Origin of the sequence: Micromonospora sp. CA-244673 (genome assembly GCF_050948395.1) — a bacterium.
Lineage (GTDB): Bacteria > Actinomycetota > Actinomycetes > Mycobacteriales > Micromonosporaceae > Micromonospora.
In genome coordinates this window covers 4,757,345-4,988,030 of record NZ_CP192019.1, presented here as the reverse complement: position 1 = coordinate 4,988,030, position 230,686 = coordinate 4,757,345, and the positions used below count along the sequence as shown (strand labels likewise).

Sequence of the window (230,686 nt, the reverse complement as noted above, 5' to 3'; positions counted from 1 at the left end):
CTGCCCGTCGCCGAGCCCGCCGATCGTCGTTTGCACGTCGGTCACCTCGGTGGTCTTCCCGGCGGCCTCCACCACGTACTTCGTCACGGGGCGGCCGTTCTCCACCGCCGGCGCCCACTGCACCGCGATGGTGCCCGGCTGGTCAGCCACCGTGGACGCGCGCAGCTCGGTCGGTGCCTTCGGCACGGTGAACGGCGCCACCGTGTTGCTCACCGGCGAGGCCTTGGACCCGGCGCCCTTGTCGCTCACCGCGATCACGGTGAAGGCGTACTGCGTGCCGTACTCCAACTGACCGGCGGGGATGACCAGCTCCGTCTTGGGCGACTCGCCGGCGGGGGCCGTCGCGCCGGCCGAGCTGGCGGTCACCGCGTATCTCGTGACGGTGTTGCCCTGGCCGTTGGCCGCCGGCCACCTCACGAGCACCGTGCCGTCCGGACGGGCCTCGGCGGTGACACTGGCCGGCGGGTCCGGTACGGCGGCGGTCGGCGTAACCGGGTTGCTCCGGCGCGCCGGCCCGTCGCCCTTGGCGTTCACCGCGTGCACCGAGAACGTGTACGTCTCGCCGTTGGTCAGCCCGGTGATCTCCAGGGCACGCTGGTTCGCGCCCACCTCGTGGCGCTGGCCGGCGCCCTCCACCACGTACCTGGTGATCTCGGCGCCGTTGGACGCGGCCGGCTGCCAGCTCACCCGCGCCGACGCGTTCGCCGCGGCGGCGGTCACCGCGCGCGGCGCGCCCGGCTTGCCCACCTTCGGCTTCTTCGGCGGGGGCGGCGGCGGGGCAACCGGCGGCGGGTCGCCGCCGAGCACGTCGTTGGCGTACTTGTTGACCTCGCGCACCTGGTTCCGGTCGTCCACGACCTGCGCCGTCGACGAGTTCGGCGGGTTGATGAAGAGGTGGTTCTCGCGGACCTCCAGCTCCATCGGCCCGGGCCGCCCGGAACCCTTGATGGTGTCGACGAGCTGCCCGTTCGCGTCGAACGAGTAGACCGTGCCGGTGGTCTCGTCGGCGCAGTAGAACCGCCCCGCCCAGGCCACCGCCGGGCTCAGCTCCCCACCCGCGCCGGGCACCGTGAACCGCTGCACCTCGGCGGCGTCGCGGACCACGTGCACCGTCCGCTCACCGCTCACCGTGACCGGCACCTGCGGGCCGGTGGTGCGCGTCGGCAGGCTGCCCGGGGCGGTCATCGTCAGGTTGGCCCGCTGTGTCTGCCCGGCCCGCACGGTGACCAGGGAGGCGGAGGTGCGGTCGAGCACCGCCACCCCCTCGTCCAGCGTGGACACGACCAGCTCGTGGGCGGGCTCCGCCACCTCGTACGTCTCCACCCGCTTCGGGCTGAGCCCGGCGGGCGGCGCGGCGCCCGGGGTGGCTGGCAGCTCGGCGGCCGTGACTGCGGAGACGGTGCCCTCGCTCGGCACCGCGATCCACAGCTTGCCGGAACCGTCGAACGCCCCGCCCGTGATGCCCGGCGGGTAACGCACCGGCTCGCCCACCGGCGTCAGCGACCGCGGGTCGAGCTGCCGGACGATGCCCTGCACCGCGTCGACGACGAACGCCGCGTCCTCGTGCAGGGCGACGCTCACCCCGAGGCCCGGCGCGGTCGGCGTGGTCGCCGTGATCTGGAGGGTGGCCAGGTCCAGCGAGCTGACCTGACCGGTGTTCAGATCGCGCAGGATCAGCAGCCGATCGGTCTGGGCGACCTGCATCTGGTGCCGGCGTCCGCCGGGCACCTCCATCCGGGTGTCCACCCGGGCGGTGACCCCGTTGACCCGGGCCAGCTCGCTGCGGCTGGTGCTCCACAACCAGGAGGAGGCGTCGTAGTTGGCCACCGCGTTGTCGGCGGCGCCCAACCCGAGCACGGTCAACCCCATGGCGGCCAGCAGCACGGCCACGGTGCCGATGGTCACCAGCCCGCCCCGCATCCGGGACCGGGGGCGGGCCGTCTCCGGCCCGGTGCTCGTGACGTCCTCGATGGTGGTCACTGGCGGCTGCCTTCCCGCGTCGGTGGGGGAGGGCGGCGCATCCGGTCGACCCTCCCCAGAGCCGGGAGCCATCATAGGGGCCGGCCGAGGCCGGTGAAACCCGCACCGTCCCCCTGTGGACACCGAGCGTGTCGCCGGTGGCCGGTCAGTTGGGCGTCGTCCCGCCCTCCCGGTCGGTGCACACCTGGCCCGAGGTGGCGTAGGTGTCCGTCGAGTAGACGGCCAGCACCGTGAAGCAGTAGTCGAGCTTCGGACTCAACCCGTTCACCGTGTAGCGGGTCTGCCCGGCGTCCAGCGTGGCCATCACCCCCAACTTCTGCCCGGCCCGCCCGCCGGCCACCACGAACGGCACCCCGCCGTTCGTCGGGTCGGTCCAGGTGACCGTGATCGTGGTGGTGTCGTCCTGCAACCGGAGGTCACCCGGCGGCGGACCGCTCACCTTCGGCTTCGCCACGGTCGGCGCCGGCCCAGGTGGCGGCGCCGGATCCCGGTTGAGCAGCACCGCGCCCACCCCGACGGCGGCCGCCACCGCGACCACCACGGCACCCGCCACCACGGCCACCACCGTCCGGTTGCGGCCGCGCGGCTCCGGCTCCTCCGCCATCGGGTACGCGGCCGGCTGGTGGAACGCCGGCGGCACGGCCGGCCAGGCCCCCTGGCTCGGGTAGGGCTCCGGGGCCGGCTGCTGCGACTCCGGGAAGTCCAGCAACCCGTCGTAGACCGGCAGCGGCCGGGGTGCCCCGTCCCCGCTCTCCGGGTCCGGGTCCGGGTCCGGGTCCCGGTCTACCGTGTCGGGCTCGTCCACGACCGGCTCCGGACGCGGGTCGCCGGGACGGTCGAGGGCCTGCGGCGGGGCGGCGCTGCTCCACGGCGGCGCGGTCATCCCCCACGGCGGCACGGGCGAGGCGCTGACCGGCGCCGCGGCCGGCGGCCCGCTCACCGGCGGCGGGTAGCCGGGCGGGCCACTGACCGGGTATCCGGGCGGCGGGGGTGTGCTTGCCGGCGGGCCGCTGGCGGGCGGTGCGCTGAACGGCGGGTTGCCGGCTGGCGGTGCGCTGAACGGGGGGTTGCCGGCGGGCGTGCCCGTGGCCGGTCCGACGCCGGCCGGGGGAGCAGTGACCGGCTGGTTGGCGGCCGGCGGGGTGGCGAAGGGTGTGCCCGTGCCCGGTCCGACGCCGGCCGGAGGAGCACTGACCGGCGGGGACGGGAAGGACGCGGCGCTTCCCTGCGGAGACGACGCAGGACCATCCACAGGCGGCGGGAAGGGGGCGCCGCTGACGGGTGGTCCGCTGACGGGCTGCGGTGGGACGGGGACGCCGCTGACGGGTGGTCCGCTGACGGGCTGCGGTGGCAAGGAGGAGCCGCTCTCCGGCGGCCCGCTCACCGGGGGCGCGCTCACCGGCGAGCTGGCCGCCGGGGGCGCGCTGACGGGCGAGCTGCTCACCGGAGCGGTCGCACCCGGGGTCGGCGAGGCGGCGGTCGGCTCGGCCTCTTCGCGGAGCAGCGGGCCGATCTGCTGCACCTGGATGGTCGGCTTGTCCCACCCCGCTGCCGGGGCTGCGGGGAAGCTGCTTCCGTCGCCCGCGCCGGGCTCGCCGATCTCGGTGCCCGGCCGGCCGGGCGTCTGCTGTGGCGGGACGCTCGTCGCCGGTGGGGCTGAGGTCGGAGCCGGGGCCGGTGCCGCGGACACCGGTGGGGCGGAAACCGGGACGGGCGGAGGCGGAGGAAGCACGCCGGACGCGGGCGGGGCGGAGGTCGGGATCCTCGGAGCCGGCGGGACCGCTCCGGCGGGCGGAACCGACGGTCCGGGCACGCCGGAGACCGGCGCGGCCGGTGCGGGACCGGCGGCCGGCGGCGTCGAGACGGGTCGGTCCGGGAGCGGGATGACCGGCGCCGGCGGCAACGGGATCGCCGCCGCGGCAGCCTGCGGCGGGGCCGCGACCGGCGGCATCGGCGTGGGAGGTACCGGCGTCGGCGTGACCGGGGGCACCGAGCGGTAGGTGGGGGCCGACGGCATCCCGGGCGGTGCCGGGCGCGGCGCGACCGGCGGGGGCTGCGTGGGCGGTGCCGGCACCACCTGGGCGGGCGGCGCAGAGCTGGGCGCGTGCGGCGCCGGGTGCGCGCCGTGCGGAACCGGTCCCGGCGGGGCGGGCGGCGTCGGGCTGGGTGCGTGCGGCGCGAGATGCGGGGCGGGCGGGACCGGCCCAGGCGCGGGCGGTGCGGAGCTGGGGGCGTGGTGCGGGGCGCGCGCGACCGGCCCCGGCGTCGGTGGGGCGGGGATCGGAGGCGGCGCCGGGACGACCGGAGGCCGGGGCGGGACCGGCGTGACCCCGGGTGCCGGTGGCGCGGCAGCGACCGGCGGTGGCGGGACGGCCAGGGCCGGACCGGCGACGGGCGGTGCGGGGAACCGCGTCGTCGCCTCCGTGGAGGCCGCCCAGCCACTCGACGCAGCGCCGCCGGGCGCACCCGGCCCGGAGGTCGGGGTCGGGGGAGCGGACGCCGGCGCGGGGATGATCGGGGGTGGTGGCAGCGGGGCCGAGGCGGGCGCGGCGCTCGTCGGCACGGGCGGAACCGGCGGCGGGGGCGGCAGGTGCGTCGCCGGACCAGGGCCGGGCGGTGCCCAGGGGGCCGGTCGGGCCGGCCCGGGCGGCGGCGCCCATTCGGCACCGGGCACCGGCGGGACGGGAGCGGGCGCCGCGGGTGCGCCCGGCCGGGGCGGGATGGGAGCGGGTGCCGCGGGTGCGCCCGCCCGGGGCGGGACGGGCTGCGGCGGGTACGGCTGTGGCATGGCGGGCAGCGACATGGTCGGCCCGGACAGCGCCCCCGGATCGGGTTGCAGGCCGGCAGCGGCGGCGGAGCCGCCGGGAGGCGGGCCGGGCGGGACGGGAGCGGCGGCGGAGCCGCCGAGGTACTGGTGGGCTGCGCGTACCGCGGGGTGGTCCGGACCGAGCACGGCGGGCCCGGCGGTGGCCACGCGGGTGTAGTTGCGGCGGGCCTCGTGCCGGTTGCCGAGTTCCTCCGCCACCCCGGCGAGGTCGAAGCTGAGCGCGAGCATCAGCGGGTCGGCGTCACCGCGGCGACGCTCGCCGGCCGCGTAGGCCTCTTCGAGCACCCGACGGGCGGCGGCCGGATCATCGGCCTCGCGGTGCAGGCGGGCCAGCAGGTGGCCGGTGGCCAGTACGTCGGGGTGGTCCTCCCCGTACGCCGGTCGGGCCGCCGCGATCGCGTCGGCGAGCAGGTGGCGGGCGGTCGCCAGGTCACCCGCGGAGCGCAGCGCGAGGGCCTGGTGTTGAGCGGCGGTCAGGGGGGAGGGGTGGGACACGTGAGCAATGCTGCCCGGAATCGGCGGTTCCCCGCTACCCGGCCCCGGGGATCCGGTACGGGACGGCGGTGCCGGCCGCCGCCTTGTTGCCTTGACCTGGGGAAACCCCGGGGCGAGGCGGCGATGTGCATGATCCACCTGGGCCGTGTACAGTAATGCCCCGTGCGGCCCGCCGGGGCGGCCGAACCGGTGAGAAGATCACCTCGGCTGACAGGGTAGGCTGGACGAGCAGGTCCGGGTGGCGGAATGGCAGACGCGCTAGCTTGAGGTGCTAGTGCCCGTATAGGGCGTGGGGGTTCAAGTCCCCCCTCGGACACAAACCATTACCCCACGGTGCGCGCTTAGATCCACTGAAGCGCGCACCGTTTGCGTTTCCGGCTGGTAGGTGAGCCGAAGGCCGAGTTGGCGGTAGACCTCGGCCTTGTCTGCGGGGTCGGCGTCGCGAAGGGCTGCGGCGATGTCGCCGAGGGTCGTCACCAGGCCTGTGATTTCCGCTCGGCTCATCCGGCGTGGGCTGTTGCCCGCGTTCGCGTCAAGCTCTGCTTCGGCGCGGGCGCGTTCGGTCTGGGTTTGAGCGATCCACCCGGTGACTACTGCCGGGTCGGCGCCGGCGTCGAGGGCGGCTCGGTAGCGTTCCAGCTTCGCGTTGCAGTCGTTGATGATCGTCTGGGCTGCGGTGGCCGGAGCGGGCGAAAGATTCAGGGGTTGGGCGTCGGTGAGCGCGGTGATTGTCTGTTCGATGCGGTGGGGTGTGAAGGCAGAGGCCAGCCACGTGTCGAGGGGGTCGGTGAGGGCGTCCTCGCGTAGGTACACGTTGCGGGGATGTGGGACCTGGTTGGCGAGGGCGTATTCCTGGGGGAAGCGGCAGCGGTAGTAGGCGTCGCCGTGGTTGTACTGGCCCTGCATGCGTCGGTCGCAGGCGGCGCAGTAGATCATGCCGCGGAAGACGTACGGGTTGCGGGTGCGCTGCCTGACGTGCTGACCGCCGTTTCCCCGTCCGCGCCGTTGCAGGATTGTTTGGGCCTGCTCGAACGTCGCATCGTCGATGAGCGGCTCGTGGGTGATCTCCTTTGAGACCACCCACTTGTCTCGGGTGTTCCAGCGCATGACGCCGGTGTGGCCCATCGCCACATCGTCGACGTCGAGCAGCACCTCGTCGGTGCGTTGCTTGTTCCACACCTGCCGCCCTGTGTAGCGGGGGTTGGTGAGGATGACCCGAACGGCGCTCTTGGACCAGGCGATTCCGCTGCGGTGCGGGTTGCGGGCGCGGTCATGCGCCGACGGGCAGGGTACGTGGTTGGCGGTGAGTCCTTCGGCGATGGCGAAGAGTCCGATTCCGGTGAGGAACTCGGCGAAGATCCGCCGGACGATCGGCGCGGTCTCCTGATCGGGAGTCAAGCCTTTGAGGCGTTTGCCGTCGGCGGCCTTGGCGGGGTTGGGGTGGGGTCCGAGGTCGCGGAGGGTGTAGCCGTAAGGCGGGCGTCCGCCTAGGTAGCGGCCCTCGAGGAGGGTCTGGGCGGTCATGGCGGTGCGGACGCGGAGCTTGATCCGGTTGCGTTCGCCTTTGCTCATGCCGCCGAAGACGGACATGACGAGTTCGTGTGCCTCGTTGTCGGGGTCGATCGGGCCGCCGATCTCAGGCACCCAAAGTTCGACGCCGTAGTGGGCGAACAAGGGCACCGTCAGGCCGAACTGGTTGCCGTAGAAGGCCCGGTGGGGTTCGCCAACGACGACGGCGGAGAACCCGCGCCGTGGGTTGCGCAGCGCGGCGAGGAGTTGGTTGGCCTGGGTTCGGCGTTGCCACGGCAGGGAGCGGCTCTGGCCGACGTCGAAGTATTCGTTGACGATGCGGCCGCCGTGGGGCTGGATGAGTGTGGTCGCTCGGGTGAGTTGCCAGCTCCGGGACGATTCAGGGTCTTGGTTGTCCTCGGTCGACACGCGGCCGTAGAAGGCGAAGAGTTTCGGTTGAGGGGTGGTCATCGGTTCTCCTCGTTCGAGTTGTCCGTGCGGCGGTCGTTGACGCGTCTGAGCAGCTTCAGCAGGGCGGCAGCTGCGCCGGGGTGCAGATCGGGTGGCTGGCCGGGAGCCACCACCTTGGTGAACCCGTTCGTTGCGCGGTCATCGGCGTTGTCGACCGTCCATGAACCGTCGTCTTCGCTGGCCTGGTCAAGTCGCTTGCCCGGTGCCGCGGCCGTTGCCGCATCGGGCTCCTTGCGTTGCTGATGTTGGTCATCGGGCGGCAGCGTCATGCGCCTCCGTCCGGCGGTTGGCCCGGCCGAGACACGCGTCGCTGAGCGTGCATCGTTCGCTCCTTGGCCTCCGCGATCCCGATGCGAAAGAGAGCGGAGTGGAGGGCGGTGCCAGCATCGGCTTTGTGAGCGGGCGGGGTGGCGCTGTGGCTGAATGCGTCGGCGACTCGCGCCGTGGCGGATGGGTGGGTTGTCATGGAGCGGTCCTCCGATAGTTGGTCGTGTGCCGGTTGCTCCGGCGGGCATGAAGAAGCGGCCGGTGCCGTCGGGCACCGGCCGCTGGTTGAGCAGGGCGGGCGTTACATCTCTGCGGTTGTCATGTCCCTTGGCAGCCTCGACATGGGCGAGCGCTGCCTGATCGCGGGGCTTGCTGCTGCGCGCATGGGTTAACCAGCAATGCTGTGGAGAGCACTTTCTTCACACGTGAAACCTCAGCAGCCGGTCTGGAAGACCCGAACACACTGACCGCCCCCAGCTCGGCATGTCCACGCGCGGCCAACCCCGGACGCTTTGGCCGCGCTCGGCGGTGCGCGATCCTGCTCGTGCGCTGGCCGTCCGCGTGGCCGCTGCTGGACGGGGCCGTTGGAGGCAGGAGGGAGCATTAGATGGCGATGAACTGCTCCGTGGCTACGCCCGAAGTGCGCAGGTCACTGGCCTGCTCTTCGTTGATCGTCCTCGTCTGACCTCGCCGGGGAAGACCGAAGGAGTCAATGCGGCTAGGCATACGGTTCTGCATGTGACCGCCTGTCGCTCGTGACCGCGCTAACGGAGAGTCATTTTGGACCGTGGCAGAGGTGTCCCCCGGCGGCCGCCACGCCCTAGCTGCAGCTCACCCCTCCTGCCGATGCGGGACCTCGCGACTCATCCGTTGCGCGATGCTCACTCGACCGATCGGCTTGAGAAACAGGGCCTTGCGGCGAGGTTGGTCAACCCCTAGCGTTCCGTCCGCTACTGATCATCCGATCTAGGAGATCCAATGAGTCATCGCTTGCGGTGGTGGCACCGCTTGCACAGAACCTCATCGCGGTGCCTACTAGGGCCCGGTCGATGGTCGCTCTCGTTCAGCCTAGCGCTGAGTCTGGTGCTGTCCCTGACCGTAGGGACCCCAGCGAACGCAGGTCTGAAACCGACCCGGTTGGCTCGTACCAACGTGTCGGTACGGGTGGGCAAGACCCGCTCACGGCACGCCTCCCGTTCGCAGACCGACGGTCCGGGACTAACTAGGGTCACCCACAAAAACCTGCCTACGAAGGCCGCGGCAGTCATCAAGGTCGCCAAGGCTGGCATGACCGTCGGCGGTATGCCAGTCACCGCGACGCCTCTGCCACAGGAGGACCGAGAAACCAGCCAGCACCTCGCCGCTGTCGCGCCCTCCCCGGCGGCTATCCGGATCGAGGTCGCTGACAGGGCTCACGCTGAGGCAGCGGCCATCCATGGTGTCCTCATGTCCACGTCGCGCGCTGACGGCTCGACCGCAGCCGGTCAGGTGCACTTGCGCTTCGACTACACCTCGTTCGCCAACGCGTACGGCGGTGACTATGGCAACCGGCTGCGGTTGGTTCAACTGCCGGCCTGCGTGCTCACCGCCCCATCAAAGCCGGAATGCCAGCGGCAGACCGAAATCCGCTCGCTCAACAACGGAGGGGCGGTCTCGGCGGACGTCCGACTGACCGGCCGGGGCGGCGTCCCGGTCTCCTCCTCCTCAGACCCGGTCGGGGTGACCGCGCTCGCACTGACGGCGGCAACGTCATCGTCGGGGTCCGACTACTCGGCGACGTCGTTGTCGCCGTCATATTCTTGGGCCGCCGGCAACCAGAGCGGCTCGTTCGACTTCAACTACCCGATGAAGGTCCCCCCTGGCGTGGGTGGACCAGAGCCCGAACTGACGCTCGGCTACGACAGCGGCGCGGTCGACGCCCAGACCTGGGCACAGAACGGCCAGACCTCCTGGGCGGGCGAGGGATGGGACCTGCAGGCCGGGTACGTGGAGCGCTCCTACCGGTCGTGCAACCTCGACGGCGGCACCACCCCTGATATGTGCTGGTTCTCCCCGTACAACGCCACGCTCGTGTTCAACGGGCAGGCGACCATGCTGGTGCGGGACAAGACGACGGGCGTCTGGCACGGCCAGGACGACGCGGCGCTGAAAGTCGAGCAGGTCTTCGACACCTCCAAGGGCAACGGCGACAACGACGGCGAGTACTGGCGGGTCACCACGCAGGACGGGACGCAGTACTACTTCGGCGTCAACAAGCGCTACAGCACGGACACCGCGGCGACGAACTCGGTCCTCACCGAGCCGGTGTACGGCAATCAGTCCGGTGAGCCTTGCTACAACGCGACCTTCGCCAACGCCTCCTGTCAGCAGGGTTACCGCTGGAACCTGGACTACGTGGTTGACCCGACCGGGAACTCGATGACGTACTTCTACAACAAGTTCTCCGGCTACTACGGTCACAACAACAACACCGGCGTGGCCCCGTACGACCTTGCCGGGACGCTGGACCACATCGATTACGGCACCCGGGCCGGCTCCGAGGCCACGGGAAATGCGCCCATGCAGGCGTGGTTCACCCGCACCAACCGGTGTCTGAACTCCTGCGGCCAGAACACCACCGACTACCCGGACACCCCGTGGGACCTGTACTGCTCGTCCACCACGTCGTGTCCGAGTCTGCTGAGCCCGGCGTTCTTCACCCGGTACAAGCTGTCGTCCGTTTACACGCGGGTGTGGGACAGCGCGGCCGCGGCGTACCACAAGGTCGACCAGTGGGACATGACCTACACGTACCCGTCCAGCGGGGACAACATCTCACCGGCCGGGGCTGACACGTCGCCCAACCTGTGGCTGCAGAGCGTCACCCACACCGGCTCCGCCCCGGACGGCACCAGCCTGGCCGAGCCGGCGGTGACCTTCGGCGGCACCCAGATGTACAACCGGGTCGACTGGGGCGACGACGTGGGCGTGCCGCCGTACGTGCACTACCGGCTGACGTCGATCGTGAATGGCACCGGCGGCCAGACGCTGATCAGCTACTCGACCTCCGATTGCAGCCGCGCCTACCCGCCGGTGCCGTACGCCAACCCGTACCGGTGTTTTCCGGTGTACTTCGCGCCGAAGCAGGCGCCCGCCGGCTGGGGCTGGTTCAACAAGTACGTCGTCACCTCGGTCACCAACCGGGACCTCACCGGCGGCTCGCCCGACGAGGTGTCCTCGTACACGTACTCGACAGCCGGCTCCTCCGACGAAGCGCTCTGGCACCACGACTACAACGAGATGAGCACCCTGGCCTACCGGTCGTGGTCGCAATGGCGGGGCTACTCCACCGTCACGGTCACCCACGGAGCGTCCGGCGGTCCGCAAACCGTCACCACCAATTTGTCCTACCGGGGCATGGACGGTGACGGCATCGCCAGCGCTGACAACCAGTCCGTCGTGTGGAACACCCGGCGGGTTGGGCTCCTGACACCCTTGGGCACGCCGGGCGCCACTACCGCCATTGCCGGCACTGGATTCAAGTGCCTGGACATCTCGCGCAACGCAACCGCGGACGGCACCAACATCCAGGTCTGGTCGTGCACCGGCGCCACAAACCAGGTATGGCAACGACAGTTCGACGCGAACGGCCGGCCGATCATGGTCAACCCCGCCACCGGCAAGTGCCTCGACCTGAGCGCCTACGGCACCACCAACGGCACCAACGTGCAGCTGTGGACCTGCACGGGCGCCACCAACCAGGTGTGGGAACGCCAGCCGAACGGCACGCTCAAGAACCCCGTCTCGGGCCGATGCCTCGACACCAACCTGTCCGGCACGGTCGACGGCACCAACGTGCAGCTCTACGACTGCTCCAGCGGCACATCTATCAACTTCGCCCAGGTGTGGCAACCACGGAACACTGGAGCTCTTGCGGTGGCGCAGGCCGGTCGTTGCGTCGACCTCTCCGGCTACGGAACGGCCAACGGCACGAAGGTGCAGAGCTGGGGATGCACGGGAGTCACCAACCAGGCGTGGCAGCTGCGCGCAGATGGCACCCTGTTGAACCCGGTCTCCGGGCGGTGTCTCGACGTGGTCGGCGCCGGGACCGCCAACGGCACCAAGGTGCAGTTGTACGACTGCTCCGGTGGTGTCGGGCAGGTCTGGGTGCCGCAGTCCGACGGCACGCTGAAGAATCCGCACGCCGGCCGGTGCCTCAACACCGCCGGCTCGAACACCGCCGCGAACGGCACCCAGTTGGAGATCGACGACTGCGGCACGCTCGTCACGGAGAAGTGGCAGGCGCGTCTGCTCGACGCCGACGGCAGTCAGGGCTTCGAGCGGCAGGCGGACTCCATCGACGGCTCGACGGTCGTCGAGTCCACCATCAACACGCCGATGGTGACGCTGACCGCCACCCGTGCCACCCCGGCCACCGGTGGGCAGGACATCAACGCGTACCTGGTCAGCGACACCGAGGAGCAGACCCGCACCTGGCTGTCCGTCTCGTCGGCCTACCGGTGGACCGATCGCCAGACCAGCTACGACAGCTACGGGCTGCCGACGGACGTCAAGGACCTCGGTGACATCTCCACCAGCGCCGACGACCTGTGCGACCACACCGACTACGCCCGCAACACCGCCGGCGCGCACTACCTCGTCGACTTCCCTTCCCAGGACGTGGTTACGGACTGCGCGGCCACTCCGGGGGACGCGGACTACCTGTCGGGGACGCAAACTCTCTACGACGGTTCGGCAACGGTCGGGGCAGCACCCTCGCAGGGCCTCGAGACCCGCGTCAACGACCTGGCGAGCATCTCGGCCGGGACGAAGTCCTGGGCGCCGAAGAGCCGTACCGAATACGACCCGAACGGGCGGGTCACGGCTACCTACGACCCTCTGGACCACAAGACCGGCATGGCCTACACACCGGTGACCGGAGGCCCGGTCACCTCGACCCAACAGACCAATCCGCTGGGTTGGATCACGACGGTCACCCTGAATCCCGGCGACGGATCCGTGACCGCCACGACAGACGCCAACGGCAAGACCACATCGCTCCTCTACGATCCACTCGGGCGTTTGTCCAAGGTGTGGGCCAACAACCGGCCGACCACGGCCACGCCCGACCTGCAGTACACCTACACCCTCTCCGCCAGCAGCCCCAACTGGGTCAGGACGCAGTCGCTCGGTCCCACCGGAGCGCAGATCACCTCATACGCGATCTTCGACGGGCAGATGCGTCAGCGGCAGTCCCAGGTGCCGGCGCCGGTGGCAACCGGAGGTCGGATGATCTCCGACACCACGTACGACGGCCGCGGGCTCAAGGCGAAATCGTCGACCTTCTACAACGCCTCAAGCCCCGCCAGCACCCTCGTCACCTTCGCCGACACAGACGTGCCGTCGCAGGAGAAGGACACCTACGACGCCCTCGAGCGGCAGGTCGTCTCGGCATTTCTCAGCCAGGGCACCCAGCTGTGGCAGACGACCACCACATACCAGGGCGACCGGGTCGCCGTCACTCCGCCGACGGGCGGGACCACCGTGCAGCGACTCTACGACGCCCGAGGCAACGCCACGCAGTTGCGGCAGTTCACCACACCGAACACCAGCGGCAGTTACCAGACGACCAACTACACCTACGACCGGCAGCAGCAACTGATCGGCGCCCAGGACGCGGCCGGCAGCGCCTGGTCCTGGACCTACGACATGCGCGGCCGCCAGACCGCCAAGACAGATCCGGACGCTGGCGCCAGCAGCAACACCTACGACGACGCCGGAGAGCTGCTGACATCCACGGACGCCCGCGGAGTCACCCTTGCCTACAAGTACGACGAGCTCGGCCGCAAGACCGAGCAGTGGCACGGCAGCACGACTGCCCCCGGCTACCTCCTAGCCAGTTGGGCATACGACTCCATCGCCAAGGGACAGCCCGCATCCAGCACCCGCTGGCACGGCGGAGACGCCTACACCATCACCGTGACCGGGTATGACGACGCCTACCGGCCCCTCGGCCAGACGGTCACCATTCCCACATCACAGGGCAGTGCTCTCGGCGGGGACTGGACCACGTTGGTCACCTACAACGTCGACGGATCGCTGGCATCCACTGCCTACCCTGCGGCAGGCGGCCAAGGTACGGAAACGGTGAACTACGGCTACGACGCCAACGGCTACGCACTGACCGCCGACGGTCAGGACGCCTACGTGTCCGCGACCAACTACCACCCGTGGGGAGACGTATACCAACGCACCCTCGGCGCCGGCTCCAAGCGTGTCCAAGTCACCACGGACGAGTTCCCCGACACCCACCGCATCAAGACAATCAGCACCGCCACCGAGAGCGCCACCACCCCCGGGACGTTCGACGAGCAGCTGACCCAGCGGTACAACTGGACCCCCGCCGGCACCATCACGTCCATCGACAACCAGCACGCCGGCGCCACCACGGACTCCCAGTGCTTCACGTACGACTTCCTCCAACGCCTGAGCGAGGCATTCACGACGACCCCGTCGCTTGGTGGCTGCGCCGTCACCCCGTCAACGTCGACGGTCGGTGGCCCGGACGCCTACTGGCAGACGTACACCTACGACGTCACGGGGAACCGGAAGACCCTCGTCTCCCACGATCTCGGCGGGACATCCGACACGAGCACGACCTACACCTATCCCGCGCCGGCGGCCGCGCAGGCGCACACCCTGTCCGGCAGCAGCACGACGGGTCCCACCGGCCCGGGCACCAGCAGCTACACCTACGACGCCGACGGGCAGCAGACCAACTCCACGGTCAACGGCCTGTCCACGGACTTCACCTGGGAGGACTTCAACCAGATCGCTACGGCCAACACCCACGCCGCCGGCGGCGACCAGTCCACCGCCTACATATACGACGCGGACGGGACAGAGCTTCTGCGCGTCGGCCCCACGAGCCGCACCCTTTATCTTGGCTACGCCGAGATCACCACGGACGCCACCGGAGGCACGGTCACTGCGGCGACCCGCTACTACAGCTGCGGCGGCACCGTGGTGGCGTCCCGCGCCAGCGACGGGTCTTTGACGTGGCTGGCCAACGACCACCAGGGCACCGCGGCCGTCGCGGTGGACGCGACGACACTGTCGACGCGGACCCGCAAGCAGGATCCCTTCGGCAACGCCCGCAGCACGCCGCCCAACTGGCCAAACGACCGAGGGTTCGTCGGCGGCACGACGGAGCCGGCCGGCCTGGTGCACCTGGGCGCACGGCAATACGACCCGACGACGGGACGGTTCATCAGCATCGACCCGCTGTTCGACACCGATGACCCGACCGGGTGGAACGGATACAGCTATGCCGACAACAACCCGGTCGCCAAGTCAGACCCGTCCGGCCTCACGCCCTGCCTTCCAGGGGAGCCGTGCGGCGCGTACAAGCCCGGATGCGAGTCGTGCAACCAGAAGGCGAAGCATTCCCACAACTACCCGTGCTGGCCGGCCAAGAGCTGCAAGGACAAGGTCAAAAACCCGGCACACGGCCATCACAAGATCAAGGGTGACGGTGGCAAAAAGCCGAAGCCTCCCGTCAAGAAGCGTGAGGAGGACAAGCCGGCACCACACCAGGAGAAAAAGACGTCAGGAACCGCCCAGGTCGGCTGGTGGGCAGGAGCGATCGCGGGCGTCGTCGGGCTGATCCCGGGCTTTCTCTGCACGTGGTGCGCAGCGATCTCCATGTTCTTCAGTCTGGTGTCCGCGGTTGCCTATCTGATCGCCATGATCCGTGATTGCACCTGCTACGTTGGCGATTTCATCGGAGCGGTGGCGGGACTGGGAGCGGCCTGGGGCCTGGGCAAACTGGGGCAGAAGGGCGTCGAAGCAATGGTGAAGGGTGCTGGAGGTGCTCTTCAGTACCTTGCTCGCCATGCGGCATCCGTCGAGCATGGGGTGGTGACCGTCCTTCCAAAGCTGGTGCCGTCCCGGATCGCCATCCAGGCGGGCTGGATCATGCACGGGGTCACGACCATGATCTCTACCGCCTACGGTTACATCGCGACCTACCACACCCAGAGCGTCTACACGAACAACCACCCTTGGGAGGGCGCGGCCACCGAGGGCACGGGAGTGGGGATATCGTGAAATCACAAGAACTGCCAGGGGATACCGTGGCGACCCTTCAGCGCGAAGTGACGATCCGGCGAAGTGACAAGCTTCCGTTCGTCTTCATGGCCATGCTGACCGGTGCGGCGTGCTACGCCGCCATAGCAGCACCCCTGACACTGAAACTGGCTACGGTGCCGATCCTCCTCACCATGGACTTCGTGGCGTTCCTCGGCGGTCCGGCCGCATACCTGACAATTACGCCGACCCACGTGATCGTGGCGAATCCACTTGTCAGGCACGCGGTGCCGCGATCGCTCACCGACGGCATCCAGTCGTGGACGAGACCCAACATCGAGCTGCGGATCCACGGACAGTCGCCGATCAGCCTCCGAGCCGTTGTTCCTGGTCTTGCCGGGCCTTCCCCGGTGACGGTCGCCGAACATGAGAGACGGATGAGGCGTGTGCTCGAGGCGTTGGATTCCGTGCCGGCATCCAACGGGGTCCAGGAGCAAGTTCGGTCGCAGCGCCGCCTCGCTCATTTTGTCGCGTTGGGTGTGCTTGTCGTGGCGCTCATCTGTGGCCTGTTCATCCTTGGCACCCATCGCGGTCTGATCACCTGATCTGTCCTTTTAGCTCTGCGGATTTGAGCAGGTGAGCGAAACCGACCGCCGGCCGTCCGACTCCTTCGGGCGGCCGGCGGTCGGGACCGGCATCATGTGCACGACCGATCGCCGCTGTACATCACATGCCGCAAGCGATTTGGTACGGATGCTGGCGGACGTCGTTGGTGCCGAGGCCCACGAGTATCAGGGTGGCCGAGAGGACCGCCAGGGGAGCGGGGTGGAGCAGCCGGGTGCATTGAACGGCGATCAACCTCACCCCAATGGCACCGAACAGCGGTCAACGGCACCCGCGTTCGAGTGCGGCTCTGTGCTTTGGCAGGTCAGAGTCGGTGCAGCGTCCTGCTTCACACCGAAGAGGTCACTGGTTCGATCCCAGTATCGCCCACCATGAATATATGCAGGTAGGAAGCCCGTTACCGGAATCACCGGTAACGGGCTTCCCCGCTGTTGCCCCTAAAATTGGGAGCAGATTGGGAGCAGGCGGTTCGGCTTAGGTGTCCGACCGCCGTCGGCCGCCCGGCGGGTACTGGTTACGTGCCCGACCGCGCCCGCCGGCTGATCGTGAAGCCGCAGGTACCGCGACCGGCACCCGCGTCACGACTTGGCGGCCCGCTACGTCTCAGCGGCGTGAATGATGGCCGTCGGTCCGGTGGGCCGCCCACTCGCCGGTCCACATCGCAAGGTCGTGTACCCAGCCCTCGGTGCTCTGCCGGGACTTCGCCGACCACTTCGATGCGTTCCTGGACGCGAAGTGGTCCAGGACCTCGCGGTCAGTCGCCGTCCATGCGGGAAACTGCGACAGCCATTCTTCTGCCTGTTCGGCGTTGTGGCCGGCGCCGATCAGCCACTGGACGAGCAACGCGAGTTCGACCCATGGTGCGGCCTTGGTCGCCCACGCCCAATCGACGACCCGTAGGCCGTGTGTGGTCACGATCAGGTTGGCCGGGTTGAGGTCGGAGTGGATGAGTGTCTCGCCGTCCATCGCCGGGTGCGCGAACCCGAGCCGGGCTGTCGCGGTGAACCATGGCTCGCCCGGCGCGGGAGTCTCCTGAAGTGCCTTCAGCGTGACGGCGAGCAGGTCGAGATCCGCGTTGTCGGGTGACAGGTCGGGGTGGGGACCGGCAAGATGCTCGGTGCCCACCACCAGCCAGCCATCGGACTCGAAGTGCCACAGAACTGCGGGTGGGTGCCGGTCGATGGCCCGGGTTGCCGCCAGCTCGTAGCGCAGTGACCGAACGTTCAACTCTCCCAAGGCCGCCTTGACGAAGACCGGTCCGGCGGGCCCGGTGACCGTCGAGGCGATCTGCGCGTGGTTGCCACTGGGAGCCGGGGTTACGGCGAAGGCTCCGCCGATCCGTTCGGCGATCCCTGTCGTGACACTCTCAGGCAGGGCGGTCCAGTCGCTACGCATCGGTTCTCTTCTCTGCTACTTGCCGGGCTGAGGCGGGTTCGGCGGGCAGCAGGACTCGGCCTCACCACCCCAGAATTCCATGTCGACCCGGTAGCCGGTGTCGTGCAGCGCCGCGAGGGTGTAGGTGATGGCGGTGCCGTCCTGCATGGCCTCGGTCAGGATCGGCCGGTGGTGTACGTAGTGGCCCGCGATCTCCTTGCAGGCGGCGGTGTAGGGCTCCCTGATCTGGAGGGCGGCGTGCCACACGGCGTCGACCGGCCGGGTCGGCACGATCCGGTAGGACTCCCCAGTTGGCAGGAGCATCCCGAAGTCGGGCTGGTCCACACGGTCGGCGTACGCCTTCAGGAAGACGAGGAACTGCCCGACCGCACGCTCGGCGTAGGTCTGGGTCACCTCCTGCCTGAGCGACGTAGCGGGCGATCTTGTCGAACACCTCGGCCGAGACGAGGGTGCGAGGGTCTACGGCGGCCGTCGTGACCGGCCTGTCTGCAGTGATACTCAAGACTCCTCCTTGGTTCGGTGCGGGTCAGCGAGGAAGGCGCGGCTTCGCGTCACCTTCGAAGCGGAGTTGCGTCCCTGCATGTCTTGCGTCAGCGATCACGGGTGCGCGGGTGGCTCGCGGCAAGGTCGGTGCGGAGGCGCCCTCGCCCTCGGCAGGCGACAGCACATGGTCACCGGCCCTCCAGGAGTGACCTTCGAAACGGCCCCCAGGCCACGAAGCGCTCGAACATCTCGCGCGGGCTCGGCCCGTCGTGCGGGTTCAGCTGGAAGAGGTCGCGCATCGCTTCGTACATCAAGCCGCTGAGGTAGATCGAGAGGGCGGGGAGAGCGGACTCGTACTCAACTTTCAGTAGGAGACGCGCCTCGGCGCAGGGCCAGGGCCGGCCACACGAGCGGCACGCCCACATCGGCCGCAGCGGGGTATGCGGGGGTGCTGTCTCCGTCCTGTAGCTCGGCCGGTTCGGCTTAGGTCCGGCGCTGGGGATGGGCAGCTTGGACGTCATCACCAACGGCCTCCATTCGCGCCCCACTTCTGCCCAGAATGAAGTTGCCCACCCGGCCCGGCTGCGCGATCGAAGGCAGCGCAGTGGGCCCCTTCCCACAGGCAGCGGCGCTGACGGCGCGCACCTTCGGCGGTCTCACCAGCGGCCAATCGGATGCGCGGGGTTGATTGGAATCGAGCGTCGAGGTCGACCACCTCCACACCGCGGAGCGCGTCGGCCAAATGTGAGCCGATGAATCCGGCAGCGCCGGTCACCACCAGCACCCGGGCCGTCATCGCTGCCCGCCCATTACGGTCCGCTGCGCGAACACCCACTGCCACACGTACGTGAGTAAGGGCGGGTCGGACGGCGAAACCGTCGCCCGGCCGGTAGCCGCCCGCACCGAGACGGGAATCGAGGGGTGTGGGGTGCCCGTGGTGCTGGCGAGGGCGTGCCGCGAGACGTACACGGTCATGACGCCACCGCTCGACGAACCTGGCCCCTCGGCTGCCAGTCCTCGCGGACCCGCCGGAACCCCGGCGGGTCCGCGATCGCGAGGCGGCGGCTGGGAGCATCCCGCCGGTCACCCGCCCGCGCAGCCCTGATGGCGGTACGCGGACGGGGAGTCACCCTCACGTACGCGCAGCCGGCCGCTGCCACAGTCGGCCGAGCAAACTCCCTGGCCGCCTTGTCAGACTCGATGAATCTGTCCACCATGAATCCCCTGGCGTCGATGACAATGGGTCGGTGAGCTGGCCCGCCGCTCGGCAGCGGTCTTCGATGCTCGTCAACAGCGAACCGTCCACAGGGGCCGAGCGGTACCGTCCACTACCCGTCCGCTCGCAACCAGGTAGTGACGGACCGTAGCGGAGGTCGCTAGCGTCGGCTGCGGTCGACAGGTAACGCGCGGAGGTGCTCAGATGACCGGACGGCGCCATCCCCCCAACCGGCGGCTAGCGTGGGAGAGACTCCAGCGGGGCTGGTCGTACGAGGAGGTCGCCGAGCGCATCCGCGCGGGGATGAGCCATGCCGGAGAAACCGATACCGGCCTCAACGCCAACACCGTGCGGCGATGGGAAACCGGTGAACGTTGGCCCGATCCCCGCTACCGCAAGCACCTGGTCGCCATCTTCGACAAGCCAGCGAGCCAGCTCGGCCTCCTCACCCCGAATGAGCTGGCCATGTGCCCGCAGGCGGAGACACTGCACGAGTTCAGGAGGTTGTGGGACATGCTCACCGGAGACGAGAACGAAGCCGGCTGGGACCGGGCAGCCGTCCTGCGCGCACTGTTCGGCGCCAGCATGCTGCCCCTCGTCGCGCCGCTGCTGTCACTGGACCCGCAGGCAGCGCACACCGACACGAAGACCATCGACCCGGACGCGTACACCGAGATCGTTCGCTGCCAGCGGGCCCTGTATTGGACCAGCCCGGCTCGGCCGCTCTACGAGGCTGCCTACGCCCACACCCAGCTCGGCACCGGACTCGTCCGAGCAGCGAGCGGCACCAGCCGCACAACGCTTGGCGCCGCCCTTGCCGAATCCGCGCTCCTCACCGCCCGGCTGGCGTTCTTCGACCTCAACCAGCCCGCCATCGCCCAGCGCTGCTACGACGTCGCCCTCGCGGCCACCCGGGAAGCCGGCGACCACGCCTTGGCCGCCGCCGTCCTCGGCCACATGGCCTTCATCCCCGCCTTCAGCAACGACCCCGCCGCCGCCCGCCCACTGGTCGACGCGGCGCTGCAGCACACCTGGCATGGCGTCAGCCAGGCCGTCCGGTCCTGGCTGCACTGCGTCGCCTCGGAAGTCGAAGCCCGGGCCGGCGCCGGAGCAGCCAGCCGCCACCAGATCGACCTCGCCGCAACCGCGATCGAGGCCAACCCCACCCCGCCGGAATGGCTCGACTTCTACAACGCAGGCCGGCTGCACTCCTTCGCCGGCTACGCGGCCCTCGCGGCCGACGACCACCCCGAAGCCACCAGGCAGCTCACCGCGGCCCTCGCCGGCCTAACCACCACCGCGGCCAAGCAGCGCAGCGTCATCCTCGCCGACCTCGCCTCCGCGCACCGCGGCGACGGAGACCACGCCGCCGACTACCTCAACCAGGCGATGGATGCCCTACACAAGGACTGGTACGGCACCGGCCTCGATCGAGTCAGGGCAGTCCGGCCCGTACTCGGCGACAGCCGGCACGGCAGGCAGCTCGACGAACGCATCGCCGCACTCGCCGCCAGCCGAGCCGCCCTGCCTGGCAGCTAGGCCGCCGACTCGTTGTGCTTGCGCACCAGCTCGGGCAGCTCAGTCAGCGAGTCGAGCCGGAACAGGCAGCGCTCGCTGACGGCCTTGTTGTCGAGGATGTGCCCCCACGGGCCGCGCCGTACCAGCGCGGTCGCGATCCCCGCCTCCTGCGCGGGCCGGATGTCGTTGTCCAGCCGGTCACCGACGTACAGCACCTGACCGGCCGGGCAGCCCGCCTCCGCCACAACGCGGTCGAAGAACGCCGCCGACGGCTTCTCCACACCCCAACCGTCCGACGTGCCGATCACGTCCACCGGCAGGTCCAAGGCGCGCAGGATCGTCTCGGCCCGTGCGGTCTGGTTACCAGCCAGGCCGACCTGCACACCCAGCTCACGCAGCGTGGCCAGGCACGGCCGGGCATCCGGGTACAGGTTCTCCTCGGAGAAGTGCTCCGGCTGGCCGACCGCTGCTCGGCGCTCCCGCTCCTCGGCCAGGTCGAACCCGGGCCGGAAAACCTGGAACGTCTGCCGGTAGTCCAGGCCGCGAGCAATCACCGCCCCGAAGACCGCCGAGAAGGTGTGCCGCGGTACGCCCAGCCAGTCCGCCCAGGTCCCGTACTCTTGAGACTCGTCGACGATCGTCTCGCCCACGTCGAAGAACACGCTCGCGATCACAGTTCGATTGTGCCTTGCCAGCTTCCGGCAGGATCGTTGCCCCTACGGTCGCCCATCGCACAGGAAGACGGAGGCGACAGAACCCGATGGGCCGACCCGGCGAAGTTGCTCGCGCGGTACGTCGAGATCCGCGAAGTCGACTTCACTCGCTGCGATGGCCATCATCGTTGCCGCAGCCCTGCTGCGCCTGAAGGCTGCCCTTGGCCCTGTCAAGTCCTGACCTGGGATCCCATCAAGCGGCTTCTTATCCACACAACTCTTCGGGCATGGGGGCGCTGAGGCGCTTGAGCTGTGGAAATGTTGCCCAGGGAACCCTCGGTGGATTGACGCCACTCCTGGCGGCTCGCCCCACACAACCACACCGATGCCGACGTTCCTGGCACCTGGCGAGACAGAACCCGCCGAAACCACGAAGCGCCAACGGCGCACCAACGTCCCGCATAGTGGACAAGCCCGAAACATGCTGGGAAGCGGAGGTGCAAGTTCGCTCGTTGTCGGACCCCTGGCTCGGGCACGTTCTGCCGCCTCGGTCTTCATGACGTGTGGTGGTCGATTGCTTCCGAAGGGTTGTTGACCATAGGCTTCCCGAGTGGACGACGGGGATGAGGGCGATCGTTTCGCGGACGCTATTCGCATTTTGCTTCTCATCGCCGCAGTGGCGGAGGAACTCGATCCGGCTGCTGCGGCGTCGGCGCCCCGCGGTGCCGTTGCCGTTCTGTACGCGGAGGGGCGCCTGCAAAAGCTTGACTTCTGGCTGCGGAATCCCGACTACCTCGCCGACGAGCTGCTGAACGACTACGAGCGGTGCCTGACCGATGTGGAGGAACGGGCTCACGCGCCGATTCTGCTCGATCTAGCGGGCGAGATCCTCGACTCGGATGAGCCCGAGGTTTGCTCGATCCCCATGGTCCGGTATCTGTTCGGGGCGTTCGAGTCCTTGGACCGAACTCTCTCGGTCTTGGTAGCGCCACGGCTGCTGGTCGTCACTCAGCGTCGTACCGCTCATCGAGTCTTGCAGGACAACTACTACCTGACCGAACGGGGCCGCGAGGTTGCCGCACAGGCAACTGCCCAGTTCCCGGAGTTGCGCTGGTACACCGAGCGGGCTCTGCTGGTTAAGGCGTTGGCGGATGGCAGCGGGCACTCGGCTTTGGCGCTGCGCCGCCGGCAGTACCTTCAGCGTGATTACGCCGAGACACCTCTCAAGGAAGTCATCCCGTCGATCGCGGCTCGTGCCCGCGCTCGGCTCGCTCAGCTTCGTGCCGCCGACGTCGAGGAGCCCGTCGCATGACACCGAAGATGGCCATTCCGCAGGATAGTGACCTGTACGCGGCGATCGCCGCGAAAGTTGCCGGTGTCGATGCGAGGCGGATCCGGCAGGTCCTTGACTCGTACGGGGTGGCACTGGCCAGCCCGTTGCCGGCGCGCCGTGAGTTACGGGTGCGCCGGCTGTACTGCGAGGGAGAGAAGACGGGGACCACGGACAACGACGGGCCGTTCACTGTCGATATGTCGCTCGGTGATGGGCCCTGGGTGCTGGCGAGCAAGGTGAACTCCGCCGGTAAGTCCACCCTGTTGTGGGCGCTGAGTTGGGCGTTGCGCGGTGAGAGCGTTGACGAGTTCCGGCGCCCGGAGACGGCCGGGTGGTTGACGTATGTGCGGGCTGACCTGCACGTCGGCGGTGTGCCGGTGTCCGTGCGGCTTGAGTTCCTCCGACCTGGCCAGCCTTCGGCGACGCTACTCACGGCCGATACCGTTGATCAGCTTCTCGCGCTGGACGGCCGCGACGTTGACGGGGCTGGCGTACGTGCGGTTGCTACCGCCGCGCCGCCCGACGTCAAGGGGCTGATTGAACGATTGATGCTCGACCGTCTTGGGCTGCGGCCGATCTCGGTGTGGGCGGCCGAGCCCGGCGCCCCCAAGGACGAAGCCGGTCAGCGAGACAGCGCGGAACAGTTCCATTCCTGGGCCAGCTTCTACTACGCGATCGCTCTCAACGCCGGGCACGACAAGGTCCTTCTCGGCCCGACGGCGTTCGGCCAGTTACCTGCCAAGCTGCTGCAGATCTTCCTGGACGTGCCGTACGTCCCAGAACTGACCCACCTGATGTCCGCCCAAAAGCGGGAGGACCAGGAGGATCGACGCGTCAAGCGGCGCGCCGAGGAGGACGCCGAGGCGCGCCGTACGCAGATTCAGCCGCTGCGGGAGGCGCTGGCGGCGGCGAAGTCGCGGTTGGCAGACCTGCAGTCACGTCAGCCCGACCTAACCGGACTGCTAACCGCAGCCGATGCCGCAGCACGGAAAATGGCCGAACGCCAAGCGATCCATCTCGATCTCCAGCAACGCTTCGGCGCCGCTCGCCGTATCCGGCTTCAAGACGAACGTGCAGCTCGTCGCGCACGGCAGAGCGCCGCTGCGCGGCTGCTACTCGGGGCGCTGGATCCCGAGGCGTGCCCACGATGCGACCACGAGATCGACGAACCGCGGCGGGCGGCGGAGGAGTCAGACCACCGGTGCGCCGTCTGCAGCAACCCGCTGCCTGCCCATGAGGAGGACCCGAACGCTCAAGCAATGCTCCTGCAACGCCATGCCGAGCAGGAAGCCGCGTCACGACGAGCGGAAGCCGCGGCGAAGAAGGCCGCGGACGAGGCCGCCGAGCGCTTCGGCGAAAGCCGGGACCGGCACGAACAGTTGCAGGCGAAACTGGCGGCCATTCGATCGGACACCGCACAGCAGGACCTCGTTGCCGCCCAACGCGAGTGCTACCAGCTCGAAGGCGCTCTCGCCATAGCCGCCGGTGGCGGCGACGCAGTCCCGGCCGTTGTCGGCTCGTACCTGGCGACGCAGGAGCCACGCCAGGATTCAGCGCTCGACGTGGAGTCCGACATCCTGGCGAGCGCAATAGCCGTGCTGCAGGAAACCGTCCGCAACCACAGCAGGGCACTGTTCGCCGACCTCAACAATAAGATCGTGTTGGTTGCGCGCAGCTTGGGCGTCACCAACCTGACCAGCGTCGATCTAGACACCGCAGGCCGCGTCAACGCACGCAAATCCGGGGTGAAATGCGCATTCAAGGACTTCAGCCCGGGCGAACGGCTGCGGATGCGGATCGCCACGATCATCGGCATGATTACTGTCGGGCACGATCACGGCATCATGTCGCACCCGGGACTGTTGCTCATCGACGCGCCTACGGCCGAAGAGGTCGTCCCCGGCGACGCCCGCGTTGTGCTGCAGGCATTGCACGAGATGGCCAACCGCGTTGCCGGAGTACAGATCGTTCTCACGTCCACCGAGGATGTGCTGTGGGATATCTTCCCGCCGGATCGGATCATCACCGGTCCCGACGCGCGGCAGCTGTTCTGAGTGCGGGCTGCCGCAGCTGCTGCGCCGACGGGCGAAGGCGTGATCGACTTGTCGAGGGAGGTGGGCGGTGCCGGGGATCGAGGTTCGCTTGGCAGACTGGGCTCGCCAGGCGACGCTTGCCGAGCGGCGCGCCGGACCAACGATCGAGGCGCTCGGCGGCCTGCACCCTGACGAGGCCCGTCAGCTAGCCACCGGGCCTTTCCTGGTGTATCTCGTGCAAGCCGCCGTGCATCAGCAGCGGACTGGCTCAGACGACGCTCAACCCCTTCGTGCGGCGGTCCTCACCGGGTTGCGCGAGCAGCAGCGGCACTCGGCCTTCGCCAGCGCAACCGATGTCCTCGCCCGTCACCCCGACTTTGCTCGCGCCCTCGGCACCGGGCTACCACGCGCCTTGCTCGCCCGCCTCACCGCGATAAACGACGCGGGCGACGAGCCGGCCCCCGCCCTGATAGCGGCAGAAGCAGCCGATTGCCTGGCCCGGCTAACCCTGGCCGGAGTCACCCGGGCCGCCCAACTGCTCGGCGCACTCGACGAGGCTACGGAGGATGTCGCCGCCCTTCCCGAGCCGTTCGCCGCGCGGCTCCCCCGGTTGCTCGGTCTTCTCGAGGCCCACCATCCGGGAACCGGCCTGCGTGAGGCGCTCGAACGGCTGCTACCGCTCGAGCACACCTGCAGCGACGCGGCGTTCGAACTCGCCCTCACCGACTTACAGGACGCGCTGCAAGCGTCCGATGCTGAGACCATGAGGGTCCGCCTGATCCGCGTCCGGCGGCGCTTGTCGGAACTGCTCGCGCAAACCTCCGAACGCCTGGACGCGCGGATCTATCACGACGCCATCGACGCCGTGCTGACCCTGGCCGCGCCCGACGCCACGACCCGCATACCCGCCTTGGCGGCGATGCTACACACGACCCTGCAGAAGTACCGGGCTTGGCGGCACAACACCCATCGGCCCGCGTGGTCGCGTTCGCGCTGTGACGACATGGCGGCCTGGGCCGAGCTCACCGCCATCCTCGACGCCGCAGCCCGCCACATCGGCGACGACGACCCGTGGTACGACGATGGTCAAGCCATCCTCACGACCTTGCTCACCGCCTACGGCGCCGACCGAACCGTGAGGGTCGTCAAGGAAGGAACTACCGCCGGCGTCGTCGAGGTCCTAGTCGCGCCCGCGATCGAGGATGTCTTTCTACGCAACGAGAACCGGATCCGCTTCCTCGAACACGCAGTCGACAACGACCCGCTTCTGCGCGCCGAGCCCTCGGCCGTCCGGTTGCTCGGCTCGCTGCGCGACCGCACACGATCACCGGCCGTGCCTGACCGACATCCCGGCGGTGGTCCGGGAAAAGTGCGACGCTGGCCGCTGGTCGCCGAGACCGTCACTCCAGCGGAATTTGCCCAGCTGACTGAGACGGCGCCGGAGCCGGTCCTGGACCGCTTGGAACTTGCGCTACGCACCCACGAGGACACCCACGCGGCAGCGATGGATCCGAAACTCGGTCGGCTTATGGACCGGCTCGTGGGCCAGCTCCGACAAAGCCCCGACTGGATCCCGGACATCGCAGATCCCTTCCACGCGCTGCTCAATACCACGGTCCGGTACGCGTTCCTCTGCTACGACATCGGCCGTAAGATGGGCGGCTCCTACACGGAATATCTGCGCCTAAGGGATCCTTCGCGAAAGAAGCAGAAGGTCGACGAGGCTCTCTTCCACCAGCACTTCTACGAGGTGCTCTGCGTTTCCTCCCTGTTTCGCATCATCGATGCGGAGGTCATAGAACACGCTGGCGGACGTGTTGACATCCGTGCCTCATTTGGCCCCGTGCGGTTCAACGTGGAATGCAAAATCGAGGAACAGGACGCGAGCGAAGCCGCCCTGCGCCACTACGCCGCTCAGGCGACGGAGTATCAGAACACCAATGCCGCGTTCGCGATCCTTCTCGTGCTGGACAAGACCGAGCACGCCGAGGGAACCGTAAATCTTTTCGAGAGCATCTGGATTGAGCAGGTCCAGCGCAACGGCGAGTCAACACCATGCCAAGTGGTGACTGTCCGAGTACCGGGTGGTCGAGACGATCCATCGTCGTTGCGTGCGCCTGGCCTCCGGTTGTAGAACGCGTTCGAATCGGCCATAACTGACTGACGATTGTGCAGCAAGGCGCCTCTTCGAGGGCTCGACGCCCTCGTCGCACATGCTGCGCTGCCGCAAGCACTCCGTCGCCGGTGCCCGTCTGCCCTCTCGTTGCTGTGCGGGTTCAATCCCCGAAACCAGGTAGAGCAGCGCGATGGCGGCGGCGAGCACACCGAATAGTAGGAGCGCATCGCCTTCTCCGGGAGGTAGAGGCTGGAGCCTGGCACCGCACCGGCACCGGCACCGGCACCGGCACCGGCACCGGCACCGGAGAGCAGCGAGGTCAGAGCGCGAACAGAGCGGCTACTCGAGGCTGTCCTCCTCGAGACGCAGCGCACGCTCGGCACCGTCAAGCAGGTCAGCGTAGGTGAGGACCTGGATGCGCGAGAGATGGGCGTTGTAGGAGCGGATCGTCTGTTCGATCCGGGTACGGCTGACGGTCGCGGCACGGTCCGGATGGCCGATGACCACGGTCGCACGGCTGCGTCTGAAGTCGTAGGCAGGGCGCCCTTCGTTTTGCCGCAGCGTCTGTAACGTCGCGCCGGTTTCGTCCAGCGAGCGCAGGTAGTTGAGGCATTGGCTGACTGCCTCGTGTACCTCGTCAGCCACGATCAGGCTGCCGCGATGCTCACGAACCAGCCGGCCGGCGGGGCCTTTGAGTTCGACTATGTGCAGGCTGCCGTCCGCGCTGACTAGGGGGATGTCGTACTGATCGAGCGGCACGATGCTGCGCTGCGCCACCCCGATGTACTGCCCGCCGAACAGCCAGTAGTTTCTGCCGATGGCAGCTTGCATCGCCGACTCAGTGGTTGCCGGTTCGAGCGCCAGGCGTTGAAGCTTGGCGACTACGTCACGTCGTCGCTGGATGACCGAAGCCTCTGCCGCTGATAGACCCTGCGGCGTAGAGGTGATGCCCGACAGGATGTCCTCGATGTCGGCACGGTTAGCCAGCGTCTTTCCGAAGGCTGTCGCGTCGTCGTCGGCCGCGCGAATCTGCTGAATACGTTCGGCGGCCGCGCGAGAGAAGTGCTCGAAACCTAAAGCGTCGTCCGGCTCGGCGACGGTGAAGTCAGGCGGCGGTGCCGTGACAACGAACCACACCGCGTCGTACAGGCCGTCCTTGACGATCCTGCCGAGGAACGTGCGAATTTGTTCCTGATAGGACGTGGCGCCGGTACCGGCGGCCGGGTCCGAGGAGGGGCGTAGGCGGGCCGAGACCGAGTTGTCCTCCACGATCATGACCAAGCCGACGAACGGCTTCACCTCCTGCACCTGCGGCAGGCGATATGTTCGAGCGAGTTCGGTCGCCGCACCGACGATCTCCTCCTGCCGATTGCGCATGTTGTTCCCGAAGGAGGTGCCGGTCATGGCCTTGACTTCGATCGCCGCGATCGGCAGTTCGTCGTCGACGACCAGCAGATCCCAGCGTCGGTTGCCCATTCCGTATCCGCCGGGAAGCTTCGGTGCCTGGTGCGGGCGAATCGCGTTCCGGTCGACACCATGCCCCACCAGCATGTCCGTCAACAGCTCCGTGATCGCGTCACGGCGCGGCATCAGTCGGCGCTCGGTAGCGGCGGCCTGGCGGTCCTGCCAAAACGCGTGTATTGCGTGCGTCGCCGGATCGTCCGTCACATGCTCCTCTTTCGTTTCGGGGTTATGCCGTCGGCGGTACACCGCAGTTTCTTGTGCCCCAGCAATCAGGCAACCAGTAAAGCGCAACTCAAAGGGTGCCAGAGACGGCGGTACGGCAGTACCTCTCGCCTGCCGCCGATGCTATGCCGCCGTGTCCTCGTCAGCGCGCCCGTAGACGGTCGCGGCGGACAGGTGCACTTGGGCCGGGTAGGGGTTCGGGAACGGTGGGGGCGTCTGGGGCGTGCAGGAACCCGATCGCGCTGGACAGGGCGGGGGCACTGCCCGGCCCCAGGCTGGTATCACGGTCGCAGCGCCTGGCCTTGCCCGCGTCGGCACCCACGACCGCCCGCAACGCTTTCGATCGATGCAGACGGCACCATCGTCGTGCGTTGCACCACGACTTCGTACGACGTAGTGAAGGCGCGAACCGGGACGTCTAGGTGCGCTCGTGAATCGATCTCGATGACGTAGACGCGCCTGAGTTGTAGGCAGGTATACCAATAATTGTCATTCCGTGGCGCCGCGCCTCACTCGACGCCAGCTGCCGGCGGGGGAGTGCCGCGGTCCTGCTCCCGCCACTGGCCGGCGGTGTCGGCGCGCAGCAGGCGATCAACCATCTCCAGCGCCGGTGGCTCCGAGTCGAACTCCCAGCGCAGCACCTTTCCGGACTCCGTGTCCCCGGCCCGGGCCATCACCGTCCAGCGTGTCTCGCGGACCAGCCACACGTCGCGCCGGGTGAGGCGCCCCCAGTGAGGTCGGGCCGAAGTGCGGTGCCGGGCTTTCGTCCGGTGCGTTTCTTCGGCCCGCCTCCCGAACCGGACGTGCAACTCTCGCTGCATCCGGCTCTCCACGGACTCACGTCGGCTGGGTCAGGCGACTTGTCGGGGGTGTCCAGGGGTTGGTGATCACGCTGCGGCGTCGGTACCGGGAAACGGTGACCGAGGCCGGGTTGAACAGGGTGAGCTGTCCGTCGGTGATCGTCCATCCGCCGGCCATGAAGCGCCGTCGGAGTTGCTTCCACGTCAGGCCCTTGTGTCGTTTGCGGATCCAGATCGCTGTCCGGCGCCAGGTGAAGGCGCCGAGGTAGCTGAAGGTCCGTTTCGACACCCCGTGCTTGAAGTAGTTGCTCCACCCGCGTAGTACGCCGTTGACGCGTTCCAGCAGGGCGGTCAGGTCGGCTTGTGCTGAGCTGTGGGTGAGCGTGCGGACCTTGTCCTTGATCGCGGTGACCGCTTTCTTGGACGGGTATGTGTATACGCAGCGCCGACCCGTGCCTCGTTTCCGGTGCCGCTGGATGCGGAACCCGAGGAAGTCGAAGCCCTCGTCGATGTGGACCACCATGGTCTTCGGCGGAGACAGGCGCAGGCCCATCCCGGCGAGGACCACCGCCACCTCGTCGCGTAGCTGTTCGGCGTCACGCCGTTCGCCGTGTACGAGGATGACGAAGTCGTCTGCGTAGCGAACGAGCCGCCAGTTCGGCTGGCCGTGCCGGCGGCGTTTCGCGCGCAGACCCTTCGTTGACATCGCCGTCTGCCAGGTGTGCTGGGCGAAGTCGTCCAGCACGGACAGGGCGATGTTGGCCAACAGCGGAGACAGGATGCCTCCTTGCGGCGTCCCGGTGTGCGTTTCCTCGCGGGAGCCGGTCTCGGTGAGGATCCCGGCCTTGAGGAACGCTTTCACCAGGCTCAGCATGCGCTTGTCCCCGACGCGTCGGCGCACCCGCGCCATCAGCGCGGCGTGGTCGATCGAGTCGAAGCACGCCTCGATGTCAGCTTCCAAGATCCACTCATATGATTTGGATGTCAGAAGATGGATGTCGGCGATCGCGTCCTGAGCGCGTCGGCGGGGCCGGAAACCGAACGAGCACGGATGGAAGTCCGCCTCGAAGATCGGCTCCAGCACCAGCTTCAGCGACGCCTGCACGACCCGGTCCGCGACGGTCGGGATCCCCAACCGGCGCTTCTTGAGGCTGCCCGGCTTCGGGATCAACCGCTCCCGCACCGGAAGCGGCCGAAACTCACCCGACCGTACCGCCTCCCGGATCATGCCCATGAAGGGTTCCGCACCGACCAGCGCCTGAAGGTGATGGGCGGTCAAGCCGTCCACACCAGCGCTGCGCGAGCCGGTGTTACTCCGCACCCGATCCCACGCCACCATCAGGAACGCGGGATCGGTGACAAGGTTGAACAGATCATCAAACCGGCGAGACCGATCCTCGCCTGCCCATCGATGCAGCTTGGTCTGAATCTCCAGTACCCGCCGCCACGCCTCATCGAGACTCGGCCACGGCGCGCCGGTATTCACCAGCGACCTCCTGGCATGACAATCCCTCCCTGCGAGCCCGCTGCCCGCCTTCGCCATGCAGACGGCTTTCCCGCCCTCGGACTACTACGCGGACTCCGCCCCATCGAGGTGCCCCGGCAGGACAACGTGCCCTCCCATCTCCGCCACGCTGGCCGCGTCGCGGTGGGTCCGCACCCGATGGTTCCCACGTTCACCACCGATCGATCGACGGAGGAGGTGCCCGACTTTGCCCCTGCGGCCTGCTGCGGGTACGCCGTAGACCTTCCCCGCGACCACCACGACGAGGGGATCGACCCCGCCGTGGAGCCCACCCGGACGGCGCTAGCCCGGATGGTTCGTCCGCGATCCCGGCCCATATCCGCCAGATTTGAGCCGGTGGTGGAATTAAGAGGCGTTACACGTCGGTTCCTCACGTACACCTTTCCGTCTCGCTTGCCGAACCTGGGCCGTCTGGCAGTACCAACCCATCCCGGCGTTGTCGAGGCCGCTTCCCACCCTCCCGCGCGTTCCCGCGGTCAGGCTGCCTCCAGCTTCACGCCCACTGCTACGACAGCAGACGGGTGAAGGTCTTCCACCTCCACTCGACCGATAGCGCCTCGTGGCGCACGACCCCGTTCCACCACCGCCGTACCACTTCCTGCACCCCGCGATCGTGCATACGTTCGATCAGGTAGGCGGCTCGGATGGCGAGCGTGTCTCGCGCTCCCGTAGCGGAGGCTTACTCGCAGCGGTCCTCCGCGCCTCGGCCGTAGGGCTCGCAGCAGTCCGGGCGGTGCCGATACACCCGAAGATCACGCCCGCCCCGGCGGGCGAACTCCGGCGTGATCTCGTACAGGCAGGCCTGCCACACGACCGTCTCGCCGCCGCCGGCCGCCACCTGGCCGTCACCCGGCCCGCCGCGCAGCATCACCTCCACCTTTCCGACGGTAGGTGATCGGCGAGGGCCGGGCCCGAGCTCGACCGATCACCCCCGCCGCCTGTGGCCCACCGAGAATCAGAGGGTCCCCGCAGCGTGAGCTTCACTCTGCGGGGACCGGATGTCGGTGGCCTGCTGCCGGGGCTGCTCCACCTGCACGTGGCCGTGGCCAGCAGCGTCAGGGGTGACCTCGCCGACGTGTTGAGGTTCGCCGGCGCCGCCACAGTTCGACATGCTGCCCTCACCGTTTCAGCCCAAGCTCTGACAGCGGTGGAGGCTGCCGGGCACGATGGCTCCGCCTATCGGGCATGGCGCGCACATCAGCGTGCGCGAGCGAGGGCCCGCCCCCACAAGACCCTCGGGTTCATGACAGCATCCGAAAACTCGCCGAGCTCCCTGCGCACACCCCTTGAACCCACCATGGTGCGAGGAGGTTGCATCCCTGACACTACATCTTGCGGCAGGCGACGCGGTTACCCACAACATCGGCCAATGTCTACTAAGATCCGGTGCATGACCGCCGTCGTGAACGCCCGCCTAAAGCCGTCACGCACACGCCGTGGAAGGACCTACGACTTCCAACTCGACGCTCTGCCCGGCACCCTCACCGTGAATGAGCTGCCAGACGGCCGGCCAGGCGAGATCTTCCTCAAGGCCGCGAAGCAGGGATCGACCCTCGCCGGCCTGTGCGAGTCTCTGTCGATCACCACCTCGCTTGCCCTGCAGTACGGCACACCCGTCTTCGACGTGGTTTGCCGCATGATCAACGTCTGCTTCGAGCCATCCGGGCTGACTGGTGACCCTGAAGTCCCCGTGGCGTCATCGCTCTCCGACTACATAGCCCGCCGCCTGGCGGTGGACTACCTATCACCTGGCCAACTTGCGCAACTTGGCCTCCTGCCGCCCATCGAGACGACCGTGCGATAGTCCCGCCCAGGCCCTAGCCGGCAACCCGCGGCCCTGCTGCGTATCGGGATGATCGCCGGGCCTTGTCCGGGGCTGTGCACGCTGTTACGCGCACTGCGGAATTCCGCTCTTAGGGATCAAGGCGGCCCGCAAAGCGGGCCGCGCCGGCCCGGCCCCGGCCTGCTGGCGACCTCCGGCCGGCATCGGCCGGGCCGGCCGGCCACGCTGACGGGACGACCGGGACCTATAAGACCTCGGGGCTCCGCCCCGACCCCCGGCCCTCCTCGGAGATCGGCCGGGCGGATCACCTCACCGGGCACCACGAGGGCTACCAGCCTCCCCGGACGGGGCCAAGGTGGTTCGGCTGGTGAGGCGCTCCACCTTGTCCCCGTCCGGGGAGGCTGGACGGTCTACGACTGCCCGACGAGGAGATCCGCCCTTCAGCAGCGCCGAAGGCCAACACAGCCCGCTACGGGGGCCACTTGGGCCACGACTATCTGTCAAGGTGGCGCTATGAGTGTGCTGAGGTCCGCTTCTGACGCCTGGAACGAGGAGTACGGACGGGGCCGGTACGTCGATGAAGCGCCCGTCGCGTTCGTTGACGACATCCTTCTGACCGCCGCCAAGGAGGGCATCACCGAAGGCCTGTATGTCGGCTGCGGCAACGGCCGGAATCTCCTCCCGCTGGTCGATGGCGGCATTGACGTTCTCGGCCTGGACGTCTCCGACGAGGCGGTCCACCAGCTCGCGCAACGCCGCCCCGACCGCGCGGATCGACTCTGGCATGGCGACTTGGACTCCCTGCCCGCCGGCCACACCTGGCCCCTCGTCATCGGAATTCAGGTGTTCCAGCACGGCAACCGCGAGCAGGCGCACCGGCACGTGCGGGCCGCACAGCAGCGAGTCGAACCGGGCGGCCTGTTGTGTGTGCGAGTCAACGCCACCGGCACCGACGTGTGGCCGGCGCACGAGATCACGGAGCAGCACCCGGACGGAGGATTCACAGCGCGGTACACCGCCGGACCGAAGAACGACCTGAGCATCCACTTCTTCAGTGCCGACGAACTGCACCAGCTGTTCGAGGGATGGCTCGCGCTGCTTCCCATCAGAGCTCACAGCACCGAGCGCACACCACCCGCCCCCGGACAGTGGACCCAGTGGGAAGCAATCTGGCGACGGCCGATCCAGCACCCGTCGCGCACGTGAGCTCCGACGCCGTCGAGCACCCGGCGTGCCATTAGCGTGCCATTGGACGAGGACGACAGGGGCAGGCGAGACCACGAGAGACTGCCGCGACCAAGCCGCCGAGCCGGTGGCCTGCGGGAGATCGACAATTCCCAAGCTAACGCTCGGTAAGGAGCGCTGGCCGGAGCTCACACCTCGGCCTGATCACTTCTGCCACCGCGTGGCCAGTACCTAATGAGACCGAGTGCCAATGACGCGAAGGCCAAGGCCATCAGTGTCCAGCCAGCCGCGGGTCCGAGGATGCCGGTCAGTCGACCGAAGTACCCCGCCGCCAGCAACACGAGGCATAGCCCACCGCAGAGGAAGTACATGCCGGCGTCGACTGGTCGGCTCCACCTCCTCCGCACAAGAGCCGACATGCGGCGCGTCAGCAGCAAATGAACACCGCGACCGGCTGAGACCAGGCCGGCGACGCCCAACAACACGTTCCACCAGTCTTGAAGGCCCATAGATCGTCCTCTACCCGGAGGGCTAGGTTGGCAACCACTCGCAGCCTTCCGCCGTGCCCCTTGCGTGCCCGATGACGCGGGAGCCGAGGGTCAACGGCGGTCAGCTCCTGCACATGGCCGCCGGCACGGCGACGCAGGCCAGGCAGCCTAGTGGCCCACGACTCGCGGCTGTATCCACACTTCCTAACGTATGCCAGCCCGGACCGCCGCTGACAGCCCAGCGGTCCGCATCTGGTCCGCAAGAGGGCCACGGATGGCAGGGGAGTGGTGAGAGATGTTGAGAAGCATTCCCGCTGGTAAAAGCCCATCTGGGCTGCTCGCCGGGCCGCCCGTCTTGATCTCGTAATGCGGCGCTCGCCGCCGCAGCCACTCGGTCGGCTCCTTCCGCACGAAGAGGTCAATGGGTCCATGGCAAAAGTTCGGCGGGGACTGGGCGAGGCCGGGGTCGGCCGCCAGGATGACGGTCGGTTCGAACGGCCAGCCCTTCGCGCCGAGCTCCTTCTCGAACAGGAAGCGCAGGAAGCTCCAGAGGTTGGAGGCCGCCACGTAGGTGATCTCGTCCGGTTCGGAGATGGCTTCGACGAAAGCGACGTGCCCGGCGAGCGATCCCTGGGTCACCAGCATGTAGAAGTTCCCGAAGCCGTCGCTGGCTATCGGGAGCCAGCCGAGCTGCCGCCATCCGGGATGTTCGGCGGCGCGAGAGGCGATGTCGAGGAAGTCGGTACCCGGGCGGTGTCCAAAGAGCCGACCTGGACCGATTGCGGCGCCCTTGCAGGTCCGTAGCCAGGCGGTTAGCTCCTCGGGAAGATCGCTGCCGAGCCGGATGGCGAGATCCTCCAACTCTCGATGGCTGGCACCGCCAGGGAGCGGCCTTGTCGGGTCGCGAGGCAGACGTGGCAGCAAGTGGCGGACTCGGACCTGGTCGCCGTCTTCTTCTGCTGGCCCGACCACGGCCGCAGCCTACTGACGTGCTGGTGTCGCAGTCGAGCTGCTTGCTGAACGGACAGCAACCGCCGGTCGCGGTGACAGCAACGAATGACAGCAACGGACCTGGACGGACCGACGCAGCAGCGAACGGACAGAGCGACGCGACCAGTAGTTGCCGAACCTCCCACACACAGCTGGACAGAGCGACCCAGGCTACGGATCAGATGCTCACGGGTGGGGGCAGCCCGCACGCTCGTCGGCTGTAGCGAAACGCCTTCTGCACGTGCCCACAGTCGTCATCTCACCGTGGCCCGCCGCGGTCCATTGGGCGTCTGCTCCAGCGACATATCTCAGTTTCTTCGTGCCGCTTCTCCTTACCGGGCGACGAAACACTTGGGGGAGACCGACCCGATGACTGGCCGACCCTGGCCCGATCGCCCCTTTGCGCTACGGGCTGGTGAATCGAGCGATGACAGGGGCGTGATCCGGCACGATGACCGCTTCCCGGCTGCGGGTGGAGGCGCCGATGGAGGTGATGTCGTCAACGAGCGAGTCGATGCCGACCAGCCGTAGTTGGAGGTCGCGGGTGGCGAGGATGTGGTCGATGAGTTCCCCTCGGCCTTGGTAGATGCGGGAGTAGGCCCGGGCTGGCGGTAGGCGTCGGCCGAGGTTGTACAGCCGGACCGCGTCGCCCTTGTCCGGGCGGTTGACGTCCCCGTCCGCGGGGCCTTCAAGCAGCACCGTGGTGACGGCGTCTGGTCCGTCGTTGAGGTCGCCGCACAGGATCGTCGGCATGCCCGGCTGCCCGGCTGCCCGTCGACGGCGGCCGCGGCAAGGACCTCGTTGAGGTGCACGCGCAGCGCGACGGCCTCGGCGGCGCGGCGCAGCAGGGCGTAGCCGACGCCGCGGGCGCGTTCGTCTTCGGTGCGGGGGTAGCGCCGCCCGCCGGGGTAGGTGAGCAGCTTGCTCTTGAGATGAGCGGTCAGCAGCCGCAACCCGGGGCCGCCGCAGTCGACGTGCACCTGGACCGCCCCGCGACCCAGGTGCGTGAGGGTCCCCCCGTCAACGTCGGGGACCGCCGGCAGCCCCGCCTGCGGCAGCGCGACGATCTGCGCTTCCTCGGTGAGGGCGTGGCGGGCGAGGACAGCCACGCGGATGCCACGGCCGTCCGGATGGGCGGACACCACCGCCTGCCAGGGCTCGCCGAGGGCTGCCCGGAGGTCCTCGGCCGCTGTCAGGGAGCCGATCTCCTGGAGGGCGACCACGTCCGCGCCGGTGCCGGAGACGAGTCCGGCGAGATAGGCGAGCTTCGCGGCGTACGTTTCCGCCGCCGACGTGTCGCCAGCCTCGGGTCGGAACAGGTTCTCCACGTTCCACGTCATGACGATCAGGTCGTTGGCCACCGTCGCTCCCAGCGTGTGCTACCAGCCTGAGAGTCGCACTTTAAGACGCCGCTGCAGCCGCGATTGGCCGTTCCGTCGCCATGCCGACACGCACCAACCCGCCAGCAGTAACAGACACGCCTGCCCGGCCACGGGGGCGGCGCAGGGAGGCTGGTCCGGGCCAGTATTCGCAGAAGCCTCTTTCCCTCTTCACAAAGGCGACCTTCGATGGACATGCTCGGCCGAGATGGTCGCTGTTCATCGCGCTGCCGAGGAGGCCTTCATGCCAGTCACCCGACAGTCCCCCCGAACCTCACTACGGCGAGCCTCTACCGCCGTAGCTACCGTGGCCCTCGCCGGCACCTACCTACTCGCCGTCGACGCTGCGCCAGCGCTGGCGACGCCTCCCGGCATCCCGTCCAAGGCGACCGCCCAGTCGCAGCTCAACGCCCTCACCGTCAAAACTGAAGGCTCGACGAGCGGGTACTCCCGGGACCTGTTCCCCCACTGGATCACCATCAGCGGCACCTGCAACACCCGCGAGACCGTCCTCAAGCGCGACGGCACCTCCGTCACCGACAGCAGCTGCGCCGCCGTGTCGGGCCGCTGGTACAGCCCATACGACGGCGCGACCTGGACGGCTGCCTCCGACGTCGACATCGACCACGTCGTGCCCCTCGCCGAGGCATGGCGCTCAGGTGCCAACGGATGGACCACCAGCCGGCGCCAGAGCTTCGCCAACGACCTGAGCCACCCGCAGTTGATCGCTGTCACCGACAACGTCAACCAGGCCAAGGGCGACCAGGACCCGTCCACCTGGCAGCCGCCGCTGTCGTCCTACCGGTGCACCTACAGCAAGATGTGGATCACCGTGAAGTACACCTGGGGGCTGAGCCTGCAGTCGGCCGAGAAATCCGCCCTGCAGAGCATGCTCAACACCTGCGCCTCCTGACCCCGCCCGCGGCTGATCCAGCAGCCGTGCGCGACGTGACGCGGGCGGCCAAGCCCGGTGCGCGGGCCTGGCCGCCCCGTCGTCCCCGCACGTCCCCGGTCAGCAGAGATATCGGGGCGAGAGCGGCTCGCCCGTCTGTGACCGCTGGTCACGGTGGCGGAAGGATCTTGCCGTCGCGGGCCCACGTCTGGCTGCCGTCGAGCCAGACGACCGCCGGCTCGCCCTCGCCGTGCAACTGGCCCTGCCCATTGACCCGCAGGGACGTGGGGTGCTCGCTTATGACCGCGACGTCGGCGAACGGCCACCACGGCCCTGCGGCCAGCGCCAGCTCCCTGCATCCTTCCCAGGCGGGATCGGGAGTGGTTTCGAGTAGCTGCTGGTAGGTGTCGATGGTGGCGAGGAGGAGCCAGTCGGGGTAGAGGTTCCAGGCTGGTTCGAAGAACCAGTCGCGCGGGTTCAGGCAGTAGCGGACGACGGCGTGTCCTTCGTCGTCCTGGTCGACGATGCTGCTCTCGGTGTCCCAGAACCTGGCGGGCAGCAGGGTGTAGCTCGCGGTGATGTCGCGGTCGATGCTCGCCCAGATCGGCGCATGCACGAGGTCGTACACCTGCCGCACCGCGTGCAGCACGGGTGCGAGGGCGGCGCCTTCGGGTTCGGTGACCGGGTTGCAGCGGTAGGGGTACTCCATGAGGTCGTAGCGGGCTTCGACGCCGTCGTAGCGCTGTTCGCCGTAGTAGCCCGTCCACTCCATGAACTGGTGGAAGTCCCCGTGGGCGGTGAACCGGTCGAGTTCGCTGGTCTGCTCCCAGATCGGCGCCCGCGCGGCGGCGAGGGAGCGGTTGAGGTTGTCGCGCCGCACCGACGTGACCAGCGACGGGTGTCCGTCGCCGATGACGCGGTGCAGCTGTTCCATGGCGGCGGGGGGAGAGGGGCACCAGAGGAATCGGGAGGGTTCGGGGTGCCCTGCCGCCTGGTAGGCCAGACGGACGGCGGCCTCGGCGCGCGCGTGGTCGGCGGGTGCGCAGGACAGCGCCGCCTGTGTCCACCTGTCGGCGACGGCTTGTGCTTGTGCGGACATCGGGGTGGTGGGTGGCTTCATGATTTCCTCCGATGAGGATCGTGTGGACTGGTTGATATCGACGGTGGGCTATCGGTTCAAGTCGTGAGCGCCCGCATTGTTCGGGTCAGGCTCGGCCGGCCGCTGTGCACCTACGCTGGCGGCTTCCGGCGGTCCGCCCCCTGGCCAAGCAGCGCTGCCCAGCGCGGTGTTCCTGGCCCCCGATGGCAACCTGCTGACCGGCCAGCGAGCCTGGCAGGACGCCGCCACGCAACCGGACCGGTTCATCCCGGCACCCCGCCGATCCCCCGAACAGCAGCTGACCGTCGCCGCGGGCGCGGTAGGGGTGCTCGGGCACACCCCGCACCGCCGGGAGGCCGCGTTCCTGCGCCGGATCTCGCTAGTGATGGGGCAGCGCAACGCGCTGTTCTGGGACCTGCCCGCCGCCGACGCCTTCGCAGCCGCGCCAGCCAGGACGGGCGATGACGGCGGCGGAACAAGTCGCCCGCCGCATCCATGAGACGTACGAGGGCCTCGCCTCCTAGGTGAAACCGGCGAATCGCCGCCCAGCAGGGAGTGGTCCGGCGAGCATGGGCGGGTGGGGCGAACATCGGAGTCGGCGCAGGCACAGGACATCCTGCGCGGTGAGGAGGAGTCCCGGCAGGCCAACTTCCTGGAGTTGTTCTTCGACCTGGTGCTGGTTTTCGCCCTGATCGGCGTGGTCAGCCGGGTGGTGCCGGACCTGCTCTCCGACGACGTGCGGCTGCGCTGGCTGTCGCTGCTGTACACGGTCGTGCTGGCCCTGCCGCTGCTGTGGCTGTGGACAACCACCGCGTACATCACCAGCCGGTTCAGTCCACGCAGCGGGCGTATTCAGGTGCTGGTCCTCGTCAGCGCGTTCGGCCTGCTGATCATGTCGACGTCCCTGCCGTACGCGTTCGTCGCGCACGGCGGCACCTTCGCCGTGCCATACGTGTTGCTTCAGGTCGGACGCCCGTTGCTGCTCCGGCCGCTGCTGAGGGAGCACCGGGCGATAAGGGCCCTCTACACTCGCGTGGCCGTCTGGTTCACCGCCTCCGGCGTCGTCTGGCTCGCCGGGGCGGTAACCGAGGGGCCCTACCGGGTCGCCCTGTGGTCAGTGGCCATCACCATGGACCTGGTCGCGGCCCGGTTCAACTGGCCGATACCTGGCAAACGCCGATGGCCCACCAGCCCGTGGGCAATGGCCAGCACCCGGCACCTGCCCGAGCGGTACCAGCAACTGTTGCTGATCGCGCTCGGCGAGACGGTGGTGTCCATCGGCCTCACCTACACCCACCACCACCACAGCTCCCTCGCGGAAACCACGGCCCTGGTGATCACATTCCTGTCGTCCGTGCTGCTGTGGCGGATCTACTTCTACCGCGCTGGCCAGGTGCTGGCCGAGGCCGTAGAGATGTCGTCGAACCGGGCGGCACTCGGCCGACGTATCGGCGCCGCCCACGTGCTCATGGTGCTCGGCATCGTCTTCATCGCAGCGGGCTCGGAAGACGTGCTGGCCCACCCAGGCGGGCAAATCAAAGCGGCCTGGCTCGCGGTGATCCTCGGCGGGCCGGCGCTGTTCCTGTTGGGCCGGATCCGGCTGGAACGGTGCGTCTTCGACCGGCTCGCGGTACGGCGACTCGTCGCCATCGGCGTTCTGGCCCTGCTGGCGCCGCCGCTGTACTTCGGCCCGCCACTGCTCGCCGCCTTCGCCGCTGCCGTCGTGCTGCTCGGAGTCGCCCTCGCCGACGCCTGGAAGGCTGCCGGCCGCCCACCAGAGGCTCCATCCCCGGCCGCGTAGGGACGCGTACCGTGAGTGATGGCGGCTGCGCCATCTCTGGGCATCGCGTTCACCGGCCACCCGCCGCGGGTCGACGCGGAACGGCCGAGGCTGTCCGAGGTGCCCTGCCCGTCGGACGCCCGCAGGCCGGGCGGCGTGAACCAGGTGTGGCCGGGAAACCGGCCCGGGTAACTGTCGTATGCAGTGACTACCCTTCCGGCTCATGGCAGCGTTGAATGGGGAGCAGGTTGGCGCGGTGTATCAGGTTCTTCGTGACCAGGCCCTGACCCGCCACGAGCAGGAAGCGATCAAGGCGTGGGGCGCCAGCCACATGAGTTGGCGGTTTGCCCTCGGCGCCGAGGACAGCGAGATCACCGCGAACACGAAGTTGATCCGGGAGACGCCGGAGGAGGCGTTCGCCGATGCTGCGCAGCTTCGGGGTGCCCTGCTCGCGGCGGCTGGCCAGCCGGACTATCGGGGGTTGATCGCAGCGGAGGCGATCAACGACGGCAACCTTGTGACGGTCGGTTGGATCGGCTCCGTCGGGCTGACGTTCGACATGACGAGCGGGGCACCGTGAGGCGCTGGCCGGCCCAACGAACGAATGAAGCCCCCGCGGCCTCGAACCGCTGCCGCACCTCGACGGCGTGCTCCACGGCCACCTGCATGTCGGCGCTGGCCGACGTAGACCCTCTGGGTACGCCAGGCGGTGCAAGTTCACCTCCACGTGCCAACGGGTTCGTCTTCGCCCGGCCAGGTGCCTCACGGGTTGCCGCGGGCCCACTGGTCATCTCGTCCGATGGCGTCGGTAGGCCACGATGGTGAGAGCGGCTGCGGCGCCGGCGGCCGCGAGGACCGGCACGGGTGTGGTGCGTACTGCGGTGCCCATCTTCGCTCTCATGGCACGGGCGGAGGTTACCTCAGTGGACTCGGTTTTGCCGGTGGTCTGGGCACCGGCTGAGGCCGAGCCGCGCGCCTTGGCCACGGCCTGACCGGCCTTCTGCTTGGCGGCCGCGGCCCGCTGGGAGGCTTTCTGGCTCACCGTGCGGAACCTCTGCGTGGCCGAGGTCTTCGCCGACTGGCTGGCCGTGGTCAAGCGCTGCCGGAGTACACCGGCTGCTGAGGTGGCCTTGCCGCCGAGGCGGGCCTTGACATCCGTCTTAGCCGCCAGGGCGGCGACGGTTTCCCCCAGCTCCGCCCGCGTCTGCTGGATGTCCTGCCGAACCTTGTCCGGATCGCTCGGGCTCGCCGCGCTCATGGCCGCCTCCGACCTGCCGCGCCGCGTACCGTCTCGATGTCTGCTTGCACACTGTCCCTGGTCGCCGTCGGCGTGGCCGGCATGGCTTTCGTAACCTGCTTCTTTCCACGCCGGGCTACTACCGCTGCCGCGATGAACAGGATGACGGCGACGATGAGAGCGGCCAGCGCGTCCGGCATGAACGCGCCCAGCGTCAGCACCACCGCAGCGACGACCGCACCAACGCCGTAGAAACCGAGCATCGCGCCACCGCCGAGCAACCCGGCGCCCATGCCTGCTTTCTTGCCCTTCGCAGTCATTTCCGCACGGGCCATAGTCAGCTCGTCTCGGACCAGCCGGGTGATCTGTTCGGTGGCGCGCTGCACCAACTCAGCAACCGGCGTGTCAGCCGAGGCAGCGCCAGAGGTGCCGCTGGAATCGCCTGGCATACGTGCCCTCACAATTTCTCGCGTACCGGAATGGCCAGCGACGCCATGGACGGTGATGTGGTTGGCCAAGTTCGGGATGATGCTGCGGGACCGGGTCAGCCTTGCTGCACCGCTGGCCTCTTTACCGAGCCCGGCGAGGGTTCGTCGGAACGCCCGTCAAGAGGCGGCAAGGCGGTTTCTGCCAATTGGCCGACGACATCAGCCGTCGGGATGTCACCCGCCTGCCTGCGACGTCGCAGCGTCAGCGCGCCGGTCGCCCCGGTCAGCGCCCCCACCCCGAAAGCAAGGATCAACGCTTGCCGAACGCTGGAGTGGCTCCTGCGCCTCATGATCGCTCCCTGAGCCCAATGTGTCCGCATGGTTTCGATTGTCCGACTCGACCGTAGAGGCCGGGCATTAATCGACAGACTTGCATGGCAGCCATCCGCAATCACGGCCGCTAGTGGCCATCATCGACGACCTGTTCGGCGAGGCCCCCGACCTGCCCACAAAGCTGCGGCCGGGGGACGACACCTGAACACCCCCGGACTGGCGCGGAGGCAGCGCTTATGGATTTCCCCGACTTGCCGGTGGCCGCGCTGCGCCTGCTCCTGCCTGCTGTCGTGCTGGCCGTGGGGCTGCTGGCGCTTGTCCTCGGGCCGGGAAAAACCGCCAGTGGTGGCGGGATCGCCGGCGCCAGCCGAAAACGGGGAGGCGGTAATCCGTCCAGTCGACGCCTCCACCCGGCGCTGGTCGTTCCCGTGCACTAGGTGCACACTTCACAGCGAAGGATGTCACTGCGGTGTGCACCGGGCGAGGATGATGGAACATGGCGAAGGTGCCTTGGACTGCGCGGATTAGTGGGCAAGCGGAGCCGACCGGCAAGGGGCGCATCCTCGTTCCGCTGAAGGTCGACGAAGCCCCCGACCGGCCGCAGACCCTGGTGATTCAGGCCAGCCGGGCGGAGGCGCTGATCCGGCAGCTACAGAACGCCGTGCAGCGGGAGAAGACGTTGCAGGCGTGGGCCAAGGGGAAGGGCGGCGAGGCGACCCCCGCTGTCTGACGGCAGACGAACGCCCCCGCCAATAGCGCGGGGGCGTTCGCGACCTGTCAGCCGATGCCCGTGGGCGCAACGGTCGCAGTGACCGTCGGCGGCGGCTCCGGGGCCGAGGTCGTCGAGGGCGGTGCCGACGGCGAGGGGACCGGCGACGGCGTCCGGGTAGGCGCCGGCGTCGGCGACGGGGAAACGCTTGGCGTGGCGGTGGTCGGTGCCGGGCTCGGCGCGGCGGCGGCCGGTCCGGCGCAGACGACAGACAGCTCCATCGAGGTCGGCTCCATTGCGGGGTCCGCCACCTGGAACGCCCATGCGGTGGGGATCCCGCCCTCCGACGCCAGCGGGTAGGACTGGTAGGGCGCAGGATTGCCCGCAGGCTGCCCGGCCGACATCCGCCAGCCCCCGGACAAGGCCACCAGGCCGGCCGGGCAGGCCACGGTGACGTCACGCAGCCCGGAGCTGCCGGGGAAGTTGACCGTCTGGACTCGGGTGTAGGCGGTGGCCGCGGCGCCCACTTCGCGGGGCTTGGCCGCTGCCACCTCGGACCCGTCGACGGCCGCGAGCACTGCGCCGCCGGCTGCGAGCAGGCCCGCTATGGCGGGGACGGCCAGCCGTTTGCTGATAGGTGTCTTCACTGGGTGCCCTCCCTGGGCTGGTCGGTAGACCCCGTGGGTTCGGGGCCGGTGGCTTGTGGGGGCTGGTCGTAGCGCGTGCCCTGGGACTCCAGCCGGGCGCGGACCTCGGCGGCGTGTTCGGCGGCCACCTGCATGTCGGCGCCCGCTGCCTCCAGCAGCTCGACGGTCGGCCCGCTGATGCCGTGCGGGTCGGCCATGGCGACACCGGCCTGGATGCCCAGCAGTCGCGGGTCGGTGGTCACCTCGTGCACGGCGGCGATCGCCTCGGCGCGGGGCTTGTCCCCGTCGGTGCCGTGGCCGTAGCGGCCGGCGACACCGGATAGCGACGCGAGCAGCAGTCGGTCACGCTGGGGCAGGGACGGCACATGCACCATCGGACGACCGTACCCACGGCGGCCTCCCGTGCCGATGAGACGCCCGACGACGGCGATGCCCTCTGGCAGGTCTTCCAAGACGACGGTGGTCGTCTGCGCTTCCCGGACGGTCGAAAGGGCGCCTTCACACCGAGGGGACGAATCAGCTGGAGAACGGACGCATCCAAATCCGCGGCAAAGGCGAGACCCCGTTCTGACATTGGAAACGGGGGCGACAGGGGCCGGGACCACCCTCCGGGGGTCGGGGAGGGGTCGGGCGTCCCCGCCCCTGTCGCCGTGCGGACGCCCGCACCCGGCATCCGGGGTATATGCGTCGTCCAGCCATAAAACCGTTACATCACCCGATTGCCTCACTGGACAGGCACTCATACAGTGGCGCCTGACCGCCATGCCCCCGACCCCTCACCTCGTCGATCAGGGTGGCATGGCGGCGGGACTACGTCGGAGCACGGCGACGGCTCTGATGATCGGCTCACCTTGAAGGCTGATAGGCGGGGCGTCTGTGGGTAAGACGCCGATGAGGCAAGGCCTTACAACCCCAGGCAGCAGAGCACTGGAAGGGGGCAGGTGATGACATCGGTCGGCGAACGGATCAAGGGATTTCTCAACAGCCCGCAGGGGCGCAAGGTGATTGACCGTGGGCGGCGCGAGGCGGCCAAGCCGAGCACCCAGGCGAAGCTACGGCAATTCGCAGAGCGGATGACGGGCGGGTCATCTGGCCGCCGCTGACGGCAAGGCCGCCCTGTCCCTGGGGGTCATGCGGGCGGTCAGCCTGGAGCTGGTCGCTTCCGGCGTGCCTGCGCGACACCGAGCCACTCGCCGAGCCGGCGACGGACGCGGATGCGGCGATATCCGCCGTGCACTGCCCCGGTTGGTGGTGGTTCGAACAGCGATCCCGACCCGTGTGCAGCCACGGCCGGCATGCCTGAGCCAGCTGTGGGGGTGGTCGCCCGAGTGACGTCGCGAGCGGGAATCAGGATGGGGAGGCGACCTGTGGCAGGTGGCGGCCGAGTTCGGTACGCAGGACGCCCGCCGCGGGCCGAAGCAGGCCAACGTTGACCGTGTAAGCAAGCTGACCGGCACGGATCCGTGGACGAAGCGTCGTGGCCGATGGCACGACCGCTCCGGGGCGGAGGGTGACCTGGAGCACGGCGAGCGGCCCAGGACGGCGGACCGTCGCCGAGTGGATCGCCGGCCACGGGAGGACGGCCACCCGCCCCTTCCCGACGAGCGTCAGCGCCGGGCCGGCGATTTGGACCGATGACCAGTTCCTGCGGTGCAGGACGAGCCAGAGACCGCTGAAGATGACGGCGTAGGGGACACCTGACAGGGCGATGCGCGCCAGGTCAGCCGGCAACCGCCCGGTGACGAGTGAGAACACGGCTTGGACGAAGACCCATGCCAGGAAGCTGATTAGCAGCATGACCACGAACATGAGGCGGGCGGACGCGCGGAACGTCATCCCGTCGCTCTCGTCCATGAGGGGTCCTTACTGGTGGACGCGGTGGGGGCCAGCTGCGCGGTTCGTCGACGAATGCCGTCGACTGTAGGGCAGGTCCCGTCCGGCGGCTGACCTCAACCACGTTGCAAGTGTCTGGTGAGGGCGTGCCTGCGATCCGGCCCCAGGATTCGGCCCCGCTTACACCTGGTCCTCGACGAGTTGCCAGGCACCTTCGTCCAACCCCGGCCGGGTGCTTCGGCGAACGTCCTGGGCGGACGGATATCGGGTTACGAGACATCCCCTATTTCCGTCCGCTAGCGCCCAGGATGACCGCCCAGAACCCCGCAGTCGTTCCTTGCTGCAGCCAGTTGCGCGGCCGCGGTGCCGAGGCGGCCGAGCGCGCGGTGGGCGGCGGCGGGGGCCTTCCACTGGGGCGGGTCAACGGTCAAAACCGCCGCGGCCGGATGGTTGACCAGGGCGTCCAGCCGGTCGGTGTTGGTGACCGAGCGGGCTGCCTCGGCCAGACACATCGCGGGCAGCCCGAAGAAGAAGCCCTCGTCCGCGACCTTGGTGATCGCTTCGCGCACGGCCTTCGACCCCGCGAAGGCGAGGATCGCGGGCGGCAGGTGCCCGTGTCTGTGAGTAATTCGTGGGTGACGTGAATGTGATCGTCATGTTTGACTGAGGTCTATGCGAGCGGGGGAGGCGCGGCTGGCGATCGACTGCGGTAGCACGAGCACAGCCGCGGTGCTGGCGTGGCCGGACGGCACGTGGCTGCCGCTGATGTTCGACGGTGAACCAGCCCTGCCGAGTGCCGTGCTGGTCGGCGGGGACGGGGACGTGCTGACCGGCCACCAGGCATGGCAGGCCGCCGCCGCGGATCCGCAGCGGTTCATCCCGGCCCCACGGCGCTCCCCCGAGCAGCAGCTCGCCGTTGCCGGCGCGGATGTCGACACCTTGGACCTGGTCGCCGCGACGCTGCGTCGGGTCGCCGCGGAGGCGCAGCGGGCGGTCGGGTCGGTGGTGGAGGACGTGCGGCTGGTGGTGCCGGCCGGGTGGGGGCCGCGGCGGCGGACGTGGATGCGCCACGCCGCGCACCGGGCGGGCCTGCCCCAACCCCGCCTGATCGAAGCCCCCGTGGCCGTTGCCGGACATTTGCTGGCGACCGGGGTCCAGCTGCCGGTGGGGTCGTACATCGTGGTGTGTGACGTCGGCGCTGGGGCCGAGGTGAGCGTCATGCGGCGCGGGCCGGCCGGGTTCGAGGTCCTCGCTACCCTCGCCGACGCCAGCGCGGGTGGGACAGCGATCGACGAGACCCTCATCGCCATGTTCGCCGACACCAGCCCGGGAGGTGGCGACGGGCAGCGGTGGGCCTTGCTGGCCAGCGTCGGCGCCGCGAAGCATGCGCTGGCCGACCGTGTCGCGGTGACGGTGCCGCTGCCCCAGGGCGAGGCCGCGGTGCTCAACACCGACCTCCTCGAGCAAGCCGCTCATCCCGTGCTGCAGCGTGTCGCTCAGCTGGCGGGCGAGGCGATCGCCGCCGCCGAGATCGCGGTCAACGACCTTGCCGGTGTCTACTGCGTCGGCGGTGTCGCCCGGATGCACCTGCTGGAGAAGGTGCTCACCGAGACCGTCGGTGTCACCCCGACCGTGGTGGCGGACCCTGCAACGGCGGCCGTCCGGGGAGCCGCCGACGCAGGCGCCGCTGACGCCGCAGCGGCCGCAGGGCTGCCGGCGGAGGAGCCGGTGCCACCCCTGCGACGGGCCGCCGCGATCGTGGTACCCGGCTTCATGTCGCTCGGCCTGGTCTCCCAGTTCCTGCTGACTCCCGAATGGAACGGAAGCTACCTCTATAAGTGGGCGCTGCTGAACTGGGGTGAACTGGCCGTGGCCGCCGTGTTCGCGGTGATCGCCAGCCTCGGCGCCGGTACCGTCCTCGCCTCCACGATCGCCGCCCGCACCAACCCGGCGGTGAGCCCTGGCTCCCAGACCGGCACGGGCATCCTGGCATCGGCGTCCCTCGGCGTCGCGGTCAGCGGCATGTACGCCGTCGTCGGCAGCCTCTACATCGGCGACCCCGCCGGCGGATTCCTGCGCTGGGCCCTGCTGCCGATCACCCCGATCGTCGCCGCGGCCGCGGTGATGGCCCTCGTCGCCGCCCGACAGTGGCGCATCCCCCAAGGCGGCTGGTCGCAGCTACTCGCGTTCCCGACCGGCTCCGTGGTCACCGCCGGGCTGGGGATGATGCTCATCCAGTACTCCCTGACCGCGGACCGCTGGCCGAACATGGTCCTGTGGATCGACCTCGCCAGTCGCCTCGGTGGCCTGCTCCTCGGTGTCGGAACCGTCATGGCCGTCGTCTCCCAGCCCATCCTGCGGCTGATCCTCGGCGCACCCCTCGCCGTCATCACCGCCGCGCTGGTCGGGTGGCCCGCCTCCGGAATCCTCGGGGCGATCTACGCGATCGCCGTGGCCGCATGGTGGCTGCGCCAGCTGTGGACCCGCCTCCTCCGCCCCGCAGCTGGATGAGCGGCGGGCCGAGGCGCGGACAACCGCGCCCAGCAGAGGTCAACTCCTGCAGGAGGTGGGTGAGGTGAGGTAGCCGCGAAGGGTCACATCCCTCGCCTTCGCTCTGCTCCTTCTGGGTATGCCGCCGTGGCTGCTGGCGAGGTTCGTCGGCCCGCCGCTGCACACCTGGCCAACCCTGCAGCAGCTCCGCCTCTGGGCCGCGCAACCCCTGACCACCCAGACGCTGACCGCCGGGCTGACGGTCCTCGCATGGCTGCTCTGGCTGCTCGTTGCATACGCGGTCATCGTCACCGCCGCACGGCGTCTGCGTGCCGGCGCCCGCTGGCTGCGGCGCCTGCCGCTGCCGACACCCCTGCAAGCCACCGCCACCGGCATGGCTGGCGCCGCCGCCCTGACCGCCGCGGCCAACACCACCGCGACAGCCCCGCCCGCCCAGCCCATCGCTGTCTCCGCCGGCACACTCCACCACGACGCCGTCGACGCGCACCCGGCACCCGAGGTCCACGCGGGGGAGGGCGTCACCATCCCGGGCGGCTGGCTGCCTCAGAAGACGGCCGACCAGGTGGCCGCCGCGGCCACACTTGTGTGGCTGAGGCGCCGACGCAGCTACCAGCCCGGCCTGCGGGAGTCTCCGGACCAGGACGACCCCGACCTGGCACCGCTGCCGGCGGCCGTCACCGCCGTCCAGGCAGCCGTCTGCGTCCCCGACCAGGACTCCAGCGAACGGTCGCCCGACGAGCAGCCCCTGGCTACCGCGCCGCCGTCAATCGCCGCGTTACCTGCGACGGGCATCGCCTTCGCCGGCGGCGGCGCGGCCGACGCCGCCAGGGGAGTGCTGGTCACCGCGCTGCTTGCGGCGTTGCGCGATCCGCCCGACGCCATCCGCGTGGTCATCACCCGGTCCGCCCTGACCACGCTGCTTCCGCCGGCCGCCACCGCAGTCTGCGACAGCATCCCCGCCCTCCGGGTCACCGAGACCGCGGCCCACGCCGTTGAGCTGATCGACTCCCTCGCGTCGCCCACACCTGACACGGCTGGCCCGTCGCCGCCGACGCACGAGGAGGCTTCGCGGCTGGTGCTGATCACCGAGCCGCCGCCGGGGCCTGCCGCCGAACGGTTGGCGGCCCTGCTCGGCGCCGGCCGAGCAACCGCGGTCGTCCTCGGCGCATGGCCGCTCGGCGCCACGTGGAGCGTCGACCAGCACGGCCGGACCGTGAATGCGCGGCTGCCGGGGCAGGCAGGGCCCCGGCTGTGCGTCCTGGACCGGGTTGCCGCGATGGACCTGCTCACCGTCATCGCCCCGCCCACACCAAGCCACGCACCGCAAGCAGGCACCGCCCCCCGCACAGCCGTTCCCGAACAGCGACGGCAGCCGCCCGAGGTCCGGATTCCCCGCCAAGCCGGCGAGGACCGCACGCCCCAGCCCACCCCGCCCGTTGCCGCGCAGCCGCCGGTCGAGCTGCGGGTCCTCGGCCAGCCCACGCTGCTCATCGACGGCCGGGCCGTGACCATCCGCCGCAGCGCCGCCGTGCAGATCCTGACCCTCCTCGCCGTCCACCGCCACGGCGCCACCACCGCACAACTCGTGCAGGCAATCTGGCCCGGCCTGGCCGCCCACACCGTCACCAACCGCCTCTACACCACCCTCAGCGTGCTACGCGCCGCCATCCGCGCCGCCTCGGATCTCTCGATCATCGACCACACCGACGACCGCTATCGCCTGCGCAGTGAGCACCTTGAGGTCGACCTGTGGCGGCTGCACACCGCCGCCCACCACGCCGCCACCACCCTCACCGACCCCGCCCGCGCGTGGCAGGCCGTGATCGACGCCTACACCGGCAACCTCGCCGCCGGCCATACCTGGCCCTGGATCGACCCGCCCCGCGAAGGCGCCCGCCGGCTCGTCCTCGACGCCTACGCCGCCGCCGCGTCGACCCAACAAGATCCCCGCCGCGCCGTGGAGCTCCTGCAGGCCGGGATCCGCGTCGACCCCTACAACGACAACCTCCACCAGCGGGCCATCGACATCCTCACCACGCTGGGAGACCACGCCGCCGCACAACGGCTGCGCGACGCCCACCGTCACCGGCTCAGCATCGCCGGGCTGCACCCCAGCGACACCCTCGGCCAGCCCCGCGAACACAGCAACGCCTCCGCCGGCGACTAGCCAACCCGGCCAGACATCGAAGCGCGGCAGCGCGAGCCACCCCGTTGCGGAAGCGACCGATTGCAGGGGCCGTGACTCGTTGAGCTGCGGTTGTAAGGGCGCGTGAGGTTTTGTAAGGCGCTGTCAGCCGTCGCACCGGTGCACCGCCATTGCCACGGCCATAGCGTCAGATCATTCCCAGCCCACCGCCATCCGCGGCCCTCGTTCGCGGCGCGTTCGCCGCTGCATCCGGCCTAGCGGTGGCGTGGCAGCCAGCGACGCGAGGAGGTCAGGTGAGGTCCAGAGCAGTGAACGCCGCGGCCGCCGCCACGTCCATCATGTCCACCCTTGTCGTTGCCGCGATCCTCGTCGCAAGCGGCGTGTGGCATCCTCGGCTACCGTCGCCGGCGGCGCTCCGGCAGTGGATTCACCAACCGTTGACGACCGACTTCGTCATTTTCCTGGCCGAAGCAGGCGCCGTGATGCTGTGGCTGCTCCTGGCAACCACCGTCCTGACCCGCGCCTACACGACGCTGGCTCGCCGCCTGCGCTGGCTGCCCGCACTACATCTACCCGGCCCCGTCCAAGGCCTCACCGCCGCACTGCTCGGCGCCACCGCCGTCACCACCGCCACCGCGGGCGCCCCCGCCCACCCCGCCCCCGCAACGGGAACCACGCACGACAGCGACGCGCAGACTCCGGAAGCTTCGACCACCGCCCCAGCGACCCGCCAGGTGAGCAGCAGTCAACAGCTGATTCTGATGCCGGCCAACCGTGCCCACACCCACACCGTCAGGCGAGGGGACACCCTCTCCAAGATCGCCGCTGAGCGGCTCGGCGACGCCGACCGCTGGCCCGAAATCTTCGCCCTCAACCGCGGAAGCCACTTCACCCACACCGGCGGCACCCTGCGCAACCCGAACGTCATCTACCCCGGCTGGACCCTCACCCTGCCCGACGACGCCACCCCACCGACCAAACACCGACCCCGCACCGAATCGCCACCGCCGGCCCCGGATGAGCCGGACCTCGACACCCCGGCCCCCGCACCGACAACCGCCCCGCCGCCCTCGACACCGCACCCGGCCCCACCCACTACAACCACTCCCACAATCGAGCCGAGCCACGCACCGACACCCACCGCCGGCACTTGCGCCAGCACAGACAACACCACCAGCACGCCTACCTCCAGACCGACCGCGGACCGTGGACCCCGCCCCAGCGGCCCCGACCGAGGCGTGGTGCTGCCCAGCGGTAGCTGGATAAGCCTGGGCCTCGCCCTGGCCATCACCACCGCCGCCGCCCTCGTCTGGGCGCACCGGCAGCGCCGCTACACCGCGGGCAAGCCCTCCACCACGCCGCGCTGGGAAAAGCAGACCCTCGCCCCCTTGCCCCGGCTGATTGGGCAGATCCGCCGCGCGCTGCGCCATCCCCCCGCCATGCCGGGCGAAACGGGCCACCACAACGAGCCGGCGGACGCTGCAGTCGGCGATCTCGACCGCGCCAGCACCCTGGGCAAGACCACTTCGAGCAGTCAGCGCGCGACGTCACGCGATCCTTCGGCCACTGCCTCACACGCCACCTCCGCGCTGATCAACAGCAGCCACGCCTTCGGCCCGGTCATGCCGGCGCCTGCGCCGCTGACGGTATGGCCGCCCGCCGGGCTGGGCCTGACCGGACCCGGCGCAGACGCCGCCGCCCGAGGCTTCCTCACCGCCGCCCTCGCCGCCGACACCGACGTACATCCCCACGCGCGCACCCACGTCGTGATACCGGCAGCGACTGCGGCGACCCTGCTCGGCGCCACCACAGGCACCGTGCCCCGCACACCCCGGCTGAGGATCACCCCCACCCTCGACGACGCGCTGGACCTCCTCGAAGCCCTGGCCCTGCACCGCACCCGACTGATCGACCAACACGAGACCGCCACCGTCGCCGACCTACGCGCGGACCCCTACGAAGAGCCCCTCCCACCGGTCATGCTCCTCACCCACCCTCCAGACCGGCGCGAGCGCCCCCGCGTCGCCGCCCTCCTCACCCAAGGGCAACGCCTGGACATCCACGGCGTGCTCCTCGGCCCCTGGTCCGACGGCACCACCGTCACCGTCAACCAGGACGGCACCACCACACCCGCCGACAGCGACCACGCCTCCCACCGCGCCGACATCGGCCGGCTCACCGTCCTCGAACCCACCGAAACCCTCGATCTGCTCGCCGTGCTGACCGAGGCCCACACCGGCGAGGCGCCCTCCCCGGCTCCCACCGAGCCCACGCCCACTACACCGCGCACAGGCGCACAGCCCGACCCTCGAACACCGCTGGCGGACCAGCATCAGCGAGCAGCGATGCCGGCCGACGCACCCCTACACGGTGTTCACCAGGAGATCCAGGCGCTCGACACGGGCGACTCTGACGCCCTCGACCAAGCCGCCACCACCAGCACGCCGGCCACCAGCTCCACCCCACCAGTCCCCGAAACCGGCGCCCTCACCACGGTCGCGGTCACCGTGCTCGGTGCTCCCGCCCTCGCCCACGCGGACCCGCAGCGCAGCCTGCGCGCCAAATCCCTCGAACTGCTGGTATACTTGGCCGCCCGCGACGGCGCCGCCACCACCGAGGCGATCCTCGACGACCTGCTGCCCGACGCACCCGCGAGCAAAGCCACCCACCGGCTGCACACCTACGTCTCCGACCTGCGCAGCGTCCTGCGCCACCACGGCGGACCCGGCACCTACCTCACCCACCCCCGCCATCGCTACGAGCTCAACCCCGACCGCCTCGACGTGGACCTGTGGCGGATGCGCGCCGCCCTCCGCGCCGCCAACACCGCCACCAGCAAAGCCGAACGGGTCGCGGCGCTGCGCCGCGCCGTCGACACCTACCGCGCACCGCTCGCCGACGGCTGCTACTACGAGTGGATCGAGCCCCACCGGGAAGCCGTGCGGCAACAAGCCCTCGACGCGGCCGTCGCCCTCACCGAGGAACTCGACAGCCAACCGGCCGAGCAGCTAGCCGTCGTCGACGCCGCCATCGGCCAGCACCCCTACGCCGAGCAGCTGTATCAGGTGGCCATGCGCGCCCGCGCGCACCTCGGCGACATCGACGGCGTGCGGGCCCTACGCCGAACCGTGACACGGCAGCTCGCCCAGATTGACGCCGAGCCCAGCGACGACACGCTCACCCTGGCCGACCAGCTCATCACCAAGCTGCGCTCCGCCAGCCGAGAAGGTCGGGCCGCAGCGCAGGGAGCACGCTCATGAGCCCGCTGACCAGCCCCACCACCCGTACCGCGGACAACTCGACAAGCGAGGCCGCGACTGATGTGGCTGTGGTGCACCTGAAGCGGCTGCGATGGGCAGTACGGGCAACCCTCACCCTCGGAGTCGCCGCATCGGTCGCCGCGAACGTGCTGCACGCCCGACCGAACCCGATCAGCCAGATCATCGCCGCGTGGCCGCCGCTGGCGCTGCTGCTCACCGTCGAGCTGATCTCCCGCGTCCCGCACCACCGCCGCTCCCTCGGCATCATCCGCATCGCCGCCACCAGCGTTATCGCCGCCATCGCCACCTGGGTGTCGTACTCGCACCTCGTCGGGGTCGCCGCCCGCTACGGCGAGACCGGCGCAGGGGCCGCCTACCTGCTGCCCATCTCCGTTGACGGCCTGGTCATCGTCGCCAGCGTCAGCCTCGTCGAGCTCACCGCCCGGATCCGCGCGGGACAACCCGAACAGCACCCCCAGCCTCCTGTGGCCGCCACACCCAGCCCTGCGTCCACGACACGCATGCCGCACGCCGCATCAGCGGGCCGCCGAGACGAGGGCCCTGCAGACGCGTCATCCGGCGCAAGGGCATCAGCCGATCCGGTCCCGTGCCCTGACCCGCCGCAGCGTCGCCCACAACATGACGCCGACGACGGTGAGCGCCGGCCAAAGCGCCACCTGGTCGACGTGGCCAACGCCCGGGTGCAGCGGCCGCCCGCTGCCAGCGCCGTGAACGGCGAGCCGGCGGCGAACGGCGACCAGCTGGTGCCGTGGGAGACGGCCGCCGCCGTTGCCTACTGGCACCGACGGGAGCCCCACCTGCATCCGTCCGAGATCGCGGCGCGTATCGGACGCTCGGAACGCACCGTGCGCCGGTACTGGCCGCCACGTCCGCAGACACCACCGGCAGCCAACGCGAACCACGCCGGTGATCTCACCGAAGGGGCCCGCACCTAGCAACCGCGACCGCTTCCACGACCCACGGAACCCCGGGAAGAGACGCCCCAAAGACAAAAAGGACCGACCTTCTTCCTCGCGCCGGTCATTGACAGGCGGCTCCGGCGACGAAGGACCTCGCGGCGAGGGGCCGGACGCGACATCGCATCCGGCCCCACGGGGGCCGAGGTCTACGGCCGCGCGATCAGCGGCTGCACGGCGAAGGGAAACGCGTAGGCGGTGTCCCAGGGGAAGCGACCGTGCCGGTCAGGCCAGAGAACCTGCTGCAGGCGGACGCGGTCGCGGCCGTAGCGGCCGATCGCGCCGCCCGGGTGCAGCTGCTCGGTCGGGTCGCCGTCGATGATGACCGCGTCGTATCCGGCGATGAGGTCGCCGATGCGCTGACCGTGACGGAAATGCTCGGCCTTGTCTAGGCCCTGCTCGCGAGGTCGTTGAGCAGGGCTTGCGAGGTAGCCGGGTCCGTCCGGCGATGATCAGCTCCCGGTAGTCGTGTGCGGTGAGCCCGACGGTGTAGGCGAAGGGCGCGGTGTCGTCGGGGTCGTCGTCGCTGGGGACGACGAGAGTTACCGCCCAGCCCACCCTGTCGATGATCTCGCCTTGGCGGTGCAGGAAGTCGTCTATGCCGGTCAGGAGGAACGCTCGTTCGGTTGGGATGCGGGCAGCGGTGGCCAGCCACGCGGCTCGTACCGCACCCGCTCCGGGGCATTCGTTGGTGTTGGCGGCTTACGGGTTCCGGTGCAGAGTCGGGCACGCCAGACGTGCAGAGGTGGGGGCGCGAAGCATTCGGGACGCTGCGACGGCGGCCGGCCGGACGACCCACGTCCGCTACTCACGATGAGTAATCAATGGACGTGAGCTGGCGCCCGGAGCGCGGCAGATCCGGATGTGCGATGAAGATCCCAGGATCACGGAGTGACGCCTTCCCTGCCGGGGGGCGTCACCGGGTAATCTGACTCGCCGTGCCAGCATCGCCTCGTGCGCAACGAGCAACGTTTACGAACAAGGACGCCCGAGTCACGAGCCTTCGCGGAGCGCGTACATCTCGTCATGAGCCTGACGTCACGCCTCAACGTGCTGCCGTTTGACGACCTCGACGCGCGCAGGACGGTGCTCACCGAGATCTTCGGTGGACCCGTCCCTGAGTCGCTGTCCGTCCTGCCCCCGTTCTATTGCGACTATGGGCTTGGCGCATCGTTCGGAGAGCGCGTGTTCATCAATCAGGGATGCTTCTTCCTGGACTACGGGGGGGGGGGCATCACCATCGCTGATCGCGTCCTGATCGGTCCCCGGGTGACTCTGAGCACGGCCGGACACCCCGTAGAACTCGACGAGCGGTACGACTTCATCACGCACGCGCCCCATCGTCATCGAGGATGATGTGTGGATCGGCGCTGCAGCCACGGTCACCCCTGGTGTGACAATCGGTCGCGGCTCTGTCGTCGGCGCGGGCGCCGTTGTCGCGCAGGACGTGTCGCCGCTGAGTGTGGTGACGGCAACAAGCGTTGTCGAGCGAAAGCGTCTGAAGCCCTCGTCTACTGCAACCTCCTGAGGCCTGCGGCTGGCATGACGGCGCACCGCGCGGGCGCGGTCAACGCGCGATCAGCGGCAGATCCGGGCACTCCGCCCACGGCAATGCGACAGGATCAGCAGCGTTCTGATGACTGTGCAAGCCGCAACGCGAGGCATGCCTTGGGTTGCCGAATGGGAGACTCCGCTGCGAAGAATCACCGGCTACTGGCACGGCGAGGTCGTACCCGATGTCCGGCTATCCGAGGAGGAACGGCGGCCTGACTTGGTCTGCCGGCGGATCGATCGTCAGTGACGACGGCAGCAGCCAGCTTGACCACGTGCACGATCAGGCCGTCCGCGATTCTCCAGTAGGTGTTCACTCCGCTGCTGGCAGCGTCGGGTGGTCGGTGGGATAGATGCCGATCGCGAACCCGTACACGGTCTCGCCGGACCTCGGCATCCGGTCGAACTCATCAACCAGTTCCGCCATCCGGTCCCAGAACTGAGAGGCCTGATCCTGCGAGATACGCGCATGCCGGATGAAGCCCCAAAGCTTTCCCTGCTCGAACGCCTTCGCGGACTCGCGTGCCGCCACCTCAAAGTCGTTGAAGTCGCCCGGCATCTGTTCGCCAGTGGGTGATGGCTCCGCTGCCACGTAGAACATGCGCGCGGTGCGCCCGTAGAAGCGCTCCTCGATCGCCCGCACCTTCCGCGTGCGCACCACCTGGAGCAGGCCGCTGCGTGTAAGCACGTCCACGTGATGCGCGACCGTGCTCTTGGGGCGCTCGAGCGCCTCCGCTAACTCGGTCACGGTCGCGGCCCGCTCGTGGAGGAGCTGCAGGATCACCGTGCGGAGCGGGTGGCCGATGGCCTTCACCTGGTCCGGTCTGGTCAGCGCGATCCGGTCGGCTAGCTCGTAGTCCGGGGGGTTGTCGGCCATGGCACAACAGACTAGCATCGCAGAACGTTCCAGAAATTCAGATCGTTCGCAAGGAGTCCACCGCCGTGACCGACGTGCTGCTGTATCACCACATCCAAGGCCTGACCGACGGGGTCCGGAGCTTCGCCGACAGCCTGCGACAGGCCGGGCACACCGTGCACACGCCGGACCTGTTCGACGGGCGCACGTTCGGCAGCATCGAGGAGGGGTTCGGATTCGCCCGAGAGTTGGGGCTCGACGCGATCCGGCAGCGCGGCATCGCCGCGGCCGACAAACTTGGCCCCGGGCTCGTCTACGCCGGATTCTCCTTCGGCGTGACGATCGCCCAGCGGCTCGCGCAGACCCGGCCCGGTGCCCGCGGGGCATTGCTCATCTACTCCTGCCTCCCGGTCGCGGAATTCGGAGAGGCGTGGCCCGAGGGCGTCCCGGTGCAGATCCACGGCAAGGAGGACGACGAGTTCTTCGACGAGGACCTGCCGGCCGCACGCGAGCTCGCCGGCTCCACGGCGAACGCCGAACTGTTCGTCTATCCCGGTGATCAGCACCTCTTCGCCGACTCCTCGCTCGACGCGTACGACCCGGAGGCGTCCGCGCTACTCATGGAGCGGGTGCGAGCGTTCCTCGCCTCCGTCTGACCGGCGTGGCCCAACTAGCTGGCCCACGTTTCATCCGGACATCGGCTACTTGTTTCATTGACCTGCGACCGTGGCCCGGCCAGGCTTCGGTCGAGGCGCCCGGGCTGTCGCTCACTTTTCGGCTGCCCACGCTGGTCGTGTGGCTCTCATTTGGCCTGCGCGGCTCGGGCGTCGCCGCAGGGCGGGGAGAGGCTCAAGAGGGGTTTGTTCGGCTCGAAGTAGCGTTGCCCTCCCGGCTCGACAACCCAGGTGGATCGAGCATCGGAGGACGCGTTGAGTGGCACGTCAGATCGTGTGGTCATCGGGATGGACCCGCACAAGCGCTCTGCCACGATCGAGGTCATGGCCGGCGACGAGGCCGTCGTCGGCGGCGGCCGGTTCGACACCGACTGCGACGGTTACGCGGCGATGAGGAAGTACGCCAAGCAGTGGCCGCACCGGGTCTGGGCGATCGAGGGCTGCCAGGGCATCGGCCGGCACATCGCCAACCGGCTACTGGCCGAGGGCGAGCAGGTCGTCGACGTCCCGCCGAAGCTGTCCGCCAGGGCGCGGGTGTTTGCCACCGGGCAGGGCCGCAAGACTGATGCCACCGACGCCCACTCCATCGCGCTGGTCGGCACCCGCATGGCCGGGCTGCGCCCGGTCGTCAACGACGAACAGCTCGCCCTGCTGCGGATTCTGGTCGACCGGCGCCGCTCCCTCGGCGAGGACCACACCCGGATGGTGTCCCAGCTGCACCAGCTGCTGCTGGACCTGATTCCGGGTGGGGCGAAGAAGAGTCTGTCCGCCGCCCAGGCCAAGGCGCTGCTGGCCACGGTCCGGCCCCGCGACGCGGTCGGCAAGGCTCGGCGGCGGGTCGCCGCGGAGCTGATCAGTGACCTCGAACGGGTCTACCGACGCTCCAAGGAAGCCGACAAGGAACTGAAGGAGCTGGTCGCCTCCACCGGCACCACGTTGATGGACCTGCACGGCATCGGACCGTCCGGCGCCGCCCGGCTGCTGGTCGAGGTCGGCGACATCACCCGGTTCCCCAACCGGGCCCACTTCGCCTCCTGGAACGGCACCGCCCCCATCGACGCATCCTCCGGCGAGCAGGTACGACACCGGCTCTCCCGCGCCGGCAACCGGCAGATCAACCGGGTGCTGCACATCATGGCCACCGTCCAGCTGCGCAACCGGGTCTGCTGCACCGATAGGTGACAGGTGTAGTCACGCGGCCTGACTGGCCGGTGGGTGCATGGTGGTCTCGAATTCAACGGGGGTCAACCGGGACAGTGACCGCTGTCGTCTGCGGCGGGGGTAGGTCCGTTCGATCCAGGTCACGATCGCGATCCGCAGTTGCTCTCGGGTGGCCCATGATCGCCGGTTCAGGACATTGTTCTGCAGGAGGCCGAAGAAGGACTCCATGGCGGCGTTGTCGCCGGCGGCGCCGACTCGGCCCATCGATCCGGCCATGCGGTGGCGATTGAGGGCTCGGACGAACTTCCTGGACCGGAATTGGGGATCCGCGGTCGGTGTGCAGGATGCAGCCGGCCAGGCCGGCGCGTCTGGCGGCGGCGTTGTCCAAGGCGGCGACGGCCAGACGGGACTTCATCCGCGAGTCGATGGAGTAGCCGACGATCCGGTGGGACCAGACGTCCTTGATCGCGCACAGGTAGAGCTTGCCCTCGGCGGTGTGGTGCTCGGTGATGTCAGCCAGCCACAGCCGGTTCGGGCCGTCGGCGGTGAAGTCCCGGCGCACGAGATCGTCGTGCACTGGCGGGCCTACCTTGCCGCCCTTGCCGCGACGCTTGCGCTTGCCGAACGCGCTCCACCAGCCGTTCCCGGAGCAGATCCGCCACGCGGTGCGATCGGCCATCGGCTGCCCCGCATCACGGGCCTCGTCAACGAGGAACCGGTAGCCGAACTCCGGGTCATCACGGTGTGCGTCGAACAACGCGTTGGCCCGATACGCCGCCACCAGGTCGGCGCTGGTGACGGGTCGGGCCAGCCACAGGTAGTAGGGCTGACGAGCAATCTTCAATACCCGGCACGTCACCGCCACGGGGATCCCGTCGGCGGCCAGCTCGCTCACGAGCGGGTAGAGCCTTTTCCCGGCAGATGCGCCTGGGACAAGTAGGCAGCGGCCCGGCGCAGGACCTCGTTCTCCTGCTCCAGCAACCTGATCCGCTTACGCGCCTCGCGCAGCTCGGCCGACTCACTGCCGGACGTCCCGGGCGCGGCGCCGGCGTCGACGTCGGCCTGGCGAAGCCACTTGAACAGCGTCATCGGGTGCACCCCGAAGTCCTTAGCGATCTGCTCGACCGTCATGCCTGGCTCGCGGTCACGGGCCACCCGCACGACATCGTCGCGGAACTCCCGGGGGTAGGGCTTGGGCACAGCAACATCCTTCCAGCTCGCCGTTAGGGCAAGCCATCTCAGATGTCACCTATCGGTGCAGCAGACCCACCCCACCGAAGGACGCGCCTACTTCGACCGGAAGAAAGCCTCCGGCAAGACGTCGATGGAAGCGATGCGTGCGCTGAAACGACGCCTGTTCGACATCGTCTACCGGCACATGGTCGACGACTCCACAGCCACCATGGCGGCGGGTCCGGGAGGACACCGGGGAACGACTACTGACTCCAGCGTGACCAACTCGCATCCCCAAGCCGGATCTTCGGAGAAGTCACTTCCCGGACCCGCCGAGACCCAGCTTAGAACCCCGCTCCGAACGATGTCTTGATGGCATGAAGGAGCGGGGTCCCCACAGGATTCTCGAGGGTTAAAGATCAAGTTAGGTGGCGCCGTGCGCGGTAGCCGTTGATCAGTCTTCGAAGCCCTTTTCGCCCAGGATCTTGTTGATGCGGGCGCGATGCGCCTTCTCCCATGCATCGAGGGATTCGTCGGCCTCCTTGGCCAACTTCGCCTTAGCGTCGAGGAGCACCTGCTCCTGACGGGCGCTGGGAGTGACCACAATGCCCTCTTCATCGGCTACCACGATGTCGCCGGGACTCACGTTCACACCGCCGCACCGTACCTGGCCATTGAGCGGCTCAACGGCTGCCTTGGTCCCTGGGATCGGGATGACTCCCCTGGCAAAGACGGGAAAGCCCATCTCGCGCACCTCGGCGAGGTCACGAATCACCCCGTCCACCACGAAGGCGGCGATCCCTCGACGTTGAGCGACGGCACAAACGTTTCCTCCGGCAACCGCGTAGTCCACGTCACCCGCTTCGACGACGATGATCGAGCCAGGTTCCGCGCGATAGATCGCCGCGTGCAGCATGAGGTTGTCACCCGGAGGGCACCGTACGGTGAACGCCGCGCCAGCAACTCGCCGGATCGAGGGCCAGAGAGGGCGAATGTCGATATTCATGACCTGCTCGCGTCCGAGAATGTCGGCGAGGGTGGTCGGGGAAACGTTCTTGAATCCGGTGACGTCGTTCATGGTCTTCCTCCATCCGAGCGTGCCCTACACAAAGAACGGGCCTGCGACAGTCGCCTCGATTCGCCTTCCATCAAAGATCAAACCCCAGCGGGTACGGCGACGGCCCGAGTGCGGATGCCCCAGCCGACGAGCCACGGGTAAGCCAGCCCGGCGACCACGAAGACAGCGCCGACCACCAGCCACCCCGGCCCGCCCGCGCCGATGACGAGCGCGGTCAGCAGCGGTGGGGTCACCATGTTGCCGATCTGGCGGCCTGTGAGATAGGCACCCTGGTACTGCCCCTGCGCCCATTCCGGCGCGAGACCGAAGATGACCGCCCAGGTGCCGGTCGACAGGAACAGTTCGCCGAGGACGTGCACGGCCGCAGCAACCAGCACCACCACGCAGCTGAGCCAGACCGGTAGGTCGGCGGTCAGTCCGAACAGGACACAGGAGCCGGCGACGACAAGTGCGCCGCGCCGGCCGACTCGGGCCCCGCTCGCCGGCCCGTCGGCGCCCCTGGCGGCCCGCACCTGGAAGAGCACGCAACCCATCGTGTTGATCAGCAGGGTCGCCGAAACCAGCCACAGCGGCGCGTGGGCGCGCAGCGCGAGCCAGAGCGGCAAGGCGAAGCTGAGCATCTCGTTGTAGAGGCTCGCGACCAGTCCGTCCACCAGGGCGAAGCTGAGGAACGGCCGGTCGCGTAGGGCGATCAGGCGCGGCTGGTCGCCCGGGCGTGCAGGGACCGGCGCCGCTGGGCGGACTCGGGTCAAGACCGTCACGGCCAACAGGAAGGTGGCCGTGTTGCCCAGCAACATCACCACGTACGCGGCGCGGGTGTCCAGCAGCAAGGGCAGGCTGCCGGCCAGTGCGCCCAGACCGATACCCGCGTTGTTGGCCGAGCGCAGGTATGCCCGCAACCGCAACCGCTGCTCGGGCGGGACGGCGGTGGCCACCATCGCGCCATTGGCGCTCTTCGCGCACGCCTCGCCCACCGCGATGACGCTGGCCAGCAGGGTGAACGACCAGACGCCGCGGACGGCGATCAGCCCGGCGTAGGCAACCGCGAGCAGCAGCAGCGTGCCGAGCATCACGCGCTTAGCGCCGTAGCGGTCGGCGACGTACCCCATCGGGGTGCTGAGGGCCATGCCCACCGCGGCGGCGACCGCCAAGCCCAGCGCCACCTGCGCTGGGCTGAGCCCAACCGACCTCGTGAGGAACAGGGCGCTGGTCGTGAGATAGGCGCCGTTGCCGAACGTGTTCACGAAGTGCGCGAAGATCAGAATCCGGGCGTTGCCAGAGGGCGGGAGCACCCGACCAGCTTAGCAATACGTACGTACGGTTTGTAAAGCCGACTCGTTCATCGCCACCACCCACAACATCGAGGGCCACGACACGTGGCGCTGCACCGTCTCCCTGCGTAGGGTCCTCATCCATATGATCAAGGAGTACGCCCGCCACAACGGCCACGCAGACCTGCTCCGCGAGCGGATCGACGGAACCATCGGCATGTAAGCCTTTCCGCCATGATCAGGTGCACTGTTCTCGGCTACTTGTTTCATTGACCTGCGACCGTGGCCCGGCCAGGCTTCGGTCGAGGCGCCCGGGCTGTCGCTCTCATTTCGGCTGCCCACGTTGGTCGTGTGGCTCTCATTTGGCCTGCGCGGCTCGGGCGTCGCCGCAGGGCGGGGAGAGGCTCAAGAGGGGTTTGTTCGGCTCGAAGTAGCGTTGCCCTCCCGGCTCGACAACCCAGGTGGATCGAGCATCGGAGGACGCGTTGAGTGGCACGTCAGATCGTGTGGTCATCGGGATGGACCCGCACAAGCGCTCTGCCACGATCGAGGTCATGGCCGGCGACGAGGCCGTCGTCGGCGGCGGCCGGTTCGACACCGACTGCGACGGTTACGCGGCGATGAGGAAGTACGCCAAGCAGTGGCCGCACCGGGTCTGGGCGATCGAGGGCTGCCAGGGCATCGGCCGGCACATCGCCAACCGGCTACTGGCCGAGGGCGAGCAGGTCGTCGACGTCCCGCCGAAGCTGTCCGCCAGGGCGCGGGTGTTTGCCACCGGGCAGGGCCGCAAGACTGATGCCACCGACGCCCACTCCATCGCGCTGGTCGGCACCCGCATGGCCGGGCTGCGCCCGGTCGTCAACGACGAACAGCTCGCCCTGCTGCGGATTCTGGTCGACCGGCGCCGCTCCCTCGGCGAGGACCACACCCGGATGGTGTCCCAGCTGCACCAGCTGCTGCTGGACCTGATTCCGGGTGGGGCGAAGAAGAGTCTGTCCGCCGCCCAGGCCAAGGCGCTGCTGGCCACGGTCCGGCCCCGCGACGCGGTCGGCAAGGCTCGGCGGCGGGTCGCCGCGGAGCTGATCAGTGACCTCGAACGGGTCTACCGACGCTCCAAGGAAGCCGACAAGGAACTGAAGGAGCTGGTCGCCTCCACCGGCACCACGTTGATGGACCTGCACGGCATCGGACCGTCCGGCGCCGCCCGGCTGCTGGTCGAGGTCGGCGACATCACCCGGTTCCCCAACCGGGCCCACTTCGCCTCCTGGAACGGCACCGCCCCCATCGACGCATCCTCCGGCGACCAGGTACGACACCGGCTCTCCCGCGCCGGCAACCGCCAGATCAACCGGGTGCTGCACATCATGGCCACCGTCCAGCTACGCAACCCCACCGAAGGACGCGCCTACTTCGACCGCAAGAAAGCCGGCGGCAAGACATCAATGGAAGCGATGCGAGCCCTGAAACGACGCCTGTCCGACATCGTCTACCGGTGCATGATCAACGACGCGGCTGCCGTGGCGGCGGGCCCGGGAGGACACCGGGGAACGACAACTGACTCCAGCGTGACCAACTCGCATCCCCAAGCCGGCTCTTCGGAGAAGTCACTTCCCGGACCCGCCGACACCCAGGATAGAACTCTCCTCCCGGCGGTGTCTTGACACAGAGGGGAGCCAAATCCGGACACCACTGGGGCTCGGCAAATGTCACTGTGGGTAGTCGATGATTTCTGTGTGCTGGCGGCGACTCGGCCGGTCAGCCCGCCGCTGAGCTTGCGGATGTCGATGGCCGTTGTGTGCTCGGTGGCGTACGCGGTTCTGCGGTGCAGCCCGTACGCCGACAAGTGTGGTCGTTCAGGTAGAGGCGCTGAACTCGGATGGACCCTGCTCGGGCGGGTCGACCTCGACGAAACCGAAGAGCCGTGCGATGAGTTGCAACGCCTGCGTGTCGTAGCGGTCGGCGAAGCCGCGGCAGATCGCCGGCTTGACCTCGGGATGCATGTAATGCGGAAGCGTCGAGTGGCAGATGATGAAGGACTGCCTGGTTCGGGCTTCGGCGACAAGGTCGTGTAGCCGGCCCGGGGTGAGTCGCATCTTGTTGCCTGGCGTGAACACGCAGGTGTCACACTGCCGCGATAGCAGCCGTGACTTGCCCAGCTGACGGTCACCGACGCTGAGATCGCCGCCATCGGCGTCGTCCGGGTCGATCGCGGGTGCCATAGGGTTTCTCCTCTCCTTGTGAAGCACTGGGGCGCTGTTCGAGCGGCTCGGTCCGTGGGGCGAGGCTTGCTGGCGGTCCGGACCTGCACCGCAGGTGCGCGGGGGCGCAACCAGCGCGTTAGGCGCGGGCGAGCCGGATGGGGTTCTGGCAGCCTGCAGCCCACGCCGTTGCCCGTGGTTGCGGCATACGCGTCCCAAGCCCCGGTAGCCGCCCGCGGTGGTAGGGCGCAGGGCATGAGGCGCCGAAGCGCGGACAACGCCCGTGACTTGGCGAGGCGTCAGTCGCCGGTAGGACAGAAGGACCGACTGCGGCGCCGGGTGGGGAGTCAGCGCGAGTTGTTAGGCGGCGCGCGGCGCCGGCATCGGCCGCTGCGGCGGTGGGACCGGCCGGGTGGGCCGGAACCAGCCGGCGAACCGCGCCGCCGCGCCGGCTGGAGCAGCGACCTTCGCTCGCCCTCGGGCGAGCACTTCCCCTCGGGTGGCCGCGTGGCAGGCGCGGCGGGCGTCGCGCGCCGGCGGGCACGGGTAGGCCTCGCCGGTGCAGCGCAGGTTGGCGCAGCGGCCCGGCCGGTGGGGATCAGGGAGGTGTGCAGACGCGACGTCGGCGGCGAGCAGCCACAGCAGGACGTCGGTGACGTCGCGGGGAATGCAGCGGCGGTGCGGCTGCGTCATCGGCGTTGCCTCTCGCGGATTGTCGGCTCGGGTGGCCGCCACCCCGGCCAGCGGTGTGGGCCGCTGCCGGGTCCGCCGGGGTGGCGGCAGCCACGAGTGACGCTCGACTTTCCCGATAGATCAAGTCGTCGTCGAGGAGGTGAGCCCGGGCTTCAGCGAGGAGGGAGCAGCCGCAAGGGGGCAGGAAGCATTCCAGCGCCCAGCGCGCCGACGGCTCGTCAACGCCCTGTCCCGGGAGGCTGGGCGGCCTGCGGCCGCCCGACGAGCAGACCCACCGCAACATGGGTGGCCGCAGCAGTCTCCGGGCCTGGAAGTCGGCTGATAGCGGCGGAACCCGCCGGGACCTGCTGTGTGCGGGATTTCCGCGCTTCTCTCGGGAGCCGCGCGGTGATCGCCTCACCCCGAAGGTGATGAGCAGGGACGGCCTCGGCGGGTCAGAGGAGACCGCTTTCCCCGGGGTAGCCGGGATGCGCTGGTTACCGCGGGCAGCCGGGCCACGGGTCGGTGGGGTCGAGATCGCCCGGGTCGGCGTTGTCGCGTTCGTTGCCGTTCCACTCGATGCGTGCCTCGATTTCGGCGCCGGCGAGGGCGGTTTCGATTGCGGCTTCGGCGGCGTCGAAGGCGTCATCGCTCGTGCCGGCCGTGAGCTCGGCGAGGACGGTCAGGGTGAGGCGGACCTGCCAGCGGCGGGGCAGCAGCGGCAGGTCGACGACCTCCAAGACCCGGTTGGCCGCATCTACGTCGATTTCGTGCTCGCTGACCGCCTCGCGCAGCGCCTGCCACATCTGTCTGCGGAGCTGCGTCAATGATTCGGGGATTGCGGGCGGCGGCTGCGGGTCGCTGTGGTGGTTACGCAGATAGGCCTGGATCTGGGTGGTGGTGTGAGTGAGCCATCCCAGCGGGGCTGGCTGGCCGGGGTGGAAGGCGTCCCAAGCATGGCGCAGGACGGATTCGAGGCTCGGGGGTGCGGCAGGGGCCGCCGTCGGTTCGGTCATCAGATCCTCCGTTGCGTTGCTTACCGGCGCGAACCCGCCGCCCGTTCCGGGCGACGGGTGCGGGTGTCTGGCTCAGGGCGTCGACTCGGTGGCGGCGCGCGGCGACTCGGCGGGGTTGCCGCACTCGGGAATCGAGAGCACGGCGAGGTCGGTGCGGATCAGGGCACCGCAGGTGTGTCGTAGGGCGGCGGTGGCCCGGTCGTGCTGGGCGAGAGCGGCGGTGAGGGCGTCAGCGACCCGGTCGAGCCGCTGTCGTAGCGACAGAACGGTGTCGGCGTCGCTGCTGGCATGGACGTCGCAGAGCAGGTTCGCGGCGTCGGTCAGGACCGTGATCTGGGCGCTGGTGGCGGCGATGGCGCCAGCCGCGGCAAGCAGCGCGCACAGCTGCTCTGGGTGGTGTGCGCAGGCCTCGGCGAGCTGATCCGGGTCGAGGGCGTAGCCCTGGTCGTGCAGCAGCCGCTGGACGTCGAGGTGCGGTGCGGACATGGATGTCTCCAGACAGGACGGGCGCGGGTCAGGCGATGGTGGGCTGGCCAGGGTGGGGCCAGCCGTCGAGCACGGACGGGGCGAGCCCGGCCCGCAGCGCCTGGTCGAGCAGCTGCGCGAGGGTGTAGGCGGGGTTGGCGGCCAGGGCGCGGTCGACGGCGATGGAGGCGAGCGCGCCGTCGCCGCGGCGCCACGCGGCGAAGGCGAGCAGACTCGCCGGTGGGGCCACGAGCGGCGGGTGCGCGCGGCGGGTGATGTCGGTCCACATGGCGACGTGCCAGGGCTGGGCGTCGGTGGCCTGCCAGGCGACGTCGCGGATCGCGGGGACGGGCAGCAGGACAGTGAGCCAGGCCAACTCGTCATCGGTGAGGGTCTGCTCGTCGGCGTAGCGGGCGAGCATGTCCCGCACCGCCTGTTCGCCGGCGCGGATCAGGCCGCCGCGTCCGGCCTCGCCAATGAGGGTGCGGCGGCGGGCTCGGGCGTGGGCGGTGGCGCGGGTGACGGCGACGCGGGCGTCCCCGGTGGTGGGGGCGATGCTGGCCACGAGCGCGGCCCGGTCGGGTAGGGCGTGACAGCCGGCGACGATGGCGTGCATGGTGATGTCGCTGCGCTGGGGGTCGAAGGGCACGCCGTCGGTGGGGCAGCAGGCGGGGTCATGGCAGAGGCAGGAGAAGTAGCGGCCGTCGGTGACCCGCAGCGCGTCGAAGACGTCGATGTCGTGGCGGCCAGCCGCGGGATCACGGTGTCGATGGCCGGGGTGACGGTGGCGGCGGGGCCGTAGCCGACGGCGATGGCGCGCATGGCCGCCGCGTTCCGCAGCATGCGGATCTGCGACAGCATGTAGCCGTCGGCCCAGGCGGCGACCTGGCTGGGCTGGGGGAGGTCGGCGCGGCTGGCGACGGCGATCCGGGTGCCGGCGAGGCCGACGATCACGAGGCTGTCGGTGGGGTGGAAGCCGAGCAGGTACGGCACGGCGGTGAGCAGGTCCGCGGGCGAGGTGATCGGCAGGCGCGGGTTGTTCGGGCTGTTCACGGTTTCTCCCGTTCTGTCGTGATGGGTCCGGGCACGGCTTCGCGGCCGTGCTCGGCGTGGGCAGTGCGCGGGGTGGCCGAGCAACGGCCAGCGGGAGCGCGATGAGTGATCTCGACCGGTGGTTGTCGGCGTGACGCCGGAGTTCGGTGGACCGCGAGCCGACACCTCGGCCAGGGGAGAGCCCGGCCGAGAGACGAGGTCAGGCGTGCTCGAGGGCAGCGACCGCGGCGTCGGCGATGTAGCCGATGGCCTGCACGGGATCCGCCACCAGGATCGTGGTGGTGTCGGCGAAGGTGTGCCCGTCCAGGTCGGCGGGACGCAGCCACAGCACGGCGCAGCCCGCCTGGTGCAGGGTGCTGATGAGGCGTTGCGCGGGCTCTCGGTCGGGCAGGTCGCCGTCGGAGACGACAGTGAGCATCCGTAGCCGTCCGGGTTGGCGCAGCCGCAGTAGTTGGTCGGCGAGTTTCACCGCGTCGGTGAAGGCGGTGCTGCCACCCACCGCGGACAGTTCCAGCACGTGGGTGGGGTGCTGGCGCGCTCCGACGAGCAGGGTGACGTCGCTGCCGAAGGCGATGGTGGCGGTGACGGCCTGGTTGGCGCGGGCGGCGTGGGCGAGGATCCACCCGGCCGAGGACATGGGCGCCGCCCAGGGGTGCATGGAGAAGGAGGCGTCGACGATGACGCCTAGCTGCAGGGTCGGCTTCGGCGGGGGCAGCTGCGTGCGCTGCTGCCAGGGGGTGGCGGTGGGCATGGAGCCGGAGGCGATCTGCGCTCGGGCGGTGATCGCGTGCCGGGTTCGCAGCCTGCCTGGCGGCACCAGGCTGGGCCGGATGTCTGGTTCCCGGTGGTGGGTACGGGCGCGGCGCAGCCGTGCGGCGAGGTGGCGGGCGGCGGCGCGTTCGGCGTCGGTCGGTTCCCGGCGGGTCCATGTCGCCGGTGCGGAGAAACGGGCCCGGATGTGCTGATCTCGATACTGGGCGGGGATGAGGCAAGTGGTGTGGGCGAGGTAGTCGGTGAGCGCCTGGGCGAGCAGCCCGGCGAACACGCCCGCGTCCGCGGTGGGCGCCTGCGGCTGCCGGTGTGGGTCGATGTCGAGGAGCCGGCACCACCGCCACGCCAGGTCGATCATCGTGTCGGCGTCGCTGTCGTCGACACTGTGGGCTTGACGCCACAGCTGCCGGAGCTGCAGCAACCGCTTGCGACCGAGGACGGTGGTGACGGCGGCACGGATCCCTCGGGTGTCCTTAGCGGTGAGGATGCGGGCATCGACCCGCGCCAGGAGCAGTCCAGCGAGGTGCGCCGCGTGCCACGGGTCGTCGACCGCGGCGTCGTCGGGGCTGATCAGGGTGGTGACCGTGTGGCGTAGCCACCGCCGGTCGCCGCGCCGACGGGTGCGCTGCCGGTACTCGATGCGGGACTCCTCCAGTAGCTCGGCGACGGCGGCGACGACAGCGGGGGTGCCGGGCGGGGTGCGCCAGAGGCTGTGGGCGGCGTGCGCGGCCTCGTGGACGAGCAGCCCGTAGGCGGTCGGGACGAGCCGTTTGTGACCGGCGCGGCGAGGGTTGGCGATGTCGGGGGCACCGATGTAGGTGGCGTCGACCTCGATGCGGCCGGCGTCGGGGTAGCAGCAGGCAGGGGCGCCGCCACCGGCGCCCGGGGCGACGGTGACGGTCAGGTCGCTGCGGCCGGCCAGGGTCGGGATGTGCCGGGTCCAGGCGTCGCTCCACACCTGCCAGTCCGGGTCACCCGCCGGCGACGTGGCTGGGCCGGTCTGCAGGTGACTGTGCGGGTGAGGCACCAGGGGTTCTCCTCTCGGGGTCAGCGCTGTTTGCCGAGGGTCAGCGCGGTGATCTCGGTGCCGAACTGCTGCCGTAGCGCGGCGAGGACCTGCTCGCGGTCGTCGGCGGGGGCGCGACCGGCCAGGTTGGAGATGGCGGCGGGCAGGCCGAGGGTTTTGCGGACGCGGGCGAAGCCGAGCAGCTCCCGCAGCTGCGGCGCCCAGCCGACGCGCCCGGCAGCGAGATCGGCGTTAAGGGCGATCGCGGCCTGCACGGCCGGGTTCGGGACGCCGAGGTGGCGGGCGAGGTCCCAGTCGGTGGTGACCTCGATGTGCACGTCGAACCGCGAGGCGAGCGCTTCGGTGAGGATCGCCCCGTGCACGCCCGGGTTGTGCCCGGCGATGACGTAGAACCCGTCGCTCGCTTCGACGCGTTCGTTGCGGTAGCCGGGGATGGTGATGACCCGCCGTCCGTCCATGGCCGGGTAGAGCACGGCGAGGACTTTCGGTGGGATGAGGGTGGCGTCGTCGACCAGTAGCGCCCGCCCGTCGCGCATGGCGGTGACGAGGGGCCCGTAGACGAACTCGAACCCGCCGTCCGGGAGGGGGATGAAGTTGCCGAGGAAGTCCTCCACCACCGTGTCCCCGGTGCCGGCGACGGTGAGCAGGTCCGGGAAGGCGGCCTCGACGAGGGCGGTCTTGCCGGTGCCGGGCGGACCGTAGAGCAGCACGGGGATACGCTTCTCCCGCAGCCTGGACAGCACGTCCACGTCGGTGGCGCCCGCGAGCTTGCGGGGAAAGTACAGGTCACCGTTGGGGCGCTCGACGGGCTGCCGCCGACCCGCCCCGTGACGTCCTTGGCGGGGTGTACGCGGGGCGGGCGGTGGCATAGTCCCGGCGGCGTCGATCCCGGCCTGGGTGATCTGGAACCGGTGCGGGCCTGTCTGATGGGTGGCGTAGCCGGCGGCGGCCATTTTCTTGAGGGCTTCGAACACCGCGCCGGTGGAGGGGGCGGCGATCGCCGTGGTCAGCTCACCGACCTTGAACACCCGGTCGGGGTGCGCGGCGAGGTGAGCGGCGACCTGCCGGTAGAGGTAGCCGGGCCGGCGGCCGTCACCCGGGTTGGGTGTGGGGGAGGCATCACCGGTTTGCGGGGCTGTGGTTGGGGTTGCAGGGTCCATGCAGGCCTCCTGTGATCTGGGGTGGGGCCCGCGCACCCCCGTCTCCGGGGTGCGCGGGCAAGGTGCGGTGTCCGCGCGGTGGAGACGGGGCGGTTGACGGGCCGGACCCCGGTTGGCAGGGATGGCCGGCAAGCTCCGTGAGGTGCTCAGCAGGCAGCCCGGGAGGGCTGCGGATCGGTGGTGCCGCCGCCGTCGGGTGGTGGGCGACGACAAGGAACGCACCCGCGCCGGAATTGATCAAGTCGATCCGGCAACGGGTGCCCCGGTAGGGGTTATCTGCGGCGGAGGGTGACCTCGCTGTGGGGGCGGCGGGAGATCTGCACGGTCAGCCCGAATACGCTGCCGTCGGACAGCTCCAGCCATACCCCGCGGTCCAGGGTCAGGACCCCGGCGTCCCGGTACGTGCGCGCCGAGGTGATAGTCACCGGCAGTCCGTCGTCGTGGGTGAGCTGCGGCAGGTCGGCGTCGTCGCACAGCTCGTCCAGCTCTGCGCTGGTCAGCAGGCTCAGGACGAGGGCTTGCAGGAGTTCCTCGGGGGAGTACTCGCCGAACTCGTCAGTCAGGTCGTCAGGCATCAGCTGCTCCCTTGGTCGGCGTTCCTGAAGTGCCGGCGGCGGCGGAGGGCGGGTCGGGGATGTCGCCTGCGATGCGGTCGCAGTCGTACGGGTGCACCGGCAGCCACGTCCAGGCGCGGCCCATCACGACGTACCGGCCGTCCGAGTCGGGGCTGATCCGTTCGACCGCGTCCGGGTCGTCGTGCACGCGGGTTTCGTCGGCGACGATGACGTCGCCGTCGAACCACAGCCGCGCCATGGACTCGTCGACCATCCGGTCCTGCCGCTGCCCGCTGATGCCTTCGGCGGCGAGCTGGTGCCGGTAGCGGTCGCGGGCGGCCTTTTGGTCGGCGACGATCGCCTGGGCTACCTGCCGGGTGCAGGTGAACACCGCCCACCCGTTCCACGTGTCCACCAGGACGCCGACGAACCCGACCGGGATCCGCATCTGTCCGTCGCCGTTCGGCGTCCACGCCCAGTCCCCGGCGAAGACACCTGGCCCGCCGAGGCGCACCTGGTCGGGAGCCAGGTGGCTCATGTCCCGGTCATCGCCGTGCGGGTGCAGCACGATCCGGCACTGCCGTGCCACCTCGGCTTCGGCGGCGTCGTCGAACCCGTCGCACCACGCCCACCGCGTCTGGTCGCGCTGGCGGCCGGTCAGGTCCTCCCACGCCGGAGCACCCTGCGGGGCGTGCTCGGCATACCGGTCGCGGTCCTCGGCGAGGACGTACCGGTCGGCGGTGGGCAGCCCGTCAATCACGGGCGGGTCCACGTCGTCGATGCCGGCCAGGACCTGCCGCGCGACCTCGCGCACGTCGCCGGTGGCCCTCCCGCCGATCCGGTTCTGCGCCCACCACACGGCTGCGTCGCGGCCAGCCGCCGCGCCCGCGACCCGCATCGCGTCGAGCACCTGCTCCCAGCCGGCGCCGCCGGTGGGGACGGGGAGCCGGCGGACGCGGTCCCCGGCGTCGAGAAGCATCGACAGGCAGGAACCGCTGTCCCAGTTCACCTCGAGGACCTGCTGGTCCGGGTGGTAGTGGCGCACCGTGCCCTCGTCACCCGGACGCAGCAGCGTGTGCGGGTCACCGGTGTGCTCAAGCGCCACCCGCTCGCCAGGCTGGTAGGTCATCGGGTCCTCGGGCCGGGTCCCCGGCTGTTTCCTGCTGCTGGTGTGGTCCGTGTCAGTCACGATGATGTCCTCTCCGAAGGGATGGGGGATCCGCAGCCGTCGGCGCCTAAGAGGCAGCCCCGTCTGACGGGATTCGTGAGTGGTGTTGGGGTGCGGTGGTTCAGCCGATGACGCGGCGCGCGGCGGCGAGCTGCGCGGCCCACGCGGACAGGCGGCTGATCTTGACGACGTCGCCGCTGTGCGGGGCCTGCACGATCAGCCCCTGGCCGAGGTAGAGGCCCACGTGCCCGGGCTTGGCGGTGGTGCCGCGGCTGCCGGGAATGAACAGCAGGTCCCCCGGACGCAGGTCCCGGTAGTCGGTGACCGGCCGGCCCGCATGGATCTGCTCGCTGGTGGTGCGGGGCAGGGTGATGCCGGCGGCCCGGTACGCCTGTTGCATCAGCGATGAGCAGTCGCATTGGCGGGCGGGGATACCGGACTGGGGTGCGGTGCAGTCCCCGCCGAAGGTGTACGGGCTGCCGAGCTGCGCCAGGGCCCAGCCGACCGCCGTGACGACCGGCCCCGGTGTGCCCGCCGGCAGGGTGAACCCGGCGGGCAGCGGCACCTGCTCGCCGCCGGGCTGGCCGTCACCTGCGTCGAACAGGCACAGCGGGTTGCTCATCGCCTGCTCCAGATCTCCTCCGACGGGCCCGGCGGGGGTGCCGCCGGCCAGGACGCGGATCAGGGCGATCGCGTCGTCCTCCCACTTCGCGTAGGCGCCGGGGTAGGCGGAGCGCTGCACCGCTTGGGCGGCGTCGGTCAACGGCACGGCCTGCCAACCGTCGACGGCCAGCAACGCCCGGTAGAACCGGCCGGCCGCGTAGCGCGGGTCCCGGAGTTGGGCGGGTGTTCCCCAGCCTTGGGACGGGCGCTGCTGGAACAGCCCCACCGAGTCGCGGTCCCCGCCGGACAGGTTGCGCAGGGTGGACTCCTGCATGGCGGTGGCCAGGGCGATGACCCAGCCTCGGGGCGGGACCGTGAGCTCGACGCCGACGGACACGATCACGGCCGCGTTGGTGACCTGCTCACCGGTCCAGCCCCCGACGCCGGCGGCAGGCGGCGACACGGTGACGGCGGGCAGCAACGGCTGCCGGCCTGGGCCGACAGTGCCGTTGCACGCGGCCGAGGCGATGCCACCGCCGGTGAACAGCATCCCCACTCCGCCCGCGCACAGCATCAGCACAGCGAGCACCCCAGCGGCGATTGCAGCCAGACCGCGCCCGCTCACCGCGGGGCTCCCGCAGCCTGATGTGGGGCGTGGCGCGCTGCGGGGGAACGGCTCACGGGCGTGCAGGTGGCATCCGGTGACGGGTGCAGGCAGCCGGCGAGCCGGTAGCGGGCCAGGTGCTGCCCGTCGTCGGTGTGCACGGCGACCTCGGCGGTGAGCGGGTCGATCAGGTAGATCCATTCCGCGTCGAGGTGCCGGGCGTGGGACAGCGGGAACACGGTGACGGGTTCCGCCGCGTCGATGGCCCCGTCGGTGGTGCTGGCGAGGGTCATGCCGACGCCGGGCACCGGGCGCTGCCCGGCGAACCCGGATTCGGTGGTGGCGGTGATGGCCGGGTCGAGGTACTCCCAGTCGGAGGCGAGGATCGTGGTGCTCAGCGCGTGGGCGTCGCGGCGGGCGTGGCCGGCCCAGATCGCGGCGAGGGCGGGCACGACGACGGTCGGGTAGCCGTCGAGGAGCACGAACCGGGCGTGCACGAGGTGCGGGTTCGCGACATCGGTGGTGCCGACGAAGCAGTGGGTGCTCACGGGGCAGAGCTCCTTTTCAGCAGATGCGGGAATGGGAGGCGCGAGGTGCGCGGACCGGTGGCCGAGACGCGGGACGGGATGGTCACGGGCCGTCCTGTTTCGGCGGTGCTGGCCAAGGGGCGGGCTTGGCGCGCCAGCCGAAGATGGGGTCGCTGGTTTCGGCGGATCCGCAGCGGCTGCAGCGGATGTAGGTGTCTTCGCCGTAGCCGGCCATGGACGGCATCTCGTCCTGGACGAACTCGTCAACGGCCCCGCACACCTGGCAGCGCAGTGACGTCCCGTCGGGCCCCCACGTGATGAAGATCGGCTCTTCGTCGCTGCCGTCAGGTCGCCGCAACGGCCCGGCTTTCCCATGCGTCCCGTGGTCGCCGCTGCTGGCCTTTTGGGTGGTGGCGGTGAGGAGGGCGGTCAGCCCGGGATAGGTGGCGGGGACGTCGCTCGGCTCGGGGCTGTCGTCGATGAGCAGCAGCGGGTGGTCATCGCCGCGCGGGTGGCTGAGCTGGTAGAGGCGGCCATCGGTGTCGACGGCGTCGATCCGGCGGGCCTGCCGTGGCGCGTCGCCAATGGAGAGGATGTCGTCGTAGCAGGTGGCCCAGGCCAGTAGCCGCGCATCGGGTTCCGTCGCCCGGATCAGGCGGACGATCGTGTCGAGGGTGGCCCGGTAGGGCGTTGCCGCGTCGGGCTGGCGCAAGCCCGCGGCGAGGCGGTGCAGCAGGGCGGGCAGGCCAGCGGAGCCGGTGAGCAGGTCGTCGCGGCGCAGCGGGAATTCCACGCTGCGCACAGCGTGCGCGGGCGAGGCCGTGTGGAGGGGCCGGGTGTGGATGAGCAGCAGCGTCGACGGCTGGCCCCAGCCCAGATGCTCGGCGTCGACGTCGGTCGCCAGGAGGCAACCGGCCAGGGCGCGGACAGCGGTGAAGGACAGCACAGCGATCTCCCTTGTCAGGGCGGAAAAGGGGAGGGCCCCGCAACCGGGTGGTTGCGGGGCCCTCAAGGCGTCAGACCTGTCAGTGGTGGTGGCGGTCGCGGCTGCGTCCCACCGGGGCGGCCAAGGGATGGTGGCCGTGCACACCGGCACCGGAACGCTTCGCGTGGTACATGGCCGCGTCCGCCTCGGCCAGCAGTTGACGGGGGTTCGCGGACAGGTGGGCGGGGTTGTGGGTGTAGCCGACGGAGCCGCTGACACTGACCTCGCCGCTGGTCAGGCGGAAGGGGGCGCCGCCGATGGCCTGCCATGCGGCGCGGGCGGCTGCGGCCACGTCCTGGTGGTCGCCGTGCACCAGGAGGGCGAACTCGTCGCCGGACAACCTTGCGGCGATCTCCACGGGTGCGTCGAGGGCGGCGAGGAGCCGGCCGACGTGGGCGAGCAGAAGGTTGCCGGTGTCGTGGCCGAGGCTGTCGTTGACGGTCTTGAACCCGTCGAGGTCGAGTAGCACCACCCCGACGGCCACCCGGTCGGCGAGGGCGGTGCGTAGTCGTGCGAGGAACAGCCGTCGGTTGGGCAGGCCGGTGATCTCGTCGTGGGTGGCCTGGTAGCGGGCCGCGTCGAGGGCTTGCTGTTGATGCCACAGGAGGGTGCCGGCGAGGGCGAGGCCGGCGAGGATCCCGCCGACGGTGGTGACGATTCCTTGCAGGATCAGAGACACTGAGTTGCTCCTTTCGCACGAAGGAGCACCGGGGGCGGGCGTGAGGCAGCAAACTTCGACGCCCGCCCTCGGGCTGCCTTGACGAGTCGTGGCTACTGGCCGCCATCGTTGGGGGCGAGTTGGAAGGTGGCCGGGCGTTCGACGGTCTGCACGAGCGCGCCGGCGGCGACCAGCTTGATCGCCGCGTTGAACACCGCGCCCTGGCTGGCTTTCCTCGCGCCGCTACCGGCGTTCGCGGCGTCGATGAGCTTGCACAACTCACTGGTCTTGTACTGCCGGTCGGGGTGGGCCTCGAGGATGTCCAGTACCGCGCCCCGCAGGGAGCCCTTCACCCGGCGGCCATTCCCCGTTGCGGTTGCCTGCCCCTGCGGGTCGGCGTTCGACCCGCCCTCGCCCTCGGCCTCGGCGTCGTCGGGCGCGGCGTCGGACTGTTGGCGGTCGTGGCCTGCCTCCTCCGAGGGCGACCGCTGCTCGTCACCGCCACTGGAAGACGTGACGGTGTCCAGCGGAGCAGGTGCGCCACCGGCGGAAGCCAGGGCCGGGGACGCCTCGTCCGTGTCCTGCTCTGCCGGTACAGGGGGCTCGCTGTCCCGTTGGGGCACGCCAGGGGAGCCAAGGGGATCGGTCGGCGTGGCGGTGTCCGAGGTGGCGACCGGGGTCCCGCTGCATGGTGTGTCAGCCGCCTCCTGGGTGGAGGGTGGCGTGGCGGTGGTGGTGCGGCCGGTGTCGGTCAACCGCCACATGGCGCGGTTGTCGTCGCTGCGGAACCGCTCGGCCTGCCCGGTCTTCTCCCAGGCGCGCAGTTTCGCCGTCGCCGTGGAATAGCCGAGCCCGGCGTGCTCGGCCACGGCCGTGGCAGTGGCCTCGCCGAGCTCGCTGAGCGCGGCGAGGACCGTGAACATCGTGTGCGCCGGCACGGGCTGCGTTGCATCCGTCATGGGCACGTCCTTCCTGGTGTTGAGGTCAGCAGTGATCCACGCTTTGACCGCGTCACTGATCAAGTGCGACGACCGGATCTCGGGACATCCCGAGATCCGCGCCGCAGTCGGTTGCCAGCCGGGGGCGTGGCGGGCGCGCGTGGGAAGGAATGACTGATCGGCCGGCGGGCGCCGGCTGGGTGCGGTGAGAACGAGGGCTCGATGCCGTGTGCCCCGGTGAGGCGGTGGGCCGGGCAGGCCATGGCGTGCTGCGCGAGGGGCAACCCGCCGTCGATGCGGACGCCGTGCGAGGAACCTCCTGCAGATGGGGCTGGAAGAGGAATACGGCGGCCTGTTTCAGGCCGGGCGGGAGGGGGCGCCCCTGGCCCGGGGCGCCCGGCCTGTAGAGCACTGACCGCCGCTGTGTGCGGCGGTGTGGCAGCTGGCCGTTGAGGCAGCTGCGGTGCGTCGTTGGCAGCAGGAAAGCTGGCCCTGCGGGTTGACACGGCATGGACCGATCGCTGGGGGAATCCAGCTGGGCTGGGCCGGCAGCGGGTTTCCGGGTGCCCTCGACCGAGGGCTTGGGGGTGGGGTCTAGAAGGCGACGGCGAGTAGCCGCTGATCGGGGTCGAGGGTGTCGAGGTGGGCCAGGGCCTGCTCGAGGTAGGTGATGCGGTGGGCGAGGGCGTCGCTGGCCGGGGCGATCTTGCGGCCGTCGGCGGTGAGCATCGCATCGCCGGCGACGGCACTGGCGGCGCGGTAGTGCTGGTAGGCCATCTGCCCCGCCTGATACATCTCCAACTCTCCGATGGCGGGCTGGCCAGGGCCGGGAGCGCCGGCGGCGTGCAGACGCATTGCGTGGACGCGGGGTTGGGCGTGGAAGTCCGCGATCGCCGTGTCGAGGGGGTAGCGGTCGGGGTCGGTGAGGTGGCGGGTTTCGAACGCCGGCCACGGGTTGGCGGCTCGGGTGCCGTGGACGACCTGCTGCCAGATCTGGTAGCGGATCCCGGCGCCGACCGCGGCGGCGTGGCGCATCCCTTGCAGGTCGAGCAGGCGAACCGGTCCGCCCGCGCACGGCGCGGGTCGACCCTTGCGCAGCCCGATCATCTGCTGGCGCTGCCACACACGCAGCTGCGCGACCGCCCAAAAATGGGGCGCGAGAGTGCCGGTGACACCGAAGTGGGTGTCGAGCTGGTGGCCGGTGAGAGCCTGCGCGGGCAGCGCGTCGGGCAGGCAGATGACCATCGTGGCGATGGTCGGGGCCGGCGTGACGGTTGGCCGCGCGGTGGTGGGCCGGGTGCGGACCGGGCGGGGCGCGGCTGCCGGGGTCGCCTTCGCCGACGCCGGTCGTGTCGGGATGGCTGGCACACGGCTGCCGTGGCGGGTCAGCGGGGCGCCGTTGACAGTGGACATAAGGCTGTCCTCCTTCGATGAGGTGCGCGCGGGCGCGCAGGGATGACCGGCCCACCGGGTACGTGGGTCGGATCAAGGGAAGAGCTGGCGTGGGTGGCTGGTGCGACCTCGAGGGGTCGCCGCGCGGGCGCGTGCCGACCGGCCGAAGCGGGTGGGCGTCGCGTACCGCTGGGGTGCGGCGGGGGATCCCTGAGGCGGGACCGAACCGGGGTGGAGCGATATCTGGGGTGTGGTGTTGCCGCAAAGGTAGCGGCTGCCACTCACAGCGCATTTCCGGCGCGACAGTGGCAGGAAGGGCCGTTGGCCTGCACCGTGAGAGATCAACAGCCGCTGTCGGGCGGCTGAGGTGTGTCGCGCTGTGAGTGGTCGATCCGCTCACAGTCGATCTTCCGATGTGACAGTCACCCAACCGCTGAAGGGCGTGGCTGGGCCGCGACCTGCGGTGTGAGCGGCTGTGAGCGGGGCCTGGGTGTCAGAGGTCGCCGTCGGGGTCGGTGTAGCGGTGTGGGTTCGTGGCGGTGTTGCGGGGGCCGTGGTTGGAGGGCAGTTCGTGCAGCCACCGGCGAGGGCCGGGCTCGGTGGCGAGGGTCCAGGCGGGTCCGGCGGGGTGCTCGTCGTGTAGGCCGGTGGCCACGGGCATGACGGTGGGCACGCCGGCGAGGGCGTCGAGGAGGTGAGCTTCGCGGCGGCGGGTCGGTACCCGTAGAAGGACGGGGTAGCGGGGGCCGAACTCGGCGAGGCGTTCGTAGCCGCGCAGCTTGCGCAGCACCCTGCCCAGGGGTTCGGTGCCGTTGTCGTGCTCGAGGAAGAACCCGACGGTGTGGCCGGCGGCCGACCATATGCCGTGGCCGTCGGGGCGGATGCCGGCGAGGGTGTAGGCGGTGGTGGCGTGCTGCTCGGACCACCACCGCACCAGCTTGGTGGTGGGGTCGGTGCGGGTGTAGGCGTGCAGGTCGATGAAGAGCTGGTTGGCGCCGAGCAGGTGCCGCAGGCGGGGGCTGCCGATGGTGCGTTCGGTGCGTTCAATGCTGGAGCGCGGCGGCCGGGCGTCAGGGTGGTCGGGGTCGGTGTAGGTGGTGGGGTGCACGAGCATGCCGAGCGGGCCGAGGGTGTAGAGGTGTTGGCCGTCGCCGGTGGTGACGTCGACGAAGCGGTGCACGGCGTCGATGCGGTGCAGGGCGGCCAGGCGCAGCCGCGCGGAGCGCGGTGACGGGAACAGGGCCGCCGCGATCTGGGCGGTGGACAGCACATAGTGCTCGGCGAGCCAGGCCAGGAGTTGACGGTCGCGCAGGGTCAGCCGACGCAGGTGGGCCAGCCGCTGCAGTTTGCTGGAGGGGGAGCGGGACGGGCGGGACTCGGGGTTGGTGGATTCGCGGGACATGAGGGATCTCCTCAGGGAGTAGACGAAGGGTGACCCCTCCCATGGGGAGGGAGTCGGGAAATGTCACCGCCGCCCAGGCGGAGGCCCTCACGGCGGCGTGCTGCGCTGACAGCCACACAGGGCTGCGGTGCGGGGCCGGACGTGCGTGAGAGGTGGTGAAGGCGCGGTGAAGCCGCAGCGGAAGGCGTCACGGAAAGCCCACGGGGCCGCCGGATCAGCCCGCACCGCAGCTGACAGCGACGGTGCCGGACACACGGTGGTTGGTGGTCAGGCGGGGCGGGACGGGCGGCTGCTCCGCCGGGCGTCGCGCGTGTCCGCTCCGGTGGGCAGGTCGCTGTTGTCTGGGCGAGAGAACCGCTCGACGAGGGCGTCGATGGCGCTGGTGTCCTGGGGTTTGATGGCTTCGGCCGCGACCTGCCGGATCGCGGTCGCCTCCCCGACCACCGGTTTCGGCGGGCGCGTCTTCATGGTGAACGCCGGTGTCTGGCGGCCGTCGGCGACGAGACGCGTCGCGGTGGTGTAGGCGTCGAGGTGGGTCAGGTCGTGCTCGTCGAGCTCGGGCAGGGTGTGGCGGGCCAGCACGCGGGCGTCCTCGGGCGCGCAGGAGAAGTAGACCTTGTTGCGGGCGTTCGCCGAGGCGGCGGCCAGGAGGTCCTTCGGGAACTGGGCGAGGTCCTGGTGGGCCAGGACGAGGGACAGCCGGTACTTGCGGGCCTCGGCGAGCATCGTGTCGAGGCTGTTGGCGAGGGTGAGGAAGTTCTGGGCCTCGTCGATGATCAGGGTGGCGTCCCGGCGTTTGTCGGGGGCGATGCGCGCGCGGGCGGTGGCGGCCTGCCACACCTGCGCCAGGACCAGGGAGCCGAGCAGTTTGCTGGTGTCCTCCCCCAACTGGCCTTTCGGGATGCGCACGAGCAGCGCGCCGCCGTCGAGGACCTTGCCCATGTCGAAGCTCGAGCGCGGATAGCGCATGGTGCGCTTGACGAAGTCGCGCAGGAGGAACGCGCGGAGGCGGGCGAGGACGGGGCCGATGACCTGCGAGCGCAGAGCGGGGTTGAGCTCGTCGTACCACTGCCAGAACCCGGACAGGCCGGCCGGGTCGTCCAGGTCGACGGTCATCGCCGACCGGAACTGGGCGCTGTTGAGCAGGGGTGGAATGTGTTGCAGGGTGACGTTGGCGTGCCGCAACAACGTGAGACAAGCGACGCGCATGACGTCGTCCATCCGGGGGCCCCACGCTTTGGCGAAGATGTTCCCGAAGATCGACACCAGGTTGTCGACCACGAGGTCGGGGTCGTCGCCGGCGAGAGGGTTGATGGTCGGCGGATTCGGCTGGTCCGGGTCGAAGATGACGAGGCGGTCGGCGACAGAGGCGGGAAGCCGGTCGAGGATGTCGAGGACCATGTCGCCGTGCGGGTCGATGACGACAGTGCCGCGGCCGGCGGTGATGTCGTCGACGGCCATGTTGACCAGCAGCGTCGTCTTCCCGCTGCCGGTGGAGCCGATCACGTGCAGGTGATACCTCGCATCCGACACGGACAGGGCCACGCCGTGGCCGCCGACCTCGGCGGTGCCGAGGACCTTGGTGCCGCGTCCGCCGGTCGCGACGGCGACCGGTGCGGGCATGGACTTCGCCCGCGCACGGTCCAGGCCAGGGACGGCCAGATCTTGGGGCAGCGCGGCGAGCGCGGCCAGTTCGGGCGTGGAGGTGAGGAATCCGGCGCCGAGGCGCCGCCGCGCGAGGACCGCGGCGGGGGCGGGCATGCGGGCTCGGTGGGTGAGCCGGTTGCGGCCGGAGTACACGGCGAAGGAGGAGGCGATGGTGTCGGCGATGCCCCTCAACCGTGGCCGCTGGTCGGTGCCGGCGCGTCGACTGTCCTTGCCGACGGCGTATCGGATGGCGGTCTCCCACAGCGGGTGGGAGGTCTTGTCGAGGATGGCGCGGACATCGCGTTCCACTCCGGGGTCGCGGCGACCCGTCTGCCCGTACCTGGCGGGGCTGGGGGTGCGGCCGGGTAGGAATGCCTCGACGAGCCACAGCAGCGGCGCGGCCGGGTTGATCGCGGGTATGGCGGTCTTGCCGTCGCGCAACCTGCCGGCGGTGCGTCGGGCGCGCAAGGCGCGGCGGGGTGCGGCGGGGCGGGCGAGGATCTGCACGCAGGCGTGCTCGTCGGCCCGCAGTTGCGAGCCGGCGGAGATCAGCGCACGCAGCGGGTCGCTGTCGTGGTCGATGCGCAAGGGCAGCCATTCGGCGGCGGTGGGCAGCAGCTGTCCGCCCACCACCGTGGGCACGTCGAGCGGGATGGGTGGGGCGGGGGTGTCGTCGGTGGTGCAGGCGGCGCCGGGCCAAGCGGCGCGGACGGCGGCTTGGACGGCGCTGGGCGGGACGGTGCCGGGTACCCAGATGGAGATGAGCAATCGTCGTCCGGTCCAGGTGTACTGCCAGGCGACGTGAGGGCTGCCGTAGAGCCAGCGGCGGCGCCGGGACGGGGTGAGGGTGCCGGCGAGGTTGGCCCACAGCGCGGACGCGCAGTGCGCGTCGACCTCGGGGGGTGGGGTGATCGTCACGAGCCTTGCGCCCGCACTGTGCCGGCGGTGCCGCCACGCTGCGAGGTGACTGCGGCCGGCGACGTGCGCCACGAGCAAGCCGGCGGGGACGGCGAGCAGCCACGGCCGCTGCCCCAGCCACGCGGCGGCCTCGAACACCCAGCGGGTAATGCCGGTGGGCGGCACGACGACGTCGGCGCCTGGGCCGGTCGGATGGGGAGTGAAGGTCAGGATGGCCGCGAGGTATGCGGCGGGTGGGGTCACAGGTCGTCTCCCTCGTCGAGGTCGGTGAGTTCGCTCGGCCGTGTCGTACACAGCTGGTGCTCCGCCTGCGAGGCGATGGCTTCGAAGCTGGTCCGGTTGGTGCCGGAGATCAACAGTCCGGTGCCGACCCGCGCGGCGAGCAGCAGCCGCCGCTCGCCGACGGTGAGCCCGAAGGCGTCGCCGATGGCGTCGATGGCTTGCGGGGCCTGCTTGAGCAGGATCTGGGTGGCGGCGTTGGCGACGACGGCTTGACCGAGGTCGGTGCCGAGCAGGTCGGCGACGTCCTGGGTGATGACGGTCAGGCCGGCGTGGCGTTTACGGGCGGCCTTGGACATGCGGAACAGGAACCGGGCGCCTTCACCGTCGCGCAGGAGCAGCCACGCCTCGTCCACGACGACGAGCCGCCGCGCGGCCTGCCGGCTGGGTGCGTCAACCTGCCGCCAGATCGCGTCGAGGGCGAGGAGGGTGCCGACGGTGCGCAGCTCGTCGGGCAGGTGCCGTAGCGACCACACCACGAGGTGGCCGTCGGGGCGGGTGGTGGTGGGCCCGTCGAACAGGTGCGAGAAGGAACCCTCAACCCAGGGGGTGAGGCGGGCGGCGAGCTGGCCAGCGGCGGGGTCGGTGTCGGCGTGCAGGCAGCCGGCGAGGTCACGAAGCAGTGGGGCGGGCCGGTGGTGGGTGGCCGGATCCGGGGTGATGCTCGCGGCCCGGTAGACGGCCAGGATCGCCCGGTCCAGGGCAGCCCGTTCCGCCGGTGGCGGCTGCTGGCCCAGCAGCACGCTGACGAGGGTGTGCAGGAACAGGCCGCGGCGGGTGAGCACGTCAGGGCGGGAGTCACCTCCCGGCAGGTCGAGAGGGTTGACCTTCACGCCGGCGACGCCGAGGCGGACCACGGCTCCGCCGACCGCGTCGGCCAACCGCAGGTACTCGTCCTCAGGGTCGATGACGGCGACCTGCACCTGCTGGTAGAGGCTGCGCAGGATCTCCAGCTTCACGAAGTACGACTTGCCGGCGCCCGAGCGGGCAAGAACGACGCTGTTGTGGTTCTCCTGTGCCCAGCGGTCCGACCACACGATCCCGCTGGAGTCGGGGTTGACGCCGTAGAGCACCCCGCCGTCGGCGGGCGGGTCGCCGGGCAGCGGCGCGGGCAGATCTGCGCTGGCGAGAGGGAAAGCGGCGGCGAGAGCGGCGGTGTCCATGGTGCGGCGCATCTGCAGGCTGTCGGTGGCAAGGGGCAGGGTGGTGGTCCACCCGGCCAGGTGCCGCCACGTCGCCGGCTGCACCTCGATCAACGTGGACGCGGCGGCTGCCTTCACCTGCGCGCACGCCTCGCGGAGCTCGTCCTCGGTGCGGGCGTGCACGGTCAGGTAGAGGCCGACGCGGAACAGCTTTGCCGCGCCGCGCGCCAACCGCTGGGCGAGGTCCGCGGCGTCGTCGGCCGCCGCTTCCACGGATGGGTCGGTCAGCTTGCCCCGGTCCGCGTCCGCCCGACGGGACGATTCGAAGCGGGCCCGCTGGTTGCGCAGCCGGGCTGCGGCGACCGGGGCGGGCAGCGGGTCGATGTGCAACGCGAGGTCGAGCCGGCCCGGCCACGACAACAGGGGTTCGAGCCAGGCCGGGCCAACCTCGGCCGGGTAGCCGGTCACCACGAGGGTGGCGGCGTAGCCGTCCCCGACGCGCAGGAACCGCGGGGTGACCTCGACGGCGGCGGGGGCGACGGCGGCCGCCAGCCCGTCCGGCTGGCGGCCACCGTCGGCAGGCTGGGATCTGTGGCGCAGCTTCATGTCGGTCGGCTCCTTCCGTGCCGGTGACGCTGACGGGGTGTGGGTGAGGTGATGACGGTGTCCGGGGCCGCGAGGCCGCCGGGCCGTGGCGGCCGGTAGGGGTCGGCGGCCGCGGCGAGCGCCGCGGTGACCGCCGGGCCGTCGAGGGCGCGGGTGGTGACGCCGAGGCCGGACAGGGCGCGGACCGTGTCGTCGGCGCGCCGTCGAGCCGTGTGCTCGCCACGCTCACTGGCGCTCGTGCCGGTGACGATGAGGACCTGCCGGCGCAGCGGATCCTTGCGCGCTGCGAGGTCGTCCAGGAAGCGGGCGTGGTCGCTGGCCGCTGCTGTCAGCGCCGGGTGCGGCAGCTGCATGGCTGCGTGGGCGAGGCTGCGGGCGGCCGAGTGCAGGTCCACCGGCTGCGCCGACACCACGATCTGTGTGGGGGTCGACAAGCTGTTGAGCCAGCGGCCGAAGGTGTCGACCAGGGCCGCCTGCTCATCGCCGGTGCGCAGCGCGAGGTTGACGTTCGTCGTGGCGACCATCGCCGCTCGCGCGGCGCCGAGTCGGATCTCCCCTCCGTCGTCGATGGCGTCGGCGGGCAGCTTCAGCGGTGCTGGCAACATCACCTTCGTCGTCGGCGCCTGCACCCAGTCCGGTGTCTTCGACGTCGTGTCAGTTGTCGACAGCGCGCGGGGAGCCCGCGCGTGACGGACGGCGGCGAGCAGCCACACGTCCAATGGCAGGCCGTCGCGACGGCCGACAGCGACACCGAAAACCAGGCCGCCGCCGACAACGGCGGCGCCGACGAGCACCGGCGCGGGCACGACCTGATGCAGGGCCCGCCAGACGCCGTAGAAGGCGAGGGCGGCGACGGCGAGGATCGCCAGCTGCCGGAACGTCAGCCCGTAGAGCACCTTGTCGGGAGCGTCGACGTCCGCGGGCATCCGCACCCGGCCCGCATCGGCGTGGTCGTCGTGGCGGCTCATCGGCCGACCGCCTTCAGCCCGCGGCCGAGGCCGGGAACGGAGCGGGTGGCCTGCTGCACGACGAGGACCCGCACGGCGGCGCCGAGCATGTTCACGCCGCGGCCGCTGTTGCCCGTGGTCACGTAGCGGCGCATCAGGGACGGCACGCGCAGCGTCGTCCAGAGCATGACCATGACCACGAACAGGTTGATCGCGCCGCCCGGATCCACTGGCAGTCCGAGCACCGGCAGCAGGTGGTCGGCGTCGGTGAGCATCCACTGCCCGGCGTAGAGGGTGAAGCCCTGCACCACGGGTACGGCGAGTACACCGGCGTAGGACCGCCACCACATGCGGGCGACCGGTTCGGTCTGCGGCATCGCGTGACAAGCGAGGGCCAGCGGCGCGAAGGCGGTCAGGACGATGACGACGGTGAAGCGGACGATCACGCTGAACGCGGTGCCCGCGAGCAGGACGGCGATGATCGCCACGCAGATCACGAAGAGCAGCACCGCTGTGGTGTCCCGCCCGGCGAGGATGTTCGTCTTGATGGCGCGCAGCGCGCCGTCGCTGTCGCCCTCGGGTGTGGTGAGCGTGCCGGTCAGGGCGTTGGCCAGGTCGATGAGCATGCCGCACCACAGTTGCGAGAAGTGCGCGGCGACGAATCCGACGATCAGTCTCGGAACGAGGTCCTTGGCCGTGTAGCGGGTGGTTTCACTGCCGCCGGCGGTCATGGTGAGCAGCCCGGCGGCGACAAAGGCGAGGACGAAGACGGTGTCGACGACGAGCACCGAGCGGCCGGTCAGGGCCTGCACCTGCGGCAGGGCGGTGACCTTCGGGGTGATCAGCAGCGCGCTGCTGATCACCCCGAACAGCGTGTCCAGGCTGGCGAGGATCGCCGCTGCCAGCCAGTCCAGGATCTGGTCGAGTAGCCAGCTCATGGTCAGCTCCCGACGATGCCTTGGACGACCTGCAGCAGGACCGGGGCGAGGACGGCCAGGCCGTAGCCGACGAGGGCGTTTTTCAGTGCGCTCTTGGCCCGCTCGACCTGCGTCGGGTCGCCGCCTGCGGTGGCCCAGTAGACGCCGGCCAGGACGAGGAACAAGGTGGCCAGGGCGGCGAGGATGCCGATCAGCCAGGCCCGCAGATTGGCGATGACAACGGGCAGCGAGTTCACCGCCACGGTCGTCGGCGAACCCGGATCGGCGTGCGCGGCGGTGGGCGCCGACAACAACACCATCACTAACCCGGTTACGGCGAGACGGCAGGCGGTACGGGAGCGGGTGAGGACACGAAGACGTGCCGAAATGCTGGACATAACTCTTCACCTCCGGCCCCGCCGACGTCCGGGGACGCGGCGGGGTGCTAGCGGATGGTCACGGGAGACCGCCGCCGGGCCCGCGGACGGCACGCGCGGCGAACCAGACCGTCCCCGGGAGGAGCCCTTCCTCCCTTGTCGGGTAGCGGGTGTTCGATGAGGTGTCAGCGCACCAAGCACTGCGCGGCACCCGAGGCGGCCGGCACGGCGGGCGGCCCGACTAGGTGCGGACCCGGCGGCGGGCGGGATCCTCGCCACACGGTGGGCGACGAGAAGTCCCGCACCCCCAAACCGCCGGTTGTGTGCTCTGGCGAACGCCCCCGGGTTATCACCGCCACTCACACCGGCAGACAGCAACTCCATCTCGCGCCGATTGGGCTCCGCCTCGATGTGATGGCGGATGTCGGCCAGGGGCGACCGACCTGCGACACCTGGTCGAGTCGTGGCGATGTCAGGTACGGCTGTCAGACACGACGCACCATTGAAGGCCGCCCGAGTTAGCGACAGGCGCCGATGACACGGCGCGGACGACACCTCGTGTGACCATCGCCGCCGATGTCACCGATGCTTTTCCCGCCGCTGACATGACCTCAGGTGTCAGTGTCAGACCGGCTTTGTGACGTCCTGGTGGTACTGACGTCGACGCCCTGTCGTGTTAGGCGCGGCACCGGTGACATCGTCGTGGTTGCCCGATGTCACAGGTGCCGGGATGTGAGTCGTTGTGAGCGGCCGTGGACGGCGGTGAGTGTCACCTCGGCCAGCGGCAACCCCGTCGCGCTCCATCCGGTTGTCCATGGCTCTGCCCGTCGGCGGCCGGTGGCATCAGCGCCTGGCCTGTGTCACAGCCCAGCTCAACGGCACTGACAATCTAAACGCCAACGACATAGCTCGATGTCATGGGTTGCCTGCCTGTGGCGGTGTCACGAGTGCCGGCGCCGCCCCGCAGGGCGGTGGCCTGCGCTGTGAGCGGGTTGTGTGACGGCCGTGGCCCAATCGGTACCGCCGCACCGCCGTGACATCGCGGCCTCGCCGAATCGGCGGTCATCTTCGACAGGGGGAGTTGTGACATGAGCGTGCCCGCCGCCACCGACTGGCCAACCTCGCCTCTCGCAGCCGCAGACGCCGCCTTCACCGCGCTGACCGGCGAGCCAGCACCCTTGACGCTCGACCTAGACACCTGCGGCGTGCCCGACGCCGCCGGGTCGGGCGTCATGACACTGCCGGCGCTGCGCGACTGGCTCCTGCGTCACCCGCAGGCATACGCGCTACGCGACGGCGTGTGGCGGGAGCTGATCCGCCGTGCCCGCTTGGACGGGCCGGCGTGGGTGATCGCCGCGGTCGGGATGGCCATGCCCGCCCTGCGCCGCTACGCCGGCCAGTTGTGCGCCGGCTACGACGGCGACCCCGACGACATCGACGCCGAGATCCTCACCGGATTCCTCACTGCCCTGCGCGACCGCGTCGACCTGACCCGCGACGCCCCGTACGCGGCGCTGTGCCGGGCGGCGTGGCGCGCCGGGCACCGGCTGCGCCTGCAGGCCGGCGAGTACACCTCGATCGCCGACGTCGACCACCTGCCCGGCCCCCGCACCCCCAAGCTGCCCTACGGACACCCCGACGTGCTCGTACGCCGCGCCGTCGGCCTGGGCATCCTCGACCCGGACGACGAACAGCCCTACATCGACGTGCGGCTCGGGCGCCGGGCGATCGAGCCGATCGCCGCCGGACTCGGCATCACCGTCGACGCCCTACGCATGCGTCTGGGCCGCATCGACACCCGCATAGCCGACGCACTGCGCAGGGGTCTGCTCACCGGCATCGCCTCCCCGCACGCCGCCGCCACCCTCGCGGCGCAAGCCGAACACCGAGCAGCCACTCGCGCCGGCCGGACCGCCACTAGCCGACCGCACCTCGTGTGCGAAGCCGCGGCGGCCGCCTGAGGCGTCCACTGGCACGGCCCTGCCTGACCGACCCGAACTCGCAACACCCGGCGGTGCCTTCACCCTCTCAGGTGAGAGCGCCACCGCATGTCCCCACCGCACAGCAGCGAACGCCACACCCCGCCCCGCCCAGCCGGGTTGAGCGGGCGCACGCCACTGGAGCCAACAGACGGGACGCTCGCGACTCCCTCACCCAGCCCAGTACCGCTATACCGCCGCTGACCTGAGATGTGAGCGCAACGAACGACTGACCATGAGCGCTTGCGAGCCGCTGTGAGAACCGGGGGCGTTCGTCAGAGCACACAAACGCAGGTTTGGGGGTGTCAGCGCACTACCCGCGCGGCGCGGAGCCGACATCCAGATGAGCGAGCACACGCCGCAGCACCACGACCCCGCCCACCCCGTCGACCCGCATGTCGACCCGACCCTCATCGACCTGGTGGCCGGTGACCCGCCGGTCCCGGTCACCGTGTGGCGCACCGCCCGCACCGACGCCGACACCGTCCGCGCGATCGGCGCCCGGCTGGCCTACCGGCTCGTGGCCGCCTACAGCCGCCCCGGCGACGCGGTCATCGACCTCACCACCGACCACACCCTCACCAGCGCCTGCACCACGGGCGAGCGCCGACACCACCCCGGCTGGTTCACCGACGCGTCCAGCCTGATCATCGGCCCGCCGACCCGCACCGACCCGGCCGCCCAGTCCGACAACGACGACCTGCCGGACACGGACGCCTGGTTCGGTGACGACCTCACCGACGCCAACCTGCCCCCATCCAGCAACCCGGCTGTCCCTGTACCCGACGGCGCGTCCCTGACGGAGGCAACCAGCCTGGTCGTGGCCTGCTGGCCCCTCCACACCGCCGACGCGACCAACCGCATCCGACTGGCATGGCTATTGACCGCCTGTACCCGGCTGCTGCGCCCCGGCGGCTGCCTGATCCTCGTCGTCACCGCCCCCGCCAGCCCGGCCGCCCCGCAGGACTTCACCCCCGTCGTGCAGGCGGCCGCCGCCATCGGGCTCGGCTACCTGCAGCACATCGTCGCCGTCACCGCCGACACGTGCGGCGACGCGTTCGTCTACCACGTCACCGACGAGGAACTCCTCGCCCTCGCCACGCAGGCCGAACAGCCGTGGACGGTAGCGCACCTGCACGTGCACGCCGACCTGCTGGTATTCACCCACCACCAGGCGCCCACCTCCCACCGGAATCCACGCTCGGAAGGCGGCCGCCGTGGCTGAGCACCTGCCCTTCCCCGCCGACCCGAACCAGCCCGCAAACCCACCCGAGGACACCCACCACGGCCAGCACCGCCACTACGAGGGCCGCCACCGCGACACCGGCGGACGCCACCGCGCGCCGGGCGGACCAGAGGGCCTGTCGGTGTGGGCGACAGCCCAGCGGACCGGGCCGGTGCAACGCCGCGGCCGCTACGTCCCCGACTCCGTTAAACACCCCGCCCGAATGCTCCCCGCGATCGCCGCACACGCCATCGCCGCCTACACCCAGCCCGGCGACCTAGTCCTCGACCCCATGTGCGGCATCGGCACCACCCTCGTCGAAGCTATCCACGCCGGCCGCGACGCCATCGGCGTCGAATACGAGCCCCGCTGGTCGAACATCGCCGACGCCAACATCACCCACGCCCAGCAACAGGGCGCCGCCGGCCGCGCGTCCGTGGTCCGCGGCGACGCCACCCGCCTGCGATCGGTGCTGCCCGCCGCCCTCACCGGGCAGGTCGCCCTGGTCGTCACCTCACCGCCGTACGGGCCTACCGTTCACGGCCTCGTCCGACCCGGCGCCGACGGGGTGGCGAAGTTCGACAACGCCTACAACGACGGCACCGACCGCGGGAACCTCGCCTACCGGGACCTCACCGGCCTCACCGATGGGTTCGAGCAGATCCTGTCCGGCTGCGCCGTCCTACTGCGCCCCGGCGGCACCGTGGTGGTCACCGCCCGGCCCTGGCGCAAGAACGGTCAGCTCGTCGACCTGCCCAGCGCGGTCATCGCCGCTGGTGTCCGCGCGGGCCTCATCCCGACCGAGCGGTGCGTCGCGCTCCTCGCCGCCGTCCGCGACGGGCGGCTCGTCGCCCGGCCGTCGTTCTTCCAACTTCAAGCCGTGCGCAAGGCCCGCAACGGCGGCACCCCGCTGCACCTGATCACCCACGAGGACGTGTTGATCTTCCGCCGACCGGAACTACCCACGGAGGTCGCCGATGACTGACGACCGCCCTGGGGCGCCAACAGCCGGACCGGTGTGCGGGAGGTGGCGTGAGTGACCACGTTCCCGGGCTGCGGATCGGGTCGCTGTGCACCGGCTACGGCGGCCTCGACCTGGCCGTCGAACCGGTGCTCGGCGGCCGCCTCACCTGGTACGCCGAAACCGACCGGCACGCCCGCACGGTCCTCGCCCACCACTGGCCCGACGTGCCCAACCTCGGCGACATCCGCGCCATCGACTGGACCCACGTCCCACCCGTCGACGTCCTCACCGCAGGCTTCCCCTGCCAGGACATCTCCAACGCGGGCAAACGCGCCGGCATCACCGGCCCGCATTCCAGTCTCTGGCACCACATCACCACAGCCCTTCGCATTCTTCGACCACCGCACGTGTTCGTGGAAAACGTTGCCGCGCTGCGCCGACGCGGACTCGACGTCGTCCACGCCGACCTGGCCGCGCTCGGGTACGACACGAGCTGGCTGTGCCTACGCGCATCCGACATCGGCGCCGCCCACCGACGCGACCGACTGTTCCTGCTCGCCACCAGCCGCAGGGGAGAAGCTACGCACCCTGCCCACCCCGTGTGCTCGTGATGGCAAGGGACCCGGCCACCAACACGGGCTGCCCGACGTCATCGAACCGCACGGCACCTGCCACGACCTGCTGCCGACCCCACGCGCCAGCGACACCGGCACCCCCGGCCGCCGAGCCAGCCCTGGCTTCCGCCTACCCCTGTCCCAGGTACTCCTACCGACGCCCCGCGCGACTGACGGACAGAAGGGCTGTCCCGGGCAACGCGGATCCCATGGCGACCTCACCCTGCCCTCGGCAGCCGTGCGCGTCCCACCACCTAGCCTGCCGACACCCCGCGCCTCCGACGCCCGAGGCCCGGGCCCTCACGGCGCCGGTGGACCCGATCTCCGCACGACCGTCGCCCAGCTCACCAACGACAGCCTCGGTGCACTCGACGACGCCACCTGGGGCGTCTACGCCCCGGCCATCGCCCGGTGGGAACTTCTGACCGGCCGGCCCGTACCCGCGGCCACCCAACGTGGCCAGCACGGCAAGCCCGTCCTCGCGCCACCGTTCGTGGAGTGGCTCATGGGCCTACCCGACCGCTGGGTCACCGACCCGGTACTCGATCTACCCCGTACCGGCGCGCTGCGCGTCCTCGGCAACGGCGTCGTCCCCGCCCAAGCCGCGGCCGCCCTGCGCCTCCTGCTGTGCCACCACCACTAACCCACCGCCACCCATCGCGTGGTTCCTCGCGGGCGGACCAGACAGCCGCCCGCGAAGAGCCGCAACCTGCCCTTTTAGGTCGGCGACCAGCCCGCCGCCGGTGAGCAGCTGGTCGACGACGACGTCGTCGGCCAGGACGAGCAGCTGCCCGAGCCTGCCCCGGCAGAGCCCGCGAGCGCGTCCGTCTCGACGCACCCGTCCCGGTGTTCCCGGCCTGCCCGGCAGCCACGTCGCCGGCGACGCCGGCGCGGATGCGCGGCGAGCAGCTCCCGGTTGGGCATCTGTTCTTGGTCAATTGCTGTCCCTTCGGCATTTTTGTCCTATGTCGACATCCCGGCCCTCCACTTGGCCGTGACCTGTACCGTCACGATGAAGAATGCTCATTGGTCTATGCCACCCCGGCCGGGCACGGGCTGATCGAACGCGGCGCTCTTCCTGCCCAGAACATGATGCGAGGGTCCAGTACTAGCTGCTGGCTGCGACGGTCCGCCGGCCTCGGAGCGCGGCGGGTGGGTGCAGTGTGCAACCGTGGCGTCGTCAGGGACCGGAGCATCGAGGCCCGCGGAGGTGCGGGCTTCGGCCTGCCGAACGTGGCGGGTGATATCAGCGGCCCGTTAGCACCGAGGAGTTCCAGTACCCCGGGTCAGTCGGTCAGGCCGTACGGGCTGATGATGCGGCTGGCGCCATTGCTGAGCAGCGCAAAGCTGTCCAGGTCATGAAGGAGCCCGCCGCCAGTTGCCGCATCCTCCGCCGCGTGCGGATCATCCTTGGCCATCCAGGAGCGACCCTCCAGTCGCCGCTGTGCTCCCTTCACCCTCCCTGAGCAGGTAATTCAGAGTCCGAGAACGGTCGCTTGAAGGACATGGTGGTAGCCCCCGGTCACTGTTCGGGTGGGATCGGCTCGCTGCCCGTCCGATAAACCCCACATAGGAACGTCGGGACGGCGGTGGCGGCCTGATCTCGGCTACGAGCCCTGTCAGCCCGAAACCAGCTCGGGATCAGGAGGGAGGCGATAGTGGGCATAAGTCAACGTTTACGCGAACCCAAAGTTCCCGGGCGGCTGCCGTTCACCCTGAGTCTACAGGCAGTTTCGGAGCAAGGTCAGACAGTGACGGCCTTCAGTGTGGTGAGGTGCCACGCGGCCGGAGGGGAATTTCCGCCTCGGTTCGCGTGTCCTGTTGCGTTGCCCGGTGGCCACCCGATAGCGTTACCACATCTAGTGAAGCAAAGCGGCTGCGACCACTAGAGATTGTGTTGGTACCGCTTCGACGCTCCCGCACGCTCGGGCGCTCAGTGAAGTGGGCCTATGCTCAGTCGGCTTGAAGGAGCCCCGTCTTGCGTTGTCCTTTCTGCCGACACGACGACAGCCGGGCACTTGACAGCCGGCCGGCGGACGAGGGCGGTGCAGTGCGTCGGCGTCACTCCTGCCCGTCCTGCAATCGCCGCTCTACGACCGGTGAGGTTGCGTTGTTGGTGGAGAAGCGCAGCAGCGCAACCGATCCGTTTAGCCGCCAAAAGGTGATCACAGGGGTACGTGAAGCGTGCCAAGGCCGACCGGTCTCCGAGGACGCCCTAGCGCTGACAGACCAGCGGGTAAAGGACGCGGTCCGGCCGACCGGCCGGCTCGTGGTGACGACGCACGGCATGGGCACCGCCATCCTCGTACCGCTACAGGAGTTCGATGAGGTCAGCTACCGGCGCCTCGCGTCGGTCTACCGGGGATTCACCTCGCCTCGCTGTCTAGAAGGCGAGGTTAGGCACCCGAGGGCAGGGCCTAGGGAGCCGAAGGCGGGACGTCAGTGAGGGCAGGCGCATGGACCGCCCGCCGTGAGCCGCAAATCCGGCCGACGTCGTCCCGCACTTAGACATGCGGCAGCAAGCTCTGGGCTGGTGTGGCCCAGTCCCCGGCGTTCCAGGTTTACCAACACCAACTTGTAAGGAGAACTTCATTCATGGCAGGAGCGAGTGCGCGGGGGCAGGGGAAGGCGAAGCGCGCAGTGCGCATGGAACGCGTCTACACCACCCGGGGGCTCCACCCGTATGACGACGTGCAGTGGCAGCGGACCGATGTGGTGTTAAGGAACTGGCGTGACGGTTCGATCAACTTCGAGCAGCGTGGTGTCGAGTTCCCCGACTTCTGGCAGCCCAACGCGGTGCAGATCGTCGCGAGCAAGTACTTCCGGGGCGCGCATGGGACGCCGCAGAGGGAGTGGAGTCTCAAGCAGCTGATCGACCGGGTGGTGAAGACCTATCGGCAGGCGGGCGAGGAGCACGGATACTTCGCGACGCCGGAGGACGCCGAAATCTTCGAGCACGAGATGATCTATACGCTGCTCCACCAGATCTTTAGCTTCAACTCTCCCGTCTGGTTCAATGTCGGGACCCCGTCCCCGCACCAGGTCAGCGCTTGTTTCCTCTTGTCGGTCGACGACTCCATGGAGTCGATCCTGAACTGGTACAAGGAGGAGGGTCTCATTTTTAAGGGCGGGTCCGGCGCGGGAGTAAACCTTTCGCGAATCCGTTCGAGCAAAGAGCTGCTGACCTCGGGCGGTAACGCCTCCGGGCCCGTGAGCTTCATGCGCGGAGCGGACGCGAGCGCGGGCACCATCAAGTCCGGCGGCGCTACCCGCCGCGCGGCCAAGATGGCGATACTCGATGTCGACCACCCCGACATCGAGGAGTTCATCGACACGAAGGTCCGCGAGGAAGAGAAGATCCGCGTGCTGCGCGACGCGGGCTACGACATGGACCTCGGCGGCGAGGACATCTACTCGGTGCAGTACCAGAATGCCAACAACTCGGTACGCGTCAGCGACGAGTTCATGGGGCTGGTGGAGGCTGACGGTGAGTTTGCGCTACGTGCTCGCGTGACCGGCGAGGTCATCGAGACGGTCAAGGCCCGGCACCTGTGGCAGAAGATGTGCGAAGCGGCGTGGGCCTGCGCTGACCCGGGCATCCAGTACGACGACACAATCAACGACTGGCACACTTGTCCCGAGTCGGGCAGAATCACCACCTCGAACCCGTGCGCCGAGTACGTTCATCTGGACAACTCCTCCTGCAACCTGGCATCGGTAAATCTGCTGAAGTTCCTCGACGAGGACAACAGAACCTTCGACGTGGCGAGATTCGCGAAGGTGTGCGAGCTCGTGATTACCGCAATGGACATCTCGATCTGCTTCGCCGACTTTCCCACGCAGAAGATCGGCCAGACGACCCGGGCCTACCGCCAGCTCGGCATGGGATACGCGAACCTCGGGGCGCTGCTGATGGCGACGGGGCTCGCCTACGACTCGGACGGCGGCCGTGCGCTGGCCGGCGCCATCACCAGCTTGATGAGCGCCACGGCCTACCGTCGGTCCGCCGAACTCGCCGGCACCGTTGGGCCGTACGACGGCTACGCCCGCAACACCAAGGGGCACACCCGGGTGATGCGCAAGCACCTGGCCGCCTCGGCGGCCGTGGTGCCGAACGGCGAGCGGGATCGGCCAGTGTGGGAGGCCGCCAATCGAGCCTGGAATAGCTGCCTGGAGACAGGCCAGCGTAACGGGTGGCGCAACGCGCAGGTGACGCTGCTGGCACCGACCGGCACGTCGGGCCTCGCGATGGACGTCGACACGACGGGCATCGAGCCGGCACTCGGGTTGGTCACCTTCAAGAAGCTGGTGGGCGGCGGCTCCATGCAGTTCGTCAACCAGACGGTGCAGCGTGCCCTACATACGCTGGGTTACCAGGAGGAGCAGGTTGAGGCGATCGTCGAGCACATCAGCAACGTCGGCCACGTCGTCAACGCGCCAGGGCTGAAACAGGAGCACTACCCGGTATTCGACTGTGCCATCGGCGCCCGGTCGATCGCCCCGATGGGGCACGTCCGGATGATGGCCGCAGTGCAGCCCTTCCTGTCCGGGGCGATCTCGAAGACCGTGAACATGCCGGAGTCGGCGACGGTCGAGGATGTCGAGGACATCTATCTGCAGGGCTGGAAACTCGGGCTGAAGGCGCTGGCGATCTACCGAGACAACTGCAAGGTCGGCCAGCCGCTGTCGGTGTCGAAGAAGGGCGTGGACACGGCGCCGTCGACCCAGGAGGCGACGGCCGCGGTGGAGCGGGTCGTTGAGTACCAGCCGGTGCGGAAGCGATTGCCGAAAAAACGGCCGAGCCACACGATCTCGTTCTCCGTTGCCGGCGCGGAGGGCTACTTGACCGCCTCGTCATATCCGAACGGCGGCTTGGGTGAAGTCTTCCTGCGAATGTCGAAGCAGGGCTCCACCTTGGCGGGTGTGATGGACGCCTTCTCAGTGGCGATCTCAATCGGCCTTCAGTATGGGGTGCCGCTGGAGACGTACGTCAATAAGTTTACGAATATGCGGTTCGAGCCGGCAGGAATGACGGATGACCCCGACATCCGCATGGCCGCGTCGGTCATGGACTACATTTTCCGCCGGCTGGCGCTGGACTTTCTGCCCTACGAGACCCGCGCGGAGTTGGGCATCTTCAAGGCGGCAGAGCGTGCGGCCCAGGTGCGCGCCGAGGAAGCAGGTGAGTCGGTCGACTTGGCCGGCATGGCGGCGTCGGCGCCGGTCGAGCGGCTGCGCGAGAAGGAGGAGCCGGCGGCTGTGGCGGCCGAGAGTCAGGCTCCGGCCGAGGTGCACTCGTCCACCGAGCTTCTCGAGAAGATGCTGAAGCATGCGGCCGACGCGCCTTTGTGCTTCACCTGCGGGATCAAGATGCGTCCGGCAGGTGCCTGCTACGTCTGTGAGGGTTGCGGCTCCACGTCGGGATGCAGCTGACAGCGACCGCCGGAGGCACGGTGAGCGGGGCCGGGTGAGAGCACGGGAGGCCGGTGTTGAGCCGGCCTCCCGTCGCTAAGGTTGCCTCCACAGGTGTCGATGAGCGAGCAGCGTGAAGAAGAGCGGTCCCTCCCGGCCATAGGCGAGCGGCATGGTGGAACGGCTTCGCCGCACCCTGGCCGACGAATGGGCTAGGCCCGCTGCACCGGTGAGATCTCGTCCAGTGCGTCGGTCGATGTGCAGGCGGCGATCAGCCCTTCGAGCGTGCCGTCCACGAACAGCGTCTCAATGGGAAGTGCGACTTCGAGCCGGTCTTCGATGCGCATCACCAATGTAACAGCCATCAGGGAATTGCCACCCAGAGCGAAGAAGTCGCCGCCGAGGTCGGTGTCCGACACGCCTAGTACTTTCTTCCACTCTTCCGTCACGATCTTCGCTGCCTGCTGGGACATCCTGGAATGACCTTTCCGATCGACCTGTGAAGTGATATTGGCCAGGGGTGCCGCCAGCCTCGTGTGGCGGGAGCGACGACGGCTGTGGACAGTCGTGCCCTTTGGCGCCATTGGGTCGTGGCGGCGGCTGGGTTCCTGCGCCCGCTGTCCCGGGCCGCGCCTCACCGCCGAGCGCTCAGCTCGCTCAGCGCCCGGCGGTCGACCTTGCCGTTGATCGTGAGCGGCAGGACGTCGATCCGTACGTACCTCGTGGGCACCATCGCCGGGGGCAGCATCTTGGCGCACCAGCCCATCAGTTCGAGCGCGTCGGGCATCTCCCTGCCTGACACGTAGTACGCGACGAGCCGGTCGCCGCGGAGGACGACCGCAGCGGCATGAACGGCGGGATGCGACGCTAGGCGTTCTTCGATCTCGCCCAGCTCGGTGCGGTGGCCCTGGACCTTCACCTGCTTGTCTTGCCGGCCGAGATACTCCAGCTGGCCGTCGTCGAGCATCCGTACCATGTCGCCTGTCCGGTAGAGCTTCAGCTTCTCCCCGCCTAGGACGCGAGTGACGAAGCGCTCGTTGGTCAACGCCGGCTGGTTGAGATATCCCCGGGCCATGCCCGGGGTGCTGAAGTAGAGCTCGCCGGCAACCCCGCGGTCAACCGGCGCTCCGTACTCGTCCAGCACGAAGACCTTGCAATCAAAGATGGGAGCGCCGATGGTCACGACCGATGGGGGCTCGGTGAGCAGACAGGCGGTGATGTCCTGCACTGCCTCTGTCGGCCCATAGACATTCAGCAGTGGAACCGAGGTCTGCTCGAACCAGCGTTGCACTAACGACTTTGTCAGTGCCTCTCCGCCACTGCGCAGCAGGCGCAGCGGCGCGGTGAGGATCCCCCTGGAGATCTCGGGACGCTGCGTGAGGTGGTTGATGACCGACGGCGTGAGCCAGAGGACGGTCACGCCACTGTCGCGGATGTAGGCCAACAGGTCGCTAGCGCTGTATTGCCGGCCCCGTACTTCCATCCGGGCGCCGGCGGCGAGCGGCGCGAAGATTTGACCCATCGACGATGCGAAAGACAACGAAGCGAACTGCAGCAACGCGTCGTCCGCCGTCAGTCCGAGGAGCTGAGCTGTCTTCGTCGCATTGTCACGGAGCGCGCCGTGCTCGATCTCGACGCCCTTGGGCTCGCCGCTAGATCCTGACGTGTACAGCACGTAAGCCAGGTCCGAGAGTTCCGGCGTGACCGTCGGGTCGGTCGACGGGTAGTCAGCCAGCTGCTTGGCCTGCGCATCGAGGACCACCCGGTCGATCGGCAGGTCGTTGAACCGGTCGTCGAAGTCGGCATGCGTGACCAGCAGGGAGGCCCGGGTGTCTTTGGCCATGAACAGGAGCCGCTCGATCGGATACTGCGGGTCGAGAGGGACGCAGGCACCACCTGCCTTGAGTACCCCGAGCAGGGCCACGATCATGTCGGTCCCACGTCGCACGCACAACCCGACGGGAGTGCCGATGGTAAGGCCACGATCCAGCAGGTGATGCGCCAGCTGGTTAGCGCGCTTGTTTAAGTCGTCGTACGACAACGACTGATCTGACGAGCTGACGGCGATCCTGTCTGGGTGGCAATTGGCGCTGCGGCCGAATATCTCGATCACGGTCATACTTGTTCCTCCCCCGTGAGGCTGGCGTTGGCGCGGCGGTTTCCGCCCGTCCGCCGCCCGTTTCGGCACCGCCGAGGACCTGTGCGGTGTTCGCTGACTCCCGGTGCCGCATGCCGCGAGCGGCCCGACGAACGATCTTCGTGGCAAGGTTGCCGGCCGGCGGGTCCTACCCGCCGATGACATGAGGTGTCATTCGGCTGGCTCCGTCTTTCGTCTGAATGCGCCAGCATTCGGCGTCGCCGAGACATTCGTCCCAATGACTGGATTCGCTGAGCCTAGAGCCGTTGGCAGGACGACTGCAAGACGGGAATGTCGTGCCCGGCGGTCACAGACAAGGGACATGCGGCAGACAGTGCGGACCGACGAGCACCCTGGCCTCGCTACACTCGGGCCCGTCGCAACCAACGGTTGAGGACTTCTCGGACCGAGAGCCACAGCGCAGCGACGTCGTCGCGCCCATACCAGTCGGTCTTGAAGTCCAGCGACACGTCAACGCCGTCGGGGCTCAACCGCCAGTAGGTGGCGATGGAAGCGTCCCGTCCGCCGATGTCAACGGGAAGGGCGGTCAGCCGCAGGCCCGGAAAGGCGTGTGTCTTGCCCCCAGCCTGCTGCTGCATGGCGTTGAAGGTGACGTAGGGAACGGTGGTGAAGTTGCCGAACGTCGAGGGCGAGAACGTAGCGAGCAACAGGGGCCAGGGGATCGGCGGTCCGGTCAGTGCGGTAAAAAAGTTCTTCTTGAAGTGCTGGAGGTAGCTGTCGTCGTCCAGTGTGGTCCGGGGCTGGGACTGCAACACAAACTTGCTCGCCAGCCAGCCGACCATGGATGCCACGTCGGGCCCGTTTCGGTTGCTGGTGGTCGTGGTGGTTCCCACTGTCTCCAGCCCGGACAGTTCGGCGAGCGCCCGATGCAGGGTCGCGCCGAGGAGCGCCGTCAGGCTGAACCCAAAACCACGCGCGAAGACCGAAAGGAGCTGACTGTCGGCGGAGGAGATGTGGTAGGTGAGCCGGTCCTGCTGGGCCAGGTCCACCTCCTCGCGACCGGTGAATCCCGGGATCGTCAGACGCGGGAGCGGGCCGATCGGTTCGATGAGCGCGAGAGCTTCGCTGACCTGATGACGCCCCTCGGCCGTCGCGAAGTGCGCGTTCTGCTGTTGGACATGATCGACGAAGGTCATGCCTGGGGGTGGCAGCTCATCGTGTTGGTCTGGTTCGATCTCTCGGGCATACAGGGCAGCCAGGTCCTCAAGAAGCCGGTCCATTGACCAGGCGTCACAGACGAGGTGGTCCACGACGAGGGCGACCAGATGGACGTCGGGGCGCTCCTGTGCGAGCACCAACCGACACAACGGCCCGTTTCGCAGGTCGAAGGGAGCGCGAATGGCGGCGTCGACCACGTTGGCCGACGGCGCGGTCAACCGGTCGAGCGGGTGCGGCTCCGCTGGCGAGCCGGTCAGCCAGTCGCCCCGGCCAGGATCGAAACCGCAGAGCAGTACCGGGTGCCTGCGTTGCAGCCGTTGCCACGCCCGATCGAGCGCTTCGACGTCGAGCGCACCCTCGGCCCTGCTTAGCCGCACGGTGTAGTGCGGGTTGTGACGTCCCTCGGCTGTCTCCTTAACGATCTGACCGAGCCGGTGCCGCTGGCTCCAGGAGGCACTGATCAATCGGTCGGCGGTCAGGGCGTCGACGGCCCGAGGGTTCACGTGACCTCCTTGGGTTGGCGGGCGAGTCGCAGCGACTGGCTCTTGGGCAGCGCCGCGGAGTAGCTGGCACGGGCACCGCAGGTGACCTGACCCCACAGGAACAGCCGAGCAGCAGAGCCGTCCATCGACGGACGTCGCGCCAGCAGGGCCTGAAAGTTAGCACAGATGCGATCACATCGCCGCCGCCACAGGCGCCGACCATCGCATCGCACCCGCCAGCGCAGCACGAATCGCTTGAGGACCGCCGCCGGTTCCTCCCCGGTTCCGGTCCGCCAAGTGCACCGGCCCCGACCAGGGCGGGAGCGGGCTGACAGGCGGCGGCGGGCCGGTGTACGGCGGCCAACAGCAGCGACAAAGAATCGATGAACATGTTGTGTTCGTTGCCCTTAAGGATCTACTGTCTCCCCTGACGGAGGCTCGAAGGGCGCGCGACGTCGGCCGCGTTATCGGCGTGGTTGACCATGCGATGTCCCCGGCAAGCACCTCAACACATGGGGGAATTGAATGGATCAGACAGAACTCCGGCGCTTCTTCCCGCCGGCATGGTCGCGGACGCCGCTGCGCCTGGTCCCGCCGTTCATGACATGACGGCGGTACCCGAGTGCCTGTTGGGCGCCGTGCGTGCCGTTGCCTCACGACACGCCGGGCTCGCGCCGGCGCTGGGCTGACGCCAGACCATCCCTGCTTCGGTGTTGGGCGGACCCAGTTGGGCGGACCCAACAGGCTGCCGTGCCGCGGCCAACGCCCCACGTGGCCGATTGCAGCGGCCCGAAATAGTCGGACCGAGCAGCCGGAACAGTTCCGTTCGTGAATTCCGCAGGGCCAGGTATCAGGCCCGGGCTTTTCCGATCTCCCTGTTCCGCGTCCTTCCTGGGCGGGGTGTATGGGTGCTCTCCTACCACCGACGGTCGCGCCGGCGGTAGGGAGGCGTCGCTCCCGCACGCTATTGCGGAGGCAGGCGCGCCACGAACGATAAAGGGCGGGCTGGGACCGCTGGACTTCCGCTGCTCCGCCCTTCCTGTCGCGGACTTTGCGTTGCGACAATTGGCCGCCGAAAGGATCTGTCGCGACCTCACGATCTGTGCAAGACCTCGCGTGCGACGTTTGTGGGGGAGGAGGAGTTGATGGCGAATTGCCTGGGACGGACGGAGCCGAAAATGCTGCTGGCGGCGGCAGTGCGGCTCGCGGCGGTCGCTGCCCAAGTAGTCGTCGCACGGAGGGGAGCGGGGATTTATGATTAGCAAGCTTCTTCGCGTCGTCCGGCTGGGGCTACCAGAGGACGAGATTTTCCGGCGACTGGCAGCGGCCACTCTCCTGTCCTCGTTTGGCCAAGGGTTGTTCCTCGCCTGCAGTGCAATCTTCTATGTACGAATCGTAGGACTCACTGCGGCCGAGGTTGGTGCGGGTCTGGCCGCTGGAACGCTGTTTGGAATGCTCGGCAGTATTCCGATCGCCCGGCTCTCCGACCGCCGCGATCCCCGTTCAATCATTCTCGCGCTCGCCCTCGGGGAGTCGGTACTTCTGGTTTCGCTGCTGGCGGTCCGCTCGATGGTCGGCTTTGCCGCTGTGGTCTGCATGCTGCTCCTGGCAACGCGGAGCAACTCCGCCGTACGGAATGCCCTCATTGCCAGGGCGGTGGCACCGGAGCGTCGTGTTCACCTGAAGGCATACCAGCGCGTTGTTTACAACGTCTCCTTTTCCGCGGGTACGGCGGTTGCGGCCATTCCTCTTGCCCTAGGCACCCGCCCGGCCTTCGCGGCGGCGCTGCTGGGCTCCGGGGTTGCCGCAGCATCCGCCGGAGTCGTGACCAGAAAATTGCCGGGAGCGCAGCTTTGTGGACCGCCGGTGGAACGTGGCCAGAGCGCTATCAGGAATTTCCAATATCTACGGGTAGCGATACTCTGCGGGCTGTTGTCCGCGCGGATGAGCATTCTTACTGTCGCAGTCCCACTCTGGGTCACAGGCCACACGGCGCTGGCGCCGTGGACGGCCTCCGCCCTGATCTTCCTGAACACCATCCTCGCGATCGCCCTCCAGGTCCCGGCCAGTCGGGGGGCCGACGACGTTCCGGGCTCCCGCCGGATGGTTCGGCTCGGTGCCGTCGTAATGTTGCCGGCCTGTCTGCTTTTCGCGCTGGTCGGGCGCGTCGGCACCGTCGCGGCACTGCTGGCCGCCCTGGCCGCCATAGTTCTGTTCACGCTCGGCGAAATCTGGACCTCGGCCGGTGCCTGGGGCCTCAGCTTTGGGTTGGCCGATCCCAGCGCGCCAGGGGACTACCAGGCGGTTTTCGCTCTGGGAGTGGGTGTCGGGGCGGTCGTCGGTCCAGTACTCGCGACGAAAGTGGCCGTCGACATGGGGATATTGGGCTGGGGTTTAGTCGGGCTTTTCTTCGTAGTAGCGGGAGTCTGGGCGCACCGAGCTGTCCCCTCGGTGCGTGTCCCTGAGGTTTCGACCGCCCCGTGAGTCCTCGCTCTGTTCGGCCCTGATGGCATCGACAGAAATTGTAGATGGTGCACACTCCGGCCTTGCGGTCCGCACATCGACAAGGGACAATGTAGCTACCGGATGAAGTACCCGAAGAAAGGCTACCCGTGAGCCATACCGCCACCCAATCGGTAACGCTGCTGCCCACCCTCGGACACCAAGTCGTCTTCCAAGGCACCGCTGATGATGCCGGACAGGCATTCGACCATTACCTCGCCAAGCTCGGCGGGACGGTCGAGTCAGTGGTCAGAGGCGGGGACAGCCTGACCGGCTTCATGGCTCAGGCACGCATCCACGTGCTCGGAGTGGGAACTGCCGTTCTATCGGTTTCAAGCCCGGCCAACACCGCTGACGTCGACCCTCATTCATACGTGGCAAATCTGACGATCCTCGACTGCGTCGCCGGCGACTTCAAGGCCGCTCAAGCGCTGTTCCGTCGCCTCGAACTGCTGCCACTGACGAACTTTGAGCTCGCCACCGTTCGGCGGCAATTCCCGCTGACCCAGGAGCTGGCACGTTCCTGCGGCCGCAAGGCGCTCGCCGGATATGCCTTCCTGATGGCGATTCACCACGTCACCGATTTTGTGGCGATGATGGACGCGCTCGTGGACATGGGCGCCGATCCGCGCCACATTACGATCCTCGACAAGGGATACCCGTACACGCAGCGCCACCGGGTGGACGCTTGGCTGCGAGATACGTTGGGCATTCACGTAGACCTGTACCCGGATCGGGCAAACGTCATCGGTGACCACATCGCAAGAGCCAAGGCCCAAGGCCTCAAGAGCATCATCTTCGACGACGGTGGCCACTGCTGGCCGATCGTAGCCGAGCACTACCCGGCGTCGATGGAGGACTTCGTTGGCATCGTGGAGCAGACCATGTCCGGGATCTGGAAACTCGAGGGCGTTCCCTTGCCGCTGCCGGTGTTTTCGGTCGCGGAGAGCCAGCTCAAGTCGACCATGGAGTCATACGGCGTAGCGCTGGCCGGCGTCCGCAGCATCCTCAATCGGATCCCCCATGAGAAGCTCGAGGGCCGGCCCGCTCTCGTTCTCGGATACGGCCGGATCGGCCGACAGGTAGCCCACGTGCTGCGGTCGCTGCGCATGCGGGTGGCGGTCTATGACAAGGAGACCGTCGCGCTCGTGGCCGCCCACGAGGAGGGCTTCGCCACCAGTCGCTCGCTCACCGGCCTGATCGAGTCGCACCAGCCGCTGCTACTGGTGGGAAGCGCGGGGCGTAACAGCCTGCGGGGCGAACACCTGGCGGCGTTCAAGAAGAGCGCCTATCTCGCCAGCGTCACCTCCCGCACCTACGAGTTTGTGCTCGACGAGTTCGCCCAAGTCGCGAAGTCGGTGCACGACTACGGCCGGCTGGGGCACGGCTACCTACTCGACGGTGGCGTCGAACTCTGCGTCGTGGGACACGGCATGCCGGTGAACTTCTACCACGCTGATTCGCTGCCTAACCGATACATCGACCTGATCGTGTCGTCGCTGCTCCTCGGCGGTGTACAACTGGCCAAGCCCGACCAAGGCGGATTCCAACCGGGCCATAACCTCGACCTAACCAACAAGATCCTCAATGCGTCCCCTGCGCTCGATACCTACTACGACTGGTACGGGGAGCCGTCCGCACGTCGCGACCTGCTCACTCCCGGCGAGACCGCCCCGACGTTCCAGGCCGTCCCCTGGACGTTCCCACCCCTGCCGTGACCTCGACCCCGGTACGCCTGGTGCTGTGGCGGCACGGCGAGAGCGTGTGGAATCGCGAACGCCGCTGCCAGGGGCAGGCTGACCCCCCGTTGAGTGCGCGCGGTCTGGCCCAGGCCCGGGCCGCCGCGCGCCGGCTCGCCACACTCCGCCCCACCTCCATCGTCTCTTCGGATTTGAGTAGGGCGCTCGACGGCGCGCGGGCGCTGTCCGAAATCGCCGACCTACCGGTTGCTACGGACAAGCGCCTGCGCGAGGTCGGCAAGGGCAGTTGGGAGGGGTTGACCTTCGCCGAGATCGAGCGGCGTCACCCCGAGGAATTCCACGCCTGGCGGCGCGGAAGGGACGTCGCCGGGAGCAATGGTGAGCGCCTGACCTACGCGATAGCCCGGGCGACGGAGGCGGCGTACGAGGCGGTCGAGGTGCAGCCACCCGGGGCAGTAGTCATCGCCAGCACCCACGGCGGTCTGATTCGCCTCTTGGTCGCGGCGCTCGTCGGCCTGCCTCGCTGGCGGACGCTCGCCCGACTCGACAATGCAGCCAGCGCAGTGCTGGCCCACAAGCCGCCCGACGGGTGGACATTGCTCGGCTACAACACCCTTCCCGAGGACGGCCTAGCACCAGAGGGCCCATCATGACGAAACCTTTCCCCAGGGAACGGGTCTTCGCCGTCGACGTCCCAGGACCGCCGCTCGGTCCGCTTCCGCGGGGCCTGCTCGAACTGCACACCGGACCGCCGTCTCCGTCCTGTTGTCCCACGGCCACCGCTACGCGGGGGTCCGACGAGGTGGAACACATTGTTCATCGGCCCGTGGCACATGCCTGTCTGGTACCGGTGGCGATGACGGTGGTGGCGGGCAGTGCGGTGGCGGCGGTCAGCCTGCACCACGGTGGCGAAGCAGCGCACGCCCGGCTGCCACTCGCCTTCGGCGCGCACCTGGCCGCATACCGCCGCCGCAACGACCCCGACCCGGTCGCGCCATGCGTCACCGCGATCACCGCGCCGACGCTTCCGCCCCGAGGCCGGCTCGTACGACTGCCGCACCTGCTGACCGTACGGCGGAACGGCCGCCTGTTCGACGCCGCCGTCTGGGAGGTGATGCGCGAGGAGCAGGCCAGGGGATGGCTAGGCGGAAAGCTTCCCGACACCCGCGCGTTCGAGGACCGTTTGCCCAGGCTCCTACGGCTCCGCCAGCTGGCCCGTGCCGGCCAACTGCCCCCCTCGCCAGAGACGGAGCGGCTCACGTCGCTCCTGGCCACCCGCTACATGTCGATCCGGATGGTCTACCGACACCCGGAGCTGTTCAACGCACTGGTCGGCATGGTCGAGACCCGACAGGTTGATGAGGAGCGTCACGACGATGGAAACAACGACGGCGAGCGCTAGCACTGTCATCGCCTTTGACGCCGCTGGTCGCTCCAAGGACCTGGCAAAACTGTACGAACTGCTCGGCAGAGAGGTGTGTGTGACCGGCCCGGGCGTCACCAGAGGCGTCCGAGTGCGCGCGGAGGCCGTGAAGATGCTCGCCGAATGGCTCGGCGACTGCGACGGTGTGCATCACGAGCCGTACATCGCCCACGCCACCCGGGCCGTACTGCCGTTCCGGGCCCGGACCTCCGACGGGCTTGTCCGCGGCGCCTACCTGCTGCGGATCGCCGACGACGGCACGGTCGCGGAGCTGGAGCTGCTGGTGGCACCCTGCGACGACCTGACCGGTGCCACGCCCGAAGGACAGACGCAACGGGTGAACTCGTGACCGCGGCTTCCGTCGCCCACGCGATGCGGGGCGCCGGAGGGAAGTGGCTCGACGGCTTGGACCAGGCCCAGCGAGCGCACGCCTTGCGGCGGATCGACGACCCCGCCCTCCGGCAGATCACGTACCTTCCTCGCCCAAGGCCAGGCCTCTGCATCGCCGACATGACCAGGACCCAGCGCAAGGCGGCACACCGGCTGCTCGCCACCGGCCTTAGCAGGCCCGCCTACGGCCAGGCCACCGCGATCATGGCGTTGGAGGAGGTGCTCGACCGACAGGAGGGCTGGCGACGCGGCCGCCACAGCAACGACTTCTGGGTGGTTCTCTTCGGTGACCCCGCCGAGGAGCGGTGGGCGTGGCGGTGGGAGGGGCATCACCTGTCGCTGACGATTACCATCGACGGCGAACAGGTCTACCCGACCCCGCTGTTCCTCGGCGCCAATCCCGCCACACTGCGGATTGCCGGGCGACCGATCCTGCGGCCCTTGGCGCTGGAGGAGGACCTCGCGCGGACGCTGCTGGACACCATGGGCCCCGTTCGCCGCAACGAGGCAATCCTCGGAGACGTCGCGCCCTCCGACATACGGTCGTCCACCCTTCCCGAAATCAAGGAGCGGATTGAGCCCTTAGGCGTGGCGTCCAGCCGGCTGGACGCCACCAGCCGTTCGCTGCTCCACCAGCTCCTGAGCCTGTACCTGGCCCGGTTGCCCGCGCCGCTGTCCGGAGAGGAGGCCCACCGCGTCCTCGCCGGCGACGAGCTGTACTTCGCCTGGGAGGGATCGACGCGTCCAGGTGACGGCCACTACTACCGGCTTCAGGGACCCGACCTGCTCATCGAGTACGACAACACATCAGACGCGGCGAACCACGCGCACACGGTGCTCCGGCGGCTGAGCCGCGACTTCGGTGGTGACCTGCTCAGGGAGCACCTAACCGCGGGCCACCACGCGGACGGGGAGCCCGGATGAGTTCGGCAGCAACCGAGGATGGCGCCCGGGCTGGGCGGGCAACACTGATGAAGGGGTCCAGTCCGTTGGACGGTGAGCGGCGGCATGCCGGAGTTCTCTTTCTTACGAGTCCGGCCAAATCAAACGTCGTGAAGTACTTCCAGGAGCGGGAAGGGGTGTTTCAACGCATTGTTGGACGGGCGCCGGAAGTCGCGGTTCTCCAGTCCGTGGGCAGCACCTTCGAGGTGCGATCCAACACGAGCCGCTTCATCGCCGAGGCGAAGGGCACGGTGAGGCGGCTGAGCCCGGATGTGGTTGTGGACGCACTCGACTCGGCGGTGGCCTCTTCCCAGCTCATAGAGTTCGCGCTAGAGCAAGGGTGCGCGGTCGTCACCACGAGCAGCCAGGCCGTCGGGTGTTTCGGCCCCGTCTACCGCGAGATGGCATACCGCGCCGGCACAACTTTTCACTATGACGCCTGCACAGGCATTGGTTTTCCTGTCGGAAAGGTCCTTGGGGAGTCTCTCGCCGGCGACGAGATCGGTTCGTTGCAGGGCATCCTTTGCTGGCGGGCGACCCAGCAGCTCCGCGACTCGTTGGCAAGCCTGGACCTCCGTGCACCGTCCCTCCACCGGCAGGCCACCGCCTTGTGGACCGGGGTGGTGGAAACGGTCGACGAAGTGCGTGCACGCGCAGCCGCCGTGGCCGGCATTGCCTTCAGCCGGCCGATGACGTCGCGTGACGTGTTGGTCGAGGAGCCAGCAATACGAAAGCTGCAGGCGCTCAAGAGGCACCCCAGACGAGCGTGGATCGTCACCACGTTCGAACAACGCGGCGCAGCGCTCCAGATTCGGGTAAGCCCCGAGGCTCTGGAGCCAACACATCCACTGTCGTGGGCTGGCGGCCAGGGTACGGGTCTGCTGGTGCAGACGAGGGCGGCGGGGACCCTGACATTTGTCAGCAGCCAGCCATCGAAATATGCCGAGGCAGGTCTCGTCTTCAATGACGTGGTCGCCGCAGCGAGCCGTCGGTCAGCACCGGTCAGGACCACAGAATGACGGAGCCTGTCGCCGCGTTCGAAAGCTCCGAGCTACGCCGATCGGAATGGCTGAGCGGGCAGCCAGAAGCATCAGAGGAGTTCCAATGAGGACCTTTCCAGGCGGCAGGAACGCCAGGCCGCAGGGCGGCTTTCTAGCCTTCGTCGAAAGCAACATGACCGGTACCGGCATGCAGGCGTTGAAGCTCGCTCGCGCTAATGGCTACCGCGTTGCCTTCCTCGCCGCCGATCTCAACCGCTACGCGATGGACCCGGATGCACTCGACACGATCACCAGCCAGGCTGACGAGGTCGTCACCTGTGACACCCAGGACGTAGAGGTCATGGCGAGGCTGTTGCGGAACCTGTCTGGCCCGGTGCTCGGCGTTATGACCGTCATGGACCACTTCGTGCCGCTGGCAGCGGCCACTGCCCGACGGTTGGGATTGCCGGGTCTCAGTCCGCAGGCCGCGGAGAAGGCACGGAACAAGCTCAAGACGCGAGTGGCCTGTGCCGAGCGGGGAATCGCCGTACCGACCTTTCGGTTCGTCCCGTCCCCGGCGGAGGTCGATGCCGCCCTCGACGCCGTCGGACTGCCGTGCGTGGTGAAGCCGGTTGACGAGTCGGCAAGCATTGGCGTGGCTTTGTGTCGGACCCGGCGGGAGGTCCTTGACCGAATCAGCAGGTTGGCGACCAGCTCGACTAACTCCCGAGGCCAGCGCAGGACACCCGGAGGGCTCATCGAGGAGTGCCTTTTCGGCCATGAGGTCAGCGTGGAGACCTTTACTTACGGCGGGCAGACCAAAGTGCTCGGAGTGACGGACAAACTGCTCGGCCCGACGCCCCACTTCGTAGAACTCGGGCACACCTTTCCGTCCTTCCTCCCCGAGAAGTCCGGTCGGGCGGCCGCCGATCTGGCGCTGGCCGCCCTTGACGCGATCGGATACGACTTCGGCCCCGCACACACTGAGGTCAAATTGACCGCGCGAGGCCCGTTTCTGATCGAGATAAACGCTCGCTCTGGCGGGGACTTCCTCCCCGACCTTGTGCAGCACGCAACCGGGGTTGCTCTGCTTGAAGAAACGATCACCGCGCATGCGGGCGGAGAGCCGAACCTGCGGCCGAAACGGGAGCGAGGGGCGGCCATAAGGTTCCTGGCGGGTCGCCGGGGAGTGGTCGAAGCGGTCCCCGACGTGAGCGTCCTGAGAAACTTTCCCACAGTGGTGTCGTCTCGCATCAAGGTCGCGCCCGGCTGGCAAACGCGATGGCCCACGACCAGCCACGACCGCATCGGGTACGTAATGACATGCGCGCCGACGGCACAGGAGGCGGCGGCCGACGCGGAAGCCGCCCTGGCACACCTTGGCGTGACCTACCGGGAAGCGGTCTCCTAGCTTTGCGGACCGCAGGCCATGGTGGGCGCCCCCAAATTCCGCGTCATCTCGTACGGGCAGTCCCCGCCACACCAAGCTCTGGCCGCCGCACGGCACCACCCTAGGGCCCGTCAGCGCCCGGTCCAGCCGACTAGGTGACCAGTATGTACGGAGGTTCGCTTGAACACGACTACAGAGTTCACATCGGCGTTCACCGGAGATCGTAACGATCTCCGCCGGTCAGTGTCGGTTGTCGCCCCAGGCAAGGTGAATCTGCAACTGTCGATAGGAGGGCTACGACCGGACGGCTTTCACGAAATCGTCACCATCTTCCAAGCCGTCTCGCTGCACGACGACATAGTCGCGCGTCCCGCGAACGGGCTGCGCTTGACCGTCGAGGGGGGCAACAGCACGGACATGCCGCTCGACGGCAGCAACCTTGCAGCGCGGGCCGCCGAGGTGCTCGCCGTCAGGGCCGGGATCGCGCCGAACGTGCACCTGCACATCCGGAAGCGTGTGCCGATCGCGGGCGGGATGGCCGGGGGCAGCGCGGACGCGGCCGCAGCGCTGGTGGCATGCAGCAGGTTGTGGGATGTCAGACTGCCCGCCGAGGAGATCCTAGAGCTGGCTGCGGAGCTAGGCAGTGATGTGCCATTTACGTTGGTCGGGGGGACCGCGATTGGCACGGGCCGGGGGGAGCGGCTGCGGCCGGTAGCAACCGCTGGCATCTACCACTGGGTTTTCGCGTTCGACCGGGCGGGTCTGCCCACTCCGAGGGTCTATCAAGAGCACGACCGGCTTCGGTCTGGAGGCGCGCTCGCTGATCTGGCTGTTTCCTCAGACCTGCTGGATGCGCTAGCGGTAGCGGATACCCACCAAGTGGGACGGGCCCTGCGGAACGACGCCGAGGGGACCGTGTTCAGTTTGCGGCCAGAGCTGCGGCGGACGCTCAATGCGGGTCTATCCGCAGGAGTCCTGGGCGCGGTGGTGGCCGGCACTGGCCCCACATGTGCCTTCCTCGTCAGCGACCGGCAGGCTGGGCGAGAACTCATCTCGCTACTGGCCGGCATGGGATTCGGGGGTTGTTACGCCTATGGCCCCGTGACGGGACCGCTCGGAAGCGGCCTCGCTGACGGCTGGTAGGCAGCGGGCCCTTTACCACCTTCGACTGCCGATGGTCTGGGCCTCTCCGCCGTCACGGAAGGTCCTTGTTCAGAAGGGTATCAAGTTGGTTCACTTCGGCCGGCCGGAACGGCCGACCCAGGTCACTGCGTCCTGGATTCAACGGCACAGGCTCGGACAGATAGCGCAGGAAATCAAGTCAGGCAGCCATAATCCGTACTATGACGTCTGGTTCGTTAAGCTGAAAGGGCGTCTGGTAGTTGAGGCTCTTAACGAAGCGTGGCTTGACCTGCAACGCCGCCACCCCACGTTGTTATGCGGCTTCGACGTGGAAAGCGGAGTCTGGAAGGTCGGAGAGCCAGCCCAGCCGAGTCCCGTCCTAATATGCAGCGGTGAGGACGGGCGGACGGCCGTGGAAACCGCAGTGAAGGCGCCGTTTGATGTTGCCAACGGCCCGTTGTGCCGTTTTGTGGTCGCTCAGGTGCGACCGGAGGTCCATCTGGCTGCCCTGGTCGTGGAGCACTTGGTGTGCGACGCGTGGTCCATGGATCGGCTGATTGCTGACCTACGCGTGTTGTACCTCAAGCATTCAACTCGGGAAGAGGGGCCCGAGCTGCCGCCGTCCGGTCCGTCCTACGCCGCTTTTGCACAGCGGGAAAACGAGTACCTGGCCTCGCCAGAAGGGCTGCGTGACATCGACGCCGCTCTGGCCGCCATCGAGCCGCTGGGTGTACTGCCGGAGGTCAAGCTTCCGGGCTTCACTGGTCGACAGGACATCGACTACAACCGCCAGGGGCGACTGGTCGGCCGGATTGAAGCCGACGAAGCGAAACGGCTGACTCTGTTCGGCCGGAAAGCGGGGATGAGGCTTGGCGCGCTCTTGGCGGCCGCCATGCATGTCGCGCTCGCCGAGTTGTCGGGGGACGCCCACGTCGGAACCCCAGTGGTTACGAGCAACCGGCGCCGTCCTGAGGACTTCGATGTCGTAGGTTGGCTGGCAACAAAGTTCGTTCTTACCTCGGAGCCGCTCGCATATGCGGAAGGCGACTACCTGCGCCACTTTCGCGACCGGTTCTATATGGCACTTCGGGCTCCGGCCGTCTCATGGCAGCGGCTCCTCTTCGAACAGTATCCGCATGTGTTTGGCAACTTCAGCACCACGCCAATCGTGACCTTTAATGCGGTGGATCGTTCGAGCAGCAAGCGAGGTTCGGCCTTTGTGGGGCTGACCGTCGAGGAGTTGGCCATCCGCCTCGGGGGGCGTGACAACTCGATCATGGCCGACTGGGCCATCTCTCAAGGGATAGACGTCTCTCTCGACTTCAAGTGCGACTGGTACAGCTATGACGACATCAACATGCTCTGGTCCGCTACCAGGGATGTTCATCGACGGTGGCTGTCAGGCGAGTGATCGGCCCTGCTCTGGGGCGGCCGCGGGCGGCTCGGCGAGCCGGTCGGCTTATACCGTTGGTGCCGCAGCCGAGGGTCAGCGGCGCGTAGCCGGCGGCCATATAGGCGGGGGCCTGCCTGGCAGGGCCGGTTCAGGCGGCCAGCTGCCGCCGGTCTTGGGCCCGAGGCCGGGGAGCAAGTTGGGAGCAACCGGCTGCGCTGAACGGGGCCAAGCAGCGCTCAATGGGTCCGAACAGCATGTACCGTCTGCCCTCCCACGGGGGGTGGGCTCGCGGCGACCGGCAGGTCCGGTGCTTCATGTGGTCCTACAAGCAGATGAAGCGGTCGATGAAGGGTGGTCGGCCGACGGCACTGCCGGTCCGCTGATCGGCGACGGCGCTGTGTAGATTGCGCCGCGCTCTCGGCACTGCCGGCGGTCAGGGAAACCGCCTCGGCGCGCGGCCAGCAGGTGACCGCCGCCGGCGTCGAGGACGGACTCGCCTCGCCGATAATCCGCGGGCTGCTGCACGCCGCCCCCGACCCCACCACCGCCGCCGCTCTGACCATCGAACAGATCAGCGGCCTGCTCGTCCGAGCCGGCCGCCGCCGTTACATCACCGCGGCCGCGACCCGGCTGCACGCCATCTTCCAGGCCAGGCACCTCCGCCAGCCGCCGATGATCGAATCCGCCTTCGGCCGGCAGGCCCACCGCTATCAGCAACGTCGGGTGACTGGCGCGGCGCCGGCGTAGGCCTTGAGGGCGCGGGCGGTGGGGAACGGCTGCTGTCGTCGCCGATTTCGCCGAGGATGCGCGCCTCCGGCAAGAGCCGCGCTGCCTTCAACCGCAAAGCCAAAACCAGCGCCTGGCCTCGGTCGGCTACCAGTGGGCGTTCTGCGCCCTGACCACCGCACCCGGCGCGCTGGCCCACCACCGCCGCCGACGAGACCGCGGCGACTGGCACGCCGCCGCGCAACGCAACCTGTTCAACCGGATGCTCGGCATCCTCCACCACTGCCTGGCCACCCGCCAGCCCTACCAAGAGACCAAAGCCTTCCCGGCACTCGGACTAGCCGAGCCGACAACGCAAAGCCCGGAAACAACCGTCCCGCTCCATGCGAACCGTGAGGCGCTGCCCCACACCCCGGCCCTCCAAGGAGCCGCCGGTTGACACATACCCCTGCGGGAGGTCTCAGAGATCAGCCGCGGATCACCTCGCCGGGCACCACAAGGGTTACCAGCCTCCCCGGACGGGGCCAGGGTCGTTCGGCTGGTGAGGCGCTCCACCTTGTCCCCGTCTGGGGGGTCTGACGACTACTCGATGAGGAGGTCCGCCCTTCACTTAGCACCGGAGGTCAACACAGCCTGCTACGGCGGGCCGCATCGATCACGGTTTCCTGACAGGGTGGCGCGATGAGTGTGGCGAGGTCCGCTTCTGACGCCTGGAACGACGAGTACCGACGGGGCCGGTACGTTGACGAGCCCGCCGTCCCGTTCGTCGACGACATCCTTCTGACTGCCTCTGTGGAGGGCATCACCGCTGGCCTGTATGTCGGCTGCGGCAATGGCCGGAACCTCCTGCCGCTGGTCGATGGCGGCATTGACGTTTTCGGCCTGGACGTCTCCGACGCGGCGGTCCACCAGCTCGCGCAACGCCGTCCCGACCGGGCGGATCGTCTCTGGCATGGCAACTTGGACTCTCTACCCGCCGGCGACACCTGGCCACTCGTCATCGGCATTCAGGTGTTCCAGCACGGCAACCGCGAGCAGGCGCACAGGCACGTGCGGGCCGCACAGCAGCGAGTCGAACCTGGGGGCCTGTTGTGTGTGCGAGTCAACGCCACCGGCACGGACGTGTGGCCGGCACACGAAGTCACGGAGCAGCACCCGGACGGAGGATTCACCGTGCAGTACACCGCCGGACCGAAGAACGGCCTGAGCATCCACTTCTTCAGTGACGGCGAGTTACGCCAGCTGTTCGAGGGATGGCCCGCGTTGCTACCGATCAGAGCTGACAGCACCGAGCGCACACCACCCGCCCCCGGGCAGTGGATCCAGTGGGAAGCGATCTGGCGCCGGCCGATCGACCACTCGCCGCGCTGATGACTTCGCAGGCCGTATCGGGAAGTGCGCACGTATCTGGGGAACCATTGCCGCTAGTAGCTGAGCCGCGCGGTGCGCAGACGACCGAATTGGCCGAGCTGATCGTGTCGTGTCCGTGGCTGCTCGACCTGCTGACGACCGCCTTGGTAGATGCGGAAGTAGGCGCGGGCGAGAGGCAGGCGTCGTCCGAGGTTGTACACCCGGACCGCGTCGCCCTTGTCCGGGCGGTGAACGTCGCCGTCCTCGGGGCCCTCGAGCAGCATCGTGGTGACGGCGTCCGGTCCGTCGTTGAGGTCGCCGCAAAGGATCGTCGGCATGCCCGGCTGCCCGTCGACGGCGGTCGCGGCAAGGACCTCGTTGAGGTGCACGCGTAGCGCGACGGCTTCGGCGGTCCGGCGTAGCAGCGCGTAGCCGGCGCCGCGGGCGCGTTCCTCTTCGGTGCGGGGGTAGCGCCGCCCGCCGGGGGTAGGTGAGCAGTCTGCTCTTGAGGTGGGCGGTCAGCAGCCGTAACCCGGGGCCACCGCAGTCGACGTGCACCTGGACCGCCCCGCGACCCAGGTGGGTCAGGGTCTGTCGGGGTACGACTTCGAGTGGAGAGCGGCGTACGCCGGCCAGGCCGTAACCGGCTCGTCCGGATCGCCAACTTCGCCGCCGCGACGCGTTTGTCCGCCGGCCACTCTGGCAACTCTCTGACCAGGGCTTCCTGTCCGTTGCCCTTTTCGCCGGGGCCGAAGAGGCCACTGGAGCAGCTAGAATTGTATGAGCTTCAAGGTTCTTGGCGATCGTCATCGGCGGTGGGGCAATGGTTCGTGTGGCCCCCCGATTAGCCCCAGGCCCCACATCGCAGGTCAGGCAACATTGGCGCCGAGTCGCTGGCCGGCGACTCGAACCCCCACCGGCGGCCGTACATCTGTCGTTTGAGCATCTTGATCCGGTTGACGTGTCTTCGAAGGGGCCGGAGTTCCAGGACATGGACAGTCCGGCGGTGACGGCGGCGAGGTCTTGGCGTAGGCCACGGGTGAAGCTGCGGATGGCTGCGGGTTCGATTCCGTCAGGCGGCTTTGTGCAGAGGCGCAGGTCATCGACCTGGGCTTCGCCGTTTCCCGCGGTCGGTCGCGCCGCGGTCCGTGGTGTCAGTCCGCCCGCGTCCCGCGCCGTGACCGCCTTGTCGAGCCGGTTTGGCGGTCGCGTTGAGGTCGTCACCGAACGGGCCCGAGTGCACGTCCAACGTCAGCGATGCAGACGCGTGCCCGAGCGACGCAGCAGGACATCAGGTGATTCGTTGTAGCCGCCTACGAGCGGGTACCCACTTCATCTGTTCGACCGTGTTCGGGTCTGTGAACGCGAGGACGGACTCGTCAAGGCGGCGCCATACGAGCCGGCCGTCAAAGTTCTCCTCCGCTTCGCCGGCCACCAGCAGCAGATCGCGGCGTTCAACTTGAAGCCGGACTTCGGCGAGAACGTCGCCGTCCAAGTCGATAGACACCCTTCGGACCAGGCCCGTGGGCAGCTCTGGCAGGGCGCGGCGTCGATAACCATGGCTAACGTCATCGCCGTCAGACCCGGCACTCCGCTCGATCCTCAATCCGAACAGGTCATCGTGTTGGTAGGTGGCGATGGTGACCGTGTCGCCGGTGTCGGTCCGTGCGTACAGAGCCCACAGATGTAGGCAGGGTACGTCCTGGCCGGCGAACTCGGGTGTCGGCCCATCGCCGCCCCGCACCGCCATCTCCACGCCACCCCAGGACCGGATGACCTGATCCTTCAACGCCATGAACTCGTCGATCTGGGTCCGCATCCATCCGCTGGCCACCGTTGCAGCCTCCCCCCTGCCTACTGTCTGGTCCCACCTGACGCTTGACCGTTGGTCTAGGTTGCTGTCGGGGGCTTTTGGTCATGAAGGCTGCCACTCACTCGGGCGGAGCCAGGTCTGCCCATCGCCAGGCCGGACCCGCACGGAGTCGCCTACGTCCAGGGCGGCGAGCACCCCGAAGATGGTGTCCAGGACGGCCTGCCTGTCCGCTGTCGCAAGGATGTCGATGTCGAGGTGGGAGCCACGCTCACTTGTTCCGGCGCCGGTGACCTCGCCGCGTCCGAGGAGAGCGTGGTTGAGCTCATCTTCAATGTCGTCGCGGTCGGCGGCGATTGGGCCGTCGATCACTAGCTCCACGAAATCCATCACGTCACCTCGGTCGGGTGGAAGCTGAGCTGCGGTGAGGTGCAGTCATTACAGAACTGTAGTGACAGGTCCGCCAGGGCTAGATGACAAACGTGTTCCAAGTCACAGTGACGGCGGTTACGTCTCCGTGTCCTTCCGGTGCTCGGGCGGTCATCCGGCCGCAATGCCTGTCATGACAGGGATCGTTCTGCCGTGGCATGCTGTACTCGATCGACGGGGAAGGAAGTCCATGACGATGACCTACCGGCGGCTCACCCGGGACGGGAGCGAGCCGCTGTGGATGCAGTTGATGCGGGAGCTGCGCGGCCAGATCGAGGCCGGCGACATCGCCCCGGACCAGCCGCTGCCGTCCGAGGCGGAGCTGACCGACCTCTACGGCGTCTCCCGCACCGTCGTGCGAGAGGCGCTGCGCGAGCTCGTCCAGCAACGGATGATCTACAAGGTCAAAGGACGGGGCGCCTTCGTCGCGCCCCGCAAGACCGAGCTGCGCTTCGTCGGCTCCGTGTCCGGCTCCGCCGACGACCTGCGCGAGTCGGGACGCCGGGTCACCACGCACACGATCAGTCAGGCCCTGGGCCCGGCGGACCAGCGCGAGGCCGAACTCCTGCAGATCCCGGTGGGCGAGCCGGTCGTACGGATGCGCCGACTCCGACGCGTCGACGGTCAGCCCTGGCTGCTCGTCGACACGGCCCTGCCGGCCCGGCTGGTGCCCGGTCTGGAACGCGCGGTGCTCGAGAACCAGTCGCTGTACGACGTACTGCGCCGCCGGTACGGATTGGAACCGGTCGGGGCCGACCGTTGGATCGAAGCCGTCTTCCCTGAGCCCGAGGACGCCGCCCTGCTCGAGATCACGACCTCAACGCCGCTGCTCGGCATCGAGTCCGTGGCCTGGCTGCCGGACGGCACCCGTTTTGAGGCCTACCACGCGTTGCACCGCAGCGACCAGACTCGCTTCTTCGTGGGAATCCGCTGAGCTGACGGTACGCCGTTCCGGACTGCTCTGGCCTTGCAGGTGAGTGCCGGTTGGGTGCAGCCCGACGAGGTGGGTAGTCGTGCTCGACGCGCTCAATCGGGTGCGCGGATTGCCGCTGATCGCGCCGCACAACCAGGTGGACCGATCGAGCAACGCCAGGCAGCTCTTCGGCGCCGGGAGGGCCTGCTTGGACACCTTCCGGGAAGACCGAAGTGGTCACTTACTCGGTTGCGGCACGTGGCTCGGGAGGCTCGCCAGGCAGAGGCTGGCGGGGAACGGGTAGCGCAGCCTCCGGACCCCGGCTCGGTCAGGATGCGGCGTCGGCGAGCGCGATCACTTCCTGCTTGAGGATTTTACGAAGACCATCTGCGTCCTTGGCATCGATGGCGGTGACGTTGGCTGCCGCGGCGCTTCCACCGACGGTGATGAATCGCACCTGGGGAAAGGTGGGAGCGGCGGCCACAACGGCGTCGATCTGGGCAGCACCGGCGGCTATGACGAGGCCGCACTGGCTGCCGGCTAGGGACGCCACGTGGCTACGGGCGTTGTCGACTGTCTGTGGTCCGTTGACCGCCAGATACTGGACTTTGACGAGGCTGGAGACCGAGGCCTCCTGCATCGCAGCCCAGACCGGCTTGGCTGAATCGCCGTTGATGCCTGCGCGGTCGGTGAGGAGGCATGCGGTGGCGTTGAGGTATTCCCGTTGCCGCGGTTCGGGATCGGGCCACAGCGTCCAAACCGTCGTAACGGCGGCGAGAAGCAGGCCGAGGGCGGCCAGGGCGATTCGCCTCGGCCGCCCGGGGGCCAGCCGCAGGGCCGGGCGCCGTCGAGACGGCAGCTTCTGCAGCCGCCAGCGCCGGTTTGCTGCTGTCGGGCGCGGCCGTACGCGATTGGACACCGGCGCACGTTAAGGCACGTGCGCTTCGGAAACAAGATCTTGCGCCAACGTCATCGGCAGGCGAGACTTCGCGGACTGTTGATCATTTTCAGCCGTGGAGGGCCCATGAGGCGCCGGATTGCTGTCGTCACCACGTTGGCGCTGGCGCTGTCGTTGGGAGTGCCGCAGGGGGCGGTACCCGAGGATGGTGGCTTTCCGCTTCCGTCGCTGACTTCGTGGTTCCGGCAGTTGCCGGCGTGGGCGGACGTGCGGGGCGTGCCGGTTCAGAAGTCGGCCGGCGGCGCCAAGAACCGTGACCACTACGTTTCGGCGGAGCAGACCCGGGCCGACGGCGGACAGGGTCAGGCGCCTGGCCGGGGGCGCGGCGCGGTCGATGCCGAGAATCCCGCAGCGGCACCGACGAAGACCTGGACGGCGCCGCCGCTGTCCGGCGAGAACAGCTTCAACGAGCAGACCAGCAAGCGGGTGCCACAGCGGTCGAGCGCCCGGTACGACGAGTTTCAGAACGCCGACGGCTCATTCACTCGCCGGCTGTACGGCTCACGGGTCAACTTCAAGGGCGCTGGCGGGGAATACCAGCCGATTGACACTGGATTGACCCGTCGTGGCGGCCGGTGGGCGATGGGCGCGAACTCCATCGACGTGAACCTGGCCACCCGCGGCTCCGCTGGAGCGGCTGATCCGCTGGCGTCGGTGACGACCGCCTCGGGTCAGTCGCTGGCCTACGGCCTGCTGGGAGCAGCGCAGGTGACAGCCGTGGTCAAGGGCTCCACGGCAACGTACCCGGAGATCCTGCCCGGCACGGACATCGAGCTGGCTGCCTTCGCTGACGGCCTCAAGGAGACCATCGTCCTCAAGTCTCCGGCGGCGGGCAACCAATGGGTCTTCCCGCTACGGCTGGACGGGCTGACCCCGCAGCTGCGCAGTGACGGGTCCATCGCGCTGCTCGACGCGAATGGCAAACTGGCTATGCGTGTGCCGCAGGGCTACATGGAGGACTCCAACGTCCACCCCAAGTCCGGCGCGCCAGCACAGTCGTCCGCGGTCACGTATGAGCTGATCACCATCAACGGTGGGCCCGCGCTGCGGGTGACAGCCGACGCAGCGTGGTTGGCCGACCCTGCTCGACGTTTCCCGGTTCGGGTCGACCCCTCGACGATGGACACCGTCGACACCGGTGACGTTTTTGTCGACAACGACTCGAGTACGACCAACCACAACACCAACGACCTGCCGGTCGGCACCTGGAACAGCGGTACATCGATCTCGCGATCCTTCATTCACTTCGACGAGTTCGACAACGACGGCATGGTGGGCACGCAGATCAAGGCAGCAAAGCTGTTCCTCTACCACACCTGGTCGTGGAACTGCGGCGACAACACGCCGTTCTTCGTACGGCAGATCCACGAACCGTGGACCGTTGATTCACTGACCAACAACGCGGGCCTTGCCGCAGGTCCAACCTTCGGCACCGCGATCGGATCATTGACGATCACGAACAACTCGCCAGCGTGTGGGAACACGTCAGGGGACCGCAGCGTCGGCAGATGGTGGTCGGTGCCGCTCTCGGTCACGACCTTCAACGCCTGGTCGACGCGGGACATCGGCAACAACGGTCTGGCGCTCACCGCGTCAGAGACCAGTTCCACCGGCTTCAAGCGGTTCACCTCCGCCAACTACGGCGCGGCGTACAAGCCGTACCTGCAGCTCACCTACGACTTGAACGAATATCCGCAGGTCAACGAGCAGTACCCGGGTTACGGGCAGGCCGTGCAGACGTTGACGCCAGAACTGCTGGTCGACGCGCACGACCCGGACAAGTTCCCGAAGTCACTGCAATACAAGTTCACCGTCTACGGCAGCGACAGCAAGACTCAGATCGCCACCTCGAACTGGATCACCAAGAAGTCGTGGACCATACCGTCCGGCGTGCTGACCTGGGGTGAGTCCTACTACTGGACGGTGCAGGTCTCCGACGGCCTCCTCGTCGACAATGCTGCCCCGCCGAAGTACCTGCTGGTCACACCGGTGCCGCAACCGTCGATCACATCAGGGCTGTCGCAGAACTCGGGACGCGGGTTCGACCCCAGCATCGGCAACTACACCACTGCCACCAGGGACGCGATGGTCAACACAGTCGGTCCGCCGCTGGAGATCACCCGTTCGTACAACAGCATCGACCCGCGCACGGGTCACGCGTTCGGCGCCGGCTGGTCGACCATGGCCGATTCCCAGGCCGCCGAGCGGTACGCCAGCGGCCCGAGCGGGAGCACCATCGTCAACACCGTGGTGGTGACCTACCCGAACGGCCGGGAAATGGCCTTCGGCCGCAACGGCAACGGCACATTCTCCTCACCAGCCGGGCGTGCTGCCACGCTCTCGACGGTCACCGGCGGTTACAAGCTGACCGAGAAAGACGGCACCAGCTACGAGTTCCTGACCGCGCAGGGCGCGGGCCGGTACGCAGTGACCAAGGTCAAGGATCTCGCCGGCCGAGCATTGACGTTCACCTACACCAGCGGCCGGATGACGAAGATGACGGCCGCGTCGGGACGGACCCTGACGCTGAGCTGGGCCATTCCACCGAGTGCCAGCACGGCGCACGTGGCATCGGTCAGCACCGATCCCGTCACCGTCGATGGCCAGACATCGGTGAACACCTGGACCTACAGCTACGACGGCGACGCGCTGACCCAGGTATGTCCTCCCACGTCCACCACGCAGTGCCACACGTACACCTACACCAATGGCTCGCTGTACCAGACCGCGGTGAGCAACGCCCTACCTCACTCGTATTGGCGGCTGACCGAGACCAGCGGCACCACCGCCGCCAGCTCCGTGCTCGAGAACGCCGGCGCCGACAACGGCATCTACAGCAATGTGACCCTGGGGCAGCCTGGCCCGCTGCCCGCCTCGGCGGCGACGGCGGCCGGTTTCAACGGCACCTCGTCGCAGGTGTCGGTGCCGGCCAAGCTGGTCGGGGACGCCTCCCAACAGGCGATCAGCATGTGGGTCAAGACCGCCGGCGGCGACGGTGTGCTCTACGGCCAGTCCTGGGAACCCGCCACGGCGAGCACCGCCAAGGGGGCTTACAACCCGACGTTGTACATCGGCTCCAACGGCAAGCTCGTGGGCGGGTTTCCCACCGCTCCGACCCTGGGCGCCTCGATCGGCAGCCTGATCGCCTACGGGCAGGGGCAGTGCCTGGAGGTACCTGGGAACTCGTCGGCGAGCGGGGTGGTGCTGGCGCTGGGTCCGTGTACCGGGGCAGCTAATCAGCAGTGGACCTGGACCGCGGACCGGGAGCTGCGGGTAACCAGCGGCGGGGTGGTCAAGTGCGCGGGCGTGTCCGGCGGCGAAACCGGTAACGGCGCGGACGTCGTTACCTGGTCCTGCACCGGCGCGGTTGACCAGAAATGGAGCGTGCAGGCCAACGGCCAGGTCGTCAACGACAACTCCTACAAGTGCTTGGATTCGGTCGGCGACGGGTCGCAAAACGGCGCGGCAATGCAGATCTGGGCATGTGGCAGGGCGAACCAGGCCGACCAGTCGTTCGTGGCGCGAGTGCACAACCCGATGCAGTCACCGGCCAGCGTCGCGGACAACCAGTGGCACCACGTGGTGTTGTCGGCGTCGGGCAACAAGCAGCAGATGTTCGTCGACGGGGTGCAGGTGGCGCAGCAGACCGGCGTCACTGTCCAGGACATGAGCCCGGTCTACTCCTACATCGGAACTGGGTTCCTCGGCGGCGGCTGGCCGAACCAGTCGCATGCCAGCACGGTCAGCAATCTCGGCACGCGGGACCATTTCACCGGTTCGGTGGCGGAGGTAGCGCTGTTCGACACGCCGGTCACCGAACAAGTGGTCGGCGACATGTACCAGGCCAGGACGCCGATCACACCGTTGGCAACGGTGCGACGCCCGTCCGGCAACGCGACCGCACAGATCGCCTACGACGGCGTGACCGGCCGGGTCAGCCAGATGACCGACGGCAACGGAGGCGTGTGGCGTCCGCTCCCCGCGTCCGTGGCAGGCACCACGAAAATCTACGAGAGCACGGTGCTGGGCGGCGCGCCGTCGAACTACTGGCGGCTGGCGGAGACCGGCACGGTGGACGCCGTCAATGAGGTCAACGGGGACATCGCCAGCTACAGCTCAGTCACGCTCGGCGGCACGCCCGGCCCGTTCGGACCGTCCGCTACGGCGGCATCGTTCAACGGCACGTCCTCTTACCTGAGGTTGCCGGGCGCGGAGATCCCGCCAGCGACGGCCGATGACCGTTCGGTCGGGCTGTGGTTCAAGACCAGCAGTTCAGCAGGTGGGGTCCTGGCCGGGTTCCAGACCTACGCGCTCGGGCAGAGCGGGGACCTCCAGTGGCTTCCCGCGCTGTACATCGGTGTCGACGGAAAGCTGCGCGGCACATTCTGCTACTGCGCAGGCGCCGGTGCGATGACCTCGACCACCACGGTCAACGACGGCAAATGGCACTCGGCGGTGCTGACCCGCACGGCCACCGGCCAGGCCCTGTACCTGGACGGCAAGCAGATCGGCACCAAGACGACCACGTCGACGGAGACCCGCACCCTGGACTACGGCTACATTGGCGCGGGCAAGGTCAGCACCCACTGGCCGTCCACGCCGACGAACCTCAACGGCTACTTCAACGGGCAGATCGCCGAGGTCGCGTTCTACCGCTCGTCCCTGGACGCGAAGCTCGTCGAGGCGCAGTTCAAGGCCCGGGACGCGGTGAAGGCCGCCGCCGTGCCGGGGGTTACCTACACCGTGGTGCACCCTGACGACGCCCAGAGCAAAGACGTGCACGACCTGCAGGCCGGGCGCAAGGTCGCCGAGATCGACGTCCGCGGCTTCACGACCCGATTCGGCTACAGCAGCAAGGGCTACCTGCGCACGGTCACCGACCCCAACGGCAACATGACCATCAACGAGCACGACGTGCGCGGCAACGTGGTCTCCACCACCACCTGCCAGGACCGGTCGGCGAACAAGTGCTCAACGAGCTACTCCACCTACTACCCGGATGCCACCACCCAGAACCCGCCGGCGAACGTGCTCAACGACCGGTTGCTCGAGAAGCGGGAAGCAGGGTCGACGTCGGCCTCTGACAACACCTACCTGACCACCTACGCGTACGACCCCGTCACCGGCAACCGCACCGCGACCACCGACCCCCTGGGACGCAGGACAACCGTCGCCTACACCGACGGCACCACCGTCGCGGCGTTCGGCGGGGGCCTCGCCCCGCCCGGCCTGCCATCGACGATCACCAAGCCGGGCGGCGGCGTGGTACGCATCGTCTACTTCGCCAACGGCGACATCGCCGAGGTGACCGACCCGGCAGGCTTGATCACTCGGTACGAGTACGACCAGCTAGGCCGCACCACCAAGGAAATCGACGTCGTCGGAGGCGTGCCCAGCTCGACGACCGCCTTCAAGCACGACGCGCTGGACCGGGTGGTCGAGCGGACGGACCCGGCGACCACCAACCAGGTCACCGGCGCCACCCACACCCCGGTCACCGCCGTCGCCTACAACGAGGACGGCCTGCCGGTATCGGAGACCGTGTCGGACAGCACCGGCGGGGACGCGCCGCGCACCGTGACCTACGGCTACGACAGCCACGGGCGGCGGGTGACCGAGACCGACGCCAGAGGCAAGACGCTGATTCTCGGCTACGACCCGTATGGGCGGGTGCACCGACAGACCCACGCCGACGGCAGCATCGTGCGCACCGACTACGACGCACTGGGCAACGAGCTCGCCGTGGTGGTGGAGGACTACACCGGGGACCCGAACAATCCCTCGGCGCCGACGGACCTGGTCGTCAAGTCGATGGCGTACGACCCGGGCGGCCGCCTGGCGTCGGTTACCGACGCGATGGGCTGGAAGACGGAGTACACCTACACCGACAACAACCTGCTCGCCACGGTGACCCGGCGCGACCCCAGCACCGGCGCGTCCTTTGTGCAGGAGAACAACAGCTACGACGCCGCGGGCAACCTGGCCTCGCAGACCACGAACAACGGTTTGACGAGGACCGACCGTACGTACGACGCGGTCGGCCGCGGCCGGACCGCCACCCTCGACCCGAACGGACTCAACCGCACCACCAGCCACACCTACTCGGCAAACGACGACGTGCTGTCCACGACCCTGACCCAGGGCGGCACCCTGGTAGGCGCCTCGGAGGCACTGTATGACCCGCTAGGCCGGGTCTTGTCGAACACGACGTACACCGGCGGCGGGGCGACCCCGGTTGGCCGGTGGAAGCTTGACGAGACCACCGGCGGCACGGCCGTGGACTCCACCGGCAACAACGCCGGCACGCTGCCGGCCAGCGGGGTCAGCTGGTCCACCGACCACGGCGGATCGGCGCAGTTCACCGGCACCACCGCCATCGAGACCGCCGGCCCGGCCGTGGACGCCACTGCGGGCTTCACCGTCGCCGCATGGGTCTACCTGACCGACGGCACCGCCAAGCACAAAGCCGTCGCCGCACGCGGCGCGCTGCAGGACGCCTTCTCGCTCGGCTTCGACGACGCCACCACCGAGTGGCGGTTCAACATGAAGGACTCCGACACCACCGGATCGGCGGGCAAGGCCGCCAAGACGTCGGCGTCGGGGCAGCTGAACACCTGGACCCACCTGGTGGGCACCTACGATCCCGCCTCCGGCACGATGAGCCTGTACGTCAACGGGGTGCTCAAGCACACCGCCACCACGACCGCGACGTTCACGCCGCGCAAGTCTGTGCTCATCGGCGCCGGCACCTGGAACGGCGTGCTGGAGAACTTCTGGCAGGGCCGGGTCGACGACGTGCAGATCTACTCGCGGCCGCTGAGCGGCAGCGAGGTGGGCCAGGTGCGCTCCGGCGCCCTGCCTGCCGCGGATGCCCGGGTCATCCGCACGAGCTACACCCTGGACGTGGACGGCTCCATCACGTCGACGACGGACCCGAGGGGCAACACCACCTATGTGACCAACGACGAGGTGGGCCGCGCCGTGGTCACCACCTCCCCGGCGGTGAGCACCGTGGTGGGAGAGCAAGCACCCGTCACCGCGGTGTCGACGGTTCGGCTCGGCTACAACACCTTCGGCGAGCTGACCGAACAGCAGGACCCCAACGGCAACGTCACCGTCGTCCGCTATGACGCCGCCGGCCAGCCGGTAGAGACGCAACTGCCCGCATACACCCCGCCGGGCTCCTCCACCCCGATCGCGGCGAGGACAACCAACGTCTACAACGCCGTGGGACAGGTGGTGTCCACCTCCGACCCGCTCGGCGCGGAAACCTCGATCGTCTACGACCAGCTGGGTCGCGCCGCGAAGGTCACCGCACCCGACGGAGGCGTGAGCCGCTTCGAGTACAACCTCAACGGCGACCTGCTTTCACAGACCGACCCGACCGGGGCGAAGGGCACCGCCACCTACGACTACCTGGGCCGGACGCGGACCTCCACCGAGGTGGTGCGCCAAACCGGGCAGGCGCACACCACCACGTTCGGGTACGGGTCAGGCCCGTGGCCGACGTCGATCACCTCGCCGACCGGCGTGGTCACGTGGCAGGACTACAACACCGCCGGTGAGCAGACCTCGGTGACCGACGCGGCCCGCAACACCACCACCACCCAGTACGACGGCGCCGGCCGTCCGGTCAGGGTCACCGCTCCCGACCGGACCTACCAGACCATGGCCTACGACCTGGCTGGGCGGGCGATCAGTTCACAGGCGTACTCGCCCGGCGCGACCAGCGCCCCGGCCGACGACGTGCTGCTGCGGACGGTGTCCAGCCAGTACGACATGGCCGGCAACGTGGTGGCGGCCACCGACGCGCGGGGCACGACGAAGACGTTCGCCTTCGACGCGGCCGGGCAGCTGGTGTCGCAGACCGAGCCGATCAGCGGATCCGACGAGATCGTCACGACGTTCGGCTACGACCTTGCCGGCCGGCAGACCCGGTTCACCGACGGCCGCGGCAACAGGTTCATCACCACCTACAACCCGTGGGGCCTGGTCGAGTCGCAGATCGAGCCCGCCACGACCGCCCATCCGACGCTCGCCGACCGCACGTTCACCATGTCGTACGACGGGGCGGGGCAGCTGGTACGGCTGGACTCGCCGGGCGGGGTGAGCGTCACCTCGGAGTACGACGACCTGGGTCGGTTGGTGCGCAGCTCCGGCGCCGGCGCGCAGGCGACGACGGTGGACCGCACGTTCGGCTACGACGCGGCGGGCCGGATGACGTCGTTCGTCGGCTCGGCGGGCGAGACCACCGTCGAGTACGACGACCGCAGCCTGCCTGTGACGATCGGTGGGGTGTCCGGGGCCTCGTCCTACACCTACAACGGCGACGGGGCGCTGACCTCCCGCACGGATGCGGCCGGGACGACGTCGTACACCTACGACACCGCTGGCCGCCCCGCCACGGTGGTCAACCCGACCGCGGGAACGAACCTGTCCTACGGGTACAACAACTTGTCGCAGGTGTCGTCGATCACGTACGGCGCGGGCGGTAACGTCCGGTCGTTCGGCTACGACGAGCTGCATCGGGTGACGTCCGACGAGCTGAAGACCAGCGGCGGCACCAGCATTGCCAAGATCCAGTACGGGTGGGACCTCAACGACAACGTCACCTCGAAGACGACCACCGGGCTCACCGGCGCGGCGGCCAACACATACACCTACGACCTGGCCGACCGGCTGATCGGCTGGAACAACGGCACCACCCCGGTGGTGTACGCGTACGACAAGTCCGGCAACCGGGTGCAGGCGGGCACCAAGACGTTTGCCTATGACGCCCGTAACCAGTTGCTGTCGTCCTCGGACGGCGCGAGCTACGAATACACGCCGCGGGGCACCCTGACGCGCACCAGGTCCGGCGGCCAGGACACTGACACCGTCACGGACGCGTTCAACCAGGTGGTGTCACAGGGTGCGGCCGGTGGTACGGCGTCTACCTACACCTACGACGGCTTGGGTCGGCTCATCCAGCCGAACCTGACGTACACCGGTTTGGGTAACACGGTGGCCGGCGACGGTGGCGCCGTGTACGTGCGGGACGCTGCGGACGGGCTCGTGGGTGTCGCATCCGGCGGCACGCAGCGTTACGCCTGGACCGATCTGCACACCGACGTGGTGGGCGAGTTCACAGGTACGGGCACGGCGCTGACCGCATCGGTGGCCTACGACCCGTGGGGCAAGGTGCTGTCCAGCACCGGGATGATCGGCAAGCTCGGCTACCAGTCGGAGTGGACCGACCAGGGCACCGGCCGGGTCAACATGTGGGCGCGGTGGTACGACCCGGAAACCGGTGCGTTCGACACCCGTGACGACGTCACGCTCAACCCCACCCCCAGCTCGGGGGCAGCGAACAGGTTCGCGTACGCCGAGGCGGACCCGGTGGGCAACACCGACACCACCGGGCATGCGGTGGACGGCAAGTGCGGCGAGTACGACTATGCGTGCGAGCTCAAGAAGTACGACGCCGCGATCGCCCAATACACCCGTGATCTGACACAGCACCAGCGAGACGTCAAGTTCGCCGGCGAGGAGATCGCCCGGCAGGAAGCCGAGTACCAGCGGGCGGAGCGGGAGAGCCAGACCTCGCTGTTCGACATCCTGCTCCAGGTCGGTGTCGGAATGCTTCTCGACATGATCGGCTGGACGTCGCTGATGGGATGCCTCGACGGAGGCGTCTGGGACTGCATCGACCTCGCCACCAACTTCCTCGGACCAATCAAGGCACTCAAGATCGGCAAGTCGCTGTATCGGGCTGTCGACCGCGCCTTCAGCGGGTACCGAATGTGGAAACGGATCGTCGAGGGCGCCCGCACGATCATGCGCCGGGCGCAGGACCTGATGAATCAGGCGCGCAAGCACCTCAACGACCTAATGCAGAAGCTACCGAAGAAGCCCAAACCGCCCAAGAAGAAGCCCAAGCCGCCGGTCAAGCCAAAGCCCAAGCCGAAGCCCAAGCCCAAGCCGAAGCCCAAGCCGTCCAAGCCGGCCACACCGCCGAAGGCGAAGCAGTCGCCGAAGCGGCAGGAGAAGCCGGACAGGACCGCGCCGAAGCAGAACCGGCCCGAGCAGAACCGGCCGGAGCGGCGTCGTGACTCTGATCCGGCTCAGGACAAAGAGCCTGAACCGACGTCATGCAGTGTGGACCTGCGGACGCACAGCTTCGACCCGAACACGCGGGTGTTGATGGCCGACGGCAGCACGCGGCCGATCTCCGAGGTCAACGTCGGTGACACCGTGGCTACCACAGACCCGTCGACGGGCAAGCACAGCGACCAGCAGGTGACCCTGCTGCACGCCAACCGGGACACCGAGCTGACCGACGTGACCGTGTCGGCCAAGCCTGTCGACCAGGCGGCGCGTTCCACCGGCGAGGGTGAAGGGGAGCGCAGCACCCGCGGCCCGACCTGGTCGGTGCTGCACACCACCGCGCACCACCCGTTCTGGGACGCCACCACCGGTCAGTGGGTTGACGCTGCCGACCTGACTCCAGGCGAGTCGACCCTGAGCGGACCCGACGGACAGATCCAGTACGTCACCGCCATCCGCAACTTCACCGGCGCCAAGGTGATGCGCGACCTCACCGTCGCCACCACCCACACGTACTATGTGCTCGCCGGCAGTGAACCGGTCCTGGTACACAACAACGATTGCCCCGAGATCTTCTACCGGGCCATGAGCGAGAAAGAGTTCAAGCAGCTTGGACCCAACGGCGAGATTGCCGTCAAGGGAACCGAGAACTTCGTCACGCAATCGCGCTCGTACCTCGAAGGACTCCGGAGCCGGGTCGGAGGTCGGGGCGGCCGAAATGCCGACAAGTACACTGTTCTTGTCCGCTTTGAGATGGCTCCCGGAACGCGCGACGCGCTGATCGCGGCAGGAAAGAGACCAGAAGAAATCGGGCAAGATATCAACGCTATTCACCTAAAAATGGAGCGCGGGTCGGAAACCTTCGGTCTCAGACCGGGATCCGTGGACGTCTTCAACTCGATGATCAAGGGGTTCCGAAGGATGGATGATTGGTGATGCCATCGGGCGAAACGGTCGTCGACGTGGTGGATTCTTTGCTCGTGGGATTCATTACGCCAGAGAAGGCTGCGGAGATAAAAGCCAAGTTCCCTATCGTGGTCGATTCCATCGTCGGTTGGATCAGGGACTCTGCCGCTGCTCAGAACTGGTCTAGAGTGGAACGGCTCGCCAATCTGGCCGCTCAACTTCGGCCGCCCGGGCTTGGTGGTATCTTGCGCGAACTCCTTGACGCAGGTATCGCTGAACTCAACAACGAGGATGTGGTGGACATCCTGGGTGAGATTCGCGAAGCGAGTGCCGCCGGCAGTATTTTCAGGCTGGTGGAGCGATCGGCGGAATCGGACGCCCCCGCTTATTGGCTTTGCCAGAAGGCCATTCTGTCATTGAGTGAGCTTGAAACGGATGAGGCGAATGAATACTTGCTTGCACTGACGCGCCCTTCCTGGCCGGGGCCTATCCGGTGGCATGCCGCCGTCGCTTTGCAGATTGAAGACGACCTAGGGTTCGAGGAAGATCGAATGCTGGGACAATAGAAGCTATTGTCGGCGCGGGTGAGTCGCGGCTGTCAGGCACTTGCTGCATCGCTGGTACGAATGTTGCTTACCAGGAAGTGGTCACCGCGCCCGAAGTGCTCACCGGCCTCGGACCGGGACGAGACCTTTGACCTGCGGTGATGTAGGCGAGCGGTGCGTCGTGACCTCCCAGAGAAACCGAAGTGGTCAGCGTTGGCTGCTCCCCGCCTGCCTACTGTCGTCTTGTCGTCCTGGGCCCGCCGAAGCCAGTCGCCGCGACGATCCAGCATCGACGTGCGGCTCTAGATCCGCCATGGCGAGTTGGTAGGGATTCCGGCAGTTGAGACTCGAATCCCACCGGCAGCCATCTGACCAGGGCTTCCTGGGCGGTGACCACTTCGGCGTGCCCGAAGAGGTCACCGGCAACTAGGCTAGGGTGAGCCTCAAGGTCTTGCCGATCGTCATCGGCGGTGGGGCAATGGTTCGTGTGGCCCCTCGGACACAAACCATTACCCCACGGTGCGCGCTTAGATCGACTGAAGCGCGCACCGTTTGCGTTTCCGGCTGGTAGGTGAGCCGAAGGCCGAGTTGGCGGTATACCTCGGCCTTGTCCGCGGGGTCGGCGTCGCGAAGGGCCGCGGCGATGTCGCCGAGGGCCGTCACCAGGGCTGTGATTTCCGCTCGGCTCATGCGGCGTGGTCTGTTGCCCGCGTTCGCGTCAAGATCCGCTTCGGCGCGGGCGCGTTCGGTCTGGGTTTGGACGATCCGCCCGGTGACTACCGCCGGGTTGGCGCCGGCGTCGAGGGCGGCTCGGTAGCGTTCCAGCTTCGCGTCGCATTCGTTGATGACCGTCCACCGCCACGGCGGACAGCACCACAAGCCGCACCGGGCGCACAGCGCCAGGACCTGCACGAACAACGCATTCAGACCCTCGCGGTGACGGCGTAGGAACCGCGCGACGGTGGCATGGTCGACCTGCTGGTTGCCCGTGATGATCCGGCAGCCCACGTCATTGAGGCAAGCGGCCTCGATCTTGCGCGTGGAACGCACGCCCTTGCAGTAGCAGTACAGCACCAAGCTGAGTAGCACCTGCGGCGGATACGCCGCCGCGCCCTGGCCATCAGCACGATGGCCCCGCAGCAACCCGGACAGGTCGAGCTCACCGACGACCTTCAGGATGTGCCAGCACAGATGCTGCGGCGGCAGCCACCCACGCACGTCATGCCTGATCGGCGCCGAGTCGTCCGGGCTACAGGAAATGAAGTTGTATCCCACGGACAGCATGATCATCCACTGTGGGCAAGTAACAGCGCCAACTCTTGACGGCGAAAGATCGAAAGCTGTGCGACGGCCTCCCACCAACCCGGCCGGTGCACCCAACCCTCCCGGCCAGGACCAGGACGGCCACCCGGCCGCCGCAACAACCACCCCACCCCGCGCTACGACGTCCACACCGCGACCACCACGAACGCCAAGACAGCAGCCGGAAAGAAGACGAAGGCCGTCAATTCCCGTTCACGCCGCAGGAGTTAAGAGTCAAGTTAGGTGGCGCCGTTGTCGTACTCCGTCTGGTGGCGGCGGATCTCGACATGGTGGTCGGCGGACCAGGCGGCCAGGGCCAGGACGGTGGAGAGCAGTGACGTGCCCAGGTCGGTGAGGGCGTACTCGACGCGGGGCGGGACCTCGGGGTAGGAGGTCCGGGTGACGAGGCCCGTGCGCTGCAGGTGCTTCAAGGTCAGCGTGAGCATGCGCTGGGAGATGCCGGGGATCGCGTCGCCCAGGTTCGAGTAGCGAATGGGGCCGTCGGCGAGCGTACCGATGATCAACACGCTCCACTTGTCGCCGACGAGGTCCAGGACCTCGCGGATGAAGTCGGCGTCTTCGTCGTTCCAGTGCGCACAGGGCCCCGGGGCGCTCCGGACGTTCGCCCGGACGTTGGTGCGCCTCCGTCGAAGATCCTCGCCACTCATACCGCCACCCCTTCCGTCAGCCGGTGCCACGCACATGAATGTACCTTTTGTGGCTCTCCGATTCTAATGCATCATGGGGTTACGAACATGAAGTGAGAAACGAGGAGGAGTGCCATGAAGATCGAGTTCTGGTCGGACATCGTCTGCCCGTACTGCGGGCTGATGGATCACCGGCTTCACCAGGCCCTGGACCGGTTCGAGCACGCCGACGAGGTGCAGGTGATCCACCGGTCGTTCCAGCTACATCCCGACCTGCCCCGTGAGGGTGTCAGCCAACGGGAGCTGATCACGATGGCCGGGGCCCCCGCGACGACCGTGGACCGGGTCCTGCGACCGATCGAGCGGGCCGCCAAGGCGGAGGGCCTGACGCCCTACCGCGCGGTCGACCGCACGCTCGGCCCGACCGATTTCGCCCACGAGCTGCTCGCCTACGCGACCGACCAGGGACGCGGCAACGAGATCTGGACGGCCATGTTCCGGGCGCACTTCGGGCAGGCCCGCAAGCTGTGGACGACCGAGGAGGTCCTCGACTTCGCCGCCGAGGTGGGTCTGGACCGCGCCGGGGCTGCCGAGGCCCTGCGCAGCCGCCGCTACCGGGCCCGGGTGGCGGCCGAACAGCGCGAGGCACAGCGCCTCGGGGCTCGCGGCGCACCGTTCCTCGTGTTCGACGGCCGCTTCGCGGTGCCCGGGGCGCTCGGCCTCGACGACCTGCTCGCGGTCATGGCCAAAGCGTGGGACGAGAGTCATCCCGCTCCGCAGCCGCTGCCGGTTGTCGCCGACGCCGAGGGCATCTGCGCCCCGGACGGGTGCGCGGTGCCCGACCGCACCATCTGAGCCGCTCGCCCCAGGCGACGGATTCCCCGCTATCAACCCGAGCAGACCGCTCGGGGCAGCAGATACGGACCCCCGAGGGTTCGCCATACCGAATTGGAGTTGACAGCCATGTCAGATCTACAGGCGCAGGACAGTGCTCTGATCTTGATCGACCACCAGGTCATCTCGATGGGGTTCATCAAGACCCAGTCGCCCGACGTCGCCAAGTTGAACAGCATCACCCTGGTGAAGGCGGCGAAGGTCCTCGACATCCCGAACGTCTGGACCAGCAGCACCGAGGACCGCCCAGCTCGACCGCGCGACGCAGCACGCTGACCGCCTGGTCGCGGTCGCTGGGAGTGCCCTGGTGGAGGGCGGCGCTGCCGGTCAGGCGCATGGTGCCGAAGCCGATCCTGTTGACCTTGAGGTCACCGAGCAGCCACTACTGACCTTCTCCTCCTGAACCCCACAGGAGCGGTTAGTCCACTCGGCGGTTGGCGTCCAGCCACTCCGCGTCGTTCCAGCTCACGGGTACCGCGCCAACCGGCTGGAACCGGATCTGCGGGTCGTTGCTTTGGACGAGACACATCAGGCGCTGACCGAACAGGCTGGCAGTTCGGGAGTGGTCGGCCATGATGTCCAGCAGGATCTGAGCGGACCTTGGGCAGTGAGTGGCAAACGTGTCGTAGCTGGTGAAGACAAGGGCGAGGCCGGCTGCCTCAGGCAACCACCCGTATTCGTAGCTCACGACGTCGCGCATGCAGTCGTTGAGGGCGTCGAGGTTGCGCCCGTAGTAGTCAGGGAAGCACAGTGCAGCCGCCATGTCGCGGTGCATGGCCTCCTCAGTTGCCCAGCCTGACGCGTCCAGGTGGGTGACCTGGTAGCCGTGACCGCGTAGCCACTCTTTGGTTCGGTCAAGAATCGATGTGCGCCAGAAGAGAGTCACTGAGGTATTGATCATGAGGCGGAGGGCTAGATCTTCGCTGAGATCAGTCTCCGCGTCGAAGGCGGTCACGACCGGGAGAGTACAGCCATCAGTACAGCCAAGCCCGCCAGCCAACGCCGACGTTGCCCGACGGCGGCGGACATTCTGACCAGGCGCGCAGCCGCCCGACTAGCCATCCGCGATCTTCTTCTGAGCCCAAGGCCATGACGGCTTCCTGCCGGTCAGGAAGGGATCGATCTCAGATGCCATGTCGGGCAGCAGTAGCGGTTCGCTGGGCCAGTTCCCGGCGCAGCACGTCGCGGCCTGGAGTCATGTAGGTGAGAGGAACGAGGATTTCGTATGGTCGGCTCTGTCCATGTCCGGCCCACTGCCACCGCTTCAGCGGGGGGCGGGTCAGGTCCGGGTCTATCGGCTCGATCACCAGGAACGCCACCAGCCGCCCGCGGATTTCGGCTTTGGCAATGTTCGACCAATCAATGGACAAGGTGACTTCGCCCGGGCCCGCCACCTGTAGGTGCTCTTCAGTGAGCCGTAGGGGCAGCCGTGACTGGTAGCCAGAGACCGCTGGGCGGGCCAGACGCCTGGGGAGGGTGAAAATCACCAAGTAGAGCGGGAGAATCCATATCCCGTCCCACCACTGCCGGCCCCGGGCGAGGTTGAATACGACCTCTCCTGCCACGACCACGAGCAGCGCGACGACCGGCACGGCCTGGCGGCTCGTCGAGCGCCTGAATTCGATCGTGGGCGACTCATCGGCGGCGGTCACCACGACCTTCTGCCCGACCGGTCCGGCGGCCAAACGGACCCGGACCGCACCGACAGGTGAGCGGTCCGCATCTAGTCCGCAAGAGGTCCACGGGCGGCGGGGGAGAGGTGTGAGATGTCGAGAGGCGTCTCGGCTGCTAGACCCTCATCCGCCCAGGTCGGCACGGCGGGCAACTTGATCTCGTAATTCTCCGGTCACTGGGCCCTCCGGGTGCCAGTAGCCGGTAGGCCGGATGGCTTCCCCGAGCTGCCCTGGTTCACTCGCGCACTATGCGTGGGGGTTGCCGAGCCACCACACGTCATGGGTGGTCCAAGCGCTCGGAGCACCGGACACCCGCAGGGTGGTGCCGCCGTCGAAGCTGAGGATCAGGTCGGCGGTGGCGGTGACGGCGGCGTAAGTGACTGTCCCGTTCAGCACCTCGAGTAGTGCCGGCAGGGCCGCTGCTGGCTCGTCGGCCGCAAGGTCGAGGACGAGCGACGGGGGTGGGCTTACGTCGCAGGTGGTGTCGATGTACAGCCGCAGCTCGGCCGGCGTGAGGCTGGCGTTGTTGCTGGTGAAGGTGACGAAGGGCCAGGCCTGGCGGACACCGACCTCGGTTACAAAGTAGCCGACCAGCGACTGCGGGTCATGATTCACGCCGACAGATTATCGGCCAGCCAAGATCCTACGTGCCATCAACGTGCCAGTAGCTGTGTCCACCCACGGTTACGAAGGGGCACGAGCGGTCGAGCGCGTGAGCAGGCGTTTCAGGCATCTCGGGGTGCTGATCTTCGTCCTTCCAAGCTGACGGTGCGGCGAAAGGCGAGCGCTTACTCGTAGAAGCATCCTGCGTGCAGGGCGTCCGCGAGGAGTTGCCAGGTCGGTTGTGCCGGGAGACGGTTGCCGGCACGCTTCTGTAGGCGGCTTCGGTCCTGGAGGTACGCCGCGCACGCCTCCAAGTAGCGGTCTGTGGTCATGTTCTCGACGGCGTCTGGATCGCGAGCGAGATCATCAGCTATCCACCGCAGCCAGGTAACCAAGTCGTCCAGGCTGTCGACCCGCTTCAGCGGACGGTTGTCGTCCTCCGCCATTGCCGCCTCTCCTGCATCCCGCCGCCATACAGCCATCGGCGCCGTTGCATTATCTGATCGGGAGACGTGGTACGCCCGGGTCGGGTCCGCGGTCAGACCACCCGGGCGAGTTCACTGAACGCCGAAGCGACTCGGAGCTTGGGCGGACTGTCGAGCCCGAGTTCGTAGTGCCCGCGGCGGAGATTCTGCATGAACGCCTGTCCGGCGATGATCACCTGTGCGGTCCGGTCGGTCCGGGGCCCACGCATCGGTCGTAACCGCTGCTTGACTGACTGTGATCGGCCTCGATCGGATTGTTCGCGTACCGCTCGACATGGTGCCAGGCCGAGGGGATCAGGTCGTCGAGCACGGCGGGGTAGACCGGGGCGGCGTCGGTGACGACCTCGCGGGGCGTCACCTTCAGCACCCGCAGGGCCTTCCGGAAGAACCGGCGGGCAGCGGCGGCATCACGGCGGCCCGAGACGAGCACGTCGATAACCTGCCCGTGCTGGTTGACCGCCCGGTAGACGTAGCGCCACTCGCCGCTGACCTTGACGTAAGTCTCGTCGACGAACCACCGGTCACCGGTCACCGGGCGAGTGGCGAGCGAACCGGGCCACGTCTGCCAGCAACGGGGTGAACCGTTGCACCCACCGGAAGACGGTGACTGGTCAACCTCGACACCGCGCTCAGACAGGAGTTCCTCCACATCCCGGTAGGACAGGCTGTAGCGCAGGTACCAGCGGACCGCGACGACGATCACCTCCGCCGGGAAACGGAACCCGGTGAACGCCGACCTCGGCGGCGACCAACGGCGACGACGGCTCGACAGCTGGACCCGTCAAGCGTGCCTGGGTCCCCGGACACGGGCAATGCAACAGGCCCCGTCGAGATCGTTCACCAATTCTCCCACCCACTCGTAGACGTTAGCCACGCCGACGATGCCCTCGCACTCGTACAGGCCGAGGCTCCGCTCATAGTTTCGGCCCTCGAAGTCATCCAGGCGAGGCCAGATCGTCGGCAGCCCGGGGGAGGTGAACAACGCCGCCGGAACCCTCTGCCCGGACACGTCGGCCTCGAAGGCGGAAAAGCTGAACTGGTTGCGTAGCCACCCGGACAGTGTGATCTCGGTCCAGTCGCCGGCGATACTGACTTCGTCCTGGTTGGGCTGAGCTGGCCGCAGCGTCCCGTAGGCGGCGAGCCTGCGTCGCTGTGGAGGAACCCTAACGAAGGAACCAGTGGGAATTCGGGAACCTCCCGAACGCCGGGCGGACGAAGCGACAATCGCCGGACGCGCCTTATGTCCAGAGCACGCGACCCAGGGAAGATCAAGCCTCGGCTTCTTTGCTGAGGGCTGGTCACGGAGTGGGCTGAGAACGAAGCAGTGCGGCAGAGCGGGCACGACCCGGGCCGGATCGTCCTGATGTCGCCGACGGCGGCGAGGCCATCATTGATCTGGCGGTGCCGCCCGACCAGCCGGACTCGCGGGAGGCACCTCACCTCGGCGTTCTCACCGCGATGTAGACACCCCTAAGCACTGAGGGCCTGACGACGCGGGCGCCGCCAAGGGGAAATCCACGGACAGGCGTGGGTGGCCGGTGGGGCCCGCGGTGCCGCCCCGCCGCCGAACGGCCCCGAGGCGGGCCTTCCGGCGGCGGGTCATCGCGGAGGCGGTGGCGGCTGGCCGCATGGAGGTTGATGACGACGTGCTGGGAGCCCTGCCCTGGGCGTAGCTGCCCGGGATCAGTCCCGTACCCAGGTGAAGGTGACCCGGGCGCCGGCTGGAAGTCGGTCTAGGTCGTTCAGCTCCAGCACGCCGGTGATCGCGCCGAACAGCTTGGCTTTGCGTAGCCGGAGCTGTCCCTCGGGGAGCTGGTAGCGGTAGAGCCCGTTGGCGTCGGTGCGCTTGCTGTCCTGCACCGCGATGGTCCAGTCCCCGTCCTTCGCGTGCAGGCCCAGCTCCTTGCGCCAGGTCAGGCCGGTGCCGAGGTTCAGCACGAACTCCACCTCGTCCGCCGGCTTCGCCCCGGCCTCGATCCGGTAGTCGACCGCGTCGTGGTCGCGGGTGATCAGCTGCCCCGCCGATCGCTCCGACCAAGCCGGCAGGTGGGAGGCAGGCAGCGGGCTGCCCTTGGGCAGGGCGGCCAGGGAACCGTCCGGCACCACACCGACCCGGTCCCAGCGCAGCCCGAGCGCGGTGAACGTGACCGGGTCCGGCACGTGCCGCAGCATGCCGTCGACCATCAGGTAGACCGGATCCTGGTGCTCCTCGCGCAGCACCGTGCCGTCCACCGGCACCGGGCGCAACGCCCGCAGCGAGTCGCGCGGTAGCACCCGGACGTCGGCCCAGCTGAATCCGAGGCGGAGCAGGGTGTCCGGGTCGGGGATGTGGAAGCCGTGCCCGCCATAGGTGACGTGCACCTCCGCGCGGTCGATCTCCCGGAGCAGGACGCGGTCCCCGGGCGCGTCGGCGACGTACGAGGTCGATCCGTCCGGCAGTTCCACCACCTCGTTCCAGTGCAACCCCAGCCGGTCGAACTCCTGCGGGCTGGTCACCCAGAACTTCGCTCCGCCGTGCAGCACATAGATCCGGGGGTCGGAGCGGTCGCTGAGCAGCTTGCCCCCGGCGAGGTACCAGGGCAGCCGCGGCGAGTACCGCTCCACGAAGAAACCGCGCCACTGGTCGCCGTTGCCCTGCCGCACGACCCGGTCGGCCGGGTCGTACGCGGTCTTGAACTCCAGCACGTCCTCACGGCGGGCGTACCGGTTGTCCCAGATGAAGACCCGGGTCCGCTCGCCCTCTTCGTAGCCGTACGCCACCACCTGGTGGTCGTTGCCGAAGCCGCCCGGGTCGCGGGACTGGCACAGGCCCAGCGGTTGCGGGAGCCCCTGGTCGAGGAGCTGCTTGAGCTTGGGGAACTGCTCCTCCCGAGTCAACCGGGCCACGCCGATCCCATTCAGGGTGGTCGGGTGGTCCGGGGTCCGCATGAACTGGAAGTACATCGGCCAGTTGTCGACGATGCTGGTGATCAGCCGGTCGTAGATGTAGTCCGCGACCGGGTTGCCGTCCGGCGGCAGGGCGCTGGCGGCGGGCACCGGCATGCGCTGGTGCCAGTGGTCCAGTGCGGCGAACGCCATTCCGCCGCACCGGCCCTTGGTGTCGGTGATCGGCAGGCCGGCGATCTTGATGTGGTTGGTGAAGCCGTTGGTGAAGGCGTAGCCGTCCCGTGCCGGACGGAAGGACACCCGCATGAGAACTCTCCCGACGTTAGTAGATGACCCGGACACCCATCCGGGTACAGGTGGGGCGGCCGACGACACCGTCGTCGGTGAGGCCGCGCATCCGCTGATACCAGCGGTCCAACCGTCACCTCCGGTCTCTGCTCGGGCCACCGCTCCGCCGCGACTTTCACGCCGGCGTGCCGTCCTCGCGCCCTCGGCGGTACGGGCCGGGTTTCCTGCGCCCACTGTCGAAATCGCAGGTGGCTCCGGCAAGGGATGAGTCGGCTATCGGCGTCGCGACCACCCAGGTAGCGGCCGGGCGCCGCCGATCGAGAAGGCGGGTCGCCGATTGGCGGGTTCACCCGGGCGGATCGGTGACCCTCGGGCGGAACGTCGGCCGGCGGTCCGCCCGGCTGATCGGGCGGTCAGCCCGCCGGTTCCGCCAGGCGGGTCAGCCCGGCAGGTCGGTTGGTGCGGCCATCATCTGCCGACGAACGCTGCACAACTCAAGTGAAGCGATCTCTTGGCCGACCTACTGGGCGGCCGAACGCCGCGGTGACGGTGACACGGGACCTCTCCGCCGCACGTTTCGTGTTGCCCGTCTGGCAGGGCGCCGAGACCCCCGTGCAGGTGTCAAGGGTATGTGGGCCGTCGCCTCGAGGCTGGTAAGCCCGTTGCGGCTGAGTGTGGCGGAGGCATCGACGGCAGCGCCTACGCCAACCGGCGCACCGCCGACGGCAAAACCAAGAAAGAGATCATCCGTTGCCTCAAGCGCTACATCGCACGAGAGGTCTACCAGCTGCTGACCTCACCCACAGCCCTGCCAGCCCGAACGGGTTGACACCCATAGGAGCTTCGGGAAAGTCGAGCGCTTCCACCGCACCCTGACCGACGGCTGGGCCATCGCCCGCTTCTACAACAGCGAACAAGCCCGCAGGAAGGCCTGACCGGCGATCCTGCATCACTACAATCACCACCGGCCTCACTCAGCCATCGGCGGCCTACCACCCATCACCAGGTTGACCAAGCTCCCCGGACAGCACACCTAGCTGCGGCCGAGCCGGGGCTGCTCGGGCGCCATTGCCGCCGTCGGGGCCTGGCCACGAGCACGGTGACGAGGGTGTCGCGGTCGCAGTCCGGTATCTCGCGTAGCGTCCAGCGTCCGACCAGTCCCTTGCCGGCGAAGTTCGACTCCGCGTCGCGGTCCTCGACCTCACCCTCCCTGAGGATCAGCCCGGCGGCCGGGTAGGCCCGCTGCATGAAGGCGAGGGTCGAGCGGAAGTCACTTGGTGTCACTGCCGTGACCACCAGCCGCCCGCCGGACCGCTGCTCCGAGCCGGTGAGAATTGCGTCGGACGGCAGCGGAACCTCGCCTGGGAGCGCGGTGGGCCGCGGCACGGCCGTCGCCGTGTCCGCGCAGACGAGGGTGGTGGCCGTGGATGCGCTTCGGGGTTCCGCCGCGCCGGGAGCGTCGGGATCGCCGAGATCCGTCTCGCCGGCGGCGCCGCCGCAGCCGGTGAGGGCTGCGGCGGCGGCAAGCACGAGAGCACCCGCTCGTACCCGGATCACTTCTTCTTCGCCTTCGCCGTTTTGACCGGGTCGAACGCGGCGAACAGCGACTTCCCGCCGCTCTGGCGGGCGATGGTGGCCGAGCGGGTCGAAGTTCTGCGCGCCGCCGGTGGCGCAGGCGCCGGTGCACCCGTCGGCGTACCCGACAAGGACGCGGCCCTGCTTGTCCACCTGGATGTCCATGAAGTCGAGCAGGTTCCGGTCGGTGCCGCAGGTGGTGCCGCCAGTGCAGATCGAACCCTTCTGCACCGCGTCGTTCGGCGTCGCATCGGTCAACCACCAGGTCCGCCCGCCGTCGTAGGTGACATTCCAGGTAGGACGGCGCCTCCTTTACGTCAGGGTCGGCAATCAGCCATCACGCCATCGGGCCCATGAATTCGTGAGGCTGGATGTCGGCGAGCCGTCTCATTCTGCTAACAGAGCGGACGCCCTTTCGCGTCGCCCGACATGGTCGTCTTACCACTTCGCCAGACCTACTTCCGCGCTCCGAAACCCGAGGCTCGGATGTGCCGCGTCAGCCTATGTGCTGGTCGTCAGACGTCACGAACGTTCGGAGATGGTCAACCGCCGCAGAGAGCGCGTCCTGCAGGGGGCCGATGTCCCGGGCGACCTGAGCGAGGAGCATGCCGCCTTGATACGCCGCGAGGAACATGTCGGCGAGCCGCGCGGAGTCGGCGGACGCGTCGATGCGGCCGAGTTGCCGCATGCGATCGAGCCCGACGCGGAAGATCTCGCGCCACTGCGCGAACACCTCCGCGAGCCGGTCGTGTACGTCGAGATCGGTCTTGACGATCTCGCTCGCGAGCGAGCCGAGGCTGCAGCCGTCCTTGAACGGACGCCCCGAGAGGACGTAGAAGTCCGCCCAGTCCTGGAACGCCTCGACGGTGTCGAAGCTGGCAAACCGTTCGCTGCGATGGAAGCCGAGGACGCTGTCGGCCTGCCAGTCGATGACCGCCAGGACGAGGCTCTCCTTGGTGGGGAAGTAGTGACTCAGCTGCGATCCACTCACGCCTGCAGCGCGGCGTACGAGCTCGTTGTTGGTTGCGTGGACCCCTTTGTCGTAGATCAACGCCGCCGCGTGCTCCAGTATTCGCTCGCGCGTGGTCTGGCCCTTGGGAGTGAGCTTCTGGGCTGCCTCCGCCCCGTTGTTCACCTGCATGTAATCGACGTTACACAAACTGGGCTTGGAAACCCACTTTCGATCGTGTCCTCACAGCGAGCGGACGAAATAGTCCAGTAACGTCACGCGGGGGCCGTGTGCGCCAGTGTTCGCTCGCGCGTGGTCTGGCCCTTGGGAGTGAGCTTCTGGGCTGCCTCCGCCCCGTTGTTCACCTGCATGTAATCGACGTTACACAAACTGGGCTTGGAAACCCACTTTCGATCGTGTTCACTCAAGCGAGTGGACCAAATGGTCCAGCAAGGTCACCCGGAGGTTCGTCACCATGTCTCGCCTGACCGCTCCCGCGCGCGCCGACATCGACGCGAAAACGCAGGGCGCGCTCGACGCCATCGCGAAGCAGTTCGGCTTCGCGCCCAGCATGTTCACCACGCTCGCCGCGAACCCGACCGTGCTCGAGATCGTGATGGGCCTGCAGGGCAGCATCGCGAAGCTCCTGGACGCGAAGACGCGCCACACGATCGCCCTCGCGGTCTCTCAGTCGAACGGCTGCCACTACTGCCAGGCACTCCACGGTTTCATCTCGTCGAACCTCGGCGGTATGTCGGCGGAGGAGATTGAGCTCGCCCGCATGGGCACGTCCAGCGACCCGAAGCGCGCCGCCGTCGCGAAGTTCGCGCAGCACGTGATCGAGACGCGTGGCCAGGTCAGCGACGAGGACCTCGCAGCGATCCGCGAGGTCGGGTATATCGACCCGGAGATCCAGGCGATCGTCACGATCGTGGTCGTCACCCTGCTCACGAACTACCTCAACAACGTCAGCGACACCGTCGTCGACGTCCCCGGCGCCGACCACCAGTCGGCCTGACTTTCCTCTCCACCCGCCGTTCAGACGAAGGAAAGCACGATGTTGGATCTCGACAAGCTGATCACGAAGCACCTCACCCGCTACTTCGACCCGAGCAAGAGGATCCCGGAGGAGACGTTCCAGCAGTTGCTGCGTTACCTGCGCACCTCGCCGACGACGATCAACATCCAGCCGAACCGTTTCCACGTGCTGGAGACGCAGGATGGCAAGGACAAGCTCGCGGACGCACTGGTCGGCCGCTTCGCAGACAACGCGGAGAAGGTGCGCAACGCGTCGCACGCCATCGTCTTCACGACGCGCAAGGACATCCCCGACACGCACCTGCAGGAGATCTTCGAGAAGGAGCGCGCCGACGGGCGCTTCGCCGACCCGGAGATCCAGAAGGGATGGGAGGCGGGCGCCTCCAACTTCGTGGAGATCCAGACGGAGAACTATGGCGGGAACGTGCTCCACTGGCTTGAGAAGAACACCTACCTCGTCGTCGGCGCCACGATGATGGCCGCCGCATCCCTCGGGGTGGACGCGACGCCGATGGAGGGCTTCGACCGCAAGACCGTGGACGCGGCCTTCGACCTGACCGACACCGACTACACGACCACGCTGCTTCTGGTGCTCGGCTACCCCGACGAGGCTCGGGTCTCCCACCAGCCGGTCTCGCGGTTCGACGCGGAGAAGATCTTCACGCACATGTGACGGACGGGGCGGACATCGGACCGCGGTGCCGGCCCCGTTCACTTCGACTCGGTTGCGCGGCGTCCGCACCTCCTCGACGGACTCCGGGCAATCGACCCCCTAACGACCTCGAGGAGGTCAAAATGCAGATTGATAAGGCAACGCAGGATCGAGCCGCGGCCCGCGCCGCCGAGCTTCCCGGCTCGGAGCACACACACCAGTTCACCGGCGACTGGGAGGTATGGAAAGTCGGCGGCAAGGTGTTCATGCTGCAGACGTCCATGCCCGGCGAGCCGGTCGTGATCCTGAAAGCGGATCCAACCGTCGCGGAGGCGCTCCGCGCAGCTCACGCCAGCATCTCGCCCGGCTACCACATGAACAAGAAGCACTGGATCACGGTGCGGGCGGGCGCGGACGTCGAGCCCGCGCTTGTCGACGATCTCGTGACCGAGTCGTACCTCCTCGTCGTTGCCGGCCTGCCGAAGGAGAGCCGTCCCGTCAATCCGGCTTCGTTCCGCGTCCCGCCCTCCGCCGACTGATCACGCTGACGCCGACCGCGCCCAGGGCGCTGTTGCCCCTCATCCGAGCAGCGCCCGCACCGGCGCATGGCGACCTTAGGCGGCCGGCCGCAACGACGAGGACCTCAACGTCTGCGTCCTCATCGAGGCACACGTCCTTCGACGATCGCCCGATCGAACCCCACCTGCCGATGAAATACCCTGGTCAAACTCACCCCGTGTTCCGATCTTCGGTTCCTGACCTTCGGCAAGCCAGAATATGCTGATCTTGGGACTTCGCCTAACATCAGTGGCCCCTTCGGGGCAGGCTCGGGAGTGTGGATCTAACGGCACCTCTCTGTGTCAAGGCGTTGGCAGCAGAGAGGTCTCCAACTTGTTGGATTGGTGGCGGAGATCAGGGTCTGCAGCCATGATCTTCGAGGTTGTGGTCGGGGTCGCTCGGGAAACACCTGCCGCCCACGGGCTGGCCCTCGAACGGCCTGCGCCCCGGCCATAACCGCCGGCGAGAGTGGCTCGAGAGAGGTCTGTTAAGCCCGAAGTTGGTGTGCCCTCCTCGCCGGATCCCCTTTTCCGGTCCTGCAAGGAGAACCAGTGCCCGCCGCCGCGTCGTCTACACCACCCCGGGTCGTCATCGCGATCGATCCACACAAGGCCTCCTGGACCGCCGTCGCGGTCGACAACCGACTCCAGCCTCTCGCCGCGATCCGCGTCGAGGTCAACCGTGACGGCTATCGGCAGTTACTTCGCTTCGCCGGCCGCTGGTCGCATGCCGTCTGGGCGGTCGAAGGCGCGACGGGCCTTGGTGCCACGTTGACCTCTCGTCTGGCAGCCGACGGCGTCGACGTCGTGGATGTGCCCGCGAAGCTCGCCCGCCGCGTTCGGATGCTCTCCAGTTGGGCACGGCCGCAAGACTGACCAGGCCGATGCTCTATCGGTCGGGATCGCCGCGCACACCGCTGCTCGGCTCAACACCGCCGTGGTGGATGAGGCGATCGCTGCCCTGCGATGCCTCACCGAACACCGCGATGACCTCGTCCGCAGCCGCACTTAGATCGTCAACCGGCTGCACGCGCTGCTGGCACAGCTCGTTCCCGCCGGCCTGCCCCGCGGACTGACCGCCGACAGCGCAGCCGCTGCGCTGCGCAGCATCCGCCCACGGGCCGTGCTGGCCCGCACCATGCGCCAGGTCGCCGTGGAACTGCTCGGCGAGCTGCGCCGCCTCGATCGGCGCATCGCCCAGGCAACAGCAACGTTGTCCGCTGCGGTCGCAGCGTCAGGCACGACCTTGACCGATCTGCACGGCATCGGCGACGTCACCGCCGCGAAGATCCTGGCCCGCTCCGGCGCCATCAACAGGTTCCGGTCGGAGTCCGCGTTCGCCTCGTACTGCGGCGTCGCACCGATTGAAGTGTCATCCGGTGACATCCAACGCCACCGCCTCTCGCGCGCCGGCGACCGGCAGCTGAACTACGCCCTGCACGTCATGGCCATGGCCCAGATCAAACGAGCGACCCCGGGCCGGGACTACTACCAGCGCAAACGAGCCCCCGGAAAGACCCACAAGGAAGCCATGCGCTGCCTGAAGCGGCGCCTCTCCGACGTCGTCTACCGCACCATGATCAAAGACACGGAGACCTCTCTGCTGCCAACGCCTTGACACAGAGAGGTGCCGTTAGATCCACACTCGCAGACCCGGCCGCTCATCGCCGAGCACGAGGAACGTGACGCGCGGGGCCGATAGTCCCGCGGAGAAGAAGAGAACAAGGAGCAGCAGATGATCACTCGTAGCGGATCATAGGCCGCCAGCGCGGGTCCCGCGGAGTACTTCACCGGCGACGTGCGTGTCCAGCCCCTGTTCGCCGAAGAGGACGCCGCGGCGTACGGCGCCGCGCCGGTCGCCTTCGCGCCCAGAGCCCGGTCCGCGTGGCAGACGCACCCGCCGGGCAGCGGTGCTGATCCACCTGCACAGGACGTCGGTACCTGCGACGCGTCGAACCGACACGCGTGGTAGCCCTTAACGACTGGGCTCCGTTGCGTCGTGATGCCTAACGAGTCGTCGGCTTCCGGTCGGCGTCACCCTCGACACGGAACGGGGTGCGCAGGCGGGTCATCGCAGCCGAACTTACGTCGACGGCAGGGGTGTGGTCGAAAGCCGTATCTGCTCTCGGTGCTTCACGGAACAGATTCGAGTCATGCGCGGTTACATCAGTCAAGAGCTGCTCCAAGTTTGCGCGCCAACGCGCGATCCACCCGCTCGCACATGCGAGCCGGGTGCGGAAAATGAGCGGGGCGGATCCGGCCGCTCGCAGGGGGCCTTGGATCCGTTTCGCTCGGCCCGTCGAACCCTAACGCAGAAAGCCATCGTGTGCGCCCTGGGCCGGGGTGCGGGTAGATTGATCAACCAGTCCGCCGGTTTCCGACCACGGCCTGCCTCTGATGTCGACCACAACGCGCGCGACCAATCGGTCAGCGCCGTGCAGGGCGACCCCTTCCACGTTCGGAGACTCCCATGGCGGCACGCCGCCCCAGCAAGACCCCCCTTGTCACACCCACCTCCTTCGCCGACCTTGGCGTGCCCGGCCGCCTGGTCGCCGCGCTCGAGCAGGCGGGCATCAGCACGCCATTCCCGATCCAGGCCGCGACGCTCCCGGATTCACTCGCCGGACGCGACGTGCTGGGTCGTGGCAGGACGGGATCGGGCAAGACATACGCCTTCGCTCTTCCGGTCCTCGCCCGGCTCTCGGCCGCCACGTCTCCGCGGCTGCCCGGCCGCCCGCGCTCGCTCATCCTGGCGCCCACCCGCGAGCTGGCGACCCAGATCGAAGCGACGATCGCACCGCTGGCCACCGCGCTGTCGCTGCGGACCGTGACGATCTTCGGTGGGGTGAACGCGCGGCCGCAGATCGCTGCACTGCGTGCCGGGGTCGATATCCTCATCGCCTGTCCCGGCCGGCTCGCCGACCACGTGTCGACCGGCCACGCGATCCTCGACGCCGTCGAGGTCACGGTGCTCGACGAGGCGGACCACATGGCCGACCTGGGCTTCCTGCCGGTCGTACGGCGACTCCTCGACAAGACACCGCCCCGCTCCCAGCGGCTGCTGTTCTCGGCGACGCTCGACGCGGGCGTTGACGTCCTCGTGCGGCGGTACCTCTCCAACCCAGTCACCCACAGCGTCGACTCGGCGATGTCCCCGGTCGCCGCGATGACCCACCACGTGCTCCGGGTGCGTCACGATGACCGGCTCCCCGTCCTGGTCGACCTGACGGCCGCTCCGGGGCGCACGCTTGTATTCACCCGCACCAAGCGCGGCGCCAAGAAGCTGACCAGTCAACTGGTCGCCTCGGGCGTGCCCGCCGTGGAGCTGCACGGCAACCTGGCGCAGAACGCCCGCACCCGCAATCTGGCGGCGTTCTCCGCCGGCGACGCCCGCACGCTCGTCGCGACCGACATCGCGGCGCGCGGTATCCACGTCGACGACGTAGCTCTCGTGATCCACGCCGACCCGCCCGCCGAGCACAAGGCATACCTGCACCGCTCGGGGCGGACCGCGCGTGCCGGAGCGAGCGGCACCATCGTCACCCTGATGACCGACGACCAGGTCACCGACGTGCGCGACCTCACCCGCCAGGCCGGCATCAACCCGACCATCACCCAGCTTGGGCCCGGCGACTCGCTGCTCACCGAACTCGCCCCGGGCGAGCGCCGCTTCGTGACGCCTCCCGTAGCGACGACGGCGCCACATCACGGACGAGGCCGCAGCGCCACGCGGCGCCCGGATCCGCGCACAGCGACGGGCGGATCGACCGCCAGCGCAACGCGCGGGAGAGGCTCGGGAAGTCGTCGGGCGAGTGCCGCGGAAACCACGTCCGCGACACGGGGCGCGGCGGCGTTCTCTTCCGGCACGCGGGTTGGTAGCCGGCGCGGTCAGCGCTGACAACGAAGACACCGCGCGGCGCGCCCGTGCTAGCCTCACCGGGTTGCAACCTTCGGTTTGTCCCATACTTTGCCAGCGCCTGGTGGGTATCTAACCCGCCGGGCGCTTTTTGTCCTGCCGGTTCTTCCGGACCAGCAGCGGCGGCAACCGAGGGCCCGCACGTGGCTCCATCCGTTACTCGAGGAGAAGAAATGGCATTCGGCACAGTCAAGTGGTTCAACGCGGACAAGGGCTTCGGCTTCATCGCGCAGGATGGTGGTGGCGCTGACGTCTTCGCCCACTTCTCGGCCATCTCATCGAGCGGGCTCCGCAGCCTGGAAGAGAACCAGCGGGTCGAGTTCGACGTCGAGCAGGGCCAGAAGGGCCTTCAGGCCGCCAACATCCGCCTGGTCTGACGTTGACTCCGCCAAGCCGCGGCGACAAGGCCTCGCCCGTCGCCACGGCTGGCTGAGACCACGGAAGCGGCGCTTCGACCACCGTCAAAGCGCTGGTCAGGGCTCGTGGTTCCCCGGTCGGCCCGTGACATGATGGCGCCCATGGGGAAACAGCAGGACGTCGGCGGGCCCAACCGTCACAGTGGGTCAGGTGCCGCCGCGGACGGTGTGACGGGTGGCAGCGTCGATGCGCGGCTCGCCTTCGCGCAGGACCCCACAACGCCGCACATGACCCTCATCGACCTGGCGTCCGACCCGTCGGCCGTGGTCCGTGAGGCGGTCGCGACCCGCACCGACGCGCCCGCGCAGGCACTGCGACCACTGACCCGGGACCATGATCGTCACGTCCGGGAGGCCGTGGCGAGAAACCCCTCGACCTCGGTCGCCAATCTCCTGCGACTCGTCAAGGACGCCGACCGGTGGGTCCGCTGGGGGGTCGCCGGCAACCCGGCCTGCGACGAGTCGATTCGCCGGGTGATGACGGAGGCCCCCGACAAGGAGCTTCGTGGTCTCCTCGCGGAGAGGCGCGAACTGGAACCCGAGCTGGCCGCGCGGCTGGTCAACGACGTCTCACCAGAGGTACGGGAACGACTCGCCACCCACACCCACGACCCCGACGTGATCACCGCCCTGATGGCCGATCGCACCGCACGCGTACGCAAGGGGCTCGCCCGCAACCCGCGGACCACCACCGCCCAGCGAAGCGCACTCGCCCAGGATCCCGTGGTGGACGTCCGCGCCGCGCTGGTGCTCGCGGTCGAGCTGACCGAGGCGGATCTGCGACGCCTGATTGACGACCGCTCGGTGCAGGTGCGGATGGCGATGGCGACGTCGGAGGTGGTCCCGCCGCACATTCGGCAGGCGCTCGGTCGCGATCCCGACGAGATGGTTGCCGGTGCGGCGCGGGACTTCCGCCCCGGGTCGGGCAACTCCTCGGTGGTACGGGCTCCGCGCGTTGGTCAGCGGGCCTCCGGGACCGGCCGAGGCCGACCGGGCGGCGCCCGACGCTGAGGCCAGCGGAGCCGCCGTCATCCGCCCGCGGCCTCATCCGCTCGCACTCGATTCCGAGACGTCGGCGTGTCAAGGCTCGGATGGCCGACAGATCAGGCCGACGAGATGCTGCCGTACTTGGCGTCGCGCATCGCCGGGAGGGCGGCGCGGGTCACGTAGAAGGCGGTCAACTCGGGACGGTGGCGGTACAGGCGCAGATCACGCCCCTGCCGATGGCCGCGTTCGGACGTGATCTCGTGCAGGCACGCCCCCACACCACGGTCTCCCCGCCGCCGGGCACCACCTGGCCGTCGCCCGGCCCGCCCCGCAGCAACACGTCCGTTCCCCGACCCGTATGGAATCGGCCGCGACCGGGCCTGCTTACCGCTCGTCAGCGAGACTGGCAGGCTCTGTTGATCGAGTAGTTGGAATTCACCTCATCACCGCCGTCGGGGCGACGCTCTGTCATGGGCCGAGACCTCGGCCGCCCTCAGGGCCCCGGCGAGTTTGCGTTCTGTCCTGATTCGCTGTGATCGCCATCGGGATCCGTCGCTTCCCTGGCGGTACCGCCCGCCGTCTTCCTTCGGAGCGGTGACGTTGGCGTTGTGCTTTCAGGTCAGGATGATTGGGTTGCTGAGCGCCGCCATGTGCCCTTCGGGGTGGCGCACCTCGATGCGGATGAACGCCGATTCTTCGGCGTTGGTGTGCCAGTGCACGGCGCCGGCACCTGTGCCGGGCAACGGTGCGCTGTGCATCTTGCCTTGCACCGTGTGGAAGCTGACGGTGCCGGAGGGCACGCCGCGTACCTCCGCTCGCGCGATGGCCGGTTCACCGCCGGTCGTCAACCGCTCGCCGATCCCGGCGTGGTGACTGCCGGCTGAGATCGTCAAGGACAGCTCGACGGCGGCCGATTCGGCGATCCAGCTGCGGCCGGTCCGGATGCCGGCGAGGATCGCGTTGGTGCTGAGTTCCTCGGCGAGTACGACGGTGTGCGGGATGCCGATCTGGCCCTCAAGGTGGGTATCGCTGTTGCCCACTGCCGGCCGCCACCGCCCCTGGTGGATGTCCGCGGCCAGGGCGCGCCCCCATTCGGCCAGGGCTGCTTCATTGTCGGCTTGCCAGGGCACATCCGAGCTCCACGGTCCGTTCCACACCTCCACCGCGTCGAGCCCCTGGTACGGGTACATGAACGTGCCGGAGGCGTAGGGCGCATGCGGATGGGCCGCGACACACAGCCCACCGGCTCGGTGGACCTCATCCAGATGCCGGTCGAGCATCCCGTCGTACACGCCGTAGTCCCAGCCGACCACCTGTCCCGCGGGTATGCCGAGCGCGAGCCAGTGCCCGGTGCGGGTGGTGACCTCTTCGCCCAGGATCACCAGCAGATCGTTGCCGGCGTGGCGCCCCCAGGTGCCATGCGCGTCGGGGGTGTTGTGCTCGGTGGTCGCGAGGAAATCCAGCCCAGCCGCACGGGCATCGGCCGCAAGCCGCTGCGGCGTGAGCTTGCCGTCCGAGTGCACCGAATGTACGTGGCAGTCGCCCCGGTACCAACCACGCCCCCGACCAGCCACCCGTATCGGGGGGAAATCCAGTTCCGACATCCATTCCCCCTAGTGGACCTGCCCCGGGCAGCGCACGCGTCGTTCGCAGCGCTCTGGCGTGACGGGCACCGCGCCGGTAGATGGTGGAGTCTCTGACACTCCACAACCGAGAGTCGCCGTGCCCGCCCCGACATCATCGCCCATCAGCCCGACCGCCGCGAAGACCAACCCGGCCGGCCTGGCCCCGACCAGGTAGCAGGCCCGGCGGCGGCCTTTTTAGCCGATATCCGCACCCCCGCTCCCGGCGACGATGCCGGTCTACCTGGACGCCGCTGGCGTACAACTCGCCGCGTGCCGGGCCGCAGGTGCGAGGGGAATCGTGCTTCAGGCCCTGGGCATCGGCAACCCAACGCCAGGTGTCCTGGAAGAGGTGCGGAGGTCTGTGGCGCGGGAATGGTGGTGCTGGTGACCTCCCGCTGCCCAGGCGGGACGTTGCCCCGGTCTACGGCGCGGGAGGAGGGGCTGACCTCGCCGCCGCCAGAGCGCTCTTCGCAGGATCACTGCCGGCTCCCGAAGGCGCGCCTGCTTCTTGCCGCGGCTCTCAGCAGCGAACAGCAGTCACCACGTGCGGTGGACTGCATGACCCCCTTCATCACCAGGTTCGACCAGCGGATGCCCAGCGGTGCGGGCTGACAGATGCATGTCCGTGATTCGCATTCGTCGAGCAGCTGACCTTGCGTCTCCGGGTCGTAGTCGAGGACCATCCGAATGCGTCTGTCCGAGGCGGAACTGGCGGCGGTACGCGCAATCGAGCGCAGTGGAGGAGTCGAGGATTCTCCGGCAGCCGGCGTCCCATCCACGACTATGGGGCCACCCCGTCGGATGGCCCCTACGAGCGTTGGAAGTCGCAGGTTGGTATCGGTCTACCGGTTGAGATCGCGGCGGTTGAGCCGCCACGCGCTGGCACCGATCAGTGCGACAACGGCGGATACCAGCACCGTGACATGCCCGACGTGGACGCTGTTGATGAGCGGTTCGGCGCTGATGTAGTAGTAAAACGGGGTCAGGTAGCGCAGCCAGTCCGCACCGATCTGCGGAGCAAAGCCGTGCAGCGCGTAGGTGAGCACGCCCAGACCGGCGGTGGCACCGAAGGCGACCGCGCGCGAGGCGCCGGTGGCGGCGCCGATACCGGTGGCCACGGCGCCGAACAGCAAGCCCAGTAGCACTAGGTTGAGCGCCTGGGCGGCGAACCCGCCAATGCTGACAGTGTCCAGGTTGGCGCTGCCGCGCACGGCCAGCAGCCCGACCAGCACGGCGACCCCGATCAGCGCCGCACCAGCGGCCAGCGCCGTGAAGCGCTGCAGCATCAGCCGGGTACGGCCGATCGGGTGCGCTAGAAGCAGGTCCAGGTAGCCGGACTCCTCGTCGGCGGAGATCATGCGGGCGCCGGTGGCCGCGCCGTAAAAGGTGACCAGCAGCGGCACCAGCAGCCCGAACACCGGGCCCTGCAGGTAGCCCGCGGCGCTGGACATGTCGTCGAGGCCGAAGCCCCGCATCGTCTCCGGAACGCTCGCCATCGACTCGGCCGACAGCTGGGGGTAGAAGCTGGCGTAGAACGTCGCGAGTAATCCGGTCGCGAGGGCCCACACGGCGAAGACGCGCCGGTTGTCCCACAACGTCTTTGTGAAGATGCTGCCGCCGAAGGTGCGGGCGGGCCGGGACGTGCCCGGGATGATGCCGGGGGCTGCGGGCCGGGTGGTGTGGAGGGTCGTGGTCATGGTCATCGTCCTGCCGTTTCTCGTGGTTTGACGTGTGGTCGGTTAGGCGGTGCGGCCGGCGTAGAAGGTGTGGAACACCTCTTCCAGGTCCTGGGTGTCGGCGCGTAGCCCGGTGATGGTGTGCCGGGCGGCTGTTTTGATCAGGGCGTCCGGGCTGCCGTCGACCCGGCAGGTCAACGTCGTCCCGTCTACAGCTACGTCGGTGACGCCCGCGAGCCCCGCGAACTGGTCAACGTGCACCGGCGCGGTGAAGCTGATCCGCACCTGCAGCAGGGACCGGTCGCGCAGCTCGGTGACGGTGTCGAGGGCGACGAGGTGGCCTTCGCGGATAAGAGCGACCCGGTCGGCGACCGCTTCCACCTCGCTCATGATGTGGCTGGACATGAACACCGTCTGCCCGGCCTTCTTGGCATCGAGAACCATGTCGAGGAACGTCTGCTGCACTAGCGGGTCGAGCCCGGAGGTGGGCTCGTCCAGGATCAGCAGCTCCGGCTCGTGCATGAACGCCTGAACCAGACCGACCTTCTGTCGGTTGCCTTTCGACAGGCTCTTCACCCGCGCGGTCAGGTCCAGGTCCAGCCGGTCGGCCAGCTCGACGATCCGGGCGGCGGGAACCCCGCCGCGCAGCGCACCGAGAAAGGCCAGGCACTCCCCGGCCCGCTGGCGTCCGTCGACGACGAAATCGCCGGCCAGGTACCCGACGCGGCGGTGCAGCTTGACTGCATCGACGTGCGGATCCAATCCAAGTACCCGGGCGTCGCCGGATGAGGGGCGGATCAGGTTCAGCAGGAGCCGGATCGTGGTCGACTTGCCGGCGCCGTTCGGGCCGAGGTAGCCGAACACCTCGCCATGGTCGACCGTCAGAGTCAGGCCGGTGAGGCCCCGCCGGGTGCCGTATGTCTTGGTGAGCTCGGTGAGCTCGATCGCCGTGTTCATGTCGGAGATACTATCAGAGTCTTCAGAGATTTTTGAAGACTCAGAGGTGTTAGGATCATCCCAGGCTGCGAGGTAAAGGAGATGGGGTTGGCTGACACGCTGGAGGCCGCCGAGCGGATGGCGCTGGTCCTGGCGCAAGGGGGCATGCAAAAGGCGACGGCACGAGTGCTGGCCGCGCTCTTGTTCACCGACACCGACAGCGTCACCGCACCCGAACTATCCGAGTGGCTCGGCATCAGTTCCGGAGCCGTCTCTGGAGCAATCAAGATGCTCTCCACCGTCGGACTAATCGAACGCGTCCCGGTGCCGGCCAGCCGCCGCGAGCACTATCGACTGCGCGACGGCGCCTGGGCGACCCTCATGTCGACGCAGAACGGCATGGTCCAAGCCATGTTCCGAGCGGCAAACGACGGAATCAAAGCCGTCGGCGACAACACGCCCGCCGCGCGCCGGCTCGCCGAGATGCGTGACTTCTACGAGTTCATGTTCCGGGAGCTGCCCGCCCTGATCGACCGATGGAAGGCCGCGTCCGGCGCTGCGTCCGCCTAGCCGACCCCGGCTGGGTCACCACACGACGACGGTTCATGCTCTTTGTGCTCGGGAGGGACCCCTTGGCGATTGCCGTCGCGAGGTCGAGGGCCAGCCGGGTGAGGTGGTTGGTGTCTGGGATCGACGGGTACGCCGTTGAACCAGGCGCCGAGGCGGATGAAGTTCAGCGCGATGGCTTTGAGGATGTGTTCCAGGCGGGTCTTGGCGATGCTCCCGCGTGTCCGGGAACACCTCGCGCAAAGCGTTCCAGAACCCGAGCGCCCCCTCACCGACGGCCAGGACGGAGCCTGCATGCCGCGCCGTTTGCAGTCGCGCAGCAGGTCCGCCCAGCAGCCGGCCGATTCGCGGTAGCCCTCGGCGAGGGCGACGAGCTCCTTCTCCTTGCGGCCGTCGACGCGGACCCCGACGATCACGAGCAGGCACAGTTTCGCCTCGTTGAGGCGCACGTTGAGGTGCGCACCGTCGGCCCAGACAAGCCGGTCAGCCAGAACAGCGCGTAGGCGATGGGTGGCATGGCCGCCAGCCGGCGTGGTGCTCGGGTGCCGGTGGCGGCGGCCACCCGCCTGACCAGCGGGGGCGCGGCGATCGGCAGCACGTGAACGACAAGATGCCTGCCACCGCGTGGATGGAGCCTGCGGTGGTGACGAACCGCGGATCGGTCGGGTCGATGGGGTCGGTCGGGAACGCGCCGACCGCCACCATGCCCAGCCCGGCAGTGGTGAGCAGACCGAGCGCGACACGGGGCGCGGCGAGGGCAAACCGCTGCCACGGCGCTGGTCACCTGAAGTATGCCAAAACCCGCCTCAGGGTCGTGACCAGGAATTTCGATGATCGCTTCAAGCGGCTCGGTGATACTCGGTGATCACGCCGTCGAGGCGTCGTCGGCGTCGGATGGAGGCGTCCATGGGGATGACGACGGCCGGATCGTGGTTGCGCGGCAACTGTCGCCGGCCTTGATGGGGTCGATGATCGTTGAAGTGGTCGACGTACTCGCCAACGACGGTCAGCGCCTGGCGCTCGTTGGAGATCAGCAGGTGGTCCAGACGCAGGCCGGCCTGCAACCGCCACGCTGTCCGTTACCGTAGCCAAGGCATGTAGCATCAGCGCGATGCGCACTCAGAGCGCGCATCGATGCGGATCGTGGTGGGTTCAGCCCCCCTCGGACACAAACCATTACCCCACGGTGCGCGCTTAGATCCACTGAAACGCGCACCGTTTGCGTTTCCGGGGGACGCCGAAGTGGTCGGCGTTGGCTGCTACCCGCCTGGCTGGTGCCGGCTTGTAGTCCTGGGTCCGCTGACGCCAATCACGAGGGCATGCTGCATCGGCGTATGGCTTTCGGTGCCGTCGTGGTAGCGCCGGCATGGATTCCGGGAACTGAGACTCGAATCCCACCGGCAATCGCCTGACCAGCGCTCTGCTCGGTGACCTCTTCGGCGCGTCGAAGGCGTCAGCGTCGGCGGCTCCACTTTGCGGTCCGGCTACGTCCGCTCATACCGAGAACGGTGTGTCGTTATTCTGTTTGCTGATCATGGGGGAGGGGTCGGCGTTGACGGATCTGGAGGGGCTGGTAAGGGAGATGGCGTCGGTGTTGGCTGGCGCTGGCGTAGCGGTCCTGCAAGGGTGTCACCACCGCCGGGGCGGCAGCTCGCTGCACACGTTCGATGTCGCCGGGCGATCGACGTTCGCGGACGCCGGGTTCGCCATGCACGAGCTTCTCCGCCGAGTGGACGAGGTGCTGCGCCCGGATGGGGAGGACCGCCCGATCGTCGTCGAACTCGCCCGCGACGGGGCGGGGCGCGCCGAGCTGCGGTACACCTTCGATCTGCCCACTGTGGCGCCGGTGCGGCTGGTGCTCGACCCCGGATACCGACACCCGGGCCACCCGGCTTCGCCGATGCCGGCGCCGCCCGGTGTCGGGGTCACCGACCGGCCCACCGACTCGGAGGTCCTCGCCACCATCCGCGCCCTCGTCGCGGAGTTCGTGAGGGAGCACACGCGGAAGACGGGGCGCAGGCCCGACCTGGGCGCCGGACATTCGGAGGAGGAAATCCTCGCCGCCGAGGTCGCCATGGGCCTGCGGCTGCCCGAGGATCTTCGGGCCCTGTACCGCACCGTGTCCGAAGATGAGGAGTATGGGCTGCTCGGGGCGGGGTCCCTGCTGCCGTTGGTAGCCGTGGTCGAGGCGCACCTGGCCGGCAAACCCGGGGCTGGCGTCGGTCCCGACGACCTGTTCGCGGTGTTCCCGGTCGTCTACGAGGCGTACCCGCCCGGCCGGGTGCGGCGGGTGTTCCGCAACGACTGGTGGGTGGAGGTCGGCACCGACTGGGGCGGGAACTACTGCTTGATCGACCTCGATCCCGGACCCGAAGGCACTTCTGGGCAGATCATCCAGTACGGCAGAGACTTCTATGGACCGGTGGGGTACGTCGCCGAGTCCGTGACGGCCGCGCTGCACGACAGGCTCGCAGAGCTGCGGGACGCCGGTGCCCCACAGCGAGCCTCGGCCCATCCGCAGTACAGCCACTCTCAGCAGGTGGGGCAGCGGCGGGTCGCTGACGTCGTCGCGGGACTCGACGTGCAAGAGCTTTACCTCAACGACGGCGCAGTCCTCCGTCTGGCGGAGCTCGCGCCGCTATGCCATTTGCACTGCGTCTCAATCTACCGTGCGACAGCGGTCACCGCGGACCTCCCACCCGACGTGCCGGTCGAGTGGCTGTCGATCGATGCTGCCGAGATCGACCTTCCGCCACTCGGCCGGCATCCGACCCTGTGGGGGCTGAAGCTTGCTACCCGCTCCCCGGTCGCGGTCGGTCCGCTGGCTGCTCTGCCGGCCCTCGTCCACCTCGACCTGTCTGAAGCCAACGTCAGCGACCTGCACCGGGTTGCGGAGTTGCCAGGCCTCCGGGTGCTGGAGCTCAGCCTGGCCCAGTGGCGGGAGCTGCGGGAGCACGATGCGCTGCCGGCCGGACTGGCTGCCGCGGCGCTGAACGGGTTCGCTCGATTGGAGGACGCCGACGAGTGGGCCACCTGGCTGCAAGGAGCTGCCGGGCAGCGGTGAGTGCGCTGGCGTCGGCAGGGGGCGAACTCCAGCAGAGCATGATCGAAAGCCTCCGAGCTCCCGAGGGAACCTCATCGGGCGAAGCTGCGCTCACCGTCGCCGTCGTCGTGGCGAATACACCCACTGCCTTGACGTGACCGGTGGCCTTGCCTGCTGGCACACCTACGGAGACTGGTTCAGCGTCCACGACGCCGCGGCGGACGGCGCCCACGTGGAGGTCCGTTGGCAGTCGTGGGGCCGTAGCGGCACCTGCATCGCCAGCGGAAACGGCGACTACCAGAAGTGCGACTACGACCTCAAGGAGGGCTACCAGATCAAGTGGTACCTCGAAATCTGGAACGGCGGCACCTGTGTCCGCGGCGAGTACACCACCGACTGCACGGACGACGTAGCCGTCTGTATCTAAGAAGGGAAGGTACGCGATGAAGGTACCGCGAGTGGCAGTCGTGGCCGGCGCAGCGCTCGCCCTCCTCGGCGCGACGGCCGGCAGCGCGAGCGCCGCGACGACCGACACGGTGACCTGCGGAACGGTGTCGGCCCAAGATCCCACCGACGGTTGGAAGGTCAAGCTGGCGGGCAGCGCCTGCTCCCACTGTTACGGCGACTGGTTCTCCGTGACGGACGAGAACTCCGACGGCTACCACGTCGAGGTCCACTGGCAGACGGACTATGCCCGTGAGGGAATCTGCAAGGACTCCAACGGCTCGGGGACCGAGGTGACCGGCGACTACGACATGGCGGAGAATTGCCGCTGGGGTAACCGAAGCGATCCCCTATGGATCTCGGCGGTCAGACTGGACTACCGGGCCGATCGGCCGCCCACTGACACCGGCCGTCGACCAAATCCGATGAACAGGACTGGATAGACCCGGTCGAGAGGCCGGTTCTGCTACTCGGCCATGCCGTCCCGTGCCAGAATCCCGCGGCATGGTGAGAAGGACACTTCGGGCACTGATCGGTAGGCTGGTGGGACTCGGCATGGTGGTGGAGGAAAAGGCCGCCGTCGAGTTGGCCAGCATCGCTGAGTGGAACGAACATCATCTGGATGAGGATCTGACGGAGCGCGACCTGTTGGGTTGGCTCCCCGAGTTGGGCGTGGCAATCGCGGTGCATGGCGATGATGTCGACGACGTAGCGGACCACTACCGGTACCTGCTCGAGGAGAGAGTGGCCGAGTGTACGGGTGGTGCGGTGATGGTCGCCGACGTCATGCTGCTGTGCGAGGGTGACAACGAGTGGCTGCACTTTGTACGTAACGGCGAGTCAGTCTGGTGGCGCGTCGAGCATGAGTCGGATGACTACGTAGACCAGGCGGCGGTAGCCGAGCAAATCAACGATCTGGACCCGGGCGGTGATGATCCGCGCCGGTTCTATCAACTACGTCCGGCGAAGAAGGAACCCTGTCACGACGACGTGTACGTCCTGGCCTCGCCGGAACAGGCCAGGGCCCTCCACGACGAGTTCGGCCTCGACTTCTACGGGCTGGAGTCGACGGGGGCGCGGCGCGGAGAGTCGCCGACGGACTTGCTCGACCGGTGGTTGGCCGAGATGGATGCCGAACTCGACAGTTGGTGTGTCCGGTTTCGGCCGGGGGGCTCCTCCTTTGACTTCTCAGTCGAGTCCCTCGATGCGCTGGAACGCCTTGTGCTGGACCGGTTTGCCGACTGGGCCGCGGTCCAGGCCGCCGCCGATGACCCGTTCGTCGTGGGGGCGGTTCGCTATCTGGGAGAGACGCTGATCCGGAGCGGGTCGAGTCACTGGGCTTATCCGGACGGGCGGTACGCCCGCCATCCGCTGGTCCAGTCCAACACGCCACCCGCCTTCCGGACGGTCGTCGAGCCGTTGAACAAGCTCAGTCACCTCGCCGAAGATCGCGAACCCGGCATTCTCGGTATGTCGATCGAGGAACTCCGCCGGGCGGTCGACGAGTACACGACGGCGCTGCGGGCGCTTGAGTCGATCCACCGGCCGAGCGCGTCCCGGACCAGTCGCTCGGAGCCGAGCCTGCCGACCCGGTCCGGCAGCCGTTCGACCTCCCTGGACAGTAGCAGCGAGGTCGACGGCAGCGCCTCCCGACGGACGTAGTACTTGGTCCACCACAGCTCGTCCTCGGGGCGTGGCCCGCCGACAGCACCGGGTCGGGACACCCGAACCTGGTCGAGTAGCGGGATCAGTTTCTGAGTGTCGCCTGGCCGGTCCTTCCCCGCCTGGCCACGCCGTGGCGAGACACCGTCTCGGCGCAGCGCCCCGGCTGGCGGATGCGGGCGGCGCACCTGCACTGCCACGACTGCGAGGGCTTCGACCGCGATTAGTTGGCTTCCGCCGTCGACTACCAGCTGCGCGACCGGTGCGAGATTGGCTGGGTGGAGCAGTCCTACACCTTGCCGGCGTATCAGCGGCGCGGCTTGGCCGCTCCTGCTCAGCTGTAGGGGTCTCACCGTCCACGCGGATCCGCTCGACGCGGAGATCGGCGTACGGCCGTCACCGCCGGGTCAGTTCGACCAGTTCCGTCCGCCCCTCGGCCGCACGCTCGGGCAGCAGCAACAGGGTGCAGGCGCGCTCGAACCGGGCGTCGATGCGTTCCCAGGCCCGGACGGAGGCGGCCAGCGCGTCCTCGTCGTGGTGCAGCCGCCCAGCGGCCCGGCGGAGGCAGGCGGCCGCCCAGTCGTTCTCCGCGCCGGCCGGCGCGGCCGCCGCGAGCCGGTCGGCCGCGTCGGGCAGCCCGGCGACGACGGCGAGTTCGGCCGCCGCGGCGCGGGCGTACGGCCCGTACCGGCCCTGCGAATCCCCGCCGAACACGCGCCCAACCAGCGCTGCGGCGGCGTCCGCCTGGGGCCTCTGCACGGCGACCCGGGCGTCCACGAAGGTCAGGAACGCGACGAAGTTGGGCACCTGCTCGGGGTCGCCGAGGCCGGTCACCTCCAGCGCCTGAGCCCGCCACCGGCCGAAGCGCTCGCCGTCGCCGAGCAGGCCGCACGCGAGCGCGGCAGCCAGGACGGCGAGCCACAGCCAAGGGGCGGGGGGCCGGCCCGCCCGGCACCAACCGGCCCACATCGACTCGGTGTGCCGCAGCGCCTCGTTGAACCGCCCGGTCAGCGCGAGGGCCGGGATCAGCTTGCTCGCCGAGGCGTAGGGGTGGTTGCTGACCAGGTCGTCCTGGTACACCCGCTCGGCGGCGGCCAGTGCGGCCGGGAGATCCCCGGCGGCAATCGCCCAGGTCGCCGCCATGTGCACGGCGTCCACGATCTCCACACCGGCGGAAGGGTCGTCGCGCGACAACTCCGGCAGCAGGGCGATGCGTTCACCGGTCACCCGGTGCGCCTCCCGCAGCCGGCCGGCCCGGCCGGCCGCGCCGCCGACCGCATCCAGGCTTGCGCTGATCAGCAGCGGGTCCCCAGCGGCCCGGGCTGCCGCGAGCGCGGCGGCGGCGAGCCGCGGATCGGGGTCGCACCGCCCACTGGCCGTCCAGGCGTTCGCCAGCGTCAGGCCGGCTGCCACCGTGGGCTTGCCCACGGTGCCGGCAGCGGTTGCCTGCCCGAGCAGGTCACGCAGCCGCTGCTGGGGTATCTCGGCGGCCGGCTCGGCATTGAACCGGTTGGCAAGCTCCACGGCCCGGGTCAGCGCGAGCGCGCGGGCGTCGCCGTCGCCGGCCGCCCGGGCGCCTTCCGCAGCGGCCAGCAGGTGCCGGAACGCCTGCGGGCTGCAGTTGGTGGCGGTGACGATGCAGTCGGCCGCGTGCCGCAGGTCCGGCACGGCGTTCCCCGGGGCGGGGGCGTGGGCGGCCGCCCGTTCGAAGTGAGCGGCGGCTTCGAGCAGGAACCGGTGCACGTACGCGAGGTGCCCGAGCGCCCGGGCCAGTTGGTGGGCGAGCGGGCTCGGTCCAGGCGGACACTTCGTCAACGCCGCCCGCAGGTCGTCGGCGACGGCGCGGAACTCCTCCCGGCGGCGGTCGGCCGGGTGCCCCCGCAGGGCGACCGCCGTCTCGGCAGCCCAGCGCAGGTGCCGCTGGCGCAGCGCCGGCTCTTCCCCGGCGGCGGTGAGCCGCTCGGCGGCGTAGGCGCGGACAGTGTCCAGCAGGCGCCATCTGCTCACGACCCCGCGCTCGGGGACGAGGAGGCTCTTGTCCGCCAGCCGGCCGAGCAGGTCGGCGACCGCGCCCGGCGTGCCGACGTCGGTGACCGCCACCGCGGCGGGAAGGTCGAAGCTGCCGACGAACACCGCCAGGCGACGGAGCAGCAGCCGTTCATCGTCGTCCAGCAGGTCGTGACTCCAGCCGACGACCGCGCGCAGGGACCGGTGCCGCCGATCCGCCGCGCGCCCGCCGGCCAGCAGGAGCAGCACGTCGTCCAAGGCGGCCAGCAGGCCAGCCGCCCCCAGCGACGCGCTGCGCGCGGCGGCCAGCTCGATGGCCAACGGCATCCCGTCGAGTCGGGCGCAGAGCTCGGCGACGACCGCCGGATCCGCGTCGAACTCCGGGTCGGCCGCCCGGGCCCGGTCATGGAACAGGGTGACCGCGTCGGTGCCGAGCGGCAGCGGCGCCACCGGGACGACCTGCTCACCGGGGACGGCGAGCCGCTCCCGGCTGGTGGCCAGCACGGTCACGTCCGGGCAGGCCGACAGGATCCGCTCCACGAGAGCGGCCACCGGGTCGAGCAGGTGCTCGCAGTTGTCCAGCACGAGCAGCGTGCGGCCCCGGCCGAGGCGGTCCGTGATCGCGGCCAGCAGTGGCTGCTGGATCTGCTCGGTGACCCCGAGCGCGGTCGCCACGGCCTGGACCACGAAGTCGTCCAGGACCGGCACGAGATCGACGAAGACCCGACCCAGCGGGAACGTTGGCGCCGCTGCGGCGCCCACCGCCCCGGCCAGCCGGGTCTTGCCCACCCCGCCGGGTCCGAGCAGCGTCACGAGCCGCCGGTGCGCGAGCGCGGCGAGGACGGCCTCCCGCTCGCGCTCGCGGCCCACGAAGGCCGTACGCGGGTCGGGCAGCCCGGACATCCCGCCGGCGGGGGTGGTGGTGTCGCCCGCCGCGGGCCGGGCGAGCGCCGTGAGGTCGAACCGGTCGGCGACGCCGTACTTGCGCAGCAACGACGACACGTGGCTCTCCACGGTGCGCACCGAGATGAACAGCCGTTCGGCGATCTCAGCGTTCGTCAGGCGCAGTTGCAGCAGCGCGAGGACCTCCGCCTCCCGCTTAGACGGTCGTTCGGTGGCGATCGAGGACACGCCGCCATTGTCCCGCACCGGCAGCGGAAGTACGTGCCGTCTTTCCGTGGCCGGATCCGTGGCGTCACGGATGTCCGGACACCCTTGCGGGCCGCAGGCTGGGTGCCGTCAGACAGCGGGCCGGCATCGAGGATCGGCCGGCATGAGCGGAAGGACTGCAAGCATGAACAACACCTCGGGCCGCAAGGTGGTCGCCTCGACCTACGTCTCCCTCGACGGGGTGATCGCGAACCCGCACCTGTGGATGCTCTCGTACATGACCGAGGAGGGGCAGCGGTACGCCTTGGAGCAGTTGTTCGACAGTGATGCCCTGCTGCTGGGCCGGGAGACGTATGAGGGGTTCGCGCAGGCGTGGCCGAATATGCCGCGCGACGAGGCCGGCTTCGCCGACCGGATGAACAGCCTGCCGAAGTACGTCGTCTCGACGACGCTGCAGCGGGCCGACTGGCACAACTCCACCATCCTTGCGGGGGACGTGGTCAAGGAGGTCGGGGAACTCAAGCGGCAGCCCGGCAAGGACATTCTGATGTACGGCTTCGGCCAGCTCGCCCGCACCCTGTTGAACAACGGTCTGATCGACGAGCTGCGGTTCTGGGTGCACCCGGTCCTGGTGGGGCAGGGACGGGCGGAGAACGGCGACCTGCTCTTCCGCGACGGTGGCACGGGCAACTTGCGCCTGGCCGGACAGACCGTGCTCGACTCCGGTGTCGTCATCCTGCGCTACCAGCCGGCGGGCAGGTAAAGGACCGTGAAAGGACGGACCACGATGTACGGAAAGCTTCGTCAACTGGCGCTGGGCGCCGCACTGCTGACGGTCGGCCTGACCGGCGCCGCCCCGGCCGCCCCGACGGCGGCCGCCCAGCACGCTCCCGCTCCCTGGTCCACCGGCTGGGCGAGCGCCCCGCAGCATCCCGTGGCGGGCAACGAGTGGGACGGGCCGAACTGGTCCATCGACGGGTTCCGGGACCAGTCGGTACGGCAGGTGGTCCGGCTCAGCGTGGGGGGCAGCCACCTGCGGATCAGGCTGTCCAACCGCTACGGCACCACACCGCTGCGGGTCACCGGGGCCACCGTCGGCAGGACCCGGTCCGGCGCACAGGTCCTTCCCGGCACCCTCCACCGGCTCACCTTCCACCACTCCGCCGGTGTCACCGTCCCGCCTGGACGGGACGCCGCCTCCGACGCTGTGGCGCTGCCCACCAGGGCGCTGGAGCGGCTGACCGTCACGCTCTACTTCGCCGCCGCGACCGGTCCCGCCACCTTCCATCAGGAGGGTCTGACCACCACCTACCGCGCCATCGGCGACCACCGGTACGACCCGGGTGACGGCGCGTTCGCCGGGGAGGTCAGCGACTCCTGGTACTACCTGGCGGGGCTCGACGTCACCGGCGGGGCCCACCCGGCCCGGGGCACGGTGGTGACCGTGGGTGACTCCATCACCGACGGGTACGGCTCCACGCCCGGCGCGGACAACCGCTACCCGGACCAGTTGGCCGAGCGGCTTAACGCCGCGGGGAGGCCGGTGGGCGTGGCGAACGTCGGGATCAGCGGCAACAAGCTCGTCGGCAGTTCGACCTGCTACGGCGAGAGCCTGCTCGCCCGATTCCGGCGCGACGTGCTCGACCAGCCCGGCGTACGTACGGTGATCATTGAGGTCGGCCTCAACGACCTCGCCACCAGCGGCCTTCCGGACTTCGGCTGCGGTCCGTCGCCCGTGGTGACCCGGGACGACCTCATCGCCGGATACCGCACTCTGATCCGCGCCGCCCGCGCCCGCGGGATCACCATCCTCGGCGCGACTCTCACCCCGGTGGTGGGCAGCATCTACGAACCGGTCGAGGAGACGCGGCTCTCGGTCAACAGGTGGATCCGTGCCAGCGGCGAGTACGACGGCGTGATCGACCTCGACCGGGCCGTCACCGACCGGGGGAGGCCGGGCCTCTCTCCAGCGTACGACTGCGGCGACGCCCTGCACCCGAACGACGCCGGGACGCGGGCCATGGCCGACGCGATAGACCTCCGCCGCCTCTGACGGCGCAGCGCGGAGCGGGCAAACCGCGTCGGATAGCGTCGTTGGCCTCCCGCACGGCGAGCTGAGTCTCGCCTGGGGATGGTGTCCGCCGTTGTAGGGTGCCAAAACGGCATGGCCCGCCATTCTCCCGCCAGCGGATCGCAGTCGGGGACCTGCCGTCGGATGCGGTCGTCGGGCCAAACAGGGCCTAATCCGCGACATGGCAGCCCGCGTCACCCGATGACCTTGGCCCCTCGCATTGGCGCACCATCCAACGGATGTGCGGCGCGGGCCTCCCCGAACGCCTGGCGCAGGTGCAGAGCGACCTCCTCTTGGGCGTGCGCGGCCTTGTCCAGCACCGCGGCAAGGCCGAAGAAGTCGTGCATCACTCCCCCGTAACGGACCGACGTGGCCCGCACGCCGGCGGCCTCCAAGCGGGCGCACCACTCGTCGCCTTGGCTCTGCAGCACGTCGCGGTCGGTGGTGACGATCAGTGTTGGCGGCAGACCGGCGAGGCCCTGCGCGGAGAGCGGGAGCAGATCGACCCTGGGGTCTTTCAAGCTGTCGGTCACGCCATGGAAGGCGTGCATCATCATCCAGGACAGCAGTGGACGATTCAGCGGCCGGGCGTCTGCGGCGTCCCGCATGGACGCGCCGTACTGGGCGGTGGTGGTCAGCGGGCAGACGAGCACCTGCGCCACGGGCAGTGGCTCACCTGCCTGCTTGAGCTGACCGCAGGTCGCGGCCGCCATGTTCGCCCCGACGCCCTCGCCACCGATGGCGAGGCGTGACGGGTCGCCGCCGAACCCGGTGGCGTTGGTCCGGAGCCACCGGTAGGTGGCCAGCACGTCCTCGTGGGCGGCCGGGAACACGTGCTCGGGAGCCTTGCGATACTCCGGCGACACCACGATCGCGCCCGTCCGGTTGACCAGGGCACGGCAGGACGCGTCATAGTCGTCGTTCGTGAACAGGATCCAACCGCCACCGTGCACCCACATCACCACGGGCACCGGATCGGGGGTCTGGCCGAGCGGCTTGTAGACGCGTACGACCAGATCACCACCCGGGCCGGGCACGGTAACGTCCGCTGCCGATCCGACTTCCTCGGGGTCCGTCGGCCGCCCGTCCTGCTGCAGGATCTCCATCGCCGCGTCGGCGAGGCTCGGCTGCTGGCGGGCCTGCTCGACGGTGAGGAGCTCGTACGGGGCCAGTACCAGTCGGGACCAGGTGTCGAGGATCCGCTGCGCCTGGGTGTCGAGCAGCCAGGAGGCGTCGGTCGACAGGACGTTGCTGCGGCCGGATACCCGGTCGCGTACCTTGTCCATGAACCCGGCGGCGTCCATGAACCCGGCGGCCACGTGCATGAGCCTGCGACGGCGTCCGGTGGGCGGGACGGTGGGATGCGAGCGGGCCGGGGCCGACCGCTTGGCGGCGAGGTACCGCTCGCCGAGCCGACCCATCTCCTCCGCGCCCACCGCCCGACGCAGCGCCGGCAGGAACTCCCGTTCCTCCTTCTCGATGTGGTGCCGGACACCGCCGATCAGCTTGTTCAGCGCCCGCTCGAATTTGTGGCTGCCGGGATCCGCATGGTCAAGCAGGACGAGCAGCCTCTTGAGGGCCTGGTGCTCGTCCCGCCCCTCCTCGGCGTCCGCGGCGGCGCCGATCTCGGCCAGCGCCGGATACAACACCTCCTCCTCGGCGTGGGCGTGCAGGGCACGGCCGTAACTCACCTGGTCGACCAGCATGCGCCGGTCACCGCGTCCGGCCTCGAGGTGCTCGAAGAGGCGGTTCGCCACCACGTGCTCGTCGGCGATCAGGTGGTCGAGGTCGCCCGGCAAGGTCGCGTACGGCAGCGTCATCGGACACCTCCTCCTCCACACTTACCGCAACCGGCGCCGCCCTCGCGGCATAACCTGGCATGTCGCCAAGAACCCGAACGGGCGGGTCGACGCTGGTCAGCGCACATCCCAGCCAGGCGTTGGCGCCCGGCTGCACCCGCAGTGAACATGGGTCGGCCGCGAACCACCACCTACATCACGGCCGACCTGCCCTCTGTCGCCGCCGCGCTGGTCGCCATGACCGGTCAGCCACACCTGCTCGCCCCCGCCGCCGCGGACTTGGCTGACAGGCCATGACGGCCGCGGGAACCGCCAGCCGCATCGTCAGCCCCCGAGCGGCTGTCGCCAGGGATGTTCGGTCACCGCAGATCGGACTCGTAACTGCTCGCCGAGGGTGGGGAGCTGGCCGACCCGTCCCGGTTCACCGGCATCCTTGCCGACCGGCTGGCCCGCCCGCTGTGAGGCCGGCACCGTGACGGTGATCGGTTAGGCACGAGAAGTGGGGTGGCGTCATCTGGACGCCCCCGCAGATCTCCTGCGTGTCGTCAGCCCCGGCAGGGGTCAGGGTTTGTACTCGCTGCGGGTGCGGGGGAGCCACTGCGGGTGGTTGTCGCGGATGTAGCGGATCAGGCCCTCGCGGAGGTCGCAGCGGAGGTCCCAGGCGCTGGCCCCGTCGGCGGCTGTGGCCTGCACCTCGATCACGACGCTCGATGCGGTGGCGTCGACCATCTGCAGAACCCACCGGCTCCGGTCCCACAGCGGTGAGGACTCGACCAGCCGTTGCGCCTCCGTGCGCAGGTCCTCGAGGTCGGCGGTGTGGTCCACGTGGATCTGGACCTTGCCGACCACCCGCGCCTCGTGCCGGGACCAGTTCTGGAACGGGCGCTCGGTGAAGTACATCGTCGGCAGGATGAGCATCCGGTCGTCCCACAGCCGGACGACCACGTTGGTCAGCTTGACCTCTTCGACCCGGCCCCACTCGCCCTCGATGACCACCACGTCGCCGACGTGCAGACCGTCCGAGAAGGCGACCTGAATACCGGCGAACGCGTTGCCCAGAGCGGTCCGGGCGGACAGGCCGATGAGCGCGCCGACGACGCCGGCCGAGCCCAGGACGGAGATCCCGAACGCGCGGATGGGCGGGAAGGTGGTCATGATCAGGCCGATGGCCACGATCGTGACCACTACCGCGGTGAAGCGTCGGACGGGGCGGATCTGGGTTCGGGCCCGCCGGATCCGGCGGTCCGCGACCACCTCCGGCGGCAGCCGGCTGAAGGTGACGCCCTCGGCGACGTGCAGTGCCTTGATCACCAGCCAGGCGACGCTGCCGATGAGCAACAGCCCGATGGCCTGTCGGACGTCGCCGAGCCATCCGGTCGGTCGCGGCGGCAGTGCGAGGTACAGCCCGGTGAGGAGCAGCACGGCGGCCGTCGGACGGCGGCAGGCCTTCCGCAGTGGTCCCAGGACCCACCGGTAGCGACCGTGGTCGACGCGACGAACGAGCCTGCGTGTGCCGATGTCCAGCAGCACGGCCACCGCCAGCGTGGCCAGCATGATCAACGCCGCGCGCATCAGGCGGCGACCGGCGTGGTCTCGACCGTCATCCCGCTGCGCTCCTCGCCCACGTCATGACGTACTGTGCGCCGACCGTCTGCATCCAGGTGCCGATGTTGGCGGCGAGCAGGGTCAGCCAGAAGTGCGGTAGACCGCCGTCCGCAGCGGCGACCACGCCGAGACGGGAACCTCGGCGGGGATGCCTCCGGGCGTCACCACCGCCTGTCCGCGCGCAGCACGCGCTCACCGGAGACGTAGAGGTCGTCGGGGGCGAGCAGAAGCAGCCGTACGACCTCCCCGGCTACCTCCTCCGGCTGCGCGTAGACCTCGTCCAGGAACTCGTCTCCGACCCGCTCCTGCAGCCGGGTGGGCATCGGCCCAGGATGCAGCTGCATCACCTTGATCCGGTTGCTGTGCTGCGCCTCGGCCAGCGACTCGACGAGGCTCGTGCCGTAGCTCTTGGTGGCGCTGTAGACCGAGATGCCGGGTCACCGCCATCGCGCCGGTGTACACCACGTTGCCGTAGCCCTGCCGGTGCAGGTGGTGCAGGGCCTCCTTGAGCACGTACGTCGTGCCGAGCGCGTTGACCTCCACCTCCCGCCGGATGCGCTCCGGGCTGAGGCTCTCCAGGTCGCCGCCCGCCCACACCGAGGCGCAGGCGGCCACCCCGTCGATGGTGCCGCACATGTCGACCACGCTTGCGAATCCGTCCCGCACCTGCTCATAGGAGGAGACATCGCAGACGGCGCGGCACAACCCAGGTCATTGATCACCGCGACAACCTCGTCCGGCCGGTCGCTGAAGACGGTGACCCGGTGCTCGTGCACGAGCAGATGGGCCACCGCCAGCCCGAGACCGCTGGTGCCACCGGTCACCATCAGGTTTCTGGCAGCCATGTCCCTCCAGTCGTCGTCGCACAAGAGCGGATGTGACTTTCCCGCTCGGGCCGGCTCCACACCCCGGGCTGCTGCTCCGAATGCGGCCGTCGGTCCCGCATCCGTGAACGCCGCGATTTCGGGAAGCCGGGCCCCGGGCCGGCAGGTAGGGCGACCGCCGCCGGATTGAAGCGAGGACAGCTGGGTCGGAAAAGCACGGTTGCGTCCACTGGAGTGGTGTGAGACTTGCCCGTGATTTGCGGCGCCGCCTGGGGGCAGCGCAGCGATCAGCGGGTGACCTCCCGCAACGGTTGCCGGCATCGGGAGTGGGACACCCGCGCCGGGACGATCGACCCGGCCCCCTGCCGCGATGGTGCCGGACCGGCATGGCCCCGCGGGCGCAGATCGGACAGGGCGAATGGCTTCGTAGCCTGAACACGGCGACGGCTGTGGGTGCCCGCCGTCGTGGTGGCGCCTGCATGTATCCCGGGAGCCGAGGCTCGAATCCCAACCGGCAACCGTCTGAGCGGCGCTTCTTGCTCGGTGCCTCTTCGGCGAGTCCGAAAAGACCAAGGCGACTAAACTTGCGTGAGCTTCAACGTCTCGCCGATGGTCATCGGCGGTGGGGCATTGGCTCGTGTCGCCCCTCGGACACCAGCGAAATCCAACGGTGCGTGGCAAGATCTACACTTGCCCGCACCGTTTGTGTTTCCGGGTTGTAGGTCAGGTTCAGCCCGAGGCTGCGGTAGACCTCCAGCTTGTCTTAGGTTCGGCGTCCCGCAGGGCCGTCACGAGGTCGCCGAGTTCGAGCTTGCCGGCCGGGCGTCGCTAGTGCGCGGACTCGTGCGGGTGTGAGTACCCGGACCATCTCGGCCACGGCTTGGTCGGCATCACGGCTGTCCATCGGGGGGCATGACGAGGAGCCTGCCAGATCTTGCGCCGCCTCGCCGTACCGCCAAACACCCGCTCATCGGTCACGACAGGGCGGCACCCAACGCGCGCGGTCGGCGGCAGAAGCGGATGCCCCACGGGCATCATCGCGGGCTATGTTCGACTCAGGGGCTGTTCGAGAAATTGCATGAGCTGTGCGGTGAGCTCGGCCGGCTGTTCCTCGAAGATCCAGTGACCAGAGCCCTCGATGACGCCACCGGTTACCGTCGTGGCGTACTGCGCGACCTGGGTCGGTACCGCCTCCCCGAGGCTGACTCGGGCGCCGAGTGCGAGAACCGGCATGGTCAGCTTCGTCTTGCCGTACTCGGCGTTGTCGGCGACATCTTGGGGCAGTGCACGGAAGTAGTCGAAGCTAGCCCGCAGATGAGCCTCGTCTTGCAGGTACCGGGCGTACTCGCGGACATCGTCATCGCCGATGGCGGTCTTCTGGACCTTCATCGAATCGGTGAACCGATCCACCCATAGGGCCTCGCGACCGTCCACGATCTGTTCTGGCAGGCCGTTGGGGAGGCTGAAGAATCCGAAGTTCCAGAAGCCCGGTCCCTTCGGGGTCAGTGAGGGGAACTGGTACAGGCTCTGGTCGGGGATCGGCGCTTCCGTGAGCACGAGCTTGCGCACGTGATCGCGGTGAGCGGCGGCATACGCGTACGCGACCATGGTCCCAATGTCGTGCCCGATCATGCTGACGTCGCGATCAAGGCCGAGTTGGGTGAGCAGGCCGTACACGTCGCCGGCGAGAGTCTTCTTGTCGTAGCCTCCTGCCGGGGCGTCGCTGCCGCCGGCTCCCCGAAGGTCAGGCGCGATGACTGTGTAGTGCTTGGCGAGCTCCGGCAGAACCTTGCGCCACATGTACCACGTCTGGGGATAGCCGTGCAGCAGGACCAGGGTGCTGCCCCGACCGCCCCGAACATAGTTGATCGTGACGTCGCCGACCCGCGCCGTCTGCTCCGTGAAGGAACCCGGAATCCGCTCGCCGCCCATTGCCACCCCCTCTGATGACACACGCGGTTCGCGGGCTACCCAACCCCGGGCCTCGTACACCTCACAAGCGCCGGCGCATACCGGGGCCGTACCCGACGGGCTGGGCAACCCGACGCCCCGCAAGGGATGCCGCGGGGCCGGCTGGACGGATAGCCACACTCTCATCAGCATGTGAGTGCGCAGGGTCGGGTCGATGCGTGTGCTAGTTGCTACGGAGGTGGACGGAAGCTCGGGTTGTGCCCTCGTCCGGGACGTCGGCGACGGCCAGGCGGGCGACGACGGCGTTGTGCGCCAGGGTCAGCAGCACCAGCGGCAGCGCGGGCCCAAGCAGGTCGGCGAAGAGATCGGGTGCGTCGGCGGCGACCACGGCCAGGCCTGCCAGGACCCCGGCGCCGACCACCACGCCGCTGGCGAGGGCGCGGCGGCGGAGCAGGGCGACCAGATCGGTGGCGCCGGCCCGCCGGGCATGGTGCACGAGGAACACCGCAGTCAGGTAGGCGCAGACCCAGGCCGCGAGCATACCGCTGTAGATGGACGTCGGGTTGAGCCAGCTCTGCGCCACCGGGCGAAGACCGTGACCATATTTAGCATTCGGCGCGACGGCGCGGCGTCGATCAGCTCTGCCGCTGTTGGCCCTGCGGTCCTACCAGCCATCCCGTGACCTGCCTCAGTGGCTGGCTGCTGTTGACCACCTTCATCATCCGTTGCCACGCCGCTCGGGCCGGAGATCCGCCCAGCACGCCGCCCAGACCCCCGCCGCCGCCAGCCCCCGCCGCGCGGTTCTGAGCCAGTTGCTGGGTGGTCTGCCCGAGCTGTTGACCGACCTGCTGGGTAGTCTGCTGCAGCGTCTGCGACAGCGGTCCATCGGGCCCCAGCGCCTCCTGTGCCGTCTGCCCGACGTGGTCGAGCGTCTGCGCTAGCGGCCCCTGCGGCCCGAGCACCTGCTGAGCTGTCTGCCCGACCTGGTTCACGGCAGTATCCACGGTCTTCACCAACGACTCGATGATCTCAGGGTTGCGCTCGATGGTGCGGAGGGCGCTGTCGAGAATGCCGCGGAGTTCCTCGAGCCGAACCTCGAGCATGGCGTCGGCCTCAACGCCCCTAATGTCGATCTTCACCGTGCCGAGGTGCGCCTGGACGCCCACGTCGAGCTGGAGCAGGCTACCCAGCCGGGCTCGCAGTGAGACGGAGGCGTCCAGGTTGTCGACCTCGACGTAGATCTGTTCGACCTTGACCTGCGGGAGCTGGAGGACGACGTCCGGATCTGACATCGTCTTGCTGCTGTGCCCGCCAGCTGGCTGGGGTAGGCCGTGCTCACTACGCTGCGAGACGGACGGGCGTTTGCCGCGGTCAGCATCCGTCGAGGCGTCGGCAGGACCGAGGTTCTGGCCCCGAGCGGCGACTTGGGCGCCCTCCTCGGCGTCGCGCTGCCGATCGACCTGCTCGCGCGGTTGCGCGGGGGACCCCCGTGCGCCCGTGTCCCGGCTCTCCGGTTCGGCCATCCCGCGCTCCTCGGGCCTCGCCTAGCATGCGGACCGGATGGAGCCCACCATCGGTATGCGGCTCCGATCCTCGGCCCACCCCCTCGGACCGGGTCGCGGTGTACCCGTGTGCCGACGCGTCAAACCGTCCTGGGGGTACGGTCGAGGAGACGGCGGATCAGCTGCGCCTGAGAGCAAGGGCCGAGCAGGCGAGCAGGGGAGCAGCCGCTCCCACCCGTGTCCGTGCTCACGACGATCCCAACGACAGGTCGGCGTGCCAGTACCGATCGGTGTCGTCGTTGCTGGCCATGACGATCATGCCGGTCGCGCTGGTGACGCCTGCGTGGGTCGTCACGTTGTCGAGATCGGCGACAGGCTGTCCCGGATGACCGGCGTACCACGGCCGTCGGGGAAGGCCGAGCTGCGCCACCAGGTTGTTCATGGCCGTGTGGGCCGGGGGTTGGCCGTCAATCAGGCGATCCAGGGGATCGGCAGCGTTCGACGTTTTCGCCTGGGTCTGTCACCGACGCCGTCGGACTGGTCGGTGCCTTCTTCGCGGCCGCCGATGCTGGTCGCGGCAGTGACGTCCCAGATTTGGCCGCTGCCCGAGCTGCGGGGGGTGAGCAAGGACCCGTACGTGCCGGTACCCGGCTGCCTGCCGGGGCGATGCGCTGGGAGCTGTTTCGTGAGGGCGAGTGCCGCAATCACATCTCCGAGGTGTACCTGGTGCCGTCCTGGACGAGCACCTGCGCCAGCACGGCGGGCGGCTGACCGGCGCCGACATGCGGGCCGAAGTACGGGTCAAGAAGCTCGTCGAGGGCGCGCCGGAGGCGCGGCACCTGCTGCCCGCCGCCGGACCCGCGCTGACCGACAACCGGTAAGGGCGCTGAGAGCGCTCACGGTTTGTACTCGCTGCGGGTGCGGGGCAGCCACTGCGGGCGATGATCGCGCACGTAGCGGATGCAGCGCCTCGATCCCGGCGACGATGAAAAAGAACGACGAGATGAGGTAGAGCAGGCCGAATCTGCTTGGCATCGGTGGTGCCCCACAGCTTGATCAGCTTGTTGCTCCGCAGAGCTCGCAGCGGGTCGCCGAGCCCCGCCGGCGCCAGGATCGCGGGCTGATGGTCCTGGCGAAGCTCGGCGCTTGTCTGGTTGGCCATGCTTACCCCGCTACGGGCGAAACGGATCAGTCACCGACCCTACGTATGCGGCGCAGACGGAGGTCGCGTCTCCGGCCGAAACCACACTTCCGCGTAGTGCTGGGGCAGCCACGCGGCCGGCAGCCGCTCACACCGCACGCGAATGCATATCGTCGTCGCCCCCGGGCAGAGTGATCCGGAGGCGACGACGAGGCGAACCACTACGCCTTGAGCACCACCTTGACGCAGTCCTCCTGCTTGTTCTTGAAGATGTCGTAGCCGCGGGGAGCATCGTCCAGTTGCATCGTGTGGGTGATGATGAAGCTCGGGTCGATCTCGCCCTTGCGGATGCGTTCCAGCAGCGGCCGCATGTAGCGCTGTACGTGCGCCTGTCCCGACCGCATCGTCAGGGAGCGGTTCATGAACGACCCCATCGGGAACTTGTCGATGAACCCGCCGTACGCGCCGATCACCGAGACGGTCCCGCCGTTACGGCAGCTCAGCACCGCCTCCCGGAGCGCGTGTGGGCGGTCCGTCTCCACCTTCATCGCCTGCTTGGCCCGGTCGTAGGCGTGCAGCGCAGCGGACGGGTGATGCCCCTCCATGCCGACCGCGTCGATGCAGGCGTCCGGCCCGCGGCCGGCCGTCATGTCGCGCAGCGCATCCATGACGTCGGTCTCCTCGTAGTTGATCGTCTCCGCGCCCGCCTTCGTCCGCGCCATCTGCAGCCGGTAAGGGAACCGGTCGATGACGATGACCCGTTCCGCCCCGAGCAGGTACGCGCTGACGGCGGCGAACTGGCCGACCGGCCCGGCACCCCAGATGGCGACGATGTCCCCGCGTTTGATGTCGCACATCTCGGCGGCCATGTACCCGGTCGGCAGGACGTCGGACAGGAACAGCACCTTCTCGTCCGGCAGGTCGTCCTCAATCTTCAGGGCACCGACATCGGCGAAGGGCACCCGCACGTACTGCGCCTGGCCCCCCGCGTATCCACCCATCAGATGGGAGTAGCCGAAGATGCCGGCCGGCGAGTGGCCCATCGCCACCTCGGCTATCGCCGCATTCGGGTTGGAGTTCTCGCAGACCGAGTACAGGCCCCGTTGACAGGACATGCAGTTGCCGCAGGCGATCGGGAATCCGACCACCACGCGGTCGCCGATGCTCAGCCCGTCCCGTACGCCGGGGCCGAGATCCACGATCTCGCCCATGAATTCGTGCCCGAGGATGTCGCCCCTCTTCATGGCCGGGATGAAGCCGTCGAGCAGGTGCAGGTCCGAGCCGCAGATCGCCGCCGAGCTCACGCGCACCACGGCGTCTCGAGGACTGAGGATCTGCGGGTCGGAAACGTCTTCGACGGCGACCTTGTTCGGGGCGACCCAGCAGTTGGCTCTCATCGATCTCCTCCTCAACCGACCCGCGCCGTCGCCAGCGGCCGCGCCGGCCGCTGCTTCGCCTGCTGCTGCATGCTGGTCCCCTGCGGGCTTCCGTCCGAGCGCACGATCTCACCCGTCTCGATCATCTGCTTGAAACGCCGCAGGTCGTCGCAGACCTGCTGCTGGGGGTCCTCGCCGAAGACCTTGGCGACCAACGCCCCGGGCTTGCCCCCCGGCACCGAGTACTCGAGCTCGACCCGCACCTCCGTGCCGTGGCCGCCGGCCGCGCGCATGAAGCGCACACATCCGGAGTTCGGCACGGTCGCGCCCCCGGTCGAGCGCCACCTGATCAACTCGTTGGGCCGGTCCTCGACGACCTCCGCGTCCCACTCCACGCTCCGCCCGGCCGGAGCCTTCGCCGTCCAGTGCGACTGCCGGACCCCGGTCATCCGCACCGACTGGAGGTGGTACATGAAGCGAGGCAGGTTCTCAAAGTCGTGCCAGAACCGGTACGCATCCTCGATGTTTCGGTTGATCGTCACCGCGCCATGTGCCCGGTTGCACCCTGTCATCGGGCGGCCTCGCGTCGTCCGTAGCGCCGTGTAGAGGTCGACGACGGTGATCCCGGCGAGCGCGCCGGTGGTGTACATCAGGCGCCGCCGTCGTTCCCCCTTGCGGTGGCTCATGGCCCGGCCGCAGGCCGCCAGGTCCATGATGTCCCCGGCGACCCGCGTCCATGTCCCCCACCCGGCCCGGCGGGGGATCAGCAGTGCGGCGGCGTGGCCCAACTCGCGTACCCCGGCGGCCCGCAACACGGTCCGCGCCATCCGGGAGTCGTCGACGCCGCACAGCCGGCTGAGCCTCGGCGTGGCGGCGATGGCGGCCGCGCCGAGGCCGAGACTGACCCAGCCCAGCACCCGGGCTGTGCCTTGTGATCGGCGGTCAGGAGTTTCCCGCTCGATGCCCAGGGCGTCGGTCACCGACCGGACACCCATTGTTGTGCTCTTCCGACCCATCTCATCCCCATCTCAATCCCACCGATGACGGCTCCGATGTCGGCCCGGCGCTGGCTTCCCGCAACCGCGGGATTCACGCACCGAGTCAGCGGCGACCGTCGGGGCGCAGCAGCTTCATCAGCTGGCGGTTGTAGAGCCGCGGATGTTGGTCGTGGTGATCCGGACGAGAGCGTCCGTCGGCCGCTCTGTCCGGGCGTCCGGCACCTCCTTCACGCGCACCGTCTTCGGTCCGTCGTAGACGACAGCCTTCATTCGTGCCCCCGTGATGCCGGCTTCTCCGAGATGCCAAGAACTCCTGGCACCGAGATTGTGGCCCTCCGCTACGCCGCCTAAGTCATGATGCGCACTATTGATTCGCATCTAGGGCGGCGGTGGCGGGCTGTTTTCCGCGGACGCCACTGGGTAGGCGTGCTAGGTGAGCGGGCCAGAAACGGACCTCGGCACGAGGTCGGACACCAGCCGTGCCGTGGCGTTCAGCGACGCAATCTTCGCCATCATCATCACGCTGCTGGTCCTGGACCTCCGGGTGCCGGACGTCCCGCCCGGCCGCCTCCTGTCCGGACTGCTCAGCCAGTGGCCGTCATACATCGCGTATCTCGCGTCCTACTCGTACGTGGCCGTCGTCTGGCTCAACCACAAGGCGGCATTCAACCGCATCCAGCAGAGCGACCGCGGCCTGCACTGGATGAACCTGCTCGTGCTGTTCACCACGGCGCTGCTGCCGTTTCCGACCATCGTCGTGTCGCACGCCCTGCAGGAGCACGACAACGCGGACCAACGGGTGGCCATCGCCTTCTACGCGCTGATCGGCGCGTCGCTGTGCGCGGCTTGGCTGGCGTTCTACCACTACCTGGCCCGGCACCCCGACCTGCTGAAGGAGCAGGTCAGGGACCAGTTCTTCCACGTCGAGCGGTTGCGGGCCCTCGCCGGGGTCGTCCTGTACGTCCTCGCGGGGGTGCTCGGCTACCTGGTGACGCCCCTGGTCGGCCTCGTCATCTTCCTCCTGCTGCCCGCCTTCTACGCCGTCACCAGCGCGGGCCTGTACCAGTTTCGGGTGACTCGCAGGATCACCCATCGCCCTCGGTCACCCCGTGGCTGAGGGAGGGCAGACCGCCGTTTCACCCTTGGCGGGCGCGGGTACCCGCCGCAATCCGGTTCGAGAGGGGATCCGAGGTGGACTACACCGAGTTCATCCAGTCCGTGGCAGCGAGACCGAAGGTTCCGCCGGGGCAGGCGGAACCAATCACCCGCGCCGCGCTCGAGACGTTGGCAGAACGGATCACTGGTGGCCAGGCGAGGGACCTCGCCTCTCAGCTCCCTGAGGAGCTACGAGGCCTGGTGTACAGGCCCACCGAAGATCCAGAACGGTTCGGGCTTGCCGAATTCCTCGAACGGGTGCAGTCACGGGCCGGGGTGGATCGCCAGGTGGCCACCGACGGAGCACAGGCCGTGCTGGATACCCTTCGTGAGTCGGCGAGCGCGAAGGAGTACGGGGACGTTGTCGACCAGTTGCCGCAGGAGTTCTGGCAGTTGACCGGGCCGGGGACGGGACAGCTCGAGCCCCGCCGGGTCGGCACCTAGCTCGGGCGCGCGGACCGGCCAGAAAGCGCCGGCGGTAACGGCAGAGGCGCCGCTACCTACCGAGGTGCGGGCCAGTACTCCGCCGCGTACAAGCTCGCGTCGGTCGGTCGGCCCGAAGGCTGACCGACCGACGGCAATGACCGTCACCGTCGGCCCGGCGGCCACCGCCCTCCACCGTCGGGCGGATGGCGCCGCTCGATCTACCAGGCGCCGTCCGCCGAAACGGTCGGTGACGCTACAACATCTCCAGCGGTTGCGGGCCGGCCGGCGGCGGGAACGCCGTGTCGAGTGCCGCCACGTCCTCTTCAGCCAGATACAGCTCTTGCGCTTCCGCGTTCTCTCGGGTGTGCTCGGGATTGGATGATCGGGGGATGGCCGCGATCCTCTCCTGCCGCAGTAGCCAGGCCAGCGCAACCTGGGCGGGCGTGGCTCCGTGTCGGGCGGCGACCTCCGAGATCTGGGGGTGGCCGAGCAGTCGGCCCTGCTCGATCGGCGAGTACGCCATCACCGGGATTCGGTGCTCGCGTAGCCACGGCAGCAGGTCGTACTCGGGACCGCGGCGGGTGAGGTTGTACAGGATCTGGTTGGTCGCGCAGGAGTTCCCGCCCGCCTCGAGTAGGTCCGTCATGTCGGAAAGATCGAAGTTGCTCACGCCCCACTGCCCGATGTCACCGGCGTCGACGAGTTCGGCGAACGCCTCGATCGTCTCCGCGAGTGGATGCGGACCGCGCCAGTGCAGGAGGTAGAGGTCGATGTGGTCGACGCCGAGTCGTTGCAGGCTGCGGCGGCAGGCCTGCACGGTTCCTCGTCGGCTGGCGTTGGACGGCAGCACCTTGTCGACCAGAAAGACGTCGGCGCGCCGTCCGGTGATCGCCTCGCCGACGAGTTCCTCGGAGGCGCCGTCACCGTACATCTCCGCGGTGTCGATCATGGTCAATCCGAGGTCCAGCCCGGCGCGTAGCGCGGCTATCTCGTCCCGCCGCCTTCCGGGGCGCTCGCCCAGGTACCACGTTCCCTGGCCGAGCACAGGCATGGTCTGGCCGGACGGTAGCTCGATCGCGGCAGCAGCGAGAGTCATGGCGGCCCTTTCCGGAGCCTGAGTACCAATGGGTTGCGTGCGTTACCCGCTGCGACCGGCAGCACGCTCTCGTAGCGTGGCCTTTTCCCGCGCAGGCACTGTCTGAGCGGCGGGCATATGGGTGGATTGTCCGTCCCCGAGCGGCGTTCGATGGACTGTTTCCCGGTGCCCGCACCGGGAAGGCGACCGCGAGCGAACGATGCGCCGCCGACGGGGCGGCGCCGCAAAGGGGAAGGCCGCGGAAATGGCGCAGAGCCAACAGCCACTGACCGGGAAGCGAGTCGCTTGTCTCGCCGCCGACGGGGTGGAGGACGTGGAGTACACCCAGTCCCGGGCCGCCGCGGAGCAGGCGGGGGCGGAGGTGCACCTGATCTCATTGAATTCCGGCGAGATCCAGTCAATGAACCAGGACATCAACCCGGCGAACCGCTATCGGGTGGACCGGACCGTCAACGAGGCCAATGCGGCCGACTACGACGCCCTGCTGCTGCCGGGCGGGACGGTCAACCCCGACCGGCTCCGGATGAACCCGCAGGCGATGGATTTCGTCCGGGCGTTCTTCCAGCAACAGAAGCCGGTGGCAGCGATCTGCCACGGCCCCTGGTCGTTGGTCGAAACCGGGATGGTCAACGGCCGGACCGTCACTTCGTTCCCCAGCCTACGCACCGACATCCGCAACGCGGGCGGGAACTGGGTGGACCAACAGGTGCAGGTCGACAACGGCCTGGTCACCAGCCGCAGCCCCAGCGACCTTCCGGCCTTCTGCGCCAAGATGGTCGAGGAGTTCGCCGAGGGCAAACACGTCCGCCAGATGGCGACAGCCTGACCCGGGTGGGGGCTCCAGGCCGGGAGGATCAGCCCGCCCTGGAGCCCCCACCCGGCGGGTATCCCCGCCAACCGGATCTCGCGCCGCTTCGGATGCTTCCCGCCACCTCCTGCCAGCCTGCTGATCCAGGAGTCCGGGTGCGCTTGGGCCCTGCTGTGCGCGGCGTCGAGGCCGAACAGCATGGGAATCAAGGGAGGTAGCCGGCCGTTGCCGCCAGCAAAGTTGATCAAGATGCTGGTCGGTGAGACAATCAACCCCGCCGCTGTGCGTGAGCCCGCCGTGAGGGGCGGAAACGTCTGGATCATCGGCTTGGCGCTGTCCGGCTTGGCATCATTCTCGGGTCAGTCAACCTGATCGCCGCCTGCGCCCACCCGGGATGACCACGTTCCAGACGCCGCCTGCCTGTAAGGCATGCCCGCACAGAGAAGCCGACGTCACTTCTCTCGCGGCGACGGGAAGCGGCAGCAGGACGCATCTGCAACCCACTCCATTGCCACGAACCACCGGCTGGCCAACGGATCGCGGCACCACGACGACCCGCCGGCCGATGTGGTGTCCCGCCGCCGCGGTACGCGCGGATTGCGACGTACAGCGCCGCGAGGAGCAGCACCGCGACGGCGGGGCCCCGGGACGCGTGGTACAGCGGCGCGAGCAGCCAGCGGGTAGCGACGCACACCTGCACAACGCTCCTGCGGCGACCATGATCCTGCGCTCCCATCCGTTCTACAAGGCCACGTGGCCCGTCGCCCAGGGGCGCAGTGGCGATCCAACCAGGTACCGTCGGCCCTTCCGGAATCCTCAACTCCGTCCCCTCCGCGGCTTCGGCTTCGCCTAGCATCTCCACCCTCTCGCCCTGCTTCCTGAAGTCGCAGCCGGCGAACGGGGGTCATGACTGGCCCAGGTTGGTGACCAGATTGACGGCGACGGCCAGGACGCCGGTTCCGAAGGCGTACGAGAGCAGCGCGTGCCCGAGCGCGACCCTGCGCATGCGGTTGCTGGTCGGTTCGTTCTCGCCCGGGGCGAAGGACATACCAACCGTGAAGGCGACGTACGCGAAGTCGGCGTACGCGGGCGGCTCTGCCCGCTTGAAGTCAAAGCCGCCGTCGTCCTCGCGGTAGTACAGCCGGGCGTACTTGAACGCGAAGACAGTGTTAACCAGCGCCCACGCCAGAACCACCGCGACGACGCTGAGGATCACCAGCGTGACAGCCACCATGTCGTGTTGGTTCGAACCGCGAACAAGCGCCTCGGCCACGGCGGCGAGGCTGATCACGGACGCGATCAGGATCGCGGTGTCGGTGGAACGGGAGTGTCGCTCCGCCTCGGCAAGCTCCTCGGTGCGCTCCGGGCTCGCCGACCAGCAAGCCCGCCACACCCAGACGAGGATCGTGCCCGCCGCGATCGTCCAGATCACCAGCGGCGTCAACTCCGGCGCCCCGACCAGCGCGGTGGCCGCCCCGGCGACAACACCGACGGCTAGCGACCACAGGGCACGCCCGACGGACAGCAGGCGTCCCAGCGCCGGTCGTCCCGATCGCTGCTCCACCCGTACAGCGTTCCCACTTGACCGGATCATGCAGGGGAAACGCCGAGCGATCACCGGATCGGGCTGCATCGAGGACGGCGAGAATGCAGCGATGCACGCTCGGGCCGCGATGCACGCTCGGGCCCTGGGCGATTACTTCATCAGCCAGGAGGCCCGGGCGCCTCACGCTAACCCGCACAGAGCTTGTAAGCGAGATGTCGCCGGTTCGATCCCGGCCGGGGCTCCAATTCCACCAGGCACTTCGCGGCGGTGGCCGCCGCGAAACGGCCGGTTGACAGCAACGCTGACAGCAACGGGGCCCCGGTGCTGAAGCTGACGAAGGCGGGCTCTGCCACGGCCGCCGCCGCTCCCGTCGCCGTAGCCGACACCGCCGACACCAGCAGCGACGATTCCAACAACGGGAACGTCTACGGCATCGCCGGCATCCTGCTCGGCCTTGCCGGCCTCGTCGCCGGCCTGCTGGCATACCGCCGCGCCGCACAGTCCCGCTGACCAGATCGGGCGAGGCAGCGTGGAATAGCCACGCGAGTAGCCAAGGCGGTGCACCCTGACGGACATGCCCGTACCTGGCCGGACTCGTTGGGCAGCGCCCGGCAACCCTGACGCGGCCTCGCCCGCTCCTGGCAGTGTGGGGGTCAGGGGTTCGAGTCCCCTCGGCTCCAGCCTTCACGATGAGGGCGTTCGTCACAGATGACGGACGCCCTTCGTCGTGATCCGGCATGAGATCATGCTATGCGGGCCCTTCGGCGGGTGCTGGCGACCGAAGTCTGGGTTACTCCGGCAGCTGCCCGGCACCCTTTGATGAACTCTCACGCCTGTTGCACGTAACCGAGGCCCCGGTGTCCCCGCGGCCTCGGTTATGTTCTCGCACGTACCCAAGGGGTCGTGAAGCTGTCGTTAGCGGATGGTATCGACCGCCATCAGGAGGCGGGCCGGACCAGGTTGCCCTGGTATGTGCAGGGGTAGACGGGAACCGAGCAGAGATACACCTTGATGACGGTGATCCCGCCAGCAGGGCCGTCCTGGGTGAAGTTAAAGCTTGTGGTTTCGTTCGATGCGGTTCGGGTTTGATACGTCCCTAAGTCCTTCGTGCCCTGCCAGAAGTTGAACCTGACGGTGGTGCTGTCCGGCGATACGATTTGGGCGTTGTGGTCGTAGACGTAGCCTTGGATTGCGACTGACCGGTTGTACCAGGTGACCGAGCCCGCTGTAGTTCCAGGGCCGTAGGCAGGGGCGAAGTCGAAAGTGGTCGTCGGATAGGCGTAGGCCGGTGATGCTGAGAAGCCGATGCTGGCAGCGAGCGTGGCGACAGCTACGGCGGCACTGAGCTTGCCGTTTTTCAACTTGTCTCCTTGTCAGCGGTGCGTGGCGCTTGCGGACGAACTCTCCAACCATGCTGGAAGATCAGATTCAAGCACACCTATTGGCTGTCGGCTGCCCCGTCACGGTGTGGCCTTCCCGGCCGCCTGGATCTACTCAACACCAACGCTGGCACCATCGGGCAGAAGCGGCAGCGTGTGGAGCAGCACCGGCAGGGACATCGGTTCCGAGCTGGCGATGGTTGGGGGATAAGGACGACGTGCAGAGCTACACCCGAGGTCCAGCCTGAAGGACGGGCAGCCCAGTACGGTGAGCCAAGCCAGCAGGGTTCGCTCCCGAGGTGCGACCGTTGGCAAGGGGACAGCGGGTGTCCTCACCCTCCTCGGCTAAGCGAGCCGACTTCAGCTGTGTGACCTGACATCATCGTTGACATCAACGGTGGCGGCCGAGGTCGGACCAGTAGGGACGGATTTCGTCTTTGGGCCGGGCCCGATGAACGTCCGCGGACGCTACGGCTCTCGTCGGAAGCGCCTTAGAAGCGAGGGGTCGGAACGGGCGAGAGAGCCTGGAGTCGGCGAGGACCAGGCCCAGGCCGTCAAAGGCGGACCAAGAGTACCTAACGAGGACCATCAGCGCTTAGCGTTTGCGCAGCTCAGCACCCGAGTTGGCCAGCTTCGCCGGACGCGTCAATAGGCCGGCGACAGTTCAACGCCAAGTGATGCTTGCGGTCCGCTTGCTCCGGACCGGCACCATCGGGCACATGGAGGCGGTGACGGCTCTGCTTGGCTGACTCTTGCAGTCCTGCATCACGGCCGCACTGAGGGTGTCCTCCAGGGCGTCCGGGTCCGGCGCGACTAACTGGATCACCGGCGGAGCGCAACTTATCGTTGACGGGCGGCTTTGCGGGTGGGCCATGGTTCAGGTCGACCGCTCCACTACAGTCGGTCGGCGGCAAACAGGGAAAATTTGTGTGCTCAACGGTCACTTCAAGTGATCGTTGCCAAATGTCACACAGCTCCGTTACAGTGTGGATCTGGCCTTGATCATGGGGGAGTTCATTGACTGATTGCTGGCCGCAATCATCGTTGTCGGGTGCGTTAATGCGCCTGCGCGGAACCTTCTCCATGGCGTTCTAGCGTCCTTGGATTGTCCGTAGAGAAAGGTTGAGATCATGGATGTCCGCAAACTCGCAAATAGGGTGGCAGTATGTGGCGTTGTGGCCGCAGCTACCGTTGTTGGACCGAGCGCGCCGGCATACGCTCAGGACGTGAGTTTCTACGTCTGCGCAAGCAACTACTGGCCCGATTGTTACGGTTCGCCCGCCTGGACCTCCGGTGACATTGCCTGGCTTAATCGGTCGGCCACGCTCGCTGGCGATGTCTACGATCATCTTGACGGAGGCACCACCGCGATCTTCGAGGCAATGGTCAGCGGCAATTCGAAGCCTGTTGCGATCCAGACGCGGTTTGCCGACGACACGAACCCTAAGTTCGGCACCCAGAGGAGTTTTAGCTTTACTATGACCTACGACGTGCCCGGCGGTTTCGACCGCATCAGGATCACGGTGTGCAAGAACTACCAGCAGTCGAACCAGATCTGCAGCCCGCAATACAACTACTGGCGGTAGTTGCTCTCCATCGGGAACACCCGGCAGGCGGTGAGGCGAAATGGCGTCCCTCGGCGTGACGGGTCGACAGGCGATTCGTCAGTGAAAGTATGAACGCATGTCCTCATGGGCAGCGAAAGGCCCGGCCACATCTCGGTGGACCCCCCGGGCCTTTCTGTTGTGCCCGCTAGGGCGCGAGCGCGAACCGGAGCGCGTCGGGCTTGGCCTGCGCGGCCTCCTTCTGCCGTTCGGCCTGCTGGGCGCGCGCTGCTGCGCCGCGCGCTTCTCGGCCTCCGCGCGGGTCAGCTGCTGCTCCAGCGAGCTGACCTGACCCATGAGGTTGTCAACTCGGCCACGTACCTCGCCGCGCCCTGCTCGGCGAGCTGCCGGTAGTAGTCGTATTACACATCCGACTTAGACGATCTTCATTTTTGGTTGGTCTTACGGAGCCGCGTCGCGGGCTGGGTAGCGGATGCTGCGCGCGCCCGCGCTAGTGATCCTCAATCATCGGCTCAACCCACGCCGCGTTGTCGAACTCCCATGTCCAGGTGATGCCGTCCGAGCTGCCCATGGATTGGTTGACGGCGGCGGCGATCAGGTGTTGCTCTGCGGGCACGATGGCGACTCGCTGCCGGACTCGCTTCGCGCGGCAGATGTGGTACTTCAGGCCTTCGATGTCTACGACTCCGCACTCGCCGCCTGGCCGGTCGACAGAGGACGACTCCACCGTCACGGGCCAGCCTTCCTTATTGGCCTTGAAGTAGAGCCAGACCTCGAAGGCGCGTTCACAGGTCAGCCGCGATGTGACAGTGGCTGACCTGGTGGGCGACGGACGAGTCGACCTGTACGCCGGATTCAGTTGGCCGCTAAGTCAGTGGCCGGCGAGACGATAGGCGGGGAGGATGCGTCGATGGCTCGATCGGCTGTGCTGAACCGCGTCCAGGACCTCTGGGTCAGCCTCGTTGGTGTCGCCACAAGCTTCCCGGCAGACGGCGTGCGGGTGGTCGTCGCTCCCGAGTCCCGGCTGTGCCCGCCGGCATGGGCCGGCATCGTGGTGTTGGGATGCTCAGGCATCGCCACCGCGCCGGACGCTGCTACCGCCCGGTTCTTGCGCGAATCGCTCACCGGGAGGCCCCTCCGGTCGGCCGTCGAGGCTGAGCGGTGGAGCGGCGATCACGGCGTAGTGGATGTGCTCGGTCCTGCCTCGTTGGCATACCTCGACGAGCGGGATTTCCAGCCAGCGACGGGGGACGCTGACATGGCCCATTTGCCGCCAGGACACCCAGACCTTGATCGGTTGGTCGCAGATGTCGCCGAGGACGACGTTGCGGAGAGCGGGATTGACGAAATCACGTCGCCTGTGTTCGTCGTTCGGGACGGCGCAGGAGTGGCAGCTGCGGCGGGTTACCGCCAGTGGCCACGCTCGGTCGCTCACCTCTGCGTGCTGACGAGCTCCCGCTTCCGAGGTCGTGGGCTGGCCCGTGCGGTGGCTTCCGCTGCGGTGGCAGAGGCACTTCAGAACCAACTACTACCGCAATGGCGCGCTCGCCCCGAGGCCTCACGGCGGCTGGCTCGCCGTCTCGGCTTTCATGAACTTGGAAGCCAGGTGAGCATCAGGATCTCGGCCCGCCAAGCCGACAGCAACGGGGCGAGACGAGGGCGGCCATAGACGGCGGGCGGCGGACAGCTGCCCGAGGTGGCACACGCGGACGGACCGTGGCAGACCAAGCGCCCAGAACTTGTAATCGAGGCGTCGGGCAGCAGCGAGGCAGCGAGAAGGCGGCAGCAGCGGCGACCTGACATCAGCCATTGACATCAACGGTGGCAGCCGAGGTCGGACCAGCGCGGACGGGTGCCGCCTCCGGGCCGGGCCCGGTGGACATCCGCGGACGCTACGGCTCTCCCGGGAAACGCCTTGCAAGCGAGGCGTCCGGGCCAGGTGCGCCGAGCGGGCATGCAGGTCAAGAGACCGTTCACCCAAGGGTTGACAACCCTGGTTGTCGAGCTGATTCTGGGTGAGAGGCGATTGGCGAAGGAGCCCATGATGCGGGAACTGACGTCGGACGAGCGGCACGAACTCCGGCGGGAACTGAGTGCTGTCGCCACTAGTTGGGCGCAGCGGCTGAATGCGCCTGGCATGGATGCGCAGCATGGAGCAGAACACGAGCGGAGCCGCCAGGACGGGATGCGGGCTCACCTGGCCCGCATGGCGGCTGGGGAGCAGATGCGTCGGCTCCTCGCCGACCTCGTATCTGCCAGCGCGGAGGAAGCGGCGATGTGCGGGGCCGGGTATCCCGAGCTTGGGGCAGCGGTAGGCGCCAGCCGGCAAGCGGCGCGCAAGCGTTGGCCCAACCTGTCGATCTCGAAGCGGCGCGCCAACGAGTGGAAGCAACCGCCCGGGAGCATCGGCTGGGCCGGTAGCCATCTGGGGTACCCAGGACCACCCGGGACCTGAGCGGCCTGATCGGCTGAGGCCGAGTGGGACAGGGCGGACGAGCAGCCATTGGAGCAGCCAAGCCGGCGATTACCAGCGGACAATCTCGGACCAGGACACCACGTGAGGCACGACGACCAGGCGGCGGACCAGCACCATGGGACCGACTGGTGATGCGTAGATCAGCGGCCGACTCGGATGCGGTCGGCTGGATACAGCTCACGGGATCCGTCGGCGCGGAAGACCACAGGACCGGAACGCCTTCGCCGACGTCCAGCTCCTTGCGTTCTGCGGGGGTGGGCATCCGGGCTGAGGCGGTGTCGCCCTTGAGCAGGCTCACCGTCTCGGTCGCTTCCGTACTGCAGACGAAGGTGCCGCGCGGGGGTTGGACGATCACGAGCCCTTCCGGCGGAGCAGGGAGATGGCCTGCCGGACGCTCGTCCGGCTCAGTCCATACTCCTGAGCCAGTCGCAGCTCACTAGGCAGCGACGCGCCAGGCGCGAGGTCACCGGACGGAACCCCGCCATGACCACACCTGTACGCCGGGCGCGCCCGGCCGACGTATCCGCAGTCACCGCACTGCTCGTCGACGCCCTGTCCCGCGATCCGGTCGCCGAATGGCTGGTCCCGGACGCCGGCAACCGACCGGACGTCCCGCACCGGCTCCTCGCCGTCGACATCGACCACGCCATCGAGACCGGCTCAAGGACGCGACCCCGGCCGGGGTCCTCCTCGGAAGCGGCAAGCTCGCGACCGAGCTCGACCGGCTAGACCTGATCGACGAGCATCAGCTGCTCGTCCCTCTCGCGCTCGCCGAACGACTCCTGACCAAGGACCACAAACCTCGACAGGTACGCGTAGGTGTCATCGGCGCCTGGCTCGCATCAGCGTCTACCGCCTTCACCAAGCGGTTCGATGAAACGGGTGAAATCAGTGCGGGCAAGACGATGTTCCGGCGACCATGGGCGGGTGGGGCGACCATCGGAGCCGGCGCAGACCGGGGGCATCATGCGCGGCGAGGAGGACGCCCAGCAGGCCAGCTTCCTGGAGCTGTTCTTCGACCTGGTGCTGGTCTTCGCTCTGGTCGGGGTCGTTAGCCGGATGGGGCCGGACCTTCTTTCCGACGACGTGGGTGTGCGCTGGCTGTCGCTGCTGTACGCGGCTGTGCTGGCCCTGCCGTTGCTGTGGCTGTGGACGACCACCGCGTACCTGACCAGCCGGTTCGACTACCGCAACGGCTGGATTCAGCTGCTGGTCCTGGTCAGCGCGTTCGGCCTGCTGATCATGGCGACGTCCCTGTACGAGTTTGAGCAACACGGCGCCACCTTCGCCATCGTGTACGTGGTGCTGCACATCGGACGCCCCTTGCTGCTCCGGCCTTTGTTACGGAAGCACGAGCAGGTACGGGCGCTCTACACCCGCCTGGCCATCTGGGCCGGCATCACTGGCGTCATCTGGCTCGCCGGGGCGGTGGTGCGCGGCAACCTCCGGCTCGCCCTGTGGTTGATCGCCATCACCGTGGACCTGGTCGTGGCGCGGGTCAGATGGCCGGTACCCGGCATGGGCCGACCACCGACCAGCGCGTGGGCGACGGCCAGCAGCCGATACCTGCCCGAGCGCTACCAGCAACTGTTGTTGATCGCGCTCGGCGAGACGGTGCTGTCCATCGGCCTCACCTACGCCACCCACTCCACCACGCTCGCCGCGAAGGCGGCCCTGGTGGTCACGTTCCTGTCGTCCGTGCTGATGTGGCGGATCTACTTCTACCGCGCTGGCCAGGTGCTGGCCGAGGCCGTCGAGATGTCGACGAACCGGGCAGCCGCCGGCGGAATCATCGGCGTGGCCCATCTGCTCATGGTGCTCGGCATCACCTTGGCCGCGGCTGGCGCGGAAATCGTGTTGGCGAATCCCGAGGGGCCCTCCGTGCCGGCCTGGCTCGCGGTCATCCTCGGCGGGCCGGCGCTCTTCCTGTTCGGCCGCAGCCGGCTGGAACGCATCGTCTTCAACCGGCTCGCCGTGCGCCGGCTCGTCGGCATCGGCGTTCTCCTCCTGCTGGCACCGCCGCTGTTCTTCGCCCCGCCGCTGCTGGCCGCCATCGCCGCCGCGGTGGTGCTGCTCGGGGTCGCCGTCGCGGACGCGCGCCGCGCCGCCGGCCGCCCACTGGAGGCTCCGTCCCCGTCCGCCTAGCAGAGGCGGTCCGCAAAGGGCCCGGCGAAATCGTGGTGGCCGACGAAGAGGGAACTGTGGTCACTCCCAGCGCCTGTCAAGAGCAGGTGTTCCGGAAGCTAAGACAGATGGCAAAGGAGGCCAACGAATCCCTCGATGCATGGGCCCTCTCCCCGGGCGAGATGGAGTCGACCGAAGCTCCGCACGGTTTCACTCTGCCAACAAGGCGTCCCCGCGACCGTGGATCGCCTCATCCGGGGGGATGGTGTCAGCACAGACCCCGGCGGCAGGGGCTGGCGATCGCCGTTACCGGAGGTCGGCGCCGTTTCCGTCCGTCACTAGCCGGGCGGCCGTGTCGGGTGGCGCCACTTCGTGCCCCTGCGCGCACTTCACCACGACGCCGAGCGGGCTTCCACAGCCGGCGTGCACGAGTTCGACGCCGCCCTCCCGGCCGAGTCGCTCCCCCCACTGCATCAGGGCGACGAGCACGGGGAAGAGCTCTCGGCCCAGCTCGGTGGGGACGTACTCGTACCTGGTCCGCTTGCCCGGCTCCTGGTAGGGCCGCCGCCGCAGCAGGCCGTCGGCGACCAGTTGCTTGAGCCGTTTGGCGGCAACCGCCTCAGTCAGGCCGGTACGCCGGGCCAACTCGTCGAAGCGCCGGCCACCGTAATAGATCTCCCGCATGAGGACCATCGCCGACCGGGTGCCGATCAGCTCCAGCGCGTGCTCGATGCGGCACCAGCCCTCCGCCTGCCACGCGTCGCGATCGGCGAAGCGGCCGGTCAACGTGATGATGGTGTCGGTGTCGGGCCCGGCCGGCCCTGCTGGCCGTGTCATGGCTACCACACCCCTCTGGCTAGGCATTTGCATAGCCAGGGGTGCTACCGTTCTGGCTATGCTTTCCAATAGCCAGCTTATCACCGCGGCAGGGCGCCACCCCGCCCCCACGATCGAGAGACGCCGACGATGGTTCGCCCTGTTCGTCGTCTGCCTGGGCGCGATGATGACCTTCGTCAACGTGTCGTCGACCATCTCGGCGCTGCCGCCGATCCAGGACGACCTGCACATGTCCGCCAGCACGCTGGTCTGGGTGAGCAGCGCCTTCAGCCTCGCCGTGGTGAGTCTGGTCCTCTCCGCCGGCACGCTGAGCGACCTGTTGGGGCGGCGGCGGGTCTTCTGCTACGGCGTCGCTGTGTTCACGCTCGGCAGCGCCTTCGCCGTCGCCGCGCCGAACGTGGGTCTGCTCATCACCGCCCAGGCCGTGATGGGGCTCGGCGCCGCGGCCGTGTTGCCGTCGAGCCTGTCGATCGTGAGTCACGCCTTCCCCGACCAGCACGAGCGGACCGGCGCCATCAGCGTATGGGCCGGCTGCTCCGGCCTTGGGCTGGCGATCGGCCCTCTGGTGGCGGGAGCGCTCCTGGGCCGAGCCTCCTGGCACGCGGTCTACCTCACCAACCTGGTCCTCGGGGTGCTCGCCCTCGTGCTCACCCCGCTGTTCGTGGCGGAGAGCAAGCATCCGACCCGGCGACTCGACCCCGCCGGCGTGCTGCTGGGCACGACCGCCATCGCGTCGGCGACCTACGCCATCATCCAGGGCGGCGCCAGCGGCTACGGCCGGCTGCCGACCGTCGTGGCTTACGCAGTCTTCGCCGTCTCGCTGGCGGCCTTCGTCCGGCTCGAACTCCGCCACCACGACCCCATGCTGGACCTGCGGCTGTTCAAGAACGCCTCGTTCGCGACCGTGATGACCATCGGCGCCGTGACGATGTTCGGCTTCGTCGGCATCTGCCTGCTCACCGTCCTTTACCTGGAGCGGATCGCTCACGCGAGCGCCCTGGAGACCGGGGTGAAACTGCTCCCCATGTTCGTCCCCTACATCGTCGTCAGCGCATTCGCCGGACGCCTGGCCCGCCGGGTCGGCATCGCCCCCGTGCTCGCTGCGGGGCTCGCCCTCATGGGCGCCGCGGCCCTCGCGCTGCTGCTGGTCGGCCCGAACAGTGGGTACGGGGTGATGTGGCCGGGGCTCTTCGTCGCCGGCGTCGGCTCGGCGCTGCTCGTGGCGCCCTCGACCGCTGCCGCCGTCAACAGCGTGCCGCCGCTCCAGGCCGGCATGGCCGCCGGCTCGGTCAACATGTTCCGTCAGCTGGGTAGCGTGCTCGGCCCGAGCATCCTCGGCACCCTCGCGACGACCCGCTTCCCGAAGTACCTGCACGAGCAGCTCACGTCGGCCGGAGTGCCGTCCGGCACGGCCGAAGCGGTCGTCGGGGGAGCCGCCCACCACAGCAGCGCGGGTCAGCTCCCGGCCCCGCTGGCACACACGCTTTCCCTGGCCGTACCGCGGGCCTTCACCGACGCCCTGCACCTCGGCTGGCTCGTCGGTGGCGTCGTCCTGTTCCTTATGGTGATCCCGACGGTGCTGTTCGTCCGGCAGCGCCCGGCAACTCCCTGATCCACGGTTGGCTCGGCCCGTCACCGGCAAGATGCCGCCGTCGCCGCGCCGAGCGTGAGCCTGCGCAGCGCCCTGCTCCGCCGCCCGGGAAGGCGCGGTTCAGCGTCGATCACGGTATGAGGATGCGGGCAGGAGCACCCTCAAGTGCGCCTGGACATCGTGCCAGGACCGAAGGCGGCCGCGAAAGGATGATCCCGCTGCGTCAGCGCACTGCGACCTCGCCCGCGTGGACGGCACGCATGGCGCGCTCGACGGACTCCTGGTTCTCGCCGACCGGAGCCACGTAGTCGATGACGTCGCGCGCAGCGCCTTCCCCGAGCATCCGGGTGATCACCCACGTGGCGAGATACTGGGACGCCAGGCAGCCGCCTGCCGTGGCAATGTTCCCCTCGGCGTGGAACGGCGCGTCCAGCACTGTGACGTCGCAGGCTTCGACAAAAGGCCGGCTCTTCATGTCCGTGCAGGCCGGCATGCCATCCAGCAGCCCGAGCCGGGCAAGGACCAGCGCGCCGGAGCACTGCGCACCGATCAGCTGTCGCGACGGATCGAGCAGCAGCCTGGAGATCAGCCGGTCGTCGGCGACCACCTCGCGCGCCTTCACTCCGCTGCCGATCAGCACAACGTCGGCGTCGGTCACGAACTCGATCGGGCGCTGCCCGGTCACCTCGACGCCGTTCATCGATGTGACCACGGGCGTCGGCGTCGTGATGAAGGCTTCCAAGCCGTTCTTACGACACCGGTTGATCAGCGCCGAAGCGATGAAGCTGTCGAGCTCGTTGAACCCGTCGAAGGTGACCACGGCTACCTGCATCACAACTCCCTGAGTACGGCACCAGGATCCCCACTCTCCCTGGCGCGCCGCTCCGGGCCGAGTGCCAATCGGCGGCTCGCGGCATGCAGACCTGCGCTCCGCGTCTCGAGACGCACACGCTGAGAAGTGGGCTTTGAGAGGTGCGAGCCGGAACAAGAGCTTCACCCGTTAGAGGGTAAATATGATAACGCCGAGACGATCTGGGCAGTTCTGCGTGGACCCATCCTGATCACCAGATTTCTCAGCACGGACGGCGTCGGTGAACTCGTGGATTTCATGCCGGTCGCGGGGGATCAGGCTGTATCGCGCATGGCGCAGCATGACTGGGCCGGAGCGGACCGCGTCAGGCGGCACCGTGGGCGGTATGTAAGGCCATCGTTGTTCAAGCTCCGTGAACGCCATCCGGCGCGCGGCTCCATGGCGCGCTCGCGAGGAGTATGGCGCTGCCGGCGTCGGCCGCGACACCGGAGATGTCGAGGATCGGGACGCCGGCGGCCTGATTGGAGAATGGTGGGCGAGCCGAGCGTGGTTCATCAATGACGAGGCCCCGGGTGGCAGCCCGCTTCGGTGTGGTCAGGGGCGGCGTCCGGACGGATTTCGGCCGTTGCGGCCTTCTGTAGGTGAACCTCAGCGGCGCGGCCGGGCAGGGGCTTCCTGGACCCGTCTCGTGCGACGCGTCCGGTACTGGCGTGAACCGCCGCGGAGCGGCGAGATCACACGGTGATCCGGGCCGCGTGCTCGGCGGCCTGTTCTGCGGCAGGTGGAGGTCGTCGGCGTTGGTAGATCAGCAGGACCACGAGCAGGAGCACGAGTAGCAGCGTTCCCTCGATCAGCCACAGCAGCCAGGACGGCAGAGCCGGGCTGCCGTCCGCCGCGCCCGGCTTTCCCAGCCAGCGCAGGTCACCCGTGATCACCAGCGGCTGACCGGCGACCGTTGCGTGCACCGTCCAGTCACCGATCGGATGGGGATGGCGGGGGTCTGCGGCGACCACCGGCGGCCGGGCCTGGCCCATCCAGTGGATGCGGTGGTCGTGCCAACGCTTGGTGCCGCTCGTGCTGGTCGTCTTCCAGGCCGGAGCCAGCGTGCCGCCGTCCTGCCCGGTGGGCACGCTGTCGGCGAACAGGCTGCGGTTCAGGTACGTCGTCTGGGAGAGTTCGTTCTCCTGCACGGCTGTGGCGGTGATCCGCAGGTACGGTTCCCGCGTGTAGCCGAGAACGATCAACTCGTCCGGACCGTTGTTCGTCAGCTCGATCCACTCGCCGCCAGGATCGACCCGCACCTGGATGTCCGGCCGGGCCGGCGTGACGGCATGCAGCTCGGCTCGGTAGTAAGCGGCATCCGGGATCGGCTGGCCGCCGATGTGTGCCTGAGCGACGCCCGGCGTGAGCCCACCCAGCAGAACGGTCAGCCCGGCCAGCAATACGGCGGACAGGCGCTCAGGTCGGTCCATAGCTGCGATTCTGACCACCGTGACCCTGCTGCGGCTCGCAGATGACCAGACTGTCATCGGCCACCCCCATGCCGGCAGGCGAGCCAGGCCGGCGCATCGGGCGGTGGAGTTCGGTTCCTGGGCGGTACTGCCGAGGGGCCGTTCCTATCCGGGCCCCCGTACGTCCGCCCTTCGGACTGGCTCGGCAGCAGCAGGGCTGCGGTCTGCGCTGTCCTGCTCGCCGGCTGCGGCGAGAAAGGCGTCATAGCGGGCCAGGCCGTCGTCCTCGTCGCGGTCGGCAGCGCGGTCGAGGCGGCGTTGCTTCCGCCGGTCGGCGTCGATCCATCGGCGGACGAGGAGGATCATGACGAGGGCGGCGGGGATCTCGCCGGAGGCCCAGGCGATGCCGGCGCCGAGCTTCTGGTCGTCCAGCAGGGACGACGCAAGGGCGTCTCTTCACCGCCAGGGTCAGAGACCCTGTGCGAGCCGGTGGTAGGCGTTGTTCCACCTCAGCTCCCGGGCGAAGCCGCGCGTTGTGGTCGTCTCGTCGATGTAGGCGAGCTCGACGCCCGCCATCTCGGCGAAGTCCTCCAGGTGTTCACGGGTCAGCGCGGTGGAGAGCACGGTGTGGTGGGGGCCTCCGGCGGTGAGCCAGGAGGTGGTCGAGGTACGCAGGTCCGGACGGGGCGCCCAGACCGCTCGGGCGACGGGGAGCGCGGGGAGTGCCTCGAGCGGCCGGACGAGGTCGATCGCGTTGCCCACGAGGCGGAAGCGGTCGCCCATGTCGGCCATGCCGACGACGAAGCCTTCGCGGGGGGCGGCGTCGAACACGAGCCGGACGGGGTCCTCGCGGCCGCCGATACCGAGCGGGTGGATCTCGAGGCGGGGCCGGCCGGCGGCGATGGACGGGCAGACCTCGAGCATGTGTGCGCCGAGCACGAGCTGACGGCCGGGCTCCAGGTGGTAGGTGTAGTCCTCCATGAAGGAGGTGCCGCCGGGAAGGCCGTCGGCCATCACCTTCAGGGTGCGCAGCAGGACGGAGGTTTTCCAGTCGCCCTCACCGCCGAAGCCGTAGCCGTCGGCCATCAGCCGTTGAACGGCCAGGCCGGGCAGCTGGCGCAGGCCGCCGAGGTCCTCGAAGTTGGTGGTGAACGCCCCGTAGCGGCCCTCGGTGAGGAACTGCCGCAGGGCCAGCTCGATCCGGGCGCCGTAGCGCAGCGACTCGTGCCGCTCCCCACCGGCCCGCAGCTCGGGGCTGACGTCGTACAGCTCGTCGTACTCCTTGACGAGGGTGTCGACGTGGGAGTCGGTGACGGCGTCGACGACGGCGACGAGGTCGTTGACGCCGTGGGTGTTGACCGAGACGCCGAAGCGGCGCTCGGCCTCCACCTTGTCGCCCTCGGTGACCGCGACGCCCCGCATGTTGTCGCCGAAACGCACCAGCCGGAGGCCGCGCACCTCGGCGAGCCCGACGGCCGCGCGTGCCCAGGCCGCGACGGCGGCAACGGTGTCGGGATCGGAGACGTGGCCGGCCACGGTCTTTCGCACGACACCGAGGCGGGACTGGATGTAGCCGAACTCGCGGTCGCCGTGTGCGGCCTGGTTCAGGTTCATGAAGTCCATGTCGATCGTGCGCCAGGGCAGGTCGCGGTTCGCCTGGGTGTGCAGGTGCAGCAGCGGCTTCTGCAGGCGTTCCAGACCCGAGATCCACATTTTCGCGGGGGAGAAGGTGTGCATCCAGGCGATGATGCCGGCGCACGCGTCGTCGCTGCTGGCGTCGAGCAGGACCCGGCGGATCGCGTCGGCGTCGGTGAGCACCGGCTTGGCGACGACGTCGGCGACGATCTCCTCGCTGGCCGCGAGGGCGTCGGAGATCACCTTCGACTGCTGGGCGACCTGGGCGAGGACGTCCTCGCCGTAGAGGCCCTGACTGCCGGTGAGGAACCAGATCTGGGGGCGCGCGCTCATGGGACGGCGTTTCCCTTCTGTCCGTAGACGTTCTGATAGCGGTCGTAGAGACTGTCGATCGCGGCGGGGGCGAGTCGCGGCGTGACGCCGAGCTGCTGGGCGATGTGGACGGTGCGGGCGACGTCCTCGAGCAGCACGGCCGCCTTCACCGCGTCGCGCGGAGTCGCGCCGATGGTGAACGGGCCGTGTCCGCCCATGAGCACGGCCCGCGAGCGGCTGTGGCGGAGGGTCTCGACGATTCCGCGGCCGATCGAGTCGTCGCCGATGAGCGCGAACGGCCCGACCGGAATGTCACCGCCGAACTCGTCGGCAACCATGGTGAGCACGCACGGGATGGGCTCCCGCCGCGCGCACCACGCGGTGGCGTAGGTCGAGTGGGTGTGCACCACGCCGCCCACCTCGGGCAGGTGCCGGTAGACGTAGGCGTGTGCCGCGGTGTCGGATGACGGTTGGTGCTCGCCGTGCACCAGACGTCCCTGGAGGTCGGTGACGACCATCGTCTCGGCCGACAGTTCGTCGTAGGAGACACCCGACGGCTTGATCACCATCAGGTCGGCGTCCGGCACCCGGGCCGAGACGTTGCCCGCGGTCCAGATCACCAGCTCGTTGCGGGTCAGCTCGGCGTGCAGCCGGACCAGCTCCTCGCGCAGCACCTCGATGGCGTGCCGCACCGCCGCGGTCGTGGTGGTGGTCACCGGAGGGCCCTCCTGCGGATCGCCTTGAGCCGCCGCATGACGTCGGTGCCGCCCCGGCCGAAGTGGTCGTGCAGCGCGCGGTACTCGGCGTAGAGCTCGTCGTAGGCGGCCGAATTCTCGGCCACCGGCCGGTAGGCGCCCACCTCGCGGCCGCCCATGGCAGCCGCCGCGTGGCGGATGTCGGGGTAGGCGCCCGCGGCGACCGCGGCGTGGATCGCCGACCCGAGCGCCGGGCCCTGGTCGGAGGTCACCACCGACAGGGGCATGCCGAGCACGTCGGCGTAGATCTGCATCAGCAACGGGTTCCTGAGCAGGCCGCCGGCGACGATGAACTCCGCCACGGGTACGCCCGCGTCGCGGAACGCCTCGACGATGGTGCGGGCGCCGAATGCCGTGGCCTCCAGGAGCGCCCGGTAGGTGTCCTCGGGGCGGGTGGCGAGGGTCTGGCCGACGACGAGGCCGGAGAGTTCGTGGTCGACGAGTACCGACCGGTTGCCGCTGTGCCAGTCGAGGGCCATGAGCCCGTGCTCGCCGATCGCCTGCTTCGCGGCGAGGTTGGTGAGGTGCTCGTGTACCGAGATGCCCTGCTCCCGGGCCGCGGCGTGGTACTCCGGCGGCGCGCCGGTCCGGACGAACCACCCGAAGATGTCGCCGACACCCGACTGACCGGCCTCGTAGCCCCACAGGCCGGGGACGATCCCGCCGTCCACGACACCGCACATGCCCGGGATCTCGCGCAGCACAGCGCCGCTCATCACGTGGCACGTCGAGGTGCCCATGATCGCGACCATCTGGCCCGGCTCCACCGCCTGCGCGGCGGGAGCGGAGACGTGGGCGTCGACGTTGCCCACCGCCACCGCGATGCCCTCCGTCAGCCCCGTCCACGCCGCGGCCTCGGCGGTCAGCCGACCGGCCGCCTCGCCGAGCTGGCCGATCGGCTGGGCGATCTTCTCCGCCACGAACCCGGCGAAGTCCGGGTTGAGCGCGGCGAGGAACTCGTGGGACGGGTACGACCCGTCCTGGTAGATCCCCTTGTAGCCGGCCGTGCACGCGTTGCGGACGTACCGGCCGCACAGCTGCCACACGATCCAGTCCGCGGCTTCGACGAACCGGTCCATCGCGCGGTATACCTCGGGGGCTTCCTCGAGGATCTGAAGGCCCTTGGCGAACTCCCACTCAGAGGAGATGAAGCCGCCGTACCGGGCCAGCCACGGCTCCCCGCGCTCGGCGGCGAGGGCGTTGATCCGGTCGGCCTGGCTCTGCGCCGCGTGGTGCCGCCACAGCTTGACGTACGCGTGCGGGTTCGCGGCGAACTCCGCCGTCTCGCACAACGGGGTCCCGTCCGCGAAGGTCGGGACCATCGTGCACGCCGTGAAGTCCGTCGCGATCCCGATGACGCCGGCCGGGTCCACGCCCGCGGCGCGCACCGCCTGCGGGACCGCGGTCCGCAGCACGTGCAGGTAGTCGGCCGGCACCTGCAGCGCCCACTCCGGCGGCAGCTTGTCACCCGTGCCCGGCAGCACCGTGTCCACCACGCCGTGCGGGTACTCGCACACCGCCGAGCCCAGCTCCGCACCGTCGGACACGCGCACCACCACGGCGCGACCGGACAGCGTGCCGAAGTCCACGCCCACCGTGCAGGTCTCGGTAGGTGTTGTCATGACTCCTCCGAGCCCGGGCCGGGGTTCGGTTGCGCGGCGACGGGCAGCCACACGCGCATGGTGGACGGTCCCCGCTCGGCCCAGTCGTGGTACGGGATCAGCGGGACGTCGAACGCCCTCGAGGGCACCGGCTCCAGCGAGTGCCCGGCGTAGGGCCAGGGGAGATCGGGCCCGGGTTCCGCCGCCGCCACGAGACGTACCCGTGGTCGGCCGTCGTGGTCGTCGAGGCGGGCTCCGGCGTCGATCCGGACGTCGGCGACGTCGGTGACGGTCCCGTTGCTGACGACGTCCAGGTCGATGGATTCGAGGCAGTAGACCTCGGGCCCCCGTTCGACGGCGACCTGACCGCGCACCGCGTCGATGCGGGGATCGGGATGGGTCAGGCGCGGTCGCATCGGCAGGACCAGCTCGACCACGTCCCCGGTGTGGAAGGACCGACGCGCGGTGACCCACCCGGGTTCGGCGTCCGTGGTGCTGACCTCACCGGCTGCCGTGGTCACCGTCAGCCGGGCCCCACCGGCCCACTGCGGCACCCGGATCGAGAGGGTCCACGGGGCAGCGGCGTCCCGGGTGGCGGTGAGGCGAACGGACCCCGAACGGGGGTAGTCGGTCTGCACGTCGAGGGCGACGAGTTCCCCGTTGTCCAGCCGGGTCCGGATGCGGCAGCTGGCGAACTGGTGGATCTGGACGCCCTGTGCGTCCGCGGTGGCGACCAGCGCGTCGAGGCTGGCGAGCGTGCGCGCGACGTTGGGCGGGCAGCAGGAGACCGAGAACCAGGGCGCCCGGAGGGAGGATTCGGCGCGCAGTGAGACGGTGTCCGGGTCCGGTACGGCCCCAGGACTGCGCTGGTGCAGGGTGTTGGCGTAGTAGAACGCGGTGCCGGACGCCGAGGGGGACGTGGCGACCACGTTGTAGAGCGTCCGCTCGATGAGGTCGCCGTGGCGCGTTTCGCCGCAGGCCAACAGCAGGCGCCAGCTGAACATGATCGAGGCGATGCTCGCGCAGGTCTCCGAGTAGGCCCGGTCGGGTGGGAGCACCCAGTCCTCACCGAAGGCCTCGTCCTGATGGTGGGAGCCCTGGCCGCCGGTCAGGTAGGTACGCCGGGCCACCGTGTTGTCCCACTGGGTGGCCAGGGCGGAGAGAAGCTCGTCGTCGCCGGTGTCGACGGCGACGTCGACCGCGCCGGCCGCCAGGTAGTTGGCCCGGACGGCGTGCCCGCGCAGCACCTCGGCCCGGCGCACCGGGATGTCGTCCTGGAAGTACTGCTGGCCCCACTCGATGGGGCGCAGCGTGCCGGTGCCGCGGCGGGCGATGAACAGCTCGGCCTGCCGCAGGTAGCGCTGCTCTCCGGTGACGCGTGCCAGCTCCGCGAGCCCGGCCTCGATCTCGGCGTGTCCGCACACGCTCCGGATGCCGTCGTCGCCGAAGACCTCGCAGACCAGGTTGGCGGCGCGGCAGGCGATGGCCAGCAGGTCGTCGCCGCCGTCCGGTCGCGTGCGGGCTCGGGCTACCGCGGCCTGGAACAGGTGCCCGAGGCAGTACAGCTCGTGGCCCCACTCGAGGTCGGACCACCGTGGTGCCTGCCCGGGCCGCCCGAAGTTGGTGTTGAGGTACCCGTCGGGTTCCTGCGCCGGGGCGATCCGGCCGACCACGTCCCGGAAGGCGGCCTCCAGCGTGTCGTCACCGGTACGCCCGATCTCCCAGGCCAGCGCCTCGAGGTACTTGTAGATCTCCGAGTCGGCGAACTCGCGCCCGCGCCGGCCGTCGGGCAGGGAGCCGGCGGCGGCGAGCTCGAAGTTCCTGATCCAGCCCTCCCGCTCGAGCCAGTGACCGATGTGCGCCAGGGTGCGCTCGCCGTTGACCGACTGGCGCTCGGCCCAGAAACCCTCGGTGATGCGGACCTCGTCCAGGCCGAGCGGGCGCAGCCGTCCGGCCCTGGGGGCGGCGGGGACGAACCCGGTCCGACGGCGGCCGGTCGTGGGATCTGTGATCGTCATCGTGGGGTTCATCCTTTGAAGGCGCCGGACATGAAGCCGCGGACGTAGTGGCGTTGCAGGAGGAGGAACAGGACGATGCAGGGGAGGGCCAGCACCACGACCCCGGCTTCCGTGGCGCCGTAGTCGATGACTCCCTGCACCTGGACGCGCAGGTTGGACACGGCCAGCGGGAGCGTGAACTTGTTCGAGTCGTTGATCAGAATCAGCGGGGCCATGAAGTCGTTCCACGCCGTCAGGAAGGCGAAGAGGCCCACGGTGATCAGACCGGGCTTGACCGCCGGCAGCAGCACCCGCCACAGCGCGGCCCAGGAGGAGCAGCCGTCGACGAGGGCCGCCTCGTCCAGCTCGCGGGGGATGGCCTCGAACGAGATCCGCATCATGAAGGTGGAGAACGGCAGCTGGAACATCGTCAGGACCAGGGCTACGCCGATGAGCGAGTTCTGCAGGCTGAGCTGGTTCAGCAGGACGTAGAGCGGGATCAGCATGGTCGCGTAGGGGACCATGAGGATCGCCAGGGTGGTCAGGAACAGGAGGTTCTTGCCGGGGAAGCTGAACCGCGCGAACGCGTACCCGCCCAGCAGGGAGATCGCCAGGGTGAGGAAGACCGTGGTCAGGGAGACGAAGGCCGAGTTGGCGAGGTACTGCCAGATGCCGGCCTGATAGTGGGTCAGCGTGCGGTAGTTGCCCAAGCCCCACCCGTCGGTCTGGTTGGTGCCGGCGTGCGGCGACACGGAGGCGATCGCCGCCCAGGCCAGCGGGAACAGGAAGATGACGGCCAGGCCCCCGGTGAAGATCCAGTACGGCGTACGGAGGACCAGGCCACCGATGCTTGTCGTGCGAGGACGGCGCTCGGGGCGGCGACGCCGGGTTGCCGTCGTGACGGCGGTGCCACCGCGTGCCGGGGAACGGTCGGGCCGGCGCGTACCCGGGTCCGTTGCGGCATGAGCGCCGGCCGGCGTCGGTGCATGGGTGCTCATGTCGCTCTCACTTCCCGTCCGGGTTGTGGAAGGCCCGTAGCTGCACGGCGTTGATGACGACCAGGGCGATGAGGGCGATGACCGACAGCGCGGCGGCCACTCCCAGGTCGTTCTGGCCCTGGAAGGCCATCGTGTAGATGAGTTGGACGACGGTGATGGTGCTGTTGTCCGGGCCGCCCTTGGTGAGGATGTAGAACTGCTCGAAGGCCAGCAGGGAACCGGTGACGCACATGATCGTGGTCAGCGCCAGCGTCGGCCGCAGCAGCGGAAGGGTGATCCGGCGGAAGGTCTGCCAGCGGGACGCGCCGTCGATCCGCGCCGCCTCGAAGATCTCGCCGGGGATGCCCTGCAGGCCGACCAGCATGAGGAGCATGTAGAAGCCGGCGAAGCGCCAGACGATGAGGAACACCGTGGAGAACAGGGCAGCGTTGGGGCTGCCCAGAAACGTCCAGCCGAGCTTGTTCATGAGATCCGCGGCGGGACCGGCGATCGGCGAGTACAGCACGTAGAACAGCAGGGACGCCGAGGCGAGCCCGAGAGCGCTGGGGATGAGGAACGACGCCCGCAGCAGGCCCTTCCACCGGGTGGATTCCTGCACCAGCAGGGCCAGTCCCAGGCCGAGACCGATGAGCAGGACGGTGGCCACGACCGTGTACTTGACCGTGAAGATGACCGAGTCGGCGAAGAAGCGGTTGTCGAGAACCTTGCGGTAGTTGTCCGGGGCGTTGACGCCCTGGTCGCCGCTGAGCAGCGGCCAGCGCGAGAGCGACATCTTGACCACCAGCAGCAGCGGCAGGATGAACAGGATCGCCACGAACACCGCGGTGGGCGAGACGTAGAGCCACCCCTTGACCGCCTCACCGCGGCGCGCGGGTGACGCCGCGTTCGAGCGTCGGCGGGAGCGTCTGGCTCGGCCGGACATCAAGGACATATTCACGGCACGGCCCTCCAGTAGACGTGCTCAGCGCGGGGGAGTGGGTCACCCGCTGCCGGACCCGGTCGCGCGACGACCGAGTCCGGCACCAGGGCGGTGGACTACTGGGACAGCACCGAGGTGATCTGCTCGTTGTTCGACTGCAGCTTGGTTCCCTCGCCGAGGACGGCGTCGCGGACCAGGCTGAGCCACGGGCTGTTCGCGGCGTTGTACGCCTGCTGGAAGTTCAGCGCGACGGGCGTCTGCCCCTTGCCGGCCACCTCGTTGATGGTTACCAGCCGCGGGTCCTTGACGGCGTACTTGTTGCTGGCCAGGTCGCCGCGGGAGACCACGTCGTTGTCCTTGGCCAGGACCTCGACCTGGGCCTCCTCCGACATCATCCAGTTGAGGAAGTTCCAGGCCTGTGCGGCCTTCTTGGAGTCCTTGGAGATGCCGAGGCCGTCACCGCCGACGAACGTGGACGCCCCGCCGCCGGGTCCCGGGATGCCGGCGACGCCGACGTCGAACTTGGTCGACGACAGCAGCGTGGCCGGGTAGAACATCAGGCCCACCTTGCCCTCGGTGAATCCCGCGGTCCAGGTGGCGCCGGTCTCGTCCTTCGACGAGGGCAGAACGGCGCCGGACTTCCAGAGGTCGCGCCAGGTGTCGAAGATCTTCTTGCTCTGGTCGCTGGTGTAGTTGGCCTGCGTGCCGTCGCCGTTCATCACCTGGCCGCCGGCGGCCCAGATGCTGGGGAACCAGGTGAAGACGAGGCACCCGCCGCAGTTGAGTCCGGTCGCGGTGCCGTACACGTCCTTCTTGCCCAGGGCCTGGATCTTCTTGGCGGCGGCGGCGTACTCCTCCAGGGTGGCGGGCGCCCTCTCCGGGTCGAGCCCGGCTTCGGTGAACAGCGCCTTGTTCCAGAAGAGCATCGACAGGTCCAGCACGAACGGCAGAACGTGTTCCTTGCCGTCGACGGTGCCGGCGCCGAGGTGTCCCTTGTTGATCGAGTCCTTGAAGCTCAGCCCGTCGACGTTGGCGCTGATGTCGCGGAACAGGCCCTGCTTCACCCAGTTCGGCACGTAGACGATGTCGGCGGCGAACAGGTCCGGAAGGCCCTTCGACCCGGCTGCGGCCCCCACCTTGGCGACGTAGTCGTCGTTGGGGACGACGGTGAGGGTGACCTGGTTCTTGTGGCTCTTGTTGTAGGCCTCGACCAGAAGCTTGGCCTGCTTCTCCAGGGGTGCTCGCGTCCAGAGCGTGAGCTGGCTGCCGTCGTCGGTGCCGTCCGGGCCGACGCTGACCGCTGCCCCCGGCGACCCGTCGCTCCCGCCGCCACACGCGGCCAGCGCGAGGACCGCCGCACTGAGGCCGGCTGCCAGGACGGCGCGGAGACCGCCCCGCCGGTGGAATATCTTCATCGCTACTCCTCTGCCCATCGATGAGCGGGAGCCGCTGCACGGCCCCGGTGGTGGTGTGGTGAGAGCCTTGCCGTGTGCTTTTGTCGCTGACAGGTCGACGCCGGGTACGGGTCGTGGCCCAGGAATGCGTCCGGGTCCCCGTGGTGGTGGGAGGATCGCGGGACAGGCGGTGACTGAGGTGTCGCTGTGAAAAGACCGAAACCCTTTTCGTTGCGTGTAAAGTAGTGGCCGACGTCACCGTCGTCAAGCACTTGGTGCGGCGGCTGACGCAGGCTCGGCCCGTTGGCGAACCGTGGGCCGGAACGATGGAGGGGTGCGCATGGCGGGCAGGGACCAGGTCGGCGGGAGCAAGGCGGTGACCCTGACGGAGGTGGCCCGGCTGGCCGGCGTCTCGGTGGCCACGGCGTCGAAGGCCCTCAACGGGCGCAGTCAGGTTGCCGCACGCACCCGGGCGCGCGTGCTCCAGGCGGCCGAGCAACTGTCCTTCGTGCCCAACACGCTCGCGCAGGGGTTGCTGGTGGGCCGCACCGGAACCGTCGGTCTGCTCACCAGCGACCTCCAGGGCCGGTTCGTCCTCCCGATCCTCATGGGCGCCGAGGACGCGTTCGGCGCGGGCCGCGTGAACGTCTTCCTGTGTGACGCGCGCGGGGACACGATCCGCGAGCAGCACCAGCTCAAGGCGTTGCTGAGCCGGCGGGTCGACGGTCTCATCGTGGTGGGGAGCCGGACCGACTCGCGCCCCTCCGTCGGTCACGACCTCCCCGTCCCCGTCGTGTACGTCTACGCGCCGTCCGACGACCCGGAGGACCTGTCGCTCGTCCCCGACAACGTGGCGGCGGGGAGACTCGCGGTCGAGCACCTGATCAGCTGCGGGCGGAGCCGCATCGCGCACGTGACCGGTGACCCCTCCTACGCGGCCGCGCAGGACCGGGTCACCGGCGCCCGGGCGGCGCTCGACGCCGCCGGGCTGGAACTGGTCGGCGAGGTGATGTACTCGGAGTGGTCCGAGCGCTGGGGTCGGGACGCGACCGCGGTGCTGCTCGAGCGCTACCCGGACATCGACGCCGTCCTGTGCGGCTCGGACCAGATCGCCAGGGGAGCGTTGGACACCGCGCGTGACCAGGGGCGGAAGGTTCCGGGCGACATCGCCGTCATCGGGTTCGACAACTGGGACGAGATGGTCACCAACTCCCGGCCGGAGCTGACGAGCATCGACCCCAATCTGCAGCTGCTCGGCCGGTCCGCGGCGCAGCGGGTGTTCGCCGCCCTGGACGGCGAGGAGCTGGGCAGGGGCGTGCACACCCAGGCGCCCCGCCTGGTCATCCGTGGCTCCACGGTGGCCCGGCGGTGAGCTGAGCCTTCACCCGTTCGGCTGGGTCGCCCGACCGGCTCGGGTGCCCTCGGTGGATACCCACCGGCCCACCGCAAACCCTTTCGGACGTCGTTCGTCGGCGGTCCGGCCGGCAGCCATGAATTGACCTGGCCCGACATCTTGCCGAAAAGGTTTTCGTAGGTCAGGGTGGGCGCTAGTGACCGGGGTCACGCCAACCAGCCGGAGATGACGCACGTCAGCTTCCGACCCCACCGGCGGCTGGCCGGTGACATCTCCGCGGGACCGCACCGCCACCAAGGAGATTGAGCATGATCAGTAGACGCAGAAGGAGACTGCCCGTCTGGTCGGCCGTGGCCGCGCTGGTGCTGGGAGGGGTGGTCGGCCTGCCGTCCGCGGCGCACGCCGACACCCCGATCCTGCCGGGCAACGAGGGCGACATCGGGCTCTACACCAACGGGCAGAACCACGTCATGGAGATCGGGGACCCGGCCTACACCAACGTGGGCGACGTTGCCGCGCAGCTCGCGCCCGGTGTGCCGTTCACCGCGAAGAGCATGCACCAGTCCATCTTCGACAAGGACGTCGCGGCCGGCGGCACCGACTACTACCTCGACCGCGTGCTGGGCGTGCGGGGCACCATCGGGTCGGCGGTGCTCATGACCAGGGGCCGCTCGCTGTACCTGCGCGGCGCGAGCAACAACAACTTCACCACCATGGGCTTCGCCGGCAGCACCTACGTCGGCGGCCCGAACAACCTCGGCAACCTGTACACGGTCACCGTGCCCGGGCAGACCGTCACCGAGGTCAGCGCGAACCGGTTCAACGCGCCGAGCCACGCCAAGGGCCGCTACACGATCGGCGCCACGGGAGTCACCGCCGATCTGACGAAGTTCATCACCTACGACAACGTCGCGGTCACGGCCATCGACTTCACCAACCCCGGTGGCTCGGCGGCGACGTTCACGGTCCGGGCCGCCTCGCCACTGGCCACCCAGGCCGGAGACGGCGCGGCCGAACTGACCGGCACCCGCACCATCACCAGTGGCGCCAACAACGGCCTCATCGACACGCCGTGGAACACCGTCACGATCGACCTCACCGGCGCCGGCTTCACCCGCAGCGGCGCCAACCTCGACCGTCAGATCACCGTGCCCGCCGGCGGCTCGGCGGCGCTGTCGGTGGTCGGCGCCGTCTCCTCGGCCACGCTGCCCGACACGGTCGAGAGCTACCAGGAGTACGCCGCGATGCCGCCGGCCCAGGCCGTGCGCACCGGCATCACCGGGTTCAACCGCCGCTGGGCCGAGGACATCCCCTACATCGACGTCCCCGACCCCGCCCTGGAGAAGGCCATCGTCTACCGCTGGTGGGGCGAGCGCTACAACACCCTCGACGCCAACGCACCCGGCTACGCCTACCAGTACCCCACCACCGTCGAGGGGTCGAACCTCTACCAGAACGCGATCGCGCTCACCCAGCCGATGCACCTGCAGGACACCAAGTGGCTGCGTACGCCCTACCTGCCGTACGGCCAGATCCTCAACATCGGCGAGCTGTCCGGTTCCTCGGCGTTCCTCGACAGCCCCGGTCACACCAGCTGGAACAACCACTACTCGCAGTACATCGGCACGGCCGGCCTTGAGGCCTACAACGTGCACGGCGGGGGCAAGGAGATCGCCGGCAGGTTCGCCCGCTACTTCGAGGGCGACGGGGTCGGCCAGCTCGAGCACTACGACGGCAACAAGAACAAGCTCATCGCCTACGACACCAACTTCATGCCGGGCAACGACGCCGACGCCATCTCGTTCGGGTTCCCGAAGGCCAGTGCCGGCGCCCCCGGCGCACGCACGATCGAACGCCCCGAGTCGGCGTACGTGTGGGGTGCGCTCGACGCCGCCCGGCAGCTCTACCAGATCGCCGGCGCCGGCCAGGCCAAGGTCAACGAGATGGCGACCGCAGCCAACGGCACCCGGGACGCGATCCTCAGCCAGCTGTGGAGCCCCGACATGCGGATGTTCCTGGCCCGCACGTCCTACGGCGCGACCAGCGCGGCCAGCTCCAACGGCAGGGCCAACCCGTTGCCCGCGTCGGCCCGTGCCCTGATCCCGGCCAAGGAGTCGAACCTCTACGACGTCTACGCCGAGGACCTCATCCCGTTCGACCAGTGGCAGAACTACGTCGACGGGTTCCGGTTCCTGACCTACGGCGACAACTTCCCGATCTTCCCGTTCTACACCGCCAACCAGTACGACCGTGCCGCCTACGGGATCGGCGGCTCCAACAACTTCTCCAACATCAACTTCACCGTGCAGTACCGCGGCGTCCGTTCGGCGCTGCGCCACTACGACCCGGAGCAGAAGTACGTCACCCCGGCGTACGCCAAGCGGCTGCTGGACTGGATGGCCTGGAGCATCTACCCGAACGCGGACCTGCGCGCGCCGAACCAGGCCGAGTACTACTCCAACTGGAACCCGACCGCGAAGACCTACAACCGCAACAACCCGAACCACGTGATGCTCGGGAACATGAACTACATCTTCGTCGAGGACATGGCGGGCCTCCAGCCGCGCTCCGACGACAAGATCGAGCTGTGGCCGATCGCCTTCGGCTACGACCACTTCATGGCCAACAACCTGCGCTACCACGGGCACGACGTCACGATCGTCTGGGACCCCGACGGCAGCAGGTACGGTCTGGGCGCCGGCTACAGCCTGTTCCTGGACGGCGAGAAGAAGGTCAGCACCGACAAGCTCGGCAAGCTCACCTACGACCCGAACACCAACAACGTCCAGGCCGAGGACGGCCTGACCGTCACCTTCACCGCGACGGCCGCGACCACCTTCCCGAGCGCGGTGGACACCGCCATCAAGGACGACCGCGTCGTCGGCTACCTCAAGACGGCCGGCATCGACCTCACCGAGGACGCGCCGAACCTCGCGACGGGCGCCACCCCGCACTCGTCGTACACCCAGCAGGGCGCACGGCCGACGCCGTGGCGCCAGTTCCACACGCCCGGCTGGAGCACCACCACGATGAACTACACCCCCGGCGCCATCGCGGAGACCGAGCGGCCGGTGTCCCTGGCCGCCGTGACCGACGGTGGCACCGCCAACGAGCCGTACTGGGGCAACTACGGAACCACCGACAAGAACGGGTACGTCGAGCTCGATCTGGGCTCGGCCAAGGCGTTCGACAACGTGAAGGTGACCTTCGTCAGCGACCGTCAGGCCGGGGGCTACCACGAGCCCTCGCGCTGGTGGGTCCAGGTGCCCGACGGCAGCGGGGGATGGAAGGAGGTGCCGAACCAGTTCAAGAACCCGACGGTTCCGGCAGCCAAGTTCAACGAGGCGCTCTTCAGGACCGTGAGGTCGAACAAGGTCCGCATCGCCTTCACGAACAGCCCGACCTTCTACACCGCGATCGCCGAGATCCAGGTGTTCGACTCCGGCCGCGAGGTGCCTCCCGTCGCCAACCAGGCGCCGGTGGTCACCGCCACGCGCGACGGCTCCTCGGACGGCAACCTGTCCACCCGCCTGGTCGGTACGGCCTCCGACGACGGCATCCCCTACGACAGCGAGCTCAGCTTCGGCTGGGAGACCGTCTCGGCGCCCCAGGGCGCGGGCGTGATCTTCGCCGACCCGAAGGCGCTGGCGACCCGCGTGACCGGCACGGTCGCCGGTGACTACGTGTTCCGATTCGTCGCCAACGACGGCGACAAGCGGTCGGAGGCAACCGTGGCGGTGACCCTCACCAAGCGCGCGGTCGCCGCGGAATTCGGCTCCTCGGCGACGGTCACCACCAGCGGCACCGCGTCGTGGGAGAACCACCAGCGCGTCAACGAGGCCAGCAACCCGAGCAGCTCCAACCCGGGCACCGGCAACGGCTGGGGCAACTGGGGCCAGACGCAGAACGGCACCAGCGTCGCGCGGGAGGCGTGGATCCAGTACAGCTGGACCTCGCCGGTGCGGCTGTCGTCCACCGACATCTACTGGTACGACGACAACGGCGGCACCCGCCGGCCCACCGCCACGACCTACGCCGTCGAGACCTCCTCGGACGGCACCACCTGGACGCCCGTCACCCTCACCAAGGGCTCGACGTACGCGGGCGGGGTGGCCGTCAACGCCTACAACCACTTCGACTTCGCACCGATCACGACGAGCCGGTTGCGCATCCGCATCTGGGGCGTCATGGGTGCCGGCGCGGGCACCGGCGTGCTGCGCTGGCGCGCCAACGGCGAGACGGTCGACTCGGTGCGTTCGCCGGTGCTGATGCGGACCGGCGTGGGCCAGGTGCCCACCCTGCCCAGTGAGCTCGACGCGGTCTACGCCGGCGGCGCCCGCGGGAAGGTCGGGTTCACCTGGCAGGAGATCACGCCCGAGATGGTCGCGGAGCCCAACGTCGATCCGTTCGTGGTCTACGGCACGAATGACGCCTACGGCCTGATCGCCGAGGCCCGCGTCTACGTGCGGCCCGAGATGTCCCAGGGCGGCATCTCGATCCAGGGCGCCGAGACGTTCGAACAGACCCTGGAGGTCGGCGAGCTGCCCTACCTCCCCGACAAGGTGGCGGTCTCGTACAACGACGGCTCCCGGGACAACCAGGCGATCGGCGTCGACTGGAACTTCGACGAGAACATCGTCAAGACCCCCGGCCGCCACACCGTCGTCGGTGACCTGATCCTGCCCGACTACGTCAGCGAGGCCGGCACCACGCGGACCACGCTGACCCTCACGGTGGGCACGGACACCGTGGCCCCGACGACGACCCTGACCTGGTCACCGGCGGAGCCGAACGGCGACAACGGGTGGTACACGACGGCCCCGTCCTTCACCCTCCAGGCGCAGGACGCGTTCGCCGTCGCCAGCACCCAGTACCGGCTCGACGGCGGTCAGTGGACGGCCTACCCGGGTACGCCCGTCACGGTCGACCGGGACGGCACCACCCGGCTGGAGTTCCGCTCGACCGACACCAGCGGCAACGTCGAGGAGCCCAAGGAGTCCACGGCCAAGGTCGACACCACCGCCCCGACGGCGACGTTCTCCTCGGCGATCGGCGAGGTGTACTTCGGCTCGGTGCCGCCCGCCCCCACGTGCACGGCGAGCGACGCCCTCTCCGGTCCGGCGGGATGCGTCGTCAGCGGCTACCGCACCGACGTCGGCACGCACATCCTCCTTGCCACGGCGACCGACGCCGCGGGCAACGTCGGCACCGCCGTGCAGTCGTACACCGTGCTGCCCTGGACGCTGAAGGGCTTCGCCAGCCCGGTCGACATGGGCGGGGTGTACAACACGGTCAAGGGCGGCAGCACCGTGCCCATGAAGTTCGAGGCCTTCTCGGGCGCCACCGAGCTGACCGACCCCGCGCTCGTCACGATGAACGCCAAGCAGGTCACGTGCGCCACCGGCGCGCAGGCCGACGACATCGAGGTGCTCGCCACCGGTGCCACCTCGTTGAGATACGACCCGACCGCCGGCCAGTTCGTCTACAACTGGAAGACCCCCGCCACACCCGGCGCCTGCTACACGCTCAGCGCCACGACACGTGACGGGTCGAGCCTGACCGCACTGTTCAAGCTCCGGTAACCGCCGACGAACGCACCGGAGGGGCTGCTGTCCGCAGCCCCTCCGGTCCGGGGGCGGTGCGGGACCGCCCCCGGACCGGTCACCGGCAGGTCCAGCGCACCGGCCGGACCTGGTCGTCGGACTCGAGCTTCCCGCCGAGCACCCGGCCGTCGTCGCTGAAACTGGTCACCGCGCCCTGCCGCTCGCCGCGCCAGCCGTCCGGCACGGGCAGTTTCACCGACCTCGTACCGATGATCACGCCGGGCACGTCACCCGAGACCGCACCGGCCAGCCAGCCCTGGCCGTTGCTCGCGCCGACCCAGCGGACGCCCGACAGCACCTCCGCCCGACCGGTCCGCAGGTCGATCCGCACCGCGTACCTGGGCAGGCCGTCGCGGGGGACTACCGTGACGTCGCGTTCCGCGGTGCCGGTCACCCAGCCACCGGCAACGGACGCGGGAAAGAACCTGGTGGCCTTCCCGCCGGGCACCGTTGGCAGCGGCAGCAACTCCGGCCGGGTGGCGCCCGGACGCCACACCACCGCGCGGGTGGGCCCGTCCGGGCTCCCGTTCGACATCGCGGCCAGGACGGTGCCGTCGGAGTCGACGTCGACGGCCGTGCCCTCCCACTGCGGGCCGGGCAGTGGCAGGTCGACCGGCTGGCTCCGGTACGAGTCCCAGACCACCGGCCGTTGGATCCAGGGTTTCTCGGGAACCAGATTGCGGTAGCCGACGATCCGGCCGGCGTCGTTGACGGCCGTCGCGCCCCCGGACCTCACCACGGGCAGACCGATGACCTCACCGTCGCGTACCGCCCACGCCCGCCAGTCACGGCCGGACGCTGACGACGAACCCACCGCCAGGCCGGCCCGGTTCACATCCGTCAACCTCTGCAACGAACCCGGCAGCTGGACCTCCCGGGCCCGGTCGCCCTCCCAGATCAGCAGGCCGAAATCCGTGCGGCTCTGCCCCTGCGGGGCCCGACGGCCGACCAGCCACCGGCCGTCCGGGTCACCGCCGGTGACCGCGCCCTGTGGATCGCCCGGCACGGGCAGCAGTGTGGCCGTGCACACCCCCTGCCACGGACCGGTCGGCGCCGGCGTCGACGGGCTGGGGCTCGCGGCCGGCGCAGGCGCCGCCCGACCGTCCCCGCCCAGCACCGCCGGCAGCGCGGCCATCGTCAGCACACCCAGCGCGGCCGCCCCGGCCGCCGCCACCCGGCGGTTGCGCCGCCGCCGGCGGGCCTCCCGGATCGCTCCCGGCAGGTCGATCCGGGGCGGGCCGGCCGGCTCGTCGTCCAGCCAGCGCAGCCGGTCGGCGACGTGTTCGTCATCGGTCCTCATGCCCATCGCTCCTTTCCGGTCCGGCCGGCCATCTCGCGGTCCCCGAGCAGCCGTCGCATCGCCGCCAGGCCGTGCGAGGTCTGGCTCTTCACCGTGCCGGGCGAGCAGCCCAGCGTCCGGGCCACCTCCTCCACCGGCAGGTCGTGCAGGAAACGCAGCACCAGCACCGCTCGCTGGCGGGGCGGCACCCTGGCCAGGGCGTCGCGCAGCACGGTCTGCTCCTCGACGCCCCGGTCCTCGGTGGACCGCACATCGGGTGGCCCGCCGAACAGGTGCACCCGCCACCAGCCGCGCCGCCGGGTGTCCAGGAAGTGCCGGACCAGCACCGTACGGACGTACGCGTCGAGCTGCTCGACCTCAGCGATCCGCGCCCAGCGCAGGTAGAGCCGCGTGGCGGTCTCCTGCACCAGGTCGTCGGCCAAGTCGCGGTCGCCGCAGAGTCCGTACGCGAGCCGCCGCAACGCCGGCAGGCGCGCCGTGACGTACTCGACGTATTCCTGGTCCGATGCATCCGGCATCCGGCCACCTCCCCTGGGGTTCACCGTTCCAGACGGCAGTGCGCCGGAAACGGTTGTACGCGATCACGGAACAGGCCCCGGGAATGGCCGGACGGAGGTGCCTGAGAGCCTGTGGTGGACCGACCAGCTGACAGTCGAACGGCGCCCGTGTGGCCGCCGAGTTCGGAGTTCCGGCAGTGCTCTTCGATGTCACCCGCAGCGAACTCGTCGACATCTTCGGCGAGGACCGGCTCACGACCCTGCCCGCCACCGCCTTCCCGCCCGCCGCCGCGGGCACCGAGGGCGCCCGCCTCCTGCAGACCGTCGGCGTCCCGACCGGGACGCTCTGGCTGCGGGTGCCCGACGAGGACTCCGGTCGGCTGCCCCTCGTCCAGGACGTCGTCGACGTCGAGGACTTCGAGGACGTCTCGGAGGACGCGGGCGATTGGCCCGTCATCGGCTGGCTGCTCAACGCCCACCTCGCCCTCGACCCCGGTTCCGGCAGGGTGCACGCCTTCGACGCCGACGAGGCGACCGCGCAGGAGGTCCACACGGACGTCTCCTCCCTCGTCCGGGTCACCGTCCGGCTCCAGCGCCTGCTCGACGAGTTCACCTTCAGCGGCGACGACGGCGACGAGGAAGCCGACTTCGAGCGCCTGGATCGCGAGGTCGAGCGTGTCCGTCAGGAGACGAGCAGCATCGACCCGTTCCCTTTTTGGGACGACGAGACCGTCTGGTCGGTGGTCGGCGACGAGATCGCGGCGGGCCAACGCTTCACGGGCAACAGCCCGGCAGGCCGCTCGCTCCACGGGTGACCGCCGGCAGCCGTCGCCCCCGCACCGCGCGGTCCGCGCGAGCGCCGCGCGCCGCCCCCGATCGGGTGGCGGACCGTGACGTCAATCGCCGGAGTATCCGGAGAAGTGGATGTGGTCGGGCTGACCGTCGCGGTAGCTGATCACATACGTGCCGGACCAGCGCTCCCGCAGACCCCCACCGGCCCGCATCCATTCCTGGACCTGAGCTGACGGCGGCATCGTGCTGCCGAAGGCCCTGATCAGCTCTTCACCGGTCAGCGGGGCCACCGTGGCGAAGCCGGGGCTGTCGGACCGGCCGTTGATCATGTCGATGATCGAGTGTGTGCCCGAGTGCGGTTGCGCGGCAACCAGGGTGTCCGGGTCGACGGGCACCGGGCGGCGTTTGCGTTCCCGCCAGTCCTCGATGATTGCTTCGCTGAAGCCGTCGTCGTCGTCGCGCGGATCCAACCGGGCCCGAAACTCCTCCTCCGTCAGGTCCAGGTCGGAGTCGCGCTCGACGGACTCCCGGTAGTACTCGCCGCGGTCGTACACCTCTTGGCGCAGTTGTTGGAGGGCGGCGCCCACGTCCGCCTGGTAGGCCACCACGTAACGCCACTCCGAAGCACCCATTGGTGTGTCCTTCCCCGGCCGATCCGCAGGACGGCATCCTGGCATGGGCATACGACGCTTCCGGCCCTGGTGCCCGGTCGCCGCCACGCCGGCTCGCTTGCCGTTACCGGCCGCCGGCGAGTTCGGTCAGGTCGACCGCGGCGACGAGCTGGGCGAGGGCGGGTTCGGCGGCGAGGTCCAGCGGGAGCAGTTCCCCGGTCCGTGCGCGGGCGTTGAGCAGCAGTTCCCGGTTGGTGTCGTGCACGATTGCCGTGGCGTCGGCGTTCTGCCACCGCACCCCGTGCAGGGCGGCACGGTCGAACGTCGCCGCGAGCAGGCAGGACATCCGCGGCCGGCCGTAGGCGTCGTGGCCGTCCTGGCGCAGGACCGCCACCCGCGCGGCGGCGATGCCGGGCGCGACGGCCAGAGCCTCCCGCACGGTGACCAGGACCTGGCCGCAGACGAACTGCTTGTAGTAGGCGGCGCGGTCGCGCTGGGGCAGCTTGCGCAGCGTCAGGTTGCCGGCCTGCGTCGTGGCGGGCATCCGCTCGGGCACCACCTGCTCTACGCCGGGTACGAGCACGGCCAGGGAGACCTCGTCGGCGCTGACTCCGACGGCGGCGCTGGGCGCCTCGTTGTCCTCGAAGGCCTCCTCCAGGGTTTCCAGCACGACCTCGGGCACGTTCGTGCGGAGTTGGTGCCACCGCTGGTCGAGGTACTGCTGCCACCCCGCCTGCTGCTCGAGCCGGCTGGCCCACTGACGTTGCATTTCCGCCTCGGTCCACTGCGCCGCCTGCTGCTTCGCCTGGGCCCGGCGGCTGCGCTCGAACAGCCCGATGCCGGCCAGCGCGTGGTTCTCATAGTGCTTGCGGATGCTGTCCCGATCAGGTGGCGCCGGTTGCGGCGCGATCGGCCGGGCGGCGGCGGGGAAGTCCACCCGGTGCAGCTCGAGGATGCGCTGGAACGCCTGGGCGAGGCGCTGGGCTTCCTCGGCTCGCTGCGCCTGCGCGGCCTGGCGCTGCTGCGCGGCGACCTGCCGCTGGTAGCTGGCCGCGGACGAGGACCGGCCACCGGATCGGCGGCCGCCCCCGAGGGAGCTGTAGAAGCCGACCGGTCCGACGCCGCTGGAGAAGCCGGTACGGCCGCCCCCGACGTGGATCCGGGCGGCGCGCGGCCCGACACTGGTGCGGATCCCTCGGGAGGAGGCCCGGATACGCACGCCCGGCGCCAACTTGATCGAGAACCCCATTCGCTGACCGTAGACCGCCACGACCTCGGCCCTGTTCATCCGGCGATCCGAGGTTGCCTCGCCGGTCGGGCCAGCTGGACCGCCAGGTCGGCGTCATGCAGGGTCAAAACGGTGACATGTGGTGGACGCGTTGGGTGGACGTGCGCCGCGCGATGCGCGTCAGCGAGCGGTGCCGCGGTGCGGCCGCCCGGCATCGCGACGGGGGCGGCGTCCGGCCCGGCCGGCGAGCAGGTTCAACCCCAGGGCGTACGCCGCGGCGCTCACCAGGAGGGCGGCGCTGGCGCCACGCCCCCAGTCGCCCACCAGCACGGGCGGCACGACCCAGACATCCATCGAGAGCCCCGCCAGTGCGATTGCCGTGCCGGCCGCGATCGGTGGGACGGCCCACAGCAGCACGTATGGCGCGTTGAACTGGTCGTCCTGCAGCAGCCCGGTCATGGTGGTGACGGCCCAGCCCGCCAGGAGTAGGAGCGCGAGCGACCAGCGCACTGCGGGCCGCCGCCCCTTGAGCAGCGCGCCGAGGCCGACGCCAGCGGCGGCGTAGAGGGGGTAGGCGGCCAGCTCACACAGGAGGACCCGGGCCAGGACCGGGGCGTCGAGTGGCGGGGTCGTCCAGAAGGATCCCTCGCGGGCCCGGGCGAGGGGGTACGCGACGGCGAAGGTTGCCCCGGCCAGGAGTGCCGCAAGCGGGACTGCCACCGCGAGCGCCCTTGCCTGCGTGTTGCGGCGGGCGAGGGCGGCGCCGGCCAACAGCGCCAGAACCTGCCCGCAGAGGGATCCAGAGGTGTACCGGAAGATCCGCGTGGCGTGGAGCGACTCATGCTGCTGTGCGCCGCCCTGCGCGTCGTAGTTGACCCAGAAATTGTAGAAACCGTCGTTGAACGGCATGGCGACGAGCGCGAGCAGGGCCACGGCCGGCAACGACCAGACGGCCGGGTGCGTCACCGTCCGCCGCAGCGCCGGCAGATCGACGCCGGCCATCCCCCGAAGCATCTGCCAAGCCTCGCCCGTCCTGGTCACGGTTCGGCCACGCCACCGCCACCGATCGGGGTGACCCGCTGATCCGACCGCCAGCGACTGTCGATGCCTGGCACCCAGGCTGTCGGCCCGGGGAACGTCCCGCCCGGCGTGTCGGCCGGGGACGGGTGCTTCTCAGCAGGCCCGACGGCGGGCGTGGCTACGATGAGGCCGGTCGACACCGGGCGTCGCCGGCACGAGGGAGGCCACGTTGACCCCGAGCACCGCGTCGCGGACGGTGGCGGACGCCCGCCGCACCGACCGGGACTGGCGGCGCCAGGTGCCCCGGGCCTTCGCCACGCTGCTCTGGGTGATCGCGGTGGTCTGCGCGCTGGCCGCGCTGAGCAGCGCCGTCCGCTCCGACATCCAGCCGGTCCGCACCGCCATCGACGCCCTGCTGCTACCCGCCCCGGCGAACCTGGCGTACGCGGTCTTCCTCGGCACCCTCGCCTCGGCGGTGCTGCGCCGCAAGCGGCTGGCGTACTGGGTGCTGGTCGTCTACTTCACCCTCAGCCTGGCCGTCGGCGTGCTGGCCGGCGTGCTGCTGCTGGTGGTCGGCAGCAACGACCTCACCGACGACGCCGGGGAGCGGCTGTTCAACTCGCTGGAGACGGTCGGCGTGTGGATCGGCATCGCCTTCGCCGCCGGGGCGCTGGCCCTGCTGCTGGCCGCCCGGCGGGAGTTCTACGCCCGGGTGCGCAGCGGCAGCACCCGACGCGCCCTGGGGGTCTTCCTCGGGCTGGCGGCCGTCGCGGTCGGGCTCGGCTACCTGCTGCTCCTGGTCGAGCCCGGCAGCCTGCGCACCTGGGTGGACCGACTCGGCTACGCCATCGAGAAGGTGTTCGGCGGCGCGATCACCCTGGACGTCACCCGGCAGGGACAGGCGCCCGGCTGGGTCAACCTGCTGCTCGGGGGGTTCGGCGCGATCGCCTTCGTCGCCGGCCTGTTCACCCTGCTCCGGTCGCAGCGGGCCGCCGCCGTGCTGCACCCCGACGAGGAGGAGCGGATCCGGGAACTTCTCGCCCGGCACGGCGGGCGCGACTCGCTCGGCTACTTCGCCACCCGCCGGGACAAGGCGGCGATCTTCTCGGCCAGCGGTAAGGCGGCGATCACCTACCGGGTGGTCAACGGGGTCAGCCTGGCCAGCGGGGACCCGGTGGGGGACCCGGAGGCGTGGGGGCCGGCCATCGAGGCGTGGCTCGACCAGGCCAGCACGTACGCGTGGACCCCGGCGGTGATGGGCACCAGCGAGGCGGGCGCCAAGGCGTACCACCGGCACGGGCTGAAGGTGCTGCACCTGGGGGACGAGGCGATCCTGTTGGCCCGCGAGTTCGACCTGGACGGCCGGGACATGCGCCCGGTCCGCCAGGCCGTGCACCGGGTGGAGCGGGCCGGCTACACGGCCCGGGTGCGCCGGCACGCGGAGATCCCGGCGGCGGAACTGTCCGAGCTGGCCCGGCTGGCCACCGCCTGGCGCGACACCGAACACGAGCGGGGCTTCTCGATGGCACTGGGCCGGCTCGGCGACCCGGCCGACGGCGACTGCGTGCTGGTCGAGGCGCGGGACGCGGGCGGCCGGGTGCGGGCGCTGCTGTCGCTGAGCCCGTGGGGCGCCGACGGGCTCTCGCTGGACCTGATGCGCCGGGACCGGTCGGCCGAGAACGGGATCACGGAGTTCCTGGTCGCGGCACTGATGGGCGCGGCACCCCGGCTCGGCGTCGAACACGTGTCGCTGAACTTCGCGGTGTTCCGGTCGGTCTTCGAGCAGGGTGCCAGGATCGGTGCCGGCCCGGTCATCCGACTCTGGCGGCACACCCTGCTGTTCTTCTCCCGCTGGTGGCAGCTGGAGTCGCTGTACCTCTCCAACGCCAAATACCAGCCGCACTGGACGCCGCGCTACCTGTGCTTCGCGGAGCGCCGGGAGTTGGCGCGGGTGGGCCTCGCCGCGGCGGTCGCCGAGGGCTTCGTCGCCCTGCCGGGCGGGCGGCCCACCCCGCTGCACGGCGTGCCGCCGGCCGGCGGCGGGGTGGGATACGTGCCGCCGGCCGCCGCGACGGTCCGGGCCGTGTCGCCGGAGCCGCCCGCGGTGCGCCTTCCCGAGCAGAGCCGGGTACGCCTGGCGAAGCTGGACCGGCTGCGCGCTGAGGGCGTCGACCCGTACCCGGTGGGCTTCGCGCGTACCGACACCTGTGCGGCGGTGCGGGCGCGGCACGCCGGGCTGGCGCCGGACACCGGCACGGGGGAGACCGTGTCGGTGGCCGGCCGGGTGTTGCTGGTCCGCGACCACGGGCACATCTGTTTCGCGACGATCCGGGACGGCAGCGGCGACCTGCAGTTGATGCTGGAGCACGACCTGGACCGGTGGCGCGCCACCGTCGACGTCGGCGACCACGTGGGCGCCACCGGCGAGGTGTACGCGACGCGGCGCGGCGAGGTATCGGTGCGGGTGACCGACTGGCGGCTGACCGCCAAGTGCCTGCGCCCGCTGCCGGACAAGCACCACGGGCTGGCCGACCCGGAGGCCCGGGTCCGGCAGCGCTACCTCGACCTCGCCGTGGATCCGGCGGCGCGGGACCTGCTGCGGGCCCGCGGCGCCGTCCTGCAGAGCCTGCGGCGCTCCCTGGCCGACCGGGATTTCCTGGAGGTGGAGACGCCGATCCTGCAGCGGGTGCACGGCGGCGCGAACGCCCGCCCGTTCGTCACCCACAGCAACGCGTACGACCTGCGGCTGAGCCTGCGTATCGCCCCCGAGCTGTATCTGAAGCGGCTGGCCGTGGGCGGGATGGAGCGGGTGTACGAGCTGGGCCGGGCGTTCCGCAACGAGGGCGTCGACCACAGCCACAACCCGGAGTTCACGGTGCTGGAGGCGTACCAGGCGTACGCGGACTACCACGTGATGCGCGAGCTGGCCCGGGAGCTGATCGTCGCCGCCGCGATCGCGGTGCACGGGTCGCCGGTGGTGCGCCACCCCGGGACGGGCGAGACCGTGGACGTCGGCGGCGGGTGGCCGGTCCGTACGGTCAACGAGGCGGTGTCCGCGGCGCTCGGCGAGGAGGTCTCCGCCGACACCGACCTGGCCGCGCTGCGCAAGTTCTGCGACGCCGCCGGGGTCGCGTACGACCCGCGCTGGGAGCGCGGCGCGGTGCTGCTGGAGCTGTATGAGCGGCTGGTCGAGGCGCGCACCGAGGCGCCGACCTTCTACCTGGACTTCCCGACCGACGCCTCGCCGTTGACCCGACAGCACCGGAGCGACCCGCGGCTGGCGGAGCGGTGGGACCTGGTGGCGTTCGGAATGGAGGTGGGCACCGCGTACTCGGAGCTGGTCGACCCGACGGAGCAGCGGCGCCGGCTCACCGCCCAGTCGTTGAAGGCGGCCGGCGGCGACCCCGAGGCGATGGAGCTGGACGAGGACTTCCTCACCGCGCTGGAGTACGCCATGCCGCCCACCGGCGGCCTGGGCCTGGGCGTGGATCGGCTGCTGATGCTGCTGACCGGTCGGTCGATCCGGGAGACGCTGCCGTTCCCGCTGGTCCGGAAGTCCTCGTGAGCCGGGTCGGCCGGGTCGGGGCGCTGCCGGGGCTGGCGCTCGGGCTCGCCGGAGTCCTCTACTCGTCGTGGCTGATCGGGCCGCTGCTGAACCCGGCGTTCGGCCTCCTCGACGGGTACGCCAGCGAGCTGGCCGCCCGGGACCAGCCGTACCACCTGGTGTTCGGCCTGGGTGACCTGGTCGTCGGCGCGCTCGCGTCAGCGACCGGGTTGGCGCTGGCCCGGCGGGCGGGGGGCTGGCCGCGGTGGGCGTGGTGGGGGCTGGTCGCCTTCGGCGTGGCCACCGCCCTGGACGGCACGGTGAGCTCGATGGACTGCGCGCCCTCGGCCGACGCCCGCTGCGCCCGGCTGGCGGAGCTGGGCGCGCTGTCCTGGCGCGACCAGGGGCACTCGGTCAGCTCGGCGGTGGCGATCGCCGCCGCGCTGGCCTCACTGCTCGCGATGCTGCTGGGCCAGCGCGAGCACCGCGTGTCGTTCCGCTGGGGGCTGGCGGTGGCCGCGGTGCTGCTGGTGGGCACGGCCGGCACCTTGCTCGAGCTGACCCGCCCGGGCGCGGCGCTGGGCGCCTGGCAGCGGGTCCAGCTGCTCGGCCTCTCCGGTTGGCTGCTCTACGCCGGCGGCATTGTCGCCACGCAGGGTGCGTCCTCGCCCAGCTCAGCGTGCTGACCGGCTACGGACCAACCCCCTTGACCCAGGTGGCGGCGCCCGCCGGGACCCGGCGGTCATGGTGCGGCTGTCGCCGCGCGCGCCGGACCGGCCGGTTGGAACAGTTCGATCAGGTTGCCGGCGGGGTCGGCCAGCAGGATCTGCTGCCCACCCGGGCCGGCGACGACCTCGCTGCGGAACGGCAGCCCCGCTGCCCGGTGCCGCTCGACCTCGGCAGCCAGATCGTCGACGGTGAGGTGGATGCGGTTGCGGCCGGGTGCTGCGGCGTCCTCCGGCGTGGCGCGGGCGCCCGAGCTGGCCGGCCCGGACAGCAGCAGTCGCAGGGGGCCGCGGAGCACCTCGGCGAAGGCGGGTGCGGCGTCGGCGCCCAACTGGAAGTCGAGGTGGGTGGTGTAGAAGTCGACGGCTGCCGCGACGTCGTCGACCAGGTAGCGGACGCTGGCGTACTCATGGCTTCCGGTCATGGCGCGAACCTCCTTGCTCAAGGATGGGTAGCAGATGGCGGATGCGGGTGTCGATGTCGGCCGCGGTGCGGGTGAAGGACCGCTGGCCGGCCTCCTCGCTGTCACCGGCCGACGCGGGGTCGGGAATGCTCCAGTGGATGCGGCGCGGGTGCTGCGGGAACTCGGGGCAGACCTCGCGGGCCCGGTCGCACAGGGTGATCACATAGTCGAACCGGCGGCCGGTCAGCGTGTCCAGGTGGCGTGGGCGCTGACCGGCGACGTCGATGCCGTACCGGTCGCGGAGCACCCGCACGCCGCCGGGATGCAGTCGTGGCCCCGGCCGGCTCCCGGCGCTGATCGCCTCGACGTGTCCCGCCGTGTGCTGGCGGAGCAGGGCTTCCGCGATCGGTGAGCGACCGGTGTTGCCCGTGCAGACGAACAGCACGCCGAGGCGGCGCGACCGCTGCGGGCGGACAGGAGGCGGCGGCGTGCCGATGCCCGGACGCAGGGCCGGGTGCAGCGCGGCGCCGGCGCCGGCGAGCGCTTCGGCGCAGCGGTCCAGATCGAGGTGGTAGTAGCTGTCGCGGCCGTCGAAGCTGCTCCGGGTGGCGGCGACCAGACCGCCGTCCCGCAGCAGCCGCAGGTGGTAGGAGACCAGGTTCTGCGGCTCGCCGGTGAACGTGGCCAGCTCGCGAACCCGCAGGTCGCTGGCGGCAAGCTCGGTCATCAGCCGCCAGCGCAACGGATGAGCGGCCAATCGGAGGAACGCTGGGGCGGCTTGCCCGGACGCACTCATGACCTGGAGAATACATCAAACCGCTTTGATCGATAGTGCGATCGCGGCAGCTCGGGGCCGCTCCGCGTCGACCTGCGTGGGTTCGACGGTGGCGAGGTGGCCGGGCGACCCCGAGGTGCCCGCGTGTGGCTAGCGTGCGACTCGCCGTTTCGCGGCGCGTTCGTGGAGGAGCCGCATCTCCTCGTCCAGGGGAGCGACCGGGCCGGCAACCGTGAGAGCCGGCGCGACGGTGGTGACAGGAAGCACGGCCACGGGGCCATCCGGCAGGCCCCACTCCGCCCGCCAGGTGGCGAGCTGCGCGCTCGACGCGGCGTAGACGATGCGGCCGAGTCCCACCCAGGCATGCGCGGCCGCACACATCGGGCAGTGCTCGCCCGAGGTGTACACGGTCGCGGTGGCCCGCACCGCCGGCGGCAGATGTCCGGCCGCCCACTGCGCGAGGGCGAGCTCAGGATGCGCCGTGGGGTCCGCCGAGGACGTCTCGCGGTTCCGGGCCTCCGCGAGCACGTCTCCGCTCGGGCCGACCAGGACGGACCCGAACGGGTCGTCCCCGGCCGCCAGGGCTTCTGCGGCGAGCGCTACGCAACGCCGCAGATGAGTGATGTCCCGTTGGTCGGTCGTCATGGCCGGCCCTCCGTTCGACTGGGTGATCATCGCCAGCTTCGCAGACTCGGCGACCACCACGCTCCCGCTCGCCCGCCGCCACCGAGCCGGGCAGGTCCGCCTGCTCGCGGACCACGCCGCGGCCGGATGGGGGGTGCCCGATGATCTTTCGGGTGAGCGGTGCCTATCCGTTACGCTCTGTCGGAATGACCGGCGTCCCGATCGGCACGCCTGCCGCGGGAGAAGCAGGCACAGGGGAGTCTCGACGGCCGTGAGGCGGAGTCCCGGATTGCCACGCCGGTCACCCGGTACGGCAGAGGGGCGGACCACGACATGACGGCGGTAGCAGGCCAGCAGCCCACTGCTGCGGATTCCGCGATCGCCGGCCATGGGGCGGAGGAGGATCTGCGGTCGTTGTTCGGGCAGTCCATCGCCGTCTTCGCGTCGCTGGCGGGGCCGACGCACCGGGTGGAGAGCGCGAATCCCGCGTTCTTCGCCGCCATCGGCGAGGAGCGGGCTCGCACCGGAGCGGCGCTGGTGGACCTGATGCCCGAGCTGGCCGGTCAGGGCTTCATCGCCCTGCTGGACGAGGTCTACCGCACGGGCGAGGCCTATACCGGCCGTGACGTCCGGGTGGTGCTGGGCGCCGGGCCGCAGGCGCGGGAGGCGTTCTTCGACTTCACCTACGAGCCACGGCGGGACGCCGACGGCACCGTGACCGGGATCCGTGTGATCGGCGTGGAGACCACACAGGTCAAGCATGCCCAACGACTGATGGCCGAACACCGCGCCCTGGTGGAGCAGATCGCCCGTCAGGCGCCGCTGACCGAGGTGCTCGACGGGATGGCCCGGTGTATCGAGAACCTTGCCCCGCAGGAGGTTCTGGTCTCCGTTCTGCTCGCCGATCCCGACGGTCGGCACCTGCGCCACGGCGCCGCACCCAGCCTGCCTGACTTCTACAACCAGGCCATCGACGGGATCGCCACCGGTGAAGGCGTCGGCTCGTGCGGCACCGCCGCCCACCGGCGGGAGCCGGTCATCGTCACCGACATCGCCACCGACCCGTTCTGGGCCGACTTCCGGGACCTGGCCGAGCGGGCGGGACTGGGCGCCTGCTGGTCCACGCCGATCCTGGCCCGTGACGGCAGCCTGCTGGGCACCTTCGCCATGTATCACCGCGTCCCGCGCATCCCGCAGGACGCTGACCTGGCCCTCGCCCGAGTCTTCACCGGCACCGCGGCCCTGGCCATCGAACGCCACCACATCGAGCAGGCGAAGGCGGCCGCCGACGCGCGGGCCAGAGCGGCCCATGACGAGCTGGCCAAGGTGGTGCAGGCGGAGCGGGAACTGCGTGCCGAGGCCGAGCAGCGCGCCGCCGCCGCGGCGGAACTCACCGCCCGGATGCGCGCCGCCGCCGCCGCGCAGGCCGCCACACCGCGCCCCGAGCAGTGCCAGCTCGGCGGCACCGGCGGGTGCACCGCACCGGCCGAGATCAAGCTCGCCGATTCGTGGGGCGACTCGGCGTGGGGCTGCCCCACCCACGTCGAGGAAGCCATCATCAACGTGCGCTCGGTGTTCATCGCCAACGAGGAACTCGGCGGCCTGGCCGCCTACCTCCGCCGTTGAACCTCGTCCGGGCCGCCGACGGCGGGCGCACGCGGACCCGTGAGCGGGTCAGCGCCACAGGTCGACGCCATGACGTTCCCGGGTGATCGGGTGATCGGGTGATCGGGTGATCACGCTGCCACGCTCGCCGGCCTGGGTGACGCTCGGCTCCGTGTTGCTGGTGTTGGCGGGTGGCGCGTTGCTGTGGCTGCCGTTCCACACCCAGAGCGAGCTCGACGACTGGACGACCGAACTGCGAGCCACCGGCGTACCGACGCGAGCCGTCGTCTACGACCGGGTGACGAAGAGCGGCGGCAACCGGACCAGCCCGTCGACCACCATGTATTTCCGGTACGAGCTGGCTGGCCGGACGTACGAGCAGGAGGTCGGCTGCGTCGAGGTGTGCCGGTCAACCGGCGAAGAGGTGTCGATCTGGGTGAACCCGGCCGACTCCGGTGACTTCGTCACCGACTTCGACCAGCTCAGCGGCCACCGGGGCCGTGTACAGGGAGGGCTGGGTGTGGCCGGGTTCGCGACCCTGGTCGTGGTGATTCCTCTGCTGCTGTCCCGCATCCCGTTCCAACGGTGGTTTCCTCCGCGTGGGCCGCGGCGCCGGTCCGGTGCGCCGGTCCGGGGAGGTGGCGAGTTCACGATCCGCTCCAAGCACAAGCGGGGCGCTCGCAACCCGCAGCGGTAGGTTCACGGTCGTGGGCAGCGGATGATCTGCCCGGCGTAGGACAGGCCGCCGCCGAAGCCCAGCAGCAGCACCGGTGCGCCCGGCTCGAGTTCCCCGCGTTCCAGCAGCTTCGACAGCGCGATCGGGATGCTTGCCGCCGAGGTGTTGCCCGATGTCGTGACGTCACGGGCGATGACGGCCTTCGTCGCCCCGATCCGCTGCGCGACCGGCTCGATGATGCGCAGATTGGCCTGGTGCAGGACGATGCCGCCGAGGTCCTCCGGCGTGACGCCGGCGGCGGCGCAGATGCTGCGGGCGATGTCCGGCAGGGTGGTGGTGGCCCACCGGTAGACGGTCTGTCCCGCCTGGGTGAACGGGCGGTCACCCTCGATCACCACGGCGTCGCCCAGGTGCGGGTAGGAGCCCCACACCACCGGGCTGATCTCGGGCTGCTCGGCGGCGGTGAGCACCACCGCGCCGGCTCCGTCGCCGATCAGCACGCACGTCGTCCGGTCGGTCCAGTCGGTGAAGTCACTCAGCCGCTCCACACCGATCACCACGGCGTTCGTGGCCGAGCCGAGCCGAACGGCGCCGTCGGCAAGGGCCAACGCGTGGGTGAACCCGGAACAGGCGACGTTGACGTCGATCGTCGCGGGTGACGGCAGTCCGAGCCGGCGCGCGACCCGCGCGGCGATGTTGGGACTGCGGTCGACCGCTGTGCAGGTCGCCACCACCACCAGGTCGACCGCCTCGGCGGCCACGCCGGCACCGCGCAGGGCCTCGGCCGCCGCCTCGGCCGCCATGAGGTCGAGCGGCTCGGCGGGCCCGGCGATCCGCCGTTCCTGGATGCCGACCCGGCTGCGGATCCACTCGTCGCTCGTCTCCACGACAGTGGCGAGGTCCTCGTTGGTCAGCACTTTCGTGGGCTGGTAGTGACCTGCGCCGACGACTCTCGAACCGCGCACCAGCGCCTCCCTTCGGGCCCCGGTCAGGAGCAGTGGATGGACCTTGCCTGTCGGTCAACGTAGCCGTCGCAGGCCCGGTAGACAATGTCTACGGCCGCCTGGTAGACACTGTCTATGCACGTTGACGAGGGCCTCCGCGATCGCCTCATCCGTGTCGGCGGCGAGCTGCTCGACCACCAGGGTCCGTCCGCCGTGTCGCTGCGAGAGATCGCCCGACGCGCCGGCGTCTCCCACGGTGCGCCGCGCCGCTACTTTCCCACCCACCTGGAACTGCTGTCGGCCATCGCCCGCGACGGGTTCACCGACCTCGCCGCCCGCGTGAACTCCGCCCTGGCCGAGGCGCCCGGCCACCCGCGCGCCCGGCTCGCCGACATCGCCCGGGTCTACCTGGACTTCGCCGCCACCCGTCGAGGCCGGTACGAGCTGATGTTCCGCCACGACCTGCTGGAAAGCGGCCACCTGAGGCTGCGCGACACCAGCCTGCCACTGTTCCGGCTCCTCACCGACCTGGTGGCGCAGGCCCGGCCCGAACCCGAGCCGCCGGCCCAGGTCGTGGCGGGAGCACTGTGGGCCAACCTGCACGGGATCGCCCAACTGTGGAACTGGGGCAGCCTCACCCTCGCGACCGGCGCCACCGATCCGAACCCGCTGCTCGACGCCGCTCTCACCGCCCACCTCGGACCGGCCGCATGAGCCGCACCCCGCCCCTGTACGCCCTGGCCCGGCACACCATCGGCCGGTACCTGCACCACTCCTGGCGTCCCACCGTCACCGGGCTCCACCACCTCCCTGACGCCGGCGGCGCGATCCTGGCCGCCAACCACCTGTCGGTCGCCGACCAGTTGTTCCTGGGCGTCCTGACGCCCCGACACATCGCCTTCTGGGCCAAGGCCGAATACTTCCGCGCCCCGGGGCCCCGCGGCTTCCTCACGCGGCGCGTCGTCACCGGCATGGGCGCCATCCCCGTCGAGCGGGGCGGCGGCCGGGCGGCCCTCACGGCGTTCGACGCGGCCGTGCCCGTCCTCCGCTCCGGTGGCCTGGTGGCCGTCTTCCCCGAGGGCACCCGCTCCCCGGACGGCCGCCTCTACCGTGGCCGCACCGGTGCGGTCCGCCTCGCCCACCAGGCCGGCGTCCCCATCATCCCGGTCGGCATCCGCGGCACGGACCGGGTACGCCCTCCCGGCTCCCGCCTTCCCCGCCGTCACCCGATCAGCATTACCTTCGGCCCGGCCATCCCGGTGCTCATCGAGACGCCGGCGGACATCCGCCGACACACCGAGACCCTGATGGCCGCCATCCAGTCCCTCACCCGCCAGGAGTACGTGCAGCACTACGCCCGGCCCTGACCGCAACGTCTACCGCGGGCCCCGTCGAACATGCCGCCGATGCCTGCCTCCCGTCGCCCTGGGAGGCGGCCGTGGTGGAAGCGGGACCGATTGCGCTGACGAGTCATGCTGAGGCAACCCCGCCGTCGATTGGAGCGGACCATGACGATGCCCTGGCTCTTCGTCCTGGGCGGCGTAGCGCTGCTGCTTCTCGTCACGTCAGCTGTTCTCGTTGTGCGGCACCGCCGGGTGGCCCGCGCGTCGTTGGCGGGTGACCCCGTCATGCGCGACGCGCGGCGAGCCATGGCCGAGATGCAGGATCAACGCCGGCGTTCCGGCAAGGGCACGATCCGGGGCCAAGGCGGCGGCGGGAACGCGGGGACGATGTATGACGCCGCCTATGGCTCGGACACGTCCGCCGGAGCGTAGTCGGACCCTCTGGGGTCGGTATCGCGCCCGTCCTTCGGCCGGGTCAGGTTGAGACGCGGGCTTCGATGCCGGCGGGGACGGGCAGCGCGCGGACGCCGGCCTGGCCGGCGGGTGCGTCGACGGCCAGGGACAAGGCGGCGGCTACCGGGTAGACAGGGCAGTACACGACGGCCGCGGCCTCCGTGGTGCCCGCGTCCTTCGTCTCGAACTCCTCCCGCGCCCGGCCTAGGCTGGCGAGCAGGTCCGAGACCGAGGACTCCGCGGGCGCGGGCGTGGACGGGGCCTCGACAGTCGCGGCGCCCGGCGTCGGCAGGTGCGAGACGCCGAGGCGGCTCGCGGCGGCGCGCAGGAGTTCGGCCGGCAGAACCGCCGGCAGCGCGGCCAGCCGCTCGATGGCCGACTGGGCGAACGTCCGATCGGCCGGCAGGGCCGGCAGGTCGAGCCGGTTGCCGTCGAGCGACCCGAACGGGGCGTCCAGCACCGCGCGCTCCCAGGCCGTGGAACCGATCAGCACGTTCCGCCCATCGAAGACGTCGGCGTACAGGTTGGCGGCGATGATGTTGCGGTCAAACCCGAGGTTCTGGCCCGCGAGGGCGGCCCGGACGGCGATCCCGTCGGCGAAGCCGAGCACATTCGACTCGACCCGTACGAGGGCCCGTCCGCCGACTTCGAGCAGGCATCCGCTGGTCGACTGCCCGGTCGACGCCCGATCGGTCGGGTCGGCGGCGAACAGGACCGTGTTGTCCCGCACGACCCAGGGGCCGGCGCCGGGCGTCTGCACGCGTACCGCCGTGCCGCTCGTGTTCACCACCACGTTGTTCTGGAACACGCCGGAGCCGCTACTGATCTGCACCGCCGCGTACGCCGCGTTGGCGAAGGTGCAGTTGCGCACCGTGATGGTGCCGCTGCCGCCCCGCAGGTCGAGCATGGCCGCCGACTGCGAGTTGCCGATGTCGAGGGCGCCGCTGTCGGAGTACGCGTTGTAGGTCGATCCGTCGAAGACGAACCCGTCCAGCACCAGGCCGTCGCAGGAGTCCTCGACCGTCAGAATGGGATCGCTCGGAATGCCCTTGGCTTTCGTCTCCGGATTCAGCACGAAGCGCACGGCACGGCGCCAGGGGTCCCGCGTCGCGAAGTCGGCACTGTAGCCGCCCAGCATCGTCAGGTGCTTGACGGGGATGCGCCAGGCGCCCGAGCGCAGGCGGCCGGAATACTCGCCCTCGGCGACGTGGACGCGGTCGCCCTCCGCGGCCTTCTCCAGCGCCTGCCACGGATCGCGGAAGGGCGCCTCCCTGCTCCCGTCGCCGCCGGACGTGCCGGCGCGCACGAACCAGTCGCGGCCAGCCGGTGGCGGCGGAGTTGTGGCGGGCAACCCGAGCGCCGGTGCGATCGAGTCGAGGACGAGCGTGGCCGCCTGCCGGGCACCGGCGGTCAGGTCGGCCCGGTAGGTGCCGCGTAGCAGGTAGGTGATCTCGACATCCAGCCCGCGCTGGTAGCGGGTCGCCTCCTCGATCAGGCGGTGGGCGAGTGACCACCGTCCGCAGAGCACATGGAGCGGACGGTCGTCCTTACCCGGCTCGTAGATCGCGACCCCGACGTGCGTGGCCGAGCCGGCATCGGGCAGCAGTTCGATGTTCTGGTCGAACCCGAGGCCCGCCCGGACCTCGACCGCGGTCCCCGACAGGCCCTGTTCGGGCTGAGCGAGCCGGGTCCACTCGATGGACTGGTAGGTGGGCAGCGCCCGTCGCGCCTGGAACGCCTCCGTGGCCGGCAGTTCGGCCGGGTGGCAGCCCTGCGTCGCGTCGCTGCCGATCGCGAGCACCTCGGACGGGGTCAGCCGCCACATCGCGGGAGCCTGCGCGTCCCCGCCACCGCTGCCGGCGGGCAGGTCGCCGAGCCCGACGGTGGCTCGCAGCGCGTTCAGGGCGGCCACCGGCGGGCGAACGTAGGTCGCAACGGTGTCGAGGGTGTACGAGTCGATCCACCGGGCGGGCAGCCCCGACAGGTGCGGATCGCCAACGGTGTTGCCGCCCGCCGACTGCAGACCGACGTCCTCGAGCTCTTCGACGTACTCCTCGGTGATCTCCGCCTCGGCGGAGGTGGCGCGGCTGCGGACGACGTCGCGCAGGGTCAGGAAGAACAGGTTGCGATCGACCGCGACGCGGTCGATGTCGCGGTAGCAGGCGATGGCCGCGTTGCCGCAGCCGACGAAGAGGTTGTCCTCGATCACCGCGGCGCTGTTGACCCGGACGCCGATCGCCCTGTCGGCGCCCGCGCCGCGCGGCGGATCCGCGTCGTCGTGGGCGAAGCAGAAGGTGTTCCCGGCGACGATGATCGGAGCGCTGCTGTCGCTGTCGCGGACCGTGAGCAGCCCAGATCCGAGGAAGTTGACGACCAGGTTGTTCTCGAACCGGCCGCCGTTCCCGGCGATCTCGGCGGCACCGGCACTGCCGTTGGCGAACACGCAGTTGCGTACGGCGATCCGCTCGCCGCGGAGGCTGATGATTGGGCCGTCACCGTAGTGGGACCGCCGCAGTGCCCCCTCCTCGTCGTACTCGTTGCGACCGGCGGCGTCGAAGAACAGCCCGTCCAGGACGGCGCCGTCGTGCTCGCCGAGGCCCTGGATCATGTTCGGCTCGCGCTGCACCCGGAGTCCCGGCCGCGCGCCCAGGATCGAGGGCGTGCGCCACGGCGTACGGGTGGCGAAGCCGGGACCGTAGCCGCCGAGGACGGTCAGGTCGGGGCAGTCGAGCACCCACGACGAGCGCTCGTGGCGGCCGGTGTAGGTGCCTGCCGCGAGATGGATGCGGTCGCCCGGTTCGGCGTACTTCAGGGCGAGCCAAGGGTCGTGGAAGGGGCGCTCGCGCGAGCCGTCCCCGACCTGGAGACCGGCGGCCACGAAGAAATCGGTCATCGGCTCACCGCTTCACTTCGTCGTCGGCGTCCTTGGTACGCGACGTGGCCAGCGCCCAGCTGGCCTTGACCGACGTCCACACGGTTGCGAGCGTCTCCTGGGCCGCCTGCTTGCCGGCTCCGTCGACCAGCTCATCCTGGAACTGCTTCTCCCCTTCGAGCAGGTCTTCGAGCGACTCGAAGGTGTCCTTCAGGTCGTTGTTGAAGCGTTCCAGCGTGGCCGGGTCGTCGGTCAGTGCCCCGAAGGCATTCGTGCTCTCCTTGACGAAGGTGGGCAGCAGTTCGTCGTAGATCTTGCGGGACTGCTCCTTGGCGGCCTCGGACCGCGTGTCGAGCGCCTCGATGCAGGCGTTCTTGAACCCGTCCCAGTCGGTGGCCTCGTAGTAGCCGGTCCGGCCGGCGCCCTGCCAGCCGGCCGCGGCCTCCGCGCCCCGGGCGAAAAGCTTGTCGACCCAATCCTCGGAGAGCTGCTCCCTGGCGTCATTGAGCAGCTTGACGTTGTCGAGCACGACCTGTTTGGCGACGCGCTTCTGTTTGGCGGCGTTGTAGTTCTCCTCGGCCAGCTTCTCGATCGCCTTGAGCGCCTCGGTGGCCGCTTCCTTGGCGGAGGGGTCCTTCATCAGTAGCACCAGCAGCCGTGGGACGCCGGTGACGGTGTACTTGACGAGGAGGTTCTTGGCCGTGGCGGTGATGGAGCCGAAGTTCTTCACGATCAGGGCCTCGACAACCTTGTCGTTGTTGCGCGCCTCCTTGAGGTCCTCCTCGCACTTCTTGATCACCGCGAGATCGGCCTCCAGCACCTTGCCCATCAGCGTGGCCGCGTCGGGGACGTCGCCCTTGGCGACCTGCTGCCAGATCCTGCGCTCCCCGGCGAGGAGATCGACCGGGCCGACCGCGGCCATGCGCTCGCTCGCCGACATGGCATTGGCCTGGCTGTCCCCCAGGACATCGAGCATGTCCTCCTCGAGGCGGTCCAGCAGGGCGTCGGCCTGCGCGCAGTTGGTCGACCACCGGTCGCGAAGGCCGTCGTAGCCGGACGCCTCCAGCTTGTCGAGCATCTCCTCGAACAGCTTCTCCCGGTCGGTGTCGAACCGCTCGAGCAGGTCCGTGATCCGATCGAAGATCGACTCCTCCATGCCCGTGGCGCGCATTCGTTGCTCGACCAGTTCGCGGGCGTCATCGACGTCTTCCACCGGGCCGCCTCCTGCTCCGTGCCCGGTGCGCGACGCGACCGGGGGCCCAACAAGCACCGCCTGGATCGTATGGGCCGCAGGTGTGCCCCGGCCGTCGCGAATTGGTGCGAAGGGCGTCGTGAAGTTGACGTAGCAACGTGATCGCGGGCGAGCGACCGTACGCGCGACCCGGCGTCGGCGGCATGGACCGGGCGCGCGACCTTCAACGGCGGCAGCGCCACACCAGCGGCCGGTGCACCTGGTTCTCGTAGACGGCACCGACCAGGGTCAGACCGTCGTCGCTGATCCCGTTGGCCGTGTACGTGCCCGCCTCGGTCGCCCGGACCTCTGGCCGGCCCGGCAGCCGGCGGGACGTGCCGTCCGGGGCGACGACCAGCGGCGCACCGTCGCCGACCAGCAGGTCGCCGTTGCCGGCGATCCCGGTCGCCCCCGGGAACGGCAGCAGGCTCACTGCCCCGGTTGTGAGGTTCCACCGTACCGGCAGCATCTGCACGGCGCCGCCCTGCCGGACGCCGGGGACCGTGCCGATCGCCCATTCGCCGCGCGCCGATTCGACCGAGGCGCGCGGGTAGCCGTCGGGCACCGCCAGTGGCGCCCCGGTGCCCTGCGGCGTCCATCGGTAGGGCAGTTGGCCCGTCGCGCCGACAACCGTGCCGTCCTCGGTGATCCCGGTGGCGGTGGATCCCGGCTGGCCGACCAGCCGGTACTCCTGTGGACGGTCCGCCGACCACAGCACGGCGTGGTGCGAGTCGCCGGCTCCGCTGGCGGTGCCGGCGATGTCGCCCCGGCCGTTGACCGCGTTGATGAGGACCGCGTGGTAGCCGGGCGGGGTGGCCAGGAAGCGCAGCTTCCCGTCCCGGTAGAGCCAGCCGGTGCCGTCGCCGTTGGTGCCGACCACGACACCGCCGGCGTTGACCGCGGCCGCGTGACGCGCGCCGGCCGGCAGGACGTCTGCCTGGCCGTCGGTCCACAGCACGACCCGCCCGTCCTCCTGCCCGGTGCCGATCTCACCGACGACGTACCGCCCGGTGGGGTCGACG

195 protein-coding genes, 1 tRNA gene and 14 pseudogenes (2 of these 210 cut by a window edge) are annotated in these 230,686 nt (G+C 69.2%); 91 read left to right on the top strand and 119 right to left on the bottom strand.

The window, feature by feature from the left end; translation table 11 throughout:
• From ACQP12_RS22750 to ACQP12_RS22740, 3 genes and pseudogenes are all read right to left on the bottom strand, one after another.
• A protein-coding gene (locus tag ACQP12_RS22750; RefSeq protein WP_433289385.1) for a fibronectin type III domain-containing protein crosses the window boundary here: on the bottom strand, nt 1-1,920 show its 5' portion. It extends 651 nt beyond the left edge of the window; only the first 1,920 of its 2,571 coding nucleotides appear in the window; its start codon is at nt 1,918-1,920; the stop codon falls past the left edge of the window.
• Nucleotides 1,921-2,125: 205 nt separating this feature from the next.
• Entirely contained in the window at nt 2,126-2,920 is a 795-nt protein-coding gene (locus tag ACQP12_RS22745) for a fibronectin type III domain-containing protein (RefSeq protein WP_433289383.1), read from the bottom strand.
• Nucleotides 2,921-5,128: 2,208 nt separating this feature from the next.
• A pseudogene (locus ACQP12_RS22740) lies at nt 5,129-5,302 on the bottom strand (hypothetical protein); the annotation flags it as partial.
• Between the two features lie 232 nt (nt 5,303-5,534).
• Here ACQP12_RS22740 and ACQP12_RS22735 point away from each other — a divergent pair.
• A tRNA-Leu gene (locus ACQP12_RS22735) sits at nt 5,535-5,618 on the top strand.
• On the opposite strand, the gene ACQP12_RS22730 is transcribed toward ACQP12_RS22735, so the two are convergent.
• Together ACQP12_RS22730 and ACQP12_RS22725 are read right to left on the bottom strand one after the other, a co-directional pair.
• Nucleotides 5,600-7,282 (bottom strand): recombinase family protein, encoded by a 1,683-nt coding sequence (locus ACQP12_RS22730; RefSeq protein ID WP_433281852.1) that lies wholly within the window; start codon nt 7,280-7,282, stop codon nt 5,600-5,602. The two genes, ACQP12_RS22735 and ACQP12_RS22730, sit on opposite strands and share 19 nt — an antisense overlap.
• Nucleotides 7,279-7,551, bottom strand: a complete 273-nt coding sequence (locus tag ACQP12_RS22725) for a hypothetical protein (protein ID WP_433281850.1) — start codon at nt 7,549-7,551, stop codon at nt 7,279-7,281. The genes ACQP12_RS22730 and ACQP12_RS22725 overlap by 4 nt, the downstream gene beginning before the upstream one ends.
• Before the next feature lie 1,162 nt (nt 7,552-8,713).
• On the opposite strand from ACQP12_RS22725, the gene ACQP12_RS22720 reads away from it, so the two are divergent.
• Nucleotides 8,714-15,637 (top strand): ricin-type beta-trefoil lectin domain protein, encoded by a 6,924-nt coding sequence (locus tag ACQP12_RS22720; protein ID WP_433281849.1) that lies wholly within the window; start codon nt 8,714-8,716, stop codon nt 15,635-15,637.
• Nucleotides 15,638-15,663: 26 nt separating this feature from the next.
• Nucleotides 15,664-16,221: a hypothetical protein gene (locus tag ACQP12_RS22715; protein WP_433281847.1), complete on the top strand. Its 558-nt coding sequence runs from the start codon at nt 15,664-15,666 to the stop codon at nt 16,219-16,221.
• 622 nt (nt 16,222-16,843) lie between these two features.
• Here the strand turns inward: ACQP12_RS22715 and ACQP12_RS22710 are convergent.
• The 5 genes from ACQP12_RS22710 to amcA form a co-directional block, all read right to left on the bottom strand.
• Nucleotides 16,844-17,635, bottom strand: coding sequence for a phosphotransferase family protein (locus tag ACQP12_RS22710; RefSeq protein WP_433281845.1), 792 nt, complete (start codon nt 17,633-17,635; stop codon nt 16,844-16,846).
• A gap of 15 nt (nt 17,636-17,650) precedes the next feature.
• Nucleotides 17,651-18,028: a hypothetical protein gene (locus ACQP12_RS22705; protein ID WP_433281843.1), complete on the bottom strand. Its 378-nt coding sequence runs from the start codon at nt 18,026-18,028 to the stop codon at nt 17,651-17,653.
• Between the two features lie 278 nt (nt 18,029-18,306).
• Entirely contained in the window at nt 18,307-18,639 is a 333-nt protein-coding gene (locus ACQP12_RS22700) for a hypothetical protein (protein ID WP_433281841.1), read from the bottom strand.
• Nucleotides 18,639-18,914, bottom strand: a complete 276-nt coding sequence (locus tag ACQP12_RS22695; RefSeq protein WP_433281840.1) for an NAD-dependent epimerase/dehydratase family protein — start codon at nt 18,912-18,914, stop codon at nt 18,639-18,641. The genes ACQP12_RS22700 and ACQP12_RS22695 overlap by 1 nt, the downstream gene beginning before the upstream one ends.
• Nucleotides 18,911-19,093, bottom strand: a complete 183-nt coding sequence (gene amcA / locus ACQP12_RS22690) for a multiple cyclophane-containing RiPP AmcA (RefSeq protein ID WP_433281838.1) — start codon at nt 19,091-19,093, stop codon at nt 18,911-18,913. Before amcA ends, ACQP12_RS22695 begins: the two co-directional genes overlap by 4 nt.
• Nucleotides 19,094-19,538: 445 nt before the next feature.
• Between amcA and ACQP12_RS22685 the strand changes: the two genes are divergently transcribed.
• Nucleotides 19,539-20,873: a helix-turn-helix domain-containing protein gene (locus tag ACQP12_RS22685; protein WP_433281836.1), complete on the top strand. Its 1,335-nt coding sequence runs from the start codon at nt 19,539-19,541 to the stop codon at nt 20,871-20,873.
• Here ACQP12_RS22685 and ACQP12_RS22680 read toward each other — a convergent pair.
• Nucleotides 20,870-21,526: an HAD family hydrolase gene (locus tag ACQP12_RS22680; RefSeq protein WP_433281834.1), complete on the bottom strand. Its 657-nt coding sequence runs from the start codon at nt 21,524-21,526 to the stop codon at nt 20,870-20,872. The genes ACQP12_RS22685 and ACQP12_RS22680 overlap by 4 nt on opposite strands.
• Nucleotides 21,527-22,115: 589 nt before the next feature.
• Here ACQP12_RS22680 and ACQP12_RS22675 point away from each other — a divergent pair.
• The 3 genes from ACQP12_RS22675 (at nt 22,116) to ACQP12_RS22665 (ending at nt 27,005) form a co-directional block, all read left to right on the top strand.
• Entirely contained in the window at nt 22,116-22,817 is a 702-nt protein-coding gene (locus tag ACQP12_RS22675; protein WP_433281832.1) for a hypothetical protein, read from the top strand.
• Nucleotides 22,814-24,892: a hypothetical protein gene (locus ACQP12_RS22670; RefSeq protein WP_433281830.1), complete on the top strand. Its 2,079-nt coding sequence runs from the start codon at nt 22,814-22,816 to the stop codon at nt 24,890-24,892. Before ACQP12_RS22675 ends, ACQP12_RS22670 begins: the two co-directional genes overlap by 4 nt.
• A 67-nt stretch (nt 24,893-24,959) precedes the next feature.
• Nucleotides 24,960-27,005 carry a hypothetical protein gene (locus tag ACQP12_RS22665; RefSeq protein WP_433281828.1) on the top strand — a complete coding sequence of 682 codons (2,046 nt, stop codon included), beginning with the start codon at nt 24,960-24,962 and terminating at the stop codon, nt 27,003-27,005.
• Nucleotides 27,006-27,326: 321 nt separating this feature from the next.
• Here ACQP12_RS22665 and ACQP12_RS22660 read toward each other — a convergent pair whose 3' ends face one another.
• From ACQP12_RS22660 to ACQP12_RS22645, 4 genes are all read right to left on the bottom strand, one after another.
• Nucleotides 27,327-28,655 (bottom strand): Shedu anti-phage system protein SduA domain-containing protein, encoded by a 1,329-nt coding sequence (locus tag ACQP12_RS22660; protein ID WP_433281826.1) that lies wholly within the window; start codon nt 28,653-28,655, stop codon nt 27,327-27,329.
• Between the two features lie 527 nt (nt 28,656-29,182).
• Nucleotides 29,183-29,380 carry a hypothetical protein gene (locus ACQP12_RS22655; protein WP_433281824.1) on the bottom strand — a complete coding sequence of 66 codons (198 nt, stop codon included), beginning with the start codon at nt 29,378-29,380 and terminating at the stop codon, nt 29,183-29,185.
• A gap of 130 nt (nt 29,381-29,510) precedes the next feature.
• Entirely contained in the window at nt 29,511-30,959 is a 1,449-nt protein-coding gene (gene ltrA / locus ACQP12_RS22650; RefSeq protein WP_433281822.1) for a group II intron reverse transcriptase/maturase, read from the bottom strand.
• A 718-nt stretch (nt 30,960-31,677) separates the two neighbouring features.
• A complete protein-coding gene (locus ACQP12_RS22645) occupies nt 31,678-31,875 on the bottom strand; it encodes a hypothetical protein (RefSeq protein WP_433281820.1) in 198 nt (65 codons plus the stop codon).
• 513 nt (nt 31,876-32,388) lie between these two features.
• Here ACQP12_RS22645 and ACQP12_RS22640 point away from each other — a divergent pair.
• A complete protein-coding gene (locus tag ACQP12_RS22640) occupies nt 32,389-32,802 on the top strand; it encodes a hypothetical protein (protein WP_433281818.1) in 414 nt (137 codons plus the stop codon).
• 492 nt (nt 32,803-33,294) lie between these two features.
• Entirely contained in the window at nt 33,295-33,987 is a 693-nt protein-coding gene (locus ACQP12_RS22635; protein WP_433281815.1) for a class I SAM-dependent methyltransferase, read from the top strand.
• 671 nt (nt 33,988-34,658) lie between these two features.
• Here the strand turns inward: ACQP12_RS22635 and ACQP12_RS22630 are convergent.
• From ACQP12_RS22630 to ACQP12_RS22620, 3 genes and pseudogenes are all read right to left on the bottom strand, one after another.
• Entirely contained in the window at nt 34,659-35,426 is a 768-nt protein-coding gene (locus ACQP12_RS22630) for an SMI1/KNR4 family protein (RefSeq protein WP_433281813.1), read from the bottom strand.
• Between the two features lie 423 nt (nt 35,427-35,849).
• Nucleotides 35,850-36,413 carry an endonuclease/exonuclease/phosphatase family protein gene (locus tag ACQP12_RS22625; protein ID WP_433289381.1) on the bottom strand — a complete coding sequence of 188 codons (564 nt, stop codon included), beginning with the start codon at nt 36,411-36,413 and terminating at the stop codon, nt 35,850-35,852.
• Nucleotides 36,414-36,535: 122 nt separating this feature from the next.
• Nucleotides 36,536-36,784: pseudogene (locus tag ACQP12_RS22620) on the bottom strand (endonuclease/exonuclease/phosphatase family protein); the annotation flags it as partial.
• Between the two features lie 283 nt (nt 36,785-37,067).
• Here ACQP12_RS22620 and ACQP12_RS22615 point away from each other — a divergent pair.
• Nucleotides 37,068-37,736, top strand: coding sequence for an HNH endonuclease family protein (locus ACQP12_RS22615; protein ID WP_433281811.1), 669 nt, complete (start codon nt 37,068-37,070; stop codon nt 37,734-37,736).
• 148 nt (nt 37,737-37,884) lie between these two features.
• Here ACQP12_RS22615 and ACQP12_RS22610 read toward each other — a convergent pair whose 3' ends face one another.
• Nucleotides 37,885-38,835 carry a DUF6745 domain-containing protein gene (locus ACQP12_RS22610; RefSeq protein ID WP_433281810.1) on the bottom strand — a complete coding sequence of 317 codons (951 nt, stop codon included), beginning with the start codon at nt 38,833-38,835 and terminating at the stop codon, nt 37,885-37,887.
• Nucleotides 38,836-39,001: 166 nt separating this feature from the next.
• Between ACQP12_RS22610 and ACQP12_RS22605 the strand changes: the two genes are divergently transcribed.
• From ACQP12_RS22605 to ACQP12_RS22595, 3 genes are all read left to right on the top strand, one after another.
• Entirely contained in the window at nt 39,002-39,313 is a 312-nt protein-coding gene (locus ACQP12_RS22605; protein WP_433281808.1) for a hypothetical protein, read from the top strand.
• Nucleotides 39,314-39,391: 78 nt separating this feature from the next.
• Nucleotides 39,392-40,615 (top strand): low temperature requirement protein A, encoded by a 1,224-nt coding sequence (locus ACQP12_RS22600; protein WP_433281806.1) that lies wholly within the window; start codon nt 39,392-39,394, stop codon nt 40,613-40,615.
• Nucleotides 40,616-40,817: 202 nt separating this feature from the next.
• Nucleotides 40,818-41,174: a hypothetical protein gene (locus ACQP12_RS22595; protein WP_433281804.1), complete on the top strand. Its 357-nt coding sequence runs from the start codon at nt 40,818-40,820 to the stop codon at nt 41,172-41,174.
• Nucleotides 41,175-41,381: 207 nt separating this feature from the next.
• Here the strand turns inward: ACQP12_RS22595 and ACQP12_RS22590 are convergent, their stop codons facing one another.
• Together ACQP12_RS22590 and ACQP12_RS22585 are read right to left on the bottom strand one after the other, a co-directional pair.
• Nucleotides 41,382-41,852 carry a DUF3618 domain-containing protein gene (locus ACQP12_RS22590; protein ID WP_433281802.1) on the bottom strand — a complete coding sequence of 157 codons (471 nt, stop codon included), beginning with the start codon at nt 41,850-41,852 and terminating at the stop codon, nt 41,382-41,384.
• Nucleotides 41,849-42,280 carry a phage holin family protein gene (locus tag ACQP12_RS22585; RefSeq protein ID WP_433289379.1) on the bottom strand — a complete coding sequence of 144 codons (432 nt, stop codon included), beginning with the start codon at nt 42,278-42,280 and terminating at the stop codon, nt 41,849-41,851. Before ACQP12_RS22585 ends, ACQP12_RS22590 begins: the two co-directional genes overlap by 4 nt.
• Nucleotides 42,281-42,828: 548 nt before the next feature.
• Between ACQP12_RS22585 and ACQP12_RS22580 the strand changes: the two genes are divergently transcribed.
• The 3 genes from ACQP12_RS22580 to ACQP12_RS22570 are packed head-to-tail and all read left to right on the top strand — an operon-like array spanning nt 42,829 to nt 43,661.
• Nucleotides 42,829-43,029, top strand: a complete 201-nt coding sequence (locus ACQP12_RS22580) for a hypothetical protein (RefSeq protein ID WP_433281799.1) — start codon at nt 42,829-42,831, stop codon at nt 43,027-43,029.
• A 59-nt stretch (nt 43,030-43,088) separates the two neighbouring features.
• Nucleotides 43,089-43,322, top strand: a complete 234-nt coding sequence (locus ACQP12_RS22575) for a hypothetical protein (protein ID WP_433281797.1) — start codon at nt 43,089-43,091, stop codon at nt 43,320-43,322.
• Nucleotides 43,323-43,382: 60 nt separating this feature from the next.
• Nucleotides 43,383-43,661, top strand: a complete 279-nt coding sequence (locus ACQP12_RS22570) for a hypothetical protein (RefSeq protein ID WP_433281795.1) — start codon at nt 43,383-43,385, stop codon at nt 43,659-43,661.
• A 283-nt stretch (nt 43,662-43,944) separates the two neighbouring features.
• On the opposite strand, the gene ACQP12_RS22565 is transcribed toward ACQP12_RS22570, so the two are convergent.
• The gene (locus ACQP12_RS22565; protein WP_433281793.1) at nt 43,945-44,322 is read right to left on the bottom strand and encodes a hypothetical protein; all 378 of its coding nucleotides are present in this window, start codon (nt 44,320-44,322) and stop codon (nt 43,945-43,947) included.
• Nucleotides 44,323-44,892: 570 nt separating this feature from the next.
• Between ACQP12_RS22565 and ACQP12_RS22560 the strand changes: the two genes are divergently transcribed.
• Nucleotides 44,893-45,051 (top strand): hypothetical protein, encoded by a 159-nt coding sequence (locus tag ACQP12_RS22560; RefSeq protein ID WP_433281791.1) that lies wholly within the window; start codon nt 44,893-44,895, stop codon nt 45,049-45,051.
• Between the two features lie 244 nt (nt 45,052-45,295).
• On the opposite strand, the gene ACQP12_RS22555 is transcribed toward ACQP12_RS22560, so the two are convergent.
• Together ACQP12_RS22555 and ACQP12_RS22550 are read right to left on the bottom strand one after the other, a co-directional pair.
• Complete coding sequence (locus tag ACQP12_RS22555) at nt 45,296-45,802, bottom strand: hypothetical protein (RefSeq protein WP_433281788.1); 507 nt, start codon at nt 45,800-45,802, stop codon at nt 45,296-45,298.
• Nucleotides 45,803-46,077: 275 nt separating this feature from the next.
• On the bottom strand, nt 46,078-46,350 hold the full coding sequence (locus ACQP12_RS22550) for a hypothetical protein (protein WP_433281786.1): 273 nt from the start codon (nt 46,348-46,350) through the stop codon (nt 46,078-46,080).
• A gap of 103 nt (nt 46,351-46,453) precedes the next feature.
• Between ACQP12_RS22550 and ACQP12_RS22545 the strand changes: the two genes are divergently transcribed.
• The 4 genes from ACQP12_RS22545 to ACQP12_RS22530 all read left to right on the top strand — a co-directional run bounded on the left by ACQP12_RS22545 (nt 46,454) and on the right by ACQP12_RS22530 (nt 54,654).
• Entirely contained in the window at nt 46,454-48,292 is a 1,839-nt protein-coding gene (locus tag ACQP12_RS22545; RefSeq protein ID WP_433281784.1) for an Hsp70 family protein, read from the top strand.
• Nucleotides 48,293-48,410: 118 nt separating this feature from the next.
• Nucleotides 48,411-50,459: a hypothetical protein gene (locus ACQP12_RS22540; protein WP_433281782.1), complete on the top strand. Its 2,049-nt coding sequence runs from the start codon at nt 48,411-48,413 to the stop codon at nt 50,457-50,459.
• Between the two features lie 287 nt (nt 50,460-50,746).
• On the top strand, nt 50,747-53,698 hold the full coding sequence (locus ACQP12_RS22535) for a BTAD domain-containing putative transcriptional regulator (protein WP_433281780.1): 2,952 nt from the start codon (nt 50,747-50,749) through the stop codon (nt 53,696-53,698).
• Complete coding sequence (locus ACQP12_RS22530; protein ID WP_433281778.1) at nt 53,695-54,654, top strand: DUF2637 domain-containing protein; 960 nt, start codon at nt 53,695-53,697, stop codon at nt 54,652-54,654. Before ACQP12_RS22535 ends, ACQP12_RS22530 begins: the two co-directional genes overlap by 4 nt.
• A 170-nt stretch (nt 54,655-54,824) precedes the next feature.
• Here the strand turns inward: ACQP12_RS22530 and ACQP12_RS22525 are convergent, their stop codons facing one another.
• Entirely contained in the window at nt 54,825-55,019 is a 195-nt protein-coding gene (locus ACQP12_RS22525) for a DUF4262 domain-containing protein (protein WP_433289377.1), read from the bottom strand.
• A gap of 151 nt (nt 55,020-55,170) precedes the next feature.
• A pseudogene (locus ACQP12_RS22520) lies at nt 55,171-55,233 on the bottom strand (DUF4262 domain-containing protein); the annotation flags it as partial.
• Nucleotides 55,234-55,629: 396 nt separating this feature from the next.
• Between ACQP12_RS22520 and ACQP12_RS22515 the strand changes: the two are divergent.
• Nucleotides 55,630-56,031: a sugar O-acetyltransferase gene (locus ACQP12_RS22515; protein WP_433281776.1), complete on the top strand. Its 402-nt coding sequence runs from the start codon at nt 55,630-55,632 to the stop codon at nt 56,029-56,031.
• A gap of 1 nt (nt 56,032) precedes the next feature.
• On the top strand, nt 56,033-56,203 hold the full coding sequence (locus ACQP12_RS22510; RefSeq protein ID WP_433281774.1) for a hypothetical protein: 171 nt from the start codon (nt 56,033-56,035) through the stop codon (nt 56,201-56,203).
• Between the two features lie 336 nt (nt 56,204-56,539).
• Here the strand turns inward: ACQP12_RS22510 and ACQP12_RS22505 are convergent, their stop codons facing one another.
• A complete protein-coding gene (locus ACQP12_RS22505; RefSeq protein ID WP_433281772.1) occupies nt 56,540-57,103 on the bottom strand; it encodes an ArsR/SmtB family transcription factor in 564 nt (187 codons plus the stop codon).
• Nucleotides 57,104-57,168: 65 nt separating this feature from the next.
• Between ACQP12_RS22505 and ACQP12_RS22500 the strand changes: the two genes are divergently transcribed.
• Nucleotides 57,169-57,738, top strand: coding sequence for a dienelactone hydrolase family protein (locus tag ACQP12_RS22500; protein WP_433281770.1), 570 nt, complete (start codon nt 57,169-57,171; stop codon nt 57,736-57,738).
• 342 nt (nt 57,739-58,080) lie between these two features.
• Nucleotides 58,081-58,938, top strand: coding sequence for an IS110 family transposase (locus ACQP12_RS22495; protein WP_433281768.1), 858 nt, complete (start codon nt 58,081-58,083; stop codon nt 58,936-58,938).
• 9 nt (nt 58,939-58,947) lie between these two features.
• Here the strand turns inward: ACQP12_RS22495 and ACQP12_RS22490 are convergent.
• Nucleotides 58,948-60,117 (bottom strand): annotated as a pseudogene (locus ACQP12_RS22490) (IS3 family transposase).
• 55 nt (nt 60,118-60,172) lie between these two features.
• On the opposite strand from ACQP12_RS22490, the gene ACQP12_RS22485 reads away from it, so the two are divergent.
• Nucleotides 60,173-60,463 (top strand): hypothetical protein, encoded by a 291-nt coding sequence (locus ACQP12_RS22485; RefSeq protein ID WP_433281766.1) that lies wholly within the window; start codon nt 60,173-60,175, stop codon nt 60,461-60,463.
• Between the two features lie 81 nt (nt 60,464-60,544).
• On the opposite strand, the gene ACQP12_RS22480 is transcribed toward ACQP12_RS22485, so the two are convergent.
• Nucleotides 60,545-61,168 carry an RraA family protein gene (locus ACQP12_RS22480; RefSeq protein WP_433281764.1) on the bottom strand — a complete coding sequence of 208 codons (624 nt, stop codon included), beginning with the start codon at nt 61,166-61,168 and terminating at the stop codon, nt 60,545-60,547.
• 77 nt (nt 61,169-61,245) lie between these two features.
• Nucleotides 61,246-62,460: an MFS transporter gene (locus tag ACQP12_RS22475; protein ID WP_433281762.1), complete on the bottom strand. Its 1,215-nt coding sequence runs from the start codon at nt 62,458-62,460 to the stop codon at nt 61,246-61,248.
• A gap of 91 nt (nt 62,461-62,551) precedes the next feature.
• On the opposite strand from ACQP12_RS22475, the pseudogene ACQP12_RS22470 reads away from it, so the two are divergent.
• A pseudogene (locus ACQP12_RS22470) lies at nt 62,552-62,662 on the top strand (DUF664 domain-containing protein); the annotation flags it as partial.
• A gap of 331 nt (nt 62,663-62,993) precedes the next feature.
• Nucleotides 62,994-64,100, top strand: a complete 1,107-nt coding sequence (locus ACQP12_RS22465) for an IS110 family transposase (RefSeq protein ID WP_433281760.1) — start codon at nt 62,994-62,996, stop codon at nt 64,098-64,100.
• Between the two features lie 192 nt (nt 64,101-64,292).
• Here ACQP12_RS22465 and ACQP12_RS22460 read toward each other — a convergent pair whose 3' ends face one another.
• The 15 genes and pseudogenes from ACQP12_RS22460 to ACQP12_RS22390 all read right to left on the bottom strand — a co-directional run bounded on the left by ACQP12_RS22460 (nt 64,293) and on the right by ACQP12_RS22390 (nt 78,083).
• Complete coding sequence (locus ACQP12_RS22460) at nt 64,293-64,658, bottom strand: hypothetical protein (protein WP_433281758.1); 366 nt, start codon at nt 64,656-64,658, stop codon at nt 64,293-64,295.
• A gap of 339 nt (nt 64,659-64,997) precedes the next feature.
• On the bottom strand, nt 64,998-65,330 hold the full coding sequence (locus ACQP12_RS22455) for a hypothetical protein (RefSeq protein WP_433281756.1): 333 nt from the start codon (nt 65,328-65,330) through the stop codon (nt 64,998-65,000).
• 476 nt (nt 65,331-65,806) lie between these two features.
• Entirely contained in the window at nt 65,807-66,325 is a 519-nt protein-coding gene (locus tag ACQP12_RS22450; RefSeq protein ID WP_433281754.1) for a hypothetical protein, read from the bottom strand.
• A gap of 72 nt (nt 66,326-66,397) precedes the next feature.
• On the bottom strand, nt 66,398-66,811 hold the full coding sequence (locus ACQP12_RS22445) for a hypothetical protein (protein ID WP_433281752.1): 414 nt from the start codon (nt 66,809-66,811) through the stop codon (nt 66,398-66,400).
• 28 nt (nt 66,812-66,839) lie between these two features.
• Nucleotides 66,840-67,744 (bottom strand): annotated as a pseudogene (locus tag ACQP12_RS22440) (DUF4192 domain-containing protein).
• A 298-nt stretch (nt 67,745-68,042) separates the two neighbouring features.
• Nucleotides 68,043-69,641 (bottom strand): VWA domain-containing protein, encoded by a 1,599-nt coding sequence (locus tag ACQP12_RS22435; protein ID WP_433281750.1) that lies wholly within the window; start codon nt 69,639-69,641, stop codon nt 68,043-68,045.
• A gap of 20 nt (nt 69,642-69,661) precedes the next feature.
• Nucleotides 69,662-70,801, bottom strand: coding sequence for an AAA family ATPase (locus tag ACQP12_RS22430; RefSeq protein WP_433281748.1), 1,140 nt, complete (start codon nt 70,799-70,801; stop codon nt 69,662-69,664).
• Nucleotides 70,802-71,073: 272 nt separating this feature from the next.
• Nucleotides 71,074-71,376 (bottom strand): hypothetical protein, encoded by a 303-nt coding sequence (locus ACQP12_RS22425; protein ID WP_433281746.1) that lies wholly within the window; start codon nt 71,374-71,376, stop codon nt 71,074-71,076.
• The gene (locus ACQP12_RS22420; protein WP_433281744.1) at nt 71,369-72,544 is read right to left on the bottom strand and encodes a DUF4314 domain-containing protein; all 1,176 of its coding nucleotides are present in this window, start codon (nt 72,542-72,544) and stop codon (nt 71,369-71,371) included. The genes ACQP12_RS22425 and ACQP12_RS22420 overlap by 8 nt, the downstream gene beginning before the upstream one ends.
• Nucleotides 72,545-72,644: 100 nt before the next feature.
• Nucleotides 72,645-73,700, bottom strand: a complete 1,056-nt coding sequence (locus ACQP12_RS22415; RefSeq protein ID WP_433289375.1) for a C40 family peptidase — start codon at nt 73,698-73,700, stop codon at nt 72,645-72,647.
• A 47-nt stretch (nt 73,701-73,747) separates the two neighbouring features.
• Complete coding sequence (locus ACQP12_RS22410) at nt 73,748-74,278, bottom strand: hypothetical protein (protein WP_433281742.1); 531 nt, start codon at nt 74,276-74,278, stop codon at nt 73,748-73,750.
• Nucleotides 74,279-74,360: 82 nt separating this feature from the next.
• Nucleotides 74,361-75,203, bottom strand: a complete 843-nt coding sequence (locus ACQP12_RS22405; protein WP_433281740.1) for a hypothetical protein — start codon at nt 75,201-75,203, stop codon at nt 74,361-74,363.
• Nucleotides 75,204-75,282: 79 nt separating this feature from the next.
• Nucleotides 75,283-75,921 (bottom strand): diguanylate cyclase domain-containing protein, encoded by a 639-nt coding sequence (locus ACQP12_RS22400; RefSeq protein WP_433281738.1) that lies wholly within the window; start codon nt 75,919-75,921, stop codon nt 75,283-75,285.
• 92 nt (nt 75,922-76,013) lie between these two features.
• Nucleotides 76,014-76,922, bottom strand: a complete 909-nt coding sequence (locus ACQP12_RS22395; protein ID WP_433281736.1) for a MarR family transcriptional regulator — start codon at nt 76,920-76,922, stop codon at nt 76,014-76,016.
• Nucleotides 76,923-77,432: 510 nt separating this feature from the next.
• On the bottom strand, nt 77,433-78,083 hold the full coding sequence (locus ACQP12_RS22390; RefSeq protein ID WP_433281734.1) for a hypothetical protein: 651 nt from the start codon (nt 78,081-78,083) through the stop codon (nt 77,433-77,435).
• On the opposite strand from ACQP12_RS22390, the gene ACQP12_RS22385 reads away from it, so the two are divergent.
• Nucleotides 78,076-78,297, top strand: coding sequence for a hypothetical protein (locus tag ACQP12_RS22385; protein ID WP_433281732.1), 222 nt, complete (start codon nt 78,076-78,078; stop codon nt 78,295-78,297). The two genes, ACQP12_RS22390 and ACQP12_RS22385, sit on opposite strands and share 8 nt — an antisense overlap.
• Before the next feature lie 426 nt (nt 78,298-78,723).
• Here ACQP12_RS22385 and ACQP12_RS22380 read toward each other — a convergent pair whose 3' ends face one another.
• The 6 genes from ACQP12_RS22380 to ACQP12_RS22355 all read right to left on the bottom strand — a co-directional run bounded on the left by ACQP12_RS22380 (nt 78,724) and on the right by ACQP12_RS22355 (nt 86,486).
• A complete protein-coding gene (locus ACQP12_RS22380; RefSeq protein ID WP_433281730.1) occupies nt 78,724-79,632 on the bottom strand; it encodes a replication-relaxation family protein in 909 nt (302 codons plus the stop codon).
• Between the two features lie 267 nt (nt 79,633-79,899).
• Nucleotides 79,900-82,362 (bottom strand): type IV secretory system conjugative DNA transfer family protein, encoded by a 2,463-nt coding sequence (locus ACQP12_RS22375; protein WP_433289373.1) that lies wholly within the window; start codon nt 82,360-82,362, stop codon nt 79,900-79,902.
• A 74-nt stretch (nt 82,363-82,436) separates the two neighbouring features.
• A complete protein-coding gene (locus ACQP12_RS22370; RefSeq protein WP_433281728.1) occupies nt 82,437-84,224 on the bottom strand; it encodes a VirB4 family type IV secretion system protein in 1,788 nt (595 codons plus the stop codon).
• Entirely contained in the window at nt 84,221-85,192 is a 972-nt protein-coding gene (locus ACQP12_RS22365; protein ID WP_433281726.1) for a PrgI family protein, read from the bottom strand. Before ACQP12_RS22365 ends, ACQP12_RS22370 begins: the two co-directional genes overlap by 4 nt.
• Complete coding sequence (locus tag ACQP12_RS22360; RefSeq protein ID WP_433281724.1) at nt 85,189-86,109, bottom strand: hypothetical protein; 921 nt, start codon at nt 86,107-86,109, stop codon at nt 85,189-85,191. Before ACQP12_RS22360 ends, ACQP12_RS22365 begins: the two co-directional genes overlap by 4 nt.
• 2 nt (nt 86,110-86,111) lie before the next feature.
• Nucleotides 86,112-86,486, bottom strand: a complete 375-nt coding sequence (locus ACQP12_RS22355; RefSeq protein ID WP_433281723.1) for a pilin — start codon at nt 86,484-86,486, stop codon at nt 86,112-86,114.
• A gap of 1,067 nt (nt 86,487-87,553) precedes the next feature.
• On the opposite strand from ACQP12_RS22355, the gene ACQP12_RS22350 reads away from it, so the two are divergent.
• From ACQP12_RS22350 to ACQP12_RS22330, 5 genes are all read left to right on the top strand, one after another.
• Nucleotides 87,554-88,426 (top strand): hypothetical protein, encoded by an 873-nt coding sequence (locus tag ACQP12_RS22350; RefSeq protein WP_433281721.1) that lies wholly within the window; start codon nt 87,554-87,556, stop codon nt 88,424-88,426.
• A 361-nt stretch (nt 88,427-88,787) separates the two neighbouring features.
• Nucleotides 88,788-89,669 carry a hypothetical protein gene (locus ACQP12_RS22345; protein ID WP_433281719.1) on the top strand — a complete coding sequence of 294 codons (882 nt, stop codon included), beginning with the start codon at nt 88,788-88,790 and terminating at the stop codon, nt 89,667-89,669.
• A complete protein-coding gene (locus ACQP12_RS22340) occupies nt 89,662-90,654 on the top strand; it encodes a DNA methyltransferase (RefSeq protein ID WP_433281717.1) in 993 nt (330 codons plus the stop codon). The genes ACQP12_RS22345 and ACQP12_RS22340 overlap by 8 nt, the downstream gene beginning before the upstream one ends.
• Nucleotides 90,655-90,701: 47 nt before the next feature.
• On the top strand, nt 90,702-91,244 hold the full coding sequence (locus ACQP12_RS22335) for a DNA cytosine methyltransferase (RefSeq protein ID WP_433281715.1): 543 nt from the start codon (nt 90,702-90,704) through the stop codon (nt 91,242-91,244).
• Nucleotides 91,245-91,485: 241 nt separating this feature from the next.
• Nucleotides 91,486-91,890 carry a hypothetical protein gene (locus ACQP12_RS22330; protein ID WP_433281712.1) on the top strand — a complete coding sequence of 135 codons (405 nt, stop codon included), beginning with the start codon at nt 91,486-91,488 and terminating at the stop codon, nt 91,888-91,890.
• Nucleotides 91,891-92,533: 643 nt separating this feature from the next.
• On the opposite strand, the gene ACQP12_RS22325 is transcribed toward ACQP12_RS22330, so the two are convergent.
• A complete protein-coding gene (locus ACQP12_RS22325) occupies nt 92,534-92,665 on the bottom strand; it encodes a hypothetical protein (RefSeq protein ID WP_433281711.1) in 132 nt (43 codons plus the stop codon).
• A 560-nt stretch (nt 92,666-93,225) separates the two neighbouring features.
• Between ACQP12_RS22325 and ACQP12_RS22320 the strand changes: the two genes are divergently transcribed.
• Together ACQP12_RS22320 and ACQP12_RS22315 are read left to right on the top strand one after the other, a co-directional pair.
• Nucleotides 93,226-93,693 carry an NrdR family transcriptional regulator gene (locus tag ACQP12_RS22320; protein ID WP_433281709.1) on the top strand — a complete coding sequence of 156 codons (468 nt, stop codon included), beginning with the start codon at nt 93,226-93,228 and terminating at the stop codon, nt 93,691-93,693.
• Nucleotides 93,694-93,842: 149 nt separating this feature from the next.
• On the top strand, nt 93,843-96,680 hold the full coding sequence (locus tag ACQP12_RS22315) for a vitamin B12-dependent ribonucleotide reductase (RefSeq protein ID WP_433281707.1): 2,838 nt from the start codon (nt 93,843-93,845) through the stop codon (nt 96,678-96,680).
• 191 nt (nt 96,681-96,871) lie between these two features.
• On the opposite strand, the gene ACQP12_RS22310 is transcribed toward ACQP12_RS22315, so the two are convergent.
• The 4 genes from ACQP12_RS22310 to ACQP12_RS22295 all read right to left on the bottom strand — a co-directional run bounded on the left by ACQP12_RS22310 (nt 96,872) and on the right by ACQP12_RS22295 (nt 100,603).
• Nucleotides 96,872-97,132, bottom strand: coding sequence for a phosphopantetheine-binding protein (locus tag ACQP12_RS22310; RefSeq protein ID WP_433281705.1), 261 nt, complete (start codon nt 97,130-97,132; stop codon nt 96,872-96,874).
• 161 nt (nt 97,133-97,293) lie between these two features.
• The gene (locus tag ACQP12_RS22305; protein ID WP_433281703.1) at nt 97,294-98,778 is read right to left on the bottom strand and encodes an amino acid adenylation domain-containing protein; all 1,485 of its coding nucleotides are present in this window, start codon (nt 98,776-98,778) and stop codon (nt 97,294-97,296) included.
• 380 nt (nt 98,779-99,158) lie between these two features.
• Nucleotides 99,159-100,478: a condensation domain-containing protein gene (locus ACQP12_RS22300; protein ID WP_433281700.1), complete on the bottom strand. Its 1,320-nt coding sequence runs from the start codon at nt 100,476-100,478 to the stop codon at nt 99,159-99,161.
• Entirely contained in the window at nt 100,475-100,603 is a 129-nt protein-coding gene (locus ACQP12_RS22295; RefSeq protein WP_433281698.1) for a hypothetical protein, read from the bottom strand. Before ACQP12_RS22295 ends, ACQP12_RS22300 begins: the two co-directional genes overlap by 4 nt.
• Nucleotides 100,604-101,711: 1,108 nt before the next feature.
• On the opposite strand from ACQP12_RS22295, the gene ACQP12_RS22290 reads away from it, so the two are divergent.
• The 11 genes from ACQP12_RS22290 (at nt 101,712) to ACQP12_RS22240 (ending at nt 113,046) form a co-directional block, all read left to right on the top strand.
• A complete protein-coding gene (locus ACQP12_RS22290) occupies nt 101,712-102,941 on the top strand; it encodes an MFS transporter (RefSeq protein ID WP_433281696.1) in 1,230 nt (409 codons plus the stop codon).
• Nucleotides 102,942-103,069: 128 nt separating this feature from the next.
• Nucleotides 103,070-104,677: an NAD(P)-dependent oxidoreductase gene (locus ACQP12_RS22285; protein ID WP_433281694.1), complete on the top strand. Its 1,608-nt coding sequence runs from the start codon at nt 103,070-103,072 to the stop codon at nt 104,675-104,677.
• Nucleotides 104,674-105,312, top strand: coding sequence for a histidine phosphatase family protein (locus ACQP12_RS22280; RefSeq protein ID WP_433281692.1), 639 nt, complete (start codon nt 104,674-104,676; stop codon nt 105,310-105,312). The genes ACQP12_RS22285 and ACQP12_RS22280 overlap by 4 nt, the downstream gene beginning before the upstream one ends.
• Before the next feature lie 197 nt (nt 105,313-105,509).
• Nucleotides 105,510-106,061, top strand: a complete 552-nt coding sequence (locus ACQP12_RS22275; RefSeq protein ID WP_433281690.1) for a hypothetical protein — start codon at nt 105,510-105,512, stop codon at nt 106,059-106,061.
• Between the two features lie 112 nt (nt 106,062-106,173).
• Nucleotides 106,174-106,431 (top strand): hypothetical protein, encoded by a 258-nt coding sequence (locus tag ACQP12_RS22270; protein ID WP_433281689.1) that lies wholly within the window; start codon nt 106,174-106,176, stop codon nt 106,429-106,431.
• 23 nt (nt 106,432-106,454) lie between these two features.
• The gene (locus tag ACQP12_RS22265; protein ID WP_433289371.1) at nt 106,455-107,396 is read left to right on the top strand and encodes a DUF3500 domain-containing protein; all 942 of its coding nucleotides are present in this window, start codon (nt 106,455-106,457) and stop codon (nt 107,394-107,396) included.
• Entirely contained in the window at nt 107,393-108,433 is a 1,041-nt protein-coding gene (locus tag ACQP12_RS22260; protein WP_433281687.1) for a hypothetical protein, read from the top strand. Before ACQP12_RS22265 ends, ACQP12_RS22260 begins: the two co-directional genes overlap by 4 nt.
• Nucleotides 108,434-108,518: 85 nt before the next feature.
• The gene (locus ACQP12_RS22255) at nt 108,519-109,805 is read left to right on the top strand and encodes an ATP-grasp domain-containing protein (protein ID WP_433281685.1); all 1,287 of its coding nucleotides are present in this window, start codon (nt 108,519-108,521) and stop codon (nt 109,803-109,805) included.
• Nucleotides 109,806-109,964: 159 nt separating this feature from the next.
• Nucleotides 109,965-110,927: a 4-(cytidine 5'-diphospho)-2-C-methyl-D-erythritol kinase gene (locus ACQP12_RS22250; protein ID WP_433281683.1), complete on the top strand. Its 963-nt coding sequence runs from the start codon at nt 109,965-109,967 to the stop codon at nt 110,925-110,927.
• Between the two features lie 85 nt (nt 110,928-111,012).
• Entirely contained in the window at nt 111,013-112,317 is a 1,305-nt protein-coding gene (locus tag ACQP12_RS22245) for a condensation domain-containing protein (protein ID WP_433281681.1), read from the top strand.
• Between the two features lie 333 nt (nt 112,318-112,650).
• Nucleotides 112,651-113,046: a hypothetical protein gene (locus ACQP12_RS22240; protein WP_433281680.1), complete on the top strand. Its 396-nt coding sequence runs from the start codon at nt 112,651-112,653 to the stop codon at nt 113,044-113,046.
• Here the strand turns inward: ACQP12_RS22240 and ACQP12_RS22235 are convergent.
• Nucleotides 113,019-113,110: pseudogene (locus ACQP12_RS22235) on the bottom strand (transposase); the annotation flags it as partial. The gene ACQP12_RS22240 and the pseudogene ACQP12_RS22235 sit on opposite strands and share 28 nt — an antisense overlap.
• A 596-nt stretch (nt 113,111-113,706) precedes the next feature.
• On the opposite strand from ACQP12_RS22235, the gene ACQP12_RS22230 reads away from it, so the two are divergent.
• A complete protein-coding gene (locus ACQP12_RS22230; protein ID WP_433281679.1) occupies nt 113,707-114,396 on the top strand; it encodes a class I SAM-dependent methyltransferase in 690 nt (229 codons plus the stop codon).
• Nucleotides 114,397-114,449: 53 nt separating this feature from the next.
• Here the strand turns inward: ACQP12_RS22230 and ACQP12_RS22225 are convergent, their stop codons facing one another.
• From ACQP12_RS22225 to ACQP12_RS22215, 3 genes are all read right to left on the bottom strand, one after another.
• A complete protein-coding gene (locus ACQP12_RS22225; protein WP_433281677.1) occupies nt 114,450-114,764 on the bottom strand; it encodes a hypothetical protein in 315 nt (104 codons plus the stop codon).
• A 902-nt stretch (nt 114,765-115,666) separates the two neighbouring features.
• Nucleotides 115,667-116,194, bottom strand: coding sequence for a hypothetical protein (locus ACQP12_RS22220; RefSeq protein WP_433281675.1), 528 nt, complete (start codon nt 116,192-116,194; stop codon nt 115,667-115,669).
• A 96-nt stretch (nt 116,195-116,290) separates the two neighbouring features.
• Entirely contained in the window at nt 116,291-116,575 is a 285-nt protein-coding gene (locus tag ACQP12_RS22215) for a hypothetical protein (protein WP_433281673.1), read from the bottom strand.
• 229 nt (nt 116,576-116,804) lie between these two features.
• Between ACQP12_RS22215 and ACQP12_RS22210 the strand changes: the two genes are divergently transcribed.
• Nucleotides 116,805-117,548 (top strand): GntR family transcriptional regulator, encoded by a 744-nt coding sequence (locus ACQP12_RS22210; protein ID WP_433281671.1) that lies wholly within the window; start codon nt 116,805-116,807, stop codon nt 117,546-117,548.
• Nucleotides 117,549-117,855: 307 nt separating this feature from the next.
• On the opposite strand, the gene ACQP12_RS22205 is transcribed toward ACQP12_RS22210, so the two are convergent.
• Nucleotides 117,856-118,446, bottom strand: a complete 591-nt coding sequence (locus tag ACQP12_RS22205; protein ID WP_433281669.1) for a hypothetical protein — start codon at nt 118,444-118,446, stop codon at nt 117,856-117,858.
• Nucleotides 118,447-118,551: 105 nt separating this feature from the next.
• Between ACQP12_RS22205 and ACQP12_RS22200 the strand changes: the two genes are divergently transcribed.
• Nucleotides 118,552-129,507, top strand: coding sequence for a LamG-like jellyroll fold domain-containing protein (locus ACQP12_RS22200; protein ID WP_433281667.1), 10,956 nt, complete (start codon nt 118,552-118,554; stop codon nt 129,505-129,507).
• On the top strand, nt 129,501-130,043 hold the full coding sequence (locus tag ACQP12_RS22195; protein WP_433281665.1) for a hypothetical protein: 543 nt from the start codon (nt 129,501-129,503) through the stop codon (nt 130,041-130,043). Before ACQP12_RS22200 ends, ACQP12_RS22195 begins: the two co-directional genes overlap by 7 nt.
• Before the next feature lie 405 nt (nt 130,044-130,448).
• Here the strand turns inward: ACQP12_RS22195 and ACQP12_RS22190 are convergent, their stop codons facing one another.
• Both ACQP12_RS22190 and ACQP12_RS22185 read right to left on the bottom strand, forming a co-directional pair.
• Nucleotides 130,449-131,312 carry a transposase gene (locus tag ACQP12_RS22190; RefSeq protein WP_433281663.1) on the bottom strand — a complete coding sequence of 288 codons (864 nt, stop codon included), beginning with the start codon at nt 131,310-131,312 and terminating at the stop codon, nt 130,449-130,451.
• Nucleotides 131,313-131,563: 251 nt separating this feature from the next.
• Nucleotides 131,564-131,992: a winged helix-turn-helix transcriptional regulator gene (locus ACQP12_RS22185; protein WP_433281661.1), complete on the bottom strand. Its 429-nt coding sequence runs from the start codon at nt 131,990-131,992 to the stop codon at nt 131,564-131,566.
• A 114-nt stretch (nt 131,993-132,106) separates the two neighbouring features.
• On the opposite strand from ACQP12_RS22185, the gene ACQP12_RS22180 reads away from it, so the two are divergent.
• Both ACQP12_RS22180 and ACQP12_RS22175 read left to right on the top strand, forming a co-directional pair.
• Complete coding sequence (locus tag ACQP12_RS22180; protein ID WP_433281659.1) at nt 132,107-132,826, top strand: DsbA family oxidoreductase; 720 nt, start codon at nt 132,107-132,109, stop codon at nt 132,824-132,826.
• A 108-nt stretch (nt 132,827-132,934) separates the two neighbouring features.
• On the top strand, nt 132,935-133,141 hold the full coding sequence (locus ACQP12_RS22175) for a hypothetical protein (protein ID WP_433289583.1): 207 nt from the start codon (nt 132,935-132,937) through the stop codon (nt 133,139-133,141).
• On the opposite strand, the pseudogene ACQP12_RS22170 reads toward ACQP12_RS22175, so the two are convergent.
• The 7 genes and pseudogenes from ACQP12_RS22170 to ACQP12_RS22140 form a co-directional block, all read right to left on the bottom strand.
• Nucleotides 133,110-133,202, bottom strand: a pseudogene (locus tag ACQP12_RS22170) (oxidoreductase); the annotation flags it as partial. The gene ACQP12_RS22175 and the pseudogene ACQP12_RS22170 overlap by 32 nt on opposite strands.
• A gap of 81 nt (nt 133,203-133,283) precedes the next feature.
• A complete protein-coding gene (locus tag ACQP12_RS22165) occupies nt 133,284-133,766 on the bottom strand; it encodes a barstar family protein (protein ID WP_433289369.1) in 483 nt (160 codons plus the stop codon).
• A gap of 223 nt (nt 133,767-133,989) precedes the next feature.
• Nucleotides 133,990-134,517: a hypothetical protein gene (locus tag ACQP12_RS22160; RefSeq protein WP_433281656.1), complete on the bottom strand. Its 528-nt coding sequence runs from the start codon at nt 134,515-134,517 to the stop codon at nt 133,990-133,992.
• 267 nt (nt 134,518-134,784) lie between these two features.
• Nucleotides 134,785-135,153 (bottom strand): hypothetical protein, encoded by a 369-nt coding sequence (locus ACQP12_RS22155; protein WP_433281654.1) that lies wholly within the window; start codon nt 135,151-135,153, stop codon nt 134,785-134,787.
• A 173-nt stretch (nt 135,154-135,326) separates the two neighbouring features.
• The gene (locus ACQP12_RS22150) at nt 135,327-135,587 is read right to left on the bottom strand and encodes a DUF7660 family protein (RefSeq protein WP_433281652.1); all 261 of its coding nucleotides are present in this window, start codon (nt 135,585-135,587) and stop codon (nt 135,327-135,329) included.
• 211 nt (nt 135,588-135,798) lie between these two features.
• Nucleotides 135,799-136,329 carry an IS6 family transposase gene (locus ACQP12_RS22145; protein WP_433281651.1) on the bottom strand — a complete coding sequence of 177 codons (531 nt, stop codon included), beginning with the start codon at nt 136,327-136,329 and terminating at the stop codon, nt 135,799-135,801.
• 980 nt (nt 136,330-137,309) lie between these two features.
• Nucleotides 137,310-138,818 carry a hypothetical protein gene (locus tag ACQP12_RS22140; RefSeq protein WP_433281649.1) on the bottom strand — a complete coding sequence of 503 codons (1,509 nt, stop codon included), beginning with the start codon at nt 138,816-138,818 and terminating at the stop codon, nt 137,310-137,312.
• Nucleotides 138,819-139,497: 679 nt separating this feature from the next.
• Here ACQP12_RS22140 and ACQP12_RS22135 point away from each other — a divergent pair.
• Nucleotides 139,498-139,629 (top strand): annotated as a pseudogene (locus ACQP12_RS22135) (IS110 family transposase); the annotation flags it as partial.
• Nucleotides 139,613-139,837, top strand: a pseudogene (locus ACQP12_RS22130) (integrase core domain-containing protein); the annotation flags it as partial. The pseudogenes ACQP12_RS22135 and ACQP12_RS22130, both read left to right, overlap by 17 nt.
• Here the strand turns inward: ACQP12_RS22130 and ACQP12_RS22125 are convergent.
• A complete protein-coding gene (locus ACQP12_RS22125; RefSeq protein ID WP_433281647.1) occupies nt 139,800-140,633 on the bottom strand; it encodes a hypothetical protein in 834 nt (277 codons plus the stop codon). The pseudogene ACQP12_RS22130 and the gene ACQP12_RS22125 overlap by 38 nt on opposite strands.
• A 238-nt stretch (nt 140,634-140,871) precedes the next feature.
• Complete coding sequence (locus ACQP12_RS22120; protein ID WP_433281645.1) at nt 140,872-141,516, bottom strand: TetR/AcrR family transcriptional regulator; 645 nt, start codon at nt 141,514-141,516, stop codon at nt 140,872-140,874.
• Nucleotides 141,517-141,799: 283 nt separating this feature from the next.
• On the opposite strand from ACQP12_RS22120, the gene ACQP12_RS22115 reads away from it, so the two are divergent.
• From ACQP12_RS22115 to ACQP12_RS22080, 8 genes are all read left to right on the top strand, one after another.
• On the top strand, nt 141,800-142,342 hold the full coding sequence (locus tag ACQP12_RS22115) for a carboxymuconolactone decarboxylase family protein (RefSeq protein ID WP_433281642.1): 543 nt from the start codon (nt 141,800-141,802) through the stop codon (nt 142,340-142,342).
• 39 nt (nt 142,343-142,381) lie between these two features.
• Nucleotides 142,382-143,035 carry a nitroreductase family protein gene (locus tag ACQP12_RS22110; protein WP_433281640.1) on the top strand — a complete coding sequence of 218 codons (654 nt, stop codon included), beginning with the start codon at nt 142,382-142,384 and terminating at the stop codon, nt 143,033-143,035.
• Between the two features lie 122 nt (nt 143,036-143,157).
• Nucleotides 143,158-143,553 carry an MmcQ/YjbR family DNA-binding protein gene (locus ACQP12_RS22105; RefSeq protein WP_433281638.1) on the top strand — a complete coding sequence of 132 codons (396 nt, stop codon included), beginning with the start codon at nt 143,158-143,160 and terminating at the stop codon, nt 143,551-143,553.
• 570 nt (nt 143,554-144,123) lie between these two features.
• The gene (locus ACQP12_RS22100) at nt 144,124-144,447 is read left to right on the top strand and encodes a hypothetical protein (protein WP_433281636.1); all 324 of its coding nucleotides are present in this window, start codon (nt 144,124-144,126) and stop codon (nt 144,445-144,447) included.
• 247 nt (nt 144,448-144,694) lie between these two features.
• Nucleotides 144,695-145,189, top strand: coding sequence for a transposase (locus tag ACQP12_RS22095; RefSeq protein WP_433281634.1), 495 nt, complete (start codon nt 144,695-144,697; stop codon nt 145,187-145,189).
• Nucleotides 145,190-146,041: 852 nt separating this feature from the next.
• The gene (locus tag ACQP12_RS22090) at nt 146,042-147,469 is read left to right on the top strand and encodes a DEAD/DEAH box helicase (RefSeq protein WP_433281632.1); all 1,428 of its coding nucleotides are present in this window, start codon (nt 146,042-146,044) and stop codon (nt 147,467-147,469) included.
• 191 nt (nt 147,470-147,660) lie between these two features.
• Nucleotides 147,661-147,864, top strand: a complete 204-nt coding sequence (locus ACQP12_RS22085) for a cold-shock protein (protein ID WP_433281629.1) — start codon at nt 147,661-147,663, stop codon at nt 147,862-147,864.
• Between the two features lie 129 nt (nt 147,865-147,993).
• Nucleotides 147,994-148,914, top strand: a complete 921-nt coding sequence (locus ACQP12_RS22080) for a hypothetical protein (RefSeq protein WP_433281627.1) — start codon at nt 147,994-147,996, stop codon at nt 148,912-148,914.
• Nucleotides 148,915-149,006: 92 nt separating this feature from the next.
• On the opposite strand, the pseudogene ACQP12_RS22075 reads toward ACQP12_RS22080, so the two are convergent.
• The 4 genes and pseudogenes from ACQP12_RS22075 to ACQP12_RS22060 all read right to left on the bottom strand — a co-directional run bounded on the left by ACQP12_RS22075 (nt 149,007) and on the right by ACQP12_RS22060 (nt 153,148).
• Nucleotides 149,007-149,230: pseudogene (locus tag ACQP12_RS22075) on the bottom strand (hypothetical protein).
• A 274-nt stretch (nt 149,231-149,504) separates the two neighbouring features.
• The gene (locus ACQP12_RS22070) at nt 149,505-150,494 is read right to left on the bottom strand and encodes a CehA/McbA family metallohydrolase (RefSeq protein ID WP_433281625.1); all 990 of its coding nucleotides are present in this window, start codon (nt 150,492-150,494) and stop codon (nt 149,505-149,507) included.
• 863 nt (nt 150,495-151,357) lie between these two features.
• Nucleotides 151,358-152,212: an ABC transporter permease subunit gene (locus ACQP12_RS22065; RefSeq protein WP_433281622.1), complete on the bottom strand. Its 855-nt coding sequence runs from the start codon at nt 152,210-152,212 to the stop codon at nt 151,358-151,360.
• Nucleotides 152,213-152,254: 42 nt separating this feature from the next.
• A complete protein-coding gene (locus ACQP12_RS22060) occupies nt 152,255-153,148 on the bottom strand; it encodes an ABC transporter ATP-binding protein (protein WP_433281620.1) in 894 nt (297 codons plus the stop codon).
• Between the two features lie 87 nt (nt 153,149-153,235).
• On the opposite strand from ACQP12_RS22060, the gene ACQP12_RS22055 reads away from it, so the two are divergent.
• Nucleotides 153,236-153,697 (top strand): GbsR/MarR family transcriptional regulator, encoded by a 462-nt coding sequence (locus tag ACQP12_RS22055; protein ID WP_433281618.1) that lies wholly within the window; start codon nt 153,236-153,238, stop codon nt 153,695-153,697.
• 204 nt (nt 153,698-153,901) lie between these two features.
• Here ACQP12_RS22055 and ACQP12_RS22050 read toward each other — a convergent pair.
• From ACQP12_RS22050 to ACQP12_RS22040, 3 genes and pseudogenes are all read right to left on the bottom strand, one after another.
• Nucleotides 153,902-154,170 (bottom strand): annotated as a pseudogene (locus tag ACQP12_RS22050) (transposase); the annotation flags it as partial.
• A gap of 7 nt (nt 154,171-154,177) precedes the next feature.
• Nucleotides 154,178-154,399, bottom strand: coding sequence for a hypothetical protein (locus ACQP12_RS22045; protein WP_433281616.1), 222 nt, complete (start codon nt 154,397-154,399; stop codon nt 154,178-154,180).
• A gap of 134 nt (nt 154,400-154,533) precedes the next feature.
• Nucleotides 154,534-154,758 carry a transposase gene (locus tag ACQP12_RS22040; RefSeq protein ID WP_433281614.1) on the bottom strand — a complete coding sequence of 75 codons (225 nt, stop codon included), beginning with the start codon at nt 154,756-154,758 and terminating at the stop codon, nt 154,534-154,536.
• Between the two features lie 488 nt (nt 154,759-155,246).
• On the opposite strand from ACQP12_RS22040, the gene ACQP12_RS22035 reads away from it, so the two are divergent.
• From ACQP12_RS22035 to ACQP12_RS22020, 4 genes are all read left to right on the top strand, one after another.
• On the top strand, nt 155,247-156,758 hold the full coding sequence (locus tag ACQP12_RS22035; RefSeq protein ID WP_433281612.1) for an SMI1/KNR4 family protein: 1,512 nt from the start codon (nt 155,247-155,249) through the stop codon (nt 156,756-156,758).
• 133 nt (nt 156,759-156,891) lie between these two features.
• Nucleotides 156,892-157,164, top strand: a complete 273-nt coding sequence (locus tag ACQP12_RS22030) for a hypothetical protein (RefSeq protein WP_433281610.1) — start codon at nt 156,892-156,894, stop codon at nt 157,162-157,164.
• A gap of 31 nt (nt 157,165-157,195) precedes the next feature.
• Nucleotides 157,196-157,624, top strand: coding sequence for a hypothetical protein (locus ACQP12_RS22025; protein WP_433281609.1), 429 nt, complete (start codon nt 157,196-157,198; stop codon nt 157,622-157,624).
• Nucleotides 157,625-157,736: 112 nt separating this feature from the next.
• Nucleotides 157,737-158,843, top strand: a complete 1,107-nt coding sequence (locus ACQP12_RS22020) for a hypothetical protein (RefSeq protein ID WP_433281607.1) — start codon at nt 157,737-157,739, stop codon at nt 158,841-158,843.
• 396 nt (nt 158,844-159,239) lie between these two features.
• Here the strand turns inward: ACQP12_RS22020 and ACQP12_RS22015 are convergent, their stop codons facing one another.
• A complete protein-coding gene (locus ACQP12_RS22015; RefSeq protein ID WP_433281605.1) occupies nt 159,240-161,981 on the bottom strand; it encodes an ATP-binding protein in 2,742 nt (913 codons plus the stop codon).
• Between the two features lie 163 nt (nt 161,982-162,144).
• Here ACQP12_RS22015 and ACQP12_RS22010 point away from each other — a divergent pair, with 163 nt between their 5' ends.
• Nucleotides 162,145-162,723: a dihydrofolate reductase family protein gene (locus ACQP12_RS22010; protein ID WP_433281603.1), complete on the top strand. Its 579-nt coding sequence runs from the start codon at nt 162,145-162,147 to the stop codon at nt 162,721-162,723.
• A 24-nt stretch (nt 162,724-162,747) separates the two neighbouring features.
• Nucleotides 162,748-164,013, top strand: a complete 1,266-nt coding sequence (locus ACQP12_RS22005; protein WP_433281601.1) for an SGNH/GDSL hydrolase family protein — start codon at nt 162,748-162,750, stop codon at nt 164,011-164,013.
• A 212-nt stretch (nt 164,014-164,225) separates the two neighbouring features.
• Here the strand turns inward: ACQP12_RS22005 and ACQP12_RS22000 are convergent, their stop codons facing one another.
• The 4 genes and pseudogenes from ACQP12_RS22000 to ACQP12_RS21985 form a co-directional block, all read right to left on the bottom strand.
• The gene (locus tag ACQP12_RS22000; RefSeq protein ID WP_433281599.1) at nt 164,226-165,851 is read right to left on the bottom strand and encodes an alpha/beta hydrolase fold domain-containing protein; all 1,626 of its coding nucleotides are present in this window, start codon (nt 165,849-165,851) and stop codon (nt 164,226-164,228) included.
• A gap of 540 nt (nt 165,852-166,391) precedes the next feature.
• The gene (locus ACQP12_RS21995; RefSeq protein WP_357948343.1) at nt 166,392-167,402 is read right to left on the bottom strand and encodes a mechanosensitive ion channel family protein; all 1,011 of its coding nucleotides are present in this window, start codon (nt 167,400-167,402) and stop codon (nt 166,392-166,394) included.
• Nucleotides 167,403-167,596: 194 nt separating this feature from the next.
• The gene (locus tag ACQP12_RS21990) at nt 167,597-167,758 is read right to left on the bottom strand and encodes a hypothetical protein (protein ID WP_433289581.1); all 162 of its coding nucleotides are present in this window, start codon (nt 167,756-167,758) and stop codon (nt 167,597-167,599) included.
• Nucleotides 167,759-167,879: 121 nt separating this feature from the next.
• Nucleotides 167,880-168,140, bottom strand: a pseudogene (locus ACQP12_RS21985) (SDR family NAD(P)-dependent oxidoreductase); the annotation flags it as partial.
• Nucleotides 168,141-168,514: 374 nt separating this feature from the next.
• On the opposite strand from ACQP12_RS21985, the pseudogene ACQP12_RS21980 reads away from it, so the two are divergent.
• Nucleotides 168,515-168,619 (top strand): annotated as a pseudogene (locus ACQP12_RS21980) (transposase); the annotation flags it as partial.
• Nucleotides 168,620-169,303: 684 nt separating this feature from the next.
• Here the strand turns inward: ACQP12_RS21980 and ACQP12_RS21975 are convergent.
• The 4 genes from ACQP12_RS21975 to ACQP12_RS21960 form a co-directional block, all read right to left on the bottom strand.
• Nucleotides 169,304-170,191: an alpha/beta fold hydrolase gene (locus tag ACQP12_RS21975; RefSeq protein WP_433281597.1), complete on the bottom strand. Its 888-nt coding sequence runs from the start codon at nt 170,189-170,191 to the stop codon at nt 169,304-169,306.
• A gap of 202 nt (nt 170,192-170,393) precedes the next feature.
• Nucleotides 170,394-170,753: a hypothetical protein gene (locus ACQP12_RS21970; RefSeq protein ID WP_433281595.1), complete on the bottom strand. Its 360-nt coding sequence runs from the start codon at nt 170,751-170,753 to the stop codon at nt 170,394-170,396.
• Between the two features lie 52 nt (nt 170,754-170,805).
• Nucleotides 170,806-171,693: a hypothetical protein gene (locus tag ACQP12_RS21965; protein WP_433281593.1), complete on the bottom strand. Its 888-nt coding sequence runs from the start codon at nt 171,691-171,693 to the stop codon at nt 170,806-170,808.
• 226 nt (nt 171,694-171,919) lie between these two features.
• Nucleotides 171,920-172,114 carry a hypothetical protein gene (locus ACQP12_RS21960; protein ID WP_433281591.1) on the bottom strand — a complete coding sequence of 65 codons (195 nt, stop codon included), beginning with the start codon at nt 172,112-172,114 and terminating at the stop codon, nt 171,920-171,922.
• Nucleotides 172,115-172,367: 253 nt separating this feature from the next.
• On the opposite strand from ACQP12_RS21960, the gene ACQP12_RS21955 reads away from it, so the two are divergent.
• Nucleotides 172,368-172,553 carry a hypothetical protein gene (locus ACQP12_RS21955; protein WP_433281589.1) on the top strand — a complete coding sequence of 62 codons (186 nt, stop codon included), beginning with the start codon at nt 172,368-172,370 and terminating at the stop codon, nt 172,551-172,553.
• A gap of 481 nt (nt 172,554-173,034) precedes the next feature.
• Here ACQP12_RS21955 and ACQP12_RS21950 read toward each other — a convergent pair whose 3' ends face one another.
• Nucleotides 173,035-174,210 carry a zinc-dependent alcohol dehydrogenase gene (locus ACQP12_RS21950; protein WP_433281587.1) on the bottom strand — a complete coding sequence of 392 codons (1,176 nt, stop codon included), beginning with the start codon at nt 174,208-174,210 and terminating at the stop codon, nt 173,035-173,037.
• 11 nt (nt 174,211-174,221) lie between these two features.
• A complete protein-coding gene (locus ACQP12_RS21945; protein ID WP_433281585.1) occupies nt 174,222-175,169 on the bottom strand; it encodes an SRPBCC family protein in 948 nt (315 codons plus the stop codon).
• 451 nt (nt 175,170-175,620) lie between these two features.
• Here ACQP12_RS21945 and ACQP12_RS21940 point away from each other — a divergent pair, with 451 nt between their 5' ends.
• Both ACQP12_RS21940 and ACQP12_RS21935 read left to right on the top strand, forming a co-directional pair.
• Nucleotides 175,621-176,304, top strand: coding sequence for a TMEM175 family protein (locus ACQP12_RS21940; protein WP_433281583.1), 684 nt, complete (start codon nt 175,621-175,623; stop codon nt 176,302-176,304).
• A gap of 74 nt (nt 176,305-176,378) precedes the next feature.
• Nucleotides 176,379-176,786 (top strand): DUF2267 domain-containing protein, encoded by a 408-nt coding sequence (locus ACQP12_RS21935; protein WP_433281581.1) that lies wholly within the window; start codon nt 176,379-176,381, stop codon nt 176,784-176,786.
• A 235-nt stretch (nt 176,787-177,021) separates the two neighbouring features.
• Here the strand turns inward: ACQP12_RS21935 and ACQP12_RS21930 are convergent, their stop codons facing one another.
• The gene (locus tag ACQP12_RS21930; RefSeq protein WP_433281579.1) at nt 177,022-177,819 is read right to left on the bottom strand and encodes an aldo/keto reductase; all 798 of its coding nucleotides are present in this window, start codon (nt 177,817-177,819) and stop codon (nt 177,022-177,024) included.
• Nucleotides 177,820-178,108: 289 nt separating this feature from the next.
• Between ACQP12_RS21930 and ACQP12_RS21925 the strand changes: the two genes are divergently transcribed.
• Nucleotides 178,109-178,690, top strand: coding sequence for a type 1 glutamine amidotransferase domain-containing protein (locus ACQP12_RS21925; RefSeq protein ID WP_357948380.1), 582 nt, complete (start codon nt 178,109-178,111; stop codon nt 178,688-178,690).
• 886 nt (nt 178,691-179,576) lie between these two features.
• Here the strand turns inward: ACQP12_RS21925 and ACQP12_RS21920 are convergent.
• Nucleotides 179,577-180,236 carry a DUF1345 domain-containing protein gene (locus ACQP12_RS21920; RefSeq protein WP_433281577.1) on the bottom strand — a complete coding sequence of 220 codons (660 nt, stop codon included), beginning with the start codon at nt 180,234-180,236 and terminating at the stop codon, nt 179,577-179,579.
• A 303-nt stretch (nt 180,237-180,539) separates the two neighbouring features.
• Here ACQP12_RS21920 and ACQP12_RS21915 point away from each other — a divergent pair, with 303 nt between their 5' ends.
• Complete coding sequence (locus ACQP12_RS21915) at nt 180,540-180,728, top strand: hypothetical protein (RefSeq protein WP_433281575.1); 189 nt, start codon at nt 180,540-180,542, stop codon at nt 180,726-180,728.
• A gap of 428 nt (nt 180,729-181,156) precedes the next feature.
• Here ACQP12_RS21915 and ACQP12_RS21910 read toward each other — a convergent pair whose 3' ends face one another.
• A complete protein-coding gene (locus ACQP12_RS21910) occupies nt 181,157-181,579 on the bottom strand; it encodes a hypothetical protein (RefSeq protein WP_433281573.1) in 423 nt (140 codons plus the stop codon).
• A gap of 1,244 nt (nt 181,580-182,823) precedes the next feature.
• Between ACQP12_RS21910 and ACQP12_RS21905 the strand changes: the two genes are divergently transcribed.
• Complete coding sequence (locus ACQP12_RS21905) at nt 182,824-183,183, top strand: hypothetical protein (RefSeq protein ID WP_433281571.1); 360 nt, start codon at nt 182,824-182,826, stop codon at nt 183,181-183,183.
• A gap of 469 nt (nt 183,184-183,652) precedes the next feature.
• Here the strand turns inward: ACQP12_RS21905 and ACQP12_RS21900 are convergent, their stop codons facing one another.
• Together ACQP12_RS21900 and ACQP12_RS21895 are read right to left on the bottom strand one after the other, a co-directional pair.
• Nucleotides 183,653-183,895, bottom strand: coding sequence for a hypothetical protein (locus tag ACQP12_RS21900; protein ID WP_433281569.1), 243 nt, complete (start codon nt 183,893-183,895; stop codon nt 183,653-183,655).
• 333 nt (nt 183,896-184,228) lie between these two features.
• Entirely contained in the window at nt 184,229-184,597 is a 369-nt protein-coding gene (locus ACQP12_RS21895) for a hypothetical protein (protein WP_433289579.1), read from the bottom strand.
• Between ACQP12_RS21895 and ACQP12_RS21890 the strand changes: the two genes are divergently transcribed.
• Nucleotides 184,523-184,831 carry a GNAT family N-acetyltransferase gene (locus ACQP12_RS21890; protein ID WP_433289367.1) on the top strand — a complete coding sequence of 103 codons (309 nt, stop codon included), beginning with the start codon at nt 184,523-184,525 and terminating at the stop codon, nt 184,829-184,831. The two genes, ACQP12_RS21895 and ACQP12_RS21890, sit on opposite strands and share 75 nt — an antisense overlap.
• Nucleotides 184,832-185,116: 285 nt before the next feature.
• Entirely contained in the window at nt 185,117-185,617 is a 501-nt protein-coding gene (locus ACQP12_RS21885) for a hypothetical protein (protein ID WP_433281567.1), read from the top strand.
• 372 nt (nt 185,618-185,989) lie between these two features.
• Here ACQP12_RS21885 and ACQP12_RS21880 read toward each other — a convergent pair whose 3' ends face one another.
• A complete protein-coding gene (locus ACQP12_RS21880) occupies nt 185,990-186,256 on the bottom strand; it encodes a GntR family transcriptional regulator (protein ID WP_433281565.1) in 267 nt (88 codons plus the stop codon).
• Between the two features lie 309 nt (nt 186,257-186,565).
• Here ACQP12_RS21880 and ACQP12_RS21875 point away from each other — a divergent pair, with 309 nt between their 5' ends.
• Nucleotides 186,566-187,783 (top strand): low temperature requirement protein A, encoded by a 1,218-nt coding sequence (locus ACQP12_RS21875; protein WP_357948384.1) that lies wholly within the window; start codon nt 186,566-186,568, stop codon nt 187,781-187,783.
• Nucleotides 187,784-188,068: 285 nt separating this feature from the next.
• Here the strand turns inward: ACQP12_RS21875 and ACQP12_RS21870 are convergent, their stop codons facing one another.
• On the bottom strand, nt 188,069-188,599 hold the full coding sequence (locus tag ACQP12_RS21870; protein ID WP_433281562.1) for a winged helix-turn-helix transcriptional regulator: 531 nt from the start codon (nt 188,597-188,599) through the stop codon (nt 188,069-188,071).
• 58 nt (nt 188,600-188,657) lie between these two features.
• Here ACQP12_RS21870 and ACQP12_RS21865 point away from each other — a divergent pair, with 58 nt between their 5' ends.
• Nucleotides 188,658-190,211: an MFS transporter gene (locus tag ACQP12_RS21865; RefSeq protein ID WP_433281559.1), complete on the top strand. Its 1,554-nt coding sequence runs from the start codon at nt 188,658-188,660 to the stop codon at nt 190,209-190,211.
• A gap of 202 nt (nt 190,212-190,413) precedes the next feature.
• Here the strand turns inward: ACQP12_RS21865 and ACQP12_RS21860 are convergent, their stop codons facing one another.
• The 10 genes from ACQP12_RS21860 to ACQP12_RS21815 all read right to left on the bottom strand — a co-directional run bounded on the left by ACQP12_RS21860 (nt 190,414) and on the right by ACQP12_RS21815 (nt 202,084).
• Entirely contained in the window at nt 190,414-191,022 is a 609-nt protein-coding gene (locus ACQP12_RS21860) for a DJ-1/PfpI family protein (protein ID WP_357948392.1), read from the bottom strand.
• Nucleotides 191,023-191,735: 713 nt separating this feature from the next.
• A complete protein-coding gene (locus ACQP12_RS21855) occupies nt 191,736-192,473 on the bottom strand; it encodes a hypothetical protein (protein WP_357948398.1) in 738 nt (245 codons plus the stop codon).
• A gap of 144 nt (nt 192,474-192,617) precedes the next feature.
• Entirely contained in the window at nt 192,618-192,884 is a 267-nt protein-coding gene (locus ACQP12_RS21850; protein WP_433289365.1) for a hypothetical protein, read from the bottom strand.
• Nucleotides 192,885-192,920: 36 nt separating this feature from the next.
• Entirely contained in the window at nt 192,921-194,420 is a 1,500-nt protein-coding gene (gene araA, locus ACQP12_RS21845; protein WP_433281556.1) for an L-arabinose isomerase, read from the bottom strand.
• On the bottom strand, nt 194,417-195,115 hold the full coding sequence (locus ACQP12_RS21840) for an L-ribulose-5-phosphate 4-epimerase (protein ID WP_433281553.1): 699 nt from the start codon (nt 195,113-195,115) through the stop codon (nt 194,417-194,419). Before ACQP12_RS21840 ends, araA begins: the two co-directional genes overlap by 4 nt.
• Nucleotides 195,112-196,776, bottom strand: a complete 1,665-nt coding sequence (gene araB / locus ACQP12_RS21835) for a ribulokinase (protein WP_433281551.1) — start codon at nt 196,774-196,776, stop codon at nt 195,112-195,114. Before araB ends, ACQP12_RS21840 begins: the two co-directional genes overlap by 4 nt.
• Entirely contained in the window at nt 196,773-198,773 is a 2,001-nt protein-coding gene (locus tag ACQP12_RS21830; RefSeq protein ID WP_433281549.1) for a glycoside hydrolase family 127 protein, read from the bottom strand. Before ACQP12_RS21830 ends, araB begins: the two co-directional genes overlap by 4 nt.
• Before the next feature lie 8 nt (nt 198,774-198,781).
• Nucleotides 198,782-199,750, bottom strand: coding sequence for a carbohydrate ABC transporter permease (locus ACQP12_RS21825; protein WP_433281547.1), 969 nt, complete (start codon nt 199,748-199,750; stop codon nt 198,782-198,784).
• Between the two features lie 7 nt (nt 199,751-199,757).
• Nucleotides 199,758-200,564, bottom strand: coding sequence for a carbohydrate ABC transporter permease (locus tag ACQP12_RS21820; RefSeq protein ID WP_433281545.1), 807 nt, complete (start codon nt 200,562-200,564; stop codon nt 199,758-199,760).
• A 221-nt stretch (nt 200,565-200,785) separates the two neighbouring features.
• Nucleotides 200,786-202,084: an ABC transporter substrate-binding protein gene (locus ACQP12_RS21815; protein WP_433281543.1), complete on the bottom strand. Its 1,299-nt coding sequence runs from the start codon at nt 202,082-202,084 to the stop codon at nt 200,786-200,788.
• Nucleotides 202,085-202,403: 319 nt separating this feature from the next.
• On the opposite strand from ACQP12_RS21815, the gene ACQP12_RS21810 reads away from it, so the two are divergent.
• Nucleotides 202,404-203,435: a LacI family DNA-binding transcriptional regulator gene (locus ACQP12_RS21810; protein WP_357948416.1), complete on the top strand. Its 1,032-nt coding sequence runs from the start codon at nt 202,404-202,406 to the stop codon at nt 203,433-203,435.
• Nucleotides 203,436-203,725: 290 nt separating this feature from the next.
• Nucleotides 203,726-208,999 (top strand): PxKF domain-containing protein, encoded by a 5,274-nt coding sequence (locus tag ACQP12_RS21805; protein ID WP_433281539.1) that lies wholly within the window; start codon nt 203,726-203,728, stop codon nt 208,997-208,999.
• 79 nt (nt 209,000-209,078) lie between these two features.
• On the opposite strand, the gene ACQP12_RS21800 is transcribed toward ACQP12_RS21805, so the two are convergent.
• Both ACQP12_RS21800 and ACQP12_RS21795 read right to left on the bottom strand, forming a co-directional pair.
• Complete coding sequence (locus ACQP12_RS21800) at nt 209,079-210,320, bottom strand: hypothetical protein (RefSeq protein WP_433281537.1); 1,242 nt, start codon at nt 210,318-210,320, stop codon at nt 209,079-209,081.
• Entirely contained in the window at nt 210,317-210,838 is a 522-nt protein-coding gene (locus ACQP12_RS21795; RefSeq protein WP_357948425.1) for a SigE family RNA polymerase sigma factor, read from the bottom strand. The genes ACQP12_RS21800 and ACQP12_RS21795 overlap by 4 nt, the downstream gene beginning before the upstream one ends.
• 176 nt (nt 210,839-211,014) lie before the next feature.
• On the opposite strand from ACQP12_RS21795, the gene ACQP12_RS21790 reads away from it, so the two are divergent.
• Nucleotides 211,015-211,632, top strand: coding sequence for an SUKH-4 family immunity protein (locus tag ACQP12_RS21790; RefSeq protein ID WP_433281535.1), 618 nt, complete (start codon nt 211,015-211,017; stop codon nt 211,630-211,632).
• Between the two features lie 81 nt (nt 211,633-211,713).
• Here ACQP12_RS21790 and ACQP12_RS21785 read toward each other — a convergent pair whose 3' ends face one another.
• From ACQP12_RS21785 to ACQP12_RS21775, 3 genes are all read right to left on the bottom strand, one after another.
• Entirely contained in the window at nt 211,714-212,241 is a 528-nt protein-coding gene (locus tag ACQP12_RS21785) for a hypothetical protein (protein WP_433281533.1), read from the bottom strand.
• Nucleotides 212,242-212,344: 103 nt separating this feature from the next.
• On the bottom strand, nt 212,345-213,469 hold the full coding sequence (locus ACQP12_RS21780) for a DUF4236 domain-containing protein (protein WP_433281531.1): 1,125 nt from the start codon (nt 213,467-213,469) through the stop codon (nt 212,345-212,347).
• A gap of 159 nt (nt 213,470-213,628) precedes the next feature.
• Nucleotides 213,629-214,462, bottom strand: coding sequence for a hypothetical protein (locus tag ACQP12_RS21775; RefSeq protein WP_433281529.1), 834 nt, complete (start codon nt 214,460-214,462; stop codon nt 213,629-213,631).
• A 262-nt stretch (nt 214,463-214,724) separates the two neighbouring features.
• Between ACQP12_RS21775 and lysX the strand changes: the two genes are divergently transcribed.
• The gene (lysX, locus tag ACQP12_RS21770) at nt 214,725-218,033 is read left to right on the top strand and encodes a bifunctional lysylphosphatidylglycerol synthetase/lysine--tRNA ligase LysX (RefSeq protein ID WP_433289363.1); all 3,309 of its coding nucleotides are present in this window, start codon (nt 214,725-214,727) and stop codon (nt 218,031-218,033) included.
• Nucleotides 218,030-218,698, top strand: a complete 669-nt coding sequence (locus ACQP12_RS21765) for a DUF998 domain-containing protein (RefSeq protein ID WP_433281527.1) — start codon at nt 218,030-218,032, stop codon at nt 218,696-218,698. Before lysX ends, ACQP12_RS21765 begins: the two co-directional genes overlap by 4 nt.
• A 56-nt stretch (nt 218,699-218,754) precedes the next feature.
• Here the strand turns inward: ACQP12_RS21765 and ACQP12_RS21760 are convergent, their stop codons facing one another.
• The 3 genes from ACQP12_RS21760 to ACQP12_RS21750 all read right to left on the bottom strand — a co-directional run bounded on the left by ACQP12_RS21760 (nt 218,755) and on the right by ACQP12_RS21750 (nt 220,621).
• Nucleotides 218,755-219,162 carry a VOC family protein gene (locus ACQP12_RS21760; RefSeq protein WP_357948448.1) on the bottom strand — a complete coding sequence of 136 codons (408 nt, stop codon included), beginning with the start codon at nt 219,160-219,162 and terminating at the stop codon, nt 218,755-218,757.
• Nucleotides 219,146-219,868, bottom strand: coding sequence for an ArsR family transcriptional regulator (locus ACQP12_RS21755; RefSeq protein ID WP_433281525.1), 723 nt, complete (start codon nt 219,866-219,868; stop codon nt 219,146-219,148). The genes ACQP12_RS21760 and ACQP12_RS21755 overlap by 17 nt, the downstream gene beginning before the upstream one ends.
• Before the next feature lie 198 nt (nt 219,869-220,066).
• Nucleotides 220,067-220,621: a nucleoside deaminase gene (locus ACQP12_RS21750; RefSeq protein ID WP_433281523.1), complete on the bottom strand. Its 555-nt coding sequence runs from the start codon at nt 220,619-220,621 to the stop codon at nt 220,067-220,069.
• Nucleotides 220,622-220,954: 333 nt separating this feature from the next.
• Here ACQP12_RS21750 and ACQP12_RS21745 point away from each other — a divergent pair, with 333 nt between their 5' ends.
• Both ACQP12_RS21745 and ACQP12_RS21740 read left to right on the top strand, forming a co-directional pair.
• Nucleotides 220,955-222,166 carry a GAF domain-containing protein gene (locus tag ACQP12_RS21745; protein WP_433281521.1) on the top strand — a complete coding sequence of 404 codons (1,212 nt, stop codon included), beginning with the start codon at nt 220,955-220,957 and terminating at the stop codon, nt 222,164-222,166.
• Between the two features lie 106 nt (nt 222,167-222,272).
• Entirely contained in the window at nt 222,273-222,842 is a 570-nt protein-coding gene (locus ACQP12_RS21740; RefSeq protein ID WP_433281519.1) for a DUF3592 domain-containing protein, read from the top strand.
• A 2-nt stretch (nt 222,843-222,844) separates the two neighbouring features.
• Here the strand turns inward: ACQP12_RS21740 and ACQP12_RS21735 are convergent, their stop codons facing one another.
• The gene (locus tag ACQP12_RS21735) at nt 222,845-223,786 is read right to left on the bottom strand and encodes a beta-ketoacyl-ACP synthase III (protein WP_433281517.1); all 942 of its coding nucleotides are present in this window, start codon (nt 223,784-223,786) and stop codon (nt 222,845-222,847) included.
• 114 nt (nt 223,787-223,900) lie between these two features.
• Between ACQP12_RS21735 and ACQP12_RS21730 the strand changes: the two genes are divergently transcribed.
• The 3 genes from ACQP12_RS21730 (at nt 223,901) to ACQP12_RS21720 (ending at nt 225,540) form a co-directional block, all read left to right on the top strand.
• The gene (locus ACQP12_RS21730; protein ID WP_357948465.1) at nt 223,901-224,479 is read left to right on the top strand and encodes a TetR/AcrR family transcriptional regulator; all 579 of its coding nucleotides are present in this window, start codon (nt 223,901-223,903) and stop codon (nt 224,477-224,479) included.
• On the top strand, nt 224,476-225,132 hold the full coding sequence (locus ACQP12_RS21725; protein WP_433281515.1) for a lysophospholipid acyltransferase family protein: 657 nt from the start codon (nt 224,476-224,478) through the stop codon (nt 225,130-225,132). Before ACQP12_RS21730 ends, ACQP12_RS21725 begins: the two co-directional genes overlap by 4 nt.
• 141 nt (nt 225,133-225,273) lie before the next feature.
• The gene (locus ACQP12_RS21720; RefSeq protein ID WP_433281513.1) at nt 225,274-225,540 is read left to right on the top strand and encodes a hypothetical protein; all 267 of its coding nucleotides are present in this window, start codon (nt 225,274-225,276) and stop codon (nt 225,538-225,540) included.
• A 43-nt stretch (nt 225,541-225,583) separates the two neighbouring features.
• On the opposite strand, the gene ACQP12_RS21715 is transcribed toward ACQP12_RS21720, so the two are convergent.
• From ACQP12_RS21715 to ACQP12_RS21705, 3 genes are all read right to left on the bottom strand, one after another.
• Nucleotides 225,584-228,454 carry a right-handed parallel beta-helix repeat-containing protein gene (locus ACQP12_RS21715; protein WP_433281511.1) on the bottom strand — a complete coding sequence of 957 codons (2,871 nt, stop codon included), beginning with the start codon at nt 228,452-228,454 and terminating at the stop codon, nt 225,584-225,586.
• Between the two features lie 4 nt (nt 228,455-228,458).
• Nucleotides 228,459-229,646: a hypothetical protein gene (locus ACQP12_RS21710; RefSeq protein WP_433281509.1), complete on the bottom strand. Its 1,188-nt coding sequence runs from the start codon at nt 229,644-229,646 to the stop codon at nt 228,459-228,461.
• Between the two features lie 202 nt (nt 229,647-229,848).
• Nucleotides 229,849-230,686, bottom strand: the 3' portion of a protein-coding gene (locus tag ACQP12_RS21705) for a hypothetical protein (protein WP_433281507.1). 332 nt of this gene lie beyond the right edge of the window; 838 of the gene's 1,170 nt are visible here — the last part of the coding sequence; its start codon lies off the right edge, out of view — the gene reads right to left on this strand; its stop codon occupies nt 229,849-229,851.

Coding starts and splice junctions, on each gene's coding strand:
- ACQP12_RS22730 (WP_433281852.1), bottom strand. CDS start 7,282: ATGACCACCCCTCAACCGAAACTCTTCGCCTTCTACGGCCGCGTGTCG.
- ACQP12_RS22725 (WP_433281850.1), bottom strand. CDS start 7,551: ATGACGCTGCCGCCCGATGACCAACATCAGCAACGCAAGGAGCCCGAT.
- ACQP12_RS22710 (WP_433281845.1), bottom strand. CDS start 17,635: ATGCGTAGCGACTGGACCGCCCTGCCTGAGAGTGTCACGACAGGGATC.
- ACQP12_RS22700 (WP_433281841.1), bottom strand. CDS start 18,639: ATGACGTCCAAGCTGCCCATCCCCAGCGCCGGACCTAAGCCGAACCGG.
- ACQP12_RS22695 (WP_433281840.1), bottom strand. CDS start 18,914: ATGACGGCCCGGGTGCTGGTGGTGACCGGCGCTGCCGGATTCATCGGC.
- amcA (WP_433281838.1), bottom strand. CDS start 19,093: ATGACCGTGTACGTCTCGCGGCACGCCCTCGCCAGCACCACGGGCACC.
- ACQP12_RS22685 (WP_433281836.1), top strand. CDS start 19,539: ATGACCGGACGGCGCCATCCCCCCAACCGGCGGCTAGCGTGGGAGAGA.
- ACQP12_RS22670 (WP_433281830.1), top strand. CDS start 22,814: ATGACACCGAAGATGGCCATTCCGCAGGATAGTGACCTGTACGCGGCG.
- ACQP12_RS22640 (WP_433281818.1), top strand. CDS start 32,389: ATGACCGCCGTCGTGAACGCCCGCCTAAAGCCGTCACGCACACGCCGT.
- ACQP12_RS22635 (WP_433281815.1), top strand. CDS start 33,295: ATGAGTGTGCTGAGGTCCGCTTCTGACGCCTGGAACGAGGAGTACGGA.
- ACQP12_RS22615 (WP_433281811.1), top strand. CDS start 37,068: ATGCCAGTCACCCGACAGTCCCCCCGAACCTCACTACGGCGAGCCTCT.
- ACQP12_RS22610 (WP_433281810.1), bottom strand. CDS start 38,835: ATGAAGCCACCCACCACCCCGATGTCCGCACAAGCACAAGCCGTCGCC.
- ACQP12_RS22595 (WP_433281804.1), top strand. CDS start 40,818: ATGGCAGCGTTGAATGGGGAGCAGGTTGGCGCGGTGTATCAGGTTCTT.
- ACQP12_RS22590 (WP_433281802.1), bottom strand. CDS start 41,852: ATGAGCGCGGCGAGCCCGAGCGATCCGGACAAGGTTCGGCAGGACATC.
- ACQP12_RS22585 (WP_433289379.1), bottom strand. CDS start 42,280: ATGCCAGGCGATTCCAGCGGCACCTCTGGCGCTGCCTCGGCTGACACG.
- ACQP12_RS22580 (WP_433281799.1), top strand. CDS start 42,829: ATGGATTTCCCCGACTTGCCGGTGGCCGCGCTGCGCCTGCTCCTGCCT.
- ACQP12_RS22575 (WP_433281797.1), top strand. CDS start 43,089: ATGGCGAAGGTGCCTTGGACTGCGCGGATTAGTGGGCAAGCGGAGCCG.
- ACQP12_RS22565 (WP_433281793.1), bottom strand. CDS start 44,322: ATGGTGCATGTGCCGTCCCTGCCCCAGCGTGACCGACTGCTGCTCGCG.
- ACQP12_RS22560 (WP_433281791.1), top strand. CDS start 44,893: ATGACATCGGTCGGCGAACGGATCAAGGGATTTCTCAACAGCCCGCAG.
- ACQP12_RS22555 (WP_433281788.1), bottom strand. CDS start 45,802: ATGGACGAGAGCGACGGGATGACGTTCCGCGCGTCCGCCCGCCTCATG.
- ACQP12_RS22545 (WP_433281784.1), top strand. CDS start 46,454: ATGCGAGCGGGGGAGGCGCGGCTGGCGATCGACTGCGGTAGCACGAGC.
- ACQP12_RS22540 (WP_433281782.1), top strand. CDS start 48,411: ATGCCGCCGTGGCTGCTGGCGAGGTTCGTCGGCCCGCCGCTGCACACC.
- ACQP12_RS22530 (WP_433281778.1), top strand. CDS start 53,695: ATGAGCCCGCTGACCAGCCCCACCACCCGTACCGCGGACAACTCGACA.
- ACQP12_RS22505 (WP_433281772.1), bottom strand. CDS start 57,103: ATGGCCGACAACCCCCCGGACTACGAGCTAGCCGACCGGATCGCGCTG.
- ACQP12_RS22495 (WP_433281768.1), top strand. CDS start 58,081: ATGGCCGGCGACGAGGCCGTCGTCGGCGGCGGCCGGTTCGACACCGAC.
- ACQP12_RS22480 (WP_433281764.1), bottom strand. CDS start 61,168: ATGAACGACGTCACCGGATTCAAGAACGTTTCCCCGACCACCCTCGCC.
- ACQP12_RS22465 (WP_433281760.1), top strand. CDS start 62,994: ATGGCCGGCGACGAGGCCGTCGTCGGCGGCGGCCGGTTCGACACCGAC.
- ACQP12_RS22460 (WP_433281758.1), bottom strand. CDS start 64,658: ATGGCACCCGCGATCGACCCGGACGACGCCGATGGCGGCGATCTCAGC.
- ACQP12_RS22455 (WP_433281756.1), bottom strand. CDS start 65,330: ATGACGCAGCCGCACCGCCGCTGCATTCCCCGCGACGTCACCGACGTC.
- ACQP12_RS22450 (WP_433281754.1), bottom strand. CDS start 66,325: ATGACCGAACCGACGGCGGCCCCTGCCGCACCCCCGAGCCTCGAATCC.
- ACQP12_RS22445 (WP_433281752.1), bottom strand. CDS start 66,811: ATGTCCGCACCGCACCTCGACGTCCAGCGGCTGCTGCACGACCAGGGC.
- ACQP12_RS22430 (WP_433281748.1), bottom strand. CDS start 70,801: ATGGACCCTGCAACCCCAACCACAGCCCCGCAAACCGGTGATGCCTCC.
- ACQP12_RS22425 (WP_433281746.1), bottom strand. CDS start 71,376: ATGCCTGACGACCTGACTGACGAGTTCGGCGAGTACTCCCCCGAGGAA.
- ACQP12_RS22415 (WP_433289375.1), bottom strand. CDS start 73,700: ATGCTGTGCGCGGGCGGAGTGGGGATGCTGTTCACCGGCGGTGGCATC.
- ACQP12_RS22385 (WP_433281732.1), top strand. CDS start 78,076: ATGACCATCGTGGCGATGGTCGGGGCCGGCGTGACGGTTGGCCGCGCG.
- ACQP12_RS22390 (WP_433281734.1), bottom strand. CDS start 78,083: ATGGTCATCTGCCTGCCCGACGCGCTGCCCGCGCAGGCTCTCACCGGC.
- ACQP12_RS22380 (WP_433281730.1), bottom strand. CDS start 79,632: ATGTCCCGCGAATCCACCAACCCCGAGTCCCGCCCGTCCCGCTCCCCC.
- ACQP12_RS22370 (WP_433281728.1), bottom strand. CDS start 84,224: ATGAAGCTGCGCCACAGATCCCAGCCTGCCGACGGTGGCCGCCAGCCG.
- ACQP12_RS22365 (WP_433281726.1), bottom strand. CDS start 85,192: ATGAGCCGCCACGACGACCACGCCGATGCGGGCCGGGTGCGGATGCCC.
- ACQP12_RS22360 (WP_433281724.1), bottom strand. CDS start 86,109: ATGAGCTGGCTACTCGACCAGATCCTGGACTGGCTGGCAGCGGCGATC.
- ACQP12_RS22355 (WP_433281723.1), bottom strand. CDS start 86,486: ATGTCCAGCATTTCGGCACGTCTTCGTGTCCTCACCCGCTCCCGTACC.
- ACQP12_RS22350 (WP_433281721.1), top strand. CDS start 87,554: ATGAGCGTGCCCGCCGCCACCGACTGGCCAACCTCGCCTCTCGCAGCC.
- ACQP12_RS22345 (WP_433281719.1), top strand. CDS start 88,788: ATGAGCGAGCACACGCCGCAGCACCACGACCCCGCCCACCCCGTCGAC.
- ACQP12_RS22325 (WP_433281711.1), bottom strand. CDS start 92,665: ATGGCCAAGGATGATCCGCACGCGGCGGAGGATGCGGCAACTGGCGGC.
- ACQP12_RS22315 (WP_433281707.1), top strand. CDS start 93,843: ATGGCAGGAGCGAGTGCGCGGGGGCAGGGGAAGGCGAAGCGCGCAGTG.
- ACQP12_RS22310 (WP_433281705.1), bottom strand. CDS start 97,132: ATGTCCCAGCAGGCAGCGAAGATCGTGACGGAAGAGTGGAAGAAAGTA.
- ACQP12_RS22305 (WP_433281703.1), bottom strand. CDS start 98,778: ATGACCGTGATCGAGATATTCGGCCGCAGCGCCAATTGCCACCCAGAC.
- ACQP12_RS22295 (WP_433281698.1), bottom strand. CDS start 100,603: ATGGACGGCTCTGCTGCTCGGCTGTTCCTGTGGGGTCAGGTCACCTGC.
- ACQP12_RS22290 (WP_433281696.1), top strand. CDS start 101,712: ATGATTAGCAAGCTTCTTCGCGTCGTCCGGCTGGGGCTACCAGAGGAC.
- ACQP12_RS22265 (WP_433289371.1), top strand. CDS start 106,455: ATGCGGGGCGCCGGAGGGAAGTGGCTCGACGGCTTGGACCAGGCCCAG.
- ACQP12_RS22260 (WP_433281687.1), top strand. CDS start 107,393: ATGAGTTCGGCAGCAACCGAGGATGGCGCCCGGGCTGGGCGGGCAACA.
- ACQP12_RS22255 (WP_433281685.1), top strand. CDS start 108,519: ATGAGGACCTTTCCAGGCGGCAGGAACGCCAGGCCGCAGGGCGGCTTT.
- ACQP12_RS22230 (WP_433281679.1), top strand. CDS start 113,707: ATGAGTGTGGCGAGGTCCGCTTCTGACGCCTGGAACGACGAGTACCGA.
- ACQP12_RS22220 (WP_433281675.1), bottom strand. CDS start 116,194: ATGCGGACCCAGATCGACGAGTTCATGGCGTTGAAGGATCAGGTCATC.
- ACQP12_RS22215 (WP_433281673.1), bottom strand. CDS start 116,575: ATGGATTTCGTGGAGCTAGTGATCGACGGCCCAATCGCCGCCGACCGC.
- ACQP12_RS22210 (WP_433281671.1), top strand. CDS start 116,805: ATGACGATGACCTACCGGCGGCTCACCCGGGACGGGAGCGAGCCGCTG.
- ACQP12_RS22200 (WP_433281667.1), top strand. CDS start 118,552: ATGAGGCGCCGGATTGCTGTCGTCACCACGTTGGCGCTGGCGCTGTCG.
- ACQP12_RS22190 (WP_433281663.1), bottom strand. CDS start 131,312: ATGATCATGCTGTCCGTGGGATACAACTTCATTTCCTGTAGCCCGGAC.
- ACQP12_RS22185 (WP_433281661.1), bottom strand. CDS start 131,992: ATGAGTGGCGAGGATCTTCGACGGAGGCGCACCAACGTCCGGGCGAAC.
- ACQP12_RS22180 (WP_433281659.1), top strand. CDS start 132,107: ATGAAGATCGAGTTCTGGTCGGACATCGTCTGCCCGTACTGCGGGCTG.
- ACQP12_RS22175 (WP_433289583.1), top strand. CDS start 132,935: ATGTCAGATCTACAGGCGCAGGACAGTGCTCTGATCTTGATCGACCAC.
- ACQP12_RS22165 (WP_433289369.1), bottom strand. CDS start 133,766: ATGATCAATACCTCAGTGACTCTCTTCTGGCGCACATCGATTCTTGAC.
- ACQP12_RS22150 (WP_433281652.1), bottom strand. CDS start 135,587: ATGGCGGAGGACGACAACCGTCCGCTGAAGCGGGTCGACAGCCTGGAC.
- ACQP12_RS22140 (WP_433281649.1), bottom strand. CDS start 138,818: ATGCGGGTGTCCTTCCGTCCGGCACGGGACGGCTACGCCTTCACCAAC.
- ACQP12_RS22120 (WP_433281645.1), bottom strand. CDS start 141,516: ATGCAGGTGAACAACGGGGCGGAGGCAGCCCAGAAGCTCACTCCCAAG.
- ACQP12_RS22115 (WP_433281642.1), top strand. CDS start 141,800: ATGTCTCGCCTGACCGCTCCCGCGCGCGCCGACATCGACGCGAAAACG.
- ACQP12_RS22110 (WP_433281640.1), top strand. CDS start 142,382: ATGTTGGATCTCGACAAGCTGATCACGAAGCACCTCACCCGCTACTTC.
- ACQP12_RS22105 (WP_433281638.1), top strand. CDS start 143,158: ATGCAGATTGATAAGGCAACGCAGGATCGAGCCGCGGCCCGCGCCGCC.
- ACQP12_RS22090 (WP_433281632.1), top strand. CDS start 146,042: ATGGCGGCACGCCGCCCCAGCAAGACCCCCCTTGTCACACCCACCTCC.
- ACQP12_RS22085 (WP_433281629.1), top strand. CDS start 147,661: ATGGCATTCGGCACAGTCAAGTGGTTCAACGCGGACAAGGGCTTCGGC.
- ACQP12_RS22080 (WP_433281627.1), top strand. CDS start 147,994: ATGATGGCGCCCATGGGGAAACAGCAGGACGTCGGCGGGCCCAACCGT.
- ACQP12_RS22070 (WP_433281625.1), bottom strand. CDS start 150,494: ATGTCGGAACTGGATTTCCCCCCGATACGGGTGGCTGGTCGGGGGCGT.
- ACQP12_RS22065 (WP_433281622.1), bottom strand. CDS start 152,212: ATGACCACGACCCTCCACACCACCCGGCCCGCAGCCCCCGGCATCATC.
- ACQP12_RS22060 (WP_433281620.1), bottom strand. CDS start 153,148: ATGAACACGGCGATCGAGCTCACCGAGCTCACCAAGACATACGGCACC.
- ACQP12_RS22045 (WP_433281616.1), bottom strand. CDS start 154,399: ATGGTGGCGGTCGGCGCGTTCCCGACCGACCCCATCGACCCGACCGAT.
- ACQP12_RS22020 (WP_433281607.1), top strand. CDS start 157,737: ATGGTGGTGGAGGAAAAGGCCGCCGTCGAGTTGGCCAGCATCGCTGAG.
- ACQP12_RS22010 (WP_433281603.1), top strand. CDS start 162,145: ATGAACAACACCTCGGGCCGCAAGGTGGTCGCCTCGACCTACGTCTCC.
- ACQP12_RS22005 (WP_433281601.1), top strand. CDS start 162,748: ATGTACGGAAAGCTTCGTCAACTGGCGCTGGGCGCCGCACTGCTGACG.
- ACQP12_RS22000 (WP_433281599.1), bottom strand. CDS start 165,851: ATGACGCTGCCGTACGCGACCTTGCCGGGCGACCTCGACCACCTGATC.
- ACQP12_RS21995 (WP_357948343.1), bottom strand. CDS start 167,402: ATGCGCGCGGCGTTGATCATGCTGGCCACGCTGGCGGTGGCCGTGCTG.
- ACQP12_RS21990 (WP_433289581.1), bottom strand. CDS start 167,758: ATGCCCACCCGGCTGCAGGAGCGGGTCGGAGACGAGTTCCTGGACGAG.
- ACQP12_RS21975 (WP_433281597.1), bottom strand. CDS start 170,191: ATGGGCGGCGAGCGGATTCCGGGTTCCTTCACGGAGCAGACGGCGCGG.
- ACQP12_RS21965 (WP_433281593.1), bottom strand. CDS start 171,693: ATGGCCGAACCGGAGAGCCGGGACACGGGCGCACGGGGGTCCCCCGCG.
- ACQP12_RS21960 (WP_433281591.1), bottom strand. CDS start 172,114: ATGAACAACCTGGTGGCGCAGCTCGGCCTTCCCCGACGGCCGTGGTAC.
- ACQP12_RS21950 (WP_433281587.1), bottom strand. CDS start 174,210: ATGAGAGCCAACTGCTGGGTCGCCCCGAACAAGGTCGCCGTCGAAGAC.
- ACQP12_RS21930 (WP_433281579.1), bottom strand. CDS start 177,819: ATGCCTGTGCTCGGCCAGGGAACGTGGTACCTGGGCGAGCGCCCCGGA.
- ACQP12_RS21925 (WP_357948380.1), top strand. CDS start 178,109: ATGGCGCAGAGCCAACAGCCACTGACCGGGAAGCGAGTCGCTTGTCTC.
- ACQP12_RS21885 (WP_433281567.1), top strand. CDS start 185,117: ATGCAGGTCAAGAGACCGTTCACCCAAGGGTTGACAACCCTGGTTGTC.
- ACQP12_RS21870 (WP_433281562.1), bottom strand. CDS start 188,599: ATGACACGGCCAGCAGGGCCGGCCGGGCCCGACACCGACACCATCATC.
- ACQP12_RS21865 (WP_433281559.1), top strand. CDS start 188,658: ATGCTTTCCAATAGCCAGCTTATCACCGCGGCAGGGCGCCACCCCGCC.
- ACQP12_RS21860 (WP_357948392.1), bottom strand. CDS start 191,022: ATGCAGGTAGCCGTGGTCACCTTCGACGGGTTCAACGAGCTCGACAGC.
- ACQP12_RS21855 (WP_357948398.1), bottom strand. CDS start 192,473: ATGGACCGACCTGAGCGCCTGTCCGCCGTATTGCTGGCCGGGCTGACC.
- araA (WP_433281556.1), bottom strand. CDS start 194,420: ATGAGCGCGCGCCCCCAGATCTGGTTCCTCACCGGCAGTCAGGGCCTC.
- araB (WP_433281551.1), bottom strand. CDS start 196,776: ATGACAACACCTACCGAGACCTGCACGGTGGGCGTGGACTTCGGCACG.
- ACQP12_RS21830 (WP_433281549.1), bottom strand. CDS start 198,773: ATGACGATCACAGATCCCACGACCGGCCGCCGTCGGACCGGGTTCGTC.
- ACQP12_RS21825 (WP_433281547.1), bottom strand. CDS start 199,750: ATGAGCACCCATGCACCGACGCCGGCCGGCGCTCATGCCGCAACGGAC.
- ACQP12_RS21815 (WP_433281543.1), bottom strand. CDS start 202,084: ATGAAGATATTCCACCGGCGGGGCGGTCTCCGCGCCGTCCTGGCAGCC.
- ACQP12_RS21810 (WP_357948416.1), top strand. CDS start 202,404: ATGGCGGGCAGGGACCAGGTCGGCGGGAGCAAGGCGGTGACCCTGACG.
- ACQP12_RS21805 (WP_433281539.1), top strand. CDS start 203,726: ATGATCAGTAGACGCAGAAGGAGACTGCCCGTCTGGTCGGCCGTGGCC.
- ACQP12_RS21800 (WP_433281537.1), bottom strand. CDS start 210,320: ATGAGGACCGATGACGAACACGTCGCCGACCGGCTGCGCTGGCTGGAC.
- ACQP12_RS21795 (WP_357948425.1), bottom strand. CDS start 210,838: ATGCCGGATGCATCGGACCAGGAATACGTCGAGTACGTCACGGCGCGC.
- ACQP12_RS21785 (WP_433281533.1), bottom strand. CDS start 212,241: ATGGGTGCTTCGGAGTGGCGTTACGTGGTGGCCTACCAGGCGGACGTG.
- ACQP12_RS21780 (WP_433281531.1), bottom strand. CDS start 213,469: ATGGGGTTCTCGATCAAGTTGGCGCCGGGCGTGCGTATCCGGGCCTCC.
- ACQP12_RS21775 (WP_433281529.1), bottom strand. CDS start 214,462: ATGCTTCGGGGGATGGCCGGCGTCGATCTGCCGGCGCTGCGGCGGACG.
- ACQP12_RS21760 (WP_357948448.1), bottom strand. CDS start 219,162: ATGACCGGAAGCCATGAGTACGCCAGCGTCCGCTACCTGGTCGACGAC.
- ACQP12_RS21755 (WP_433281525.1), bottom strand. CDS start 219,868: ATGACCGAGCTTGCCGCCAGCGACCTGCGGGTTCGCGAGCTGGCCACG.
- ACQP12_RS21730 (WP_357948465.1), top strand. CDS start 223,901: ATGCACGTTGACGAGGGCCTCCGCGATCGCCTCATCCGTGTCGGCGGC.
- ACQP12_RS21725 (WP_433281515.1), top strand. CDS start 224,476: ATGAGCCGCACCCCGCCCCTGTACGCCCTGGCCCGGCACACCATCGGC.
- ACQP12_RS21720 (WP_433281513.1), top strand. CDS start 225,274: ATGACGATGCCCTGGCTCTTCGTCCTGGGCGGCGTAGCGCTGCTGCTT.
- ACQP12_RS21715 (WP_433281511.1), bottom strand. CDS start 228,454: ATGACCGATTTCTTCGTGGCCGCCGGTCTCCAGGTCGGGGACGGCTCG.